The sequence below is a fragment of the Deltaproteobacteria bacterium genome (assembly GCA_016180845.1).
Classification (GTDB): Bacteria; UBA10199; UBA10199; order JACPAL01; family JACPAL01; genus JACPAK01.
Map to the genome: position 1 here is coordinate 399084 of JACPAK010000001.1, position 227134 is coordinate 626217.

The window sequence follows — 227134 nt, forward strand, 5'->3', positions numbered from 1 at the left end:
CTGAGACCGCGACCGGCAGGATGGAGTTTCCCTCGAAGCAGCACCGCCCCAAGTCCGGTCAAGGCACCGGCCAGGAAGAGACCATCAGCCCGCCGATCCTCACATTTTTCTAATTTCTGGAAAAAGAGCCGATCACCCGCCCGGACGGCGTTCCAGAGCATCGGGAGGGCAGCGCCTGCTAGTCCAACATTAAAAAAAACACTGGCAGGGGAAGTGGGCAAAAAGAAGTGACGTGGGGAAAGCTGGCAAATGCCACCTATCACGGTAGCCCCAAGGCCGATCCCAATGGAAAGACCATCCAACTGCTGGACCTGTGGAGAGATCGGAGCGATAGGAGGAGCCATACAGGTTAGTTATCGGCTTACAAAACAAAGAGTTGTGGGTTTTAGGGAAGGGTCAAGGATTAGGGACCGTCGAGGTCGCTTGTGATAAAAGATATTCAATATCGAAGCGAGCAGAACTTTCTCGCGTGGTCACAGGGATCTCCCCTCTGAAGATGCGGCCTGTTGAAGGGTCCAGCGTCACAACCTCCCCTTCTTGGTAGGAATCATTTCCCAACCGAACAGAAACAGCTCCGTCAATAACAAGATCCTCGCTTCTCACAAATGAGGTTCTTGTCATCCGTGCAATCGCCTCAAGATGGGAAAGGTCGTTTCCTCCACGAAAGATTAACCCAGAGGCAAGTATCGACGTTGATGTACTCACTCTCGTGTCTGGATTATCGGCAACAAAGATAGGCTGATCTCCCCCCCTCCTTAATTCCAAGACTCTTTCATGACTCAAGGCTATACGCCCGGATAAGGGAGTCCCACCCCCTTTACGCTGTTGCGAAAAGGGATGCCCGGTAGTTTCTTGCAAAACAGAAATGGTGCGAGAGTTTTCTAGCCTTCTCTTGCCGCCTAGACGTTTGATGGCTTCGTCAGCATCTAATTTTCCTAAGCGAACCCTTTCCGCATACCACCGAATTTCACGATCTTGCTCAAGTCGTGCATGTCTTACCTGGAGATAATAGAGTTGCCCATCTTCGATCGTAAATTCCACTTCAAGCGGATAACCATAAAAATTCTCCAGCCTCTCCGTATCTCCTTCCAAGATTTGCCGATATTGCCTATCCAACTCATCAGTCCCAAAGGCCCTACTATCTGCTAGAGAACGACCAGGAACACCGCGCTTAAAAACCGGTTCCCTGCCAGAATTAAAAACTCCAGCACCTCCACGGGTGGCATCTACCTTCACAACAATATTAACCGCAGTTCCCCATTCATCAGGGACTCCATTGATCAGTCGCAATGCCCGCGCTCCCTCATCATCCGCACTTTGATACACCTGATGAATCGCCTCCTTGACCGCTTTTCGTCCCTTCACATCAGGTATCGTCCTCATCTGACCTTCGAGACTTTCTCCGGCACCTGATCTGACATAGACCTCCAACGACCCGTCTTCCAGGGAGCGGCCCGCCAGTTTTTCCAGCCGATCCAACGCCCTATCAATCGCTTGCTCATCCGCCACCGACAAGTTCGTGCCCGCTAGCCGCGCGGGCAAGACAAACCCTATTGGGACTTTCAATCCTCGTTGTTTCATTTCGTGAAGACTGGCGCCTTTATTCCCAATGACCCGCCGGTCTGCAGGCATATCGGCATCACCATAAAACCAGCCCTTATAGGGATACGAAGGATAAGGGTGTTGCAGGACAGAAAGGACCCTGTTTGCTGTCTGCCGATCTCCTTGTCCTTCACATGTTTTTTGAACATGAATACTTAAGGGCAACGTTGCCATGGAGGCATAGAGCTGACCGGAAAAGTTCGCGCGCTCATCAGCAGAAAATTCTCGAAGATCTCCAAATCGTTCCACAAGGGGATCAAAATGTTCGTGATAGGAATCCTGAACCTGAAGGACTATTTCTCGTGCAAGAGCAGCGTTAATTTTCAGCTGTCTTTCCCGTTCCTCAGATCTCAACTGTTCCCATCTCTCAGAAAGTTCAAAAAGACGATCGGCAACTGTCTTCCAACCACAGTGACCATATCCACTCCCATACAGAGTCATCACGAGGGTCGCGATCTTTCGAGCCTGCAGTGCAGAGACATGCTCACTTTCTTCATAGCGACAGGCACCGAACGCTTCTTTTTGGAGTGATACAGATAGCTGGGCTAAATGAACGAGGTCCTCGCCAGTAACCTCTCGAGAAATCCTCCCTTCTTTTAGATCGCAAATAAAATCTCCAATAGAGCGTGAAAGAGAGATGACATCACCCGTTGAATCGAGCCAGGCAGGCTTTCTTCCGGGGGGCCGTGCCTCTAATTTGCCTTCATACACCTCTGAGGCCAAACTGAGACACTCCTTAAGTGCCGCAATGAGATCGGTCTTATGAGGTTCTTCTGTCTCAACTCTTCCCAAAGCCCTTTTTAAAAAGTCGACAGTGTAATCCCCTGGTCGGCGATGAACGACATGGTGGATACCGTCAATTCCTTGGTATTCAAGATCTTCCGCTAAAGCTCGTAATCGATTGATTTTATACGCGCTGAAAATGGGGGCCTTCTGTACGGACTCGACTAAACGGGAAAAGTCCTTTCCGCCATAAATGCCTGCGAGGCAAAACATCCGGCTCTCCATAAAAGGCATAACACAGACGGCAATCTGCTGGTAAACCCTTCCCTGGAAGGGCTTACCGAAGGCAACTGCCTCGTGAAACAGAAGACTGTCGGCATAGGCAAGTTGTTCCTGAGGTGGCAAGAGTCGAACGATGGAATCGACACGAGATGCCCATTGAGGGGCATCATAGGCATTCAACCCTAGAGAAAAAGAATCTTGGACATATCTTCTCAGATTGGAAAGGATTCTCTGGTGGGCCTCCGGGTCATGTCGAGAAGTCCATTCGAGTCGACTCTTGAGCTGATCGCTTATCCAATCCGAATCTCGAGACCATGGAATACTTTCAAGCCTTCCTTCCTCAATTGAAAGCCGGATATCATCGAGGTCACCTCCTCCGATCATGAACATGACAGGAGGCCCTTTTCGGCCATCAGGAGTTATGGGGGAGGCAAGATTTCCATCTACCCACTCTCTTCCCATCGACTCAATATCACCGAGGACCCGATTGCGGGCTTTTCCAAATCCGGACAGGAGGAGCATGTCACAGTACTCAAGGACCATTCCATAAGCAGTCATTCCGGTGAAGGGGTTTGGGGATTCATGAGAGACAAGATGGCGTGCTGTTCGTGAAAAAAGACTCGAGAGGAGCATTGCAGCCCCGGCGACGAAAAATTGGGAGGGATTTCTTTTTCCATCCTGAGACAGGAGTGATTTTAGGCAGCGTCGAAAAAGCATCCCTTCCCCAAACTCGAGGAGGAGATTGAGGGGGGTTGCTCCACCGGCAGATGTCCCAAAGGTGAGTAGAGAACTCCCCGCCTCATCAGAAGTAATGCTGGTCCAAATCGTTCGGACCTCACCCCACTGACGACGACGCGCAAATCCATACCCAGCGACGGCGAAAAGATCCCCCATAACACCGAGAAGGGTTGAGTAGCCCAGCTTTGAGACCAGGGCATCTGGACGAAACCGCTGTCCGAGCGCTGTGCAAAACTCCGTCATCGTCTTCGGACTTTGGGGCTCGATACGGTTCTGCTCCCGCTCGTCGACACGAACTTCGGCACTCCCACCAAAAGCCCTTGTTAAATGAATGCGTTCCTCGCTCATAAAGACTCTTCCCTTGCTGGAGTAATTATCGGCTTTAAAAACAAAGAGTTGTGGGTTTTAAGGGCGAGTTATTTAGGATCGAAATAAACTGAGGAAACCCTTCATGAAACCGCTTTCAGAACCGGCGATCTTTTCGAGTTCCCCTTCATCGAGGTAAACCCCCTGACAATGAAAGCATTTATCGACCGTGACATCCTTGTACGGCATGGCATGCAGCTCCATGCCGCATTTGGGACAACGCATCCAGTGAAAGGCCTTTAATTTTTCAAATTCTGCCTGCGAGAGCTTTTGTCTCTTCTCGTCCGCCTTCTTTTTCAGTTTCTCCGCCTCGATCCGCGCGAAATATTCGGTTTCTGTCTGAGAAGGGGTTGGCACTGTCATAGCTGATCCGGTAACACAGAAGATAAATCCCCATCAAGAGTTTTGAGGAAATGATAGGAGTATGTTATGGAAGTGTCATTGACGAGCTTGACCCAAATTTTCGCCATCCTCTTTGGCCTCGTTGTCGGAAGTTTCTTGAATGTCGTGATCTATCGCCTCCCTAGAGGGGAATCGGTTGTCCGACCACGCTCCCACTGCCCCCACTGTGGTCAGCTCGTTCGGTGGTATGACAACATCCCTCTCTTAAGTTTTTTCCTCCTGAAGAGGCGGTGCCGTTCCTGTAAAAACCCGATCTCCTGGCGCTACCCCTTTGTAGAGGGGTTGAGTGGACTGCTCGCCTTGCTCATCTTCTGGAAATTTACCGACCCTTTTGTTGCCCTTCTCTACTCCCTCTTCCTCGCCTTCCCCCTCTTGGCTATCTCTGGCATCGACCTTGAGCACAAAATCATCCCGAACGTGATAACACTCCCTGGAATCCCGATCGGATTTCTTATCAGTGCGGGACTCGGTGGGTGGAATCGACAGGCCTTTTTTGGGTCGTCTCTTGGAATCCTCGTGGGAGGAGGGGCCTTGCTCCTTGTGGGAATCAGCTACCAAAAGTTACGTGGTCGTGAGGGACTTGGGATGGGGGATGTCAAGCTGGCAGCGATGTTGGGGGCCTACTTCGGTTGGCAGGGGGTCCTCTTCATTCTGCTGATCAGCTCCCTGCTCGGGTCTGTCGTTGGACTTATCCTCCTCCTCTTCTTCAAGAAGGGGCATCAAGAACCGATCCCGTACGGCCCATTCCTCTCGCTGGCCGGTTTGATCCAGCTCCTCTTTGGGAAGGAGCTGATCCAAGCCTATCTGAACCTGAGCTATAATTTATATTAATTATATATAATTTAACTAATATTAATCACTATTATTAAATTTATTTCTCAAGTTAATTATTTTTTGTTTAAAATTTGGCCATTTTGTGTTAGTGATAGTCTGTTGATAACTTGGAGGAGGCGCAATGGCTGCTCTTCAGAAAAATCACGTTAAACAGCTTCGGGAGGAACAATTAATGAGCAAGGCCGAACTTGCTCGAAAGGCAGGGCTCTCTGCCCTGACCATCGACCGGGTCGAGTCCGGAAAAGACTGTCGAATGGATACAAAGAGAAAAATTATTTTGGCTCTTGGGCTCAAGCTCTCTGATCGTGAAAAGGTCTTCCCTGACTGAAGATTCTGATTTAGCTTCTTGATCCTATGCTTCGACTCCTCACTGCCGGTGAATCCCATGGGAAGGCCCTCGTTGTGATTCTTGAGGGGGTTCCTTCCGGTCTTCCGATTCAAGAAGAAGAGATTAATACGGAGCTTGCCAGGAGACAAAAAGGGTACGGTCGTGGCGGCCGGATGAAGATCGAACAAGATCGTGCCGAGATCCTCTCCGGAATCCGTGCGGGAAAGACACTCGGTTCCCCGATCGCCTTGAAGATTGACAATAAAGACTGGTCAAACTGGGAAAAGATCATGGATGTTGCCCAAGACGACCTAGGGCAGTCAAAAGTCGTGCACCACCCGCGTCCGGGTCACGCCGATCTCCCCGGTGGACTCAAATACAATCACCATGATCTCCGAAATATTTTAGAACGGGCCAGTGCCCGCGAGACTGCAGCGCGTGTGGCAGGAGGGGCGATTACCCGAAAATTGCTCAAGGAGTTTGGCATCGAGATCGGTTCCCATCTCGTCAATCTTGGGGGGATTACGGTCTCCTCTCCCATTCCTCCTCTTCGAGAAATGGTTCGCAAGACGGAAGAGAGCCCGCTTCGTTGTATTGATCCTGAGGCAGAAAAAAGGATGATCGAACGGATCGATGAGGCGAAGAAAAAAGGGGACTCTCTCGGCGGGGTTTTTGAGATCATCGTTCAGGGGCTCCCTCCCGGCCTGGGAAGCCATGTTCAATGGGATCGAAAGCTGGATGGTCAGATTGCGCAAGCGTTGATGAGCATTCAGGCGATCAAGGGGGTTGAGATCGGACTTGGATTTGAGATGGCGAATCTTTTCGGGTCTGAAGTTCATGACGAGATCTTTTACCAAAAGAAAGAAAAGAGATTTTACCGAAATCGAAACAACGCCGGTGGCCTCGAAGGAGGGATCACCAATGGGGAAAACCTCGTTGTGCGTGCTGTCATGAAACCTCTCTCGACCCTCTACAAACCGCTTCAATCGGTCAACATCATCTCGAAGGAACCTTATGAGGCGAGTGTCGAGAGGACAGATACGACAGCGGTCCCGGCCGCTGCGGTGATTGGAGAAAATGTGCTAGCGACCACATTGGCCAATGCCTTCCTGGAGAAGTTTGGTGGCGATTCGATAGAAGAGCTTCGACGGAACTATGAAGGGTATCGAAGGCAGGTAACGGATTACTGATGAAACCAACAAGAATTATTCTGACCGGATTTATGGGGACTGGGAAAACAGTCGTTGGCAAGGCGTTGGCCGAATTTCTGGAATATGAATTTCTGGATACGGATCAGATGATCGAGGAAGAAACGGGCAAAAAAATCCGTGAAATTTTTGAAAAAGAGGGGGAGCCGGCTTTCCGTCAGACGGAAAAGAAGATGATCCGAAAGGCACTGGCGCGAGACACTGTGGTTATTGCGACAGGGGGAGGGGCTGTTATCGATCCTGAAAATCTTGAGTTTATGAAGCAAAAAGGGATCCTGATTGCGCTGACCACTTCTCCTGAAGAGATCTACGAAAGACTTAAAAAGTTGGAGGATCGTCCCCTCTTAAAAGGAGAAGACAGGATGGAAAAGATCAAAAAACTCCTCTCTCGACGCTCGCCTTACTATCAACAGGCCGATCAGATCATTGATTGCAAAGGGAAGGGGATTCGTGAAATTGTTGAAATCATCCTGAAACGACTGAATGAAAACACTTAACGTTGAGCTGGGCGACAGAAGCTACCCCATTTTTATTGGCCGTGATGAACTTCAACCCCTGCTGGAGAGGATTCATGGCTTCGCCGGAGGAATCCCCCCCGTTACGATTACCACCCCACGCGTTCAGCGTTTTTGTCTCTCTCAACTGAAAAAATCAGGCCCGCGCGAACTTTTCTTAAAAAGAATTATTGTTGCTGATGGAGAAAGAAATAAAACCCTGAAGACCGTCCAGACCATATACTCAAAACTCCTTCGCCTCAAGGCAGACCGTCGAACCACTCTCATTCTTGTGGGGGGCGGTGTTCTCGGTGACCTCGCCGGTTATGCCGCGGCAACCTATTTGCGTGGAGTTCCTTATATACAAATCCCGACGACCCTCATCGCTCAAGTGGACTCCTCTATAGGAGGGAAGGTGGGAGTAGACCTGCCCGAAGGCAAAAATCTGGTCGGGACATTTTATCAGCCTCGCATGGTGGGGATTGATGTGTCGTTGCTGAAAACGCTTCCCCCACGTGAATTTCTCGCAGGTCTTGGAGAGGTCATTAAATGTGGGTTGGTTCGAGACCCTCAGCTCTTCCAGCTCGTTTTTCAAAGAGAGAAATCAGATCTTGAAGAGACTGTCTTTCGAGCGGCCCAGATCAAGGCGACTATTGTCTCCCAAGACGAGAAGGAAACGAAAGGTCTCCGACGTATTCTCAACTTCGGCCACACCTATGGGCATGCGCTTGAACGACTGACCGGCTACCGCCGATATCTCCATGGCGAGGCGGTTGCCATCGGCATGGTTCTCGCTGCGGAGCTGTCCAGTAAAGTCGGCCTCTGCCCGCAGGGACTCGCTCAGGAGCTCAAGGAAAGAATTCAATCGCTCGGTCTTCCCGTCAAGCCTCCCCATTTTTCCAAACAAAAATGGCTCGAGTCCATTGTCGTTGACAAAAAGAGCGAGAGGGGGATGATCCACTTTGTTTTTCTGGAGGATGTGGGTAAAGTTGTTGTGAAACCGATTGATCCTCGGGAGCTTTTATGAAGATTCTGATTATTCATGGCCCGAATTTGAATCTCTTGGGGAAAAGGGAGACCTCGATTTACGGAAAAATTTCTCTGGAAGAGATCAATCGTTCCCTGGAGAAATTTGCTGCTTCAGAAAAAGTTCAATTGGAATTCTTCCAGTCCAATCATGAAGGGGAGATTGTCGATAAACTCCAGAGGGCGAACGGGCACTATGCTGCTATTGTCATGAATCCGGCTGCCTTTACCCACACCAGTGTTGCCCTCCGGGATGCGATTGCCGGCATTGAAACACCTGTTGTTGAAGTCCATCTCTCGAATATCCATGCCCGTGAAGAGTTTCGGAAAGAATCCTATGTCTCGCCGGTTGCCCAAGGGGTTATTTTTGGTTTTGGAGAGGAAAGCTATCTCCTGGGGCTTCGAGGGGCGATTGCCCTCGCCAGGAGAGGGAAAAAGAAGAAATAACATGTCGAAAGAAAAAATCATTGCCCAGGCAGAGAAATTTGCCAAGGCGGGAAAATTTGAAAAGGCTATCAAGGAGCTTCAAAAAATAGCTCAAGAAGACACGCTCGACATGAGGGTTCGGCTCAAAATTGCCGATCTTTATAGCAAGATGAGGAAGAATGCAGAGGCGATCAAGCAATACATGGAAGTCGCCGACTTTTACTGCCGTGAAAATTTTCACCTCAAGGCTATCGCTGTCTATAAAACAGTCTTGAAACTGAACCCGATGTTTGTCGAGATCAATGAGAAACTCGGAGATCTCTATCATGAAATGGGGCTCAGTGAGGATGCGATCAATCAATACTACATCATCGCTGGTTTTTACGACAGCAAGGGGATGGTCAAAGAGGCGATGGAGATTCGGAAGAAGATTATTGAGATTGACCCCTCCAATACGACGGGGCGGATCCGGCTCGCAGAACTGCTCCAATCTTCCGGTCAGGCGGAAGAATCCCTTCATGAATATGAAAAGGCCGCTGATCTGCTGCGTACCAAAAAGGATCGGGATGGACTGATTGAGGTCTACGAAAAGATCCTCTACTATCGCCCCAAAAATGTCGGGATGCTGATCGACCTCTGCAAGATTTATTTTGAAAAAAAAGAATTCAAGAAGGCCTTGACCCGTATCGAGGGATCTCTGCCTGAAGCGAAGGAAAATCTGGATATCCTCGAACTCTGGTCAGAGGCGCTTCTTGTGGAGCATCAAGTCGAGCAGGCGCGAAGGAAGTTCCGTGATTTTTATCAGAAGGCGTTGGAGACCAAGCAGGCGGCGCGCGCCGCCAAGGCCTACAGTCGGATCCTCGCCGAATTCTCCGATGATGAGGATTATCTCAAGGATCTTGCCCAGATTCAAAAGGAGAGCGGCGTCGGTCACGAAAAGGGGAAGGCAAAATACCGCGAGGATTTTGAGGCGACCCAGATGGTTGATCTGAATCAATTCGAAAAAGAAATGGGATCGCCGCGCAAGAAGACAGAAGAAAAAAAGGATGCCGCGAAACCGACAAGTCGTGAATTTGAGGAAACCCGAATGGTCAACCTCGAGGAACTCGAAAAATTAAGATCCAAAACTGAGGGTGCTAAGAAGGCGCCGAAAGATGACCTGGAGCCAACCGACAAGGTCAATCTCAAAAAGTTAGAGGAACAACTAAAAAAATAATCAAGGAACGTCAGTGACCGCCGGATCGGTCGAATCCCGCTCACGGACAAAGACAAAGGAGGGGCGGTCGGTCTGGCTTGTCGCCGAGGCGATATCTTTCAGGATGAAAACCTGTATCGGCGCCAGATTTGGGAAGCTCGCATCCGAGGTCCCGGCATTACGAGGGAGATCCAGATCCCCACTCTCCAAGGCAACCAGTAAGGCCTCGTACTCCTCCTCAGAGGGGGAATAAAAGGCGAAGGCACCACCGGTCGGATCTTCGGTGTCTTCATTAAAAATATCGGCAGAGGTCAAGAGTGCTTGATCGTAGGCGACCCAATCATCGTCATCGCGAAAATTGGATCGGAGTGCCGCATCCAGATACCGTTCATGATTTTTATCTTCGGGATCGATCGGATTGAACTGATTCTCCGCCTCAATCACCGCTTCATAATAAGAGGTAGGGGGGTTGCTGCTGTATTGGGCCGCATTGACCTTGAAGAGCAGTGGGTTCTCCTCGTCATTGATCATCACGATCCGGTTCCGAATGACCGCCCCCACGGCATCCCCTGTAATACTGACGCTGGAACTTTTGACATTTTCATCGTCATCGAGGGTCGCCTCCCGAACCAGTTGCCCACGCGCCTCACCAAACAAGATCTGAATGAGCCTCTGGGGAGGAATCGTGATCTGAACCGCCTCTCGCTCTCTGGAATCGACGATCGGTGTGACATAACCGATCCCAACCGACTGAGGGGTTGCACGGGCTGACCTGGCCTCCGCATAGCTGCTGTACCCTTCGGGGACCTCTAGTTTCAGGAGATCCCCATCCTCTGTCTTGAATTCCAAAAGCTTTGGCGCTGCCCCATCGACCTCGACCAGATCCTGTCCCTTCGCAGTCCCGCCAAGGGCGAGGGCCAGTTTCCCAGAGACATCTTTTTCCTTTTGGGTTGCGCTGCCAACGGGGGATCTCCCATCACTACTTCCCGAAGAAAGGCACCCGTTAATGGAAAAAAGAAGAAGGAATAAGGATAGACAACGCCCCTTGCTGCCCCAAAACATTGAAGAAATAATACTCGATCCTTGCCCTTTGTCCAACAACTTTGTTATGGGGAAACTGTTATGTCTCTTCACACACTGCGCGGAATGAATGACCTCTTTCCAGAGGAGGCAGCCCTCTGGACCGAGGTAGAGCAAAAGGCAAGAGAGTTCTTCTCTTATTATGGTTACGAAGAGATTCGAACTCCACTGCTGGAGGAGCTGGCACTTTTTACACGCACCCTCGGCGGGACCACCAACATCGTCGAAAAAGAGATGTACAGCTTCCAGGATCATGGGGAGAAATGGGTCGCGCTACGTCCGGAAGGGACCGCCTCGGTCGTTAGGGCCTATATTGAGAGCGGTCGGGCGGCCCAGGACCCGATCGGCCGTTTCTTCTATATGGGACCGATGTTTCGTCATGAGCGCCCGCAGAAGGGTCGATTTCGTCAATTCCATCAGATCGGTGTCGAGGTCTTCGGGATTCAAAGTCCCCTGCTCGACGCGGAAATGATCCATATGCTGGATCTTTATTTTAAGAGCCTGGGTCTCACTCATTTTGAAATTGAGTTAAATTCTTTGGGCTGTCCAATCTGTCGCCCCCCTTACCACAAGGCGTTTTACACGTTTCTTTCAAACAATCAGAGTCTGCTTTGTGAAGACTGCCGACGACGCATGGAGAAAAACCCGCTTCGGGTCCTCGACTGCAAGGAAGAGGGGTGTCAGAAGCTGACCGAAGAGGCGCCATCGATTCAAGATCATCTTTGCAATGAATGTGAAAAGGATTTTGATACCGTTTTACAATCACTCGGTCGTCTTAACAGTAGTTACAAAATCAATCCTCGAATCGTTCGAGGACTCGACTATTATACAAAGACGACATTTGAATTTACAGCCTCTGAACTCGGGGCCCAAAATGCTGTGGCCGGTGGAGGTCGCTACGATGGACTCGTCCGCTTGATGGGAGGACCCCCTCTGCCAGGGGTTGGGTTTGCGATTGGTGAGGAGCGATTGATCGAGAGCCTGAAGTTAAAGAGGGGTGTTGGGTTGCCGGTCGGGAAAAAGGCGGTTTTCATCGCCCCGATCGGGGAAAAGGCAGAACAAGAGGCCTTTCAGCTGGCCCATAGACTTCGGCAAGAGAGGATCTCTGCGGAGCTGGATTATAATCAGAGCAGTCTCAAATCCCAGATGCGACGGGCCGATAAGATGAGGTTTCAGTATGTCCTGATCTTGGGTGATGACGAATTAAAAAAGAAGGTGGTTATTCTGAGGAATATGACAACGCAGGAACAATCGGAAGTACCGCTGGCGCAGATAATTCAGAGACTACGAGAGATCAGGCCCTAAAAACTTCTTTGCCTCTCAAAAGAAGCGACAGGGCGGGGTCATCGGGTCTCAAATCTCCAAGATAGACCAAAAAGCGATTTGCGAGAGGGCCACCACTAAAGAGGGCTCCTCGGGGTTTAGCCTGGGTCTGCCCGACCCTAGCCGCTAGCCTATCCAAACGATCAGCCAAGGCAAATCTGGCAGGACGAGTTAAATCGGCAAGCCTCCTCGCCGCATCTTGGACACGCATTGCCCCCTCTTGAAGACCAACCCAGCCAAAATATTTTCCAAGCTGGATAGTCCCGGCAACCTCGTCTGCGACGATTCTGGCTACTGCCGAAAGCTCTCTCGAAATGACGCGTGGCATAAAATATCTCCTCCGTTTCTATCATAATCTTCGGTCGGATCCAGAAAATGTTTCATCCGAATTTCTTTCCCTATTGCGAAGCGGAAGGTTTTGTGAAAAAGGGAGTCTCATGTTTTGCCTCAGGTCTGCTGTGGTTTTCGCAATCCTCTTTGCCCTTGCCCCGCCCCTGACAGCTCAGGAGGAGAAAAAGGCCCCTTCCGTGGAGGAGCTCGAGGAGGCAGAGTTAAGAAGCATCCTGGAACAGGAGAAGAAAAAAGAGGTCAAGAAACCGGCTGAAAAAAAGGTAGCGCCGAAACCCAAACCAAAGCCCAAGCAAGAACAGCCTCCTGCAGAGCCAGTAACTCAACCAACAGCGCCGGCCGAACCTCCACCCCCCTTACCACCACCTCAACCGACACCCCCTTCGGAACAAGCGGCCCCGACGCCACAATCGACAACTCCCGCTCAACCGGCAGCACCCACAGCACCACAACAACCTGCTGCTGAGATGCCGATCGGACCGATCCCGACTGTCCCGACACCACCTCCCGCCCCTCCTCCAGAGGCATTGCCCCCTCAATCGGATCCGCAGCCGAGGCGGCTTCCCTCTCCGATTGTTCCTTAACACTTGCCTTTAGAATGATTTTTAGCGAAGTTTCCCGCCATGAAACGGACTCATCATTGTGGCGAATTGAAACGTATCAATGCCGGCCAAGAGGTTGTCCTCATGGGTTGGGTCTCCACCCGTCGCGACCATGGTGGGCTTGTTTTTGTGGATCTTCGTGACAGAGAGGGAATCACACAAATTGTCTTTAACCCCCAGATCGATCCAAAAACCCATAAGCTGAGTCAGGAACTCCGCAGTGAATGGGTTCTCGCGATCAAAGGAAAGGTAGAGCCAAGACCGAAGGGAATGGAAAATACAAAGCTCGCGACCGGTGAGATCGAGGTCAAGGTCACAGATTTCGAGATCCTGAATCGATCCAAGACGCCCCCCTTCGAAATCCAGGATGAGATCGATACGAGCGAGGATCTTCGTCTGAAGTATCGCTATCTCGATCTCCGAAGAAAGCCACTCAAGAAAAATATGATTCTGAGACATCAGATTCTCCAGGCAGCCCGCAACTATCTTTCGGAATCAGGCTTTCTGGAGATCGAGACACCGTTTCTGACAAAAAGTACGCCGGAAGGGGCGCGCGACTACCTTGTCCCTGCGAGACTTTATCCCGGAAAATTCTATGCCCTCCCTCAATCTCCGCAGCTCTTCAAGCAACTCCTCATGGTCTCCGGTTTTGAGCGGTATTTTCAGATCGTTCGTTGCTTCCGTGATGAGGATCTGCGAGCCGATCGACAGCCGGAGTTTACGCAGATCGATATCGAGACCAGTTTTCTGACACGCGATGATTTTCTCCCGATGATGGAAGGGCTTGTTCAAAAACTCTGGCAGGTCGCCGGAGTTTCGGTCAAAACTCCATTCCCTCGCATGAGTTATGCGGAGGCGATCTCCCGTTATGGGCTTGATGCCCCGGACACCCGATTCGAACTCGAATTGATCGATGTCTCCGAAGTTTTTCAAAAGACCTCGTTCAAGGTCTTTGGAGAAGCCTTGAAAAACGGGGGGATCGTGAAGGCGATCCGAGTCCCGAAAGGAGCCGATCTCTCGCGTAAAGATCTGGATGAGATGACCGAGTTCGTGAAGATCTACGGAGCCAAGGGGCTCGCTTGGATCAAGATTTTAGAAAATGAATGGCAGTCGCCGATCGCGAAATTTTTTACTGAAGAAGAAAAAAAGAATCTGACGAGTCGCTGTGGTTTAGTGACCGGCGATTTGATCCTTTTCGGAGCGGACCAATCCAAAATCGTCAACGACTCACTCGGGAATCTTCGAGAACAGTTGGGGAAGAAGCTTGGACTTATTGATGAATCGAAATGGAACTTCCTCTGGGTCGTTGATTTTCCGATGTTTGAGTTTGATGCAACGGAAAAGCGGTTTGTGGCGGTTCACCACCCTTTCACCTCGCCGAAAAAAGAAGATATCGCGTTGCTTGAAAGCTCGCCTGAAAAATGCCGGGCGGAGGCGTATGACATTGTCCTCAACGGTCACGAGATTGGCGGCGGATCGATCCGGATCCACGATCAGGAGGTTCAACAAAAGGTTTTTGATCTCCTGAAGATTACGCGTGAAGAGGCGCAAGACCGATTTGGATTCCTCCTCGAGGCGCTCTCCTACGGGGCGCCACCCCATGGTGGGATCGCCTTCGGGCTTGATCGGATCGTGATGTTACTCGCCGGCGCCGAGTCGATTCGTGACGTGATTGCATTCCCAAAAACTCAAAAAGGAACCGACCTCCTGGTCGATGCCCCTTCGACTGTCCGTGAACAGCAGTTGAAGGAGTTGGGGTTGAGCGTGAGGAAAAGTTAACCTGATGAAAAAAATAATCATCAGATTTTTTGTTTCTCTTCTTCTTATTCTGAGCCTCACCACAGAAACCATAGCCCAAACTCATTGGAGAAAAGGGGCCGTAATCGGCGGTCTTACTGGTGCTGGAATTGGAGTTGTCGGCACAGTTTCTGGTTGCATTGGTGGTGGATGCTGGCCCCTTGTTAGCTCTCTTTTTATTTTTGGTGGTGGTTTTTTTGGTTTCAATGTTGGTGCCCTGATCGGTGAGGCGTTCACAAGAGAAGAGCCAGAAACCACCCATGCCCGAAGGGGTTTTTGGACCGGTGAAATCACGGGGTATCTTGTCGGCGCTATTGCCTCTACCCTCATTCTGACAGCGCCAAACATCGGTTCAGGTGATTCCGATGGTGTCCCGGAACTGACAGCTGCCCTCCTTACTATGACGGCCTTGCCGGGGACGTTGGGACTGATTGGATGGGGAATCGGTTCCGGGATTTCAAAAAACAAAACGGTGTCACTTCAACCCATCCTCCTGAGTGATGAGAATGAGGTGGTGCCTGGGGTTGGGCTCAAGATGGAATTTTAAATCCCCCCGCCGGGATTGAAAATGTTTCCACTGCCCCCCTTTGCTAAAGTGGGGCTCTAAGAAAATCTCCCTTCAAAATATATCGTGGTCTCAGCCATCCCTCTTTGACAAAGAGGGATCACGAATACATATTCAAATAGTGGGAGGGAGATTTTGCTGCCGTACAACAGACACCTGAAAGTGCCATCTCAAAAACTTCGTAAAGAAATGACTGAAGCGGAGAGGAAGCTTTGGTTTTGCATACGTGAAAAACAGATTTTGGGTGTTCAATTCTATCGGCAAAAACCAATAGCCAATTTCATTGTCGACTTCTTCGCGCCAAAGGCAAAGTTAGTGATTGAAGTGGATGGGGGACAACATCGGGAAGAACATCAACGTGTTGTGGATCAAGAGAGAGATGGGCAGTGTTTCGAGCTGGGACTCGAGGTGCTTCGGTTGGACAACGAGCAAGTGCTTAAAGAAACTGATGTGGTTTTGGAGAGGATTGAGAAAGTTGTGGCTGAAAGAATAAAATCCCCCCTCAAATTGTAGCCGCTGAGTCCTTTGCCCCCCTTTGTTAAAGTGGGGCTCCTTGTGTGATCGGCACCCCACTTTGAAAAAGGGGGGTGTATGGAATCTTTATAACCTCGGAGGGGGGGATTTAAACAACAACAACATACCGTGCAGGCACGATCTCATTGATCTCCGTCAGGAGGGGAGTTTTCACAAACTCAGACTCAATATCACGGATCTCGCTGTCTTCCTGAATCCTCTTCGACCCAGCTAGCTTTTTAAATTCATCGGCACTCTGAAACCTCTGGATCTTTTCTCGAATAGAGGTGTTGAGAAATGTAACCATCTTTCGTGTTACCTCGCTTTTTGCCTCTGAATATTTTGGCCAGTAGTCAAAAATAACGGCGGAGGTTCCATAAGTTTCAAGTTCCCTAAAAAACCACTCGAGACAGGCCGATGTTAAATAGAAAAAGACCCCCTCAAGGATAAAGATCGGCGAGGTCGCCTCCGGGAAAACACTTTTTAATTTTTTCTTTTTGGTAGCCGCCTTCTCCAAATCAATTGTCCTTGATTGGATAGCTCCCCAAGTTTCATTTTTAAATTTCTCCTTCACCTTTTTAAGACGGGTCTCGCGCATCTCCAGAACTTCCGAAAGATCAGCGTCATAGTAACAAAGTTTGGGGGCCACTTCTGTCAAATAAGGGACCAGGAGCGAAAGCCCTGAGCCGATCGAGATGCAGCTATCATAATGACCGGATCTTAAGAGAGCTGCAGCGCGATTGAAGAAGAAACGATGTCTCAGGGCTAAGTGGTGCTCGATGAGTGGATAGACTTCCGTTTTAAATCGGTTGGCCAACTTAATCCCTTCCTTTGAAACCAGAAGGGCACTCCATCGATCTCCACTGAGTTCCGGATATCGGGAACGCCAATAGGCGGTCATTTCGGCTGATGTGAGTTTTTCATTGTTTGCCATGGGGGATTTACAAATAAAAATTCCTCTGCCACGCATGCTTCTTAATCTCCTGCAACAACTTCACTGACAGCGGTTTCCCATTGGAGGCAGCGACATTCGTACGCAGATGCTCGGGGCGACGCATGCCGGGAATTACTGTAGAAACGGCAGGGTGAGAGAGACAAAATTTGAGGGCAAGATCCGAAACCGTCTTCGCCTCATCTCCAAGAAGTGGTTTTAGTTTTTCAATCCGGTCACAGGTCTCCTGAAGTCGATCCCCTCGGAAATAGTTTCCGCGCCAGTCTCCCTCGACAAACTTTGTCTGGGGCGTGAGCTTCCCAGACAACCCTCCTTCATCCAGAGGAACCCTTACAATGACACCGACCCGGTATTCACGACAGAGAGGGAGAAGATTCTCCTCGGGTGCTTGATCGAAAATATTGTAGATGACCTGGACGGTATCAATGGTTCCCGACTTTACGAGCTCGAGGGCCGTGTCGGGCTGATGGTCGTTAATCGAAACTCCGATCCAGCGGATCTTCCCTTCCTTTTTCAACTTCTGGAGCTCTTCTAACCAATCTCCTTTGCCAAGCCAGCCCGAGGCCCAGACATGGAGTTGTTGGAGGTCGACATAATCGGTCTTTAGTTTTTTGAGACTCCTCTCGGTACATTTTCGAATCCAGTTCCCCGGAAAAATTTCATCGGCATCACTGCCAGCCTCTGCCGGCCACTGCCAGTTTTTGGGAGGGACCTTTGTCGCGATATAGACCTTATCCCGGATCTTCCTCTCGTGAACGACTCGACCAATCAGCTCTTCACTATGTCCATCGCCATAGACATAGGCGGTATCAAAAAAATTAACCCCTTGATCCAAGGAGAGATTCAGGGACTCGAGCGATTGTTTATCCATCGCCCCTCCCCACCAGGTCCCACCCATTCCCCATGTCCCAAAACCGATCTCAGAAATCTTCAGGCCGGTACGGCCTAATTCGCGATATTGCATAAAGTTTCTCCTCTTCTTATAGTGCCCACGTGGTTCCCAAATCAATTAGCTTAAGTCAAGAACCGAAAGGTCTCATCATCGAATGGGACGATGGTCATAAGGGGACGTTGTCCTTTACCCTGCTCCGACAATCCTGTCCCTGCGCCCTCTGCAAGGGAGAAAAGATGCCGCTCGATCCGGATCCCTTGAAGTTACCGAGCTTCCCGAACCTCCCCTCTTCCGCCTTTGAGGCGAAGGAGATGTTCAAGGTCGGTAACTACGCGATCGGTTTTCGTTGGGGTGACGGACATGACACCGGGATTTATACGTTTGAGTATCTGCGGCGTCTTTCCCCAGAATAATACTTTTCCAACAACATTTTCATGTCTCTCCCGATAACAAATTTAAGGGAGGGAATTATTTATGGTGGACAATGTTGCGGCAAGACAATCACTCCTGGGGGCCATAGAGCGGCAGGAAGATATTTTTATTACACTGGCCGACGCCATCGAGGGTGCCTACTGTACCAGACAACCTCTTTTAGTGGATAATGCAGGACTGGTTCCGCTCAGCTGCCCTCCTTTTCAACTTGTGGAGAGAATATTTATTAGCACCCCAAAAGGTATCCGCTTGCATGAAGCCACCCTAATGTCCGCTGAATACGCACAAGCCCTCGACGGAAGTCGCTACATGATGGAGACGCTCGTTGAGCGCCAGGGGTTTATCGGTCTGTTGCTTTCTGGCCCTGATGGGGGAGCCCTTTATAGAAGCCTCTCTGCAAGAGATCGATCTCGATTCCATAGGGTCTGTGATTGGAGAGAACTGAGAGGCATTCTGGATGATATTTATCTAACCTTCGGACAGATTCCAGACGAACAGGTCCTCGGCTATGTGCAAGAATTAAGAATGCGAGCTTCCGCTGTAGCGGCCGTTACTCCTCGTCCAGGAGGGGGTCCTCGTGTCATGGGATTGTTGGTGATAGGGTCAGCAGTTTGTCTTGGAGTTATCAGCCTCTTGGGAGTCGAGGGGGATGTTCAAGGTCAGAAAGGCGAACAAAGACGGAAATAAAAACAGGAGGAGCAAATGGGCCAGATAAGTTTCCCAATGAGTCTATTAGGCAGTTCTTTTTTTGAAGCGATCACTGAAATGAAGGAAGTTTGTCGGTTTACTTACAGCCATTCTTCTGATGGAAAGCTTGTTGTTGATCGGGATTGTCATGACGAGACCGTTTATTTTGAAAATAATCGACTCCTCGGCGTTTTTGAGTATTTGTGGGGCCGTGATGACATGCGTATTGCCGTACCTACTGCTGGTAATTCATCAAAGGCAGAGCCAGGAGCTGTCTTAACCCAAATACAGCCGATAAAACCTGAGATGAAGCGAGCGGTACTCAAGCTTCTTTGTTTAAGCGACGCTAAGCAATTCTTTGTTTGTGATAAGAAGTGATTGCTTTGTTAAGACCGCTTGCCATTCATTTCTTCCCCATTATATAGTATATAGAAATTGGCATTGGATATTCAAATTATTCACAGACTTGCGGCCGGTGACCATATCGCTCTCAAGCGTCATATGGTGTTGAGGATGTATCAGCGCGAAATCATGTCAGACGAGATCAAGGAGGCACTTATTTCCTCTTCTATCGTGGAGGAATACCAAGCAGACAAACCGCTTCCGAGTGCCTTGGTTTTAGGGTACACTTCCAAAGAAAGGCCGCTTCATGTTGTCGTAGCGGTGGAAGAGCATGGAGAACTTGTTTGGGCCATTACCGCTTATGAACCAGCTGAGGATGAATGGGAGAAGGGGTTTCTTAAAAGGAGAAAAAAATGATTTGCCCTCTATGTAAAGGAGCCATGACCAAAGGGAGTACAAACCTTCCCTATGAGTTGGGTAAAGGGGAAATGATTGTTATCCAGGATGTTCCGGCTTTTGTTTGCAAACAGTGCGGGGAATCCTTCCTTGAGATTCAAGTGACTCAAGTCGTTGAAAAACTGGTTTCAACGGCCAAGCAGGACGGCATGACACTCGGATTTATTCGGTACCAGCGGGCCGCCTAGATCTTATCGAAAAATAATCAACCGATCCAATAAGTCCTTCGGTAAATTCTCCTGACACGCCTTTTCAATCTCCTTCTTTGAATACCGCCGTGAGGTATGGATCATGATAACCACTTCGCTTTGAATTAGGTCGGTATGTCTTTGCCAGTCGAGGATATGGGTATGACCATATTTGCGAACCCCGTCATATTCCGATTCATCGCCAAAAAAGGAACATTCCATCAGCAGATATTTTGCCTTGGCCGCAATCGTCTCTAAAAATTCCCACTTCGTGTCGCCGGAGTAGGCAAACAGCGGAATTTGCATCTCTTCACTGACCTTCAGCCCTGCCTTATTAGCGGCGGTGATTTCGATCTCTGATTTCCCACGAAATTCAGGTTTCAGCTGATTTCTCCTGTGGTTAACCATGTACCCGGTACTGGGGGCACAATGAAAGGAGGGGATCGATTTCAGTGTCAGATTGTTCTTGATCGGGATCGGCTCTGCCGAAGAGAGAATCTCGTAGTCAATCGTCGTTTCACTCACCTCGCGGAGTCCTTTCAGGAATTTTTCTGTTGCGGCGATCTTCTCCGGCATCGTGATGATCTTGAGCGGTGGTAATGAATTGAGTCTGCGGAGTCCCAGATAAAACGGCAGACCGCCCGCATGATCGAGATGCCAGTGCGACAGCGCGAGGTAGTCCATCGGAAAGGAAAAGTCCGGTGCCCGTCCGGTGTCGAAGGTGATATTCCATTGGGGAATCGTAATGACCGTCTCGATCCCCGCGAGGCTCCGACCGAGGATCTTGAATTGATCACACGGGATCTCGAGGTAGGGGTCAAACTCCTTGGGCTGGGATGGGGTGGCAAATTGCATCGGCGTCAGATTGACATGATCAGCCGTTGGTGTCTAGAAAGTCATCTCATGACCTCATCGACCATTTTTTTCACTCTGAAAGTCGTCCTCTCCGGTCTTTTAATTGCCGCGATCAGCACGCTCGCAAAATCCTCTCCCAAATGGGCCGCATTTCTCACAGCACTTCCATTTATTAGCATTATTTCTGTCATCTGGATCTACACGGAGACAAAAGACTTCGCCGTGCTCGAAAGTTATATGAAGAACCTCTTCATCTGGATCCTGCCAACCCTCGTCTTTTATTTGGCCGCGATCTATTTCTTCAGAATCCGGGCCCCCTTTCCGATCGCCTTGGGGCTCTCGGTCGTCATCTTGTCCCTGAGCCTTCTCCTCCTTAATAAAACCAAATGGATCTCCTAATGAATTCTAACTCCCACGATCAAAAAGTCTCTCGTGTCTTGGAGCAGCTTGAGAAATTTCAATCAAGACCGCAGCCCCTCTCTCTCAAAAAAGAGGTGGTGTCTCATATGGTTCCGAATCCGAACAACCCCAAGCATCGGTATCAAAAAATTGACCTCTCTCCCTTGAATGAAATCCTGGAGATCAATCCAGTGGAGAAGACCTGCATTGCCGAATCGGGGGTGACCTTCTCGGATCTGGTTCAGAAGACGCTGCCCCTTGGTTTGATCCCCGCTCTCGTTCCCGAACTGAAGACGATCACGCTCGGTGGGGCGGTGTCTGGCTGTTCTGTCGAATCGATGTCTTACAAATTAGGCGGTTTTCACGATAGCTGTCTCGAATATGAGGTCATCACAGGTGAGGGAAAGATCATCCCTTGTTCTCCCCAAAAAAAACCTGAAATCTTCCAGATGATCCACGGCTCTTATGGAACATTAGGGATCCTCTCAAGGCTTAAATTCAGACTCTTGCCGGCGAAGCGGTATGTTCGTGTTGATTATGTGACTTATGCCTCATTCAATGATTTTTCCGTTGGAATGGAAGAGGCGATGAAGAGGTCCGATGTCGATTTCATCGATGGGATTCTGCACTCTCCCAAACAGAATGTCCTCTGCCTCGGGAGGTTTGTCGAGGAAGCCCCCTACACGAGTGACTACACACGGCTCAATATTTATTATAAAAGTACGCGGGAGAAGAAGACCGATTATCTGAAGACCTATGATTATCTCTTTCGTTACGACACCGAATGTCATTGGCTCTCTCGAACGATCCCGGGGATGGAGACGAAGCTTCTACGCCTGCTCCTCGGGAAACTGATTCTCTCGTCGACGAATCTCCTGACATGGTCCCAAAGGCTTGGGCCGCTTTTGAAGTACGACAAGAGACCTGATGTCGTGGTCGATCTCTTCATCCCGAGAAATCAGGTCTTGCGTTTTATGAATCTTTATCGAGAGAAGATAGGTTACTATCCGCTCTGGATTGTCCCCTATCGTGTGCCTCAACCTTATCCATGGCTTGATGACAATTATCAAAAACGGATCAACGACGACCTCTTCATCGACATCGCCGTCTACGGGCTTAAGAATCGTCGCAAAGATGTGAATTACTATCAGCTTATCGAAGAAATGGTCTATGATTGTCACGGGATCAAGACGCTGATCTCTCATAATTCCTATTCCAGGGAGCGCTTTTGGGAAATTTATAACGAACCGAACTATGAGAGGGTCAAAAGAGAGACCGATCCCCATAATCTCTTTCGGAATCTCTACGACAAGTTTCATTTTTCAAAGCAGCTCACCTGAGCCCTCAAAAATGTACTCCAGCGAGGTACGAATTCTGACAGAGAATGCAGAATATCGTTTCAATATGGGAAAAATTGGGGCAAGGAAGAAACGTTATTGGAGGTTTATTATGGCTACTTTGCATGGAATGAGCAGTTCTGTTGCGATAACGGCGCTTCTTGCCGTGTTCGTAGGGCTCCCAGTCTTATGTTCCCGCAGGAAAGAAGCGGAATCACCCGAAGGTCAGGACTGTAATAATCTGTGGCGTCACGAGAGAAAGCTCGCAAGAGATCCAGAGATGCTACGAGCCTATATGGAACGGGTCAATGCTGAGCTGATAAAACTCAACGCCGGCCTTTCCTGGAAACACGATCGAGGTTACAAACCAGGCGTGCCTGAATTTACAGAGCGTGAGGTTAATCTTCTCGATGAAAGTAAATATCCCTCGAAGTCATGGTACTTGCGCTATAATTTCCGATTAATCAACGAGACCCTCTGCAGAGCGAGACGGGTAGCGTCTCTCCCCCCATCGCCTTAGAGGGTTGTCATCTTGTGAATGAAAAATTAAGCCCACTTCCGACAGATTTTTTGGAAGTTATGAAATTAAGTAGACAACCCCCTTGCCGGTTCCTCGTCTCTTCAGTCTGCCAACTCGAACCAGTCTTTGAAGGTCGCTCTTGAGTGTTGGCCGCTTCACCTGTGGCAAGCGGCTCTGAACCTGACTGATCGAGAGCTCTTCCTTGCTGATAATATTTAGAAGAAGACGTTCGCGTTCTTCACGGTTCAGCGGGCTCTTCTCTCCTGCACGCAGACCTGAATCTTGTCCTGTGAGGATTTCTAGAATTGTTTGTTGTGTTGAAAGGAGTTCTTCGGCCACAAAAGAAACAAAGGATGTCGTTTCTCCGCTTCTGTCCGTTGCTTCAAGCGCCTCAAGATATTTTCGACGACGAGCCATTTGAATAATACAAGGGGGATATCCACTCTGCATTAAAATGAGATTCATGAGGAGGCGTGCCAACCGACCATTTCCATCATCGAAAGGATGAATCTCAACAAAACGATAATGAAACAGGGCCCCATTTTCCACAGGATGCATTTCTTTTGTCTGATGATACCAGAGAAGCAATTTTTCCATCGCCTCCTTCACATGGAGGGGTTCGGCATAGTGGTGAATTTTTCCGGAGAGGGTCAGGACATGATTCGGCCGAATCTTGTATTGACCGGCAGAGACCGGTTTGTGAACCACAACCCCGTTGTCACCAAGCGCCTCAGTAAACTCGGATCCCCTGAGCAAAACAGCATGAAGTTCTTTAATCAGACCTTCGGTGAGCTCTCTTCTCTGTATCACAATATCATGCAGCCCATCGATCGCCTCGGCATGGTTCTTTGCCTCAAGATAATCTTTTAAAGGTCTCCCTTCAGAGGTCAGCCCTTCGCGCAAGAAAAAAATGGTCTCTCCAAACGTCAGGCTATTTCCTTCAATCGCGTTAGAGTTATAGGTCCATTCAGCCCGTAATCTCTCTTGAAGTTTCTGTTCTAGGGAGGGATCAAACGGCCGAAACCGGTTAATTTCATTCTGTAACTCGTCTATTTTACTTATAATTTTTAACATTTGGATATCTGGATATAATAATATCCAAAAATATCCATAAAATCAAGAGGAACTATCACGCCCACTTCGGGCAGATTTTTTGGAAGTTACACCAGCGGCAGGTCTTTTCGTTTTCGGTAAACGGGAAATCATCTTCGACCGCAATATTTTTCTCCGGGTCTTTCAGTAAACGTTTCATGCCGGCGATGGAATTGCGGAGATAATGTTTTGCAAAGTCCATCTTCGCCTCGATCATCTTGCGGGATGTTTCCTTGCCGGTATTGATATTAACGATGACGGTCTCAATCCGCTCGACGGGAATTTTGAAATGATCCCGTGAAAAAAGACCATAGCAGTCGAGCTGGATCTCGTTGTCCACATCCTCGGTTTTACCGGTTTTCCAGTCGAGAATCTTCAACCCATTTTCGTCTTCGTAGGCAAAGTCTATTTTTACGTAAATCTTCGTCCCCTCAAACTGGAATTCCTGCATCTCCTCGATCAGTTTCCAGTGCTCGACCGGGATCGGCTTGACCCTCTGAGGAAAGATGAGATTAGCAAAGGTCGAAAAACATCGCCGGGCCGACTCATGGATCTCGACCCATTTCTCATCCGGGATCCCTTTCTCATACTCATGCTCATACAGACCCAGGAGCTTTCCGGGGGATTGACGATACCTTTTGTCACGAGATTCCTTGAATTCCCGTCTCATCCTCTGGGTGAGTTGGGTTAAAAAGGCATCGGTCGGCATCTCCTGATTTTGCTGATAATGCTTGAGGGCATTCTCCACCGCATGGTGGACCACCTCCCCCATCCACATCTGACGGCTTTTTAAATTCTTCAGGATATACAGTTCGCGAATCTTCGGATCCGATCTCTGATCCCATCCCCCCCAGGAGCCGTAGTGATGATAGTAATATTGACGAGGACATTCGCGAAACTTCTCATCTCTCGACTTTGACCAAGAAAATTGATTCTGTAAAACTCCCATTCCCATTAAGTTAATCCGACTTTTACAGCTTGTCTAGGAACCTTCTCTTTGCTATCCATTCTCCTCGATGGATTTTCTTATCCTTTTGACCGCCTGGATCTGGATCCCCCTGATTCCTCTTCGACTCCTTCTTCATGCCGGGGTCTCCTTCTGGCGTCGTCTAAAAGGGGCCTCTGTTTGGGTCATTGCTGTCTACTTTTTTCTGATCGATCTTTTCCTCTATAAAAAATCATCGCTCTTTCTTGATTGGCAGTTTTCACCAATCCCTTTTTCAATTCCGATCGGGGTCTCATTGGTACTCTTTGCCCTTCTTTTCCATTTTTGGACGGTACAGACCTTGGGCCTAAGCACCCTGTTTCTCCGTCCTCAAATGAACCCGGAAAAAATCAAGATCTCAATCGTGATCATGGGGCCTTATCGATGGGTGCGCCATCCTTTTTATCTGGTTGATTGGGTGATGTTGCTCGGCCTTACCCTTCTCACCTCATCCTGGCTCGTTCTCTGTATCTTCGGGGCTGCCCTGATCACGATCCCTTTTGTGACACGTTTTGAAGAGGAAGAGCTGGTTGAAAGATTTGGGGATGAGTATCGTCAATATCAAAAACAGGTCCCTCGCTTGATCCCCCGCTGGAGATAAGATGCCCTCCTACGATCTGACCCCCGAACAAGAGATGCTCCGAAAGACGGTTCGGGAGTTCGCGGAAGAAGAGATCCGTCCTATCGCCCAGAAGCTCGATGAAAAGGAGGAGTTCTCCTATGGGCTTGTTGAAAAAATGGGGAAGCTCGGTCTCTTCGGGATCACCGTCTCTCCCAACTACGGTGGGCAAGGGATGGACACCCTCTCCTACATCATTGCTGTCGAAGAGCTCGCACGGGTCGATGGTTGCCAAGCAGCCACTATCGCAGCAGAAAACGGCCTCGGGATCGGGCCGATCTTTCATTTTGGGAGTGAGGAGCAAAAGAAAAAATATCTCCCCGATCTCTGTGCCGGGAAGAAACTGTGGGGGTTTGGTCTTACCGAACCAAATGCAGGAAGTGATGCCGGGAACTCCTCAACCCGCGCCGAACTCAAAAACGGCAAGTGGGTCATCAACGGGGCGAAGATTTTTATCACGAATGGCGCCTCGAAGATCACCGCTGGGATAACGGTCCAATCGGTCACCGGAAAATTGTCTAACGGAAATAAGGAAATTTCTTGTATCCTTGTTGAATCAGGAACCGTTGGTTTTAGTACCCGCGAGATGCATCACAAACTCACTTGGCGGTCGAGCAATACCGGCGAGCTCTTCTTCGAGGATGTTACCGTCCCTGAGGCGAATCTTTTAGGAAAGAAGGGTGACGGTTATCGTCAGATGCTGGCGACGCTCGACGGAGGGCGACTCGCGATCGCCGCGATGGGGGTCGGGGGGGCGCAAGGGGCGTTTGAGGCTGCGTTGAAATATTCTCAGGAACGAAAAACCTTCGGGCTTCCGCTCTGTAAACACCAAACGATCGCCTTTAAATTGGCCGATATGGCGACGGAGATCGAGCTGGCCCGAACCTTTCTCTATAGGGCCTGTTGGTTGAAGGACCAAGGCCAGCCTTTTAAGAAGGAGGCGGCGATGGCGAAACTCTACGCCTCCGAGATGATGGGGAGGGTCGCCGATGCCGCCGTTCAGATCCATGGCGGCTATGGGTTGATGGAAGAATATCCCGTTGCCAAATTTTACAGAGACCAACGCCTGCTCGAGATCGGCGAAGGGACCTCTGAAGTCCAGAGAATGGTGATCTCGAGGCAGATTGGGTGTTAATATGATCGTCACCTGGCTCGCGACAAAACTCCTTTTTTTCCCGATCAAATCGATTTCTTTCTATCCTTCACAGATGGAAACCCCCTACGAAGAGGTCCGATTTAAAAATGACGAAGGGCTTTTGCTTCATGGTTGGTTCTTTCCTGGGACAAAACCGGATCGCACGCTCCTTTTTCTCCATGGAAACGCCGGAAATATTGGCGATCGGCTGGATCATATCAAACAGCTCCTGAAGATCGGTTGGAATATCTTTATCTTCGATTACCGAGGATATGGTGGCAGTGAAGGGAGTCCCTCGATCGAAGGATTACAGAAAGACACCGACGCCGCCTATCGGTGGCTCGTCTCGGGGAAGGAAGGGACCAAATTCCTCCCCGAACAGATCGTTGTCTGGGGGGAGTCCCTCGGTGGAGCTTACGCAACCGATCTTGCCACACGAGAACCACTACGTGCCTTGATCCTGCAGAGCACCTTTACAAGTTTGCATGATATTGCCCAAACCCATTACCCCTTTATCCCCAAACCGATTGTTCCGGATATCTATCGATCGATCGACAAGGTTCGAAAGATCCGGAGTCCGCTGCTCGTGATCCATGGCACCTCCGATGAGACTGTCCCTTTCTGGATGGGGAAAAAACTCTTTGAATCCGCCCCACATCCGAAGAGATTCTATGAAGTGAAGGAGGCACTCCATAATAATGGGTATGAAATTGGCAAGAAAGAATATCTCAGTCAGATCGAGGTATTCTTAAATGAGGCGGGGTTTTAGGACAATGTTCAAGGTCGACAGTTTTGGTCCCACAAAAAGACTCACAATGGCCCGCAGTTTTTCGGGAAAGGCCTATTTTCATTGCCATGCCTATCTCATCGACCAGTTATTGATTGACACCGGATGCCCCTGTGCTTCCAAACCATTTCAATCTTTTCTCGATAACGAGAACATCTCACAGGCAGCCGTCACCCATTATCATGAGGATCATGCGGGGAATGTGATCAGCCTGAACCTCTCCGGGATTCCGGTGCTCGCCCCCTCCTCCAGCGTCAAGAAGATCGCACGCGGGGTTGTGAATCAGCTCAGCAAGTCACAGTTGTATGCGCTCCTCGCGTGGGGGAAAAGCTGGGGTGGGATGAGTGAGCCTCTGCCCAAAAAAATTGAGACAGCACATCACACCTTTGAAGTGATCTCGATGCCGGGCCACTCCGAGGATATGCATGTTTTTTATGTCCCGAGCGAGGGGTGGCTTTTCTCCGGCGACCTCTTCATCGCCGCACGGAGAAGTTATTGGAGGCGAGAAGAAGATCCCCTCAAAACAATGACCAGCCTACGCCAGGCGCTGGCACTTGATTTCGACTCTCTCTTCTGTGGGCATGCCCCCATTCTGAAAAATGGAAAGGAAGCGTTGAAGAAAAAATTGGAGTTTATGGAAGAGACCCAGCAGAAGGCAATCAAACTTAAAGATGAAGGTCTTTCGATCTCCCAAATAATCAAAAAACTCTTCGGGGGCGAAAAGCTTGTCCCGGTGGTGACCCTGGGTGATTTTTCAAGACAACGGTTTATTGAGGGGCTCTTGGCTCAGCCTTCGACCGAATCGGCAAAGACCGTTACCTGATTTTCGCGTACCTCACAAAAACCACCTGAGATCTGAAACGATTTTGATGAATTTTGTTTTTTGTACGTGAGGGTCCCCTGCCCCAAGGCGGTCAGGAATGTCGTGTGTTCGGGCAGGACGCCGAACTCCCCTGCGATCCCAGGGATCACCACCTCATCCACCTCTTCAGAGGCGACTGCCTTTTCAGGGGTTACAATGGTTAGTTTCAATTTTGACAAAATCCCCTCTCCTCTTCTTGCATCTTTTCCCGATGCCCCCCTTTGTCAAAGGGGGGCCCCGCACATTTTTGAATCAATTGCGGGGGGATTTTTTTAAGCCGCCAACTTCTCTGCCTTTGCGATCACCTCTTCAATCGTCCCGACCATATAAAACGCCTGCTCGGGCAAATCGTCATGCTTCCCTTCCACGATCTCCCTGAACCCCTTGATCGTGTCGGCGAGCTTTACATATTTCCCTTCGAGGCCGGTAAACTGTGCTGCGACGAAGAACGGCTGAGAAAGAAATTTCTGGATCTTCCGTGCCCGGGCAACGATCAATTTATCGTCTTCCGAGAGTTCGTCCATGCCGAGGATCGCAATAATATCCTGCAGGTCCTTGTAGCGCTGAAGGATTTTCTGGACATCACGTGCTACCTTGTAGTGCTCCTCACCAACCACCTGCGGGGTCAGGACGCGTGAGGTCGAGTCGAGTGGATCGACCGCCGGATAGATCCCCAACTCGGCAATCTGTCTCGAGAGAACGGTCGTTGCATCGAGATGGGCAAAGGTCGTTGCGGGCGCCGGATCGGTCAGGTCATCCGCCGGGACGTAGATCGCCTGGACTGAGGTGATCGAGCCCTTCGTGGTTGAGGTGATCCGCTCCTGAAGCTCCCCCAAGTCGGTCGAGAGTGTCGGCTGATAACCGACCGCCGATGGGATACGGCCGAGGAGGGCCGAGACCTCGGAACCTGCCTGTGTGAACCGGAAAATATTGTCAATAAAGAGAAGCACGTCCTGACGTTCTTCATCACGGAAATATTCGGCGACAGTCAATGCCGTCAGACCGACACGGGCACGTGCACCTGGTGGCTCATTCATCTGGCCATAAACAAGAGCTGTCTTGGCCAAGACCCCGGACTCTTTCATCTCATTCCAGAGATCATTCCCTTCACGGGTTCTCTCACCGACACCTCCAAAAACGGAAAAACCTCCATGCTCCATACCAACGTTGTGGATCAACTCCATAATGATGACTGTCTTCCCAACACCGGCCCCCCCGAAGAGTCCGATCTTTCCTCCCTTTGCATAGGGGGCAAGCAGATCGACCACCTTGATCCCGGTCTCAAAAACCTCCGTCGCGGTGCTCTGCTCAACGAAAGAAGGGGCTGGACGATGGATCGGATATCTCTTTTTCGCCTGGACAGGGCCCAATTCATCCACAGGCTCACCAACGACATTCACAATCCTTCCTAAAACCTCTTTTCCGACAGGGACCTCGATCGGATGCCCGGTGTTCTGAACCTCCATTCCACGGATAAGACCTTCGGTAGAGTCCATCGCGACACAACGGACGGTATTTTCACCCAGGTGTTGGGCGACCTCGACGACGAGATTCCACTCTCTTTTATCGATAGAGGGATTCGTGATCTTGAGTGCGGTATAAACCTCTGGGAGTTCCGATGAGCCAAATTGCACATCGACGACTGGGCCGATAATCTGTGTGATTCGCCCCTTCGGAAGTTCTTTTTCTTTTTGCATGTCCGCTTCTCCTTTAATAATTTTCATAAATCTCCTAGAATAACCCTGCCTTATTTTAGTGATTCTGCCCCGTTCACAATATCCATCAGCTCCCTGGTAATCGCCGCCTGCCTGACCCTGTTGAGCTGGAGGGTCAGCCGGTAGATCATGTCATTGCAATTGTTTGTCGCATTCTCCATCGCCGCCATGCGGGCTCCCAATTCAGAGGCGACACTCTCGAGGAAGGCACGGTGGATCATCGTCGCAACCCCACGCAGCAGGATTTCCCCCACCAGTTTTTCGCGTGACGGCTCATAGATATATTCAGGCAGATACCCCTCGATCGGTTTGGGCTCGATCGGGAGCAGACGATCAATGCGGATCTCCTGACTGATCGCTGATTGAAAGCGGTTATAAACAAGATAGCAGTGATCGAATTTCTCCTCCTGGTATCCCGTGAGAAGATCTTCGGCCATCTTAAGTGTCTTTTCGTAATTCATCTGGTCGTATAACCCTGTCGAGATAGTCGCCAGTTCGCGCCTTCGAGCCCGAAAGAAATCACGCCCCTTCTTCCCAACCATATGGATTCGAACCTCTTGATACCTGCCACATTCCGAATTCAGGAAATCCTCGATCCGTCTCAAGAGGTTTCCATTAAATCCACCACAGAGGCCTCGATCCGAGGTCAGGATCAGAAATTCTGCCCGTTTTATTTCGTCTCTTTTCTTCAATAAAGGGACACTGGCGGCAAGCTGGGCCAAATTCTGGAGCAGATTCTCCACCTGATTGGCGTAGGGGCGGGCATTCATGAGCCGGGTCTGGGCCCGACGAAGTTTCGCCGCCGCGACCATCTTCATCGCCTTTGTAATCTTCTGGGTATTCTTGACCGAGGCGATTCTCTTACGAATTGTTTTTAAAGTTGCCATAACTACGGGACAAAATGTCCCTTAAATTCCTCGAGCGCCTTGCGGATCTTGTCCTTCAAAGGGTCATCAAGCTGTTTCTTGTCATTCAATTCCTTTTCAACTTCCGGATGCTTCGTCTCCATGAAGAGGGTCATTTCATGAAGATACTTCTGAATCTTCTCAACAGGGCATTCATCCACAAATCCTTGAGTTGCTGCAAAGACTTGTAAGACCTGTCTTGTGACCGGCATTGGCTGATATTGCCCCTGCTTCAAGATCTCCACCAATCTCTCTCCACGAGCGAGTTGGGCCTGTGTCGCCTTGTCCAGATCGCTTCCAAACTGGGCAAACGCCGCCAGCTCCCGATACTGGGCGAGCTCGAGTCGGAGGGTGCCTGCCACCTGTTTCATCGCCTTGATCTGGGCATTTCCCCCAACGCGGGAGACCGAGAGGCCGACGTTTACCGCCGGACGAACACCGGCGTAGAAGAGGTCTGTCTCGAGATAAATCTGACCATCCGTGATGGAAATGACATTCGTCGGGATATAGGCCGAGACGTCGCCCGCCTGTGTTTCGATAATCGGAAGGGCGGTGAGTGAGCCTCCCCCCTGCTCCTTGGACATCTTTGCGGCACGTTCAAGAAGTCGTGAGTGGAGATAGAAGACATCCCCGGGGAACGCCTCGCGTCCCGGAGGTCGTCTTAAAATAAGGGAAAGCTGGCGGTAGGCAACAGCATGTTTTGAGAGGTCATCATAAATGACGAGGGCATGCTGGCCGTTGTCACGCCAGTATTCTGCCATGGTACAACCAGAATAGGGGGCCAGAAATTGAAGTGGGGCCGGGTCGGAGGCGTTCGCCGTCATAACAGTCGTATAGTCCATCGCCCCTTCACTCTTCAGTTTGTCTACGACCAAGGCGACGGTTGATTGCTTCTGCCCGATCGCGATGTAGAAACAATGAACGCCTTGTCCCTTTTGGTTGATAATCGTGTCGATGGCGATCGCTGTTTTTCCTGTCTGCCGATCACCAATGATCAATTCTCTTTGACCACGACCGATCGGAATCATCGAGTCGATCGCCTTCATCCCGGTCTGAAGCGGCTCCCGAACACTTTGTCGATAAACGATACCCGGCGCTTTCACCTCAATCTTTCGTCGCTCCTTGGTCTCCACCGGCCCAAGCCCGTCGATCGGTTCTCCGAGGGCGTTCAGGACGCGCCCGACAAGCGACTTCCCGACCGGGACATCGGCAATACGACCGGTACGACGGACGGTATCCCCTTCACGGATCGCAACATCATGTCCCATGATCGCGACACCGACGTTGTCTTCTTCGAGATTCAGAACGATTCCGCGAATCCCTTCCTTGAAATCAACAAGCTCCCCTGCCATTGCATTTTCAAGTCCGTAGACCCGCGCGATCCCGTCTCCAATAGAAAGAACAGTCCCCACTTCGGCGACTTCAAGTTTTTTTCCATAATCCTTGATCTGCTTCTTGATAATATTACTGATCTCTTCCGCCTTAATTTCCATATTTTTGACTCCTTATTAGGGACTTGGAGAGCCCTGTATCATCCTCTCCTGAATTTTTTCCAGTTCTCTTTTGACAGAGCCATCATAGATAGTATGCCCGATTTTTAAAACCACACCTCCGATTAAATCGCGATCCTCCTTGGATTTAGCGATCACCTTTTTCCCCATCCGATCACTCAGCGCCTTTTCAATCGAAGACAAGAGCGATTTCGAGGGTTCCACTGCTGAAAGAACCCCAACGCGAACAATCCCTAATCGCTCATCCCTCATTTTCGAAAATTCCCGGGCGATCTCCGGCAAGGAACCGATCCTCCCCTTCTCCACAAGCAGAAACAAAAAGTTTCGGAGCAAAACGGGCGGAGAGATTTTCCCCAAAATCTCCTCCATCGCCTTCAATCTTTCGCCAAGCGGGAAGGAGCGATCCGAAAGTGTCTCCAATACCCCCTTCGCTTCGGCCATCGCAACCGCCATTTTTTCGATCACCTCGCCACAAGACTCGATCTCTCCTGCTTCTTCGGTGACAGAGAGAAAGGCTCGGGCATATCGTCTGGCCAAGGAACCTGAAATCATGTTCGAACCTCCAGCTCTTTAACAAATTTTTCCGACAGTCTCTTCTGATCCTCATCCTGGATCTGGTCACGAATCTGGCGTTCAGCCATCTGAACTGAAAGATCGACAAGTTCCCGTTTTAATTGTTCCTTGGTCTTTTGTAATTCCTGCTGGACGATCCTCTTAGAGTCCCGTTTTAACCTTTCCGCATAATCCTTCGAGTCGGAGAGAATTTTTCCCTTCTCCTTTTCCCCTTCCTCTTTCAGTGCGCGAATAAGCGCCTGGATCTCATCATCAAGCCCTTTGATCCGACTCTCCATTTCGAGCACTTTTTTGCCGGCTTCCTGACGGAGCCGCCGCGCCTCTTCTATATTGAAGGAGATCTGATGGGCTCGAGTCCGCCAAAACTCGGCGACAGGCTTTCTCAGGACCGCAAAGAGCAAGGAGACAAAGATGAAAAAATTAAGAAGCTTCCAATGCATCCCGCTGGCAAGAAATTCTCCCATCCCTTAGACCCCTTTCTCTAAAACCTTACTTGCAATTTCACGCCCCAACTCCTGGGCATGCTGTTTGAGTTGCAAAGAAATACTTCGTGCCTGCCGATCGAGATCGGTACGTGCCTTTTCCATCTCCTTTTCGATCTCTTGTCGAACAGAATGGATCACCTCTCGACTTGCTGTTTCTGCCTCCTGAAGCAGGCGCTCCTTTTCAAGGGCCCCAGTCCTTCTCCCCTCTTCCAGCCTCTTGTCACACTGGGCCACAAGCGTTTCAATTCGTTGATTCAGTTGCTCGACCCTTTCCCTCTCGCCAGACGTTCGATCCTTTCTCTGCTGAATCAAATGGAGAACGGGACGAAAAACACCAAAGTGCAGCGCAAACAGCGCTGTCATAAAAAGTAGCCACTGAAAAATCACCGTCTGATTAGGAAACAGATCCATAAAAAACAAAAAATGCCCGAAGGAACATCCTCTCCCCCAGGCATTCTCCCTTTTAAAAAAAAACTTATTTAGTTTGCAACCTGCTTTTCAGGTTCAATCTTGTGAAGAGTGGCTCCCTTGCCCATTGAACAACTCCCCTCAAAAACAACCCCTTCATCGATCACGAGGGTCTGGGCGCGGATATCACACTTGACCACGGCCGGGGCATGCATCTCAATCCTGTCGATCGCCTGGATGCTCCCACTCACCTCACCATGAATCATGATGCTCCCCACATCTATTTTGGCATCCAAGATCGCCCCCTCACCGACAACGAGGGTCCCTTCAGAGAAGATTTCCCCGTTAAATTTCCCGTTGATCCGAACGGTCCCATCGAAGGTCAGCTTCCCTTCGAATTCACACCCTTTCTCAAGAAGACCGCTAATCGGCCCCCGACCAGAAGCCTCCCCCACTGAGCTCTTTTCTCCAAACATATTGCCTCCTTTTTTCATGAAACACTCCTGACAATGATTTTATGGATACGGTCTAAATCGCCTTCTGAATAATAATCAATAAGAATCTTGCCGTAAAATTTACCTTTTTTACGCCTTGCCGGAACAATTTGGATCTGAGTGCCCAAGATACGCCTCATCTCATCAAGGATTCCTGAAAGAGAGGCTGGAAGTGGAACAATCCGCCCCTTCCCCCTTCCAAGATAATTCCTCTGGTTTGTTATCCTTCTCTCCAGTTCGCGAACAGACCACCCCTCTCCGATGACCTTGTCCAGGAAGTAAAGTTGTTTCTCAATCTCAGGAACCGCCAAAAGCGCCCTCGCATGCCCCATCGTTACCTGACCTGCCTTGAGGGCCTCTTTTATCTTGATCGGCAGTTTCAGGAGGCGGAGGAGATTGGCGACCGTCGACCGATCACGGCCGATCCGATCAGCGACCCCCTCCTGCGTATAACCAAACTGCTCCATCAAGAGACTATAGGTCGCCGCCTCTTCAACAGGATCGAGATCTTCACGATGAATGTTCTCGATCAGGGCGAGCTCCAGCTTTTCAGCCCCATCGGCTTGTCGGATCACCACCGGGACCTCCTGAAGTCCCGCAATCTTCGCAGCCCGCAATCTCCTTTCCCCAGAGATCAACTCGTATCCGTTACCTCGCTCCGAAACAATCAAGGGGACCAGAATCCCTTTGGATTGAATTGAGGCGGCAAGTTCTTGAATCGTCTCATCACGAAAGGTCTTGCGAGGTTGAGAGGGATTCGGACGGATCCTCTCGAGGGAGACCATACGAATGACTGTCCCCTCCCCCTTTTCCTGAGGGGAAATCTCTACCTCAGGCTTTGACGAAATGAGGGCTGCAAGCCCCCGACCAAGCGCCTTTCTTTCCATTTTTCTTCACCCCCTTCTTCCTTTTCCTTTGTTTTAATTCTCTCTAAAAATTCGCGAGCAACTTCCTGATAACTTTGAGATCCGGATGAGTACGGATCGTAAAGAATAATCGGCTTCCCATGGCTTGGTGCCTCCGAGAGACGGACGGATCGAGGGATAACCGTCTTGAAAACCTTTTCAACAAAATGATTTCGAAGATCCGATTCAACCTCCTTCGCGAGATTATTTCTGCGATCATACATCGTCAGCAAGATGCCGGAGATATCAAGGGCCGGATTTAATTTTTCCCTCACGGCGTCGATCGTTTGGAGGAGATCGGTTAATCCCTCAAGGGCGTAGTACTCACACTGGACAGGAACGATGATAGAGGTAGCAGCCGCCAGAATGTTGATTGTCAAAAGCCCGAGAGAGGGCGGGGCGTCGATAAAGACAAAGTCATAGTCCCCCTGAAACGCCTGAAGCGCCTTCTTCAGACGGAACTCTTTTTCAGACATTCCATAGAGATTCGCCTCTGCGGCGACGAGATCCGAGGTTGAGGGGATCAAGTCGAGATTGGGAAGCGCTGTTTTGACAGGGTTCGGCGGAAAATTATCAATAACAAGATTATAACTATTTGAAATAACTGAGTTTTTTTGAAATCCGAGGCCGGTTGTGGTGTTGGACTGGGGGTCGAGATCAATCAGGAGGGCGTGTCTTCCTTGATCGGCAACCGAAGCAGCTAAATTAATAGCTGTGGTTGTTTTACCAACCCCCCCTTTTTGGTTACAAAAGCCTATAATTTCAATCATTTATTTAATTTTTTGATTTAATAACAAAATTATGCCACTTTTATATGATAAAGCAATAAAAATAATGCCCATTAAAAAAACTTTTCGAAGACAACTTGAGCTGGTAGGAGTAACGATAATCTTATTATGAAGGCGATAGGTCTATTTCTTTTTATTGTCCTCGCTGGCCTTTATGGTTGCAGCGGTGATGAATCCTTAGAGGACCCAGAGGCATCACAGATTGTCAGTGGGACAAAGTTGATCGAGGAAGATATCGATCAAGATGGAATCTCCGATGTCGATGATAATTGCCCTTCTGTCTCAAACCCGGACCAGGCTGATCAGGACAGTGATTTGACTGGCGATGCCTGCGACCAGTAAGTAATTTCCCCCTAATTGGTTTTTTTAATAATAATTAAAACCCGTCTCTTTTTTGAATAAGGAAGAAGATATCGGTATTCCTCAATTCGGAGCCCCTTTAACTCCAATTCTAGCAGCTCCTTCTCAACCTCAGGTCCCTTATACGAGATTATCTGCCCATTTTGGCTGAGGGATGGGCCTGATAGTTTTATGAGGCTATGAATATCCATTGTTCCACGTGAAACAATCGAATCAAATCGCCCCAAAATCGATCCCTCCTCGAGTCTCATGTTTTTGATGACTACATTTTTAAGATTGAGCTGGCGAACCACTTCTCTTAAAAAGTCTGACTTTTTCTTGATCGACTCACAGAGAACTATCTGCACTTCAGGTCGTGCAATAGCCAAGGGGATCCCTGGAAATCCAGCGCCACTCCCAATGTCGAGGAGGCTCTTTGATTTTTCTAAATAAGGAATTGCTGCTAGGGAATCGATGAAATGTTCTTCAACAACCCTCATTGGATCTGTGATGGTGGTGAGATTGATCTTGGAGTTCCATTTAACAAGGAGCTGCAGATAGATCCAAAATGGTTCAAATGGGTAGGATAAGGACCGGAGCCCATTTTCAAAATAAGACCGAAGCTCTTTTTTTAAATCGTTCGTGAAGATCAATTATTTATTAATGAAAATTGAGAGAATCTGAATCGCTGCTGGAGTGACTCCGTAGATCCTCCTTGCCTGACCGAGAGATCTTGGCTTCACACGAGACAGTTTCTCAACCACCTCTCGAGAAAGACCAGGGATTCCTTCGAATGCAAAATTGTCAGGGATCCTCACCGTCTCCAGTTTTTCGAATCGATTCATCTCCAGCTTTTCTCTGCTGAGATATCCATCATATTTAACTTGAATCTCGGCCTCTTCTAAAGACTCTTTTGAAAATGGACCGCCATTAAATCCATATAAGTCAATGATATTACTAATATTTATCTCTGGCCTCTTCAGGATATCCAAAAGTCTTTCGCCTGAATAACGCCTCTCGAGCAAGACCAGGATATCGGCAATTTCCCGAACCTTTTTTTGAAAACGTTCGTAGTCTCGATTGCTGACCAAACCTAAGGATCGACCGGTTTCCCGAAGTCTCAAGTCGGCATTGTCCTCCCGAAGGTGGAGTCGGTATTCGGCGCGAGAGGTGAACATACGATACGGTTCCTCGCGATCCTCGACGATGACCCCTTTGGTCACTAGATCATCGATCAAGAGACCGATGTAGGCATCGGTTCGACTTAAAATGAGCGGTCCCTTCCCTTGAAGTTTCAAGACAGCATTGACCCCTGCGATGAACCCCTGAGCCGCCGCCTCTTCATATCCGGTTGTCCCATTGATCTGACCCGCGTGATAAAGCCCTTCGATCCTCTTGGTTTCCAAGGTAGGGGAGAGTTCTGTCGGTGAGACATAGTCATACTCAATCGCATAACCTGGCTTACGAATCTCAACCTTTTCGAGTCCCTCAATAGACCGGAGCATCTCATGTTGAACCTCAAGTGGGAGAGAGGTGGAGAGACCGTTTGGGTACCACTCGAGTGTTTTCAATCCCTCCGGCTCCAAAAAAATCTGGTGCCTCGATTTTCCCGAGAACTTGACAATCTTGTCCTCGATCGAGGGACAATATCGTGGTCCTGTTGCTTGGATAGCCCCTCCATAAATAGCTGATTTTGATAAGTTTTTTTTGATAATTCCGTGGGTTGTTTCGTTCGTGTAGGTTAGGTAACAAGGGATCTGATTAAGCTCGGGCTTAATCCCGGAAAAAGAGAAGAGGGGAGGGGGATCATCTCCGTCTTGTCTCTCCAATTTCGAAAAATGAATCGTCCTTCCATCAAGACGTGGACAGGTCCCTGTCTTTAAGCGACGGACGGGAAATCCAAGATTTTTTAATTCTTCGCTGAGCCGCATCGAGGCAAAGTCACCGGCCCGACCTGCCGAATAATTTTTGAAACCGATATGAACGAGCCCCTTCAGAAAGGTCCCTGAACAGAGGATGACTGCCTTTGCGTGAAATACCTCACCGATATTTGTTTCGATCCCCTCGATCTTTTCATCGATGACCAAGATTCGATCGACCATCGCCTGCTTGATATCAAGGTAAGACTGATTTTCCAAAATCCCCCTCATCTTGATCTTGTACTCAAGCATATCCGACTGACAGCGGGTTCCCCGCACGGCGGGGCCTTTGCTCGCATTGAGCCGACGAAACTGGATGCCGGTCGCATCGGCCACCTTTCCCATCTCTCCACCGAGGGCGTCGATCTCACGGACAAGATGCCCCTTTCCGATCCCACCAATCGCGGGATTGCAACTCATCTGGGCGATGTTTTCGATGTTCGAGGTGAGGAGCAGCGTCTGGCACCCCATTCGTGAGGCCGCCAGCGCCGCCTCACAACCGGCATGTCCGCCGCCGATCACGATGATGTCGTAATACTTATGGGAAGACATAAGGCTTAGTTCTTACAATGAAGGGAATGGCGGGTTCAATAGCCTTTAATTATAAATCATCAGATCATCCCAAAAGATCATCCCAAAATAGTGCGTCCGAGGCAAAGACTGACAAATTGAGCAGAAAATGAGCTGACCAACTCCTAAGAACGGCAGTCCGTAAACTCCGCGGGCCTGAAAGAGAATTGGCCAGAAAGAGTCTGCCAAAAAGAAATCCAACTAACCCCTTTTGTGTCAATGAAACAACTGACTCCCAAGGGTTCGTAAGATGAAAGGCAGAGAAAAGGAGCGCCTGAACAATATTCAAGACCGGTGGCGCCCAGCTTCTCTTGATCAACCTTGTTCCCACCCCCAAAATTCCAAAACGAAAAGGTACCTCCTCTAGTAAAAAATTTATAAGGGCGATTCCAGCAACAAGCCCCACCCATGCTCCCACCATGCTTTCCCCATTAAAAGTATCTTTCAGGTCTTTATTTATTTCAGCAGCCTCGGATGCGGAATAAACAGAAACCTCATGGTCCCACCCTGCTTCATGAAGTGCTATAGCCGCTGGCAGGGTTAAATTCCCAAGCAAGACAGTCCTTAGAACCGTCGGCTCCTTGAGCCATTGTCCTGCGCGGGAGACCGCTCTTATAAATGAGGAGGGTGTAAAAGGAGGAACATTCAGGGCAGGCAAGGTCCCTGATAGAACAGGGGTATGACGACTCACAACTTGGGCAACTCTTCTAAGGGCTGGACCTAACATACAATAGGTTATCGGTTATTTTCTCAATGAGTTGTCTAGATTAAGCTGGTTGACAAACACTCCTATCGTTGAGTAAAATTGCTCAATATTATGAGTAAATTGTATAAACGTAGTATTATCAATATTTTAATAGCTCGCCTTGAAGAGCCACTCCGATTTATCCAGGTCCTTTCCGGCCCCCGGCAGGTGGGAAAAACAACGCTGGCAGAGCAGGCGCAAAAAGAACTTTCGATCCCATCTCATTACGCCTCGGCTGATCAGACCACCCTCCAGGGCCCCACTTGGATTGAAGAACAATGGGAAATGGGCCGCCTTAAAGTCAAGGCCTCGAAAGAGGCTGTTCTGTTTCTTGATGAGGTTCATAAAATTGATAACTGGTCCGAGGTGGTTAAACGTCTCTGGGACGAAGACCGCCACCAAAACATTTCTTTAAAAGTTGTCTTGCTCGGCTCTTCCCCTCTTTTGCTCCAGACAGGGCTGACTGAAAGCCTGGCCGGGCGTTTTGAAATTATTCCGGTCAAACATTGGTCTTATGTTGAAATGAAAGAGGCGTACGATTGGAGCTTGGAACAATATGTTTTTTTTGGGGGGTACCCTGGCGCCGCTGAACTCATTCATGACGAGGACCGATGGTCACATTATATTCTGAATTCCCTCATCGAGACAACCATCTCCAGAGACATTCTTCTCCTGAAACGAGTCGACAAACCGGCTTTGTTGCGACGCCTTTTTCAATTGGGATGCGACTATTCCTCGCAAATTCTCTCCTACCAAAAAATGTTGGGGCAGCTTCAAGAGGAAGGAAACACGACCACGCTGGCCCATTATTTAGATCTCATGGGAGGATGTGGTCTTGTGAGCGGACTTCCCAAGTTCAGTGGTTCCCGGCAACGTCAACGGGGATCGAGTCCTAAACTACAGGTCTGGAACAACGCCTTGATCTCAGCTCAATCACCACTTTTATTTGAAGAGGCCCAAAGGGATAAAGAGCGGTGGGGCAGGCTTGTCGAATCGGCCGTGGGGGGACATCTCCTGAATGAAGTTCGAGGAACAAAAACAGAACTTTTTTATTGGCGTGAAAAAAATCGGGAGGTCGATTTTGTTTTAAAGAAAGGGGCCAAAATCACGGCGATCGAAATCAAAAGCGGGCGCAAGAGAGAAAGTTTCCCCGGTATGGAAATGTTCTCAACATTGTTTCACCCTCAAAAGAAGATTGCCATCGGGACGGGGGGAATTCCCCTTGAGGATTTCTTCAGAAAACCGATCCGTGATTGGATTGAATGACGCTGCCTCGTTCAGAAAAACGGAGGCGGAGAAGAAGAGAAGGGCGAAGGCACCGAGTTTGAAAAAGCCGGAGCCCCAACTATTGAGACCCTCCAAAGGCCCTCGTAGGTGATCTGCGGCACGGACAGCGAGGTCGGCAATAATGCGAGGTCTGCGATGGATATGGCGAACATCCAAACCCTGTGGGGCCCGAGGGACTGAATAAACTCCATCGAATTCGACATGCTCAGCCCCCTCCCGTATCCGAGTCAGGACCTTCTGTGCCTTCTCAGTCACCTCAGCTCCCACTTTTTCCTCTCTGACAAGATTGGCCCCCCGTTTTCCCTCTGGAGTCACCATTGTCTCGGTACGAACACCCTCTATCTCCGTAGAACGAAGAATAAACCCGGAATTTGAGGGAGAAGCCCCTTCAGCAGCGGTGGGAAAGAAGGCAGCCCAACCCTGCTGATCATTAACCCGATGATCCATTCGTGTGTATTTAAAAAGGTAGATCCAGGGACCATCCTGAACCTGGACACAACGGGAATATCCATCGCTTACAGGTCGCTTCACACTCAGGATAGAAACGCCCCTATGTTCAAACGCAATAACATTGAGATTGGTTCGATGATCAACGTAACGAGCGGAATACTCATCGGCTGTCAAACCATTTCCATCGATTGATCGGTAGCCGAGTCTCTCCAGGGTTGCCAAGATCAGCGAGAGTCGAGGACTTAGGATCCCCACTCAGGCCTCAACTTTCTTAGAGGTGATCTGAGAACCAAGATAAATAGAAGTGGAGACAAAGAGGGCGATCATGCCAACCTTAAAAAAACTGGCGTCCCAATCCCGAAGCTCGATCCAGGGGCCTCGTAGAAAGTTGGCGGCCCGAATGGCCAATTCCGTCATCAGATGGGTAATCCCCTGAGTTGATCTCGCTGCCAGATTTCCGGGGGCACGAGGCACAGAATGTTCGAGGATCTCGGCGCTGGTCGGATGGATTTGCGCTGGTGGAAAAACCTTTCTTGTCTTGTTAACAACAGTACCCCTCAGCTCTCTTTGTGTGACAACAATGACTTCCGCCCTCCGGAATGAAAGATGATTTCGCGTGGTCGGATCGTCGGGATCAACAGGATGTAGGTAAACATCGGTTTGTTTCGGTAGGGTACCGCATTCTTGAGTTCTTTGAAAGGATGCAGAAGCGGTATGGGTTTCCCTCTCGGTCGCAAGATCAGCCCCCTGACGAACATATTTATAAACATCAACGGCATCGTCTCGAAGAGAAACATTAACAAGATTCATTCGGGCAGTCCCGCCTACCCATCGTGCCACTCGTAAAGAGGTTGTCTCTTTCTCGCGTTCGGCGAGGATGGTCAGTCCGTTCCCCGAGTCGTAATAAAGCGCTTTGTCGACTTTATCGTCTTGTTCCCGAGTTATTTTTGTCCAATCAATGGAATCAATGGGCCCAATACCCAGCTGCTGATAGGTATGAACGACAAGTGAGAGAAGGAGATCAACAGACCCCATTTGCTGCCTCCTGAAAAGCCTATCGAAGCGGAACTGTATGAGGTTGCCAGAAAAAAGCTACTTCCCGATACAAAATTTTGAAAAAATTTCCCCAAGAACCGCTTCCGACGTAATCTCTCCGGTGATTTCCGACAAGTGATTCGTCGCGATCCGAAGGTCTGAAACCAGGAATTCGTATGAAAGCCTCTTTTGGGCCGACTCATAAACCGCATGCAGCGCCTCAACCCCTTTTTCCAATGCCATCTTGTGACGCAGGCTTGTGAGTACGAGATCTGAACTCCTGTCTCCTTTTAGAAAATGGGCCCGGATCGACGACTTGAGCTCCTCGAGACCGATGCCCCCTTTTGCCGAAACGGGGAATAAATGATTCGATCGACTCCGATCGAGCAGATAGGTCGCCGGAAAAGCGGCTGGCAGATCAATCTTGTTATAGACACAAAAAAAGTTTCTTTCCTTTAGTGAGGCGAGAACCTCTTCATCTTCATCGTTCCAAGGGCGATTTGAATCAAAAACAGCGAGGATGAGGTCAGCCGCCTGGATCCGATCGATCGTTCGACGAATTCCTAAGGCCTCGATAGGTTCAGGATCGTGACGAATCCCAGCGGTATCCAGAAAGCGAACCGGCAACCCTTCCAGATCAATTGTCTCTTCAACAACATCTCGAGTGGTCCCAGGAGTTTCGTGGACAATCGCCCTTTCCTGCCGAACTAGCGAGTTTAGAAGAGACGATTTGCCGGCATTGGGACGTCCGACAATCGCCACACGAGCCCCGTCTCGATAGATCCGGCCCTCCTGATAGGTCTTGAGTAATGAGACGATCTCGTTTTCGACAGATGAAATCCGATCGCTGATCTCGTTGTATCGTAGTCCTTGGACATCCTCATCCTCTGGGAAATCGATCATCGCCTCCATCTGAGCCCTCAAGACTGTCAGGTTATTCTTAAGTTTTGAGATAAAGAGTGATAGCGACCCCGCAAGCTGCCTTTCCGCGAGCCTTGCCGCTTCACGGTTTGTTGCACTGATCAGATCCGCGACAGCCTCTGCCTGAGCAAGATCCACCTTTCCATTCTTGAAGGCGCGGAGGGTAAATTCACCCGGCTCGGCCAACCTCGCCCCAGAGGCCAAGAGATTCTCAAGGATCAATTCTAAAATTGCCCAGCTTCCATGGGCATGAATCTCGAGGGTATCCTCCCCGGTGTATGACGAGGGGTCCTTCATCCAGACGGCTAATACCTGATCGATCGTCTCACCATTGGAAATCGATCGGATCTCTCCAAGATAGAACCTCCTTGGCTCAAATTGATCAGGCCCTATTCCAAACCATGTTTTTTTCAAAATGGAGAGGGAATCAGGACCGGAAAGTCTGACGATCCCAATAGCACCGCTCCCTGAGGCTGTTGATATCGCCGCTATGGTTTCATTTTTCATATAGATATCAAATAGTTAACCATAAGATCACACAGGGGAATCACAATGTTACCCACACCCCTTTAAACATTGAGTCCCCCCCTTGACAAGTGGTGGGAAATGACTATATTCCCGCCGCCTTTGGCAAGAGGCAAAATTTAACGACTCAAAACTAATTTTATTTTTAAAAGGAGGTTCAGAAGACCATGGCTAATCAACAGAAGAAAACAACAAAGATCCGTCCGCTTCAGGACAGAATTCTTGTGAAGAGACTGAATGAAGAGGAAAAGACTGCAGGGGGGATCATTATCCCCGACACGGCGAAGGAAAAACCCCAAGAGGGGAAGGTCGTCGCGATTGGTAAAGGGAAGATCCTTGACGATGGAAAGGTTGTCCCTCTTGAGGTCAAGGTCGGTGAAAAGATCCTCTTCAGCAAATTTTCAGGGACCGAAGTGAAAATTGAAGGCGAAGAGCACCTCATTTTACGTGAAGAAGATGTTTTAGGGATTGTTGAATAACTTTTAAAAAAGTCCAAGGAGGATTTATGCCAGCAAAAGATATCATCTATGAGCAGAAGGCCCGTGAGTCGATCCTGAAAGGGGTCAACGCCCTTGCCAACGCGGTCAAGGTTACCTTGGGTCCCAAGGGACGCAATGTCATCCTTGAGAAGTCATTCGGTTCACCTACCATTACAAAAGATGGTGTGACCGTCGCGAAGGAGATCGAGCTCCAGGATAAATTTGAAAACATGGGTGCCCAGATGGTCAAAGAGGTCGCCTCTAAAACCTCTGACGTCGCAGGTGATGGGACCACCACCGCAACTGTCTTGGCCCAGGTGATTTACCGAGAGGGTGCCAAGATGGTGACTGCCGGACACAATCCAATGGCACTCAAGCGTGGTATTGAAAAGGCGGTTTCCACTGCTGTTGACGAATTAAAGAAGATTTCCAAACCAACGAAGGATCAAAAAGAGATTGCCCAAGTGGGTACGATCTCTGCCAACAACGATGAGACGATTGGGAAGATTATTGCCGAGGCGATGGATAAGGTCGGCAAAGAGGGTGTGATTACCGTCGAAGAGGCGAAGTCGATGGACACCACCCTGGAGGTTGTTGAGGGTATGCAGTTTGATCGTGGATACCTCTCGCCTTATTTCGTTACGGATGCCGAGAGGATGGAGGCGGTTCTTGAGGATCCTTATATTCTTATCAATGAGAAAAAGATCAGCTCCATGAAAGAGCTGCTTCCTCTCTTAGAGAATATTGCCCGCTCTGGAAGACCCCTATTGATTATTGCCGAGGATGTCGAAGGCGAGGCGCTTGCAACTCTCGTCGTCAACAAGTTGCGTGGGACCCTCCAATGCTGTGCCGTCAAGGCCCCTGGATTTGGAGATCGTCGCAAGGCGATGCTTGAGGATATTGCTATTCTCACTGGCGGTGCTGCGATTGCCGAGGAGTTGGGTCGCAAACTTGAAGATGTCCGACTCGAAGATCTCGGGCGTGCCAAGAGAGTGACGATCGACAAAGACAACACGACGATCGTCGATGGAGCCGGCAAGAAGGTAGCTATCGAAGGTCGCGTGAAGCAGCTTCGTGCCCAGGTTGAGGAGACGACCTCTGACTATGACAAGGAGAAGCTCCAGGAGAGACTCGCAAAGCTGGTCGGTGGCGTTGCGGTGATTAATGTCGGTGCTGCGACTGAAACTGAGATGAAGGAGAAGAAGGCCCGAGTTGAAGATGCCCTCCATGCAACGCGCGCTGCGGTCGAAGAGGGGATCGTTCCAGGTGGTGGCGTCGCCTTCATTCGTTGCATCCCAGCCCTTGAAAAGATCAAACCAAGTCAGGAGGAACAGTTTGGTGTTGATATCGTGAGAAGGGCCCTTGAGGAGCCTGCACGATGGATTGCTGCCAATGGTGGATATGAAGGTGCCGTCATTATTGAAGAGATCAAAAAAGGAACTGCCAGCTTCGGATTCAATGCAGAGGCTGGAAAGTTTGAGGATCTCGTGAAGGCCGGCATTATCGACCCGACAAAGGTCAGTCGATGCGCCCTTCAAAACGCTGCGAGTGTCGCCTCCCTTCTGTTGACCACAGAGGCGATGGTGGCTGAGCATCCTGAGGAAAAAGAAAGATCAGCTCCTCCGGCTATGCCTCCAGGCGCCGGGATGATGTAAATTAGCTGTTGTTGATGCTTGTTCAAAGCGCCCCCGTTTGGCGGGGGCGCTTTTTTCTTTTGTTTGACTCTCCACTGAAAAATACTAACATGCAGTCGCCTTGGGGATCAGAAAGAGAGCATCTTTGCGACGCACTGTTCCAATATTTATTATCCTCGTCGTAGCTCCGTTTACTGTCAGTGCCTTTGATTTCTCGGCACCTGGTTATTTTCGGAACCGTATTGTTGCCTATCATGATCTCGACACCCAACAACCCTCCAGCGTCGATCAAGGAGGTCTTGGGGGCAACGATCGATTTGGTTCGATGCTCTTTACCCAGCATCGCCTCAGGCTCGATCCAACCCTCAAGCTAAACGACAACATATCGATCCATAGTCAATTTGACATCCTCGATAATGTCATTGCTGGGACCGAGGAAACAAAACAGATCGACTTTCTCTCACCGATTGTCGGGACGATTCAACTCCCGGGGGCTGGCGGAACGATCGGGACGACGGGGGGTGAGGCGGGGGAAAATAAGGCGCTCAATGTCAGACGCGTTTATATGGATCTGCTGACGCCTGGGGGGAAGTTTCGAATCGGACGGCAGCCATCCCATTGGGGCTTAGGGATCTTTCAACATGGCGGAAATGGGCCGTATGACGATTTTGGGGATAGTGCCGATCGTCTCCTCTGGCTTGCGGGGATAGAGCAGGAAGGGTTTGGAATGATCTCTCTGGGTGCCTCGGCCGACGTTGCCTTTACGAAACAGACCGACCCCCGAATCAGTGGATTAGGCGGCACCTTAACAACTCCTCAGGAGGATATGCGGCAGTTTGCCGGAATCCTTATCTATGAATGGGATGAGGTATTTACACTCGGTACCTTTGCCGGTGTCCGTTATCGAAATGGACGTGAAGGTCAGACGACGACGACAGCACGGCCTATCCTCGTCGATGGGAATGGAGAACCGATTCTGGATGCGAATGACAACGCCCAACTGGGAGATCTCGCCCCGGCCGGTAAGGACGGAAATACACTGATTCGGTTTGGAGATATCTATTTGGCGGTAGGGAATGGTCCCTGGAAGCTTCAGGGCGAATTTGCCGTCATGACAGGTAAGCTCGCTACTGGTTTGGCGGTTGATGCGATTCCCTTTAATAATCTCCCAGCAAACGCGCGTGGGCCGATTGAAGTTCCTTCCTCCGGAAATGAAAACAGTCTCCTCGTTTACATGGGGGCTGCGGAATTAAAGGGGGATTATGGTTTTGGAGAATTTCTTTTCCAGGGAGGGTATGCCTCAGGGGACTCACAACCGATGTCGTCTCGGATAACCCAATTCGGGTTTAGACCCGATTATCAGATTGCGATGCTCCTCTTTCATGCGCCCCTTGGGACCTCTCCCAGAATTACACAGGCCAATGGGAATGGGGCTGGCAGCCGTACCTTAGTCGGTGCAGTACCGATCACGGGGAACTTCATCAATAACGCCTACTACGGCACCTTCGGTTACTGGCAGCACTTGAATCTCAAACCGATTGTGGCGAAGGCAGGTCCTGCCAAGGCAGGTTTCAAGCTCATCACCGCCTGGGCCCCCGCCAACAACTATGACATCGATTTTTCACAGATGATAGGAATTGCCGACCTTCCGCATGTCGTTCAATCCCAAAAGTGGTACGGCATTGAATTCGATGGCAATTTCGAAGGACGGTTCTTCGATCACTTTTTATGGGATGTCACAGGAGGCGTTCTCTTGCCGGGGCAGGCCTATGATGTCCAGGCGGATCTCTTGATCAATCCGTCAAACGCCGCCGGGATTCATGCGATTACCCCTGATCCGTCTAATTGGGTTTGGGGGGTTCGAACAAACTTAGTCGCTGAATTTTAACTATTTCTTTTTGGATTCGTTGGCGTTCCCTGAATAGGGATTGAACATCGTATAGAGATCCTGATGGGGACGGATGAACTTCTCTAATTCCCGACCTTGGAGATCTTTCTCATGGGCCTCACTCTGGGCCTTTTGAAGACCGTAAGTCGCTGCAAGGAACTTGAATCCGTCTGAAGAATGTGGTTTGTCGTCGAGATCGATCCAAAAAAGGGCATCTTCGATCAGATCGACCATGTAATCCTGTCGATCCTTTGGAAGGGAGAGAAATTTTGGGGAGTCAAAAAGGGCTTTTAACTTTGGCTGTTTTAAAATGAGTTCTTTGGCGGTCATTTTTACCCCCTTAGAGCCTGTTTGATCCCTTCTTCAACAGGGTTATAAAGAGCAACTCGCGCATCCCCAGCATTTAATCTCATTGTCTGAAAATCACCTTCGGACATCGCCCCCAAAGAACCACAGGCCTCTTGCCAACGGACAGGGGAACGATCAACCGCTGTCGTTCGGAAACGGGAGGCCCCGAGCACTGCCCCTGATCTTTCAGGACTTGCCTGGGTTAGTTTACGAAGACCGAGCGCCTCTTCCGCCTCACGGATGATACGATCCACATTCCCTACAGATGGATTGTCTTCTAATTGTCCAGCAAGTGAAGTAGCCTTTGTTGAGTTTTTTGGATGAAGTTGACCTAAAAGAACTTGGGCCTCTTGAACCTTTTCCCAATCGACCGCATATCTCTGTCCTGCTTGAGCCATTCTCTTAATCTCATTAATTCCATCTGGCATATCGGCCTCCTTAACGCCCTAATGAAGCAATTTCCCTGCCATCTCAACCACTTCGGTATAACTCAATAACCAATTGAAATTATTAACTTTTCCATAAGTCCCCTTCGACCCATTGAGATCGCCCTGGGGTTTTCCCCCCTCACAATGGGGCGTCCTTCCAGATCTCCATTCTTTCTTCACAATATTATTATCGTAATTTTTCCCTAATCGTTGTGAGGAGATATTTTCCCCTCCTTCGGACCTCATTGGCTGTGGCCTTCAGAATTGTCTTCTTCTCGATCCGATAATGCAGATAAAAAGGGACCACACAGCCACATCGATCACAATCGGCCTTTGGTCCCAGCATACATTTTGGTTTGATCTCCCCCTTTGTGGTCAACGAATGCCCCCTCTTTTCAAAGATGCAGTGATCCGTCACATTTTTTGAGTTTCCGGACTTCATCAGCTCCAAGACCCTCTCCGGCATATCGATAAAATCGCCATATTTTTCTCTTTTGAGCTGAATCAGACGATCGATGCAGGCATCCCGCTTCTCCCATCCGGGCCAAAGGTCATCCGACAAACCCTGAATCGGGGTATAAAAATCGAACATAAACCCCTTCAGATGGGGACGCCAGTCATCCAGGACCTCTTCAATCGTATCGATATTCAGGGAGGTAATGCACATTGTCCCCTTCACATTTAGATGGGACCGACTGCAGTTTTTCATCATTAAATCGTAGAGCCCCTTTTGTCGTCTCATCTTCTCATGCGCCTCACGGTTTCCATCAATCGAGACATGGAAATAGACATCAGGCCAATCAGGGAGCGGTGTCGTTCCATTCGTCACAATAAGATTGTGAAGAAAGTGTTTCTTGCACTGTTCAATGATCCCCTTTCGGAGTAAAGGCTCTCCCCCAACCCAGGTACAGCTATGCAAGAAACGGGACCTGTTTTTTAATTCCATGATCTTTTTTTCCCAACCTTCGACATCGAGGATCCCTTCCTGCTCTTGCTCGAAGAAATAACAATGCTCGCACCTCAAATTGCATTGGTCGGTTACGTCGATCGAGATAAAAGACCCTTTTGGAAAACCGTTGAGGAAAAAATAGATCTGGGGAATCAGATGATATCGAAAGAAAGGTTTAATCTCCTGATTGGCGCCGGCGTAAGCTTCCGTTGACATAGCTGTTCGAGGGAGATAGCTGATTTCATCCTGTCACGCAATAAGGAACTCCGATGTCTCAAATGACCCTGACCAACTACGAATCAGGAGATGTCTTGATCACCAACGGATCAGGAACCTCTATAAGGCTTGCCCGAGAGTTTGCAAACCGGCTTATCCTTTATGCCCGAATGCATGGAATTGATGATTTTTATCAGCATCTTCCCGAGCTGATCTCTCACCCAGAGCTGGTTCAATCAATCCGATCCCTCTTCGATCAGGCAAAGACCGCCTCCGAGCGTTGGAATCTAAAGGAAAAATTCGCCCGCCTTTCAACCCTCGCCAAATCCTATGTCTCGAAAAATCCTGGGGAGGTTATGGAGGTCGTTTGTCTCTGACACGGGAGCCCTCTCAGGAGGCGATTGAACTCCACCGATCCTCTCTCGTGATTGACCTCCATGCCGATACGACGATGCCGATGAAATGGGTCCGGTATCGGATCGAGAAGAGCCATACGCCAGGCCTCCCCGGGAAGTTCGGCTTCTTCCATTGCGACATCCCCCGTTTTCGGGAGGGGGGGTATAAGGGACAGTTTTTGGTGTTAGGAACCTTCCCCTATCCAGAAAAGGGCTGTTTCGAATCCTGTCTCCGTCAGGCGGCGCTGATCAAAAAAAGAATTGCGGAAAATTCTTCAGACCTCCAGTTGGCAACAACGGCTCAGGGGATCCTCGAGGCGAATCAAAAAGGGCGTATTGCGATACTCCTCGGTGTCGAAGGGGGGCACAATATTGAAGCGGATCTCCATAACGTTCAAAAATTCTTTGATCTGGGTGTGGGGTACATCGGTCTCGCCCACTTGACGAAGAATCGGATTTGCACCCCTTCTGGGGGTGTCGGAGCGGATGCCAAGACCCCTTTGACTCGTTTTGGTCATGAGGTCGTCAACGAAATGAACCGTATCGGCATGATGATCGATTTAGCCCATGTCGGACGTCAGTCCTTCTTGGACGCCGCGAAAATCTCCGACAAACCGGTGATTGTCAGTCATACCGGTATCTCTTCCGTGCGTCCCCTCTGGAGAAATATTGATGACGACCAGATCAGGGCAGTTGCCAAGACCAATGGTGTCATCGGGATTATCTTTGCCTGGCGTTATCTTTGTCGGGGACAAAGGGGGGGGATGAACGATCTCCTCCAGCATTTTGAGCATGTCAGAAAGCTTGTCGGGGCACGCCATCTGGCGTTGGGAAGTGACTTCGACGGGGCGATCGTCCCGGTTCATGGTCTCGAGGACGCCTCGAAACTTCCGATGCTGACTCAGATGTTTTTGGATTTCGGTTGGAAGGAAGAAGAGATTCGATCGGTTTTAGGTGAAAATCTGCTTCGCGTTCTTAAGGCTCACGAATGAGTTGGCATCCGCCGCGCCCACCTGCTGAGACTGGTCGAGACAACGACTGACCTGGCCCCCCTGGCAAGAGGTCACACTCGTCGCCCATCTTGTCATCATCACGATCGATTTGTTCCTCGTTAAAGAAATAAACACAATTGTCATTAGTGTCTTTTACCCCATCACCATCATAATCATCGTGGCAGGCGATACCACGATTTTCGCCGGCGGATATCTGCTGATCTGTGTTTGGGACAAGCGGACAATTGTCCATCCCGTCGAGAACACCATCGGAATCGAGATCGGGATCCAAAGGTCCCGCCCCGTTCTGAAAAGTAGGTCCCTCAATCTCTTGAAGGTCAGTCAGTCCATCATCGTCCGTGTCCTTTTTGTTGGGGTTTGTCCCGTAAAGATTCCGTTCGAGGTCGTCAGGGACACGATCCGCATCGAGATCATTCGGATTTTCGGAGGGCTGAAGGGGAGGAATCGGATTCTGATCACAGACATCCCCGCTCCCATCTCCATCGGTGTCAAGCTGATCGGCATTCGCTGTCACAGGACAGTTATCTGCCTTTCCACCCGCAGCAAGTCCGCAAATGACCTCACCTGTCGGACTGATATTCGTGCCATTCGATCCAAACTCGATCTGATCGCAGATCCCGTCATTGTCGTAATCAGGATCTGTCACGATAACAACTCGCTCCCTCTCCACCGGTGTCACCGGGGTTGTCACAACCTCCTGGATAATCTGACAGTTCTCAAAGCTGTTTGTTGGGGTTGCCCCATCGATCGCAGCATTGGCAGGGCAGGGGTCGGCCAGGTTATTGGGAGAATGGCAAAGAAAGAAGTCGGTCATTTCACCGCGGCAGACACCACCATTTCCGCGACAGACATTTCTTGTCCCATCACAATGCCCATCCCCATCGGTATCCGCAGAGGCGGGACTTGTCCCGAGCGATTGAATTTCTGACATATCGCCTACTCCATCACCATCCATGTCGATATCTTCGTAGTTAATCGTTCGATCGCCGTCGCTATCCTGATTACTGCAATTCAAATCGTAGAGGGAAAGGTAGGCAGCGGGACAACGATCAGCATCGGGACGTTCCACCGGCTCGCAAAGATCTTCCAGATAGTAACAGACAGCACCGATCCCGGAGTTGGGAGAGGCCGAAATCGCCCCACTCAGGAGTAAAAAAGTGGTGATTGTGAGAAACAGAATTTTCTTCATCACTTCTTTCTAAAAGAAATCAGGCTACAGCCGCCAGCCCCGCCCACGGAGACGTCTGCCTCCACATCCGAGCCGGCATAACCACCACCTGTATTTGAGGGAGCTGTCGGGCCCTGACTCTCTGAATTGGTTTGTCCACCTGTTGAGGTCTGATTCGATGAAGTAGAACCTGATCGATTGCAGACATCGGCTTGGTCTGCGTTAGCCGTAAAGGGGCAGTTATCGGCGGCCCCATTAAAGAGGCTGCAGACCTGATTCCCTGTCACTGGATCGAGGGAGACACCACTCTCATTTACCAAACTGGTCTGATCACAAATCCCGTCATTATCGAGATCGGGATCGACCACAATGACTACCGTCTCTCTCTCAACGGTTGTTTCGACGACTGTTTCCACCTGACGGATCAGCTGGCAGTCTGCATAGCTCTCAACTGCTGTCGTCCCATCGATCGCTGGGTTTGCCGGGCAGGGATCTTTGACACCATCGGGTGACTGACAGATCACAAAGTCGGTCATCTCCCCGCGACACGCTCCACCATTCCCGCGACAGACATTTCTGGTGCCATCACAATGCCCATCTCCATCGGTATCGGGGGTTGTGGGATTAGTTCCTAGAGTGGAAAATTCGCTTAAGTCCCCGAGGCCATCACCATCCATGTCGACATCTTCGTAGTTAATCGTTCGATCGCCATCGATATCCTCATCGGTGCAATCGTTGTCATAGATCGCAACGAGTTCATTGGGACATCGGGCTGGATCCGGACGCTCAATCGGCTCACATTGATCTTCGATGTAATAGCAGAGCGCCCCGATGCCAGAAGAAGGTGGGGCCCCGACAGTCAAGGGGATCCCGATCCCGATCATTCCAACGAATAAAATAATAATCTTCTTCATAATGATTCCTCATCTCCTCCTGGCAGAACAGCCGGTGCCCCGTTTGGGGAAAAACCATCGGCCCCGATCCCGGCAACTTCTGTCAGTTCTCCTGTCTCTATGTTGTAGGTATGGGCGCCCCGTCGATGGGTGATGAAGATATGTGTCCCATCCATGAAGGCGGTCCCTTCGATCCCACCTGGAGACGTTGGCTCTGTTGATTGAATTCTCGATTGAGAGAAGACAACCGCTCCGAGTGCAAACATCCGGGTCCCTCCCTCACCTTCTGAAGTGAAGAGACGTACTCTGTATTCCATATCCCCCAAACCGGCACCGGGATACATGAACGTCACCGCTCCCATCCCGAGCGCTTGGGAGTACGAGATATGAAGGGGAATGGCTGAGGTACACCCTTCAAGTCCTTCTTCGACTCCGGAGCAAAGCGCCACACCATCCCAAAGAATCCCCTCAGAGGCAGGCGTTTCATCCGTCTCTTCATAGTTAAATTTTTCGACTCCTCGAACAACTGGCGCGGTGAGGTCGTTAAGAGGACCCGAAGCGACAATGAGCATCCTATTATCTCCCACATCCACAGCCATCTTCGGGTGGTTTCCTGTTAAGGCAAGTTCTTCGCCTAATTCGGGGGCCACCTTCTCATCGAGACTCGGATTGATCACACAGGCCCGTCCTGTCCCATCAGCAGCCTCTGCAAAGGTGTAGATAAGGCCTCCTCCCTCCACAATCGCCGTTGGTCCCATACAGCCACGGTTATTTACCGGCAGATAAGCCGACACCATCCCATCTGCTAAATTGACCGCAACGACTTGGCCAAGTCTGTACCGTGTAAAATAGGCCCAAACTCCGTCAGTAAACATCTCCATCGCCGCATCACCAATGACACTCTCTCCGAGAACCAGTCTGCCTTCAACAATACTCTCCGGGGCCAGACCATCAGAGGGATCAGCATCCCCACGATTTTCCCAAGAGGCAACATATTCCCCATCTGCGTTTTTCTCAAAGCATCGAACATAGGCGTTGTAGGCAACATCCGCCCCACCGCTGGATGACAATTCGCAAACCCTTCCATCGCTGGTCGCTGAAGGACCATGTGCCTTAAAAACTGAATTGTAGCGAAATCCCGAACCAAAGAGACTTGGTGAACTATCACCCAAGAGGAAACGACGAGCCGAGGCCCCATCACGAGGCGTGGTACCCCTTAAAACATAAAAAACCTCGTCAGGAACAGCTGCAGAAGGAGCCCCCGCATCCGGATCAGGGGCAACGTTTGCTGGCCCCATATCCGGGGTAGCTGTTGTGACAACTGGCGGGGTTGTTCCCGAATCCCCCCCATCTCCACCAATCGCATCGGCCCCACCGTCTGAAGGGCTGCTATCACTACTCCTCCCCGCACAAGCGATAGCGATCCCGGCACCGACCAAGGTTAGAAAGTTTCTGACTAGTGTTGCTCGTGACATAGACATAATTTTTTCCCTCCTGTACTCACAGATTATGATCGGCATCGAAGGGAAAAAGTTGCTAATAGATGTTGATGTTAATGTTTTTCAGTCTTTTTAGGCTGTTAGAGCTCTCGACCAACCGCCTTGGCAATAGGGGCAAGACGGGTCATTAATTCCTTAAATCTCTTGAAGGTCAGGGACTGCCCTCCATCGGAGAGCGCCTCTTCTGGACGCGGGTGGACCTCGACCATGACCCCATCAGCACCTGCCGCAATACCGGCAAGCGCCATCGGGATCACATATGACCAGTTCCCTGTCCCATGGGAGGGATCAAGAATAATTGGCAGATGGGTCTGTGACTTCACGACCGGGATTGCGTTGATATCGAGGGTATTGCGTGTCGCTGTTTCAAAGGTTCGGATCCCGCGTTCGCAGAGCATGACGTTCGGATTGCCCCCTGTCAGGATGTATTCTGCTGAGAGGAGCCACTCCTTGATCGTTGCCGACATCCCTCTTTTTAAGAAAACCGGTTTCTGGCACTGGCCGAGTTCCTTCAAGAGGGGAAAATTTTGGACATTCCTCGCGCCGACCTGCAGGACATCGGCATACTGGGCCACGAGATCCACATCCTCAGGCCCCATCACCTCTGTAATGATAGGAAGCCCGGTCGCCTCACGCGCCTTCGCCAATAGTTTGAGCCCCTCCTCCTCCAAACCTTGAAAGTCATACGGCGATGTCCTTGGCTTGAACGCCCCCCCTCGCAGCATATGGGCCCCCGCCTGCTTGACCGCCTTTGCGGTCTCCAAAATCTGATTCTCGCTCTCGACAGAGCAGGGACCTGCCATGATACAAAGTTCGGTCCCACCAATCTTGACCGAATCCCCAACAGCAATCACCGTTGGTTTCTTGTGGGTTTCGAGGCTTGCCAGTTTGTAAGGCTTGCTGATCGGGACAATCGCCTCGACCCCCTCGAGGCTCTGGAGGTCGTAGAGATCCTGTTTTTTCTTCTCATGTCCGATACAGGCGATGACAAACCGATCCTCCCCATGGATTGGATGGGACTTAAACCCTAATTTTTTGACTCCCTGAATGACAGTGTCGATCTGCTTCTTGCTCGCCCCAACCTTCATGACAACAATCATATCGCCATCATTCGTTGGCGGGGCAAAAAGTCAAGCAATTCAATTTGATTGATCCGGTAGAGGGTTATCGAGTAGAACCCTCGCTATGCATCTGAAGAAAGAACAGATCACAAAACTTGCCCGAGCGGTCACGGCAGCACTTAAAAAATCAGGGTGTTCGCTGAAGGCTGATGAGGCTCGGATCTCGGAGAGGATTGAGTCGGTGATCCAGAAAAATATCGATGAGGAGATGATGATCGAACAAGAGGTCAAGAAGTTGATGGAAAAGTTCCGCGACCAGATGGCAAGCGGTTCTGTCGATCCGCAGCGGGCCTATCAGATGATCAAGAAACAGGTCGCTAAGGAGAGGAATTTTATTTTATGATTTCGGATGACCGACTCAATCATCTCGCGCATTTGATCCACAATCGACTCTATAACGATGACCTGGTTGATTATCCTGACGAAGACAAGGCCTTGAGGGAGATCAAACGGGTCTTGACCGACTATTTTCAGACAGAGGAGGAGGCCGATCGGGTCGCTCGGGAAAAGATCGCCTCCTTGAAAAGAAATATCGTTGTGGGGAGTCGCGAATGGGAAATCCTCTACAAAAAGTATTTTGAGGAAGAATTATCCAAGCATGGCAGGGGTTGACGTCTGATTTAGAGCCTATATACTCGGCCTTCTTTCTAGGGAATCATTTATGGCGATAAGGGTTGGAATTAACGGACTTGGGCGGATCGGCAAAGGAATCGTGAGTGCCTGGGTTGAGCGAAACTTCGAGGGGCTCGATATTGTCATGATCAATGACAAGACCGAGGCGGCCTCTTTTGCCCACCTCCTTAAGTATGACTCGGTTCATGGTCGCCTTCATGCCGATCTTCGAGCTGAGGGTGACAGTGTTGTGATCGGCGGTTCTAAAAAGATTGTCCTTTATTCCTCCTCCTCACCCGAGGAGATTCCGTGGGAGGCGCATGGGGTCAATGTCGTTCTGGAATGCACCGGGAAGTTCACGAGCAAGGCGATGGCCGAAAAACATCTCCGTGGAAGTGTGAGAAAGGTCATCATCTCCGCCCCTTCAAAAGATCCCGATATCACCCTTGTTATCGGAGTGAACGACAAGACCTATGACTCGAAGAAACACCATATTATTTCCAATGCCTCCTGTACGACGAATTGTCTCGCCCCAGTGGTCAAAATTCTAAGTGATCATTTTGGAATCGAGCGAGGCTTCATGACGACGGTCCACTCCTATACAAACGACCAGAAGATTCTGGATAAATATCACAAAGACCTCCGTCGGGCACGGGCTGGTGGTCTCTCCATGATCCCGACAACCACCGGAGCGGCAAAGGCGATTGGGCTTGTGGTGCCTGAGGTCGCAGGGAAACTCGATGGTCTCGCAGTTCGGGTCCCGACCGCCAATGTTTCCCTCATTGATCTTGTTGTGGAGCTTAAGAAATCAACGACAAAAGAGGAGGTCAATCATCTCTTCCAGAGGATGGCGGAAAAAGACTATCGAGGGATTCTGACGACTTCGCATGAACCGCTGGTATCGGTTGACTTCAATGGTTCCTGGGAATCAGCGATTGTCGACCTCCTGCTCACCAATGTCATCGACGAAAAATTTTTGAAGGTCCTGGCCTGGTATGACAACGAAACCGCCTTTTCACACCGGATGCTGGATATTGCCATCCTGATCGGCAAACACCTCAACTAAAATGATCCGCTATGTTGACAGCCTAAACCCTGCGGCACAACGCGTCTTCCTTCGTGTTGATTTCAATGTCCCCTACGATTCGGCAGGTCGTATCCTCGATGACAGTCGTATCCAGGAGGCTCTTCCAACAATTCGCTATCTCCTGGAAAAGAGGGCGCGGTTGATTCTCGCCTCTCATCTCGGAAGACCGAAGGGTCGAGACCCTGCCTTGAGCCTTCTTGCCATCGGTGAATATCTCACAGCCGCCTTGGGTCGGGAGGTTATCTTTCCGGAGTCTTCTGTCGGAGACGCGGTTCGTAAGCTCGTGCACGAACTGAAGGAGGGGGAGGTCATTCTCCTCGAAAACCTTCGTTTCCACCCTGAGGAGGAGGCCAACGATCCTCTCTTCTCTCAAAAACTGGCCTCATTGGCAGACATCTATGTGACTGATGCCTTCGGGACACTGCATCGTGCCCACGCCTCCACCGCAGGGATGGTGATTCATTTTAAGGAAAAAAGCGCTGGCTTTCTGATCCGAAAAGAATTGGAGACTCTCGGGAAACTCCTCTCAAATCCAAAAAGACCTTTTTATGCGATTCTCGGTGGCGCCAAGGTTTCAGACAAGATCGGTGTTATTGAAAATCTCTTGAGTCGCGTCGATGGGCTTCTCCTCGGTGGGGCACTTTCTTATACCTTTCTCGCTGCCTTGGGTCATGATGTAGGTCAGTCCAAGGTGGAAAAGGATAAGATCTATCTCGCCCAAAAGGTGCTGAGGCGCGCTACGGAAAGAGGGGTCAAGATTCATCTCCCTGTCGATCATCGGGTTGTCTTCCAGCTTGATCGCGAGAAGCCGTCACCTGTTGAAGTGGTGTCTCAGATCCGTAACGATGCCATGGGGGTCGATATCGGTCCCGAAGCAGTGGCAGCCTATCGAAAGATTTTGCAAAATGCCGAAACAATTTTCTGGAATGGCCCGATGGGGATCTTTGAAATCCCGCCTTACGCTGAGGGGACTTTTGAGATCGCTCGGGCGATCGCGAAGCCAGGAATCACCTCTGTCGTCGGAGGAGGAGAGAGTGTCACCGCCTGCAAACAGGCTGGCGTTGCCCCCCAAATCACGCATCTCTCGACGGGTGGTGGTGCTACACTGGAATACTTGGAGGGGAAGGAATTGCCGGGATTGAAGGCGTTGGAAGCAACTTAAGGAATCAGATGGGGTTCGAACAAGGGGAGAGCGGTATCTCCCCTTGTTTCAAGCGAGGATCCCCGCTGTTCCCAAAGCGGGGTCCGAGCGAATTGACGGGAAGGAATTGCCGGGATTGAAGGCGTTGGAGATTTTATAATGCAAACCCTTGCTGTTGCTAATTGGAAGATGAACGGGACGATTGAGGAAAGTCTCAAACTCGTTACTGAGTTAAAGAACAAAATCGAGGACTTCAGCCTTGTGGAAATCGCCGTCGCCCCTCCCTTTACGGCGTTGTATTCCGTGCAGGTCGTTCTTCAAGACACTCCGTTTAAATTAGCCGCCCAAAATATGCATTGGGAGTCAGAGGGGGCCTATACAGGCGAGATTTCACCTGCGTTTCTGAAAGATGTGGGGTGTGCCTATGTGATTATCGGTCACTCCGAAAGGCGTCGTTACTTCGGTGAAACAGACGAGACGGTTAATCGAAAGATTCAAGAAGCGATTGCGTCGGAACTGATCCCGATCTTTTGTATTGGCGAGACGGCGGAGGAACGACGTTCTGGGAAAATGGAGATGGTCCTGGAACGACAAATCAAAAAGGGACTTCGGGAGCTCCACATGCCAGATCTGAAGGATCTCGTCATTGCCTATGAACCGGTTTGGGCGATCGGGACAGGGGAAACAGCGACGACAGCCCAAATCGAGCAAGCTCATCAGTTCGTTCGGGATTTGTTGGCAAAAGGGTACGATGCCCCGACAGCGAATGGTGTCCGCCTCCTCTACGGAGGAAGTGTCACGCCGGAGAATTCAAAGACTATTTTCCAGGTAAAAAATGTCGATGGGGTCCTCGTAGGGAGTGCTTCCCTTTCAGCCGAAAAATTTGTAAAGATTGTCCGTTCAAAAGAATAAGGAGACTTCATGCAAACAATTCTTTCCATCTTGCACTACTTCCTCTGTTTTTTTCTTATTGGGACCATTCTGCTTCAGGCAGGAAAAGGGGCCGATATCGGTGCTGCCTTTGGTGCGGGGGGATCGCAAACCGTTTTTGGTCCTCGCGGTGCCGCAACTTTTTTGAGCAAGATCACAACCGCTATTGCGATCCTTTTCTTGCTGACCTCAATAGGCCTCTCAAAACTTTCACGACAGGGCTCTGACCGAAGTGTGTTGGAGAAGGTGCCGATTCAGCAGGGAACAACTCCCCAGGAAACTCCCCCAATCGAATCTGAGCAAAAGAAATAGATTTGTGCCGGGAGGGGGACTCGAACCCCCACGGGTTTCCCCATACGCCCCTTAAACGTACGTGTCTGCCATTCCACCATCCCGGCAAATAAACCTGCCCTCCCTTAAATCATTGAGGTCGTTAAGGCAAGCAGGTTCATCATCCACTTGCCATTTGAGGAGCCGTTCTATAAGAAAGAGTTCCGATGAAGCTCTTCCTCATTCACTGCGGATTTTATGATCAGGGTCTTGCCGAGGCCTCACCGAATATCTTCGAGGGGCATCACAATTTTTATGTAATTGCCACCGATCGTCACGAGGCAAAACAAAAGGCAAAAGAAAAAACTCTCTTCAAGGAAAAAAAGATGCATATCGACGGGATCCACGAGATCGATCAGGTCGATGGCTACAGGATCATTTTAGAAAAGGTCGCCTCATCGGGTCACGAAATCAAGGTGACTGATTATGACGAAGTGCAGACGATCTAGTCGTGTCTCTCCAGAAAATCCCTCTCTACTGGGAAGAGATCCTTAAACGGTACGTAAAAAAAACTTTTTACGCCGACACGCGCAAAAAAAGCTTTGCCGACCGTGAGGGATTTACCGAGGGGGACTACCGCTTCTTTGCCAGAGGGGTCCGACGTCTCAACGAATTCTTCACGACTGAGCGCGGTGAGCTCCCAAGAAATTATTTTAATCAAAAGGACCTCCGATCGGGCTACCTGCTTTATTTTCTTCCGGTGAACGCGTTGAAGGTTGCGGCGTTGCTAAAAATCCCCCCTTGCCCCCCTTTGTCAAAGGGGGGTGGGGGGGATTTAACCATCCTCGACATCGGCAGTGGCCCGGGAACCGGGATGTTTGGGGTGATGTTGTGGTTAGAAAATTGGTTGAAGAATTTAGGGGCGTATCGCCATACGCCCCTACAGATTCGTTGGATCCTCATTGACCAAAATCGTGAGGCGTTGAGAGACGCCCAAAATCTCCATGAAGAAATCCTCAATCATTTGAAAAGAACAGGATTGCCAATCGAATCTCATCTCGAGATAAAGGTTGGTGACATCACCCATTTTTCAAAATCACTCGGTTCCGTACAGGCAGACCTTATCCTCTCTTTGAATGCCTTGAGTGAGATCCCAAAACCGAGACGGTTGTCGCTCGTGGAAAACCTCCTGGGGCGGCATCTTAAATCAGAGGGGAAACTTCTCATCATGGAACCGGCTTTGAGACTCACAACCCGTGATCTTATGGAACTTCATGATGAAATCCTCCATCGAAAAAGTGGATTCGTCTATGCCCCTTGCCTCCATCAGTCATCTTGTCCCATGCTGAAGGTCAATGATCGAGATTGGTGCCACACCTATATTGAATGGGAACGACCCGAATGGATCCAGAGGCTCGATCACCTCGTCGGTATTCGAAAGGATTATTTGAAGTGCTCGTACCTGCTGTTGGGCAAGGAGGATACGAGCGAGCGTCGGATTCACTCCGCGCGAGCGAGTCAGGACGGGGGGTTCGGGGGGGAAGTCCGCGAAGCGGCCCCCCGAAATAATACCTGGCGTGTCGTCTCAGGTCATCTCAACTCAAATGGAAAGTCTGAACTCCTTCTTTGTGGGCCCGGAGGTCTTCCCGATCTTCTGCGCACGACACGACTGGATCGCGATCGCAGCGAGGCAAATCAGGTATTTGATCAGACGCAAAGGGGAGAGATCATTGAAATGGATCGGACCACGAGGATCGGCAAAGAGACAGTGATTAAAAAAATCTAAACATGAAGCCTCAAGTGGTCGACCAATCTCTTCATATCCCTGGGCGGTTTCGAATTAAACTCTAACTTCTCGCCATTCATCGGATGATGAAAACTCAAGTAACAGGCATGGAGTGCTTGGCGGGGGAAGGGGACTGCTGAGTTCCCATAAACACGATCACCCAAAACCGGATGACCGATCTCGGCGAGATGAACCCGGATCTGATGCGTGCGACCTGTGTTGAGATTGATTTCTAAAAGAGAGGCGTTCGGATATCGCTCAAGAAGACGCCAGTGGGTGACTGCGTATTGACCTGAGGCGCGTGTCGAGCCCTGAACCTTCTGCCCCCCTTTTAAAAGGGGATTTTTTTTCAGAAACCCTTCGATCTTCCCTGATTCCTTATCCACCGCACCGGAAACAACAGCCAGATACCGTCGACCGATGGTATGACGCCGAAATTGTTGGGTAAGACGATTTGCCTCCCGCTTTTTTGTATAAACCATGAGCCCTGAGGTATCCCGATCGAGTCGGTGGACAAGACCCAGATAGTGTCCTTTCAAATGGGGAGAGCGTCTTTTGAAATAGGCATTGATAATCTCAACAAGTGTCGGTTTTGTTGCGAGGGGGGAAGGCTCACACAGGATGCCGGGGGCCTTATCCACCACCAAAATATCGGGATCTTCATAAACAACCTTGAGGAAATGTTCGCTGGCAGCGGGATTTCTCTCCCATGGAGTTTCCTGAATCTCAATGGAGGTCTCAGGGGTTATCGCCCAGGAGGCGATGACGACCTTGCGACCATTGATATAGACCCTCCCCTGATCCAGCAGTGACTTGACCTTCTTGCGCGAAAGACCGGTCTTTTTCTGGAGATACCGATCCAGTCTTTCCCCCTTCTCCTTATTTGTAACCTTGAATATTTTTGGCATCTCTAAAAAGCCTTCTTTACAAGCAAAATCTTCGATGATACTAACCACATCAATGGGGAAATTCCTCCTAAATAATATTCAATGTGAAATCCCACCGAGCTGGCAAGACCAAGGGATGGTCACGTTTACGATCCCTTCGCCGGATAAGAACGTCAAACCGAACATTATCATGACGAAGGAGTATCTCCCTCAGCCGATTGCCCTCAAGGAATATTTTGCAAAGATCAAGGAATCGATCGTGAAGAGGGGGATTCGGGACTTCAAGATTTCCGACGAGAGGGAGATCATCATTGCCGGGAATAAGGCGATGCAGATGGTCTGTACCTGGGATGTCTCTGCGATGAAACAGATGCTTGGCGGTGGTGGTGGCCCTGTCCCTGATATCAAGCCGGGTCAGATGGTAAAGCAGGTCCAGGTCACCCTTTTGAAAGGGAACCTCGCCATCAACCTGACTGGAAGCTTCCCCGCGGAGCAGTTTGATATCTACTATCGTCCATTTCAGCAGTTTCTTGCCACCATTCAGATTAGTTAAGCAACTTTCCACATTTCGTCTCCGATCTTCTGGGCAAGTGAGGGGGAGATGCTTCCGATTGGAATAACACCGTTTCTGCTGAGGTCTTCTGTTTCGACACCTAATGAAATCAATATAACAAACGATCAGCCCCGAAGTCTTCTCTCGGAAGGTCCGAGAACCTGTTTGAGCGCCACTTTTAGACTGAGCGGTTTTTCGAAGGGAAGCCTTGGACCGGAGAAAAATCGTTCAATGGAGCCGCGCGAGTTTCGCAGGACCTGTAGAGAGGAGACGAGGGGCTGGTCGGAGCTTGGGGCCAGCATCGCACTCGGCCTCATCATCACTGATTCAACCAAAAGAAAGGCATCGACCCTGCTGCTGGTAGGACTTGGGATCGGGGTTGTCGCAGGAGCTCTCTTATTACATCGAAATATTTCGACGGCCCTCCATGAGATCCCCTCAAGTCAATCAGAGAATAGGCCACACAAAACGTCCTTTTCCAGGAGACCAATCCCTTCGAACAACTCAGAGACTTTAACGTTGTCCAAAAAGGAAAGGGCGAAGAGGGTCATTATTTGCTCAACGAATTTTCAAAAAGGAACCTTCGTTGTCTCTTATCAAGGGGAAACACCCTTTGAGGTGTCGTCTAAGGGAATGACCTGGACACCGATGACCCTTCGAGACTGGGAAGAGATTTTCGGTCCTCTGAAGCCCCCTTCCGGCGAGATCGCCCGACATGTCAAGCTGACCTTTGGCAATAGGAGATACTATTCCTATGTTGGAGATGATGGGAGCACCCTGGAAAACCTGAATGGGATCTCATGCCCATTTGAAAATTGGATTTTGGAGACTGATCTGGAAGATGATTTGGAAGAGAGCCCCTCAGATCTTCTTGTTGTCCAAGACTACGAAAAATTGAGAGAGCTTCTTGAAAAAAAGGGAAGTATCCATGCGGAAGAGAGTCTTGACGAAGGGGAAAAGACGATCACTATTAATGCTGAACAAGAATGGTATTACGGGATGGTCGCGGATGATGACCCTCGAAGCGCTGTCAGTGCCGTGACTTACAATTTTGATGAGGATGACAGATTGACCGGGATAGAGCTTTACATAGACAGCGCACGGCTGCTTGAATTCGTTAATGATTCGATCGATGACCCGATCGCCCATCTGACGGTAGAGGATCTGGAGGGTTCAATCTCGGCAACTTGTTCAGGTTCCAGCAATGATTGTACGATTACAGGTCTTCCGGAAGGGAATGTCAGCGGTTTTTGGAGCCTTAAGGTTCGCGAGCTTGTTGAGCAGTATCTAACTATTGATGGGGTTTATTGAATGAAACCAAATCTAAAATGGCTCTCCGAAATGACCGCCTTCGGGGGCCTGACACCTGAGGGCCTCAAGGTTGTCTCCAGATACCTGACCCCCTCAAACCATCCCGCAAACAAGATCCTCGTGAAAGAGGGGGAGATCGACGATCGCCTTTATCTGATTCAAAAGGGGAAGATGGAGATCCTCAAAAAAACCGATGGACATTCAAGGCGCCTCACGATCCTAGTGGCAGGATCGATGTTTGGGGAGATGTCACTCATCGGGATCTTTCCCCGATCTGCGACGGTAAGGACGCTTACCTCCTGCCGGACCCTTACACTCCGGAGCTCTGACCTTCAGAAAGTTTATTTAGAAGATAAGGATACCTACATCATGATCATCCTGAATCTCGCCCGAGAGGTCTGTCGTCGACTTAACAAAATGAATCAACTCATCGTTGAATTTGGCACAACCTTCCCTCGACATCATCGAGGATAAGCTCATGAAAGTAATATGGGGAGCGGTCTTTGCAGGACTTACCACCTCCTGCATTGTTAAAGAGGCATTGGATGACGGGGAGTCTCAGGTCTCACCAGAGGGGGAGTTAGACTGCCATGAACCAAACGTTTTTTCAAATTTTAACCTCCCTGCAGAAACAATCTATTTTCCTGTCGTCTTTCAAAGGGTGACGCGGTCCGATGGAACTGGCGGTTATTCCGCGACAGATTTTCTCGAAAATCTGTCGGGTTTGAATCAGACCTTTAAGCCAATGCGGATCCAGTTTTTCCTCGAAGAGACGGTGAATCTACCAGATGATTCAATATACGAAATTGATCTTGATGAGGGACGAGAAGAGAGTCTTGAGAGAATCCGTTCCTATTTCATCGATGGTGCCTTGAGTCTCTTCATTGTCGATCAAATCACAGGGCCCGCTCTCGCTTACACGCTCGGCCACTACGGATTTATTGCTGAGGAGAGTGCCAATTCTGTCACATGGACCCATGAAATCGGTCATTGTTTCGGACTTCTTCATACGCATATGCCTGGGGGAGATTTTATCCCGGATACCCCCGATGACCCTGGTCCCCTCTGGGTGAATGAGAATGGATGTGTGGCATCTGATAATTGTGAAACGGTTGAATGTTCTCCAGTAGAGGGTGAGATCCCTCAACCTGATTTTCGGAATTTCATGAGTTACTACCCTGATATTTGCAAAGATCACTTCACACCAAACCAGCAACAGGTGATCTGGTGCTCTGCAGAGAATTCCCTCCAACGGTTTTTCGAATAATGACTCAATAATTTCCCGAATAGAACTTAACAACCTTTTCCAAAAAAGGCCGAGAACTGGGATGAAAAATGAGCCGAATTGATCAAATCGATAGTGCCTTGAATCATCTTGGGGAAATCAAAAGGGTCGCGACGGCCTATGTGGTGCGGGCTGAGGTGGCAGCAAGAGAGTTCCGTGTTGCCTTTGAAGGGAACAAGAGATTCATGCCCCCTATTCACGATGGTGATATCGTTCCATGTTATGAGCAGGTTGGATTGATTGTCGAAAGATATAAAGAATTAAAGGGACTGCTCTATGGGCGAGATCGGCATGCGGGTACCTTGGGCCTACAACTTCTTCGGCTCGATAGACTTGCATCAGCTGTTCATGCCGAGGATGTCCCAAACGTCGTCTATCACATACAACAAGAAATCGGCTGCATCCCCTCACGACAAGCTGTCGGAGAATGGGGAATGAGATTGGTTACCCATTCTGATGTTGTGAAGGACCAGATTCCTCTGGTGGATCGACTCCTGCTACATCTCTTGGAAAGAAGACGAGAGATCCGTTTCCAAAACAGGCTTTCAATTGGAATCGGGATTGTGGCTGTTGCCCTTTTCGGGGGGCTATACTCGGTAGCAACATATCAGTGATTCGGTCGAGAACTAAAACGGAGGTCGCATGGGTCATAACATTCAGACGAGACAGTTAGACTTTCAGACAATCCGGGAGGGTTTTCTATGTTTTCTTGGTGGTGCAGGGGCACTCGTTCTGAATGAGATATTTAATCCCAAGGCGAACTTCGGTGTCCTTTCTCGTCCTAAATCATTGAATTTTGGAGCCAATCGAATGACCGGTTTGGCAAATTTAGTGGGCAGTATCGGTTTTATTCTGGCTCCTATTTTGGCAGGAGGAGTTGCGGGGCTTTATAATGGTGATGCCACGGCACGACGTTACCCGGGGATGACTTACGAAGATCAAGAGGTTCGTGATCTGCTTTGGGCAGATGTTCAAAGCGGTCTTCACCTGAATGGTTATCTGCATGCGTCGGGAGTACTTGTCGGTTTGTTGCTTGGACGCTTCACCCCGCGCTTCGGGATCTTTTACGGCGGTGCTGTTTTCCTTGGAATTGTTATGATGGCACTCCTGGAGCCACAGATTTTTTTGATACCGACTTCGCCAAAGAGGATTTCGGTTCAAGTTCAATGCTCTCAAGATGGCAGGTGTGTCATTCGAAATAGATCGGCAATCGAAAAGGAACTGAAACAACCTCTGCCGGAGTAGACGTGGCAAACGTTCCACCAACAAAATCAGCAACCAGAGGATGCCCAGATCCTTCCTTATCAATCGATCAACCGGCTTGTTCTCCACCAGTCCCGACTAACCCCTATGAGGCGAGCTGCACCTCGATCCGACAAACCTCATTCTGGGGACCGATACAAACGTGTGCCCCTCTTTTCTCAGCGGTGAGCCTTATGACCTACGTCGCCATGATCAAGGTCGTAACCCGGGCTGCAACTGATGAGCCTCCTGACCTACAACCATATCCAAGGCCATCGATTACGAAGAAAGGGCTACTCGTATGGGGACTTATTGGCCTTGGCGCCGGCCTTTTAACGGGGCTCATCATTGATCTAACTTCTTACCAATTCCAGCAAGAACACTGCAGCTAGCAACTTAACCCCCCTTCCCGCCGATGATAAAGACGTGGAGGGAGTTTACCAAAGCGCTGAGAAAGCGATCCTTTACCTGGATGACCAGGCCTCTCACAGGCTCCTTTTCGAGCGTTCCTTCCGGGGGGATTGGCTGATCCTGACCACCTCTTCCGCCTCTGAGGCGATCAAGATTCTCAAGGAACATGATGTCTTCCTCGTCATTGCCGATCAGAACATGCCGGAGACCACCGGTATTGATTTTTTGACAGAAGTAAAACAGATCTCCCCGCAAGCGGTGCGGGCGATCCTCTCTGCCTACGGCGATGCCGACTTAAAAAAAGAGGCGTTCGAGAAGGCCAAGATCTCGGCCTATCTGGAAAAACCGTGGGACCGGCATAAGATCCGGTCTTTTATTGAAGAGGCCTACAACCGATTCTCGAACGGGGAGACAATCCCCATCAAAGAAGAACCACCCGAAAAAAAAATTGAAAAATTAATCAACGAGGGTTCCCAATCCTCGAATAATCTTTGCAAACTCGTCTCACAACTTGAGGCGAGGGTGGATGAACGAGGGCGTAAGCGAATTATCCTTACCTATAGTGAGCCGCGTCTAAAAAATTTCGTCGTCCTGATCCGTCGTCCCTGTCCGGAAGAACTTTTAGAGGCGGCGGCAGCGGCTATTGTTGCAGAGAATGAAAAAATGGAAGGGGCTCTTTTGCGATACCTCAAGCGGCTTTCGTCCGAAGATAGCGCTCCATCTCTTGGGCCGACAGTGAATTAAGCACATCCTTTTTAGTGAACCACCCCTTTCGAGCAATACCGATTCCGTAAAGGTAGGCAGCGATCCCTTCGACAGAATGCGCATCCGGATTGATGCAAACCCTGACCTTTTTTTCTTTCGCAAAAGGTCCAAGTCTCCAATCGAGGTCAAACCGATGGGGATTTGCATTGAGCTCGATCACCTTCCGATAGTCAGCAGCTGCCTGAATCACCTGTTTCATATCGACCGCATACCCCTCCCGCTGGAGGATGAGCCGGCCCGTTGCATGTCCCAGCATGGTGAAGTATTTGTTCTTGAATGCCCTGATAATCCGCATCGTCATCTCGGATTCCGGCATCGTAAAAGAGGAATGCACGGAACCGATCACGAAATCGAACCGCTCCAGAATTTTTTCGGGATAATCGAGAGAGCCATCCGGCAGGATATCTGATTCTGTCCCCCAAAATATCCGGATCTTGAATTTTTTCCGAAGTCTCTCAATCTCCTTCTCCTGCTCTTTCAGTCGATCCGGTTTCAATCCCCCTGCGTAATAGGCTGACTGGCTATGATCAGAAAGCCCGATATACTCAAGACCTAAACGTTCTGCCTCGGCCACCATCTCCTCAAGCGGTGCCGTCCCGTCACTCCAGGTAGAATGGATATGAAAAACACCTCGGATATCTTTTGATTCAAGAAGGTCAGGAATTTTCCCCTCTTTTGCTGCCTCGATCTCTCCCATCCCTTCCCGGAGTTCGGGCGGGATATAACTCAGCTTCAATTTTTTGAAGATCTCTGACTCATCCTTGCATGAAATCCGTTTTGTGCCCTTGAAGAGGCCGTATTCATTGAGTTTCAGATCAAATTCCTTTGCCAATGTCCGTAACTGGGTATTGTGTTCGGCGGAACCGGTGAAATAATGGAGCGCAAACGGGAACTCAACATCCGATACCACGCGCAAATCGACCTGAACCCCATTCTTCTTCAGGGTGATGGCGCTCTTCGTTCCCCCATGAGCCACGACAGATTCCACCTCAGGGAGTGTGACAAACCTCTCCATGACCGAGGCAGGATCTTTAGAGCTGGCGAGGATATCAATATCTCCGATCGTCTCCCGATGGCGGCGCATCGAACCACAAACTTCGGCTCGAATCACCTTCGGGTCCTTCTTGAGCCTTTCTAACATCGGAAGGGCTGCCACCAACGCCTCGTCATAACGTCGGCGCTCCGCATAAACCTTCAGGTGCTGAATTCCATCGAGTATCTTCTTTTCTGTCTTTTCACCGAACCCCTCCAGGGAACGAATCTTTCCCTTCTCACACCCTTCTTTAAGCTTGGCGATCGTGTCGATCTTGAGTTGATCATAGAGTGCCTTCACCTTCTTCGGACCAAGTCCCGGGATTCGGATCATTTCCAGAAGTCCCGCTGGGACCTTTTTCTTGAGCTCTTCAAAATATTTGAGTTTTCCCGTCGTGACGAGGATGGTGATCTTTTCGGTCAATGCCTCGCCAAATCCGGGAAGGTCCTGGAGTAGGGGCGTATGGCCATACGCCCCTACGAGTTCTTCCATTGATTCAGATCTTCCCTCCAAGGTTCTTGCCGCATTGTAATAGGCGCGAACCTTGAAAGGATTTTCGCCGATGAGCTCCAAAAGCGTTCCGATCTGACTCAGAATTTCGATTACTTCCGCCTTGTCCATAGAAAACGAAGTCCTTCCTGACAGGTTAGAAATTTTTCTGCCAACTCCTTCTCAGTATCTCCTCCCAAATTGATTAGACCATAACGATAGCTCTTCCCGTCCTGAAGCTCTTCCGAAAGACGATGACCGATCCGTCCAAAAATCTCAACACGGATCTCCGGAAATTTTTCTTCCAGGCTAGCGATCTCCTCCGGAGAAGGAAGTCGATGGACCGTTTCGTCCTCAAAGGTTCGCAAGACAAAACTGGAGGCGACCCTAAATTTACCCCGATCCCTCTGAAACCTGGGTTTCTTTCCCAGGGCGAGTGCTATCTGGATCTCATAGGTATTGGTCCCATGGACCTTCTCCATGAGGTCCGCAAATTGGGAGCAAAGGCGAGGATTGACCTCGATGATATGAATCGAATCTTTTTTTGAATTGTACATCATCTCGATATTGAAAATTCCGTTATCGAAACCAATCCCTTCAATGAACCTCTGAGCAATTTCTCCCATTCGCTCCTGAACATGACGCCCTAATTGTGAGGGGTAATCAAATCTTCGAAAACAGCGTGTCCCAGGGTACATCACGGAGTCAACGATTCCGATAATCATTGCCTTGGATTCGAAAACAAAGCCCTCGATGGTTACCTGGTCTCCTTCCAGGATCTCCTCGGCAATCAGACCATTCGCAGGGAGAGAGAAATCTGTGTATTTTTTTAAGAGCTGATTAAAGGGGCGCACAAACGAAGAGAGATGTGAGTCTGCAAGTTCAATCTGTCTTTCGAGATCGGCAGGATTGGAGACCGGCTCTGCCAGGATCGAGAAAAAAGATTTGGCCGGTTTGACAAAAAAAGGGAATGGGAGTTTCGGCACTGAAGAATCTCGCTCTTTTGGATCGATCCAGAAAAACCGGGGTGTCGCCTCGGGAACTAGTTTTTCCTGGGCCTTCCGGCAGTAGTATTTGTGCTGACACAATAGGATTTTTTCGGGTTTTGGCGAAGAGAGTCCAAGTTCCCTCGCCAAGAGGCTCGCAATAATACTCCCTGGATAATCATCCGTACTGATAATTCCATCGACCTTCTGCCTTCGGCAGATTTTCAAAACCTCTTCGATGTAGGCCAAGGGGTCAAAGTTATCGAGATGCTCACTCGCATCCTCTCCATGAAAGGTTACATGGTGTCGTCGATCCAGGCCTGTTTTCCGAATTTCCCGAAGGTCGCGGTGAGTGGGACAAACAAACAGGAGTTGCTGCATAAACTCATCTTTTCATAATCGTTCATAATCTAAAACCAAACGGGAGAAGTTCCCCTACCGTAAACTCTCCGGCCCCCTCGATCAAGACAAGCGCATCCTCTCCCATCAGTTCGATCATGACCTGACGACAGGAGCCACAGGGGGTTTTGAGGTTTATTGGGGCCGACAGAGGATTCCGAGGGGTCGAGAGGGCGATCGCGACAAAATCCCCCTTCTGCGCCCCCCATTGATTGCGGCGGTGAGGGCGGCACGCTCGGCACATTGGGTCAGTCCGTAACTGGCGTTTTCGACATTGCATCCGGTAACAATCCTCCCATCCTTGGTCAGCAGGGCCGCGCCGACAGGAAAGTTTGAGTAAGGACGATACCCCCTCTCTGATGCCTCACGCGCCTTGGCAAGAAGCTCTAATTTTTTCGCTTCAGAAATTGATGAGGGTAGAACACGTTTCAAAATCGGAGGTCTGATAGCCTGATGGCTTAATCGCCCCCCCCGAAGAAGCCAGCCGAGGGCGAAGACAGCGACCAATCCACCAGCAATGAAAAAGGAATCATCCGGTTTTGCCCCTGGTGCCGGACCACCGGCCAGGAGAAGCGGACCGTTTCCAAAACCCCATTTTGGTCGAGAGGCATTCGATGAAGAGACGTTCTCAGACATTTTTCCCCCTTCATGTCGAGATAACCAGTTCCTATCACCTTGAAAGCAGATGGCAAGCCCTCACGTGGATTTTTCATACTTGAACTCACCACCAAGAGAGGGCATGAAGGGGAAGATTTATAGCGAATGAGCATTGTTCGGATCGGATTGACTCCGTCCGAACAAGCGGAATGAGCGGTGAAATAGTTACAATCAGATGGGGTTGTTAAGGGGAGAGCGGTATCTCCCCTTAAATAGAATTGAGGAGTCGTCCAACGGCAGGACACCTGGCTCTGACCCAGGGAATCTAGGTTCGAATCCTAGCTCCTCAGCATTAATACACCTGCTCCTTTCGGAGCCGGTGCATTAATGACAGTAATTGCTAGGATGAGAACGGCGCTGAACGCCGAGCGATTAGCGAGGAAAAGCGAGCCAATTCCGGCGAGCGGCAGTGAGGCGCTGACGCCCTGAGCCGTACCTGACAGCGCATTTAGGCGAAGGGCGAATCCTAGTGTAGTATAAATATCTGTCGGGAGCGACCCTAGCCACGTTATGACTTAAAGAAATTTTCGGTAATCAACTCCAAAGGTCTCTGCCAATCTCCTGGCCGTTGCCGGTCCGATCGGTCTCTTGCCGGAGATCATGGCTGAGATGTTCCCCTGGGGGATGCCCGTCGCTTTTGCAAGCCTCTTTTGCGTCCAGGACTGGCCCGTCATATAGGCGACAAGGGCACCACGAGGCGAGTCAACCCACGGGATTCGTTTCTTGATCTTGGCAAGGAGTTCCTCAACCGGCTTTGTTTCATCAACGGCCAGCTTGAGACTCTCCTCGATCTTCTTTCGGAGCCTCTTGGAAATTTTAAAACGGGGGGTGACCTTGATAGCTCCCAGACTTGTTGCAACATTCAGAGTCATAATCGATCCTCCTTCAGTAAGCCCCTTCTCTCGTGCTGACCTCAATGACCAAAATGGTCAAAGCCCCCTGTGAGACCGAATAGATCAGCCGATGCCGGTGATCGAGACAAAGCCTCATCAATCCACTCATCTCGCCCTTTAACGGCTTCACATTCCACCCCCTCGGGCAGGGGCCTTCTGTATTCATATCCTGGATGGCCTGACGAAAAGCAACCTGGGTTGATGGTCTTAGTTTATCAACAGCCTTCTCGATCCGCTTCGGATCTTTAAAGATGACCGTCCAGGGCATAAAAAGTGTATATCAGTAATGATATACTAGTCAAGCCTCATTTCTTCACGTGCTCCAGAAGGTCTCCCGGTTTGCACTTAAAGAATCGGCAAACTTTTCTTGAGGAAATCAAAGACATTCCTTTGAATAATCTTGTTTATCTCGATGAAAGCGGGGTGAATGAGAATCTACAAAGAGAGTCTGGCTGGGCGCCGCGTGGAGAAAAAATCCACGGAGAAGTCTCCGGCAAGACAAGGAAACGTCTGAGCATGATTGCGGCATTGAACGAAAAAGTTTCCCTAAAATTCATTGTCGTAGTTCAGCATTCATGGCCTTTGCGGAATGAAAATATTGACGATAATCCCCTCATCCGTAATCGCCAACGGTTTTATTTCGATCCCCGCATCATCATCCTGATAGACTTGACCCACCGCCAAGGCAGCATCAAAAAAATCCCTCGCTCCCAGGAAGTCGTTTTCAATCAAGAGGTCGGTATAATGGGGGTGAGAGTTGGGGGTCATATCAAGAAGATCACTGGAGCTACTATTATAGTCGTCACCTCCTTGATGGATCAGGAGTCCGCCATAGGTGGGGTGATTGAGCGGGAGCACGGCATCAAAACCGATCGGTTGCCGAAATTCCAGGTAGTAATAAATCGGCCCCAGAGGTTGAATTTCATTTGGGCCGTCTTCTTTCAGGATCTTGATCGCCTTGATCCCTTCTTTTTGAGAGGAAATGGGTTGGATCGTGTAGGTACCGCTCTCTGTGACCTCGATCAATTGATGCTCCTCATCGAACCATCCCAGATACTCCTTATAAAGGGCGTTGTGGTGCATCGCCCGTGTCCCCATTGTTGTGTAATGATCCTCATATTCCCATCTCTGGCACTCCCAAAGCGGAGGGGGATAAACAGGGGGCAAGGGCGTTATGGTACTGACATCACCACACTCATAGGCATAGGCGTGATCAAGTCCCAAGTTGTGTCCAAATTCATGGGCGAGGGTAAAGAGGCTCAATCGACCATTGATGGTAACGAGCTTAAATCCCTTGGTGCCGTCATAATCGTCGGATTCAAGCCGGATCGACTCTCCACCAGCGGTTCCTCCGAAACAAGGTGTCGCCTGAAAAATCACAATCAGATGCCGATAAAGTGAAAAGTCAACATCATCGTCCGCCCGATCCACCACCTGTTGGACAACTTCATCTTCAAAGGCGTCATCATGCTTGAGGCACTGCTCGCGTGTCGGCCGTGGCAAGGTATACCACCCATGGACCTCCCCAAAGATCGTTTCTCGACCATAAGAGTTTTCCTCCATGAAGGCCTTCAAAGAGCCTGATTCTCCAAAAACCATGTTATGGACCTGTACTGGAGTTACTGAAGACTGTTTCGGATTTTCGAATCTTGCGAGCAAGACAACGACGCTGTCCTCCCATTCAGCAGCCTCCGCAAACATCGATCTGCCGATCATTGTCTGGCCAAACAAAATAATAAAAAAGACGATCCATCGAATGAAAGGTTTCTTCATATTTCCCCCTTGATCAGAGAAAAGGGAGCAATCGCTATGCCAACGGACAAGAGTCTCCACTCTGAGAAAACAGGAGAGAAATTGAAGGGATGGAAATCCCCACCCCTCTGGATTTGATTCCCCGCTGAGTTTTTTTAAACCCATTTACGATCCAAATTCTGACATCTTGAGTAAGGATAATTTTCTTGATCTCCACGTCAAATTATTTTACCTACCTCTAACTAGACTGACATGTCAGTTTAGTTAATGGGTGGGGAGAATTTCCAGTGATAGTGAGTGAGCATCAGCAAAATCGGATCTCTCTCCCCGATCAACTCATGATCGGGGTCGATGTCGGTTCCACGACGGTCAAGGCGACTGTTGTCGATCCCTCCAACCTCCAGATCCTCTGGCAGGATTATCAACGTCACGAAACCAGACAGCCGGAAAAGGTCATGGAGTTCCTCGTCCGGATCGGAAACGAATTCAACGACGTCCCGAAGGAGAAGATCCGGGTCTTTATGACCGGTTCGGGGGCAGCACCACTTTGTGATCCGGTCGGTGCCAAATTTGTCCAAGAAGTGAATGCGGTCACCCTTACCGTGGAGAAGCTCCATCCCGATGTCGGTTCTGTTGTGGAGCTCGGTGGGCAGGATGCCAAGATTATTATTTTTAAGGTCAACGAGGAGACCGGGGAAAAGCAGGCGATCAACTCGATGAATGACAAGTGTGCCTCGGGCACGGGTGCCACCATCGATAAATGCATGATCAAGGTTGGTGCGGAACCAAAACTGGTCCAGGGTCTGGAATACGATGGGACCAAATTGCATCATGTTGCTGCCAAGTGTGGTGTCTTTGCCGAGACCGATATCGTGAATCTTGTGAAGGCCGCCTTGCCAGCTAGCGAGATCCTGAATTCCTTGGCCGATGCGATCGTGATGCAGAATCTCTCCGTTCTGACCCGTGGGAATACCCTTCGACACAAGGTATTGTTGCTCGGTGGGCCGAATACGTATCTGCCGTTTTTGCAGCAGTGTTGGCGGAAGCGGATCCCGGAGACCTGGGAGCAGAGGGGTTACCCGTATCCAAAAGATATTCCGATCGAGGAGTTGATCCTGGTTCCCGAAAACGCCCAATACTACGCCGCCTACGGGGCCGTCCTTTACGGGATGTATGAGGCAGCCTCTGTCGGACAATATAAAGGGCTCTCCGAACTGAAAGAATTCATCGCGCATGGGCGGAAGTCTCGGTTGGGAGAAAAGGCCGGCTCACCCCTCGTTAAAGATATCGAGGAGCTCGAGGTGTTTAAGAAACAGTATACGATACCAAAATTCAAACCGGTCAGTTTTCGACCCGGCCAAGGGGTGCGTGGCTATATTGGATTGGATGGCGGTTCGACCTCCTCGAAGGCGGTTCTTGTTGATGAAAATGGCGAAATACTCTTGAAGGCCTACCAACTCTCCAAGGGAAATCCGATTCAGGATACGAAGGAAATCCTGAAACAGATGAAGGATTATGTCACCTCACAAGGGGCGACTCTCGAAGTCTTGGGTTTTGGGGCGACCGGTTACGCAGCTGATGTCCTCGAGTCTTCGGTAAAATCAGACGTGAATATCGTCGAGACTGTTGCCCATATGATGAGTGCGGTCCATTTCTTCGGCGATGTCGATGTCATTTGTGACATTGGGGGACAAGATATCAAAGTCCTCTTCATGCAAAACGGTGATATCAAGAATTTCAAGCTCTCGAATCAATGCTCGGCCGGGAACGGGATGCTCCTGCAGGCGATGGCGGATCAGTTTGGGATCAAGGTGCAAGACTACGCCGATGTTGCCTTCCAGGCCTCCCTGTCACCGAAATTTTCCTACGGCTGCGCCGTTTTTCTCGATAGTGACCGTGTCAATTTCCAAAAAGAGGGTTTTGCGAAGGAAGAGCTTCTCGCTGGACTCGCCCAGGTCTTGCCAAAAAATATCTGGCAGTATGTTGTTCAGATCCCGCGTCTTGCCGAACTTGGCCGACGCTTTGTCCTTCAGGGAGGCACTCAATACAACCTCGCCGCCGTGAAGGCACAGGTCGATTATATTAAGAATAGGGTTCCCGATGCGGAGATCCTGATCCATCCGCATACTGGTGAAGCAGGGGCGATTGGTGCCGCGATGGAGACGCGCCGGGTGGTTCAACGTCGAGGCTATTCAACCTTTGTCGGGCTTGATGCCGCCACTGATCTCAAATTCAATTCGCGCAATGACGAATCGACCCGTTGTCACTTCTGTCCCAACAACTGCAGCCGGACGTTTATTGATACCGAGACACCGGACGGAGGCACGGCACGTTATATCTCAGGATTTAGCTGTGAGAAGGGGACGGTCGAATCGGAAGAGGAGATGGTGAAACTCGCGAAGAAGAGAAATGATCTTAAAAAATCGTATCCAAATCTGGTCGATTATGAGGCAAAGGCGCTTTTCAAATTCTACGAAACAGAACCACTCCCCGTTGCGGGGACGATTATTCATGATATCGAGGTCAAAAAGACGCTATTTGGAAATATCAAAAGGATTCCGATTCAACGCCCCTTTAGGAGATCTTCTGAAGAATCTGCGAAGAAGAGGGGGAAGATCCGGATGGCGATTCCACGGGTCCTGAATATTTACAGTACCGCCCCGATCTGGAGGGCCTATTTTCAAACCTTGGGGATCTCCTCAAACAACATTGTCTTTTCGGATTACACCTCTGAGGAGATGTGGCGTGATGGGGGGAAATACGGATCGATTGATCCCTGTTACCCCTCGAAGGTCGCCCAGGCCCATATCCATAATCTTTTATTCCAGAAACATTCGGAGGAGAAACCGCTCCACTATATTTTCTTTCCGATCCTGACCCATGTCCCCTCTTTTGTTACAGGATCAATTGACACCGCCGCCTGTCCGATCGTTGCAGGTTCTCCAGAGGTGATGAAGGCTGCCTTTACGAAGGAGCATGATTTTTTTGCCGAGCGGGGGATTCAGTATCTAGATCCCGCCATGACCTTAAACGAGCCAAATCTTTTTAAGAGTCAGATGTTCGAGGCGTTTGGTCCAATCCTCGAAGTGACGGAGGATGAGAGTGACTGGGCGGTGGAGCAAGGCTGGAAGGCCCTAAACATGCTGGATAACGAGATGCAAACAAAGGGGCGTGAGATCCTGGAATGGGCAGAGCGGGAGGGGAAGATGACTCTGCTCATGTTGGGTCGTCCCTACCATCTCGATCCGGGCCTCAATCACTCGGTCCTCGATGAGTTTCAGATCCTGGGCTATCCGGTCCTTTCTATCCGATCGATTCCAAAAGACCTTGAGTATTTGGGAAGGCTTTTCCAGCAGGATCTTGAGGAAGGGGTCATTCAGTCTCCGCTCGAGATCGGAGATGTCTGGGCCGAGAACTACAGCGCCAATAGTTCTCAAAAGGTTTGGGCTTCAAAGTTCGCCGCTCGCCACCGCAATGTTGCTGTGATCGATCTTTCCAGTTTCAAATGTGGGCATGACGCCCCGACCTATGGGATTATTGATAAGATCATCAGCACGGCGCATACCCCCTATTCGGCACTGCATGATATCGATGCCAACAAGCCATCTGGTTCGATCAAGATCCGTGTGAAAACTTATGCCCATACCCTTTCACTCCGCGAGGAGGCCTTAGTTGACCTCAAGAAAAAAGAGGCGGAGCTTCAGAGACGACTTGTGGAGAAAAAAATGGAACTTCAACAAAAATTGGTCCCTTTACCGACCTACCATGAAAAGGAGATTAGCCATGGAACTGCCAGCCTATAAAATGGAAGAAGAACTCGCGAAATTTGAGGAAGAAGAGCGAAATCGTCTCGGTCTCGCCCCGCATCGAAAGAAGCAGTGGCAGGACAAGATCAACCGTGAGTTTTATGCCGACCAGAGACCCCACACGACCATTCTGGTTTCTGGCCTTACGCTCGCCCACGACAGTTTTGTCCAGGCCGGACTCACAGGACTCGGCTATCAAGTCGAGGCGCTTGAAGGGCCTGACAATGAATCGCTGCAGTTTGGGAAGGAGTTTGGAAATCGTGGGCAGTGCAATCCGACCTATTTTACTGTTGGGAATCTTGTGAAACATCTTGTGAAGCTCCGTGAGAAGGGACTCTCCTCGCAAGAGGTTGTCGATAAATATCTCTTCCTCACAGCAGGGGCCTGTGGGCCATGTCGATTCGGGATGTATGTAACCGAATACCGCAAGGCGCTTCGCGATGCCGGTTTTGATGGCTTTCGTGTGATGCTCTTCGATGCGAATGGCGGCATGAAGCAGGCGACCGGTCGTGAAATCGGTCTCAAGATTGATCGCCCATTTTTCCTGACCCTCGCAAAGGCGATCCTCGGTGGAGATGCCCTCAATGCGATCATGTACCGAATCCGACCGTACGAGGTGGTTCCTGGTTCTACAGACAAGGCAATCGCGGAGTGTCGGGAAATTGTTCGGGACGCCCTGCGAGAGGGACGTTCCATTTTCCGCGCCCTTTATCACTGTCGCAAGGTTCTGCAGAAGGTTGAGGTCGATCGAACCCTCGTGAGACCGAAGGTCACCATCATCGGTGAATTCTGGGCGATGACCACAGAGGGGGAAGGGAACTACCGTCTTCAGAGATTTCTGGAGCAGGAAGGGGCCGAGGTCGATATTCAACTGATTACGAATTGGATCCTTTATAACCTCTGGCAGGCAAAGATCGACACCCGTCGACGGATGACTCTGAGGGCTGCTGACCTTGAGGCGAGGAAGGGCCTGAAAACGACACAGATCGCAAAACGATTTCTGATCTTGAAAGCTGCCGAACTTGCCTTGAAGGGGACCTTTTACACCTTTGCACGACTCTTGGGACTTCGCCCGTATCATCTCCCGGATATGGAAGAGAACGCTGCGCTCGCCTCCGAACATTACAACACGGAGCTTCGTGGTGGTGAGGGGCATATGGAGGTGGGCAAGTTGATTCAAACGGTGATCCACAATAAGGCCCATATGGTGATCTCGGTGAAACCGTTCGGATGCATGCCCTCGTCCGGTGTTTCAGATGGCGTCCAGACGATTATCACCGAAAAACTTCCCCAAGCGATCTTTCTTCCGATTGAGACAAGCGGCGATGGGGCGGTCAACGTCTACAGCCGGATCCAGATGATGCTCTTCAAGGCAAAACGAGTCGCTGAGAAAGAGTACGAAGAGCTGCTCTCGAAGAAGGGGCTCACTGTCGAACAGGTGCGGGAGAAGATCCGCGCCGATCGCAAACTTCGAAAGGCGACCCATTATAGTCCTCATGTGGTTGCGGGGACAGCCGCTAATTTTCTGTTGGAAGCGGCATAATTCCGGGCTTGGCGATTGCCGAGATCACGAGTCGATAGATCTCCTCGACAATGATATTTTTTTCAGGTGCCTTCCTCTGGATCAGCGACTGGTAGAAAATTTCCTTGAAGGCACCGAGGAGGGCGATCGCCATCACTTCGACATTCCCCTCTCTCACAAACCCCATCTCTTGACCCTGGTTTAACCCTCTCTGGATGAGGTCGAGGAGCTGGCCATAAAAATTCCTGAGTCGTTTATCGAGCTCCGGATCCAAGCCAACCGCCTCATTGAAGAGGATCTTGGCCAGCAATGAATTTTTTAAGAGAAGATCTGTGACCCTCTCGATATTTCCACGAAGTTGAGTTGGAATCTTCATCACCGCATCGCGCGGAAGCGTCCTGACCTCCTCTCGAACGCGTCCAAAAAGCTCCAACATGATCGCATCAAAGATCTCGCGTTTCCCCTCAAAATAAAGATAAAAGGTTCCCCGGGCGACCCCTGCCTCTTCAATAATATCTGAAACCTGCGTCCGATGATAACCACGACGGCCGAAGGCCTCGATCGCTGCCTTAATCAGTTGACGCCGTCTTTCATCTTTTGAAAAATGTTTCATAATCGAATTTCAATCTCAAACAGCTTCGCTACCCTTTGCGTCACCCGATCCATCTCCTTGAGAATAACGTTTACCTTCTTGTTAAGACCTGTCGTATCGACCTCTGCAAGACCATAGATCGACACTGTTCTTTTGAGATGACCGGGAATCTGTGCTGGCGGATCTCCCCACCAGGGAGGGCGAAAAAGCGAAACCGCACTCTCCAGTAGAGGTTCTTCCGGTCGTACCGATGGTGGCCGGGATGACTGACTGGTATTGAGGGGTGACGCTGACACCTCAAAAACAGTCCCGGAATGATCCTTCAATGAATAAACAGCCCCGTTTTTCGAACGAGAAATCGGGGAGATCTGATCGGCACCCTGAATCAGATCAACACTGGGCCAGTGTTGGTCCCCGGAAAGGACAAGGACTCCTCGAATGGAGTTCTCCTTGATGAAATCGAGGATCTTCTGCCGCTCTTTTTTATAGCCAGCCCAACTATCGATTGCTTCTGGCCGATCCCTCGGTCTGTCACCTCCAAAGTCATTCCATGAGACACTTGAAAAGATCACCTTGAGTGGTATTCCGTGTTCTTCGGATTCCTTCAGGGCTTTGAGCAACCACTTGAGTTGTCTCTTCCCCAACATCGTTTTTCTCCCACCATCTTTCTCAAAGATCGATGAGCGGTACCACCGCGTATCGAGGGCAAAAAAATCGACGTCAGAGATTCGAAACTGATAGTAGAGTCCTTGTTGAGGTTCGACAAAAGGGTAGCGAGGAAATGTCTCCTTAAAGACGCTCCTCGAAACCACTTTAAAATGATAATTCCGGTCACCGTTGTTCATCCCATAATCATGATCGTCCCAGATCGCCGCTACCGGTATTCCCCGAAACAGGTTTTGGAAATGTCCGTCCAAATTTCTCTGATACTTCCCACGGAACGCCTCCAGGGGTGATCCCTCTCTCTCCTTCTTCTTATTCAGGTCCCCATCGGAATCGGCGTAGATACTATCACCCAGGAGGGCCACAAAATCTGGCGACTCTTTTTGAATCGCCTCAAAGACATGATGGGGTTTAAACTTCTCCCGGAAGCAGGAGGAAAAGACGAATCGAAATTTCCCCGGTCTTTCCTCTTCCTGAAATCCCTTGAGACTGATCCATTCTCCAGGTGGTGAATGTCCAAACTCAACACGATACTGGTGGGGGGTCTTTGCCTTGATACCTTCCAGCCAGAGGGTCGTTGAATAATCAGCTGATTTTTTGAGTGGAGACCAGTCGGTCGACTGGATCTTCTGACTTCCCTCCTCCCGAAAGGAGATCCGCACCCGATCCTCTTCGATTCCCCTCACAAGGATTGGGACTCTTCCGTTTTGAGGGATACCGACGACCGGTGCCCGACTCAGTGACCCTTCCGCCCCTGAAACAAAGGGCAAAAAAAGAAAAACGACCGCCAGTAATCGTTTCATAGGTGTATGGCCCACCGTAGCTCTTAAAAAAAACATAGGGAAGATTTTTTTCGAGGCGGTGATGAAGCTACCTCAACCACCGTCTTGCCCACGGCAAGAAAAGATAACTCGGGAAGGCGAAGAGAAAGGTGAGAAAAAAGAAGTTCGAATAACCCAGTGATTCAACCGCGAGTCCACTCCAACCCCCAAAAAAACGGGTGAGTCCAAATAACGCCGAGAGAAGCGCATACTGTGTCGCCGCCTGGCTTTTTTCGCAGATCCTCATGAGGAAGGCGAGAAACGCCGCCGTCCCAAGCCCGCCCGTAAACGATTCGAAGAGTGAGGCGCCATAGAGAAACATCTTTGGCAGATTGAGAGCGGCAACGGCACCGTAGTTCAAATTCGAAATCGCCTGTGTGATCCCCAAGACCCAGAGGCCGCGAAAGATTCCATAACGACTCGTGAAAACCCCTCCTATCATTGCCCCTACGATCGTCATGAGCGCCCCACCAATCGTCGAGATTGCCCCGATCTCCTCCGGTGTCATCCCGCGATCGACCCAGAACGGTTTCACCATTGGCCCCATCAACAAGTCCCCCATTTTGTAGGTCAGAATAAAAAGGAAGACCGGAATCGCACCGGAACGGGTAATGAATTTTAGAAACTGTTCCTTCCATTCGTGGCCTGTCTGTCGAGTGACCTCGATCTGCGGGAGGAGTCTGGTCACGAGCGCCATGAGAAGAAACGTCCCACCGAGCAGGAAATAGATCGCCTGCCACCCGAGGGGCCTCACCAGAAACATGGTTCCTCCGCCACCCGCCATGAGTGCAATCCGGTAGAGACTGACACGAAAGCCATTGACGACCCCTTCCTCCCCCTTTTCCACGAGACCGATCGAATAGGCATCGATCGCGATATCCTGCGTCGCCGAGGTCAGTGAGAAGAGAAGAAGAACGGTCCACAGGGGGAGGGCGGGATGAGAGGGATCAAAAAAAGGAATCGAGATGACCCAAACTCCCAATCCCAAGAGGCAAACCGAGATCCAGTTTTGGTAGCGCCCCAAACGATCGACAAGCGGTGACCAGAAGACCTTGATCGCCCATGGCAGGGTCAGAAAAAACATGAATCCGATCTCTTTGAGCGAGACCTGATGCTGACGGAAGTAGACTGGAAGGACATCGTAGACAATCCCAAGTGGTAGCCCTTCGGCGAAGTAGAGGAGTGAGATCCAGAAGAGTTTTTTTCTGAGAGGGATCATAAAATCTGTCTTAAAACCCAAATACTCCTGAATAAAAAGTTCCCTTGCCAACTCCTTTTTTTCTGATCCAGGAAACCTGTCGGAGATCTTTCAAGGCTTGTTGCCGGCTGATGCTGTAATCAATCACCTCCAAGTAATCTCTCAAACGAAATCTCCTCTTATCTGACACTAACTTTTTGAGGAGGTTAAGCCGGCTGGTGAGATCGAAAAGGTAGATCTTCTGCCCCTCTTTGGGTAGCGGTGGATCCGATGCAAGAAACCCCCACTTCTTAAAACCCCAGAGTGGTTTCTGAACCATCTCTTCCATCTTCCTTCCACCGATCCGGTAAAGCCCCAAGAAAAACAGCTGGAGTGGTACCGTGTGTGCACCGATCATGAAGTATCGCATCAGCTCTTTGACCTCTAAAGAGGCGGTAATTTCCAAAACATATTCGCCCACCACGGCCATGAGCGGGAGTGCGTCCCATTGAGATAGTTTTTGTTTAAACACTACGGGATTGATCTGAAATTTTTCTTTTGCAAAGAAATCGATTAATATCTCCAGAAGACGAGGATCGTAGCGGGACTGTAGAAGGGCGAGCACCAAGAGCTCTTCTCCCGAAAGTGAATGGTAGGACCACGAGGTTTTCTCTCCAACGGAGATCGCCCCTTTTTGGGCAAGTTCCCAATAAAGACGCGATGATTCTTTTTCGCTAAGGGGGAGGGAGGCGGTCATGGGCCGACCCCCATTTCCCCACAGAGGTCATCAAACAAATCAGCTGCCTTTTCGGCCCCCGGAATTTTTTTCTCCAAGAGTTCCTGCAGGCGATCATCGACAATTTTAAGGATAGCCCCTTTACGAATCAGTGCCTTCGCATGGGGTATGTCTTTCTCCCTTCCCGCAAAACACTTCATCAAAAGAAGATCCTCTTTCCCCAATGCCGCAACCTCCAAATTTTTCCCCTTGAAGAGGGAGACCAAGCGAGAACCGTAGTCCTTGGGAAGGAGAAACAGAAAGGCAGAAAAATAATCATTAAGCCAGGTTTGGGAGATACCGAGTTCTTTGCCGACCTCACGTACCGCCGCCTTGATAACGTGGAGCTCCAAAGAAGACTTATCTGGAACCCCATCAACATCTTCCGTCACCACCGGGATCCCATGGGCCGCGATGAGTGCCGCCCCTCCCCCAACAATAATGCGTGTCGGTCGATCTATCCGGTGATCCAGCACCTCAAAGGCGAGGTGGATTTTATCTTTATCCATCACTAATAAAATAGCATAGTTACAACATTATGACAACTAATATTATATTGTCGTAAATAAGAGACCTCAGTGATTACTGAATGATGCTGAATTAAAAAGAAAGTGGTCTCACTTCCTGTGAGTGGCTGAGAGGATGTTTTTACGAAGGCGGATATTTTTGGGAGTGGCCTCGACCTGCTCGTCGTCTCGAACAAATTCAATCGCCCGTTCCAGCGTCATCGGGAGAATCGGGCTGAGGACGATGTTTTCATCCTTGCCGGCGGCCCGCATGTTCGAGAGTTTTTTCTCCTTGCAGGGATTGACGTTGAGATCCTGTTCGCGATTGTTTTCGCCGATGATCATCCCTTCATAAACCGGCACCCCCGCCTCAATGAACAATATCCCTCGAGGCTCCAGATGAAACAGTCCATAGGCGACTGAATCTCCCATCCGGTCGGAAACGAGCGAGCCGGTGACACGACTTTTGATCTCTCCGCGGCATGGCTCGTATCCCTGGACGTAAGAGTTCATGAGACCGGTTCCCTTCGTGTCAGTTAAAAATTCGTTGCGGTATCCAATCAATCCACGGGAAGGGATCGAGAATTCCAGTCGAACCCGGCCGGTGCCGTGATTGACCATGTTGATCATACGTCCCTGACGCATCGCCAACTTTTGAGTGATGATCCCGGTAAAATCTTCCTGAATATCCACAAAAAGATGTTCGATCGGTTCGAGTGCCACACCATTCTTTTCCTTCAGAATCACTTGAGGTCGTCCCACACTGAGCTCATACCCCTCGCGACGCATTGTTTCGATCAGGATCGCCATCTGAAATTCACCACGTCCCTTCACGACGAAGGAGTCTGCCGATTCCCCCTCTTCGACACGGAGGGCGACGTTATGCAGCGTCTCTCTTTGCAATCGCTCGAAAATCTTGCGTGACTGAACCCACTGCCCCTCACGCCCGGAAAAGGGAGAGGTATTGATCATGAATTTCATCGAGACGGTCGGCTCGTCGACCATGATTCGTTTCAATGGTTTTGGAAATTCACCGGTGCAGATCGTATCGCCGATCTCGACATCTTCAATCCCCGAGAGCATCGCAATATCCCCTGCCTCGACATGATCCACCTCATGAATCTGGATTCCATCATAAACCTGAAGACTCGAAATCTTGAGGGGTCTGGGTTGCCCCTCTTTCGGAATACAAACCAGGGTGTCATTTTTTTTGACCTGCCCGTTGAAAATCCTGCCGATCGCGAGTCGTCCGACATAATCCGAGTAAGAGAGATTCGTGACCAGCATCTGAAAAGGTTCTTGGGGATCATAACTTGGCGGCGGGATCTCTTGAAGAATCGTATCAAAAAGTGGGGCGAGGCTCACTCCCCTCTTCTCCAGCGTCGGTTGGGCGATCCCATCACGGCCGATGGCATACAGGATCGGGAATTCAATCTGCGTATCATCCGCGTCGAGATCGATGAAGAGGCTGTAAATTTCATTCAAGACCTCTTGGGGACGCGCATCCTTCCGGTCGATCTTGTTAATGACGACGATAATCTTGAGGTGGGACTCAAGCGCCTTCTTCAGGACAAAACGGGTCTGAGGTAGCGGTCCCTCGCAGGCATCGACCAGCAGAATTGCCCCATCGACCATCTTGAGACCCCGTTCCACTTCACCGCCGAAATCGGCATGGCCTGGGGTGTCGATGATATTGATCTTGGTCCCCTTCCAGTGGACCGCGCAATTTTTCGAGGCGATGGTGATCCCGCGTTCCCGTTCGAGATCCATGCTGTCCATGACCCTCTCGTCCACCGCCTGATTCTCACGAAAGGTACCGCTCTGCCGGAGCATAAAATCAACGAGCGTCGTCTTGCCATGATCGACATGCGCGATAATCGCAACGTTTCGGATCTTGGGGTTGGTTGCTAAATGTCTTGTCATAGGCGGGTGGCTCTATCAGAAATGAAATCGATCCACAAGTGTGTGAAGTGCACGATTATTTTATATCATCCTTATACTGTAGAAAATCGTTCGGTCAGGTAGCGGATGATATCGGCTGATTCATACAGCCACTGAGCGGTACCATTTTCTTTTTCGATACGAAGGCAGGGGACCATATGCTGTCCCCCCTGTTCGACCAGCTCTTTCTTGTACTGAGGATTTTTTTGGGCATCGCACGTGACAATATTCAACCCAAGCTTTTTTATTGTGAAACGGACCTTCACACAAAAGGGACAGGCTTTAAATTGATAGAGTGCCAGTCGTGTGGTTTGCTGATCGACCCTTGCCTGTGCCTCTGGGGAACGTCGAACCCCCTTGGGGGCAAAGAGTACCTCGATGAGCAAGATGATTCTTCCTAAGATCCAACGAATGAATTTCATGGTCCTCTCTGTACCCCCTAGACCAAGAGAAGGCAAGTAGGGTAGTGATGATTCCATGAAAATGAAACCGATCCTGATTCTCATTTTATTGGCCCTCTTAGGGGCCGGAAAGGCAGCGATGACCGACTCAAAATTTACCGAACCGAAGCAGCCGTTGAAAGATATTCAAAAACAGACCAAGGCGATCCTTCATACGGAGAAGGGAGATATTACCCTTGAGCTCTACCCGAAGGAGGCCCCTCTCACCGTCACGAATTTTGTGAATCTCTCCAAAGGTGGTTTTTATAACAATCTCACCTTCCATCGGGTCGTTGAGAATTTTGTGATTCAAGGGGGAGATCCGCAGGGAACCGGCGCGGGAGGGCCCGGTTACGACCTTCCGGCCGAGCTAAAGAATAACCCCCACAAACATGTGGAAGGGGCACTGGCGACCGCTAGGTTAGGGGATCAGGTGAATCCGGAAAAACGTTCCAGTGGGAGTCAGTTTTACATCACGCTCGCTCCAACCCCGTTCTTGGATAACAACTACACCGTCTTCGGAAAAGTCACCTCCGGCATGGAGGTCGTAAAAAAGATTCGTGTGGGAGACAAAATTAAGAGCGTTGAGATTCTGGGAGAAGGTCGGTAAAAACAAAAGAACATTCGACCACTTCAGGAACTCCTGAAGAGTCTTAAGAAGTTAGGATAAATTCCGAGTTCCTTACCTACGATACGATCTTTTCCATTGGGAATGATGATGGCGCTGCGCTGGATGATCGGGCATATCCGGCTTTGGTTTTTTATAATCAAAATCAGGAAGCGTCACTCGCGGTAAGGCCTGTTTCAATAATCGTTCAATGTCCCGAATCAACGGCTCCTCTTGACGGTCAACCAATGTAAAGGCGTCTCCCGTGGCATCTGCGCGCGCGGTACGGCCGATCCGATGGATGTACATCTCTGGGGCCTCCGGAACATCCAGATTGATGACATGCGTGATCTCTTCCACATCGATGCCTCGTGCCGCGACGTCAGTGGCGACCAAGATCTGGCTTCGTCCATTTCGAAAATCGTTGAGGGCCCGAAGGCGCTGATTTTGATTGCGGTCACCATGAATCACCGATACCACAAAACCTCTCTTTTGCAGTTTAATGCCCAGCCGATCGGCATTCCGCTTGGTGCGTGTGAAAATCAGTACCGATGTCATCCCTTGCCCCCGCAGGATCTCGATCAAAAGCTCTATTTTAAGGTGGCGAGGCACCGGATAGACGGCATGTCGGATCCCAGTGGCGACAGAAGATCGTTGTCCCACTTGAACCGTCACCGGATTGGTGAGAATCTTGTGCACCAGGGCTGACATCTGAGACGAAAGCGTTGCCGAAAAAACCAGATTTTGCCTTCGGGCGGGCAGGAGTCGGATGATTTGTTGAATGGCGGGGAGAAAACCCATGTCTAACATCTGATCCACTTCATCCAACACAAACGTTTCAATTTCGGAGAGTTTCAGTCGACCGGCCTCCACATGGTCGAGCAGGCGACCGGGTGTGGCAGAAAGTATATCAATTCCGTTCTGGATCGCCGAGATTTGTGGCTGAAACGAAACACCGCCGAAGATCGCGGTCCCCTTGAGATGAACAAAACGGGACAGTGCCTTGAGATGATCCATTGATTGGAGTGCTAATTCCCGTGTCGGTGCCACAATGAGTGCTCGTGGCATCTTGCGCGGGGGGGATTGCAACAAGCGATGAAGGATCGGCAGGACGAATGCGGCGGTCTTTCCGGTCCCGGTTTGGGCAAGCCCAATAACATCGCGCCCCTCCAGAATCGCCGGGATCGCCTGGGCCTGAATCGGCGTCGGCCTTAAGAATCCGAGGTGATGGATTCCCTTTAAAAGATTCGGGTGAAGTTTAAGTGTCTCAAAACCGGCACCGTCACTCTCAGTGGTTTTCACAAGTCTCCTGGTTGCAAAGTCAGGACTGGGTACCTGAATACAGGCTGAAGGTCAATGCCACCTTTAGTTCCCGCTGCCATCGCCTCTTTTTTTGATCCCTCGTGAGCGAGGCGTGGGCTGGGCTGGTGGAAGGCAGGCGGACAAGCTTTAATTTTTGAGAAAAATCACCCAAATTCTTCAAAACCAGTTTTGTAAAAAGATCTTCCGCCTTGTGACCATTAAAAAAGATTGAATGAATCTGCGGGTGGCTGGCAAAGAATGTTTGAAAGTCATTCGGGGTCACGGATCGAATATCAGAGTCCAAACTCCCATCACGTCGGCATTGAAAGGCGACGTCCCAGAGGGCGACACGGTTTTCCTTCAGGATCCGAAGCCTCTCTTCATATTCTAAATGACGACTGGCTCTGAAAAGGGCCCCCATAATATCCCAAAACGCATTGTAGGGGTGGGCGTAGTATTGTTGCTCTTGCAAGGATCTCTCACCCGGCATTGAGCCCAGGATGAGGACCTCCGCATCGGGTGATGCGACAGAAGGGAAGCTTTGGATCATCTCTTCACCTATAAGGCACAACTTTTCTTTTTTTTCACCGAAAAATAAAACAGTATGGCTGGTCCCGCAATAATCTCTGCTCACCCTGCTATTCCCTCAGTCATTTTATCGCCAATAATAGGTGATACTACGCATTTGCCAGAAACCAGCTCCCTTGTGGCGGCTGCTGGTGGTCTGTTAACAGCGACTTTCGCCAGGACCAGATCGTGGCAATTAGCCGGGGGGCTCTTTGGGATTGCCGGGGCTTTCTTTGCCGGTTTTTTTGCAGGAAGATCAGGTCGAGTAGAGGCTTCGTTTCCTTTTCTAACGCCAGCGTGTCTTTCTGCTATATTGTTGACCTCAAAAAAACCTGTTAAATATCCGTTTGGTCGTTTTATTATCATGTTGGGTTTTATGGTTGTCTTTTATGACCTTGGTGCATGGGTCGGCTCCTTTCAAAAGGAATCAGCCGTAAAAATGAGAGAGGATCTTCCAAAGACAGGTTCATCCCCTGACCCAAAAGCGGCTCGCCCATTGAGGCGCTCTTTTATTCCGACACAGCGAGCAGGGCAACTGGCTCCTGCAGAAGATAATCGGATCACGATCTGTCACATCAACCACGAAAGCGGAAAAGTTCTTCTCTCGGATGGCCGAGAGATTTCAGTCGAAGGTTATGATGAACGGGACATGACGGAAGAGGAGTGGGCTCAGGTGAGACCGGGGCATGCCTTTCAAGAAGGGAATACCCGGGTGCAGGTGGGTGAGTATTACGGCTTTCTAGGTCCCGACTTTGATGCAGAGAATGAGATTGTTGCCTGTGGGAAGGTAAGGGCAAGCAGAACCATTGATATCGATATAGCCGGTGCCATTAGGGGGGGGTCCACTCTGAAGTACAATTATCATAAGGCGAATGAGTTTTTTGACAACCGGAGGATTCCGATTCATCAGGGTCAGTTTGTACGAGATACGTTTTGGTATGTCAGTGTTGATAACGAAACCGATCTGAGAGGGCCTGGTGTCCGTGCGCTCATGAGCGGTCTTTCTCTTATGTATGGTACTGAAGGAGAGTTGCTCGTTATTTCCCTGGATCTAGATCGCGACCGACTCTTGGCTCACCTTCAGCCAGGAAGACCGATTCCTCCCCCTGCCTTTTCTGGCAATAAAGTGGGGATTTCCTGCCGTCCCACCGGAATCTGCAAAGTGCCTATCGACCAGCTACCCGGGGGAGTTTTGACCCCCGAACTGGAAGGAATCTTCCGTGAGCTAGTCAGTACCTATTTTGACATCGATTCTGCCTTTGGTCCTCCTGCTCCACAAGATCCGTAGAGAAAATCGACTGTCATGTTTTCTATGACAAATCTAGACCCCTTAAGCTCCGCCTTCGAGCGAATGATCGACTTAGCCTTCTCAACTTACTCTTCGGGGAAGAATGGTTTGGTTTTTTGGCGGGGGATAAAAGAAAATTACAGCACGGAACCGATTGAATCGGCTCATTGGTTATCCCCTGTGCCTAAAAAATCAGAAGAGGGTGAATGGAATCCCGACGGTAGTGCCAATCCGTTGCATTTCTACAATCAGCTCTGGCGAATTCCTGCAGAGAAATCTCTCAGTGAGCGGTCCGTCATGCAGATCGCCTTGAATATTGGACAAGGGCTCGCCTCGGGATCGGTCAACAAAAGATGGTCGCTTCGGGATTTTGTTTTGTTCGACCAGTTGTCCACAGGGGAATTTTAACTGTTCTCTTGATTCTGGGGACACGATATTAATTAGGAGTTAGGTGTTGTGTCCCCGGAATCTAGAGAGTCTTTACATAATCCCGTTTTTTGTATCTTGCGTTATACTAATGTAGCGCGAACAAGCGCAAATGGGGCTACTATGAATCCCGCAAGAAAAATGGAGAAGATTGCCTCGTGACGTGCGTTTCTAACTCGCTTCCTTTGTGTTGCCTGCTAGACTTGGGGTCCATCACTCATCCACCCTACAAAACCACCCGCCAACTGTCCATTCTCGAATCTAAATTCAATTGTCACATTCAAGGCTTCCTCACCCCCAACACCACTAGGATACAGGAAAGTCGCCCGTCGACTTTTGACCGAAAATAGTTCAAAAACCGGACGCGAGTGTCCGGAAATCAGATATTCAGACCCCTTGTAACGTCCTCATCATCAGCTCCACCTGGCATGACAATTGCTCTAACCCATACTACATGAGTGAGTTCCACAGAAAACTAGCTTGAAAAGTTCACCTCAATGGTGTACTAATGGGAGGGATTCATGATAACGCAGGTCGCGCTTTCGCGGCAGGTAGAGAAGGATCTAGAGAGAGTTCCGGCGCATATTAAGGTCAAACTCCTCTCTTGGGTCGAGGCCGTAGAAAACGATGGCCTGGAAAAAGTCAGAAAGATCCCGAGTTATCACGATGAACCCTTGAAAGGGTCTCGAATCGGGCAAAGGTCGATCCGGTTGAGCCTGAGCTATCGGGCGATTTACGAGGTTCGATCGGAGGGGCCTCCACGGATTATCGAGATTCAGGAGGTAACGAAGCATGACTACTAAAGCGAGAAAGTTTCTGGAATCAAAAGTCGGCCCCTTAACCTTGGGAAAACTCCTCATGTCGATTCGCCTGGGTGACGAGATGAGCCAGACTGAATTTGCCGAGAAACTCCGGATCTCCAAGTCCCACCTCTGCGACATTGAACAAGACCGCAAGAGCATCAGTCCCGAACGCGCTGCCCGCTTTGCCCGCCTCTTGGGATATTCCGAGGAACAGTTTGTCCGATTGACGCTTCAAGGGATGTTAGATGATGCAAAAATACCGATGACAGTTAGCGTGAAGGCGGCGTGAGGCCGGGCCTATAGCGACTCCGGCTATCCACATTTGAGAATTTGTTATCCAAAGTAAATTATGTTACCAATCCATCGCGTGAACTGGGAAGATTTTATTAAGGAACTGAAATGCTTAGCGGGAAAGATCGAGGAAGCACCCGATCTGATCGTCGGTATTTCTAGAGGAGGCTTGGTCCCCGCGAGGCTCTTGGCAACGTATCTCAAGGTCAAAGACCTGCACTGTTTATCTGTTCGAAAAATTGGGGGTGAGAGGAAAGTTGTTACCGAGATAACGGATGACATCCGTGGAAAGAGGATTCTTTTAGTGGAGGATATGCTGGAGACCGGAAAAAGCCTTATTGTGGCTAAGAAGCATCTTGAATCAAAAGCGGCTCTTGTGAAGACCGCATGTCTCTACACAATGCCAGTTTCTGAGATAGAACCTGATTTTTTTCTGAGACAAGTAAAAGAGATAGAGAAATTTCCGTGGGAATCCGAATCATGAGGATTTAAAGGTAACCTCACCTCCTCCTCAACCCCAGCACCACGATGATACAACTCCCATCAGCGATCACGTTGAGCCCATGTTTGCGGGCGTAGGCAACCGCGGCGGGACTTTCGGCGCCGGGTTGCATCCAGATATTTTGAATTCCTTTCTCGACCGCCTCCCGCACCACTCGCTCCGTCACGGGTGGCGGCGTGATGATCGAAATGCTCTGCACCTCCTCCGGCAATTCCTTCACGCTCGCAAAACAGGTGACCCCTTCCACCTCTCGCTCCTTGGGATTGATCGGATACGCCTTGAGATGATGCTGAAGGTACGTCTTCAAAACGCGATTGCCGTATTTGGCAGGGTCTCTCGAGGCCCCGACCACTCCAAAGGCGGGGGATTTAAGAAATTGTTCGATCTGTTCTTCGGGGGTCATTTTTTTAGTCTCTTCTGCTCACGAACCTCTTGATACGCCTTCTCCGCCCAAACTTTCAACATCTCCGGGTCTTCCAATATTTCCTCGGGTACTTGCCAGTAGGACATCGTGACCTGCTTGCCCTTGGATTCGTACGTAAAAGGAGACGCCCCCGCCGCTTCATAGTCAGGGCGATTGGTGTCGCCCACTTTTGAAGTAAAGGGTGTCATCGACGATGATCGCAAACATTTTTCCCTGTCGGTAGATGCCGTAGCCGCCGAACATTTTTCGTGCGGTCACCTTGGCCCAAGGAGAGAGGAGGTCGATCGCATAATCACAATAGTCGCGGCTCATCTGATTTCCACTAACTTCTTTCTCCCCCGTGCTCCTTTTACAATCAACACCGCCGATTTTGGGACCGAAAAATAATCCGCTAGGGTTTCGACCACCGCCTCATTCGCCTTCCCCTCCACCGGCGCCGCGCGAACCAACACACGGTACGAACCATCCGCGCATTTCTCAACCCCTTCTTTTCTGGCATTGGGTTTGACGGTGATTGAGATTTTCATTCTGTTGTCGTCAACTTGTCTTAAGCAAATGATTGAGAAACTCTAGATCCTGAGCATCCGAGGCGGAATGACGATCCGCATAAGCGAGTTTTTTGAGATGGAGGAGGTCCTCGGCAGAAGCAACTCGCAAAGAACTTGATTTAATCTTGACCTTGGTGGCCCGTAACTCAATCTCCTTTGCCGGAAGGGGGAAGTCGAGAAGGAGGTCTACTTTAAGTCTCGTTTCCCAATCGAAAAAAAAGAGAGAGTCTGGCAAATTTGACTTCAGCCTGATTGAAGCGATTTTCTGATTGTCGATGGTTCTGAGAACCTCCCCCTGCTGATTAAATTTTGTAACCAATTCAAAGCCCTGTTTGTAGAAAACTTCCAGAAGGCTATCGACCGACAAGTTTTGAAGTGAAACCAGAAAATCAAAGTCTTTGGTGACTCGCTGAGATCCAAGAATTACCAAGGCAACACCGCCAACCAGAACCGGTTTGAACCCCCTTTTTTTGAGAGCTTGTGAGAGAGTAATGACTCTACTGAGATGATCGATTTTATCTGCCATAAATGTTCAAGTTTTTCTCAAGGCTACGAACGCCTCAAGGTATCTGAAGTTGTCTTCAATCCGACGCTCGGCATGAAAAGAGAGCGACTTGGCCCTGCCACCCAGCGAGGCGATTTTTCGCCTCTCGTGAGATGAAAGATTTCGGGCCCGCGCCCGTCCGCCACGTCGACCCAATGCCTTGGCTAGAGCTTTGGTATTCATGGTTTCCGACTCCGTCTCCAACCATTTCTTCGTCCACCCGCTGTAGGCGGGTACCCGAACTTAGTCATACAAATTATTATACTTAGCGCTAAGCATAATTACAAGGGGGTTTAAGCGGCTATTCATTCTCCCGCCGCGCTGAAACCTCACTGCCTTCCTCTGAGTAGGTTACTGTCATTATAATCGGCCGGCAGCAGACGTGACAATCCTCAACATACTCGATCGTTTCATCGGACGGTTCCGGTTCCATAATGATCGACTCACCGCAGTAAGGACACGAGACGGAGATTGATTCGTTCATCTGTCAACATTTGCCCGAAAATCAACTTTCATGTTGTTTTATTCGGGGAGAGAAAGCGGAATAAAGACATTGCCAAAAAGGCACCCACGAATTGAGCCACAATAAACCCGGGGATATCTTCGGGGCGTATTCCCGTAAATGTGTCTGTCAGACCTCTTGCCAAGGTGACTGCCGGATTCGCAAAAGAGGTGGATGAGGTAAACCAATAGGCGGCCATGATGTAGAGGCCGACCGCCGCAGGAACAGCACGAGGGTGATCCCGAGCACAACTCAAGATGGTCAAAAGCAACCCGAAGGTGGCGACAGACTCCCCAAAGATCTGGTGATACCCGTCGCGGGCATGGGTCGAGACCATTAAGATCGGCTCACCGAACATGAGATGAGCGATCCAGACCCCCCCCATAGCACCGAGCACCTGAGCCATTATGTAGTAAAGGATCTGGCCCCATGACATATCAGCTCGTCGTCCCAGAACGAGCGTGACCGCTGGGTTGAAGTGGGCCCCGGAAACATTTCCGAAAATCAGAATCAAGACAACGAGAGCCGCGCCCGTGGCAAGACTATTGGCCAACAAGGCGATCGCTACATTCCCGCCAGCGAGTCGCTCCCCCATAATTCCTGACCCGACAACGGCCGTCAGCAGCAGGGCAGTACCGATCGCCTCGGCAATCACTTTACGCAGAGTCATCATCGATCACCTTTTGATCTCTTGACTGAGAACAATGCAAGAATTTAATAAGGCGCACATCCGTAAACACAAAACCGTCCCGTTCTACGGTCTTCCCAACCTTTACCGGTATCCTCTCTTTAAAGATCGGGGCGGCGTGGACCATGGAATGGAATTCTCCATTTTCACCGCAGGGATCAATATGAGGAGGAAGAGAGGCGAGAAACTTGTGATCAAACGCGCTCCCGCAAAATTTCTTGGGGAGTTTTTTGGGATCGATACAGGTGATGACCGCCTCAAAACGATCTTCGATCATCTTCAAGGCAAGTCCCTTGGTATCCCGAAGCCAAAGCGGAAAGACTCCTTGGAGCCCGAGCTTGGCAAGGTTTTGTTCCCGATATCTCCGGAGATTTTCCAAAAAGAGATCACCAAAGATAACGTGAGTCACCCCTTCTTGTTTCATCGATCTTAAAAATGTCTCCATCTTCTCTTCGTAGAGTTGATTCGGGCAGGGGCTTGGGATCTTGATCTTGTGGAGGGGAATGCCAACCGACTCTGCCTGACGGTCGAGGATCTCCTCTCGAACCCCGTGCATGCTTACCCTGCCAAAGGTCTCGGTGACGGTGGTGACTAACCCGACAACATCATACAAACCGTCCTTCAAAACCTCAAAGAGGGTATAGGCGCTATCCTTTCCGCTGCTCCAGGAAAGGAGGGCTTTTGTTTTTGAAGTGGACATAAGGAATTATGCATCGTCTATCTTGGCAGCCATATCCAGCTTTTTATATTTCTCAGCGATTTTTTTCTGAAGAGCCTTGATCGTTTTGGAGAGGGCCACAAATTGGTCCACGGCCTTGGCCTTCGAGGCCTCGATGACCTGTTGATTCGCCGCACTCAATTCGACCTCCAGTGCGATGATTTCATTCTCCAGGGAGCTCAACTCTTCCTTTGAGGGGTGTCGCTTACGGGCCGTTTTTTTGTTTTCAATTTTAGCGATTTTTTCGGGCGTTTCCACTACGGTCTCGGGCAAGGGAGCCGGTTTTGGGATATCCCCTTCCTCTTCCCAGCCGATCTTTTCAAGGAAATCATCGTAGCTGCCATTAAAAACTTCGGCCGTTCCATGTTGGAACAGAACCAGGCGCGTTGCCACCTCCCGCAGGATCATTTCGCTGTGGGTCACAATGACAACCGCCCCTTCAAACTCCCTGATTCCTTCAATAAGCGCTTCAATCGATTGCATGTCCAGATGGTTGGTTGGTTCATCCAGAAAAAGGAGGTTGGCCGGTGAGGCCAGGATTTTTCCCAGAAGAACGCGACTTTTTTCACCCCCGGAGAGGACGGAAATCTTCTTTTCCGCATGGTCGCCGGAAAACATCATGATCCCGCAGAGCGTCCGGACGGCGGTCCGGTTGAGAGTCATGTTCGAAGAGCCTATTTCATCCTCCACGGTCTGATCGGGATGCAGGCGGTCGATGTTCGTCTGGCCAAAATGGCCGAGTTGCAGATGGTCATGGGACCGGATGGTGCCATGCAACGGAGTGAGGTTGCCCGCCATCAGGTTTAAAAGGGTCGACTTTCCATAACCATTTTTCCCGATCACGGCGATCCGATCCCTGGCATGGATGGAGAGATTAAAATTACGGATCAGCGGTTTTTGCGGGTCAAAATGGAAGGATAGATCATGAACCTCCATCAGTTTTTTTGCCCCGAGTGGGGCATAGTGAAAGGAAAAATCAAGATCGGCGATGCGGCCCAATCGCCGCGTCGCAGACATCTTTTCCAGCTGTTTGATGCGGGACTGTACCGAGGAAGCCTTGGTTGCCTGGGCACGAAAGCGATTGATAAAGGTTTCCACCTGCTTTCTCTTCTTCTCTTCGTTGACCCGCGTTTTTTCGTGGATCTCCTCGTCCTGGGCGATTTGGGCGTAAAGTTTTCCGGTACCGCCGGGAAGTTTCTGGATCGTATGCCTGTGGATGGCGGCCGTATGGGTCGTGACGCTATCCATAAATTCCCGGTCGTGTGAGATCACAATCAGCTCGTTTTTCCACGAGCGTAAAAACTGTGTGATCCATCGGATGGAGAGGATATCCAGATGGTTGGTCGGTTCATCCAGCAGCAGGAGGTTGGGGTTGGAAACCAGCACCTTGGCCAAGTTCAACCGGATCTGAAAACCGCCGGAAAATGTGGTGGGGGATTTTGCCATATCCTCCTCCAGAAACCCCAGACCAAAAAGGATCCGTTCCACCTTGTAATGATCCCACTCTTCCCCTTCCGGCAGACCGAGACAGCCTTCTTCCAGAACGGTCGGTTCCGTAAAATGAATGTGTTGGGCCAAATGTCCTATCCGGTAGTTGCGCGGGATGGAAATCTTTCCGGAATCGGGTTCCTCCTCTCCCAGCAGGAGGCGAAACAGGGTCGATTTGCCATGACCATTTCTTCCGACAAGGCCCAAACGCTCACCGGGAGACATCTGCAGGGTCGCCCCCTCAAACAGGATTTGCGAGCCATAGGATTTGTAGAGATTCTGAACGCTCAACATACGGGTTAATTATGCTAAGGGACACGCCTTGAACTGATAGAGCGCCAGACCCGGCATTCTCAATTTCCTTTAAGAAATTTCTGGCCCTTCAGAATAAGGGCAAGGGTAAGGCCGTCCTGAATCTCATCTTTCTCTACCCTCTTCATGACCTCGGCCCAGGAAAATAATTTTAGACGAATCCTCTTGGATTCCTCCGGATCCGTTGCCTCTCCTGCTTTTGTGCAATGTTGTGCCAAAAATAGTTTTTGTTTGTAAGAGATGGCGCTACTAGCCGGCAGTATGGAACCGAGATCCTGCCAGCGAGGACAGGTAAAGCCGGTTTCTTCTCCCAGCTCTCGCTTCGCGGTTTGTAAGAGCGATTCATTCGGTTCCCAACTACCATGAGGAGCCTCGAGTAACCATTTGCGAGGTGCGTGACGGAAGATCCGCTCCAAAATTACTTGGCCCTTTTCAGTAATTGCCAAAACACCAGCACCGCTGAAGCCCTGAGGAGAAACTTGGGAAGGTACCAGACGAATATAGGTTCCTTCCTTTCCGTTCGGGAACTTCACCTTGTCATTGTAGAACCGAACCCATTTGTTGCTAAAAACAAGCTCCTCCTTGAGTATTTGGATCTCGCCTTTTTTAGCATCTCCTAAATAGAGTCCTTTGGCCGCCCCAATGGAACTCATACCGAGCGACAGGATCAAAAGGCCCAAAATCCAGCGGATGATTTTCATGGGGTTGATCGCATATCCCAGGCATTACGGAAAGGCAAGTGGCGTTGATTACATCTGTTTCTTCGATACCAACGCCTCTTTTTTACCCCGACTCCAACTTTTAATCTCGGCCTCGCGCTGCATCCCAACGCAACCAAACCCGCCAGACGACTAGGACTTAACTCGCTCATCTTGAGCTCGTCCTGAACCTTTTTAATCTTTCGGGTCAGTTTCATGACTCGCTTTCCCTGCTTCTTTCTCCAGATTCTTAAAAACATCCGGGGTTGTAGATTTCACGCCAATTTTGGTGACCCAGTTGGGAACATGCCCGCCCAAATCGACGATCTCTTCATAATATACCAGGGAGTGTCCGGATTTCTCGTCTGACTGAACGAGAAAGCAACCTCGAACGAAGTCGACGTTGGCGGCGATCATTTCCCAGCATTGTTTGAAGATCTGTCTCCCGGCCAGGGTCTCATCGTTCGTGTAACGCAGGACGAACCAGCGGTTTTTCACCGGGAAAGGTGTGCTAACTATCTGAAAAACGGCCCCTTGCCATAGACCCCCAGACTGGCGGGGAACTTCGGTCCGATATTTTTCTGAAACTTTCTTCAGGAGATTGGCCTCTCGGGTCCCGGCTGTCTGGATCGCTGAGATCCCCTCGTCGGTGATGTAAAAACTCGCTGGCATCCGGGGCATGAACGAGGACCAGTCGTTGAGCCGAACAATAGCGTCCCAGACTTTTTCCGGCGATGCCTTAATCGTCCCTTGGGCATGCATCTCATTCGGCTTTCCAGAACTACCCTTAATGTAGCGGATTGACAGATTCTCATGGGCAATTGCATTGCCAGCTGCAGATACCCCGAGGAATACTATGACAACGAGTAATTTCACTGTTTGAGGTTTCCGGAAATCAGCGCTTCTTTCTTGCTCCGATCCCATCCTTTTATCTGTGCTTCGCGTCGCATCGCCTTTGCCCTTGTTCGGTGTTTTTCATGGTACAAAAGTTTTCTGAATCCAAAGCTTTTGGTGAATTTGGCGCCGGTTCCGTTGCGATGCTGTTCCATGCGCCGATCCAGATCGCTTGTGTAACCGGTGTAGTATTTCCCATCAGAAGACTCGAGAATGTAGACAATATAAGGCATCAGTTTAAACAAAAATACCCCCATGAAGGGGGTATTTTGTTCTACTCCGGGGGTGGGATTCGAACCCACGACCAAGTGATTACAGGTTCCCACCACTTTCATGATGGCCTGGACTATCTCTTTACCCTCCGCATTGTGCGGATTGGGTAGTGGGCGCTCGAGGGGAGATTATTCTTTCGTCACTCCCTAGTCTCTGCACCTTCCTCCCACCTTTATATTGGGAGGCTTGGCTCAGGATTCCCTTATCCTCTGGCGTGGACGTAGGGTTCCCTGAGTTCACCCACTTTTCGACCGCAGTTACCTGCGGAAGCTGCATATGGGCATGGGTTTCGCGGGTTTACTTCTCGTCTCCCGTTTAGCCACCATGCCTCCTTTCTACAGTCACCTACTCTGCCGCTGAGCTACCCCGGAAATTGGTTCAAGTTTTTAGCATCGAAGATCTCCGTTGTAAACACGGTTTGTTGATCCCCGATCCAAGACTGGACATATGGATACGAGTTGTTGTAGTTTAATGGGCAACTTAATCGTCCAACAAAGGAGGAGATCATGGAAACCGGTACCGTAAAGTTTTTCAGTGAAGAAAAGGGTTTTGGATTCATCACGCCCGACAAAGGTGGAAAGGATCTCTTCGTCCACTCTAGCGCCATCGTGAATGGTCCTATTGCCAAAGATGATAAGGTTGAGTTCGAAATCGGCCAAGGGAAAAAAGGTCCTTGCGCTGAAAAAGTAAGTCGTAAGTAGTTAAAAACCGATAAAAAAACGACGACTGTGATAAGGTCGAGCGACCTTGACTTGCGGAAGCTCGTTACGACAGTGAACGTAAAAATTTCATGTCTGGCAGCATCAACATCGCCATCTTAATTTTGTCACTTGTGTTAACTTTTGCCCTGGGACTTTATCTGTCTCGCCGCCAAAAAAATGTTAAAGACTATTTTTTGGCAGGTCGCAATATGCCTTTTTGGGCCGTTGGATTCTCAATTATTGCAACGCAGATAAGCGGCATTTCCTATTTAGGCATACCGGCCTTTGTTTTCCAGAAGGATTTAACGATTTTTTTGCGTTCTTTGACTATTCTTTGTGCGACAATCGTCATCGCCTTTACTTTAGCTCCTCTCTTTTATCGCATGAACATTACCAGTATCTATGAATATTTAGAGCGTCGTTTTAGTATTCACGTGAGAGTTGTCAGTTCACTTATTTTGGTTATTACCAAACTTACGTGGTTGTCGATGGTGATCTACGCCTCTGGCCTGTTGCTTTCCACACAATTTGAGATCCCGCTGACTTCATGTATTATTTTCTCGGGTTTATTCACAACACTTTATACAGCGTGGGGAGGCATGAAGGCTGATATCTGGACTGATGTGATACAATTTTTCCTTATGTCGATGGGACTAATTGTTGCGATCGCTATTATCTTGTATCACTTTAATGGAGATGTTGGCGAGATATGGCGCATCGCTAGCGCAGGCGGTCATACCGTTATGGTTCGTGATATGGCCAACTTCAATACAGAATACTCCATTTGGGCAATTCTAATCGGTTCATTTATTCTAAATCTTTTTGATTACGGGGGTAACCAGATAACAGTCCAGAGATATCTGACCACATCTTCGGTTAAGGGGACTATTAAAAGTTTATTATTAAGCGCCGTCTTTACACTCCCCTTTATTATAGTTATCTCGCTACTCGGATTGGGTCTTTTCGCTTACTACAATCAACACCCCCAAATGATGCAATCCTTGTTAAGTTTTTCACCTGACAATCCTACAAAGGCCATGGATCGAGTTTTTGCACATTTTATAGTTAATGTTATTCCCGTTGGGTTAAGCGGGCTTGTTGTCTCTGGTATTGTCGCTGCGGGCATGTCGAGTGCTGATTCGGGTTTTAACTCATTATCTGCTATATGTTTCACCGATTATTATAAAAGATTTTTTAAAAAAGGGAAAATGGGCGAGCATGTAGAATTAAACATTGCCAAAAAACTGAGTTTGTTTTGGGGTTTAATCTGCACGGTCATGGCTTTATTTATCAATAAAATTGGTCTTTTGATGGAGGTTGCAAATAAAATATATAGTTATTTTGTTGGTCCAATTATCGCCCTCTTTTTTATGGGGTTATTTATTAAAATGATTGATGCAACCGCAGCTATTGTTGGCATGTTGCTTGGTCTATCAATGAGTTTTGTGCTCATAAAATGGACCAATGTTCATTTTCTATGGCATGCCCCATTCTGTTTCGGCGTAACGATTTTTTCCGCTGTCCTATTTAGTCTCTTGAACAAGATTATTTTAAATAGGTTTAGTTTCGCTAAATCAAGCTGTTCCTAAAACAGGTTCGAGCCTGGTCAAGCTGGAAAGAAAAATCTAATTTCTCTTTCTGCTATCGAACGCAACTTCGCAATCAAGGCATCACGATCATCGTAAGTCAGGCCTACCGTTGGTATCGCTTCGCAAAAAATGACTTTGACCTTACCCCACCCCTCAACCAGGTCAGCCAACCGATAAACGGCAGAAGTGCGTATCCAAAATTCATCAGGACATAACACTCCTCGGAAATCACATGGTTCACAATAAGCGTCTCGCTGAGACTCGTTTGATTGAGCAGAAGATAGAGATAGGGAGGAGAGTTGTATTGACCCTTGTTCCGATCCTCGACCGTTACTTCAATGCCAAAAATCTTTAATTGGGTCTCCGCCCATTTCTTGAGAAGGCGTTCCGATTTTTTCGGTGCCAAGCGACAAAGAAGAAGCGCCGGTGTTAACCAGAGAAGGGTGGCGATGGAGGAGAGGATCCAGTGAATGAGACTTCTCATGAGAAAAGAAATTCTAACAAACCCGCTTCGCGGGAGCGAGGACCGGCAGGCAGGGCGGCCAGATCAGCGTAAAACGCAACCTCCAGGAGGGAGCCGAGACGATCGGTGAGGCGTCTTGCCTCACGGGCTACCCAGTTTGAATCAGTCAGCCGATCCAAGAGTGGTGTGGTTTCTTTCCAAGAATGGATCAACCACTCACTGGTCGAAGCAAACCCCCTTTTTCCAAGACGTTCCGCTCGCTTGAGGATGTTTTCCTGGAGATAATTTCGGAACGGAAACCGGAGACCATCGCGCGCGATCTGAAGCACGAGTGTATTGTGGGTCCCTTCCCAGGTTTCGATCACGAGACTGTCACGATAGAGTCGCGGAAGGATCGAGAAGGTTTCGATCGTTCCATTCCCTGCCAGAATCAAGATCGCCTCATGGCTGCATTCGGTCGCGCCGATCGAGGTTCGGTATTTACAGATGTTGATCAGGAATCGCTGCCAGAGCGCCTCATCGCTCGTGAAATTTTTTAGCGGGTTTCGGTCACGCTCCGAAACGAGATAAAAATAAAGTGCCCTGCGGGATTCCAGAATCGCCCGGATCTTATTCAGGCTCTCTCCCACCATCGGGTATTCGATAATCTTCCGACCAAAGGCACTTCGGTTTTGCGCATAATGAGTTGCCTCGAGCGAGGCCCGCGCCATGACCCCGCAGGCGCTCGCGGCGTTCATGATGCGGGAGGTGTTGATCACGTAGTTCATCAGATTCTTGAACCCCTGTTCGACGGGGCCGATATTGTAGGCGAGCGCACCGTTCAGATCGATCTCCGCCGTCGGCAGTTCCTTCGTCCCGATCTTTTGCTTCAGTCGCTTGATTCGGAGATTGTTGAGCTTCCCTTCAACTGTCCTCGGTACGAAAAAGATCGCGACACCATCGGTCCCTTCGGCGGACCCCTCGGGCCGCGCTGCGATCAGGAAAAATTCGTCAATCGCGGAACAAAACCATTTCTCCCCGTAGAGGCGCCAACTCCCTTCTCCCTCCGGTACCGCACGGGTGGTCAAGGCACCGACATCGGATCCCATATCCTGCTCGGTGATGAACTGGGATCCGGCGAGCGGTGTCTCGGCCGAACGAAGTTTCGGGAGAAATTCCTTCTTAAGGAAATCCGAACCGACCGCCTCGATCACCCGAATCAATCCCTCGGTGCAAGCGAGAGGACATGTGAGAGACGCCTCTCCGAGATGTGCGAGCAGATAGACCTTTGCGAAGCGTTCCAGTTCCGATCCGTTTTCAAAAATACCGGCCTCGACCACCTCGCGTCGGAGTTGACGAACCGGTGGTGGAAGCCAAACCTGATCGATTGGATTGCCAACCCGATCGTACGACTCGATCCGTGGGCCGTCGTAATCTTGTGCTGACTCACGGGCCAATTGATCCCATTCCCCCGAAACGTGGCGTGAAAAGTCGGCTAGTCTTTCTGAAAGCTGTTTTTTCTGGTCTGCCAGACAAAGCGAATTAAATAGCGACTGAAGCCCCTCGTCAGACTGAAGGAAATCAAGATCCAGAGGTCGAAGACAATTTAGTTCCTTTAAGTTTGTAGACACACACATCTCCTTAAATTAAAACAGGGAGAAGACAATATGAAAATGATGCCTTTTGACCATCTCCTGCCTGAGACAATCTTCGGAACTATTTCAGAACAAGGTTTCAGACCGACCGGAGTGCTGTTCCCACTCAACAGCTATGAAAACCGCGTTTATGAAGTCGGAATCGAAACAGAAGATGTCGGGTCTCGGGATTCGGTGATCGCGAAGTATTACCGACCGGGACGGTGGTCAAAAGAGGCGATCGCCGATGAACATCGATTCGTTCGGATGCTGGCAGAGGCGGAGATTCCGGTGATTCGCCATTTGACGCTGAAAAAGCACCTCCCTGGCGTCGAGACACTGGGCCGGACCGATTCTGACGGGGTTTTCTACGCCATTTTTCAAAAATTTCGGGGACGCGAGCATGCAGAGGTGACGAACGACGACCGACGTTGGCTTGGTCGGACACTGGCGCGCATTCACAATGTCGGCGAACACTTTCAGGCAAACCATCGCCTGCATTTGACACCCGAGACTTATGGAACCGACAGTCTCTCGTTCATCTTGTCTCAAGAGTTTCTCCCTTCGGATCTGAAGCAGGCGATCGAGACGCACCTATTCCAAGCCCTCAAGCTCGTTGCCCCACATTTCAAGACGGGACCCAAGTCGATCCCGCTCCATGGCGACTGTCATCCAGGCAATATCTTATGGAACCGCGAAGGGCCGCATCTCCTCGACTTTGATGATATGGTGATTGCGCCGCCGGTTCAGGATCTCTGGATGCTCTTCAACGGAAATGAGGAGGAGAAGCGGGAACAGAGAAAATTTTTTTTGGAAGGGTATGAAACGTTCCGAAAATTTGATATCGACACCTTGATTCTTGCCGAACCGTTGCGCACGCTGCGGATGATCCGGTACGCTGCATGGATCGGTCAGCGCTACGGAGAGCCGATATTTCAGTCTGCCTTTCCGTATTATCGGGAACGTCGCTATTGGGAGGAGTTTCTTCAGTCGATCAAGGAACAGATCGGCCTTCTGCAGGAACTGGATTGGGCTTAGGGGAGTGGCTCACTGTGCAGGATTCCCTCGAGGCCCAATTCTTTCAGAACTCCACGGGTAAAATCACCCCTCGTTTCCCCACTTCTCACAAAATAGGAATCCTGATCAGCAGCGAGGTGATGGAAGAGTTGTCTTTCAAAGCCTGGTGCCAGATCGCTGCGAATTGATCTGTCTTTAATCGGATACGCGCATTTGAGATTCCCCGCCAGACCATACAACAAATTTATACGGTAGAAACGGAAGAGGGGGATCAGCCCCTCAATCTTATCTGGTGAGGGTCCCCTTGCAACTCGATGACGAATCATTTGCCCCAAGACATCGGCCTGTAAAAGATGGGCGTTTCTCTCATTGAGGGTAGAATATCCAACATAAAGCTCATTTCGAAAAGACAGAGTTGTCGCATAAAACCGATGATAGGTTTCATGGGCCAGCGTGGCGAGCAGTCCGCTTGGAAAAACTCGACCCATTTTCGCCTTCATCGACTCGACATTTAAAGCGACGACACCGAAAAAAGGTGACTTCAACTCTCCCAAGAGCTCTCGTTCGTTTGATTGAGGGAGGTCATGGGCAAAAACAACCGTTTCATTGTAACGAAGGAGAAAATCCCATAACGTTGAATTCTCCGGCAGAGAGAATTCCCTGGCCACCTCTGCGGAGAGCGGAATTTCTCGAGCTTCTGCTTGCATATCTGATGGGATTTCCTCAATCCTCACCTCGACAGGATCACGCGAAGCAGAGACCTCTTCCCAGGTGAGGGCATTCTCCCTTTTTGGAGGGATATGACTTTTCCCTGTCCGACGACGAACCGCTTCCATGAGTCTCTCCATCTCGACTTTTTGAAGGGGTGGTCCAAAGGTTTGAGTCAGGAGAATTTCGGCAAGGGTAAAATGACGGATATAATTGAGCGCCATGACACGTTCTTGAGGGGTTTGTCCCAAGTATTCTTCATAGAGTTTTGGGAGTTCGCCAATGGCCCATCGGCGCATCTCTGATAGATCATAAGAATCAGGAAATTCAGCTGCCGCTATTGAAGAGGCGAACAAGGGGCACCCCGTCTGAGGGAGAGACATCGTCGCTTCCTGACAAACGCGGGAAATCGCTAAAAGGGGCCCCGAGGCTTCTGCATCACGCCAGGGATCCTTCTGAAAAAAAGAGTTTGGTATTCCTTGAAGAAGTTTTCGAAATCTCTCTTCAAGTTCTTTTAATTGGTTTGAATCACTTGGTGGACCCTCTTTTCTCGTGCGAAGGCTATCCCAAGCAACGACCGCACCGGTGGCAAAAACAGATCCTGCCAAGATGACTCTCGAAAGCTGCATGGGCTTATCTTCGATCCCTGATGGGAAAAGTTGCGTATGACCTGGTGACTGGAGTTCGAGCTAAGCACATTTTTTTACTAAAAAACAACCCAGCCCGATCCCTTAAATCCAAAGTTAAAGACCTCGGGATGAAAGATTTCCGCTAAGATTTCAAGTGATTCGACCAACCTTGGTCCGGGTCGATTGAAGTATTGGTTCCCATCCAGAAGATAGACCTTCTTGTTCCGAACCGCCTTGAGTTGAGCCCATCCCCTCCGTTCGGTAAGAACCGCCATCTCACTTCGAACCTTTTCAATCCCCCATCCACAGGGAAGACAAAGAATGATATCTGGATCCTTTTTAACAAGATCCTCCCACGTCATCCATGGCGAATGCTTTCCCGCCTCGCCAAAGAGATTCACTCCTCCGGCCATTTCCACAAGCTCCGGCATCCAGTTTCCTGCCGCCATGAGGGGATCGAGCCACTCGATACAGGCGACGGCCGGTTTTGATGATATATTCATGGAGCGGTTGGCTCGGGTCGGGCGCCCGCCCTGAGATAGGACCCGCTCCATTCTTTCTTTAAGCTCGGTGACCAATATTTTTCCATGCTCCGCAATCCCCAACGCCTCCGCCACCTTTTGGATATCCCTCCAAAGATCGGCGAGAGATTCTGTCTTCAGAGAAACAATCTTCGGTCGCGATGGAATAATCTCACAGACCGCCGCCTCCACATCCTTGAGGCTCACCGCGCAGACCTCGCATTGATCTTGGGTAACAATGACGTCGGGTTTTAATTTCCGTAAGAGATCGGCATCGACACGATAAACAGAAATCCCTTCCTGGACGATCGCCTTGACCCGTTGGTCAATCTCATAGCTTGTTCCATCTGTATTGAATTTGGGTTCGGTACAGACCGGAAGTTTGCTGACCCATTTAGGATAATCACACTCATGGGAACGACCGACAAGTTGATCGCCACAACCTAAGGCACAGACAATTTCCGTACTACTCGCAATCAAGGAGAGAATTCTCATATTTTACGTGGGAAAATTTGACCAAAAAGCCAGATCAGGAAAAGTCCGGCAAAAAAGATAACTGTTAGCGAATCCCCCCAGATATGGATCGCGACGGTCCCGAAAACCATCCCGGCGACAAGTCCCAAGCTGGTTACCCTTTTCCAAAAAAGTGCCATCAAGACCGCCGGGCCAAGACCAGACGCCAATCCTCCCCAAGCGTTAAAGACCTGACCGAAGACGTCAGTTCGGCGCCAGGAAATCAGAATCGCTGCAACACCTAACGCGAGACAAATCGCACGACTCAAGACGAGGGCTGTCTTCCCCTCCGGATTTCCCCCGAAGAGTTTGACATAAATATCCTCAACAAGCGCTGAGATCGCGACGAGGAGTTGGGAGTCGACTGTCGACATCATCGCCGCCACAGCTGCCGACATCAAGACTCCGGAAAACCAGGGTGGGAGATTCGCAACAGACAAGAGCGGAAAGATCTGATCAGGATCTGTCATGCCCGGACCGTACTGTGCGAGTCCCACAAAACCGAGCGCTGCCGCCCCATACATGACGAGGATCGCCCAGACGATCGCGATCAGCGCTGACATCCTGAGCTTCTGTGTCTCACGGATTGCCATGAAGTTGACCAGGATATGCGGCTGCCCGGGATAACCAAGTCCCCACGAAAGGCTTCCGATCACAACACCTGTCAAAAGCGCCATTCCCTCCTTGCCGCCGGTGATTGTTAGAGAAGTGGGATTGGCGGCTTGCATCGCCTGAAAGAGTTCGCCAAAGCCACCCAGATTCAGGATTGCAATCGTCGGGAGGATGATCAGCGCGACTGCCATCATCATCCCCTGTATAAAATCAGTGTAGGCTGCGGCGAGAAACCCACCCGCCATTGTGTAGGCGAGGATCACGATCGAGCCAATCAGAACCCCTTGATGATAGGTTAGTGAAACGGTTCCCCACGGCGTTTGCACATTCGAAAAGATTGTCTCAAAAATCTTCCCCGCCGCGATATACTGGGCCGCGATATAGGAGGCGTAAAAAATTAGGATGATCAGCACGGAGACAATTCGAACGGCCGGAAATTTTCCACGACCGACACGTGACTCAAGGAAATCAGGGATCGTAAGCGAACCGCTTGCCTCAGTCATCTGCCGCATCGGGATCGCCATCACGAGCCAGCTGAAAACAATGCCGACCAGGAGACCGACAATGACCCAGAGGATTGAAAAACCAGCCAAGTAAGCGGCTGCCGGCAAGCCAATAAAGAGCCAGCCACTCATGTCAGAGGCTTGTGCCGAGATGGCGGTCAGCCAGGTTCCAAGACGCCTCCCTCCGAGAATATAGTCTGAGAGATTACGATTGAGACGGGTACAGGCAAGCCCCACGGCAAGGAGAACGAAGAGATAGATAAGGAAAACAACCAGAATCATCGTTTTCTAAAAAACCAAATAGCTAAACCAACAGAAACAAGTGGTGGAAGAATCAAGAAAAGAAGAGTCGATGTTGGCAACATCTCTCTTTCGTTCTCATGACTTTTGATCGATGTCAAAAGTTTCGGGTAATTTTTTCTATTTCCGATGGCGTGAGGGACCGATACTGTCCTGGACGCAAATCACCAAGCTGCAACGAGCCTATCGATACCCGTATCAAACGAATCACATCAAGTCCCACCGCCTCACACATCCGACGGATCTGCCGGTTTTTCCCCTCGGTGATCGTGATTTCCAACCAGTCATCGTCCAGAATTTTTACCTGACACGGCGCCGTTACATAGCCACCGATGTCAACGCCTCCGGATAATTTCCTAATAACGTCCCCTCTCCCCCTTATCTTCACCCGATACGTTTTCGGAATCCCCTTACTCGGATGCGTCATCCGATGATGCAGCTCCCCATCATTGGTCAGGAAGACAAGCCCTTCAGAATCAAAATCAAGTCGTCCGACATAATTAACACGCTCAGGGATCTCTTTGAGATAGTCATAGATCGTCGGTCTTCCCTCCGGATCATGGCGAGTCACCATCACATTTTTTGGTTTGTGGAAAATGTAGTAGACGAGGTGCGGCCTCTCCCGAATCTCCTTCCCATCCACCACCACATGATCCTTCTCTGGGTCGATGGAGATCCCCATCTCTTTGATGACCTGTCCATTCAGCGAGACCCTGCCGGCGAGAATCATTTTCTCCCCCTCGCGCCTCGAACAAACCCCTGCCTGGGAGAGAAATTTCTGGAGCCTCATTTTTCTTTTGCCATTCATTTTAAACTTGCTATATCAGTTTTCTAACAAACTAAGGAGGAATTCAATGAGTGATCTTCTTGTCGTCGCTTCAAAAATTAAGAAATATATTAAAGAAAAATCGCAGATGAGCACCGCAGCCTCAACCCTCAATGTCCTTTCAGAAATTATTAAAGGGGTCTGTGACAAGGCGATCACGAACGCCCAGTCAGACGGCCGGAAGACGGTAATGGACCGAGATGTTCCACAATCGTCTTCGGGTTCTTCTCCGTCTCTTGATTAAATTATAACCCTCGCGGCGGATCTCTTCGAGTCGCTGCCTTTGATTGTTATTATCGACCCAGACCAAAAAAAGGATTCCCAAGGATGTGGCTCCTCATCTGGCCTGCTTTTTCTGAATCCGTTCTGTCATTCCGAAAGACGAAATAATATTGGTATGGAACAAACAAAAGATCAGAGAAAAGGCCGAATTTGAATGTGCCAGGCTTGAAGAGCATCATCGCAATGAGCCTGCGGGTCCATCCCCACTTAATGTTGGTCCAAAAAATATCGCACATATAGTCATACCGTACCTCTTGGCGGTCGACGGGCTCGATCCCACGCCATATTCTGTCAAATGAGTGAGTCAGACTATCCCAAAAGGCATCGGGCCCTGAATAGCCATCGAATTTTTCCCGACCCCTTCGGATGTTTTCATAGCTGGCCATACCGAGGAGGACACTGAGGCTGATGAAGATTCCCATAACAAAGATTTGCCAAATAGAATGAATACCGCCCAAGGCAAGTCTTGAACGATCCATCCAGCTCTTGCCCGGCCTGAAGAGGTTCAGGTACTCACGCCCTTTGTGCCAAGGGAACTTCGTTGGGACAAACCCCTTGTGGATACGCCATGGAGCCGAGAGAAATCCAAAGAGTCGTGTTCCTGAAACAGAAAGTGCGGTGACATTGGCTAAGTAGGTCAAGAGATGGCAACCAGCGAAACCGACTGGATCCCATTGGGAATTTGTTAGCTCATGCTGGAGCATCGATTCCACGGCGATAGCGGTGATAAGATTCGACAGGGCACCAGTATGGGGATGTTCAGCGTTTGTCTTCCAGATTTCCCCAAATCGTTTTAGGGTATTAGCAGACGATACCCTGGAACGTTGTTCGAGGAAACACGGAAGGGATTCGAAGAGGCCACGTGTCAGAGGTGTGCGGGAAAAGGAGAGGTAGAGTCCTAACATTGCAAGTCCGGAGAGAGCGGTTCTTTGAAAGGTCAGGTAAGGTGAACGGGGTTTCGGTATAGAATCATCAGCGGGTAAGGCTGCTTGCCCCGTCACCCCCAAGGTTGGAACAAACACCATCAGTCTTGCTCATAAACCTATTGAAACGATTCGACAAGAAGTTGTTTCACCTTTTCCTCAATCAAGTCCCGCGTTTCCCTGAAAAAATCGAGGGGACGTCCAACAGGATCCGGGATATCCCATTCGATTCTCTTTTTCGCCTTGAGTGTTGGACACCGATCTCCGCACCCCATCAGGACAGCGATATCAAATTCGATGTCCGGAAGATCATTGATCCCCTTGGACCGATGACGGGAAATATCGATCCCCTTCTCCTTCATGACCTTTACCGTCTCCGAAACAACAAAACCGAGCGGGTGGGAACCGGCGCTATATATAAGGTAGGTGTCCCCTGCATAATGTCGGGAAAAACCTTCGGCCATCTGGCTCCGACAGGCATTTCCGATACAGACAAAGACGATTGATTTCATAACACCCTCAGCCCCCGCGGTGTAATCCATTTCTCTAACGTTTCAAAGAAAATTTCAGCCAGTATCGCCAAAAGCGCTGCCGGGATTGCCCCACGAAAGACGATTCGCATGTCATTTAAAGCAAGGCCGGTCACGATCGGTTCACCGAGACCACCGGCACCGATGAAAGCGGCGAGTGTGGCTGTTCCAATATTGGTCACGGTGCTGATCCGAATCCCCGCCATAATAAATCGCGCCGCCATCGGGATCTCGACATAACGGAGCCTCTGCCACTTCGTGAGCCCGAGGCCATCGGCTGATTCAAGAATCAGTGGGGAAATCTCCCGGATCCCGACACAACTGTTCCGTACAATCGGAAGCAACCCATAGATAAAGAGCGCTGTGATCGCCGGGACCGTACCGATTCCCAAAATAGGGATCATAAAAACAAGCAGGGCGATTCCCGGAATTGTTTGGGCCACGCCAGCGATACTCAAAACCACTTGGGCTAATTTCTTTCGTCGACTCACGAGGATTCCTGCCGGGAGACCGATGAGTGTGGCCAATCCGACAGAGACAAAAGTCAGTAAGAGATGTTCGAAAATGAGCTGACCGATCCCGCGAGAGACCACTGTCTGCTGTTTTGGAATCAGCCCCTCTTCGACCAAAAAAGAGGTTGTCGCCTCCGAAAAACTCTTTCCATCCAGTTCGACTGCGGCGTTGAGATGCTGCATTTTCTCTTCGGAAATTTTTCCTGCCACAAGATTTAAAACATCCCTTACCTCCGGATGATGCAGCAGAAAATCGTTTCGAACCAAAGGGGCCGCAAGATATTTTTGAAAAAACTGTCGGTCGTCTTCCAGGAGCCGTAAATCGAACTTCCGAATCTTGGCGTCGGTCGAATAGGCGTCGATGACATCGACCTTACCCGCTGCAATCGATTCATAGGCCAATCCATGATCGAGGCCTCTGACCTCCTTGGGCGTCAAGAAATAGGCCTGACTCAAAGAGGGCCAGCCATCGCCCCTCTCCAAAAACTCATGACTCAACCCATAGCGATATTCCGGATGGGGGCGGAGATCGGAAATTCGTGAAACGGTCTCCGGCACCTGCCCTTTCGAAACCGCAAGGGCGTAGGTGTTGTTGAAACCAAACGGCTCGAGCCACTCGAGCCGAAATTCTTTTAGAAAAATCTTTTTCAATCCCTGAAAATCCAGAATTCCTTGACCATGGAGCAAGACTTCGATCGCGGTGCCCGTGTATTCCGGATAGAGATCGATCGACCCGTTCTTCAGCGCCTCGAAACAGACAACCGTCCCCCCGAGACCGAATTTTCTCTCGACCTTGAGATTTGTCTTCGCCTCGATCAGTTGGGCCGTGATCTCCGAGAGGAGATACCCTTCGGTGAATTTTTTGGAGCCGATCCGGATCACATCATTGGCATCCAACAAGGAGGGCAACAACATGAAAAGAATCAAAAGAGTCTTCATGAGAAAAAGTCCTTGATGAAATCGGTCTGTGGGTTATTTCGAATCTCCTCCGGTGCCCCGATCTGCAAAAATTTACCCTGATCCATAATGGCAATCTGATTTCCCATGAGACAGGCCTCCTGCATGTCGTGGGTCACAAAGAGGATCGTTTTTCGTGTGATCTTTTTCTGAAGCCCCAAAAAATCCCTCTGGATCTGTCGACGTGTGATCGGATCGAGAGCGCCGAATGGCTCATCCATCAGGAGAATCGGTGGATCGAGCATCAGCGCTCGTGCGACACCGACACGCTGCTGTTCCCCACCGGAAAGTTCCCTCGGATATTTTGAGGTATAGATTTCAGGATCGAGATTCACCATCTGGAGGAGCTGTCGAACCCGGTCTTCTTTCCTAAACTTTTCCCAACCCTCAATCTTTGCAACGAGGGAGATGTTCTCAAAAACATTGAGATGCGGGAAAAGTCCGCCTTGTTGAATGACGTAACCGATTCCTCGACGGATCTGGTGAATTCTTGAAAAATCGAGCTGCTGCCCATTGATTTGCACCTCCCCTTCGTCGGGTCGGATGAGACCATTCATCATCTTGAGGAGTGTTGATTTCCCGCAACCACTCTTTCCGACGAGGACGAGACATTCTCCCTCCTTAAGATCGAAGGTGAGGTGATCGACCACCGTGCCGTGGCCCCCATAGCTTTTTACGAGATCTCTGACCGAAATCATATTCATCTCCCCACTAGACGAGATAACTTTTTTTGACTAGTCTTAACCCACTGTGAAAAAAACCGGTCCAAAAAATCATGTCGTTGAAACAACCCCCGAACTTGTCCGAACGGTTTACGAAAGGATTGACTCAAACCTCAAGATCATCCGAAAGCGTCTCGGTCGTCCCCTGACGTTGGCCGAAAAGATTCTCCTCGGTCATCTCGAAGATCCGAAGGGACAGGCGCTCGCTCCTGGGAAGGCGATCCTGAATCTCAAGGTCGATCGCGTTGCCCTGCAAGATGCGACCGCCCAGATGTGTCTGCTCCAATTCATGCTCGCCGGACGCGATCGAACAGCGGTGCCAACGACGGTCCACTGCGATCATCTGATCCGTGCCCACAGTGGAGCCCGAGAGGACATGGCTGTTGCGATGACAGAAAATCGCGAGGTGTATGAATTTCTAAAAACAGTCTCCAAAAAATATGGGATTGGCTTCTGGGGTCCGGGTGCCGGGATTATTCATCAGGTGGTTCTCGAACAATATGCTTTTCCCGGCGGGATGATGATCGGGACCGACTCTCATACCCCGAATGCTGGCGGACTCGGAATGATTGCGATCGGTGTCGGAGGGGCCGATGCGGTCGACGTAATGGTCGGGATGAGCTGGGAGGTCCTGCAACCCAAGCTGGTCGGTGTCAAGTTGACCGGGGAATTGAACGGCTGGACCGCCCCGAAGGATGTGATCCTGAAGGTCTGTGAGATTCTCACGACAAAGGGGGGGACCAATAACATCGTCGAATATTTCGGACCGGGCGCCCGTTCCCTCTCGGCGACAGGAAAAGGAACGATTACGAACATGGGGGCCGAACTCGGGGCGACCACCTCCATCTTCCCTTATGATCAGGCGACACGAGATTATCTTGTTGCGACCCAACGGGAAAAGATCGCTTCCATCGCCGATTCCTGCCGAGAGATACTTCAGGCCGATCCGGAGGTAGAGAAAAATCCGGGAAAATTCTTTGACCATCTGATCGAGATTGATCTCTCGACTCTCGAGCCGCATATTGTCGGTCCCCATTCTCCCGATCTGGCCCGACCGATTTCAAAGTTAAAAAAAGATGTTCGTGAGAAAAACTATCCGGACACTATCAAATATGCCTTGATCGGGAGCTGTACCAATTCCTCCTACGAAGACATCGAGCGGGCGGCAGAAGTGGCGCGGCAGGCGAAGGAGCTCGGACTCAAGACACAAATCCCGCTTTTGATTACCCCCGGCTCGGAACAGGTCCGTGCGACGATCGAACGAGACGGCCAGATGGCGATCCTCGAAGAGATCGGTGGAACTGTCTTGGCCAATGCCTGTGGCCCTTGTATCGGGCAGTGGAAGCGGGATGACATCCAGAAGGGGGATCGAAATTCTATTCTCACCTCTTATAATCGAAACTTTCCGCGTCGGAATGACGGCAATCCTGAAACCTATGCCTTTATCGGGAGTCCCGAGATCGTCGTCGCGATGAGTCTCGTCGGAAATCTCTCGTTTGATCCACTCCATGATCCCCTCTCAACCCCAAGCGGGAAAAAGATTGGCCTCAGGCCGCCGCGTCGCGCCGATCCGCTTCCAAAAAAGGGTTTCATCTTTTCAAAAGTCGGATACTTACCCCCCGCTGAGGAGGGGCAGAAGATCGAGGTGGCAATCGATCCGAAAAGTAATCGTTTACAAAAGTTGACACCCTTTCCCGCCTGGGACGGAAACGATTTTGAAAAGTTGCCGGTCTTGGCCAAGGCAAAAGGAAAATGTACGACTGATCATATCTCACCTGCAGGACCGTGGTTGAAATTTCGAGGCCATCTCGATCATATCAGTGACAACGCCTTCACGGGTGTTCACAACGCCTTTTCTCATGAGGCCGGGAAGGGGATCAATATCCTGACGGGAGAGAAGGATCATGAGCTCCCGAAGATCGCGCGCTATTATAAGGAGAAGGGGGAGCGGTGGGTGATGGTCGGCGATGAAAACTACGGCGAAGGGTCGAGTCGCGAACATGCGGCGATGAGCCCGCGCTTTCTGGGGTGTGCCGCCGTCGTCACGAAGAGTTTTGCGAGGATTCACGAAACGAATCTCAAGAAGCAGGGGATTCTGCCACTCACCTTTGCCGATCCGAAGGATTACGAAAAAATCGAGGCGACCGATCGGGTCAGCATCCGAGGTCTCAAGGCCCTCAAACCACACAAACCTCTCGAGATGATTCTGTATCATCAGGATGGAAAAGAAGAAACTCTCTCCGTCCTCCACAGTATGACCGAGACACAACTCACTTGGTTCAAGGCCGGTTCAGCCCTCAATGCCCTGAAGTCAAAGGCCTAATTCACGAAGCCCCTGATCCCAAGGGAGTACCGATACGGAACCGATTTTTTTTGGCCATGGATCACGGGAAAGGCAAAACGCCTCTGCCTTTTTGAAATCAGGGAGAAATCGTTCCAAAGTTCTCGTGTCCCTTTCATCTGCATGATCGGTTGATTTGATCTCGATCAAGGCGGTTGGCATCCCCGGTCTTTCGACAATCAGGTCAATTTCAGAATCATCTTTTGTCCTGAGGTAGAAAAATCGAAAGTCTTTCCGGTGATAACTATTCAACCGGTACGCTTCCAAAATCACGAAATGTTCAAACGCGAGCCCATAGGCGTAAGAGCCGGGAGTTAGGGAAGATTCAAGTGTCCTTTCCATGGCCCGCCTGACCCCAAGGTCAAAGAGATAAAATTTCGGATTATGTCGTTGGCGTTTTCGAACTGAATAATGGAATGGTTCCAAGAGGACTCCCACCAGGGTATCTTCCAGAATGGAAAAATAGGATTGAACGGTAGGGGTCTCGACGCCCACATCCCGGGCTACGTTTGAATAGTTGACAATCTGCCCGCTGGTTTGGGCGGCGATTTCCAAAAAACGCCGGAACGGCTCCAGTTGCCGAATCAGATGTTCCGCCCAAATTTCCTCCTTCAGGTAGGTGTGCGCGTAGGCCCGCAGAAACTCGTTTTTCTCCTCCGGCAAAGAAAGCTGTGTCACGCGGGGGAGTGAACCGTAGTGCAATGCCGCAGTGAGATCGAATTGATTCCCCATTTCAGTGTGGGTCAGGGGAAAAAGGTGGTTCAGGAAGGCGCGGCCGGCCAATAAGTTCGCTCCCTCTTTTTTCAATTTGCGAGGACTTGATCCCGTCAGGGCAAACTTTTTGCCAGAGGATTCTATGTGGTGATGAACAAGATCGAGGAGCTTTGGTGCCTTCTGGATTTCGTCAATGACGATCCAGGCAAACTCCTTCAGTGCCTCGCTCTGGTAAGATAGGGGACCGGCCTCGCGGGAATAGGCCTCCTCCACCTTTGGGTCGAGGAGATCAATCCATAGAACCTTTTCCTTCTCAAAGAACCTCTTGAGAAATGTCGTTTTACCCGTACCACGTGGCCCAAATATAAAAAAACTGTTTGATTTCAATGGTCTTATAACTCTATTTATCATGGTATATATTTGTACGCCATTTATATAGTTAAGTCAACTCTTCATACCGTAAATAGATCGTACGAGATTTTTTATATTTTGTTAGCAACGAGGAGGTCCTGTCAGTCGATAACTAAAACGACAGATGTTTGCTTAAACAAGGAGGTGTTTATGGGAGATACATCGAGAGCTTTTAAAGTGTTTGAATCTTCCGATTGCGTAAGCGTTGGCGGTAGTCTTTACAGCCAGATTGTTTGTAAGAATGAGTCGGCTCGGATACTGTTCGGTCCTGGGGGTAAGGCCCAGGGAGCCGTTGTTCAACGAGATACCACTATTACGGACCCGATGGGGGTTACCTTGGAACAGGCACAGACCCAGTTTATAAGTCCCGATGGCGAAGTTATTGTTGTTGCAGGTGATGGAAGAAGTATCACTTTTGATTTAAGGCGAGCTGTTTCTTTTGTGAGAGAGCCATTGGAAGGAGTTCCGCAACCACCGGCGGTTGTTTTGGCAGCCAAGGATCATCCAAGATTCAGAGACGGGGTGAGGGATGCAACCCGTGCCTATCGTCTGGAAAAAGTTGTAGATCCTGTCGGGAAGAGGATGGAACGAGTCAGTGAGTGCGAAGAAAGTCGAGATCCCTACTCTTGTGGAGCGGCCATGGCCCATTACGAAGCATTAAAGTCAAGTGCCCAAGATGATGCGGCCTGGCGATTGTTGGGTCTTGGTGCCGTTGGATCGTGTTGAGTTTCATTTCGACTTTTAATCCTTGAGTCATTCTGTACGAGCGATGAAATCTCTGTCGTACCAAAGCCGGCTCGGTACTCAATGCCTTGAGCCAAAATTCGTTGTCGATCTAAAAAACAATCCCCTGATAGACATCTTTGCGATGACGGACCCTTAAGACAAAAACGACAAGTTGCGCCTGTTCAATCGAATAAATAATTCGAAAATCTCCGATACGGTATTTCCAAAGACCCTTATACGGCCCGGAGAGCGGTTTCCCCATCGTTGGAATCTTGGCAAGAATATCTTCGATGACATGGAGGGCTTTTTCTTTAACCTGTTTTGGGAGGTTTTTTAGGTCCTTCGCCACTCCGGCGGCATATTGAACTTTATAGACCAATTTCTTTTCTCAAACCCTTTGGAGTCAACCTTTTATCCTCTAGTCTCCCTAAAGCAACGCGAACATCTTCTGTCTCCTCAAAGTAATTCTCTAGCGCCTTTCCGATCAGCCAAGAACGGTTTCTCTCTGTTTCTTTAGCTAAATCGTCCAGCTTCTTTAAAAGCCCCTCATCCAATGTAGCACTGACATTCTGTTTTGCCATAAACCCTCCAAAAAATAATAGTTATATTATTCTATACTATTTATCATGTCAAATACTACGGCCTCTTCTCTCCGCTCCAACCACACTGGGTTATGCAGAAGAATGAATTTTGAGACAACCTCTCTTGATCCCTGTCGATCTCAACGGCAAATGGTTAGAGGGGGTCAAGTATGCAAGCAATTTTGAAGAAGGCTATTGTTGTTCTGTATCATGAGGCATGTGACGACGGCTTTGGGGCCGCGTGGGCCGCTTGGCGAAAATTTGGGGATAGGGCCCGCTATGTCGCCGTTCGTTATCAAGAGTCGCTCCCAAAAGGTCTTTCCGGGAAAGATGTCTACCTCCTCGACTTTTCCTACCCCCCGGATAAAATGCGTGAATTGCTCAGCCGAGCCAGGCGGGTCGTCGCGATCGATCATCACAAAACAGCCGATGTTTCAACCAGGATGGCACAAGTAGGCATTTTTGATCTCAACCACGCCGGAGCGGTCCTCGCCTGGCGCCATTTCCATCCGCGAGTTGAGGTACCACGCCTTCTTCGGCATGTTGAGGACCGTGATCTGTGGCGCTTTAAGCTACCCGCCACGAACCAGATCCGCGCCGTATTGAGTTCCCATCGAAAGGATTTCGAGACGTGGGATCAGATTGCCGGCAAACTCGAGACGGGGGCAGGAAAAAGGGCCCTCATACAAGAAGGGAGTGCGATACTCCGCTATCAGGAAAGGGTCGTCGAACAGATGGTTGCCTCTGCACAACTCGTTCACTTTTGTGGAACGCCAACCTACGTTGTTAATTCCCCCCTTTTATCGTCAGAGGTCGGCCATGCGTTGTCAGAGAGACTCCCCCCTATGGGAATTGCCTGGTCCCAAAGAGGCGACGTCGTCAAAGTGGAGCTTCGCTCGATAGGCGAATTTGACGTCTCAAGTTTTGCCAAAAGATTCGGTGGTGGTGGACACAAAAATGCGGCGGGCTTCAGTCTCCCCGCGGGAACCCCGTTCCCATGGGAACCAATCGTCTAAACCGCCCCTTTTCGTTTCAGAAATTTTTTTGGAACCAATTTCCGAGCCTCCGGTGTCGCCGCCTCCATTGAGATCTCTTTGCCGTTATGGGGTGGCCTATCCCCGATCCGTCTCAAGCAAACCCTACTTCCGAAAGGGTCACCCCAATGCCTCATAGATTAACAAGTTATATCAATAGGTTATTGGTCAAATTTCCTTCTCTCCTTGGCATGCCGATTGCTTCATTAAGAAGGCATGGTCCATCGGTATTGCATGATCCTGTGTCTCTTGATTGTCGGGCTGACCGCCTGTCGATCAAAAAATATCACAAACCCTGAGATGGTCAGGGACCAAAATAACCAACAGGAACCAGCAACCTCTCCGACACCTCCACCCCCAGAGAATCCTCCCCCACCTCCAGCCCCTTGTACCGGAGATGCGGAATGCCCAGAGGGACAGGTTTGTCGTGAGGGGAGTTGTCGCCTGCCAGACCCACCTCCGCCTGAGTGCACGACTGATTCTGATTGTGACGAAGATCAAATTTGTGTCGAAGGTATGTGCGCTATAACAGAGCCAGATGATCAAACCGCTCCAGAAATCGTCACGCTCGATCCTGGCAATGGTTCCTTGGGTGTCTCTCGTACCAGCTCTTTTTCCGTCACTTTTTCGGAGCCGATTGATCCCACAACGGTTAATGCAACAAATTTTCTCGTCCTCGACGCCGAAGAATTACCGGTTAGCGGCACACTTACCCAAGATGGATCGGTCGTCACGTTTACCCCCTCAACCTCCTTGGGGATGTTTCAGAACTATACCATTCGTTTATCTCAAGATCTGAAGGATCTTGCCGGTAACTCGCTCTCGACGGTACCTGCTTGGAGCTTTAGTACCGCTGATGGGACCTGGGAGGCACCACAGGAGATCGAAAACTTGCCGACATCACGAGTCGCCTCGCAGCCGGCCTTGGCAATCGATCCCGAACGCGGAAATATTGTCGCTGTTTGGAGGCAAAGAGATGGTGATGCCCCCACATCCCCCTCCAGCATCTACGCAAACCATCTCTTTATGGATTACATGGATGAATCGATTCTGGGAAATTTCAGTAATGAACCAACCCTGCTGGATTCGATTTCCGGTCATACCGCAGATCCGCAAGTGGCGTTTGATTTTGAATCAGGCAATCATACGGTGGTTTGGCGCGCGACATCGACAACGACGAGTTCCGATTACAATGTTTATGCGACCGCCTTCTCCCTCTCGATGGGGACCTGGACGAATCAAATGACGGTCGATCTTTCTGTCGGTACGGCAACCTCCCCTACCGTTGTGATGGACGATGACGATAACGCCCTCGTCGTTTGGTCCCAAATGAACAGCGGCGCCAGTAGAATTTTTATTAATGAACTCTCAAATCTCTTTGATTCATTTTCATCGACAGGTCCCATCCGTCTCTCTCAACTCGGTACCGTTGGTAACGCCTCACGTCCCCAGATCGCCGTCTCAGAATCTGATTCAAATGCCCTCATTGTCTGGGAACAACTCGCCGGCTCGGGCGCGACCCTCACAAGCAACCTCCATTATAATGTCTATGACAACAGCTTTGCTGGTGCCGGATGGGAAATCGATAACAGAACCGAAGCGGTCACAACACCACGCATCGGAAGAGATGTCGAAGGAGATGCGGTCGTCGTCTGGGACGGTGATGGAAGCATCTATTCCCGATCATACACCATCTCTGCTGGCGGTAGCACCACTTGGGGAGATGTCGCGTCTGTGGAATCGAATACGGGGCTTGCCTCTCAACCCCAGATTGCTGTTGCCCCGAGTGGAAATGCGATCGCCGTCTGGAGACAGAGAGATGATGCAGGTACCGCCTTTCATATTTATGCACGACGCTATCAGGGGAGCGGATGGATCGGTGACAGGGTTCAGATCGATCTTCCGACCGGATCCTCTTCGAATCACCAAATCACGATGAATTCAGATGGTCATGCAACCGCTGTCTGGACTCAGGCGGGACACGTCTATGCAAGTCGATTCTTTTCCTCGACCGGAATCTGGCAGACACCGATCCAGTTGGATCTTGCCCTGACCGGCACGGCCTCCGATCCTCGAGTTGTCTTGGATGAGGAGAATCGTGCCACCGCGATTTGGATTCAGAGCAGTAGTGTCTACGCCGCCCGGCTCGAATAAATCCTACTTAGCTATCGCCCCCTTCCGTTTCAGGAATTTTTTTGGGACCAGTTTTCGCGCCTCTGGTGTCGATGCCTCCATCGAGATCTCATCCCCTTTCGGATTGAGAAGAACCATCGGGAGGTTGTTGTCCCAAATCGGATCATCGGCACGCGTTTCTTTGAGATAGAGGCGCAGATGACTGGCAGGATCAAAACTGCTTTTGCCCGAGCAGGTAAAGAGCTGAACGGCCCGGTAGGGCGGAATGACGGTCCCCGGAGGCAGTTTGATCTCCCTCTTCCCGTTTCTCAATGTCCAACCGGAGAGATCGACCTCCTCGTCGCTATGATTGTAAAGACGCGTATTTTCCTTCAGATCACGAAACCCTGAAACATGTTGAAGGGGATTGAGTGCCATCACATGGACCCCTGCTTCACGTTCATGGCGGTATTCGACAGAAACCTTCTCATTCGCTTCACTTCCAGGGATATGAACCGAAACGACCTTCTTCTCCGGTCCCGCCTCCAACAACTCGACCGGTGAGCTTGAATCGAGGAGCTGATGGCGTTTTTGGCGCGCCCCTTCCCTTGCCGTGATCGATAATTCACGATTGATATTGTCATTGAATCCTGTTCCGCAGAAGAAGACTTTCACCACCTCTCCCGGTTGAAGGAGTAGGTCAGGTAGCGTCACCGTCATTTTACCATTACGGACTTTCATCCCCCCGAGAGGATAGGCGCGATCGGCGGAAAGATTGCAAACCCTGACATAGTCAATATGGGGATGGGCGTCGGGATCATTCGTAAAGGTCCGGTATCCCGTCACGTGGAGTCCTCTCCGGTAGTGCGGATATTGCCAGATTCCAAGCCCTTGTTCCTGTACCTTCAGTTGCAGCCCCAGGAAGCGATTTCTCTTCCCCGTGATATCGGGCGTGATGCAATAGACATGTGCATGTCCCGCCTCGATTAGTGCGCGATTGACATCGAGCCAGTGACCCTCCTTTGTCTGCACAAAGACATGGACCACAGGTCTCCCATACGCATCTGATCGATGAAGCCGAACACGGACTGTTCGTCCATGCATTTCGATCAGATCCGATAAAAACCAGTAAGCCTCCAGAGCCCCCAGCTCTCCTTTCGCATTCCTCGTCTCGGGGTGTCCGCTTCCTTTGGCTGCCTCGGGGCTATTGGCGAGGATCAATCGTAATGGGACAGATTCCTTCATCCCCTCAACCACCACCTCCATCGTATCCCCATCGGTGATTCCATACCCCTCTTCCTTGCCCGCTCGCATCCTGATGACCTTCAACGGTTCCTCAGAGGCATAGGGGACCCGGTTTTCGGTCAGTCCCGCCTTTCGTGTACTTTTCAGTTTTCTAATGAGAGCCGCAGCGGCCTTTTCATCACGACCCAAGCGACGTTTGGGTGGGGCAACCAACGGGAGATCCCGAAGGAGATCCGGTCCCGGCTCAAAAACGACAATCTCTGGTGGTTCCGGCAAGATTTCCGCGACTCTTTCGGCATCTGTGGCCTCTCCCCCTCTTCGGGTGAGAAGAAGGGTATCATCAGCGGCAGGAACAGCGGCCCCTTCATCAAAGGGTTGTGCCAGAATAACCCTCTCTTCCGAAAATGCCTGTTCTCTCGCGAATCGCCTTTCTTCGAACCAAAGATCCAGATGACATCGTGTTGCCTGTCCCACCTTTTCACCGGAGGCCCAGGTAAACGGCTGTTTGGTCGGCTCGTAGGCCTCGATATACCCGCGGGCAGTTCCCCCGACAAACCGCCCCATCCCCATGTACAAGAGACCGTTCCCCAGCTCTTCCCCGATTCTCTGCCACGCGGTGAGATCCCTTTTTTGTTGAAGACCGGTCGATTCGAGTGTCGATCCGATCCCGGCAGAGGCGAACGCCTGCACGACTTCCGTACCGGCATCGAAGACCAAGAGCTGACTGATATTCCGGAAGACCTGCGCCCCTCCCATCCCGAGCATTGTTGAGGGGATGGAATAAAGAAGACCGATCAGCCACTGATTCAGATTTTCGCGGGTCCTGTCTGGGGGTTCCGCCCACCCGTGCTCACCCGTTGCACGCGGGGGGGCGCCCGACCCCCAGACACCCGCTCTGACAATGGTCATCAATCCGGAAGTGACGACTGAGATCGTTGCGGATGAGAGAAAGAGTGGGAGCCAGAAACCACGGACTCCCAGATTGTTAAGTCCCCCCGTAATCCGGGGCATCAGAAACCGATTGATTCCGAAGAAGGCGGCCGAGGTCCCGGCGATTTCTGTCAGACCACCAGCGGTCAGGTGTTGGGCAAGGCCTGCCTGACCTCTGTTGAAAGAATTCGCCGCCTGAAGCCCTGTGGCTAAGGCGTAATCGCGTGTGGTGGGTGAAAATGAATCGGGGACACCCATCTGTCAGCGCCTTTGTTTTTAGAAGACGTGTCCTCTTAACGCCCTGAATTTAGGATCGAGTTTTGCGAACGCCGCAGCGCTCGCAGCCTCTTGACACATGAGATGCCCATCGGGATGGATCAATTCGAGGGGATCATCCTGGTGCCAGAAGTGATGGTCTTTTCTCCTTGATCCAAACTCCTGGAGATCCAATTCGAGGTCGATAAACATCTCAGCCCGCCCGTTCATATTATAAGGCGTCCCATCGTAGACGGAAGAGTGACTGTAGAGTTTGACCCCGTGGGCGGGTGGGAGCCAGAAATCACGCTTAATCTCGGTGACACGATCACCAACCTTTACCTTATATCCTTTGAGATTGACGTAATGGGTGCTCGTATTAAAGACGCGCAAATATTCCTTGTTTGCAGGGGATTTTCTGTCATTGCGTGATGGCTTCCAAGCGGGATCCATTTGATGCGCATATCCATGATAGCTTGTGACAAAAAGATCCTCACTCGCGAGGACTGGATGTTGCCAGATCCCACGTCGCGCCGCGCGGGCCTCTTCCTGGGCCGCAATATACTCATGAATCATCCCAGAGCTATCGGGGGTAATAAAATAGGCATGCGCCCAGCCTGCCCTGACCAGTTCCAGATTGACATTGATATACGGGTCTTCTCCCTTCGGGACCTCTCCCTTTTTCTTGAGATAGACCTCACAGACGGGGCGTCCGTAGTCATCCACCTCATAGACCCTCAGATAGACCTTATTATCATGGGCTGCGAGCAGGTCTTGCAAGAATTTCCAGCCGCCGTATGCCCCAAACTCTCCTCGCAGGCATCGCCACTCCGGTGGGAGGACTTGGTCACCGAGATATTCGTGGGTCGCCTCCAGCGTATTCGCACAGGCGAAGCGGATTGAAATCGATTCCCGCATCCCCTCCGCCCAGACATGGATCGTATCCCCATCGACGACAGGGAAGAAAAACGGATTTTCGGCCGGGTCCATATACTTCCCATCCCGGACCCTTCGAACCTGAAATTCAAGATCGGCAATATAGGGGACATCGGTATAGATTGTCTGTCCCTTGCGAAGCCCCATCCGAATAAGATTATCAGACAACTGCGCACGCAGCCGCCCCTTAACCCTTGTATCTGTGATATTTGCCGTCAGGCGATTAATCATCTCCCAAATCTGATCCTCCAAGGCTACCTTCCCCTGACGTGCTTCACCACCACCCCTGGAGGCAGGACCGAGAAGCGCCTCGGCTAATTGACCCCGCGCCCTTCTTTTCTCTCCAGGATCGCCAATCCCCTTTGTCAGATCATTAATAACATTCCAGACCTTGTCCCTCGGATTAGAGCCCAGTTTGTCGGTGATGAAGGCCTTCTCCAATCGGGTTCGGAGTTGCGCCCTCAGATCGTCACTCCTGATACCGGAGCAGACCCGATCAATCATCGTCCCAAGTTCCCGTTCGAGGGCGAGTCGTTCCCTGGGAGATTTTGTGGCAGCTGCTGCTTGAGCATCGGCAGTAGGTGCCTTTGACCTCACATCCCGTGCGCCAGGACCAAGCAACGCCTCGGCCAGTTCCGCCCTGACCCTTTGTTTCTCAGCAGGGTTCCGGATCGACCGCGTCGACTCATCGATCATATGCCAGATGCGAGTCCTCAGATTATTTCGGGTATGTCGTCGGACAAGGGTCCGTAATGCATAGGCCGCAATCCGGTTTGCTCGAACCTGTTTGATATCATCGGTCCGCTCCGGGTACCACCTCGCCTGATCCTCGCTCCCCCTTTTCCAGGGGGCGGAGATCCAAGGGGGGTTATCGAGATCGATACCGGGGGGGAGATCAGGTCGAAGAGGGAGAGCCCCCACCTCCATTGCTGCCATCTCTGCAAGTCTGATTTCTTCTGTGGACCGAAGTCGATCGACCAGAGTATCGATTCCAAACCGTAGTCGCTGCCCAACCTTCTCACCAGAGACCCAGGTAAACGGCTGTTTGGTCGGTTCGTAGGCCTCGATATACCCGCGAGCAGTTCCCCCGACAAACCGCCCCATCCCCATGTACAAGAGACCGGTCGCCAGCTCTTCCCCGATTCTCTGCCACGCGGTGAGATCCCTCTTTTGTTGAAGACCGGTCGACTCGAGTGTCGATCCGATACCGGCAGAGGCAAACGCCTGGACGACTTCCGTCCCGGCATCGAAGACCAAGAATTGACTGATATTCCGGAAAACTTGAGAGCCCCCCATCCCGAGCATTGTTGAGGGGATCGACATGAGGAGACCGACAGACCACTGCTGAAGCCCATTTTGTCCCGGGGCAAATTGATCGTATTTTAAACGCTGCCAGCCGGTCATCAAGGTATTGGTGACGACTGAGATCGCTGCAGATGAGAGAAAGAGTGGGAGCCAGAATCCACGGACTCCCAGATTATTAAGTCCCCCCGTGATCCGGGGCATCAGAAACCGATTGATTCCGAAGAAGGCGGCCGAGGTCCCGGCGATTTCTGTCAGACCACCAGCGGTCAGGTGTTGGGCAAGGCCTGCCGTGTGGTGGGTGAAAATGAATCTGGAAAACCTGCCCCCATGTTCCCAGTCCCCCTATCTGTCACTGCCATCGTCGAACCTCAAAAGAGGTTGCTCGTTATTTTGATGAAAGGAGAGATCCTCCCCTGTATGAGGCATAACCTTTTACAGGGGAGGATGAGGTGGGCTACTGCAGGGTCTTTTGAGGTTTGTTGGAGACCTCGTGGAGGGTGGACGGGCCGGTGACTGTCAGATACTTCTCGAGTTTCTGAAGCATCTTCGGGCCGATCCCCTTGATCTCGGAAAGTTCCTCAGATGACTTGAACGGATGCGCCTGCCGATAGGCGACGATCGCCTCTGCCTTCGATTTTCCAATCCCTGGCAGGAGCATGAGTTCTTGCACGGAGGCGGTGTTGAGATTCACGATCCCTTCGACCTCTTTTGTTTTTGCAGAGGCGAAAGAACTGATGAGGCTGATGGCCACGAGGGCCATAAGTACTGTTTTTTTCATGTTATTCTTCTCCTTTTCTTTGAGTTGAGTTTTTGTCCTGTCGATCCCGAATATGAAGACGGCCGTTGAGAGGATAGGCGTCGAGAATCACATTAATCGAACTATCTCGATTCAGGAAACCGACACCGATCTTCGTCCAACGTTGTTTCCCATCTCCTTCTCGATCGGGGATCGAAAAGACATCTTTGATGGTTATTGTTTCTTTCATATGAGACTCCTTTTCCCCTTCCGCGGTTAAGGGGATGAACAGGAGAATAGCAAAAGCGGTGCCATCGTCAGGATCGACGAGATTTGTTTTTGGGGAAACAAGAGACCGAAAATCGGACGGCTCTGTTTGAAAATCGGACGGTTATTGTTGTCTTTGAATAACGTAGTCTGCGAGGCAGACAAGCGCCTCTTTTTCAATGGAAGGTTTAAAGGGGGTCAAGGCCTCTTTGGCCTTTTGGATATAGCTTTGTGCCAGATCCCGTGTTGCCTGGATTCCCCCGTGATACTCAATAATTGAGATGATCTCTTTAAGACGATTTTCCTCTAATCTCTCGGCAATGAGGGCGTCCTTGATAAGGCGCCTTTCCGGTTCGTTCGCCTTTTTAAGGGCAACCAGGAGCGGAAGGGTCAGTTTGCCTTCCTTAAGATCGGTTCCCTTCGTCTTTCCGAACTGGGAGGGATCGGACATATAGTCCAGCAGGTCATCTGCGAGCTGAAATGCGATCCCGATATGGAGTCCGTATTCCCTCAAGGCCTGTGTGAATTCTTCTGAAACATTTCCCAAAATCCCGCCAATTTCACAGCAGGCGCCCATCAGTTCGGCTGTTTTACCCCGAACGATTTTTAAGTAATCGTCCTCGGTGCAGTTTAAATCATTGGATTTTACGATCTCGAAAATCTCTCCCTCTGTCGTGATCTGCATGATGCGGGTGATGAGTTCGATCACTCTCAGATCTCTCAGCCCAACAAGAAGATCCGAGGCGCGACAGTAAAAGAAATCGCCGACCAAAACGGCAATCTGATTTCCCCATCGTGAATTGGCCGAGGTTTTGCCCCTGCGGAGCTCCGCATTGTCAATCACATCATCATGCATGAGGGTGGCGGTGTGGAAGAACTCCATCGCGACGGCGGATTCGATGATCCTTTTATCCCTCGCCCCCGAAATTCGCGAGGAGAGGAGGCAAAGAATCGGGCGGAGCCGCTTCCCGCCGTTTTGAGCGACGTACTGCGCAATATCGGTCACGAAGGGGCTCGAAGAGACGAGATTCGCCTGGATGGTGCGATCGACTTCGGAGAGTTCGGATTTGATCGGTAGACAAAGCTCTTCGAGATTCATTGGCGAGATGGGCTAACCCAGTTTCCAAACCTTGTCAAAAGCGAATTCCCGTGCTACCGGCGATCCGTTTATGAAGGATCTTATTCTTGCCATCGATCAGGGGACGACCGGCACGACAGTCATTATTTTGGATCGTGAATTGCGGATCCTTGCCAAGAGGAACAATGAATTCCCCCAGCATTATCCGAGGCCGGGTTGGGTTGAGCATATTCCGGAAGAAATTTGGGAGGGGACGGTCAAGACGATCGGTCAGGCGATCCTTGAGGCGAATATCCGTCCTGAAAGGATCGCAGGGATCGGCATTACGAATCAACGTGAGACGACGATCCTGTGGGATCGCAAGAGTGGTCGATCGGTTCATCCTGCGATCGTCTGGCAGGACAGGCGGACAGCACCGCTTTGCGAAAAACTCAAGAAATCAGGGTGGGGAAAAAAGATCAGAGAAAAAACAGGTCTTGTGCTCGATCCCTATTTTTCTGGAACGAAGGTTCGGTGGCTCCTGGATAATGTCCCGGGCTTAAGGAAAAGGGCTCGAGAGATCTGTTTTGGGACGATCGATAGTTATTTGGTTTACCAATTGACCGACGGGGTTCATCTCACTGATGTCTCAAACGCCTCCCGAACCCTGTTCATGAATCTCAAAGAGTTGGAGTGGGACGAGAAGCTTCTTCAGCTCTTTCGTGTGCCGAGGGAGATTCTTCCTCGTATCGCCTCCTCCTCAGAGGTTTATGGTTATACAAAAGGGCTGACCGTCCTGCCCGATGGAATCCCGGTCTGTGGAATGGCCGGGGATCAGCAGGCGGCCCTTTTTGGGCAGGCCTGTTTTGGTTCTGGTGAGGCGAAGTGCACCTATGGGACAGGGTCTTTTTTGCTCATGAATACCGGCAGAAAAATTGTTCGGTCTCGTTTTGGGATGCTGACCACTGTGGCATGGAAATTGGGTGGAGAGGTGACGTATGCGCTCGAGGGGAGTGCCTTTATCGCCGGCGCGGCGGTTCAGTGGCTGCGTGACGGGCTAAAATTTATCCAGAACTCCTCGGAGATCGAGGTGCTTGCCACCTCTGTCCCAGATAGCGGCGGTGTTTCGTTTGTCCCGGCGTTTGTCGGTTTGGGGGCGCCCCATTGGAATGCCGAGGCGCGGGGTCTCATCTGTGGTCTCACCCGCGGGACAACATCGGCGCATATCGCGCGTGCGACCTTGGAAGGGATCGCCTTCCTTCAATATGATATTTTGCAGGCGATGCAGAGGGATTTGGGAAAGAGATTGAGGATTCTTAAAGTGGACGGTGGGGCCTCGGCGAACAACCTCTTGATGCAGTTTCAATCAGACATTTTGGGGGTCGAGCTCTCGCGACCCCGGATGATCGAGACGACCGCATTAGGCGCCGCGTTTCTTGCCGGCCTTGCGGTCTCTGTCTGGAAAGATAAATCAGAGATCGCCGCTCATTGGAAAGAGGATCGACGGTTTAAGCCTCAAATGAAAAAGAGAGAGATAGCGACTCATCTGTCTCGCTGGCATGAGGCGGTCAAGAAGGCCTGATTATTTTCCTGAGGCGACCTGATGACGGGGTGTCTCGTCGATCGAGACGTTGATCTCGGCAGTCGTCAGTTCGAGCAGATGGCCGCCACCCTGTTTGTCTTCTGTCAAAAAGTGGAAGTGATAGCCGGGGATATTGGTCCCTTTTGCCGATTCTGGGCAACGAAAACCGACGAGGGTTCCTTTCACCTCTTTAAATTCAAAGGTTCGTTCTGTCTTCAAGGCCTCTTCGAGAGGCGGATACGGTTTTTTCTGGGCCACAGGGGTTCTTGCTTTGAGGTAGGAAAAACTCCCCTCAATCTTTACGGCATAGAAGGTTTCTTTATTCAGGAGCAGACTGTCCAGAAACGCCTTGAGCTGTTCGAAGTTGAGTGGTTGATCCGTCGTTGCCTTTCGATCAGTCTCAAAAAATGTCACCGTGGCAAAAGGGGTCTTCAGGGAATCGGCCATGGCAGGGCTAATCGCGTACACCTTCCCATCTTCCTTGACCTGATAGAAGCTCCCATCGAGTTCGATCATTTCTCCATCCAGACGATTAAAGGTGCCAAGTCCGAAGTCCCCCTGTTTCTTGACCGTGCTGAGTTTGATTTTTCCATCATAACGACCTGCGATAAGGTCATCTAGCTTTGAGGTTTGATAGATCAGGTCGGTATCCGGCTCGGCCCAGGCGATCGGTATTGCCGCCAGCAAAAGAAGTAAAAGGGATAAGACTTGTTTCATGGTGAGTCCCTTTAACCTGAAGTGGTTGGATTCTGTCAAATGAAAAAGCTTGGTGATGGAGTTGCGTTCCTTGACTCACTGGATGAAGTTTCTTATGAGGTCAACCATGTCTCAGAATTTGAATTCGTCTTCAGCGAAAGTCTCAATCCCGGTATTCCCCGGTTTATTGAAAATGTTGGGCCCCGGTATTGTCTGGATGGCGTTTGCGCAAGGGTCCGGGGAACTGATCTGGTGGCCCTATCTCACGGCAAAATACGGTCTCTTCTTTCTCTTTTTGATCATTCCGGCAGCCCTCCTTCAATATCCGATTGCTTACGAGATTGGCCGTTACACCCTCTGTACTGGTGAAGGGATCTGGCAAGGATTCATCCGCCTCAGCAAGGGTTTCTCATTTCTTCTTTGGCTGCTCATGCTTGTCACCTTTTTCTGGTTCGGGGCCTATGCCTCGGCGGGCGGGACGGCATTGGCAGAGATCACCGGGTTTCCCAACGGTTGGAGCCAAAAGGGGCAATCCCTCTTTTGGGCCTACGTCTCGATGGCCGTTTTTCTCTTCCCACTCCTTTTGAGTCGACGCGTCTACCGATTCATTGAAGGTTTGATGTGGTTTGTGGCAATCTTTACGGTTGTTGGTCTCATCGTTGCCTCTCTACACCCTTCCGTCTTGGCGGTTGCCCCTGAATTTTTGCGAGGGTTGATCGGGCTCTCTGGCCCGATCGCTCGCCCGTGGGAATCTAAAGATGCCGCGCTCTTGGTGACCGCCATTACCTTCATGGGGCTCGGGGGATTTTTTAATCTCTTTTACTCCTATTGGCTCAAGGAAAAAGGGATTGGCATGGCGCGGGTCCAGGATGCTGCAGGGGTTTCCCAGGTTATGGCTGATTCCTCAGAGAATCGGAGAGAACTTTTTCGCTGGCTTCGATTTCTACGGTTTGACGCGAGTGTCGGCATTGTCGGAAATTTATTCACGACTCTGATAGTTTGCCTCTTGGCCTACGCGGTGCTGTTTCCTCAAGGGGTTTATCCCGATAAGTGGGAGATCGCCGTGGTTCAATCTCGTTTTTTTGAGTTTCAGTGGGGTGCCATCGGAAAGGTCCTTTTTCTCTTTGTCGCTGCCGCCTTTCTTGTCGATAGTTGGTTGACCGCGATTGACGGACTCAGTCGGATCAATACCGATGTTGTTTCTCATCTTTTCCCAAGTGCTTCGAAAAAAACGCCTCGCTGGTGGTACCTTTTCTTTCTCCTGCTCTTTACGGTGATTACCGTCGTCACGATGCCCCTGGCCCAACCTGGCACCCTCATCTTGATGACAGGGATTTTGAATTTCACCGGGACCGTTCTCTACGCGATTCCGCTCTGGATCCTTAACTATCGCTGGTTGCCGAGGCAGAACCCCTCTTTTGTCCGACCGAGTTCTTGGGCCTCGACCTTTCTATGGATTTCTATTATTGCCTACTTTGTGTTGATGATCGCCTTTCTCTGGGTGAAGTTTTTAGGTTAGAGATGGCCGGGGCGCCCCTTTAAATTTTTCTAAGATGTCACCGAGAACCAGCACAAAATATTTCCGGCACACGATAGCTCAAGAATACGACGGTCATGTGAAGAGCATGATTCACCATTATGAAGAGATGCAATCGGCGATTTTGGATCCGATCTTTCATTCGCCGAGGAGAAAGTTGAAATTTCTTGATCTGGGGATGGGGACTGGCAACTTGAGCAAGCTTATTTTGGAAAGGTATTCCAATTCACAAGTCACAGGGATCGAGGTCTCATCGGATATGATGGATATCGCCAGGCGGAAATTAAGGAAATTTGGCAAAAGAATCCAATGTGTTCATAGCGACTTCACACAGATGGCGTTTCCGGATTGTCGTTACGATGTGATTGCCTCCTGCATGTCTCTCCATCATATTGAGTCGCCCGCTGCTAAACAGAGATACTATCGCCAGTTGTATCATTCATTGAGGAAGGGCGGCATTCTTACATTTGGTGAACCGATAAAGGGTGAGAGCCGGTTTTTGGATCGATACTATTGGGGTCGGATGGTCTTGTTTATAAAACAAAACTACAGGCACCCTCAATGGATCCTCAAGCATGAACGAGAGGAAGATTTTCCGGAGAAGATTGCTGATCATATGCGATGGCTTACCAAAACCGGATTTAGAGATTCTCATGTTGTCTGGCGACGGTGGAACTACGCCGTCATAGCGGCGTACAAAAAATGACTCACTAAGAAAATTAATCTTAAAAGAACTGATTAAGATAACTTTCTTTGCTAATGAAGTGTTCTGAAAATGGTTATTTTGGTATAATATATGGTATGTTTTTTGGTTAATTATTGATTTATGGTATATTTTTTAGTATATTTTATGGAATGAAGAGACTTATTCAGACCCCTTTAAATCCTGAGGTCTTAAGATACCTCCAGGAGATCGCTACCTTTAATGAACGTTGGAAGGTGGTGAACACATCCCCGGATTTTTATTCGGACCTTAAAAAAACGACGATCATTACTTCCGCCGGAGCTTCAACACGAATCGAAGGGGCCCATCTCTCCGATAAGGAGATCCTTAAACGTCTCGATGGAATAAGAATTCAGAAAATTCAGGATAGAGACGAGGCTGAAGTTGCCGGATATATCGACTCGATGAAATATATTTTCGATCAATTCAGGGAACTTGCCATCTCGGAACACACCATTCGATCCCTTCATCAGATGATGTGCCAGTATCTCTCCCATGACATTCTTCCGCCCAATCAACGGGGTGTCTATAAAAACATTACAAATGCCGTTATTCGAGTCGATCCTTCAACCGGAAGTCGGGAAACCATGTTTGAAACAACCCCTCCCGGTCCTCAAACGGAGACCGCGATGAGAGAGTTGGTGGAGGACTACACTCATTTTATAGAAGACCCAAATTTTTCAGATCTGGAGGTCATCGCAGCATTTATTGTCAAATTTTTGGCGATCCATCCTTTCCGGGATGGAAACGGCCGGATCTCCAGACTACTGACCACTCTTTGTCTTCTCCAACAGGGGTATGAGTTTAGTATGTTCGCCTCCCATGAAAAGATTATTGAAGAGAACAAGGATCAATATTACGTTGCCCTGCGTCAAACCCAAGCGACATTCAAGGACTCGCCCGACCTGAATCCATGGTTTCTTTTTTTTCTGAAGGTCTTGGAGAAACAAACGGATTTTCTCGAAGGTAAATTAATGCCTAAAAAGCTGGGGAGAATGACCGCCTTGGAGGATAAGGTATTGAAGTTAATTCAGGCACATCAGCCTGTCTCTATCGGATTTTTGGAGCGCGAATCAAAGATCAAGAGGGTAACTCTAAAAAACATCCTCAGTCGCCTCAAACAACAGGGCGTTATTGAGATGTCAGGTGAGAGGAAGGGGAGTTCCTACAAATTAGCCACCTCGTTATAATCCTCAAGCATGAAAGAGAAGAAGTGCCCTTACCCGCCGTTGGCCGGATAATTTGAGAGGTTGAGGAGGATGACAGGACTCTTGATTTCTTGAGGGGGCGATGCTTAAGAGAATAAACATGTTCCTCAACAAATATAGTTCTCGCATCACGCAAGATCGCGAACAGCCCGCCTCACAGGCGATGCTGTATGGGATCGGACTCACGAAGGAAGATCTCACGAAGCCTTTTGTCGGGATTGCGAGCACCTGGTACGAGGGGAACACCTGCAACATGCACCTCCTCGATCTGGCGCAACTGGCAAAGAAGGGGTGTCAGGAGGCCGGTCTCGTCGGATTGATCTTTGGGGCGATCGGGGTCAGCGACGGAATCTCGATGGGGACCGACGGGATGAATTACTCGCTGCAGTCCCGCGAGATCATCGCCGATTCGATCGAGACGGTCATGGCGGCGCATTGGTATGATGCCAACATCTCCGTAGTCGGTTGTGACAAGAATATGCCTGGCTCAGTGATCGCAATGGGACGGCTGAATCGTCCCAGCATCATGGTCTACGGCGGGACGATCCGTCCCGGTCATTGGCAGGGGAAGACACTGGATATCGTCTCTTCCTTTGAGGGATTGGGCCAGTTTCTGGCGGGCAAGATTCAGGAAGCTGAGCTGGATTGTATTTTGCAAAATTCCTGTCCGGGGGCCGGTGCCTGTGGCGGGATGTACACAGCGAACACGATGGCCTCCGCGATCGAGGCGCTCGGGATGAGTCTGCCTTACAGTTCCTCTTATCCGGCGGTCAGTGAGGAAAAAAGATCAGAGTGTTTGAAGGTTGGATCAGCGATCCGGAATCTCTTGGAAAAAGAGATGACTCCGAAAAAGATCATGACAAAGAGGGCGTTTGAAAATGCGATGACGATCGTGATGGCGCTCGGGGGGTCGACCAATGCGGTCCTCCACCTGATCGCAATGGCGAAGTCAGTCGGTGTGAAATTGATACTCGATGATTTTCAGCGGATCAGTGATCGAACCCCTTTTCTTGCCGATCTAAAGCCGTCCGGAAAATATGTGATGGAGGACCTTTGCGAGGCAGGAGGTGTTCCTGCTGTCATGAAGCTCTTGCTCAAAGAAGGCTACCTTCATGGGGAATGTCTGACGGTGACCGGCAAGACCTTGGCAGAGAATCTCGAACCTCTCCCCGGTCTGAAAGAGGGGCAAAAAACTATCTTTCCGTTAACGAATCCGATCAAAAAATCTGGTCACATCCAGATCCTCTATGGAAATCTTGCGCCAAAAGGGGCGGTCGCGAAGATTACCGGAAAAGAAGGGACCTCATTTACAGGGAAGGCGAAGGTCTTCAACAGTGAAGAGGCGGCGATCAAGGCGCTCGAAAAAAAGAGGATCAAAAAGGGGGATGTTATTGTGATCCGATACGAAGGTCCGAAGGGGGGTCCCGGGATGAGTGAGATGCTCAAGGTGACGGCGGTTGTGATGGGGGCCGGGCTCGGGAAGGATGTTGCGTTGATCACCGACGGCCGATTTTCGGGCGGGACGCATGGGTTTGTGGTCGGTCATATCACACCCGAGGCCCAGGAAGGTGGGGCGATCGCGCTGATTGAAAATGGGGATGAAATCACGATCGATGCGGTAAAAAGAAAATTGACCCTGAATCTCCCTGCAAAAGAGATCAAGATGCGGCTCAAAAAATGGAAGGCCCCACCCCTCAAGGCGACGCAAGGGACCCTTTACAAGTACATCCGGAATGTTTCCTCCGCCTCCGAAGGGGCCGTGACGGACGGACCCTCAGGGGGGAGGATTCAACATTATGTTTGACAAACATCATGTTTATTTGACAGCATCTTGTCCAAACCGTGTTTTGGAATCGCAAACAGGAACTTCTTCAAATCAGAAAACAGAGGGGGAAGCCCTCGCTTGGTTATGTGACTGGTCGGCGTCGCGTGGGAAAAACCGCTCTTCTGGTCAAGGCATGTGAAGAGTATAACGGGCTGTATCATCAGGCGGTTGAGGGAGCGCCGTCGCAGCAGCTCCTTCATCTCTCAGAGGAGATAGGACAAAAGCTCCCTCTTTTTCGAGAAATTATTCCAAAAAACTGGAATGAATTTTTTTCCCTTCTTTCCAGAGAAAAACTTCCTCCCTTGATCGTTTTTGACGAGTTTCCATATTGGGTTCAAGGGGACGACACGTTACCGAGCCTTCTCCAGAAGTGGGTTGACCATGAGCTCCCCAAGAAGAAAACCTGCCTCTTTATTTCCGGATCATCCCAATCAATGTTTTTTTCGCAGTTTTTACGTCACGAGGTCCCACTTTATGGTCGTGTCCAAATCCATCTACCTCTCGAGCCGATGGGTTATTCCTGGTTTTGCAAGGCGCTGAGGCATCGTGTGGGAGATCCAGGCTCCTTTCTACGTTTTTCCCTTGTTGGTGGCATCCCGCATTACTGGAAATTGATGTCAGAGGGAGATCCGATCAAACAGGCGGATTCTCTTTATTTTGCTCCAGGCGCCCTTCTCTCGGATGAGCCGAGCCAGATGTTGCGGGATGAAGGGATTAACGGGTCTGTTCCAAAAGCAATTTTGGATCTTGTGGGACGCGGGGTCTCAAAACCGAGCGAGTTAGCCTCTCGTCTGGGAATCCCGCAAGGAAACCTCTCACGTCCATTAGCCCTTCTTTTAGAGCTCTCTTTCCTTAAAAGAGAACTCCCCTTCGGAGAGTCTCTTCGAACGACCAAAAAGCTTCTTTACCGGATCGAAGATCCTGTTCTTTCATTTTACTATGGTATCTTTCTGCCCTTCCGGAGCCGGTGGCCTATGATGAAAAGGGAAGAGAAGATGGGCTTGTTGAAACAGCATGCCGCCCGGCAATGGGAGATTTTTTGCAGGCGTTGCTATCCGGGATCGGGTCGCTATTGGGAAAAAGGAGCAGAAATTGACCTTGTTGCCCCTCAAGTTCAGAACAGTTATCTGATTGCAGAGTGCAAGTGGACAGCGCTGAAGTTCCAAATGGAGAAGAAACTTCTCCGTGAGTTAGAGGAGAAATTTCGTCGGTCTTCCTTGGCCGAAAAAATGACAGGAAAGAAGATCATCTTCCGTGTTTTTTCGCAGAAAGACTTGGCATTTTTGGCGTCAAACCGGTAAGAATTTCAAACGACCCAATTTGGTCCAAATCCTCTCAAAATGATAATTTTATCGTTTTGATAATTGGCACGACCCTTGGTGTTTCTTGAAGTAGCTTATTTTATTAGGAAATTTTAAAATCTCCTTGCTCTTTGGTTTGGCACGGGGATTGCTCAGATAACATACTTGGGAGGATAGTTATGCTAGAGGGTTGCTCACTGAAGATAATCCTGATCACATCATTTCTTGTCTTTGGCCAGATGATGCTAAACGGTGAGGCACAGGCGGCGCCAGATCCAAGACTGAGCGGTGGCAGTGGATCTCCCGCGTCTGTTTTTGTGGGTGCGGGTATAGACTCCGGTGTCTTTGTCCAAAACACCGGTGATGCAGAGACGACCGGTCTTACCCTCCAATTTAACTATTCATTGAATGTCAATTCTCCCACGACGAGCGCATCAGGTGTTATCTGTTCTAACTCATCGCCAAACCAGGTGACCTGCACCATGAGTGGCTCGATGTTGGCTGGAGGGAGCAGATTTGTCACGATAAGGGTTGTGACTGCGCAGAGGGGAAGTCTTGGTTGTAATGTTGTTCTTAACACCACGGGGGAGGACTCAGATCCGACAAACAATACCCGAACCATTCCGGATTTAGAGGTCCGTGAATGGGGTCTTGAAACCGTCTTTGGTCTGGATCCGCTTGAAGAGGGGGACCCCAATGCCGCCATCGGGGAGTTTGCTCAGATCGCCCTCGGCCTGAACGAACTTCCGCTCGTCTCCTCCTATCTGGATGTCGAGAGGAATCTGATTTTTTTCAGGCGAGACGGTTCTGGTTGGGATAATGAAATGGTCATCCAGACTAATAACGTTGGCCGGAACAGCCGGTTTGCCGCTTCCACGACGGCGGCGGGCGAAAGTCGTTTCCATTTCATTTTTACGCGCATGACGAGTGAAGGCGAGAATCCATTGCGATATGTCCAGACTGATCTCAACGGTCAGCCGTCAGTGACCTACGATCTTCCCCAGGCTCAAAATAATAACTTCAGGGATCTGGTGTTGGACGCGTCCGGATCCCCGAACATCAGTTATCCGAGAGGAGGCGCGGCAGGTATTGACTGTTTTGACACCAGTGCCGCAGCGACAACCTCGGTGACGACAGCAAACCTGCTGATCCACTCGTGGTACAACGGCACCGCCTGGAGATGCGCGCGTGTCACGACCGGCCCTATTTCCGGACCCAACGCCTTAGCGATTGCCAGTGATGGGAGGGGTCATTCGGCCTATATTTTCGAGAACTCTGAAGGTGACACCGCCCTTGGCTACCGTCGCTCAGCAGCTCCAACAGCAGAAGGTGTGATCCTCTGGCGAGCAGGAGCAGGAAGCTTTTCTAGGAATCGCGTTTTAGGAGGTGATCCAGCCCCAACAGCTGTTCAGCTTTCAATTGCGACAGATGGCTCAAATCGAGCCCACATCTGTCTCTATGATCCAGTCGGGAAGCAACTCCTTTATTTTCTCCCTGCAGTGGCCGATGGTGCACTTCCAGCGGGAGCGACAGTGGATGGCACCGCCTCATCGACAGACGCAACAGATGTCGGTCAATTCTGTGATATTACCGTACGTGGCGATCTGATTCATATCAGCTATTACGATGCCGAGAATAAGGCCCTGAAATATGCCTGGAAAACCCTTTCAGGACTGGCTTGGAGCAAAACGATTGTTGATGACGCTGTAGACCCCGCCGATGTCGGTCAATACCCATCGATTGCGGTTGATTCGAAGGGGTTTGTCCATATCGGCTATTATGACGCCACCAATCAAGATCTGAAATATGCGGTTACCGCAGGGTGTGGCAGCTGGAGGGTCGACTCGGCTGAAACCTGTGACGATGGCAATACCACCACCGGGGATGGGTGTAGCGCCACTTGCCAGACAGAAGCAGGAGGTGGCGGCGGTGTGTGCAACAACAACGGCACCTGCGATGCTGGTGAAACAAATGCGACGTGCCCAGCCGATTGTCCTCTGTCTGCCGTTTGTCCGAACGGGGTTTGTGAGAGTGGTGAGAACAATGCGAACTGTGCGGCCGATTGTCCGACCTCGTGCGGGAATGGGGCCTGCGATCCCGGTGAAACGAATGCGACGTGCCCAGCCGATTGTCCTCTGCTTGCCGTTTGCCCTAATGGGGTTTGTGAGACGGGTGAGGACAGTACAAGTTGTGTCGCTGACTGCCCGACCTCTTGCGGGAATGGCGCCTGCGATAATAGTGAGACCAATGCGACTTGCGCCCGAGACTGCCCACCGCCAGTTTGTGACAATGATGGAACCTGTGAGGCTGGGGAAAACAACCAGAATTGTGCCCAGGATTGCCCGGCCGGCCCTGTTTGTGGCAACAATCAGAAAGAGGGGGACGAGCAGTGCGACGACGGGAATATGAATTCAGGGGATGGTTGCAGCGCGACCTGTCGGACGGAGGGGGGAGGAGGTCCCGTTTGTGGGAATGGCAGCAAAGAGAGTGGTGAAGAGTGTGATGATGGTAACACGACGGCAGGAGATGGTTGCAGCGCAGCCTGTAGGAACGAGACGCTCCCACCGCCACCGACACCATCGCCGATTGTGTCGCCTCCAGGGACCGGAAAACCGGCACGAGGGGGATGTTCGCTCACTCATGATGGGAGGATAAATCGATGAAAAGAAAATCGCAGATAGCTTCGCTGCTTATTTTTCTCTTAATTTTCTTAGGGCCGATTCCTGTCCAAGCTGTCGTGGATCTTGTCATTAATTTTGACAATGTGAGCACAAGGTCGCTTCGAGTGGGAGAGATCGCGACGATTAATTATCGATTTACCAATACTCCTCCATCCTCATCAGAAACAGCAACAGCGGTTGGGGTTATTATCAGTTTTGATAAGCCCTTTGCCCTTATTTCTTCCCAATTTTCTTCACGATCTATAGGGGAGATCCCGAACCCCTGCAGGAGAGCATCCGACCAAAATGCACGGCAGCTGACTTGTTCTTTGCCCAGTCTCCCTTATAACGAAGTGGCATCTTTGCAGATTCAGTTTTCTCCATTAGAAAATGGTACTGCTCGTATGATTGGATTTATTGTTTCTTCGACACCTGCGGAGCCTGACACGGAAGAAGCACTTGGAAATAATCAGGCGGTTTCCCCAAGTATAACGGTTGATACAGCTCCCTCCACCGTCAATGATCAGTGGTCAATGAATACTGTCGATCAAACAGGGGATGTAGGACAATTCTCTTCCCTCGATCTTTTTGCCGGGACACCTTATATCTCTTATTACGACGCCACCAATAAATCTCTTAAATACACAGTCCTTTCTCCGTCGGATATGGGAGTATGGAACACCGTGACCGCCGTTTCTCCAGTCGATGCTACGCAAGATGTCGGTAAATTTTCCAGGATTGCCTTGGGGGTCGATGCGATGGGAGATCCCCTGATTCACCTTACGGGGCAATTGATCGATTCGGATGCCTCCGACCTTATTCGTTTTTGGTCCACAAACTCGGCGGGTACCACGAGGGTAAATATTGATGTCGACACAACAGTTAGTTTAAGTGCCATTGACGTTGCCCCTGATAATCGTGCGAGTGTTGTGTATAAGAATACAGGTGTTGTGGCAGATCCCTGCCCTAGGCCAGTAACAGTCGATGGAATCCTCTATCATAAGTGGTACAACCTCGATGGCACGGTGGGGTGTGCTAATATTACGACAGGGGTTGTCGCTGGGCCGATGTTTTTCAAGATCGATTCGGCAGGAGCCGCCCATATTGTTTACTCTTATACCTCAGGATCGAGGGCGTATATTCGCTATAGAAGATCAACCGCTCCTGCGCCAGGAGGTGCTTATTCTTGGACTGGCGATGGGACCGTTGCTTCACAATCTATCGAATTCCAAAATCGAAGTTCCTCCGAGTTCCCAGCTGGTGTTCCTGCTGATCAAATTTATCTTGGTTTAGATGTCCAAGGGAGTGGCAGCACAAGCCGTGCGCACATATGTGCCTATGACCCTTCCAGCAATAGACTTCTTTATTACTATTCCAATGGGACATCTTTAATTCCTGAACAAATTGATGGGACTTTTTCTGCCACAGACAGCAATGACATTGGGAGGTACTGCAGTATCACCGTAGATGAAGCTGGGGGGTTGGTTCACGTAGCTTACTACGATGACATAGCCAACACATTAAAGTACGCGCGGAAACTTTTTTCATGGTTGGCGGGATGGAGGATTTTTACTATCGATTCTTTATCGAGCGGTGATGTGGGGAGTTTTACTTCGCTTAAACAGGATCCTCTGGGGCTTCTCCATCTGAGCTATTATGATGCCACAAACGGCGACTTGAAGTATGCCACCAATATTCGTTGTGGCAACTTTCTTACCGAGACCGGGGAGCAATGTGACGACGGGAACACTACCGCTGGTGATGGGTGCAGTGCGACCTGTCAGACAGAAGGGGGAGGCGGTGGGGCGTGCAACAACAACGGTACCTGCGATGCTGGTGAAACAAATGCGACGTGCTCAGCGGATTGTCCAGCCATCTGCGGAAACGGCATGATCGATATAGGCGAGCAGTGTGATGATGGTGGTGTCGTCGCTGGTGATGGCTGTAACAACAATTGTCAAAATGAATGTGGCAATGGCACGTGTGATGCGTGGGAAAATCGGGCTTCCTGTCCTGCGGATTGCCCCATTAGTTGTGGTGACAGGATCTGCGAAGGCAGTGAGACCAATTTAACCTGTGCGGCCGATTGCCTAGACTCTTGTGGGAATAGAACGTGCGATACGGGCGAAACAAGTGTGACTTGTCCCGCTGACTGTCCTGTTGTTTGCGGTAACGGAAACTGTGAAACGGGTGAAAGTAACGCCTCTTGTGCCGCTGATTGTCCCACCTCTTGTGGAAACAACGTCTGTGATTCTGGTGAGACAGCCTCAACCTGTCTACGTGATTGCGCGGCGGTTTGTGGAAACCGAATCCAGGAGGGAACCGAGCAGTGCGACGATGGGAATACCACTTCAGGAGATAACTGCAGCGCCACCTGCCAGACAGAGGCGGCCGGGGGGGCTGTTTGCGGCAACAATCAGAAAGAAGGGGACGAGCAGTGTGACGACGGGAATATGAACTCCGGAGATGGTTGTAGTGCGACCTGCCGGACGGAGGGAGGAGTGGGGGCCGTTTGTGGGAATGGGAGCAAAGAGGGTGGTGAAGAGTGTGATGATGGTAACACGACGGCGGGAGATGGTTGCAGCGCAGCCTGTAGGAACGAGACGCCTCCTCCGCCACCGACACCGACGACGGTTGTGCCGCGGACCGGACGACCGACGCGAGGAGGATGTACGCTGATTCCGGAGGTTTTTTGAATGGGGCTAAGGGAGTTTCATGAAGAGAAGGTTTCAAAAGAAGTATGCCTTGTTGGTTTTGCTGCTCGTGATTGTCGCCACTCCTCTTCAAGTTGAGGAGATCTGGGCCCAGGCAGCAGGTAGTGGATCAACCCAATGGACGATTGAGACGATCCAGAGTTCTGTTTCAGGGCTGAATAGCCTCACCCTCTTCGCAGTTCCAGATGGATCGAGTGTTTCGCCATCAGTTGCCTTTACCCAGAATGGGACCTTCTTGCGATTTTCACCGCGTCGTTCAGGGAGTTGGACAACCGAAAGCCTTTTGACGGGGGTCAGCTTTTCTGCGCTTCAAGACCTTTCCCTGATTTCATCGAGTACCGGTGTTATGTATCTCGGGTTCTACTTCGACATTTCAACCGATTCGAACTTTCCCTCTCTCGGGTCTATAACACGAAATCGTTTTTCAGGTTCCTGGCCTTCTTCCTCCTCGGTAATTGCTGGCGGCAAGACCTACCAGGCGGGTCTTCACGAAGTCTTTTCGTTTGATCAGAATAACAGCGCCCCATGTGTCGCCTATCGTCGGATTACCGCCGATGCCTCGAGTGCGGACCGTCTTTATTTTACCTGTTACAGCACAGGGCTTGGTGACTGGGTCAACCCGGCCCCGACAGCGATTTCTACCGGTGCGATTGCGAGTCATATCGCCTTTGGAATGGGGCCCAGAAGCAGCATCGCACACTTTGCCTACACGCAGGCAACAGGAGGGACTTATTACCTGAGATATCTGAACAGGAGCTCAGCAGGGACGTTCGGTATCGTTGCCTCAACAGAGATCGGTCCTACAGCAACGGTGCCTGATAATTTTTACAAGGACCTGTTTGTGGACTCTGATGGGAGGGCCCATATCTTTTATTATGATCCGAACGGGGGTGATCTGAAATATGCCGCGCAGGAAGAAGTGACTGATACAAGTTTAACAATTCGCTCGGTTATTGACAATGGAGGGACTGCAGATGTTGGCCAGTTTGTTTCTGCGGCACTCTGCCCCAATGGTTCGGCGCACCTTGCCTATTATGATGCGTCAAATCGGGTCTTGAAATATGCCCGTTGCATTTCCCCCACATGCAATGGAGAAACCGGCTGGCAAGTCAGTTTTGTCGATCCAGTGACGCCAGCTCCTGCCACGATCAATAGAGGTCAGTACGCCCAGATCACCTGCGATTCGAACAATATTGTCCATATCGCCTACTACGATGATGATCCTGTCACCTCTTTTGCAAAGGCGGTGAAATATGCGACGCCACGGATCTGTGGGAATAGTCTGATTGAGACGGGGGAAACGTGTGATGATAATGATGCGAACGACAATAATAATTGTACCAATAGCTGCCAGACAGCCAGGTGCGGGGATCGTATTTTATGGAATCAGGGAACCGGCACGGAGACCTGTGAAGACGGGAATAACACCTCTGGAGACGGTTGTAGTTCGACCTGTTCTTCTGAAATACCATCTCCCGTCTGCGGCAACAATATCCTTGAAGTTAATGAGGGGTGTGACGACGGGAACAGGACAACGGAGACCTGTGTTTACGGACAGCTCTCTTGTACCATCTGTTCGGCCAATTGTCAGAATGCTGCTGGCGCGATCTCACTCTGCGGTGATGGGGTTCTGAATGCAGCAGCCGGTGAAACCTGTGACGATGGCAACACCATCAATGGGGATCGTTGCAGCTCCTCATGCCTTGTTGAACCGCCTACCTGCGGAGACACGACCTGCGATCCGGCGGAAGCCTGCGCCAACTGTTCCGCAGATTGTGGCGCTTGCCCGACAATTTGCGGGAACAATGTTTTGGAAGCGGGAGAAGAATGCGATGATGGGAACATAAGAAGTGGTGATGGATGTACGGAACGGTGTGCCAATGAGCGCCCGGCCATCTGTGGGAATAATCTGAAAGAAGAGGGTGAGGCGTGTGATGACGGTAACCTGAATTCAGGAGACGGTTGTAGTGCTTCCTGTCAGATAGAAATGCCACCTCCCCTTCCGATAACTCCACCCTCGCCAATATCCCCCGATCCCAATGTTGGGGCAACGACCGGGGATGCCAGCACGGGTAACGTGACACCCGACCAAAGTCGTCGCGGGATTCTCAAGGCAAAGGGCGGCTGTGCGCTAGAAAAATAGCTGCAACTGCGCCCTTATCCGCTGATCGTTTTGATTCTGGTTAAATCCCGGGGCACCACCGGTCGTGATAATGTTGTTTGGTCCACCGGTCCCTGCGGTACCGCCGGCGCCGAGTGTCAGGGGGCTATTCCAGAGGATGCTGTAGTCGGTCCCAAGTTTCAGGTTGTGACCACGGAAGTAATAATTAAGTCCAGCGGTTGATTCGTAACCGTTTGTGACGCCGGCAGCGGCAGGGATCACACCGGCGAACCGACCGGCCACCTCAAATTTCTTTGGTATCAAGAAATAACCGGCCTGTCCCATGAAGCCATACGTATTCGCATCGGTTGTCGTGTTTCTCATGTAGTGCCATTCCCCGATAAACGAGGCACCCAGGTAGCGGTAGGCGATGTCTGCGGTATTGGTGATCAGTGACTGGTCTGCAGCCGGGGCGTTGCCGACTTTGTTATAGCTCGACGCAAGTCCCAAGGCCAATTGGACCTCCTCGGAATGATCGACATCGCTCATTGTATAACCATGGTCTCCTGAGATATTGAACAATATCCGTCCGCCGAGTAGGAGCTCGTTGTTGTTGTTTGTGACGTTTCGATTGTTCCCCTCGTTCATCGCGAAGAGCGCATACTCCAGTTTTTTATCCGGAAGATTTCCGAACAGGGTTAGCCCGATATCCCGTTCATAACTGAAGACTTCGTTGGCGAGGGAAAGATCGACGAGCTGATGTCTCCATGAGGCGGTCAGTTCCTCACGATTGTAAGGGGTCTTGAACTGGCCGGCCCGGATCGCAAACCACTCTTGAAGGTGGAATTCGATGAAGGCATCGCGCAGATTGGGCCCGCCCTGAATGCTCGCCTCTGAGGCGATTGTGGGCCGACCGGCGACCGGTTCGAATTCGATCTTGTATTTGAAATCCTCTGAAAAGAGATGCCCCGAAAAACCGATCCGCGTCCGGCGTGATTGAAAACCGTTTGTCTTCCCCTGTCCCTCGATCGCAACGAACTGGTACTGCGGCTGGATCTGCAGGTTTGCCTTCAGTTCGAACTGGTCATCGTCGGTTCGGAAGAAGAGGCCGTTTTTGTAGCCGGATTCGAGGGTTTCTGCGGAATGAATCAAACAGAAAAAAGCGACGAGGGAGAAGGAAAGGATTTTAAAAGTTTTCATGTGACTCCTTTCTCAGGACGGTTAAGGGGTGTCAAGGTTTTCTGCCATGACGGATATCTCTGCCTTGCACCATGAAGATCACCTCTTCCGCGATGTTGGTGGCATGATCGGCGATCCGCTCGAGCTGCTTTGAGATCCAGATCAGATGCATCCCGCGCAGGACTGCGGCGGAATCTTTTTGCATCATTGTGATCAACTCTTGAAAGACCTTGCGGTTCAGGTCATCCACTTCGTCGTCAAGCTCACAGATGCGCTCCGCTCGTTTTGCGTCCCGATTCACAAAGGATTCGAGAACGCTTCTGACCATCTGCTGGACCTTTTGTCCCATGAGTGGGAGGTCAATGTACGGCTTGAGTTGCGGCTCCCGGTTCAGCTCCATCGATTGCTCCGCGATATTCACGGCCAGATCGCCGATCCTCTCCAGATCCTTGCTGATCTTGAGCCCGATTGTGATGAAACGGAGATCCGAGGCAGTTGGTTGACGTAACGCAAGCAACTGGAGACAGCGGTCATCAATCTCCATCTCCAGTTGATTGACCGTCCCCTCCTGAATCGTTACCTCGCCTGCCAGACGACTGTCCCTTTCGATCAGAGATTTCATCGATCGCGCGATCATCTCCTCGATAATCGCACCCATCTTGAGGATCGCGTCTTTCAGATTTTTCAATTCTTGCTCATAATGTTTGTCGGTATGTTCAGTCATAGATCCCCTCCTTACCCAAACCTCCCCGTGATGTAATCTTCAGTTCGCTTTTCTTTCGGATTTGTAAATATTTTTCTCGTTTCATCAAACTCTATAAGCTCCCCCAGATAAAGAAAGGCGGTTTTGTCGGAGACACGAGCTGCCTGTTGCATATTATGGGTTACGATAATGATCGTCACCTGTTGCTTCAGTTCTCCAATCAATTCCTCAATTCGTGTTGTTGCGATCGGATCGAGGGCGGAAGTCGGTTCATCGAAAAGGAGGATCTCCGGGTCAGTTGCCAAGGCGCGGGCGATACAGAGCCGTTGTTGCTGACCACCGGAGAGATTGAAGGCGAGGTCATGCAGACGGTCCTTCACCTCATTCCAGAGGGCGGAAGAACGAAGCGCTTTTTCCGCCTGCTCCTCAAGAAACTGTTTCTTCCAGACCCCGCGTACTTTGAGGCCATAGACGACATTTTCAAAAATTGATTTCGGAAATGGGTTTGGTTTCTGAAAGACCATCCCGATCCGCATCCGGATCTCGATCGGCTCTACCTCCGGATCCAGGATATTTTTTCTGTCGGGGAAAAGGAGGATCTCTCCCTCGTAGCGGTTTCCGGGATAGAGATCATGCATCCGGTTGAAACAGCGGAGAAGGGTGCTCTTGCCACAACCCGACGGCCCAATGACCGCTGTCACCTTTTTCTCCTCGAACTCAAGGGTCAGATCCTTCAAGGCGAGGACGGTATTGTAATAAAAATTAAGATTCTTTACGGCCGCTTTAATTACCATCGGATCCTCCTGCGGAAGCGATAGCGGAGAAAGATGGCGAGACCATTCATTGCCAGCGTCATGAAAATCAGAACAAGCCCCGCCGCCGCGGCATTACGATGGAAATCAGCTTGAGGACGGGAGAGCCAGTTAAACATCTGAATCGGGAGCACCGTAAAAGGGGAGCGGAGCCAGGTCAACGAAACAAACGGAAATTCACCCGAAATCGGGGCCTCCGGTAAAAAGGCGATGAAGGTCAGCGCCCCAATCGTAAGTAACGGGGCGGTTTCTCCAATCGCACGAGAGAGGGCGATGATGATCCCGGTCAAGATCCCTCCCGAACCGTAAGGGATCAGGTGGTCTTTAATCATTTGCCACTTGGTCGCACCGAGTGCCTGGGCCGCCTCTCGAATCCCACAGGGGATCGCCCGGATCGCTTCGCGTGTGGCAACAATCACAATCGGCAAAATCAGAAGGGCAAGGGTCAGTCCTGCCGTCAGGATGCTTTGTCCCAACCGGAGGCGGTAGACAAAAAGTCCCAGCGCCATCAGTCCATAGACGATCGATGGCACCCCAGCGAGATTCGCAATATTAATTTCAATCAACGTGCTCAGCCAATTTTTTTTCGCATATTCTTCGAGGTAGATTCCGGCGGCGACACCGAGCGGGACGACACTGCAGGCGGTGACTAGCATCACAAGGGTTGTCCCGACCCAGGCCGAGAGGATGCCCGCCTGGTCTGAGAAGCGGGAGGGGAAAGAGATGAAAAATTTCCAGGAGAGTTGTGGCAGGCCATCCGAGGCGAGGTCTATCAATAAGGCGAGTAGCGTTAACAATCCACTGAAGGTTGCCAGAATCCCAAGGAGGCCAAATAAAAGGTCCCATCGCTTCTGTCGCCGAATCAGCTTTTTGATTTCAGCCATTAATAAACCTCACGGAATCTCTTTCTTAAAATAGAACCGGCGATGTTAAAGCCCAACGTCATTAAAAACAGAACCAATCCAGCGGCAAAAATCGTCTGATACCCGATGCTCCCGTGCGGGAGATCACCCAGGCTGACCTGAACAATATAAGCCGTGAGCGTTGCCGCCGGCTGGCGCGGGTCGAGAGTCAAGTTTGGTTGCATCCCTGCTGCGACCGCGACGACCATCGTCTCCCCGACCGCCCGTGAGAAGGCGAGGATATAAGCCGAGGTCATTCCGGAAAAGGCGGAGGGGACGACCGCCCCGAGGGCGGTCTGGAGTCGTGTTGCCCCCATCGCATACGACGCCTCACGGATCGCATGGGGAACCGCCCGCATCGCATCCTCACTTAATGAACTGACGTACGGGATGACCATAACACCGATCACGAGACCGGCAGAGAGCATGTTGAATCCGGGCAATTCCGGCATCAGTCGTTGGAGAAGTGGAGTGACGAAAAGAAGGGCGAAGTAGCCGTAGATGATTGTCGGAATGGCCCCCAGAAGTTCAAGAATCGGTTTGACGATCTCGCGTACCCGGTACGGAGCATATTCGGAGAGATAGATCGCAATCACGGTCCCGACCGGAAGCGCCAGTAAGAGTGCAACGATCGATGTGACCAAGGTTCCGGTGACGAGAGGCATAATTCCAAAGTGTGCCGACTCGAAGAGAGGGGTCCATTCGGTATCGGTCAGAAAGTCAACAAGGGGAACTGCCTTGAAGAAGATGCTCGATTCGTAGAGGAGAATTCCAATAATCCCTGCGGTAATCGCAATAGAGGAAAAGGCAGCGAGGAAGAGAGACACCCTCACTGCCTTTTCTCGCCAAAGTCTAAAAGTGAAATTCCGGTTCACAATTTTGGGGCCCTCTTGAAGATCTCTTCGATCTTCAACCCCACCTCCGCAGTGCCAGCGAAGGCGGTTCCGACAACTCCCTGATCGATCCGCTTCTTCCCCTCGGTATAGGCGAGCGGGGGGAGTGGGATATATTTGACCTGAGGAATTAGCATCGGCCCATTCTTCAGATAAAACTCGGTGAATTCCCGAACCCCATGTTTTCGAAGCGACTTCTGGTTCACGTAGATGAAGATCGGTCGGGAGAGTGGCTGATAGCTCCCGTTCTCGACGGTTTGTCGTGATGGAGAAACGGGCCCTTTTCCTCCGTCAATCGGAACCACCTTGAGCCTCGTCTTGTTCTCTTCGTAGTAGGCATAACCGAAGTAACCGATCGCGTTGATATCGTTGGTGACGCCTTGGACCAGGACATTGTCATCTTCACTCGCGGTATAATCACCGCGGCTCGACTTTGATTTTCCCACGATCGCCTCGGTGAAATAATCAAAAGTTCCGGAGTCAGCCCCCGGGCCATAGAGTTTGATTGGTTGATCGGGCCACTTGGGGTTCACTTGATTCCACTTCGTGATCTTTCCCTGTGATTCCGGTGCCCAGATTTTTTTGAGATCTGCGACGGTTAAGGAACTGACCCATTGATTCTTTGGATTCACAACGACAGTCAAGGCATCGTAAGCGACCGGGAGTTCGATATATTTGATCCCTTGAAGAAAGCAGTCGTCCATTTCCTTCTTGAGAATTGGACGGGAGGCATTCGAGATGTCGGTTTCGCCTCGGCAGAACTTCTTGAATCCGCCACCGGTACCCGAAATACCGACCGTGACGTGCATCGCTCCTTTTTTCTCTTTTTGAAACTCTTCAGCAACCGCCTCGGTGACCGGATAGACGGTGCTCGAACCGTCGATCTTGATGATCTCTGCAGCCCGAATCTCCTTGAGAGACAGGGTTGTGATGGCAACCAGCAGCATGAGAGATAACGTGATGCTCTTTTTCATTGGATTCTCCTTATTTTCTTTATGTGACGTTGATGTGACATCGATGTGAATTATTTGTTTCCCGTTTAAAAAATCACCTGCATCTGAGTTCTAAAACGATTGTCATTTAGATCCTGTCCCCGACTGTTCGGGAGGAATGCGTAGTCGGTCTGTAGTTTGAGGCCATGCCCTGCAATGAAGTAGTTGAAACCAACAGAGTGCTCGAACTGATTCACAACCGCATTGGAAAAAATAACGCTGGATGTCTTGGCAGCAATCTCCACCTTTTTGGGGATTAGAAATTTGCCGAGCTGCGCGTGATAGCCCCAGTTGGTCAGTTTGGCCCCTTCCATTGTTCGCGTGATCATTCCGGCCCCCTGGAAAGACCAGCCGTGGTATTTGTACCCGACGTCCAGCGTCCCGTGGCTCGCCTTGGTCCCCGCGGCGACCGTCCCGTTTTGGGTAGCGGAGACCGCTTCATTATAGGCATACGCAAGTCCAATACCAAGATTCTGACTTTCGGAATTGTCCGTATCCGATTCGGACCAGAGATAGGTGCCAAGAATCGGCAATTCGAACCGGCTTCCCAGGAGAAATCCCCGGTTCCGATTCAAGGTATTCAGGGTGTCACCGTTCATGGCGAACAGGTGATAACCAAGATCGCGATTCGTCACGATCCCGTGAATGGTCACTCCGAGATCGCGGCCAAAGTTGAACGGACCGGTCCCGAGGGAACGGTCCACGAATTGCTGTTTGCCGGACGAGGTCAATTCCTGAATCAGGTATCGTGCCTTGTACTGCCCTGCCAGGACGCCGAATTCACGTACCGGAACCCAGTCAAAATAAAAATCCTCAAGGAGGGGAGCTCCGCTGGTGCTCTCCGCGGTGATCGTATTGGCCGTTGCGGTGCAAGCGGCGTTGGTACAGGCGGCCGCCGTTGTTGCGCGGGCACGGGTTGCGGCATTGAGTTGCAGCCCAAACTTGAGTGTCCTTTTGAGGGTATATCCTTCAATCTTGATCTTTCCACGCTGGACGGCGAAGCCGTCGGTGTCGGTTGCTCCTTCGAGCCCCGTGTAGGTAAAGCGTCCCTGCAAGCGTGACTGGAGATGGACGAGATTATCACCGTCCCCTATCTTCAGGCCGTCACCTGCCTTGTATTGGAGGCGAATCTCTCCTTCTGCAGCCGATGCTATTGTTCCCAGTCCGATCATCAGGGCGACCAGTATGATTCGGACCCTAGTTTTTTGTGTCATTGTTTCCTCCTGTTTGGGAAGAAGATCTCAGGAAGTGGTGACGTTTTGATGAGGTACTTGTGAATTTTAGGTGACGATCGGGATCGTGAACCAGAATTCGGAGCCTTTGCCGGGTTCGCTTCGGACACCGACCTCCCCCCCCTGGGCCTGAACGAGATGTTTGACGATCGATAGTCCAAGGCCGGTGCCTCTCGTCGGGCTTGAGTGGGACTTGTCGGCCCGGTAAAAGCGCTCAAATATCCGGTCTTGGTCCGCATCGGAAATCCCGATGCCGGTGTCGCGCACGGTGATGCGGCAGCGATCGCCAATCGGCTCGACCTCCAGCGTCACAACACCACTCGAGGTGTATTTCACGGCATTGTCGACCAGATTACTGAGGATCTGTCGGATCACCCTTGGGTCAGAGTGGACATGAAGTTCGGCAGGGATGCGGTTTAATCCCTGAATCCCTTTTGATTCCATTCCCCGCTGGAACTGTTCCATCACCTCTGTCGCGATTTCTCGAAGTGGGAGGTTTTGGGTTTGGATCTCCATCCTTCCCGATTCGATCTCGGAGAGTTTCAGGAGATCCTCGACGAGATTCTGGAGAAGGGCCGCATTTGATTCGATCTTGTTCACGAAACGTTCAGCCGCCGCCGAGTCTCTCAGGGCGCCATTCTTCAGGGTCTCCGCGTAGCCACGAATAGAGGTGAGCGGCGTCTTTAACTCATGGGAGACGTTTGCGACAAACTCGCGTCGCATCTGTTCGAGTTGGCGACTGCCTCTATCTTTGCGGGAAAAACGTCCCAGTAAAAAACCGAACAGAATTCCCAGAACCAGAGCGGCGATAAAGATCACTCGGCCTTCTCCTTGAATCGGTACCCGATCCCACGGATCGTCTCGATGTAGTCGCCCGCCTTCCCCAATTTTTCGCGAAGCCGCTTCACATGTGTGTCAACCGTTCGGGTTGTCAGAGCCGCCTCGTAACCCCAGACCTGATCGAGCAGCATATCGCGTGTGGCGACACGCCCTTTGCTGGAAAGAAGATACTGGAGGAGTTTAAATTCGATCGCCGTCAACCGAACCTCTTTCTCTCCCACCTTGGTCTGAAACTTCGATGGATCGAGCCGCAACAGGCCAAAGGTGAGCAACGCCGTTTTAGAGATCTCCTCCTTCTCCTTGATACGTCGGAGAATCGCCTTGACCCGCAGCACCAGCTCGCGCGGCGAAAATGGCTTTGCCAGATAATCGTCCGCCCCCACCTCAAAGCCGACAATTCGGTCGACCTCTTCCGCCTTGGCGGTCAGGATCAGCACCGGAATCTTTGCGGTCTTGGGATCCCCCTTGAGCGTTTTACAAACCTCAAGCCCCCCGACGTCGGGGAGCATCAGATCCAGGATGATCAGATCCGGCAGGGTGTGGCGCGCCTTAGAAAGACCTTGATTCCCACTAAGACAAAATTCGACGAAAAATTTTTCCTGGCGCAAGTTGTATTCGATCAACTCCGCGATATCTTTTTCATCCTCGATGACCAGAATTTTCATAAAGTGATTATAGGCAGGACGATTGTTACAATGTTGTGACAGGAATGTAAAATGATTGAATCCAGTGAAATGATTCATTGACCCTTCGTTGGAGTTTGCCTATAGGAACCGGACAAATGGGTCTCTTTCCAAAAAACATCCAGTTCTTCGATCTCTTCGAGCGGGCGGCGAACAACATGCTCCACGGGGCGAAGCTGCTCGAGGATTTTGTCCAGGACTTCAAAGATGTCGAGAGGAAGTTGAGGGCGATCGAGGATGCCGAGCATGCGGGGGATCAGATCACGCATGACACGATTGAGATGCTGAACAAGACCTTCATCACGCCGATCGATCGTGAGGATATCCATGAACTTGCCTCGGAGCTCGACGATATCCTCGATCTGATCTTTGGGGCGGCGAATCGGATGGTTCTCTACAAGATCGGGCAGCCGACCGATGGAATGAAAAAGGTCTCCGCCCTTTTAGCGCGATCGGTTGAAGAGGTGAGCAAGGGAGTCCTGCGACTCCGGAATTATTCCAAAAATCCCCAGATGATCCTCGCCCAGTGTATCGAGGTGAATCGGATCGAGAATGAGGCGGATGAGGCGACACGTGTCGCGATCGCCTCACTGTTTGAGAAGGAGAGAGACCCGATTCGCCTGATCAAAGAGAAGGAAATTCTTGAGACCCTCGAGCTCGCGACAGATCGTTGTGAGGATGTCGCCAATGTCCTTGAGGGTATCATCCTAAAAAATGCCTGAGCTTTCTTTGTCACTGATCGTCGTCCTCCTGCTCGTGCTGGGTGCCGAATTTGTAAACGGCTGGACCGATGCCCCGAATGCGATCGCGACGGTCGTGTCGACAAAGGTCCTGTCTCCCCGACAGGCGGTGATACTCGCGGTCTTGCTGAATATCCTGGGGGCGATGTCCGGACAGGCGGTTGCGGCGACGATCGGTAAGGGTTTTGTCGAGGCGGATATCATCAATCTGACAACGGTCGCGGCGGCGATGATCGCGTTGATCGGCTGGAGCTCGATCGCCGCCTATTTTGGTCTTCCGACGAGCGAGAGTCATGCACTGGTTGCCGGATTAACGGGAGCGGGATTTGCGTCGGGAGGGCTTGAGGCCCTGCTTTCAACCGGATGGAAGAAGGTTTTCATGGGGCTCGGTTTTTCAACCTTTCTGGGATTTATCTTTGGCTATCTGATTATTCTCATCATTTCCTGGATTTTCAGGAATATCGCCCCAGGCAAGGTGAAAAAGATCTTTGGTCGTCTCCAGATTCTCTCCGCTGCCTTCATGGCGTTTGGACACGGCTCGAATGACGGGCAAAAGTTTATCGGGGCGTTTGCGTTGGCGCTTGTTCTGGGCGGGGTGATGCCGGAGTTTCATATTCCGATCTGGGTTATTATTCTTTGTGCGACGGTGATGGGGATCGGAACCTCTGTTGGAGGATGGCGGATCATCAGGACGATGGGGGTGAAGCTGGTCAAGCTCGAGACCTATCATGGGTTTGCGGCGGAGACCGGTGCGGCAACGGCGATTCAGATCGCGTCGGTTTTGGGGATCCCCTTAAGCACCACACACACGATCAACACCTCGATCATGGGTGTCGGGAGTGCGCGCCGTTTTTCGGCGGTCCGGTGGGGGGTGGCCGGGCAGATTATCGCCGCCTGGGTCTTGACCTTTCCGGTTTGTGGGGTTCTAAGCTGGGGAATCACAAAAGTTTTGATGTTATTTGCATGACGCTTTTTGAATCAGATCTTAAAGGATTGAAACTCCTCTTCCGCGGCAAGGTGCGCGATATCTACGAATTGCCTGGCGATACGCCCCTACTTCTCATCGTCGCGACCGATCGACTCTCTGCCTTTGACGTGATTTTGCCGACCCCGATTCCCGATAAAGGTAAAATTTTGACGGCCGTTTCCAATTTCTGGTTTGAGAAATTGAAAACAATCATTCCAAACCATTTGACGCACAAGCCGTTATCAACGGTGATCAATGATCCCGAAGGTTTGAAACAGGCAGAAGGGCGATCCGTCATTGTTAAAAAAACAGAACCGCTCAAGATCGAGGCGGTGGTTCGCGGGTATCTTGCCGGTTCCGGCTGGAAGGATTATCAGAAGACAGGCGCTGTCTGTGGAATTCCACTGCCATCCGGTCTTCAGGAAGCGGCCCGGCTTCCGGGCCCGATCTTCACGCCAGCGACGAAGGCGGCGAAGGGGGCGCATGATGAGAATATCTCTTTTGATCAGGCGGTGGAGATTGTCGGTGGTGACATTGCAGAACAGGTAAGAGAGGTGAGCCTTCACCTCTATAAAGAGGCCTCGAAATGGGCGGAGGCAAGAGGGATTATACTCGCCGATACGAAGTTTGAATTTGGGTTGTTGAGGGGCGTGGCAAGCAGCGCCCCCACATTAATTTGGATCGACGAGGCGTTGACGCCCGACTCTTCCCGTTTCTGGCCGAAGGATCAATATAAGGTAGGAATCTCGCCCCCAAGTTTTGACAAGCAGTTCGTTCGCGACTATCTCGAATCAATCCACTGGAACAAAAAACCCCCGGCGCCGGAGTTGCCGAAGGAGATCGCAGAGAAGACGGCGGAGAAATATCGGGAGGCGTTGGAGAGGTTAACAAAACAGGGATTTTAACTCCCTCAACTCCGAAATCACAAAATCCGGTTTCGCCTGCCGCACCTCGTTCGGAGAACGAAAGCCTTTCAGATAGCCACAGGTGAGTACCCTGGCATTTTTCCCAGTCTCAATGTCGATCTTGCTATCACCGATCAGGACAGTTTCGGCTGGGAGACATTTCATCGTCTTCATGAGGTGATGCACGATCGTCGGATCCGGTTTTTTGGGGAAACCGGACTCGCTTCCGATTACCTCATCAAAATAGTGATCGAGTTTTAGCCCCTTCAGGATCGGTTCGGTAAAGTATTGGGGTTTATTCGTGAAGACCGCCTTTTTCTTCCCCTTGAAATGTTCCAGTATCTCAAGGGCCCCCTCCATAGGGACGGTGCAATCCAGAGAATGCGTACCATAATAATCCTTAAATATCTGAAGTGCCTTTTGGAAGTTAGGCCCCTCTTCCTCACCGACCGATTTTTGAATAAGCGGCCTGACCCCATTGCCGACATACGAATAGATCTCTTCATCGGAGACCTGGGGAAGGCTTAAGTCGCGAAGTGTCCAGTGAACGCAATTGGCGATGTCGCGCTTGGAGTCGATGAGGGTACCGTCGAGGTCAAAAATGAGAAGGTTGATTTTTTGCGGCATATTTGATCTCTCACCTTTATGTCGATTTCGTTTATCCTTGTCACCTTCCTTTTTCAACTCGCCGTCGGGATGATGGTCACCGTTTCTTTTCTCCCCCCGAAGCTCGTTGATCCCCGTTTTTTCAAGTCGATCAGTTTTTGGGGTTTTCTTTTCATTCTTTTCGGTCTCCTGCTTCAGCACGAGTCCGTTTTTCAGTTGCCGGCGAATTTTGCGGTAGAGGAGGGAAGTCGTGAGTTGCTTGCTCGTGCCGGTCGAATCCTCTTTTTCTTTTTCGGCGCTGTGACGTTTGCGCAATGGTTTCATCTCCGGTTTTTCAATGGGAACGCCTCACGACCGGGACTGCTTTTCATCTCCTCCGTCGGTATCCTGGCAGTGATCACTGATGCCTTTCTCTTTCGGCCCAATATCCCACCGCTTCTTGTTCAGAATATCGTCGTTCCACTTCAATTTCTCTCGGCGTCGTTACTTCTGGGTGGTTTTCTTGCGGGGATGATTTTTGGTCACTGGTATCTCGTGAACACCGAGATGCCGAAGCGACTTTTGGTTACAATGGCTTGGATCCTGATTGGTGTGCTGATCTTGAGGGTCCTATCTGTCGGGACGACACTCCTTTGTTTTGAAAAATTTGTTTATCCCGAGGTCAGTTTTTTAAACAATCTTGTTTCGTTTCAGGGGCACGGGATTTTTTTCTGGCAGAGGGTTCTGGTAGGACTTCTCATTCCGGCGATTGTCGTGGGGATGATCTGGAGCACCGCGCGGATCGGCTCGAACCAATCAGCGACCGGGATCATGTACGTCGCGATCGCGTTTGTGTTTATCGGAGAACTCGCGGCGCGGTATCTGTTTCTCTTGTCGGCGATTCCTCTATGAAATTTGCTGCGATGAACCCCGACGACATCATCACTACCTGCCCTTCCTGCAGCGCGAAAGATCTCTACCTCCAAAAAGACTTCCCCCGCAAAATTGCGATCAGCATTGTGGTGATCGGCATCATCACCAGTTTTTGGACCTATGGGATCTCGCTCCTGGTCGTGGCACTGATTGATTTTATCCTGTTTCGGCGTGTCAAATGGATGACAGTTTGTTACAAATGCCGGTCGGAATATCGAGGATACAAGCCGAATCCCGCCCATAAGGAGTTTGACAGGCACCTCGATGAATTGTACAGGTACGGCCCATGACCAAGTCCGGGTACCCGCCGTAGGCGGGTGGACGCGGAAATGGTTGGAGACGGGAGTCGGAAACCATGAAATTGACCCTTGCCCACAGCCCCGATGCCGATGACGCCTTTATGTTTTATCCCCTCTTTGAGGGGAAGGTTGACCTTCAAGGCCTGGAGTTCGAAGAGGTTCGCGAGGATATCGAGACCCTGAATCGGAAGTCTGAGGAGGGGGCCTATGATATCAGTGCGATTTCGCTCCATGTCTATCCAGCGATCCAGGGGAATTATCTCTTGCTCCCGACGGGGGCCTGCTTTGGGGAGAAGTATGGTCCGGTTCTTGTCTCAAATCGTCAACTCAAACCACGTCAGGTTTTGAGGCTTCGATGCGCGATCCCGGGGAAGAGGACAACCGCCTTTTTGGTCCTCAAATTTTGGGAACGGGCGATCTCAGGGGAGGGGCGTTCAGGGGTTTCTTATACCGAGGTCCCTTTTGATCAGGTGATGGAGAAGGTGGCGGCGAAACAGATGGATTTAGGTCTCGTGATTCATGAAGGGCAATTGACCTATACCGAGAAGGGGCTCTTCAAGGTCGTTGATTTGGGGGAGTGGTGGTATTCCCAGACGGAACTTCCTCTGCCTCTCGGTGCTATTGTTGTACGACGAGGCCTGGATTGGGAGACTCAAAAGAAGGTTTCAGAGGTGATCCAGTCCAGCATTCGGTATGCCTTGGAGCATAAGGAGGAGGCGGTTGCCTATGCCCTTCCCTTTGCGCGGGGGCTTGATCAAACCAAGGCGGCTGAGTTCATCGGGAAGTATGTCAATGAGATGACGGTGGCGATGGGGCGGCGAGGGCTGAAGGCGATTCGAGCCCTTTTCGAGAGAGGCTATCGGAATGGTGCTCTCTCCAGACGTGTTGATATGACCGATGCCATCTTGAGTTTCAAAAAAGGTGTGGAATCTGAACCGGGCGAAATGGGTGATGTTTCACATGAAACAGTGCCGAGTGAGGTTCCAGGTGAGACCCCTTCCGAGATCAAACCAGAAGAATCCCATTAATTTTTTTATTCGATTTCCCTGCCGGGACCGAACAGTCGGGCCTTCATGAGGTGAAGTTCCCCTTCTTTTTTCTTATTTTTTCGGATCAGGAGTTCACCCAAAAGGGTATGGCACGGGACACAGCTGGGGCGGATTTCGATCGCCTTCCGATAAGAATGAATCGCCTCTCCTTCTTCTCCGGCCTCCTCAAGACTTTTTGCCAAAAAATAATGGGGGAGTGGAGAGTCGCTTGTGTGAGAGGCAACTTCTTGCAGTTTTTTAATCCTCTCATCGCGATCAGCTGTTTCGTAAATTTTTTCGAGGCTACTCAGTGGATCTGATGACGTTTTGTCTTGTGAGAAAGAGGGGCTGTCCAACGAGCAGATGATCTTGGCCACTGAGTACGATTCAGGGTGGGCCGGTTCCAGGGACAAAAATTCGTCGAGATGCTCGAGGGCTTTTTTAGAATCATTCAGTTTAAAGGCGTAGATCATCCCCAAATTGTAGTGTGCTTTTGCATGGTCCTGCTTCTTCTCCAGTATTTTCTCATAGTCTTCGATCGCCAGCGTGTATTCCTCCAGTCCTTGATAGGCGAGCGCTCGTAGAAATCTGGGCTTTTCATCCTTTGGATTCATTTCGATCAGCATAGAGAGTTCATCGATCGCCTGACGTCTCTGACCATTTTGAATAAGACGTTTCGCTGATTGAAGGTCCTCTTCGTAGGCAGGTCGGAAGGCAGCCCTCTGTCCCGCCGCACAGCAATTTAAGAAGATCAGAATTAATAAAATAAAAAATTTCACCATTTACTCCAACATTTGATAACCGCTTAGAGAGGAAGTTGTTGCCGAAGACGATTCGCTGCGGCCGACAAGACGGACAAGATCGCCAATTCGGGGACGGAAGGGACCTAGAATCTTGGCCCGTGTGTATTTGAGTTCGATAGCGATCGCCTCGGCGACTCCCAACTCTTTTTCCACCAACCCCAGGATTTCGTTTGTTTCGGGATCGGTCAGGACTTTTTGGACGGAACTGACACGGAATCGGTCACCGATCTGGAGATCGGCCTTCTTGCCGGCGTCAAAATAGAGGGTGTCCCCCTCCACTTCAATAACCCTCGCCATCCAGGAAAATTCCTCGGTCCTTTGCTCCACCACTTCGAGGATGAATTGAAGCGCGTCGGAGATCGCGCGGCGCGTTGCCTTGCCCAGAGGTGTTTTATAGAAAAGATCACCACCGAACTCGACAAATTTATAATCGACCTTGATACTCGTTGCCCTTTCCCAGGCACGTCCTTGTGCCCGGTGCGAATGGAGGATTTCCCCTGTTCGTGTATCGATCACGCGGAGATCGATCCCGACATGGGCGGCGACAAACTCACCGCTCACCTTGGGTCCGAAAGATTTTGCCACAGAGACCGAACCGCCGACGCCGGTCTGGCGTTCTTCAAACTCAGTGACCTCACCGACGATCAGATAATCGACCCCCAAAAGCTGTCCGGCCGGTGTTTGTGTAAAAGGGGAGGAGAGGTTTGCTTGACCGAGCTCCTGTTCGATCAGGACCTTCGAGAGGATTGCCCGTTCGACGACGACGACCCGCCCACTATCGATGAGGAGCGTGACAAGCTGCGCGGCGAGTCCGCCGCCGATGTTCCATCCCCCATAGACAGAGGCAAATCGGTCGGTGGTCCCGAACTGGGATACCGCGACCCGTGCCTTTGGCCCCTGTTTTGGGAGTGCCGTGGCGTACGTTGGCAGAGCGATCATTACAAAAAATAGTATGTTACGGGCAAAGTCTTTCATTGGGATTCACCACTTGGACATTTATGGCCGAGTTAATTGTCCCCTCGTTACTTTCGACATTGACCTCTCCATGGCCCGCCTCGACATTCACACTTCCCGCGATACGATTTTGTTCATCATCGATTTCGCGCATTCGCTGTCGCGCCTGTTCTACAGGACTACAAACCATTTGGGTCTGAAGCATGACCGGTTGTTGAATGACACGGACGACGCTCCCTTCTTCCACCTCCTGTCTCTGGCGCATATTCGAGACGGCATTTTGCAATTCCGGATTGTGCGGATTTGGTTCTAGCGCTAGTGCTGAGGCAGCCAGCAGGAGTTTCATAAGAACCAATACCGCTGTCTTGCGTGACTTAACTCTTTTTGAATGCCTTTTCATTGCTTCATATTCCCCAGGATGATCGTGGAATTTATAGAGGCATCGATCATGCTGTTGGTTGAATCTTTCATCCCCTTGATTTCGATCTTTTCGTGGCCGACCTGAATATTCATATCCCCCATAATATTCATGCTCGCATCTCCGTAATTATGACTCCCGTCCCGGCGATCCGCCTGGTTGTTCTGGGTATTGGTGCTCGGCCCATAGTTCTGAATCGTCCCTTTTTGTGTCGTGTCACCCATTTGGCATTCCTTGAGGCAGAGGGCGTGAGACAAACCGGGAAAAAGGAAGGAAAAGATTGCCAGCGCACCAATTACTTTTTTTTTAAGTTTTATTTTGTTTCGTGCCTGCATTTTTCTCTCCTTTTCCCCGGTTTGTCCCGGGTTCTCTGAAATCTCGGAGAACCCGGAGACTTCACCTTGTTAGTTACTGCCGTTGCCGATCACGAACGTGTTCCCGTTCACCGAGGCATCCATCACGTTGCCGGTTCCACCCGACACGGTCCCGAAGTTTACGGTGTCATGACCTGCTCGGAGATTCACCTTGTCCTTGAACATCGCGCCGCCGGATCGGTCACCGTACTGCTGTTTGTTGGTCGTATTGTGACTGTTGGCCGTCGATGTGGTCGTGTTCGTGCTCTGATTGCGACTATCCGACCAGCTTTGGTGGTTGCTCATGTCCCGGCTATCGGTCGTGTTGGTGACACGATGGTCACTGAAATCACGCTTGTCCTGTCGGTTATCAACCCGCTGATCGTACTTGTTCATGTTGTTGGTGGCGTTGATATTTCCCCAACCCCATGCTGGACCTCCAGCAGCTGCCGTAATCAGGGCAACGACAGCGACGCCCGTTTTGATTTTGTTCATACGGTGTATCCTCCTTGAGGAATCTCCCATAGCAAGAGCCGTGCCATCATCGTCGACCCGCTATTTTCTTTAATGGGTGTGATGACCGTCCGATTTCCGGACGCCACCGTCCGAGTTTCGGTCACTCTTGAAAAGTTCCCCCTCTCAAATCTCTCGGCCCCATCCCTTGACAGCCCAAGCGCGAAGGCCGTAAACGAACGGCATGATCACACTTCCAAAATCGGCCGGACTGATTGTTATCGACGTCCAAAAAGGGTTCGACGATCCCCAACAGTGAGTATCCAAGACCAATTTGCGACGATTGTCACCACCCAGGGATTGCTGGACTAAAGCTCGGGATGAGTGGAGTTTACCTATTTTTTTCGGTTGCTTTGAGGAATCGTAACTTATAGAACATGAGGCATTATTTTTTAACAGGAGGATTCTCATGTTCACTCTCAGGAAAGTTTTTGTTTTCATCGCTGTTGGGATGCTGGTGATCGCAGCCTCCTTCGGTGGGACCAGTGGTTGCGGAACCTCAGGGACCACGCGGGGGCTTACAGGGACATTAAACTCCTCTTCCCTTTCCGGGTTAAAAATAAAGGGGGCCACTGTCGCGGTCGCCTGTGAAGAGATCAAGGTCTGCTGTGGCGGCTACGACGGAAAAGTGACTGTCGAGAAGGTGAATAAAGATTGTACCTTCAAGATCGACCTTCCTTTGGAGACCTTCTGCTACTGCGCTATTTTTACGGGAGATGATGCCGATAGCAATGACTGTCCTGATACCTACCTAGCTTCCCTCGGTTGCTCGGAGAATGGCTATGGCGGCGCGATCCCTGTTTTTGCGGGGGCCGATGACAAGACCGATGATATTGATTTGGGGAGCTCGAGTTTGGAGGGGAGAAAGGTCGTCTCAACAAACAATTACTGCGCCTCTATTGATGAGGACAATGACGGGATCGCGAACTCAACAGATGACAATGACGATGGAGACGAGGTTTTGGACAGCACTGACTTTCAGAATGCCAAAGGGTGTGTGAATGCCGACAAACTGGACAGCGATGGCGATGACACCCCCGATATCTATGAAGGTCTTTGGGGCTCGACCCTTTCTGCGCTGAAGGTCAAGGGGCAGACCGACGGCGAGCTCGACGATTTTTTTGTCGATGCCGATAATGACGACATCCCGGATTTTTGCGATGCCGATTTTGCCTGTACACCGGATGCCGATGACAGTGATGGCGATTGTATCCCGGACAGCTTCGACTGGTGCAGTGATGACGGGGATGCTGATGGGGTTCCGTTCTGTGTCGACTGTGATGACGGAGATGCGACAAGCACTGTAGAATGCTTCGCGGATGATTTCTGTGCGTTGGATGGGGATGGGGATGGGTATGGACTCTGCGATGACTGTGACGATTACGATCCGAGCAGCACTTATGAATGTTTTGGCGATGCCTTTTGCGATACGGATGGGGATGCCGATGGCATCGGATTCTGTCTCGACTGCGATGATGAGGATGCGACTCAGACGACGCAGTGCTATGAGGATATCGAGAACTTCTGTGATCAGGACAATGACAATGATGACATTGGAATTTGTGCCGATTGCGATGACTTCGATTCGACCTCGAAGACGGAGTGTTACGGGGCGGAGGCGTGTGCTGATGATGTCGATGGTGATGGGGTCAACTTCTGCAACGACTGCGACGACCTCGATGTGACGATCAAGACAACAATCGCCGAAGGGTGTCCTGTGGCTGCCGGCGCTTGTGAGACATCAGAATGTGTCAACGATTTCGAATGTCAGCTCTTTGCCGATGACAATCAGAACGATGAGTTCAAGACCGACAATGTTCAGTGTAATCTGACAACCGGTTGCTGTGAACTCAAGTAACCAAAATTCCTTGATTTAACTCCTGCCCCCGCGTTAAGACCGCGGGGGTATGGAGTTGATTTTCTTCTACATTTTTTCCGGATTGACTGTTTTAACCGCGCTTTTTGTGATTTCTTTTCGTAATACCCTCTCCGCTGCCTTTTCGCTTGTCCTCTGCCTGTTCGGTGTTGCTTGTCTCTTCGCACTTTTGGGGGCGCATTTTCTCGCAGCGATGCAGGTCCTGGTTTATGCCGGTGCGATCATGGTCCTCTTTGTCTTTATTATTATGTTGCTTGACCTGGGGAAGGGGGCCTTGCTGAAAATAAAACTCAACTTTCCGGCAGTCGTTGGGGTTCTCTTTGGATCTTACCTTGGTGTCTTGCTGGTGCTTCGCCTCGGCTATTTAAGTCTCTCGTTTCCGCCTCTGCCGGACCGTTTTGGAGAAGTTCGGGAGGTTGGAAGACTACTTTTTACCAATTACCTGATTCCTTTTGAGGTCGCTTCTATCCTTCTGCTTGTTGCAATTGTCGGAGCGGTTGTTCTGGCCAAGAAAGATTTATGACACTAGCCCACTTTATTACCCTCTCCGCCATTCTCTTCTCAATCGGAGTGACCGGCGTTATGACACATCGAAATCTTCTTGTTGTCCTCATGTCAATTGAACTCATGCTGAATGCGGCGAATGTCGCCTTCATCGCCTTTTCCCGTTTTCATGGTGAAATGGGGGGGCAGGCACTTGCCTTTTTTGTGATTGCCCTTGCTGCCTCTGAGGCGACAGTCGGGCTTGCGATTGTGATAGCGATTTTTCGAAAACAAGGCACCGTTGATGCGGGCGAATTACGCTACCTGAAGGATTGAACATGAATTCTTTAGTTTTGGGGTTTCCGTTTGGGGTGGTGGTGGGGTTGATCCCACTGCTTCCGCTTTTGGGGGCGGTTTTAAACGGCGTCGTTGCCCTTTTCTGTCGCTCCGGTCGTCGCGAGGTCCCAAAACCGTTGGTCTCTCTGATTGGTGTGAGTCTCCCGTTTCTCGCCTTTGCCCTTTCTCTCTTTGTCTTTTCCATTGCCAAAGATCCTGCCGGGGGACTGACGACGCCTGCCCTCTGGGATTGGATGAGCGTCGGAGATCTCTCCCTGCCGGTTCATTTTAAGGTCGATCGCTTGTCTCTTGTCATGGCACTCGTCGTAACAGGGGTTGGTGCCCTGATCCATCTTTATTCGGTTGGTTACATGGCCCATGATGCCGGTTACGCCCGCTATTTTTCCTATTTGAATCTTTTTCTCTTCGCGATGCTGGTTCTTGTCCTGGGGGGAAGCTTACCTCTGATGTTTATCGGCTGGGAGGGTGTCGGGCTTTGTTCCTATCTCCTGATCGGATTTTGGTTTGAGGATGATGCGAAGGCGTATGCGGGGAAAAAGGCGTTCATTGTGAATCGAATCGGAGACCTTGGGTTTTTGCTCGGGATGTTTCTGCTTTACTCAACCCTTTCGGAGCGAGGGGTCACTTCCGGTCTCGGTCTTCTCTCCTTCGATACACTCCAGCAGTACCGCGGTGAATTTTTCTCTGTGGCAACCCTCGCCTCTCTCCTTCTTTTTGTCGGGGCTGTTGGGAAGTCGGCCCAGATCCCGCTCTATGTCTGGTTGCCGGATGCGATGGCCGGTCCGACACCGGTCTCCGCCCTGATCCATGCGGCGACGATGGTGACCGCTGGCGTTTATATGGTGGCCCGGATGCATTTTCTCTTCAGTCTCTCGCCGACAGCGATGGAGGTGGTCGGCTCTGTAGGGGCAGCGACCGCCCTCTTCGCAGCGTTGATTGCGCTGGTCCAGAGCGATATCAAAAAAGTTTTGGCCTACTCCACGGTTTCGCAGTTGGGGTACATGATCCTCGGTGTCGGGATCGGGGCCTATTCCGCCGGGATTTTTCATCTTGTGACGCATGCCTTTTTTAAGGCCTGTCTCTTTTTAGGGGCCGGTTCTGTGATTCATGCAATGGGAGGGGAGCAAGAGATCTGGAAGATGGGGGGGCTCCGAAAAAAACTACCGATTACTTTCGTAACATTTCTTGCCGCGGTGGTCGCTATTGTCGGGATCTTCCCGTTTGCCGGTTTCTTCAGCAAGGATGCGATCCTCTTCCAGACCTTTGCGCAAGGGTATCGGATTTTATGGGGAATCGGTTTTGTCACGGCGGGATTGACCGCTTTTTATATGTGCCGGCTTTTTGCGGTTGTTTTTTTGGGGGCCAATCGGAGCGAGCCCGAGAAGCGGTATCACCTTCATGAATCCCCTCCGAGCATGACGATCCCGCTTGTCCTCCTGGGGTTTTTATCATTGGTTGGCGGATGGATCGGGATTCCGGAGGCGCTCCATGGGAAGGATCATTTCTTCCGGTGGCTTGCACCCCTTTTCCCTTACACCGGTTTCTACGAGAGATTGGAAAGGGCAGGGCATGGGATGGAGCTTCTCCTCTCGATTATCACGGTGCTTTGGATCTTTCATATCGCCCTGATCACCTTGATCCTCTATTCCCAAAGGCCGGAAACGGTCGCTCGCATCGCGCAAAAGATCGGTCCCCTCTATCGGCTGCTTCAGCAGAAGTTTTATGTCGATGAGCTCTATCATTTCCTGGTGATCCGTCCGATCCATTGGTTCTCTCGCGTGGTCTTGTGGCGGTTTCATGATGAGAAGGTGATTGATAGTTTATTGATTAACGGATCTGTCGAGACCGTGGGGCTTGTCGGCAGGACATTGAATCTCCTTCAAACCGGTCTGATTCAGAACTACGCCATTTATTTTGCCTTAAGCGCCTTAGGGGTTATTGCTTACTTTATCCTATGAACTTTGTTGACTCTCATCTCTTGACGCTTGTGATCTTTTCCCCGTTGGTGGGGCTTCTCCCCCTTCTTTTTTTAAGGGAGGTGCGGTGGCAACGCTGGGGTGCCTTCTTCGCTTCTCTCATCCCCTTTTTATTTTCCATCCATCTTTTCAATAAATTTCAATCAACGGGGGATTTTGAGTTTGTGGAAAAGATCGCCTGGATCCCCTGGTTTCGGATTCACTATTATCTTGGGGTCGATGGATTCAGTTTGCCCTTGGTCCTCCTGACGACCTTTTTGACCCCGATCGTGGTTCTGGGTTCCTGGTCGGATATCCAGAAGCGCGTCGGGAGTTTTTATTTCCTTCTCCTCCTGCTCGAGGTGGCGATGTTGGGTGTTTTCTCAAGTCTCGATCTCTTCCTTTTCTATGTCTTTTGGGAAGGGGTCCTGATCCCGATGTATTTCATTATCGGAATTTGGGGAGGGGGGCGGAAGGTCTATGCGGCGATCAAGTTTGTCCTGTATACGATGGTCGGAAGTCTGCTGATGCTCGCGGCGATCCTCTATCTCTATTTTGCGGCGGGCAAATCATTTTCATTGATCGATCTCTACGTGGTCTCGCTTCCGCTGAAGGCGCAACTCTGGCTCTTCTCTGCCTTTGCCTTGGCCTTCGCGATCAAGATTCCCCTCTTCCCTTTTCATACCTGGCTTCCCGATGCGCATGTGGAGGCCCCAACGTCAGGCAGTGTGATCCTTGCTGGTGTCCTGCTGAAAATGGGGACCTATGGCTTTGTCCGTTTTGCGATGCCGCTTTTTCCTCACGCGATGCAGCTCGCAACCCCTTTATTCCTGATCCTCTCCGTGATCGGCATTGTCTACGGCGCCTTGGTTTCCATGGTCCAGCCGGATCTCAAAAAGTTGATCGCTTATTCTTCTGTCTCTCATCTGGGGTTTGTGATGTTGGGGCTTGCCTCGCTCACCCCTCAGGGGGTTGCGGGGGCGACCCTCCAGATGGTCAATCATGGGCTCTCCACAGGGGCCCTCTTTTTGCTTGTGGGAATGATCTATGAACGTCGTCATACACGAGAGATAAAGGAGTTTGGGGGACTTGCGAGTCAAATGCCGATTTATACAGTCATCTTTCTCATCGTCGCCTTTTCCTCGATGGGGCTTCCGGCGACCAACGGGTTTGTCGGTGAATTTTTGATCTTGATCGGGACGTTTCGAAGCAGTCCTGTTTATGCGGCGATCGGGGGACTCGGTGTTGTTTTGGCCGCTGTCTATCTGCTCTGGATGGTTCGACGCGTCTTTTTTGGACCTCTTGCTCGGGAAGAGAACAAGGGTCTTTCTGATCTGAATAGACGTGAGGTTGCGCTGCTTCTCCCGATTCTCCTTTTTGTTTTTTGGATCGGGATCGCCCCTGGATTTTTATTGAAAAAGATGAATCCTTCAGTCGATCGTTTTCTTGACCGAACGGTGGTGTTTACGCATGGCATGGCTCGAGACAATTAACTGGTTTTTGTTGAGTGAGGCGGCGAGGCCGATCCTGATTCTGATTTCGGGCGGGCTTGTCCTTCTCCTGTTTTCGGCCTTCTCCGATCGACTCCAGAAGGCCTCGATGCTTTTTTCGTTCGCCCTGACCCTTGGGGCCTTCGTGCTGACCTGGAAGACATGGCTTACCGGTCTTCCTGTCAACCTCGAGATTTTCTTTTTTGATCGGCTTTCCTATTTGCTCGATCTGATCTTCCTTTTTTCACTGCTGATCACGCTGCTTTTTTCGAGAGACTATTTACGTGAGGATCGCCTCGAGAGAGGAGAATATTATGCCCTGCTCTTTTTTGCGACGTCTGGATTGATGCTGATTTCCCATGGGGCTGATCTGATGCTTATTTTTTTGGGGTTGGAGCTCGCCTCGCTCTCGACCTATATCCTTGCCGGATTCCAAAGGGGTTTCATCAAGTCTTATGAGGCGTCACTCAAATATTTTATCCTCGGCTCCTTCGCCTCGGCCTTTTTGCTCTATGGGATCGCCTTGGCCTATGGGGCCCTGGGGACGAGTTCCTTGCAGGCATTTTCACAAGGGAATGAGCTGAGTGATGAGAAGATCCTGTTGCTGAGTCTCTCGATCGCTTTGCTTCTGATCGGCGTCTGTTTCAAGATCGCTGCGGTTCCTTTTCATTTCTGGTCTCCTGATGTTTATGAAGGGGCACCGACACCGGTGACCGCTTTTATGGCCTCCGGGGTAAAGGCGGGAGGGTTTGCGCTCCTGATCCGGCTCGGTCTTTTGGTCGCGCCGCTCCCGATGATTCCATGGATTCCAATCCTCAGTGTCTTGGCGATTCTCACAATGTCGGTTGGGAATCTGATGGCCCTTCGACAAACGAATATCAAACGGATGCTCGCCTATTCCTCGATTGCGCATGCTGGTTATGCGCTGGTCGGTGTGGTGGCAGCGATGAAGGATCCTCATGGTGCCGAGTCGACGCTCGGTTCGGTGGTTTTCTATCTTTTCGCCTATTCGGTGATGACACTCGGCGCCTTTGGGGTCGTGATGGTCCTCGGCCGGAAGGAGGAGGAAGCTCTATCCGTCGAGCCAGGACGTGGCGAGAGACTCGAGATGTCTGATTATGCCGGCCTTGCCGAACGCCACCCCTTTTTATCCGGCTTGATGGCCATTTTTATGATCTCACTCGTTGGTATCCCACCGACGATTGGATTTATTGGAAAATTTTATCTCTTTTCCGGCGCCATCCAGGTGGGCCTTGTCGGTCTTGTTGTTGTGGGGGTTCTGAATAGTGTGGTTTCTGCCTATTATTATCTGGCCCCTGTTGTGAAGATGTTTTTCCAGGGAACCGCTCGTATCGATTTAAAGCCGCTTTCGCGACCTATTTTGGTCGGGTTGGTCATTTGCCTCTTTGCCTTGCTCTATTTTGGGATCTTTCCTTCAAATTTGTTTCTTATTGCAGAAGAATCGATACGCGAATTAGTATTCTGATATGCTCAAAGACTTAGACGATTTTCTTGAAGAAAAACGAGAGCAGGGACAGATCGTCGGCGCTTGGGGGTTTCATTCGAACCTGAACTTTACCCGCATGAGCTCCGAGGAGGCGAACGTCTGGTTTTTTGAGCAGGTTTTTAATTTTCTCCGCGCCTTCTTCGGATTGGTCCTCCCTGATTCTGTAGAGGTGATTACCTATAATGCCACCCAGAGGATCGAGAAAAAGGGGCTCGATCAGATGACATTCCTTGATGAGCTTATGTTGATCTTGAAGAGACTGAAGGAACCGATCTGGACCTGCCGACTGGGGCTGAATCTGATCGGTTTCCTCCGGACGGCGGAGGATCCCGAGCATCCGGTACGGCTCCAGATTCAGGAGCCGACCTCCTTCATCGTCTGGGGCGGGCCGGATGAGACCGGGTTTCAGTCCTTCAGTATCGGTTACACCCTTTTTTCGGATGTCGTTCTGGAGGGGGAAGAGACCGAGCTCTGGTCGATTAATCAACCGCTCCTCGAGAAGGCGCTCAGAAAATGGGAGGAGCAGTCGGGGCATATGATCGAGGTGGTCGAATCGAACGGAAATCTGCCTGTCTATCAGTACGGTTTTAAGAAAAAAGGGAGATAGGACAAGCCATTTATAAGAAAAGTCTTCAGTACTCGATCTTCGAGGGGATCTTTTATTCGGTCATGGTGGGATTGGGGGAGCACTACTTTTCCCCCTATGCCGTCTCCATCGGCGCGACCGATTTTTTGATCGGTCTTCTCGGTTCACTTCCACTTCTCTTCGGTTCTCTAGCTCAACTAGCCAGCCCGAGTCTTATCCAGCTCTTCGGAAGCAGACGTCATATCGTCCGGATCGGGATCTTGCTGCAGGCGCTTTGTTTTATTCCGATCCTATGGATCATCCAAGGGAACGGGGCCCGAACCCCGTTCTGGTTTCTCCTTTTCGTGATCGCCTACTGGGTGTTTCAGCTGACCTTGAGTACCCCTTGGCAAAGCTGGATTGGGGATCTGGTCCCAAAAGATCAACGCGGGCGTTATTTTAGTCTTCGCAGTCGCTGGATACAGCTCGCGACATTCTTTAGCATCGTTGTCGGCGGAGCGCTGCTGAGCAAGTTTAACTTTCAGCTTATCTTCATGCTGGCGATGGTCGGCCGTTTTATCTCGCTTGCCTTTTCTCTTCTTCAGGAAGAACCGACTTACTCAAGCCCTCCCGAGGCACAGTTTACACTCACGCAATTCGTGAAGAAGATGGGATTCAATAACTATGGCCTCTTTGTGATCTACATCTCACTTTTCTATATGAGCTGTCACATTGCAGCCCCCTACTTTGTCCCTTATGTCTTTAGAGAACTCAAATTTTCCTATCTTCAATACATGATAGTGCATGCGGTTTTTATCGGCAGCAAGTCACTCTTTCTACCGATCTGGGGTCATTACTCGGATCGATATGGTTCGAGAAAACTCCTCGCCCTCTCCGGTTTTCTACTGCCGATCGTTCCGATCTTGTGGCTCTTCACTCGGAACTATTATGGGATTATTGCGATCCATTTTGTGACGGGATTTGGTTGGGCTGGTTTTGAGCTCTGTTCTTTCAATTTTATTCTGGATTGCACGACACCGGAGAAGAGGGCCCGATGTTCCTCCTACTATCAACTTTTCAATGGTGTTGGGACTGTGGTCGGTGCCGTCCTGGGCGGGCTTCTGCTCAAATACAACCTTTTTTTTAGCATCCCCTACTATTTTGTCTTTCTGGTCTCAGGGATTGGGCGTTTTCTCTTCTCGCTCCTGTTTATTCCCAAACTAAAGGAAATGCGGACTGTCCACCCGATCTCCTACAAGAGTCTTCTTGTCAGGATCTTTCTCTTTTTGAAGCCAGGGCCGAGCTAGAATTGAAAGCAACAACAAGAGAAATACAACGATATCAGCCGTCAGAAAGCGGGGTCTTTTTCAGATGACGGGAGACATTGTTCGAGCCATTCCACTTCCTAATGTTCCAGAGATTCCCTGGGACTACCCCAAATTTTGGGATGACGCCTGGATCTCCCTTCAGGCGGAATTGACGCGGGATGAGTATGCAAGGGCCAAGCTCCCAGGTTTTGTCAATTCGGCCACTTCTCTTGAAACAGCCCAAACAGTTCTTTTTTGGGGAAGACAGGTGGAGGACCAGCTTGTCCAGGGGGTGATGCCACTTTTTCTTTTTGAGCGACATCGAGATTTTTCTGTTGTTGGTCATGATGTCATCGGTCTTACAAATGATCTCAATAAGCTTGAGTTTGCACTAGCCAAGGAGCGTCTAGAACGCTCAGAGGGCCCCTCTTTGGAGAGGTTGAGGACTTTTCGAAGGGCGGCTCATGCCAGGGTCTGTACCCGCTTTCGTATTTTCAGCACTTGCGCTCGCGAGGCGTTGAGAAAAAAGGGGGTCAGGGTTATTGCGAATGCCCCGTCTCCCGTTTCTTGGGACCGAGGCATTTCAACAGCCCAATTGGAAGCGGCCTTTCAGCTGTTTTGCAGTTCCGATTTTCGCGTGCAGCATGGGATTCGTCCATCTCGTCCTGGCAATCATGTCGTCGCTAGAATTTTGATCGGAGCCCTTCTTGTGATCGGATCTGGAGCGGCGATGCTGGTTTCTCGTGCTGACTCTCCGCACGCTTTCTGACCGCCTCCAAAACTCCCCTTGTCTCCTTTTTAACAATCGGTTTGAAGATCAACTCAGGTACCTGAAAACCGGGGTCATAGGAATTTTCATAATAGACAAGAGACCAGTTGGGATTTTCCGGATGCGGCCTTGCCCGCCAGTACCCTTCGGCTACCACGAGATTGCCGGCCTCCAAAACAAACCGACGATTGTAGGCATTTTTTGCAGGATCAAAATGATCGGTCTCTTTCTGTAAGACCCACCGGTTCTGGATCGGCCAGGGGAGATTCATCAAGAGAAGCTTGTGATAGGTCGCCTCATTTTGTCCGCTCTTTTGAATCCTCTCATTTAAAGGAAGGCTCTCTCCCTGAACGATTTTGTGAACTTCCTTCCAGGAGGTCGTTTTTGAAGAAACAATGAGTTCCGCCTTTTGGGGACTCACCACACGGCTGAAGAGAATCCGCGGGACAAACTCACTCCACTGATCGATTTGATCCAAGACAACCGCCCAGACCTTTTCAGGAGGGGCCTCTACCAAAAATTCCGACTTGGCGGTCCAAAGACGATGGCGGTAAAGCTCGGCCTCGACCCGGATAGATCTTGAATATCCCTTGGAATCTGAGGTGGCCGGTAGGGGGATCCCCCACAAGAGGGTGAGGAGCATGACTATAAGAACTTTCCTCATTTATTTTACTTTGGCTCCAGATGCGAGGTTTCGGTCCAGTGTGAGGATCGAAAGTCCCTCTTCGTTTGAGGCGGCCAAGAGCATCCCGCGTGATTCGACACCGCGGATCGTTGCCGGCTTCAGATTCGCGACAATCACAATCATTTTGCCCTGCAATTGTTCCGGTGTGTAGTGCTGTGCGATCCCCGCGACAATCTGTCGCCTCTCAGTGCCCAGATCGACTTGGAGCCTTAGGAGCTTGTCGGCCCCGGCGACTTTTTCAACCTCGAGAATCTTGGCTACCCTGAGGTCGAGTTTTTGAAATTCCGTGATGTCGAGTTCCATGCCTGCCTCCTTTTGAATTGAACTGACTTCTGGGCTCTTCGAGTCGGCATTGCCGGGAGCGGCGGGCCCTTCAGGAGCTTTAGCGGACAATGAAAACTCGCGTTGTGTGCGAGAAGGTTCATTGGCCGCTGATGCCCTGAAGGTCGCCGCGGAGGCATTTGACGACGAAGAAGGACCAGAAGTCAGTTCAATTCGAGGGAATATCGGTTTCCCCGCCTGGACGTTTACAGACGGCGTCTTTCCCCATTCAATATTTTTAAATTTCTGATTTTCCCATTTCAATTTTTTAGAAAGCCCCAGTTGTTTCCAGATCTCCTCCGAGCTCTTGGGGAGAAACGGGGCAATAAGTATCGCAATATTTCGGAGCGTATCGACGACCTGATAGAGCACTTTTTTGATCTCGTCTATTTTTCCTTCCTTCATCAAAACCCATGGTGCGCTTGAGTCGATATGCTTGTCCGCAACATGGACAACCTCCCAAATTTTTTCCAGGGCGAGATGAAAATTAAGATCTCCGCTCTTGCGATAGTCCATCTCTTCCCGCACCCCCTTCGTCGCCCCTCGGATCGCCTCTTGGAGTGGCTTGTGAACTGTTTTTTGCGGTGTGATTTTTCCCTCGAGATATCGGTTCGTCATCCCCAGTGTGCGGTTCAAGAGATTCCCCAGATCATTCGCGAGGTCACTATTGTATCTCTTGATAAAATCATCCCAGGTGAAATCACCGTCACTTCCAAATGAGGAGCTGCGGAGAAGGTAATAACGGATCGCATCCGCTCCGTATTGAGGGACGACATCGAGCGGGGTGATGATGTTCCCAAGGGTCTTGCTCATTTTCTCACCCTTCAGATAAACGAAGCCGTGGCCGAAGACCGTTTTTGGGAGCGGGAGACCGGCACTCATGAGCATCGCCGGCCAGATCACGCAATGAAACCGCGTAATATCCTTTCCGATGACATGCAGATCGGCTGGCCACCATTGACGAAACTGGCGCTGGTCTTTGGCGAATCCGACCGCCGTGATGTAATTGATCAGGGCATCGAACCAGACATAGACGACATGACTCTTATCGATCGGAAGCGGAATCCCCCAGTCAAAGGAGGCGCGTGAAACACTGATATCCTGCAAACCCCCCTCGACGAGCCTCAAGACCTCATTTCTCCGGATCTCCGGCAGGATAAACTCTGGATGCTGTCGATAATGTTTCAAGAGTCTCTCTTGATAGACGGAGAGCCGGAAGAAGTAATTCTCCTCTTTGAGCCATTTTGGGACTGATTGGTGGTTTGGGCACTTCCCATTGACGAGATCCTTGTCGGTAAAAAACGCCTCGCACGATTCGCAGTACCATCCCTCATAAGGGGACTTGTAGATATCCCCCTTTTTGAAGATTGCCTCAAAGAGCCTCGAAACGGCATCGGCATGTCTTTTTTCCGAGGTCTGGATAAAGCCGTCACAAGAGATCTCGAGTGACTCCCAGATTTTCAAAAACTCCTTCTTCATCCCGTCACAGTATTTTTTGGGCGAGAGCCCCCTCTTCTCCGCCTCTTTCTTGACATTGGCGCTGTGCTCATCACTCCCCATCTGAAAATGGACCGTCTCTCCTGTCATTCGGTGATAACGTGCGATGACATCGGCACCGATCTTTTCGTAGGCGGTCCCGAGGTGGGGCAAGTTATTGACGTAGTCGATCGCGGTGGTGACGTAGAATTTTTTCATGGTGATAGGATTCCATAAAAGAGCCTTTCAAACGCGAGTTGCTTCAGGACATTCGCTTCCACAGCCCTTTCCGTTTCTAAAATCAGATCCCACTTCTCAAACAATTTTTCCCCAGCTCCCCTTTGGATGATCAGATCACGCCACCAACTTTTCAAGAAGGGGAGGAACTCTTTGGGGGTCTCAAATTCATCGAGGAATTTTTCGGCGAGTTGTGAGGCCTGTGAGAATGAAACAGGTGTTTTTGACTTCAGACACTCTTCCTTCCAGAATCGGGAAAACGCCTCCCACTCCTCGGGCACAGACCAGACAGAACGGATCGATGAAACCCTTTGGCATCGTGAGCGGATCGTGAGCGGCAGTTGGTCTGGGATTTCTGTCCGCAAGAGAAAGAGAAGATAGGGAGGAGGTTCTTCAAGCGTCTTCAGGAGTGCGTTTGCGGCAGCCTCTGTCATCTTATGGGCCTCTTCTATAAACACAACCAGTCGTTCCGCCTCTAGTGGTTTGTAGAGGATCCGTCTCTGAACCTGATGAATCGCCTCGACACGGATGCTCTCCCCGTCGGGTTGGATCAAAATAAAATCAGGGTGGTTTTTGCCTTTTTTGCCGAGGATCTCTTCGAACAGGGCGGTTGGTTCTTCACGGATAAGATAGGCAGGATGTGCCCAATGGTTCATCGCAACACCTCTTGCAGATAACGGATCAGCTTTTTTGAGACCTCTGGTTTGGGTCTTCGTGTATCCACAATCCGGAATCTTTTCTTCTCCTGTCGGGCAAGTGTCAAGTAACCTCTGCGAACCTTTTGGTGGAAAAGGTTTTTTTCTCTTTCAAACCTGTCCTGACCTTGCCGGGAGTGATGGTTGCGTGCCCGTCCCAGCCCAACTGAGATCGGGATATCAAAAAGAAAGGTCAGGTCAGGTTTGAGACCTCCAGTGGCGACATCATTGAGTCTTTTGAGCCATTGGACTGAGAGTCCACGACCATACCCCTGATAGGCGAGGGTCGCATCGGTAAATCGGTCGCAAAGGACGACCTTCCCTTTTTTTAAGGCGGGGCGAATCTTCTGGGTGACATGGTCTTGCCGAGCGATCAGATAGAGGAGGAGCTCCAAATGTCTGTCCATCCCTTTGTTTTTGGGGTCGAGCAGGAGGCTGCGGATTTGGTCGGCAAATACTGTCCCGCCTGGCTCTCTGGTGATCAGAAAAGGGCGCCTCTTTTTTTTGAGCCAACCCGCAAGATTTTTAATCTGGGTGGTTTTGCCGGTCCCCTCCCCCCCCTCAAATGTAATAAAAAGCCCCTTTTTCATCGGAACAATCTTATAAAGGTTTAATTAAAAATCCAGAAAATTCATGAGGTTAAAAAATAGTTGTTCGGACAGGCAACTTGGGATATCCTAGGTTACGAGAATAGGAGTATCAATGGCCAAGGTCCCTTCAATTCCACCCGAATATCAGAAGGCCCTTTTTGATTCAGTGGCCTACCGTGATAGTGATAGACCTCCTGCTTATTTTACCGATGAGAAGTGGGAGCCGATCACGGGTCGGGAGCATTTGGATCAGATTCGGGCGAAGGCGAGCGAAGGATTCACTGTCAGTGGTGATGAGGATACCGATCCAGGATTGAGCGCCGAAAAGATACTCGGTGGTCGGGTCCTTGATGAGTCAGCCCTTCGTGAAGATCCCTCTACACCCAAGAGATATGGGGATCTCCTCTCCGGTAAGAAAAAAACATAACCTCTTAATTCTTAATCATCACAGCGACATTTTTTCTCACTTTGAGAAATTTATCATTTTGAGAATTCTGGAAACAGAGTCGTCTGTCTAACCCCTTATTATTTTGGCTCTTTTAGGTCTTGGCCGTCTTAAGTGACTGGCACCGTTTTTGCTTCTTCAATAATGTATGGAAATGGTCTTTGCTTTTCCATGCCGGACAACCTCGATAGGGGTTCTGTTCCTGATGACAGTCCTCTTTTCTCCCGGTACTTGGGGTCAGAGTCTTCCTTACAGATCACAACCACAGGTTTCAAGACCGGCACAGAGGCAAATAAATCAGGGGGCGATGACATCAATAGTGCGAAGTTATCACGTAGGACCGAGACTGGCATCGCAGAGACCGAGCTCAAATGTTTCTTCAGATGCCGTTCAGTACTACGTCGCTACGAACGGAAATGACAGTTGGACTGGTCTCTTGCTCTCACCGAATGCAGACAGAAGCGATGGTCCTTTCGCAACACTTGAGGGGGCCCGAGATAGAATCAGGGAGTTGAGGGCAGCAGGAGAGATAAGTCCACCCATTATTGTGAATATCCGCTCCGGCACTTACGTTCTCAGCCGGACATTGGAGCTCGAATCTCAAGATTCAGGAGAGGAGGATCGATCGGTTGTCTGGCGCGCCTACCTCGCCCCCGGTCAAAAAAATGGTGCAGCAATTATCAGTGGCGGGAGGAGAATTACCGCAGAATGGGGGCCCGTCAGGGGACGGCTCGGTGATCCCATCGATATCGATTTTGGAACCCGTCCGATTTATATGACAGAGATTGCCCCGTTGGAAGATGGTCAGCCTTGGAGATTCAATTCCCTTTTTGTCGAGGGCGAGCGGGCGACTCGGGCACGCTCACCGAACATCGGAGATTCCTTTCCCTATTTCACCATGGCAGATGATGTAGTTTATGGTGATCCTCGGGTGTCTTGTGACGTTCGCCGACGGGCCAATCTAGAACTGAGCCCTGACTGTCAAGACATGCTGCCTATTCCAAACGAGGCTTATAGTAGTTTTCTCTTTCAGTGGAGAGACATCCAAGCAATATGGAGTGGCTTAGGAAATGTTGAGGTTGTTGCACTCAAGGCCTGGGAACAGACGAGACAGTGCTTGAGTCATGTAGAGGGGAATCGTGCCTATCTCCAGGCTGATATCGATAAGCCATATCAGTATACCGGATTTTCCGGTCGCTACTATGTTGAGAATCTGAGAGGCGCACTCGACAGTCCTGGTGAGTGGTTTCTCGACTCACGCAACTCCCGTCTCTACTATTGGCCCCTCCCCGGGCAGGATATGGGTCGGGCGGAGGTGATTGTACCGACACTGACTCAACTTGTTCGATTTCATCCAGATGCCCATGACATCGTTTTTCAGCGGCTCACGTTTGCCCACACCGATTGGGGCCTTTCCGATGGGGGGCATATTGGCTGTCAGGCGGCTGTTTGTTTGGCAACACCTCCTACCATAGAGTTTGAGGTCAGTGGCCCACCATTCGATGACAGAGAGGCAAATGGGGCAGAAAGGATCCAGATCCTTGATAATATTCTCAAGCATACTGGGAGTTATGCGGTAGGAGGACCGACACGACGATCTGTTTTTCGGGGGAACGCCATTTACGATACGGGTGGGGGAGGGATTCAGATTGGGGGGATTGATGATAGAGCTATCGATTCTGTGGGATGGCCCTTAGGCCATGCGGATACTCAGTTTTTGAGCGAGCAGAATGAGATTACGGACAACACGATCCATGATATCGGTAAGGTCTATCTGGAATCCGTCGGGATTCAAGACCTGCTAAGTCGCGAGACAAAAATTTCACATAATCTGATCTACGACGCCCCTTATTCAGGGATTTCCGTCGGTTGGATTTGGAATGCGAGAACGACGAGGGCTGGAAATAATCAGATCGAAAATAACGAGGTTCATCATGTTTGCCAAATCCTGACTGATTGTGGTGGTATCTATACATTAGGACACCAAACGGGGAGTTTCATTCGAAGAAACCTCATCCACGATATTCCCTTCACATCGCATCATCTGCACAAAACGAGCTTGATGGGGATCTACCTCGACCAAGGGAGCAACGGTTTCACCGTTTCCGAAAATATTGTCTATCGGATCGCCTCCGCAGCCCTTCATATTCATCAGGGGTCTTTCAATACGATCGAGAATAATATCTTTGTTGATGGGAGTTCAGCGGAAGAGCTCATGAATGATTATGGACAGATCGGTTTTTCAACCCCTGAACCTTCTACCTGTCCCTATGATTCGGGGTTATCGAGCCGCAAGGGGTTGTACCTTCATCCAGAAACCGGAGGTTGTCCCGAGACGGCACGGGGTCGGGCACCGCCTCAGGGAAATGTTTTCCAACATAACATCATTTACGGTTCACCGCCTGAGAACGATCGAAAACTGATTCACTATGACCGATGGCCGTACCCGTTTGTCTCTTCCAACCACAACCTGTTCTTTTGGCCAAGGATGAGATCTCGCTTGTTGCCTGGCAATCTTTGGGAATGGCAACGGGAGATGAGACAGGATCTGAATTCAATCAGCGCAGACCCACTCTTTCAGGATCCGGTTCGTCAGAATTTTAATCTGCGACCCGGCTCTCCCGCCTCCCGGATCGATTTTATTCCTTTTACACTGACTCAATAGTCCTCTTTTGTCCTAACGGATTGCAGGACAAATTCCCCTCCAAACTGAATAATCATCCTTACAGATGTCGTTCTTCTGAGGTAGCCAAGGCCTCTCAAGCTTGGGGGGCGAAGAGGTTTACCCAACCCAGTTTTTTCATTCTTCCAAAATCAGAGTCAAGTGACCAAAGGGCCAAGTTGTTTTCTTGAGAAATTCCCGCAATCAGCAAGTCGACAACCCCGAAGTTATCGCCGTGCTCCTTTCCCTCTTCAACCCATTTTTCGATGAGTGACCATGTTGTTTTCTCCGGGTAAAAGATTGGTAGTGCTGCTAAAAGACGACCTATTCTGAGAACCTCGTTTTTTGGGGTTCCTGAAAGAATTTCAATCCGCACAGGACTTGTCAGGGCAATCTGATCATCGTCAAGAAGAGACCGAAACTTTTGAATGAGACGATTGTTCTTTCCTCGGAAAAATTCAATCCAGACGGAGGTGTCAGCAAGAATCATGGCTCATGCCATTCGTCTTGGGCGTCGACGTGACTTTGAAAGATCGATCTCGAGTTCAAGGTGACCGGCCATCTTTTTGAGTTCTTCAATCCTTTTTCTTCGGACAAGTTCTCTTAAGGAGAAGATGACCGTGTCAGTCTTTGAAGTATAGCCCAAAATATTCTGGGCCTCATCGATCAAAGTTTGAGGCAAATCAAGGGTCGTGCGCATATAAAACATATTAAAATAGATGATTATATATGTCAATTCCCCTCATGAACAGCCCATCGAATTCCCGCAATTAATACACTTGTAACAGGTCCCGTTTCGGATCGTCACATGCCCACAGAGATCACAGAGCGGGGCATCCCCCATCAGCTCCGCAAGATTTTTCCCCATCTCGTCACCCTCAACGGCCCTTTGGGTCTGGTTAAAGTCGGTGGCGGCAGCAGCGCCGACCGAAGTTGCTGGAGCTGTCTGCTCGTGATTATCAAGTGTCGCCGGTTTCAGGTGAACGAAGTCGGTCCTTCCCAGATATTCCATGCCAAGAACCCGGAAGATGAAATCGAGGATCGAGGTGCAGAATTTGATGTTCGGGTGATCGGCCGGTCCCTGGGGATCAAATCGCGTAAAGGTGAAGGCGTTCACGAATTTCTCCAGAGGGACACCATACTGAAGCCCGATCGAGATCGCGATCGCGAAGCAGTTGATCAGGCTTCGATAGGCGGCCCCTTCCTTGTACATATCGATGAAGATCTCGCCGAGTGCCCCATCGTCGTATTCTCCTGTGCGGAGGAAGACCTTGTGACTTCGGACAGAGGATTCGACAGTGAATCCACGTCGCTTAACCGGAAGCTCTTTTCGTGTCCCCCTCGTCTCAGAATTTTCGACAACTGTTTTTTTCTCGTTATCGCTCTTCTTGTCATTCCCGGCGCTGAGTGGCTGAGAATGTTTGGAACCGTCCCGATAGAGGGCGATCGCCTTGAGCCCGAGCTTCCACCCCTCCATGTAGATATTTTCAATATCCTCGACCGTCATGTCGTTGGGGAGATTGACTGTTTTTGAGATCGCGCCGGAAATGAACGGCTGAACCGCCGCCATCATCTTTACATGCCCCATTGGATGGATGAAGCGAACGCCGTTGCCACACCGATTCGCACAATCAAAGACCGGCAGGCGCTCTTCGGAGATGCCTGGGGCCCCTTCGATCGTTCCATTTTCCAAAATGTAATCCTGGATTTTTTTGATATCGGGAGGGGCGTAACCCAGATTTTCCAGTGCACGGGAAACCGATTGATTGATGATCTTGAAGTGTCCACCCCCCGCAAGCTTCTTCCACTTGATCAGGGAGAATTCAGGCTCGACCCCTGTGGTATCGCAATCCATGAGGAGTCCAATAGTCCCTGTCGGCGCCAGGACACTCGCCTGTGCATTTCGATACCCGTAAATTTCTCCGGAATGGACCGCCTCATCCCAATCTTCTTGAGCCGCCCGAAGCAGATCGCTGGGACAGGATCGTCCATCAATTTTGTAGGCGGCATCCCGATGCTTGTTCATGACCTTCAGCATCGGTTCGCTATTCTTCTTAAAGCCGGCGAACGGCCCCATCACGGCGGCAAGCTCACTGGAAACCTTGTAGGCGTGACCGGTCATGATTGCGGTGATTGCTGCAGCGATCGCGCGCCCTTTTGGACTGTCGTAGGGAATTCCACTGGTCATCAGGAGGGTGCCGAGATTCGCATATCCCAGACCGAGTGGGCGGTAGTCATGGCTGTTCTGGGCAATGTCTTGTCGAGGATAGGCGGCAAAATCAACGATGATCTCCATGGCGGTAATAAAGACCTGAACGGCATGCCGGAAGTCCTCAATCTGAAATTTTCCGTCTGAATCGATAAATTTCATGAGATTCAGTGAGGCAAGATTGCAGGCGCTGTCATTTAGAAACATATACTCAGAGCAAGGATTCGAGGCGTAGATGCGATCGGTATTCGCGCAGGTGTGCCACTCATTGATCGTTGTATCATACTGCATGCCGGGATCCGCACACTGCCAGGCAGATTCCGCGACCTGGCGCATCAGCGATTTGGCGTCATAGGTGTCACCAACCTCTCCTGTGGTCCGGAAACGTGTGCTCCATTGACCCCCTTGAAGACAGGCGTTCATGAATTCATCGGTGACACGGACGGAGTTGTTTGAGTTTTGTCCAGAGACTGTGTGGTAGGCCTCGCCATTGAAGTCAGAGGTGAATCCCCCCTGATGGATCAAGATCCCGGCCTTTTTCTCTTCCCGTACCTTCCACTGGATAAAGTCGACGATCTCGGGATGGTCCATATCGAGACAGACCATTTTGGCGGCCCGTCGTGTCGTCCCCCCTGATTTTGTTGCCCCTGCCCCTTTGTCGAGTACCTCGAGGAAGCTCATGAGCCCTGAGGAGGTTCCGCCACCGGACAGCTTTTCCTGTTTTCCACGCAGATGGGAGAAATTAGTCCCCGTCCCCGATCCGTATTTGAAGAGACGGGCCTCCGATTTTGCCAACTCGAAGATGCTCATCAAGTCATCGCCGACAGACTGGATGAAGCAGGCGGAACACTGGGGGTGGCTATAGGCATCAAGCGTTTCACGGATACTTTGAGAAACAGGATCCCAAGACCAGTTCCCGCCGCTCCCCTGGATTTTGTACTCATGGTAAAGACCACAGTTGAACCAGACGGGGGAGTTGAAGGCCCCCATCTGATGGAGGAGGAGATAGGTCAGCTCTGATTCAAAAGTTTCGGCGACTTCAGGGTTGGAGAAATAACCAAGCTCTTCTCCAGCAACCCTGAGGCTATGGGCAATACGATAGATCGGCTGACGGGCGGTTGTTTCGCGACCTGTCTCCGGGACACCGGCCTTTCTTAGGTATTTTTGGGCCAGGATGTCGGTCGCCAATTGGGACCAGGATTTCGGGATCTCCACATCCTTCATCTCAAAAACAACAGTCCCATCCGGTTCCTTGATGACGGAGGAGCGGAGCTCCCATGCGACCTGTTCAAAAGGGTGGACCCCCTTTTTTGTAAAGCGGCGTTCGATAGCGGCCCCATCGATCTTTTTGTGAGTCTTGACGGCAGTTTGCATGGTTTGTCCCCCTTATTATTAACAGGTTATCCGTCTGTTATACACAGCATATTGTATATAAGTAGCTTATAAATAACAATATGTAGTATGTCAAGCAGGGAGGGGTGAAATCAGGTATTTCAAACTTAATCAAGAAGAGTCAGGGTGCGACTTTAAAGGCGACGACATTTTTTTTGATTTTGTTTCTTATGAACTCAACCCCGAGAAAAGAGATTCGGCTAAGGCCCACCATTCCTCATTTTGATTTTGGTCGGTGGTAGTGGGTCAAGAAATGAAAAAGGGTTCGAACCATAAATCCAGTTCCTCCACGCGGGCAGAGAGCGGTTCCCTTTTCGGTCCAGGCGGTACCGGCAATATCCACATGGGCCCAAGGGATCTTCTCATCCACAAACTCTCTCAAGAAAAGCCCGGCAGTAATCGTGCCGGCAGCCCCTTTTGCGCCGACATTTTTGAGATCGGCAACCGAGCTTTTTATGTCTTCCTTATATTCTTCAATGAGCGGCAATTGCCAGAGTTTCTCTCCCGTTTTTTGTCCCGAGGCGATTAATCGATCCACCAAATCTTGATTGGTTCCCATAATCCCGGCGCAAAGATCACCCAAGGCGACAATGACGGCCCCTGTCAAGGTCGCTAGGTCAATCACGAGATCCGGTTTTTGCCTCAAGGCATAGGGGAGGGCATCGGCCAAGGTGAGTCTCCCCTCCGCATCGGTATTCAGGATCTCGATTGTCTTCCCGATCATCGTGGTCGCCACATCACCCGGTTTGTCGGCGCTTCCCGAGGGCATATTTTCGGTCACGGCAGCGATCCCATGAACCTCCAGCAGAGGGAGGTGAAGTGTCGAAATCGCCTTCATGAGGCCTAAAACGGCAGCGGCACCACTCATATCATCTTTCATTGTTTCCATCCCGGAGGCTGGTTTGATGGAGAGGCCGCCACTATCAAAGGTGATTCCCTTCCCGACAATCGCGACGCGACCTTTTGGTCGGCCGGAAGGACGATAATGAAGATGAATCAGATACGGAGGTTGTTTACTTCCACTGGCGACAGCGAGAAAACTCCCCATCCCCAGACGGCGACAGGCGTTCTGATCCAGGATGCGACAGGAGATTCTTGGAAGCTGCCCGATTTTTTTTGCCTCCTCAACCATGCGACGAGGGGTCATGTCGGTTGCCGGGATATTGATCAGATCCCTTGCATAATTTGTTACCTCGGCAAGGACCTCTCCTGTCTTAATTTCCTTCGACGCCTTTGCCGACCCCTTCCCTTGGGAGAGAAGAAGGACGCGGGTCACCGTTTTTGGCGTCTGATTGTCTTTTGATTTGTAGAGGTCAAAACTGTAATTGCCCAGAAGGAGTCCCTCAGTGATCAATTGGTAAGGAGTTTCAGATTTCCCTCGGAGGATCGGATCGACCTCAATAGCGATTTCCTTGGCATGGATCTTTGTTGCCGATCGGACGGTGGTCGCTGCCATCCGTCTGAGGTTATTTTCGCAATCTTTGACCTCTCCCAAACCGACAATGAGGAGATTCTGAATCGAGCGATTGGAATTTAAGGGGATCAGCTTTTGCTCGCCCGGCTTCGCCTTAAACTTTTCTTTTTTTAGGGTATTAAGGATCCATTGGTTTGTCTTCGGGTCCACGAGATGACTAATCATACGGGCCGTTTTTTCCCAATCTTTCCAGAGCCCAACGGCCAATAAATCAACCGCAATGTTCTGTTTTGGCTTTATGACTTCTATTTTCATGATCCCAGTCAGTTATCGTGGGGTTTGGCTCCAGTCAAGAATAAGGGTGAATTTTTATTGCTCAGGTTTTTATTTCAATTATGAAAGAGAGAGATGCGTAACCCGTTTGGTTTCTTGATTAAAAAACGTGTAGAGAAAAAACCGGTTCGATCACCGCTCCCACAGGACCGATTTTTGGAAATGATCAGCGCCTTTGAAACAGCGGAACTCAAGGCGCGGGCAACAGATTTTTCCGGGGGGCTCGCGCTGGAGGTCGCTCCTCATCTCAAGCCACTCGCATCACTGTTGAAGGGGCCCCGCTTCCTTGTCTCCATCGGAACCACAGAGGGGGCGACTCTTCAGAGTCGGGAGGACCTTCTCCCTTTTCTCAACACTTCTCTCGAGCTTGTTTTGCTTCGTAGCTATCAGGGCAGAAAGCATTTATCGGCCCTTCTCAGGGAAACCTCCCGCGTCCTGAAGAGGCAAGGCCAGCTGATCCTGGTCGATCTGCATCCCTTTAGTCCTATGGTTCAAGAGGAATTTCAGAACCAGCCGGCCACTGAAGAAGGGATTCCCCCTGGGTTTGAACGTTATTTTAGATTCCTTGGATCTGGGGGGTGGATTGTTGAGGGGGTCAAGGAGTCTTTTTTTGACAACAACAGTAAAAAGTTCTTCAAAGACGATTTGCCAGAAAAATTTGAGGAGTTCAGAAGGAAACCTTGTCTTATCCTTCTGGTCTTGAGGAAAGGAGGAGGCTGATGGGAATCGAGGATCGCCTGCGTGAGTTGCAGATCGACCTTCCGGAGGTAGCACCGGCGGGGAATTACCTCCCCTCCTGTCGTGTTGGAAATCTTATCTTTATTTCAGGTCAGCTTCCGAAGGTGGAGGGGCGAATCGCCTTTCGCGGGCGCGTCGGGAAAGAGGTCGACCTTGAATCGGCACGACGGGCAGCAAAGGCCTGCGTGGCCAATCTGCTTGCTGTCTTGAAACAGGATCTTGGCTCACTGGATAGGGTGAAAAAGGTGGTTCGGTTAACCGGTTATGTTAATTCATTCCCCGGTTTTCAGGAGCAACACAAGGTTGTGGATGGGGCGAGTGACCTCCTCGTAGAGATTTTTGGGGATTCGGGACGACATTCGCGTGTTTCCGTTGGTGTTGTGGAGCTCCCTATGGGTGCTGCTGTGGAGCTCGAGATGATAGTCGAAATTAAGTAGAATTATATTTAATTAAATATAGTTAAATAATAATTAAGCATCCATTAGTAAACATTTGTTGACAAAGATGAGTCTGGTTATTATATTTTGAGTAATTTTATACAGCTTTGGGGTTAAGGGAGACATTTAAATAAACGAGGAAAGGGGGTGGGGAGCTTTATATTCGTTTATATGTCTGCCGATAAATTAAGTTAAAACTAAAATCTAAAAGGAGAGAAAAGAATGAAAAAAATCACAGTCTTCGCGTTAGCCTTGGCGCTCGCAAGCCTTGTGGTCTATTCACCAGCTCAGGCGGAGGATTCAGGTTCGCTTGAGATCACGGGGAATGTAACCACAGTCACAGGTTGGCAGCGTCAGACGTCAGGAAAGTATGCAGATCCAACCTCCGGTGTCCTCGGTGACGGCTTGGTCGGCGCCGCGGGTGCAGGGGTTGAATCTTTTGGTTTCTTCGTGGATCAGGTCGAGCTCGATCTCGCCAAGAGTTTTGGTGAGAACATTCGTGCTCGAGGTGATCTTGATTTTTACCCGATCGCCGGTATCGGTGCGACGCCTGGTCGAATTTCGCCAGCGGCGGCGACAGGGACTGCAGACTTTATCGTCGAACAGGGATACGTAACAGCCAATATCCCTGCAGGGAATGGGGTTGAATTTCTCGTTGGTCGTTTTAATTCAGGGATTGGTCTTGACCCTGTCGATCGTGGCGAGCTTTCAACAGTCTCCTTTTCCTCAACCCATCGAGTCTTGCTCCCTCATAACCTGACAGGGGCAAGGGCTGGTTATGAGTTTAGTGATAGTTTTCGATGGGAGACCTATGTCGTCAATGATCTTGCCGATCGAGCTCCGGCTGCAACGACCACAATCCCTTCATTTGGTTTCAATGCAATTTATAACTATGGTGATGAGGGGAATATGAGCTGGTTCAAATTCTCTGGTGCCGGTGGTCTTGAGACACCTGGTCTCAAGAAACACTGGTCCTTCCTCGGCGATATGGCGCTTCATCATATGATGAATGATGCCGCCTCTTTGGGACTTGAGGGGGTTTATCGTCAAGATAATGCGACAGCTGGTGCTGTTGATAACAACCAGTTCATCGCTGGGACCCTCAAGCTCGGCTATGACTTTAGCGATGTTTGGGATGGGACGCTTCGTTATGGTTACCTCTGGGATCTCGACACCGGTCCAGCAGTTGGTGGTACCGGGGTTGCTGTTGCCAACAATGAGTATGCACCTGGTTTGGCTGGCACGCTCACCAACGGTGGTGTTCGCCATGACTTCGTCCTTGCCACAGGGTATGCTATAGCTGACGGTGCCCGCTTTGGTCTCGAGGGTCGGTTTGATCTTACCAAGCCCTCCTCTGGGGTCACGGCAGGTTCTACAGCTACCGGTCAGAACATCGGTGCTGCTGCGACGTTTGCCTATAACTTCTAGTTGGGTTTAAGTGGAAGCGGTTCAAAAGGCCCCCCGCCGGGAAGGCGGGGGGCCTTTTTGTGAGGCTGTCTTTAAAAGGCATACCCAAAGGCGAAGTGGAGTCGTCCAAAGCTCTCTCCGACAGCACGATTCCGATCGAGCTTAATGCCGTAATCGAGCCGTAGGGGTCCGATCGGGGTGATATAGCGGAGACCTGCCCCTGCTGAGTGGCGCAGGGAACCCAAATCGAGTTGGGAAAAATTATCGGTGACGCTTCCACTGTCGAGGAAACTGGCAAACTTGAGCCCTCCTTTTATTTTTGTCTGAATTTCAATGGTGTGAAGGAGAAGGATGAGTCCACCGGCAAGTTGACCGGTGGCATCACGCGGGCTGATGCTATCCTGATCAAATCCTCTGACAGAGTAGTCACCTCCTAAAAAGAGTCTTTTATCTCTCGGAAGGACATCGCTTCCAAAGACGTTAATCCCCTCCGCACGGAGATAATTAAAAAGGGTAAAGCGAGAGGCAAAGAACTGATAATGGGCTATTGAGGCTGATGGTTGAAGAAAATTGAAACCGGAAGCCAGAATCTTGTTGGAAACATCAAGACCGGTCAAGGCATTGATCCCTTTTTTTGGATCGGCAAAGGAGTCGCGTGAGTCAAAGTTAAAGGAGAAACCAATACGAGAGAGCGTGTGATCTCGTGTCGCAAGGGCTGTTGGATCTGCGACATTCTGGAAAGAGGTTCGCGTCAGGTCGTATTTGGTCAAGAGGGTGATTTGATTGGTCAGTGGACTTCGAAATGAGAGTTTGCCACCGTAATCAATCGCTTCAAAACTGGGACGTTGTTCCGCCTCGACAAGTCCTGTTGTGACCATTTCCAGGTTTACCCCAAAAAACCGTGGATCGATATAATTGAGTTCCCCTTTTTGGATATCGTTACCACCGGTCAGTCGAAGGGTTGACCTTTTAGCAAAACCGAAGAGGTTGTTATGTTGCAGACTGATAGCACCCGTAAACTTGTTGTCTGTGTCGTAGCTGGATTCGAGATCGATGTACGATCTGGGGTTTTCCTCTACCTTGACCAGCAAGTGGATCTCCTCTTTATGCTCCTGTATGCCGAGAGGCTCAATGTCGACCGATTGGAAGACCCCCATTCGACGCAGGGAAGATTCGCTCTTGAGAAGCCTATTCAGACTAAAAGGGCGATTGGGTTTGAGGGCAAGCGCCTTTCGTATCGCCGAATGGCGGGTCCTGTAATTTCCAACAATCAAGATTTCTCCCACTTTTGTCTGAGGACCTTCCTGGATTTTATAGACAAGATGGATTTTTTGATCTTCCTGGAGGAGATGGGGTTCTATCTTCGTATAAGTATAGCCTTCATCTGAATAAAAATTCTGGAGGACAGACTCATCTATTTTTAATTCTTCTTGAGTGAGCCGATCCCCATTTTTCATCTTGAGAATTTTGTTTAGTTTTTCCGAAGGGATTTGATTCCCTTCGAAGCTGATTGACTTGATTCTGAACTCAGGCCCCTCCTCAACAAAAAACGAAATGGTTGCCTTGTCTCCCAAGGGGCTGAAATCTGTTTTTTTATCAAGGGCACGGGCCTCCAAGAATCCATGGTGGTGGTAGATTTCAGGCAACCTCAGAAAATCAGCCTCAACTGTTTCCGGATTGTAATAACCATCTTTAAAAATCGATTCCTCTTCTGTCGTCAGGTGACGTTTGATTTTTCTGGGCCTGAGTTGTTTCGCACCGACAAGACGCACCTGCTTGACGCGTGTTTGCGTTCCCTCCTGAATATCGAACTGAATCAGAATTTCGGAAACATCGAGGCGTTTTTTTCTGGCGACAACGGAGGCCTCTAAAAATCCCCGTTCTTTGTAAAGGGCCTGGATCGCTTGTTTGCTCTCCTCGATAGCAAGAGAACTTGTGTCTCCCTCTGTCAGGACAGGAATCACCTTTTTCAGGGTCTTCCGAGAGAGGCGCTTGTTCCCGTGAAACCGGACTTTGACATGAGGCCCCTCTTGAACAGCCAGTTTCAGATTAATTTTTCGTTTTTTCTCATCGATCGAGATTTGTTTGATACGTACTCGTGCCTCAAGATACCCCTTTTTTTGGTAGTCTTTTCGTATCTTGTTCAGACTATTTCGGAGTCTTGCTGGGCGATAAAGGATGAGGGGGTTCAACTGTGAGATAAAGTATCCTCTGGGAAATAACTGGTTTCCTTCGATCTCGATTTGGTTTAGTTGATAGCGATCTCCTTTTTTAATGTGATAGTGGAGAATCACATTTTCCCATTTGTGATCTGGTTGGATATCAAGCGTGACTGTAGTCCCAGCGTAACCTTCCCGTTCGTAGAAATCCTGCAACCTCTTGATTTGATCTTGAGCGATCTCCGGGTCGTAGAAATCTCCTCGATGGACGGATAATTTTCGATGAAGACTCTTGGAGAGGTAAGGGTAATTCCCGGAAACCTGTATATCCACGACCTTCATCCCTTCCTTGAGATGAAGAATAAGCAGAAGGCCCTCAGGGGTCGTCTTCTTTTCCATTTTGATTTCTGAGAAGCGCCCCCATTTTTTGAGGTAGTCCAGAAACGGCCCCAGTTCTTTTTCGTTCAGGGGATCTCCCCTTTTTAACGGGAGGAGGGCTTCGATCTCTTCTCGAGGCAAGGAAGCCTCTCCTTCAATTTTTATGTCTGCAATTCGGGATTCACGTCCCCAAAGAGGGGTTGGCATGACCAGGAGGAAACCAAAAAGGATAAGAATGAGAGGTTTCACCGAATTCGAAATCTTAATGACAAGTTGAAATGATATTGAGGATCCGTACTTGCTGTTCGCGTTCGGAATCCTTTCAGAAGTACATTATCTGTCAAGTAATAGTTCGCCTGAAAGGTCCTTTCAGCGGTATCCGGTGCAAGATCGCTCCGAAGTTCCAGACTAAGCCGATCGGTAACCTCTGATTGGAGGGAGAGACGACTGGGGGAGTAAGGCCCCTCTGCCGTTGGTTTCAGCCGGACATCTAAACCAGTTGCCTTGGAAAGAACGCCCGTGAAGGGACGCGCCGCCTCTTCCAAGGCGAGGTCCAGGCCGAGTTTTGTCCCGAGGCCACTGGTTCTCTGGAGCTCATCACGGGTCATCCCGAAGGCCAGGAGTGAAAGAATATCATCCCGATCGCGTGATGGAGAGCTGGAGAGGTCGATCTCAAGGTTATTCAGGTAGCCCTCGATCTTAAGGAAGACGACATAATTAGGGGGGAGTTCCCGTTCGCCACGAAGAATCAGATAAGGGTCGGAGCGGTTGGGATTGACATACTCCACCCGTCCCTCCGTCATCGTAAAATTGGCCGTCAGGTATTGGAATTGTCCTTCGATCAAGGAAAACCCCCCAAGAATTTTAGGGGCATCGCTGGTCCCTCTGACAAGGAGGTCGCACGAGAGATAAATTTCAGAGATATTATTTTTGATCTGAAGATCTCCCGCACTTTTCACATCGAGATCAAATTGAACCCTCGGAAGTTTTTTTGTTTTTTGATCTTCGGAGCCCCTGACAATCGGTTTGAGAACAAATTTGTGAATCTCAAATCTCTTCGTGTATCGCCCTTCGACAATTTCCACTTTCCCGGCGAGCAGGGGATCGGAAGCGGGGCCCGTGAGGTGGAGGTTGCTGTTAAGTTCCAGGTTCAAGTTTTTATCGTATTGGAAGGGGAGGCTTGAGCCAACAAGCTTCAGATCGAAAAAACTCGGGTTTAGTTTTTCGAACTGCACATTTCCTTTCAGAGAGAAGCTTCCGTTGCCAAAATTTCCCTTCAGATCTGAAGTGACCCTCTTTTTTTGAAACTCTAATTTTCCCTCAAGTTCTGTGAGGGTTTCTTTCAAGCTTCTGATCTCAAGAGCCGAATCCTGAAGGAGGACGGGGCCCTGAATTTCGGGGTCTTCGAAAGTCCCCTGGATTTTAAGATCAAGGTTAGCCCATCCTGAAGACTCTCCAATGAAGGCTCGGAACATCTGCAAGAAGGAAATCTGGGCAGGCCCCTTGACCCGGAAATCAAGGCTTTCCTGATAAACCCCCTCGATTTTCAGGTCTCCCTTTGGAGAGCGGATAAGAAGCCGGTCGATATGAAATCCCCTGGTTAGGTAATCATAGCTTCCCTTCAGAGAGAGACTGGAGGAAGGTTCTCCTGCAAAAATCAATTTATCCCCCAATCCCTCAAGGCGGATCGGGTTTGGAAGAAGGATCGGGTTCAGGTTTGTTAACTGCAGGACAGTTTCCTGAAAGAAGAAAACTCCGCCTGGTTCCACTCGAAGCCTCGATTCTAGTGATTCAATGCTGATGACTCCGAGAGATCCTCCGAGGACCTGGCCATTTCCCTTCCCTCGCACAGTCGGTTCCCCATCCTTTTCGGCTCCCTCCAGCAGGAGCTCTCCAGAAAGGATTCCAGAAAGATTGAGATCCGGAAGGAGTTTTGAAATGGGGGCTTCCTGAAAACTGACATCGACCTGTTTGACATAGGCCCTGATCTTGTCCTGAGGGTGGCGACGCTCAAACAATACCCCCCCTTTTACCTGTCCCGCCTCGATATTATTTTCTTCCGGATAGATATGGGCCTCGAATTCCAGAAGAGGCCATTGAAGGCCGATCTGACCTGAGGCGCGGTTTGCCGCAAGATTGTTGTGGCGAAGGTTGTGAATGGTCGCCTCGGCATGGGCTGAAAGCTCCGGGAGACGTCCTTGGGCCGTTCCCTTGACCTCGCTGATCCCCTGCGCGGGTGCGAGGACAGGGCTATCAATTTTCTGGAAGATAAGTTCGATCGGGAGTTCCCTCGCCTCAAAATCAATTGCATAAAGCTTGCTCAGCAGATGAAACGAGCCGGCTCCTTCGAGTTTTCCAGACCCCATTTGGGCCTCTATTCTCTTGATTTGGGCGACGTCTCTTTCGAAGTCACTCTCAATCCGGAAGGAAACAGGTTCTGTAAGGTATTTTGTAGAAAGAAACTTCCCTTCCGTCAGAAATTCCCCTTTTGAGAAATTACCCTTCCAATGGGCTGTAAGGGAAAGCTTTAAACTCTCTTGAATCAATTCCAGAGAGTGAATCTCTCCACCATTCGGGGTGAGGGTGATTTCTGTCTTCAGGAGTTCCAGAGGGGTATGTCCTTGGGAAAGACCTTTGATGGTGATTTTCCCCAGTATCGCCTGGGTCAGTTTGGGTTCAAGGGTGAGTTCAATTTCTTTTACAGAAAGAGGGGCCGTATCAGGACGATCGAGTTGCAGGGAGTGAATCAGGGTTTTTTTGACGACGATGCTTTGCAGCAAGAGAGATTTTTCATAGAGGGAAAAGAATTGGCGGACAATTTCAGAGACGGGCCGCGGTTTTTTTTCAGATTTTTTGAGGAGAGAGAGATGGGGATCTTCAACCTCAAACCGGGAGATAATGATCTGCCCTTTGAGAAGGGAGAGTGGGCTCATCGCAATGCGAACAACGGAGGATGAGAATTCAAACATCCCCTTTTGGTCTGCGAGGCTAAGCCCGTAGATCCTGAATTCTCCACGGAGTAGGGAAAGACCGCTTTTTTTGATCTGAATTGTGAGTCCCGTCGTTCGTTGGATCGGTTTTAGAAAAAAACGATGAAGGGAGGTGCTTGAGGAAAGAAGCCAAAAGGGGGCGATGATCAGAAAAAGAACCAGGAGGGTGCGACCAAGACGCCTCCACGCCCTCGGCATTATCCTCTCGCCTCCAGCTTTCGGATCAGTTTTTCGGCAACATTCCCAAAACTTCCATTAGACATGAGACAGATCGTCTCTCCCTCTCTGACTTGAGAGATCACTTTTTCAACGATCTGGTCGATCGATTCACAGGCAAAGGCATCTTTCCCCTGGGCTTCAAGTTCCCGGACAATTTCCTGGGGATCGAGGCGTTCCTCAGGCGGAATTTTTTCCGGATGGTAAACCGGGGCGATCAGGGTGTGATCGGCGTTCTCAAAGGCCGAAGGGAACTCTCTCTGAAAGACACGTCGCCTGGTCGTATTGGAACGCGGTTCGAAAATAGCCCAGATCGGTCCTTTGGGATTGGCAAGCCGTACCGCCTTCAGGGTTTCCCGAATGGCGGTGGGGTGATGGGCAAAGTCGTCGATAACAGTGACTCCCCTGAAGCAGCCCAGGATCTCCTGGCGCCTCTTGACCCCCTGAAAACTTTGTACCGCTTGCTGAATCTCCCGAAAAGGAACTCCCTCTTCGAGAAGCGTTGCGATAACCGCGAGCAGGTTTTCGACATTGTGTCTCCCGATCATCGGGCTTGAGATCATTCCGACCTTTTCTTTTTTATAAACGACCTCGAATTCGGTTTGTGTCGGCTTGAAGGCGATTTTTTCAGCATAGATATCCGCCTCAGGATCGGTTCCGAAGGTCAGGAGACGGCAGGGGATTCGCGGAAACAACGATCGGACATTCTCATTCTTTGAATGGGCGATCACGAGTCCCGTCGGAGAGATCTGCCCCACAAGCCTTTCAAAAGAGGAAAGAAGGTGGGGAAGGTCGCGATAGATGTCGGCATGGTCGAACTCTATCGGATTCAGGATCAGGAGGTCTGGATGGTAATGCAGAAACTTCGGTCCTTTATCAAAAAAAGCGCTGTCGTACTCATCCCCTTCAACGACGAAATAGTTGCTTTTGCCAATTTCATACGATTGACCGGTATTTTTTAAAACCCCTCCAACCAAAAAGCCGGGCGCTCGACCGGTTTGCTTCAAAAGCCAGGCGACGAGGGCGGAGGTGGTGGTTTTTCCATGGGTCCCGGCAATAACGATAGAACGATGCCCTTTCAGAAAAAACCGGTCCAGTGCCTCCGGCATGGAGAGGTAGGGGATCTTCATCTGCAGAAGCGCCTCGACCTCCGGATTTGTCTTGGAGACCGCATTTCCGACGATCACAAGATCAGGCCTTGGCTCCAGATGACGAGGATCGAAGCCCTGTTGGATCGAGATCCCGAGCTGCTCCAATTGAGTACTCATTGGCGGATAGACCTGTTGATCGGAACCGGTCACTTCAAATCCTTTTCCCTTGAGAAGTCCTGCGAGAGATCCCATCCCCATACCGCATATCGCAGTGAGATGAATTCTTTGGGTCATTGTCCGATCAACTCCTTATAGATCAGATCATGCAGGAGGGGACGAAACTCTTTGATTTTCTCGTTTTTAGAGGTCGGATGGACACGGTTCGTGAGAAAGATGACATGGAAACCCTGTTCCAGATCCATCCAGAACGAGCAGCCGGTATATCCGAGATGTCCTATAGTATTTCCGGAGAATGCCGTTCCTGCCTGTGATTGAGATTCTGACGGGGTGTCCCACCCCAGCTTAACCTTCACCTTCGCCGCGATGAATTCGTCCACAAGATCTCTGGGGAAGAGCTCACTCTTCCCTGCATAACCCTTTTTCCACTCAACGAGCAGGCGATGAAGATCATCGATGTGGGAAAAGAGACCGGCATGACCAGCGACCCCTCCGAGGGCATAGGCATTGTCGTCGTGGACCTCACCCCGGATCAGCCTTCCCCGCAGGGTTGAGTCCTCCGTCGCGGCAAAAAGATCGCGGTTTTCTGGAGGTTGGTCATTTGGAAGATAGGAGGTTTGTTCTAATCCCAGAGGATCGGCAATCTGTTGTTTGAAAAGACGATCGAGTGGGGTGTCGGAGATCTTTTCGAGATAGATGCCAAGCAGAATAAATCCCAAGTCACTGTAAATCCTCTGATAGGCGACGGGGCGCTCAAGAGATTCCTGGGAGATCTTGTCCAAATAGATCGCCTTGGCCTCCCTGCGGCCAAAAAACTCCGGTTTCTCTTTTTTGAGCTCCTCAGAGTAGGGCTTCCAGGCGGGGAGTCCGGAGGTATGTTTGAGGAGATGCCGCAGGGTCATCTTGGCCTTGTCCTCTCCCTCCAGTCCCTTCAGTTGTTTGACAATCGGCGTATCGAGACTCAGTCGTTTCTCCTTCAGAAAGAAAAAGGCAAGCGCTGCTGTCGCCACCGGTTTTGTGAGCGAGGCGATATCAAAACGCGTCTTTTCCGTGAGGAGTTCTTTTTGTGGCAGGAGCGTTGCGTAGCCAAAGAAGTTTCTATAGAGGACCTCGTCTCCGCGAGCGACCAGCAGGGAGGCGCCCGGGAAGACCCCTTCTTCGATCGCTTTCGAAATTTCCTCTTCAAATCTGTACATCAAATATTCCCTTTTCAATGATCAGTTTCTTGCCCTGAATCCGACCTACCCCACCGAATGGAACCATTTCCGGGTTGGAACAATGACCAAAACGAGTTCCCCATAATACAGGGCCTTTGAAATTTCGGAGTCGTTCACGAAAGACCTTTTCAATTTCCGAGGGGAAGAGCTTTTTCTTGAGTCGAAACGTTCCGAGGATAATCCCCCTTACCCCTTTTAATTTTCCCGCCTGTTCAAGCTGAGTCATCATCCGGTCAACCACATAGGGAGGTTCGTCGACATCCTCGAGAAACAGGATTGAACCGGTGGTATCGACGTCATAGGGAGTTCCAATTAACGAGACGAACAACGTCAGACAACCACCCAGCAGGCGGCCGGTGGCCCGACCCCCTCGAAATGTCTTTCGGGCCGAGAAGGGATGCATTTGAAACCAGCGAGGATCAGAAAGCGCTTTTTTCAGACGGGTGACGACCCTTTTCTTCGTAAGTTGAGTCGCGACCATAGGTCCGTAGAGGGTCGGAATTCCCCATCTCTTCCAAAGTGTGGCGAGAAGGACCGTCAAGTCACTGAATCCGACAACAATCTTGGGTCTTGTTTTTTTTAAGAATGGGAGGAGGCGTTGGGTCCCATACCCACCACGCGCGAAAAGGATCGCATCGGTTCTGGGATCGTTGAGGAGCTTGCCCAGCTCCCGCGAGCGTCGGTCGTCATCACCGGCGAGGTAGCCGTTTTGAGAGAAGATGCCTCGACTATAAGAGACAGAAAAGCCGGCCCTTTTGAGATTCCGAACTCCTCTCAAGAAACGGGGTCTCGAAATCGGTCCTGCAGGCGCCGCAATCCCGATACAGCTCCCTTTTTTTAATGGTCGAAGTTTCCCCAAGCTGAAACCAAACTATTCGATTTTCAAAGGGATGTCTAGCAGGCTGTTGACAAAGCCCCATCTGCTGCGTTGCCCACTCGACCACTCCTTGCGACGTACTTGCTAGTACGCCTCAGTCGGGTTCTCGCGGGCGCCTTGCATCTGGGGACTTTCTCAACAGCCTGAGGAAACATGGTTTGTCAACAAACTGTTAGGCGGCAGTTTCAGGAAACAGTTTTGAAAGGTGTCTCAAAATATCGCGGACCGAAATGATCCCGAGTCCTTTTCCTTCTCGGTGAATCGGGAGGTGGCGGAAGCCGGCGACAGACATCTGGTTCAGTGCATAGGCGAGGGAGTCGGATTCATCGAGGACCACAGGATCGGCGGTCATGATCGAGCGGATCGGATTCGCAAAGGCCTTTTTATCCTTTCCCAAAACCTTGAAGAGGATATCCCGTTCCGTAACGAGCCCTTCGATCTGGTCCTGATTTCCCACGAAGATGCATCCGACATGGTTATCCGTCATTTTTTGGATCGCCTCGCGAATCAACGCCTTGGGAGAGACCCAGAGACCGTCTCGAGGTTTCATTTTAGCAATCGGATCTTCCATTAAGGCCTTCGTGAACTTTGTGGTGGGGAGGACCCCGTCGAGCGACGAGAGGTTCTGAAGGCAAAACTCGCACTCATCGACTCCATCGATATTCTTTTTCCCACAGGCCGGGCAGATCATAATGAACTCACTTTCCAGGTCTCTGTTCCATTCAACAATTTCTGGATATCGGCTTTCCCTTGATTCTTAAGGGCGAGCGTTTCTTGTTCGGAGAGCAGGGAGTCATAAGTGGGCCGCTCGATAGAGCGAAAGATACCGATCGGTACAGGGAAGTGGGGCGGCATCATGCGTGAGAGCATGAAGGCATACCCGGTATCCTCACGGTTTTCATCGTGAACAAGAAGATCCCCCTCGATGACCCCGTCCTGGCCCAAGGTGACCACCTCGGGGAGGAAGGTTTTGGGGGAGAGCCGGATACCTTTGTTTTTTTCTTTTCCAAAGATGAGTGGCTTGCCATGTTCCAGATAGAGGCCTTTGTCCCAACGACTCTCGCGATCCGTGACCTCTTGAAAGGCGTTGTCGTTGAAGATGACACAATTTTGAAAAATTTCAATAAATGCTGTCCCCTTGTGCCGAGCGGCACGTTCAAGGACTTTTGCCATATGTTGGGTGTCGGTATCGACAGTGCGTGCGACAAAGGTCGCCTCAGCTCCAAAGGCGAAACAAAGCGGATTGAGCGGATAATCGATCGTTCCGTAAGGAGATGATTTCGTTTTTTTGCCTAACTCAGAGGTGGGGGAGTACTGCCCCTTCGTCAGGCCGTAGATCCTGTTATTGAAGAGAAGAATCTTGAGATCGACATTTCTCCGAAGGGTATGGAGAAGATGGTTCCCGCCGATCGAGAGACCATCACCGTCACCTGTCGCGACCCAGACCGAGAGGTCCGGATTGTAGGCCTTGATCCCTGTCGCAATCGCCGGGGCCCGCCCATGGATGGTGTGGAAGCCATAGGTGTTCATGTAATACGGCATGCGGGACGAGCAGCCGATTCCCGAGACAAAAACATATTTTTCACGTGGGATATTCAGATCCCCGAGTACCTTTTGAGTGACGGAGAGGATCGCATAATCTCCACACCCTGGACACCACCGAACATCCTGATCGGAGATGAAGTCCTTACGGCTTAACTTGGGTGTGCTGCTTGTTTCTGCCATTGTCTTACCTCTTTTTTCAGTGTGAGACGCTTCACCCCATCAACAATCTCTTTTATGGTGAAAGGCTGACCCTGCATCTTCGAGATCACCTTCGCATCGACCAGATATTTTGCCCGGAGAAGGAGTGTGAGTTGACCGAGGTTGAGTTCCGGGACAAGAATCGTATCAAAACGTGAGAGAATCTCTCCAAGATTGCGGGGGAAGGGGTTCAGGTAGCGGAGATGAACACTCGAAACGGAGACTCCTTGCTGACGAAGTTCCTCAACTGCGGAGGTGATCGCTCCACAGGTCCCTCCCCAACCGACCAGCAGAATGTCCCCTTCCTGATCTCCAAGGAGGGTTGCCGGAGGGATATCATTGGCGATTCCGGCAATCTTGTTGGCTCGTAAATGAACCATCCGTTCATGGTTGTCCGGATCGTAACAGACATTTCCTGTAATGTTCTCTTTCTCCAAGCCACCGATGCGATGTTCGAGACCGGCTGTCCCAGGAATCGCCCAGGGACGCGAGAGCGTCTTTTCATCCCTCATGTAGGGTTGGAAAGCGTCACCTGTTTTCGGATGATGGATTTCAATTTTCTGAAGTTTTTGAAAATCAGGGATGAGCCAGGGTTCGGAGCTGTTAGCGAGATATCCATCGGAGAGGAAGAGGACCGGCGTCATATATTTGACCGCGATTCGGATCGCCTCGATCGCCATCTGGAAGCATTCACCGGGTGTAGCGGGGGCGATGACAGGCAGAGGACTCTCGGAGTTGCGCCCGAAGAGGCTTTGAAGGAGATCAGCCTGCTCGGTTTTTGTTGGAAGACCTGTTGAGGGACCGCCACGTTGGACATCGATGATGACCAACGGTAATTCTGCCATCACGGCGAGATTGATTGTTTCACTCTTCAATGCGAGGCCGGGTCCACTGGTCCCGGTCAACCCCAATCCTCCGGTAAAAGAGGTCCCCAAGGCTATTCCGGCCGCCGCAATCTCATCCTCGGCCTGGATCGTTTTGACCCCAAAATTTTTGTGTTTGGAAAGCTCATGGAGGATATCGGAGGCTGGTGTAATCGGGTAGCTTGCATACAGGAGTGGTTTATTTGCCAGTACGGAGGCAGCAACAAAACCAAGCGCCGTCGCCTCATTCCCCGTAATATTCCGATAGAGCCCTGGGGCTAACGCTGCCTTCTGCACGCGATAATGTTTTTTGATGACCTCGGTGGTTTCACCGAAATAATATCCGGCCTTCAGGGCCATCTGATTGGCCTTGACCAGTTCTGGATTCTTCTTGAACTTTTCCTCGATCCACCGAAGCGTCACCTCCATGGGGCGATCAAAAAGCCAAAACATGAGTCCCAAGGCATAAAAGTTTCGACAACGATCGATCTCTTTTTTTGTGAGCCCGACCCCTTCGAGGGCCTTGGCGTTCAAGGTGGTGATCGGAAGTTGATAATGTTCGTACTTCGCGAGGCTCCCGTCTTCGATGGGGTTTGTCCCATAACCGGCCTTTTTCAGATTCTGGGTGATAAAGGCATCTGTGTTTGTGATCAGAATGCCCCCTTCCTCCAGATCGTCGAGATTTGTCTTCAAGGCGGCAGGGTTCATCGCAACAAGGACATTCGGGCAGTCTCCCGGGGTACGAATGTCTCGAGATGAGAAGTTGATCTGGAATCCGGAAACTCCGGCGAGGCTCCCTGCAGGGGCCCTGATCTCGGCCGGATAATCGGGGAGGGTCGCGAGGTCGTTTCCAAAAATAGCGGTCGCTGTTGTAAATTGCATGCCGGTGAGCTGCATCCCATCACCCGAATCTCCGGCAAATCGGATGACGACGTCTCTTCTTTCCTCAATCTGTTTCTTCGGTGTTGTCATCTTAAGCACCCTCTCTTGCGCGATTCAACTGTTGAGGGACAGGGGGGAGATTAAAAACCTCATGGGGAAAATGTTCTGCCAGATAGCGGACGATATTTCGGACAGAGAGGACCCCCTTGACGTGACCTTCATCGTCGAGGAGAGGAATCCGCCGATAGCCGCCATTATTCATGAGACGAATTGCTGAGGCGATTGAGTCCTGTTCTTTGAGGGTCTTTGGGTTTGGTGTCATGAACTTTTCAATCGGAAGGGAAAGATCTGCCTCTTTTGCGGCGATGCGGGTCAAGGCATCACGATCTGTAAAAATCCCCTCCAGTTTTTTTCCATTCATAATAATGGCACAGCCTGTTTTTCGTTGTTGCATCTCCTGAATCACCTCTCCCGCTGTCCTGTTGCGTGAGACAACCAGTGGGGGGTTTACTATAAGTGACTGAATCTTCTCGTTTTTTAATGTTTCGCGCAGCATTGTTCTTAATGGGTCTCCTCTCCTATCGAACCACGTCTCGAATGTCAATTTATTGACTACATCTTCCCTATGTGAGATTCCAAGTATTGAGAATGACGCAGATCAGCCCAAAAGTAAAGGTCTTGACCCGTCAACCACCGACCCTTTTAGAGAGGATTTATCTTTTTTCACTGCTTCAGGGACTCTGGGTGACGATCCGTCATTTTTTGAGCCATTTTTTGGGTTTCAAGAAGATGCCAACCTACGAATATCCTGAGCAACCAAAACCGATCCCCGAAGGTTATCGTGCCGAACATCGTCTCATGAAACGTCCGGATGGAGCGGTACGATGCACCTCCTGTATGCTCTGTGCCACCGCCTGTCCCGCCAACTGCATTGAGATTGTCGCAACCGAGAGTCCTGATCCACAGGTCGAAAAATACCCGAAGGTCTTTAATATCAATCTGCTTCGGTGTGTTTTTTGCGGGCTTTGTGTGGAGGCCTGTCCCGTCGATGCGATCCGGATGGATACGAAGAAGATCGACATGGCTGGTTTTACGCGCGAAGAATTTATTCTCGATATTGATTATCTTTTAGGAAATCATCCGGAGGGGATGAGCCCGTATTCGATTGCGCGGTAATCTTAGAACCTGATCTTTTACCCACCTCTTCTTGCGCGGATCACCGGCATCAAGTCAACAACCTTGCCACCCCCAAAGTCCCTCGGGGCTGCACCAACAGAAGGAGGTTTTCGGCGTATCCGCATGGATGGAATATAATAGGTGGCGATCCAGAGGGCACCTATAAGGGCGATACCGAGTCCCCAGCCGCGTTCATATTGAGTGATATCCTCCCTACACTCAACGTAAACAAATTTTTCATTACGTATTGCTAAATGACATTTATCGAATAAATCATCATCCCTCGAGTAACCGAAACCAAGAATGTATAATCCAAAAATAATGGGAAGTGTTGTGATGGTTAAGATTAAACGCTCACCAAATGGTTTCCCTCCTAATAAAGTACGGCATCCAAGAAAAAATAGATACCCACCCCACGCAACTTTTTGACTCAGAGAACTTAAATCGAAACAAGATAATACCCCCTCCAGAAAATATTCAGATCCACTAGCTCGATAGGTTTCCCTTCCTATGTCATAGAGATCTTCAGCCCTTGCCAAGGCAGAACCACTCAATTCAGACCTTAAAATGGCAGGGACGATTTGGGACTGAGAGGATCTAAAGGTATGTGCCTGTTGGGGAGTCATCTGTTTGTAAAGCTCTCTGTTAAACTCGTTATGATTGTAGGTGAGATCCCAATCGTCCGGACCACCAGGCCAGTCATGCACACTCTTTAAAACAGAACAAACCTCTTTGTCATCGACACCCCATTTATTAACAGTGGCATCAAGGAATCTGCTCGCGAGTTTTTCAATAGAATCGGTCATCATGTTGATTATCGGGGACAAGTGAAAGAGGTTTCTTTGAAAATAGGTACGATCTCATCTTGATATTCATGATGAGTGGTGTATGGTATCCACCATTTTCTCCTCGCACATTCAACTGGAAACACTATCCGATGGGAGAAGTAGAGCGGTACCGTATCTCTCTATGACCTACAAAGTATCTCTTATTGCTGGCGATGGTATTGGCCCTGAGATCACTCAGGCGGCGCGGGAGGTGATTCAAGCGAGTGGTGTGAAGATTGTCTGGGACGAGGTCCTGGCGGGACAGAAGGCGATTGAGACTTGCGGCCAACCGCTTCCGGATGCAACCCTCCGATCGATCAAAAAGAATGGAGTTGCCTTAAAGGGTCCTTTGGCAACGGCGATTGGAAAGGGATTCCCAAGTATTAATGTCATGTTGAGGAAACAGTTGCATCTCTATGCGAACGTTCGTCCTGCCAAGTCGATGGAGGGGATCGTTTCACGATACAAAAATGTCGATTTAGTCATTTTGCGTGAAAATACCGAGGATCTTTACTCAGGGATCGAGCATTTTGTGGCGCCCGGAGTGGTCGAATCGATCAAGGTGATTACCCGCAAGGCCTCGCTTAGGATTGCGGAGTTTGCGTTCGACTACGCCAGGAAAAACAAGCGAAAGAAGATTACAGCGATCCATAAGGCGAATATCATGAAGCTCTCCGACGGTCTTTTTCTGGATTGTGCCCGAAAGGTTGCAAGGAAATTTCCCAAGATTGAATACAACGAGATGATCGTCGACAATGCCTGTATGCAACTGGTCCTGAAGCCGCATCAGTTTGATATCCTGCTTTTGGAAAATCTCTATGGAGATATCGTCTCCGATCTCGCCGCCGGTTTAGTAGGGGGATTAGGGGTTGTTCCCGCCGCGAATATCGGCGAAAAGGGGGCGATCTTCGAGGCGGTGCACGGGACGGCGCCGGATATCGCCGGGAAGAACAAGGCGAACCCGATTGCTCTCACCCTGAGTGGGGCGTTGATGCTAGATTATCTGGGTGAATCGAGCGCCGCTCAAAAAATTAGAAAATCGGTCGGTAAAATTCTGAAAAAGGGGCGCTTTCTCACGCCGGACCTTGGTGGGACCGCCACGACCTCTCAGATGACCGAGACGATTATACGGGAGATGTAGCAGCTTTCAAATCCCCCCTCCAATATTTACAGAGTCATCCACTGCCCCCCTTTGCTAAAGTGGGGCAGCCATAAATAGACATACAAGATATCCCACTTTGTAAAAGGGGGATAAAAGTGATATCGGTCCTATTGGAAGGGGGATTTTTCTAGGAGGGCATCACACGATCCGGATCGATCCGATGCAGGCGGGCGATCGCCTTGAGGATCTCCTTATTACTGTGATGTCGAGACCTCAGGGCTGTCATGAGACAAGGGAGATTCCTGGAAACCAGGAGCTCAGGATCGTTAAACCACCCCTTGAAGAGTCCCTCGGAGCCGAATTTTCGTTGCACCCCATCGATCTTAACCCAAAGGGAACCATCTGGAGAAAGCTGAGATGCACCCGCCACTTCCTCGAGTAGATGCAGTGTCCTGAGTCTCAGTGGAGATTCAGCGACAAAACTTTCATCCCAGAGGAAATCAAACGCGCTGATGTCGACATCGCGTCTGAAAGAGACGATTCGACCCGCATTTTCCATTTTGATGTGGGTTGCATGAAATCGACCGAAACAGACCATCAGGTCCTCGAGAAGGGGTGTGGCCGCGAGATCCCAATCATGTTCCCTTTCTGCTAAGTCCTCAACAAGGGCTTTATATCTCTCTGGGCAAAGAAGACGGTGAAAATCTCGCGTGGGGCGCAGCCCCGTATTTCGGCTCCCATCCAAAAGTTTCCTTTCCCAGTCCAAAAGGAAACGACCCCTGTCTGCCTCAGACAACCTTTCACCCCAAATGGCACGAAATTGGGTCCCCCATTTCACTGTCATGATCTCTTCACTCTTCAATGCCTTTGGTACCGCGGCGATCAGGGAAGGGGCGAGGTGAGGCGCCCTGAATATCAAACTCTCCAGTCTGTCTGGTCCATCCTTGGAGGTTCTTAGAGCCCTTAAAACTGCTTCCATGTCGGAGGGTAGGAAGTTGGAGGGGCCAACCACTATCGCATCACCAACCAACGTGGCACGCGCCGCTGTCTGATGATCAGGAAGCGCCAGGATTTTATCGAGATAAGTCCTGACCTGATGAGGAGCGGCAATAAAGGATGTATATTGAGGACTCTGAGCGATTTTGGTAAAGAGGACCGGATTATCGAGGGCAATCTGTTCTAAAGCCCTCCCGGCGGCTCGACGACTCTGCAAGCCCCCCTTCGTCATATTGACAGCGAGTTGCGAGAGGGCGAGGGCGCTCCCCTTCCGCGACATCTGAAGAAGGGCTGGCACTGAAAGGGTAGCATGATGAAAGCAAACAATGAGCATCCCAAGCTGCAAGGAAGCCAGCGCCATCTCTTCGCCGGTGATTTTTCCCTTTTCGGACGGGTCAAAGAGAAAGGAGGGGATGCCAGGGATTAATTGCCCGATGGTGAAGAAGCCAGCAACTGCAGAAGCAATCGAGGCAGTTCGGTAGGAGCCTCGAAAAAGCGCGATAAACGAGACTGTCGAGACCGCTCCCGTGAAAATTCCCCATTTACGAGCACTATCGGCGTCTTTGGCAGCAGTCGATGACTACTGATCAACCGGTCGGGTATGTCTCAGGTATAGGGATGACCCTAGATGTCCCAAGCTTGTCAGGAGTCCGAGCCTACCAATCGCGATAGGTGCTACAGATGGCATAATCGAAGAGATCATCGTACCCACCTCAATTAGGTTGCTGGTAAAATTAAAAAAACGACGCAATGGCGGCGACGCCGACGGGGATGAAGAGATTGTCCCAGTCTTTGTAGGGGAGTGATTCGATCGTTGCTCCGACAAGCGCCAGCAGGAAGCTCGCTGGAATCGAATAACTCAGGAGCGGCATCAGAAAGAAGGAGAGGACAAAAAAGGCCCCGCTTCCTTCCCAACTCTTCTTGGGTGAGTGGGGAAGATGGTGTCGACCCCAGAGAAGGCCGACCAGTGCCGCTGCCATATCGGCAAAGGCGAGCTGGATCAGTCCTGCGGCAGCCGGTTTTAAGGGAAAGATCAGCACGGTAATCAGGACGCCGATCCCCATCATAAACGGGGCTTGAGCAATTTTTTTCTCACTGAGGCGTTTTGCCTTTTGGATCGCCGGTGTGATGAGCGGGATGCTTCCACCATCCTGAACGTGGGATTCATGAACGAGGTAAAGTACAGCGAGTCCGACGATACCGAGGATCAAGACCCCTTTTGAGATAGCGGCAATCGGCAGGACGAGGATGACCCCCATATGGAGGATCTTCCGCCAGATTTCTTTTCTCATCTCTTCGGTAAGTTGCATAAGATTTCTTAGAACACTTTTACCAAACTAATTCCAGCCCCTGATTCTAGCATAGTTGGGATGACAAAAAGATCACTTTTTTCTGCCTTGTGGAATTTGGCTGTCCCTAACCCAACCAGCGTTCCCAGAACCGCCCCCGCCATTGTGTCCGAGGCGAAATGCTTGTTGGCGTCGAGACGTGAAATCGCGACCATCCCTGCCAGGGCATAGGCAGGGACACCAAAGAGGGGGCCATAAAAAACCTCGGTTACGGTCGCGAGGGCGAATGACCCTGAGGCATGGGCAGAGGGGAACGAATGATTGTTCGAACCGTCTGGCCGGCTCCTTTGGGTCGAAAACTTGAGTGGATAGGTTATGGCGTAGGTCAAAAAGAGAGACTCCAGCATTGTCCCTGCCGCGAGTGTTGCCTTCGGGGCATCGGCCAGCTTTGAGGCGATCGTTGCGATGAGGGTTCCACCTCCGAGAACAAGACTGTTCCCCATGATGTTAAAGACATCTTTTGCCCCACCCAGTGGGTCTGCAGGATGAAATTTTTTCTGGATGTCAGGATCCGCTTCATGGACTCCAACAGTCGCTCCAACACCAGCCGCAAGACCCAAAAGGTGCCATCGATTCCAGAAGGTTTCCTTGAGGTCGTTTCCCAGATGATGAGGCAGGGTTTCGAAAAACCATTTTTCCGCAAACAGCGATCGTTCTTCATAAGATGTGGCCCACGAGTGGGAGAAACAAAAGAAGAAAATAAGGAGGAAGCAAAAGAAGCGCTTCATGAAAGAACTTTTTGAATTCTTTTGATGACCCGCTCTTTTCCGAGGAGCGTCATGACCTCGTAGATTCCGGGAGAGACTGTGGAACCGGTAAGTGCGGCACGGAGCGGTTGGGCGATGATCCCGAGTTTTAGTTTTTTGTCAGCAATGTATCTCTCGAAGGCAGCCTTCAGAGACATCTCATCAAAAGGGTTTTGTTGCTGCAGAAGGGGGAGTATCTCCCTCAGAAGCTCCGGATTGATATTTTTTTTGGCCCCTTCCTCAAGGGTAATATCTTCGACAACAAACGGTTTTATCATTTGAGCTAATTCAATCAATGTTCTCGCTCGTTCTTTTGTCAAGCCGATGGTTTTGTAGAGATACTCATCGAGTACGATCCGGATTCCCGCACTCTCAAGGTGAGGGACCAACGGGACCGCAAGCGTTTTATTATCAGTTGTTTTGATATAATGGCTGTTTAACCAGAGCAGTTTTTCTGCATTAAAGACACCGCCCGACTTGCCGACATGGTCGAACGAAAATTTTTCGACCAATTCATCCCGAGTAAAAATCTCCTGATCTCCATGCGACCAACCGATCCTCGCGAGGAAGTTGATCATCGCATCCGGCAAGTATCCCATCTCGCGGTAGGCGAGGACCGAGGTCGCCCCATGCCTTTTTGAGAGGCGAGCCTTGTCTGATCCCAAGATCATCGGAAGGTGTGCGAAGTGAGGAATCGGATAACCGAACGTTTCATAAAGCTGGATTTGTCTCGGCGTGTTATTCAGATGGTCGTCGCCACGGATGATGTGTGTGATACGCATGAGGGCATCATCGATCACAACGCAGAGATTGTAGGTCGGGATTCCGTCCGATCGTTGGATCACGAGGTCATCCAGCTCGGCATTTTGGAAGATGACGTCCCCCTTGATCAGATCATGGACCTTCGTCTCGCCGGTTTCATTGGTCTTGAATCGTATACAAAACGGTTTGTTTTGATTCTGGCTCACCGTCCGGCAGCGTCCATCGTACTTCGGTTTTTCTCCGCGGGTGAGTGCCGCCTTTTTCCTCTCATCAAGCTCTTCGGTGGTACAGTAGCATTTGTATGCTTTTCCCTCCGTCAAAAGTTTTTCAACATGAGACTTGTAGATATCCATCCGGGCGAGCTGATGATAAGGCCCCTCATCCCAATCGAGTCCCAACCATTCCATTCCTTCTATAATCGACCGGACATATTCCTCCGTCGATCGTTCCCGATCGGTATCCTCGACACGCAGGATGAAGACCCCCTTTTGATTGCGGGCATAGAGCCAGTTAAAAATAGCGGTCCGTGCCCCTCCGATATGGAGGTGCCCGGTCGGGGATGGTGCAAAACGAACTCTTACCTCTTCCGTCATTGCGCGAGAATCTAAGGGAGTCGTTCTTTTTTGGCAACTTCCTTTTATTCAACAATTAGACTCGCATACCCGACCACCGACCCATAATCCTTTGTGACATCCCCGCTTGTGGCATGGTGCACAAGTTCGACTTTTGTCGCCCCCAGTTCTCTGGCGGCGACGAGCATCACCGTCGTCGGAATAATCCCACACATGGAGACTTGGGTTTGATGGACGGTTTCGTAGAGACCCTTGGGGTCTAATTTTAAGATCTGGCCGATTGCGAGTTGGTCTTTTGTTTCAGCAATTTTCTGGCTCTCGTAGTGGTTCATGTCAGAACTTGCGATGATCAGAATCGGTTGTTTTGATTTTTGGATGATCTCAGCAATCGCCTGGCCGACTTCGACACATTGTTCGAAACGGAGATGACTGAATGTGATCGGGACAAAAGCGAAATCTTTTTTTAAATATTGGACAAAAGGGATCTGAACCTCGAGCGAATGTTCAAATTGATGCGCCTCTTCGTCTTCTTTGAGGAGCGGGCATTGGTTCATGAAAGAGGCGGCAAGTTCTTCGTCGACTTTAGCCTTCCCTAATGGTGTTTCCCATTCTCCCCTTGGCCAGATGGAAAATGGGACACCATATCCGGTGTGGTTCGGCGACATGATAATAAGCCGATCCGGGATATTGATCTGACTGTAGAGTTCTCCGGCGACACGGCCACTATAGATGTATCCGGCATGCGGCACGACGACCCCGATCGACGTCTTCTTAGGCCTTGGTGGAAAATCCAGACAACGTTTCAGCTCTTCGCTCAGTTTTTTGGGATCGGACGGATAAAACGAACCGGCAACGGCTGGTTGGCGAAGTGGGGGCATATTAAAATCAATTGATGTCGTAGTGGCGACCGGCCGGTCGCCACTACTGCAATGCCTGTGTGGCCTATTCCCTCCCCTTCACGGACCCCTCAAGCCACGGCATCATTTTTCGCAATTCAACACCGACCTTCTCGACAAGACTCTTGGCCGTCTCTTCCCGCATCTTCTTGAGCGTCGGGTTTCCCTTTTCACACTCGGCGATAAACTCCTTCGCAAAATCGCCGTTCTGGATCTCCTTCAGGATCTTTTGCATCTCTTTTCGTGCCGATTCGCCGATGATTCGCGGACCACGTGTGTAGTCGCCATATTCGGCGGTGTTCGAGATCGAATAACGCATATTGGCCGCCCCACCGTTGTAGAGGAGATCGACAATCAATTTTAATTCATGCAGACATTCGAAATAGGCGATCTCCGGCTGGTACCCTGCCTTGACCAACGTTTCGAATCCCGCCTGGACCAGACTCATCGTGCCGCCACAGAGGACCACTTGCTCACCAAACAGATCGGTTTCGGTTTCTTCCTTGAAACTTGTTTCAATCACACCGGCGCGCGTGCCCCCAATCCCCTTCGCATAGGCGAGACCGATTGACCTTGCCTTGCCGCTGGTATCCTGTCCAACGGCGATCAAACAGGGGACACCGATGCCTGCCTGAAATTGAGATCGGACAAGATGCCCGGGTCCCTTCGGGGCGATCAGGATACAGTCCTGATCCGGGCGTGGGATAATTCTCTTAAAATGGATGTTAAACCCATGGGCGAAGAAAAGCGCCGACCCTTTTTTGAGATTTTCTTTTAAGTGATCATCCCACAACTTCTTTTGATCCTGATCAGGAATCACAATCATTGTGACATCGGCGGTCTTCGCTGCTTCTTTAGAATCAGTGATGACTCTCAACCCATGTTTCTTCGCCTTTTCAATGCTGCCACTCCCCTCTCGCAAGGCGACGGTAACGTCCAAACCACTGTCCTTGAGATTCAGGGCATGGGCATGTCCTTGGGACCCATAACCGAAGATCACAATTTTTTTCCCTTTCAGGGGTTCAAGGCTTGAATCTCGATCATAGTAGATAGTTGCCATTATTCCTCCTTGTGGCCGCTGGCGCGTGTGATTCGTACCATTCTGTTTTTTTCATCGACAAAAACAATTTTTGGTTTGTGTCTCTTTAGTTTTGATGTCGGGATTTGGACAAAACTTGAGATAATGACGATATCCCCCTCTTTGGCATGGTGGGCCGCAGCCCCGTTGATCTGTAAAAATCCGCTCTTCTTTTTGCCGGGGATGACGTAGGTTTCGAATCGACTCCCCGTTGTCACATTCCAGACATGGATCTGTTCATGAGTGACAAGATCAGCAGCCTTCATCAGATCTTGATCGATCGTCAGACTCCCTTCATAGTGGAGATCGGCCCGAGTCACGGTCGCACGATGAATCTTGGACTTGAGGAGGGTTCGTAGCATGGGAAGCGAAGTTAATTCAGAGATATTGTCTTTGGCAAGCCTCTTTGGTATCTTTAATCATAAGGCATGAAGATCAAGATCTCTGAGATCCCTGTAGAAGGTGTTCATTTGACAGCGGAATTGGCCTCTGATCCCTGGTTTGGTGAGGTGGTCCGAGAGACCTTTCGGAAGGATTCCGACGGTCAGAATAAGGCCTCCGCCAGCCTTTTTCTTGAGAAAACCTGTGACAATATCAGTCTGAGAGGGGTTGCCTCTCTGGATCTTAAACAGGAGTGCGATCGCTGTCTGGACTTTTTCCCTTATCATTTGTCTGTCCCGATTGAGATGACCTTGGCTCCTCTCCAAAATGTTCAGGGAGGAGAAAAGACGGAAGAATTAACGACAGAAGACGAGAATTTTTCCTTTTATAAAGGAGAAGAGATCAATCTTTCTGAGATCATTCGGGAGACATTGGTTTTGGCGCTTCCGATTCGTTATTTGTGTCAGGAATCTTGCAAGGGGATCTGTCCCCAGTGTGGCATCAATCTCAATCATAACGCCTGTAATTGTCATGATCAGACGGGTCATTCCCAATTTGCGGTGCTCAAGAAATTCAATTTTAGAAAAAAGTAATCCCTTGCCTCTTCGTTTTTTCTTCGTTACCTCTTTTCCCCTGTGAATCGGAAATCTCTTTCCCAATTCTTCGCTTTTTCCCTCGTTCTTCTCTTTGCGTCGGTTCCCCTGATCGCCCAAGAAGAGTCAGACCAGTGGGCCCAATCAGGAACAGTCCTCGAAGATCCGTTGATGAGTCGCAAAGGTTTTTACCTTTCTCTCTCTCCGCATGCGGGAGCCGAGGTTATCGGACTGACGCGGCCGGTGGGAGGGATTGGGGTGAGAGTTGGTTATGGGATCACCCCTGATCTTCTTATCTATCTTCAAAATGACTGGACACTTTCGGCACAGTTCGACGTTTTTTTTCATTTCCTGGATTTTTATCCTCACGTCGCCTGGTTTGTCTGGAAGGAGCTCTATCTCATGGCAGGGGGAGGTTACACGATCGCAAAAACGAGCACCGGAACAACCGCCGACGGGTTTTCGGTTCAGAGAGGGGTCACTCGCCATGCCTTTGGGGGTGGCGGAGGGATCGGGTACGAGGTTTTTCGCCATCAGCAATTTTCTATTAATGTTGAGGCCGAAGGGGTGTATCGCAAGATCTCGGGGGGGGATTATTTGCAGACGGTGATCTCTGGTGTCTTGAATTACAGGTTTTAGATAAGTTTTAAAAATTTCTTCCAGCTTACTCAATTATTTCATAGAAACCGATCTGTACCGGTTCAGCGACCAATTTTTCTGTGGCGGCGAGAAGCTGTTTGAAATGACCCGTTCTTTTGTGGGCCTCGAAAGAGGTCTTGTCGACATACTGTTCGTAAAAGAAAAAACGTGTTGGGTCCTCCAGTGATCCGTGCAGTGTATACTGGAGACATTTTGGTTCGTGCTTGGTGACTTCGGTGACGGTTTGTTTTAGGTATTTCTCGAGATCGGCTTCTTTTCCAAGTTTTGATTTCCAGAGGGCGGTTACAATAATCATGCAAAAGCCTCTTTTCTTAATCTCTTTTGCATCGCTTGCTAAGGGTGTCAAGTTTTGGACGTGACGCAGGGGGCCAATCTCGGGTCATTATTTTTTGTTCGAGACGACGTAAAACGTGGCTGTCGCCATTGCGACCTTTTCTTTTTTCCTCTCCAAGGTGGCATGGACGACGGCAAGTCGGTTCCCGCGGAAGATGACCTGAGAGGTACAGTTGAGGTAATCGCCGACGAAGAGGGGGCGGAAATAATTCACCTTCAGCTCTACGGTAGAGCAGAAGTCATTATGTTGCATGGTCGAAAAAACGGCAGCGCCACAGGTGTAATCAAAGAAGGAAGAGATGACCCCTCCATGGATCCGGCCGGCGGGTGAGAGGTGGTCTTCCCGCAGGGTCAAGACCGCCCTTGCCAACATTCGTTTTCGGTCGAATTTCAGGAGTCGATAACCTAACAAGCTCCCAAACTTGTCGGGCGATCGGTAATTTTTTGGCATTTTTTTCATCCCTCACCCTCCTTCAAATGACCTCTCTCAAATTTCGTCAACAAACTATAAACAGATGGCACCACAAAAAGACTCAAGAGGGTTGAAATCAAAACACCTCCGATAACGGCAGTAGCCATCGGAATTCTGGTTTCGGCGCCGGGGCCGAGTGAGAGGGCCGGAGGGATCGCTGCGGCAATCGTAGAGACCGAGGTCATTAGGATTGGTCGGAGTCGGATCGGGCAGGCCTTAAGCATGGCGTCATGTACCGACTGTAGGGGCGCCCCTTGGTGCGCCCCTCCTTCGCGGCGCATCTGGTTTGTGAAATCAACGAGCAAGATCGAATTCTTCTTCACGATTCCCATGAGCAGGATCAATCCGATCATGCTGTAGATATTGAGCGATTGCCCGCCGATCAGGAGTGAGAGAAAGGCCCCTGAGAGACTGAAGGGGAGTGCGACCAGGACGGAGATCGGGTGGAGAAAGCTGTTAAATTGAGAGGCGAGGATCATGTAGGCGACGATGATTCCGAGCACGAGCGCGAACAAGAGACCTTGAAATGATTCCTGAAAGGTTTGAGTCGATCCGCTGAAGACCATCCGATAACCTTCCGGAAGTGTGTCACTCGAGAGCTTCTCGATGATTTCAAGCGCCTCGGATTGAGAGGCGCCTCGCGCGAGGTTTGCGTAGAGCTCTACGGCCCTTTCCCGATTGATTCTGGAGATTTTTAAAAGCGATGGTTTTGATTCCGTGGCGACCACATCTGTGAGAGAGATCAGCTCGCCGCGGTTGTTTCGAACCATGAGCCGCAGGATGTCTTCCGACTTCATCCGGTCCTGGTCTTCCAGCCGGACACGGATGTCATTTCTCCTTCCCCCTTCCAGGAAACGGCCTGCCCGAACCCCCGCCATGGCGGCGTTGATTGTCCTGGCAATTGTCTCTATGCTGACCCCTCTCTCCGCCGCCTTTTGCCGATCAGGTACGATCTGAATCTCCGGCATGTCGGTTTGATAGTCGGTGTCGACATCCACGAAGATCGGGTTTTCTGTCATTTTCTTTCGGACCTTTTCTGAAAGTTCCACAAGCTGGCTCCAGTCAGATCCACGAATCGTAAATTCGATCGGATACCCTCGATGCGCCGTGAATCCGCGCATGGAGAGGTCTTGAATAAAGACCTTCGTATCCGGGATCTTGTTGAGTTCCAGCCTTAAGAGGTCCATGAAATCAGCTTGAGAAAGTTCCCTTTCATTTTTTGGTTTCATCGTGACGAAGAGCATTCCGGTGTTGACATCTCCTCCTCCAAATCCGCCGACGGCAGCGTAGTAACGTTTAAATTCCGGTCGGTTCATCAGGAATTCTTCCGCCTGTTTCATCCGGGCATTGGTAAATTCCAGAGAGGATCCGACGGGTGTTTGGAGTCGGACCAGCATCATCGATTGATCCTGGGCCGGGACGAATTCCTTCGGCAGGAAGCGAACTAAAAGAATAGAGACGAGGAAGAAAAGGAGCGAGCCCAGGATGACTTTTTTACGATTTTGGAGGCACCAGGGGAGGGTGCGACGGTAAAAGTCAGCCAATTTTTGGAACCACTCATTTGTTTTTCGGATGAGCCAGGAGGAATGATTTCGGGTCGAGACAAACTGTGAACACCGCATCGGTGTGAGGGTTAGCGCCTCGAGCAGTGAAAGACTGACAGCGACAGACATCGTGACACCGAATTGAAAAAAGAATCTTCCGATCACCCCCTTCATGAAGGCGACAGGGAGAAAGATCGCAATAATAGAAAGCGTGGCGCTGATGGCCGCGAAAGTGATCTGACGAGATCCCTTCAGTGCCGCCTGGACGCGTTCCTCGCCCCCCTCCTGATGACGCACAATATTTTCGAGGACCATGATCGCGTCATCGACAACAATCCCGACAGCCAGGATCAGGCCCAGCAGGGTAAAATTGTTCAGTGTAAAACCGGCGAAATAAAGGGCCAGGAAGGTTCCGATGATTGATGTCGGGATCGCGAGAAGGATATTCAGGGTCGAACTCCAGGAGCCGAGGAAGAGCCAGCAGACAATCCCTGTGAGGATCGCTGAAAGGAGGAGCGTGAAGTTCAGTTCCCTGACCGATTCCTCGATGAAGCGTGTTCCATCGAAATTCACACCGAGTGCCATCCCCTCCGGGATATCTTTTTGCAGCGCCTCGACCTTTTTTCGGATATGGCCTGCGACCTCTACCGCGTTCGCCCCTCGTTGTTTGAGGATTCCGAGACCGACGGCCGGTTTCCCAAGGACACGCGAGATCCGGCGTGAATCCCCCAAGCCCTTTTCGATCGTCGCCACCTCTTTCAGAGTGATCGGTTGATAGACGGGAGTTCCACCTCGAGAGAGGATTCGGATATTTCCGAAATCCTCGAGGTTGGGCGCCTCTCCCATCGTGCGGATGTTAAATTCTTTTTCAGCGGTTTCGATCCGTCCGGCAGGAAGCTCCCGATGCTCGCGTTCGATGGCATTGACGACGTCATCGAGTGTCAATTGGTACGCCTCGAGTTTGTCCTGATCGACCCAGATGCGCAGGTTTGGTTCCAGAAACCCCCCGAGGAAGATCTGACCGACACCCGGCAAGATTTGAAACTGATCCTTGAGGCGATCGCGCGCATAGGTCATCAGTTCACGCACCGGTTTGTCTCCGGAAAGAGAGACCCACATGATCGGCCGGTCCTCCGGGTTCGTCTTGGTCACCATCGGTGGGTCGATGTCATGAGGGAGGCGTCTCTGTTCCTGAGCAATCTTGGTCTGGACCTCCTGCAGGGCGACGTCGATATCGCGCGAGAGTTCAAACTCGATCGTGACATACGCCTCTCCATGACGACACGAAGAGGTAATCTCGCGGATCCCCTGGACCGACGTCACCGCATCCTCGATGATATCGACGACATCCGCCTCCATGACCTCGGGTGCGGCCCCCTCGAGGGAGAGGTGGACCGTGATGACCGGGAAATCGACGTCCGGAAGTTCGGAAACCCCCATGCGGGAAAAACCGATCCATCCGAAAAGAATCAGCGCCGCCATGAGCATCCAGGCAAAAACCGGGTTTCGAATCGAAATTTCTGAAAGGTTCATTGCTGCTCTCCCCGGTCGTCATCAATGGGCCTTTTCAGATGGGGGGGGATCGGGGTGGAGAGCGGTATCTCCCCCCGATTAAAGCGAGCCTCTGGCTTTGCCAGGGCGAGCGAATCGACCGTCTCTCCAAGCGCGATCTTCAACTGATGTGAATTCAATGTCGACTGGTGTCGGGTTCGATTCGCCTCTCGTCTCACCTCCTGCAGGTCCCGCAGTGATTGGAGGAGTTCGAGGTTGCTGACCAGCCCCAAATTATATTCCCGCTGATGGATCTTGAAGTTCTCCTCGGCCTTTTTTACGGCGAGATCGAGTGCCTGAACGGATTCCCGAGATGCTGTCAATTCATGATACGCCTCTTTGATCTCGAGCTCTGCCTTTTGATGGGAGGCCTCCTGGGAATATTCGGCTTGTTTCAATTTCGCCTTCGCCTCTCGTGTTTTCCCTTTCGTTTCCAGTCCTGAGAAGATCGGAAAATTCAGCGTGAAGAGAACATCCCAATCGATCTCCTTCTGAAATCCAACACGGTACGGGTAATAGTTTCCTTCCAGTCTTAATTCAGGAAGGTATCCCCCTCTCTCATAGAGGAGGTTTGCCTTCGAAAGCTTCAGATCGAAGTCGCTGGCGAGGACATCGGCCCGTTCACTTGAAGAGGGGAGATAATTGGGAAGCGGCAAAAGTTCCGGGAAGACTTCTTCGGAATCACCCAGTTTTTTCTCCGGTTGAATTCCTGTCGTAAAAGAGAGCATCTCGCGCGCGATCGCCAATTGTCCACGGGCTTTCGAGATCTCCGCCTCGAGAAGCGCTCTTTGAGATTCTGTTGTTAAAATCTCGCTTGATCTCGATCGACCCAGACGGACCCTTTCCCGCAGATCCTTGATCCTTTTGTCCAAAACATTCCCCTGAGAGGTCAGGATCTCGAGGTCGGCCTCGAGCTCTTTTACGGTCAAGAAAAGTTGAGTCACCTCCAGAAAGAGGAGTTCACGCGCCCTCTCGATCCGCAGCCGGTTTCGTTCCTTATCTGAAGAGGAGGCGGTCAACGCGGAGTATTCCCGCAGTCCCTGAAAAATCGGTTGGGAGAGGTTGATCGCGACCTCGGGCCGACTCTTTCTTAAGAATGTCGATCCCAACGTCCCATCGGTCGCGCCAGTCCCCGATGTGTCTTGAATAAACTCGGAACCCTTCACCGAAAGGTGGGGGAGGACGGTGCTGAGCGCCCGAAAGTAACGTCCCTCGGCCGCCCGCAGCTCCTCTTCCTGGATCTGGAAATCCTGATTATGGACGAGGGCCGATTCGAAACAGTCGTGGAGGGTGAGAGGTTTTTCGTTTGCATTGTCTTGTGGGGTGGGTGACTCGGGTCGGGCGCCCGCCTGCGCGGAATGTATGAGCACAGGTGGGCGGAACCCGAGGCAGGACCCACCCCATTGAATGAGATAAAAGGCTAAGAAAAATAGGAGACGCACGCCCCTGATTTTTAGACCTCAAGGGAGGTGAATTCAAAGGAAATAATTGGATCTTGTCAGCTGAGAGCTTCTGATTTTTGTTCAGAAACGATCGAACCTATCTTGAAGCAGACAAATGCCCCCATCGCTAAAATACCGGTTCGCAGGAAGCGTGCGCCCCATGAGGGACCAACGGCAGCTGATCTCCCCGGTTGTAAATCAGCGCACTCCTTGATCCCTCGGATTGCGACTTCAAAGAGATCATCTGTTGTTCCAGTTGACGGTAACGCAAGGCTTCGGATCCGGTCGGTGGCACCGTGATTTGCCCATAGGCATCGTGGGAAATTACCACGATCTCGGCACTCAAATTTTTCAAATTGGACAACCCGATCTCCTTCCCTAAACCAGGCGTGGACCCCCCTGAGGTGCCCTTGGTCCCCTCCTGGAAGTGGAGAGCGAACCGAAGCGATGAGGCTAACCCTCCCCTCCTCTTCGAACACTTGCGCTTGAAATTGGGTCCCGCCGGTAAATCGGCTGGGCTGTAAGGGTGAAAACTCGCTGAGCAAGGCAACAAGGGCATGGTCTAAATCAGTCTCAGAAATCATAGATAATACCTTTACGGCTCGTAGTCGGCGCCGACAGTCTGGAAGCGGAAATCTTGTTCTCGGATCCTTTTTGTCCCCTCCATCATCATCCGGTAGCTGGTGGTGTAAGTCCCGATCTGTTCCAGGAAAGAGTCATTTGAGGCCATTGGCTCACCCGGTGCAGGGGGAACGGGGAGTAATTGACCGAACAACGTTGCCAAGGCACCCGCAGCAATACCGACCACTGGGATGCCAACTACGAGTGATAATGCCAAGGTTGCTACTGGTCTCATAGTTGAACCCCCGAATCCTTGATAGCATCGATAATTGTTCTATAAGCTTGTGACCAGGTCCTAACGGTACCTTCTTCGATAGGACCGGTATATGCCGATTCAAATTTCCCTGTGTCAATATCGGTCCATGCTCTCAGGATATCCCTAAAGGCTGTCTGTTGCGGAGATTGTTTCTGGGCCGCATCCATATAGTCCAAAATAATCTCTCGGTCTGCGGCAGAGAATTGGCTGATTGCGATGAGTTGATGATGGAGAGTTTTTGCCCTTTCGGTACTTGAAAGGACCTGGGTGGCAACTCGACTGTAGGCATCGACCGCACCCGATCCATAGTTTACCGGTCCCAGTGACCCACTGCTGTCCATGTCCTTGTCACTGTCGACAGGTGGATGGTCTCTGGTCAATGAGAGGACGGCTAACGATAATCCAATTGTTGCAATCCCCAATACCTCTAATCCTCCTAATGCTCTCATCACTACCTCCTTATGGTTTGATAAATAACTCAGAGTTATTATCGAGTTTCGGGGGGGATTGTTGCGACTAAAAATTGCGAAAAATTGCGAAGGAATTCAGCGGGTGTCACAATCTCACCTCCAGCGAAGGATTTTTGGGCCAGGAGCACCTTATCCCCCGTAACCAGATAATCGGCCTTCCCAGCACGGAGGCAGGCGAGAAATTTCCGATCGTGAGGGTCCTGGAGCAAAGGGATATTTGAGAAGGACTCTCGCGGGATGGTCTCGACAAAAGGAAGGATTTCTTCCTCGACAATAGTCTTTACCTCCCTGTCTGTAAGACCGAACTTCGGATAGCTGAGAACTCGAAGATACTCTTCCAGGATAGATCGAGAGAGGACCAATCGTATCCGGTCCGCTTGCCATAAGGTGACCAATCGAGCGCTAATCCCCTCGAAGAGAAGGGCCGAGACGATAACGTTGGTATCGAGAACAACTTTAGGAGGAGGGGCGGCGTGCCCAGCGGACGGCCTCATCGATATCCTTTTCTGTCAAGCCGAGGGATCGGATCTTCGCCCGAATACGTTTGAGTCGCTCTCCTTGGGACTGGATGACGACCGGTCTTAATACAATCTCTTCACCGCGGGCAAAGACGTCGAAATACTCGATTTCTTCGAACCCCTTGAGCGCCTCCTTCGGGATTGTAATCTGATTTTTGTAGGTCCTCTTGGCGAGCATGAAGTAATATTAAATTACTCCATTACTTTCGTCAATCCTTGTTTCAAGCCGGAGAGCTGATAACCCCTCTGTCCCATGGTTTCATTTGTTACTGAGACCTCCCCTTAAACTAAGGGGAGGTGAAATTTGTTAGAAGCAGGAAGCCAGCTACAAAAAATCCCATTGACTCTATAGCTCCCAAAAAGGCCACATAAGACACTCCTTTGTAGGCACGGGCGAGTCTTCTTATCTCTGTGGCTACCTCTGGGGCCATTGCAGAAGCATCCTGAAGGAGTTCTTGAGAGGTGTTTCTTAAACGAGAATATGCAAATCCACAAATTCCGACTCCAATGGATCCACTCACTCCAAACATCGCTGAGTCATTTAATTTTTTTTGGGCATCAAACGATCCATCATAACTTCTTTTTTTACAGAATAAGAGACCCGTCATGAGTGGGAGTGACCCTAGAAGGAGGGCTGAGCCGATACGATTTATTAAACCTAGAGGAGGCATTGCTCTTGCCCCCTTGCTGGATTCATTTTCTTAAGGATTGCTCCTGTTCTTAGAAACATCTTGATTAAGTTATCGAATTTTGGACGGGATTGTTGCGACTAAAAAAAGTTGAATGTCATCTCCCCTTAAACTAAGGGGAGGTGACAGAAGTCACGGGAAGCCAAGGGGAGGGGTTACTAATCTCGCATCAACCACCACATGCCAGCGCACGCCACACCAAGAAGTCCTGCAGATATCAGGATGACTGGCAAAAGGCCTCCTTTGCTCGGTCCTGAGGTTGGGTGTCCGATGTTTGTTGCCGCCTCAGCGCCGAAATAGATCCTCATCGCCTGCTCCAGTCGGCTGGCGTCATCGAATCGAAAGGTCCCGGCCGCCTCATCGTAAACCCCTGATCTCTCGAAGGCATCGATCGCCCTTCGGCTGTTGTTTCGGATATGATCGAAACAATTTGTGATAAGGGTTCGAGGATCCCTGGCCCATTGGACTTGTGGCCGTTGGTCTCTTGGCACGACAAACCGTAGTCGAAATTCCTCAAAATCAGCCGTTGCCCGCCCAAACTCCAGCACCGCTTGATCCCTGTGGGGGGTTGATTGCAGGAGTGGAAGGGTCGCCTTAAGTCTTGCTTCCAGGGGCATGAAGATGCCACGTGAAATTTCAATGTGTGTTGGGGGAGGGCCCCCTCCGGCCCCTTGTCCTTCTGCCATGAGATCCCTGAGATTTATACCGCCCAAACGCCAAGAGGCTACGTAAGCGATAGGATGGTTCTTAGGTAAATTCTCTATTGGTGGTTGTGCCATGATTGACTTTCTTCAGCATTTTATCGACCAGATACCAAAGTTGTTGTGGGCTAAATTGTCACATTGATCACTCGCGCAATGTAGGGGAGATGGCGATACTGACCATCCAGATCCATTCCGTAGCCGACCACATAGTCGTTTGGAATTTCAAACCCGAGGTAGTCGATCGGGACCTGAATCTTCTCAACCCTCTTGTGAAGCAGGGTGCAGAGTTTGACGGATCGCGGATTTTTTTCCTTCAGATGTTTTAGCAGATAAGAGGCGGTCAATCCGGTATCAACGATATCCTCGACCAGGAGGACATTTCTGCCGTCAACAGGTTGAGTCAGATCAAACTCGAGCCGGACGCTTCCTGTCGATCGTCCTTCCGAGTCATAACTCGACATCCTCAAAAAATCGCAGGTCAAGGGACCGGTGAGATGTCTCACGAGATCAGCCATGAAGAGGAAGGAGCCTTTGAGGACGCCAACAACAACAATCTCATGCCCCTGAAAGTCCTTCGTGATCTCCTTCGTGAGCTCCCGGATTCTTTTTTGAATCTGTTCTTCGGTAAGCAGTGTTTTGAGTTCCATTGAAAACTCCTATTCCGATCTCTTCTAAAATCCAAATATTTTTTAACAACCAGCCAGATCCTGATTTTTGGGGAGTTCGCGGGGTATCTAAGGTGTGTAAAGGGGTTGCAACAGCAGGGGGGGCTGGCTTGTCAGATGAGATCCAGTTTGACAAGCGCCGCCTTAATGAATAGTAGAACCCCCCATGCCAGTACCTAAGCGAAAAGTGAGCCGGACCCGTCGGGACAAACGACGGACTCACTATAAACTTCATCCGGTCGCGGGCCAGAAGTGCCCCCAATGCGGAGGCGCCCGACTTCCGCACCGTGTCTGCCCCGAGTGCGGATATTATAAGGGGCGAGAGGTTATCAGGCCGGAAAAGGCAGCTTCATAACTCCCCAATGAAAATCGCGATTGCATCAGATCACGGTGGCTATGAGCTCAAAAAGAGCCTTGTCGAATTCCTAAAATCAAAAAAAATCGAGGTTGAAGATCTCGGGACCGAAGGGACGGAGTCGGTCGACTACCCTGATTTTGCGATCCTCGTCGGGGAAAAGGTTTCTCTCAAAAAAGTTGATGCCGGGATCTTGGCCTGTGGGACCGGGATCGGGATGTCGATTGTGGCGAACAAGTTCAAGAATGTGCGTGCCGCTGTCGTTGCCGATGAGTATACAGCGAAGATGGCGAAGGAGCACAACAATGCGAATGTCCTTTGTCTCGGTGGTCGGGTCCGAAATGTGGAAGAGGTTAAAAAAATCGTCTCCATCTGGCTTGAGACGGCGTACGCCGGTGGCCGACACGACCGGCGGTTAGAGAAGATTCAAGAAATTGAAAAGAGAAATATGAAGTGATCAGAACCACTTCTTGCGTTTGAAATAATAGTACAATCCCCCTGCCACCACCGCCATCATCCCAAGGACAAAAGGATAGCCGTAGGCCCATCGAAGCTCCGGTATCTTCTCAAAATTCATTCCGTAGATGCCGGTGATAACGCTCAACGGGAGCATGATGGAGGCAAAGACGGTCAGGACCTTCATCGCCTCGTTCGCCTTGTTTGAGGAAGAGAGGAGATGGGCGTCGACAAGGCTCGCCACGGAATCTCTGTAAGAGTCTGAGAGATCAGATGCCCGAATCAGGTGATCGCGGACATTCGACAGGTAGGGGAGTGAGACCGGAAGGATTTCATCATAGCCGTCCTTGATCATATGGGTTAGGAGTTCGATTTGACGCGACGATACCCTCTTCAATCGCGCCAGGTTCCGTTTGAGCCCGAAGATCTCGTTCAAGATATTTTTTTCCTCTGCAGCGGAGAGGACCTGATCCTCCAGATCGTCGATGGTGCGATCAAACTGATCGAGGACAGGGCTGTAGCGATCAACGACTTCATCGAGGACGGTTGCCAGGAGGAAGTCGGCGGAACGAAAAAGTGCCTTCGCATTCTTCAGTATCCGGTCCTTCACGGTTTCGATGCTCTGCATTTTTGGACGGTGATAGGTAATCAGGTAGTTTTTCCCAAGATAGATATCGAGTTCCCCGGTTTTGAAATCTTTTTTAGGACTATCCGCCATCACCTCATGGACAATCAGAAAGAGATACTCACCATAATTATCAAGCTTTGGTTCATGACGAGGGGAGAGGCAGTCATCGATGGTGAGCGGGTGAAAGTTGAAGGCGATATCGAGCAGTTCTGTTTCAGGGGGAGTCGGTTTTTCAAAATCGATCCAGGTGATCCGGTTTTTCTCCGCGATCAGGGAACGGATTTGGGAAGGATCGCGGACCTGTTCCAGGCCGTCGGTTTCTGAATAGGTAAAAATCGTAAGCATTTTCCGCTTTTTACCAGAATTTATTTTTTATTGTCCAGAGAACGTTGCTGTGTTACCCCCGCCGCATGCCAAACCTCTCAAAGAGCGACCCTGAGATCGCCCGTCTGATTGAGCGGGAAACAGAGCGTCTCGAGTCCCAACTGGAACTGATTCCTTCCGAAAATTATGTCTCTCGCCCGATCCTCGAGGCAGCGGGGTCTGTTCTGACGACAAAGTATGCCGAAGGGTATCCGGGGAAACGATACTACGGTGGCTGTCAGGTGGTCGATGAGGTAGAGAACCTCGCCCGCGACCGTGTGAAGAAACTCTTTCGTGCCGACTATGCGAATGTCCAGCCCCACTCCGGTTCTCAGGCGAACATGGCGGTCTACTTCTCCTTCCTGAAACCGGGAGATAAGGTGATGGGGATGAACCTTCAGCATGGGGGACATCTAACTCACGGGTCATCGGTTAATTTCTCCGGCCAGCTTTACAATTTTGTTTCGTACGGGGTTGATCCGCAGACCGGTTTTATTGACTACGATCAGTGTGCCGAGATGGTAAAAAAGGAACGACCGAAGATGATTACGGTGGGGGCCTCGGCCTATTCCAGAAATATCGATTACAAAAAATTTCGTGAAATTGCCGATTCCATTGGTGCCTTTCTCTTCGCTGATATTGCTCATCCGGCTGGCCTGATCGCGAAGGGACTCCTGAACGACCCGATCCCCTATTGTCATGTGGTGACCTCGACAACCCATAAGACGCTCAGGGGGATTCGAGGGGGGCTCATTTTGATCGGGAAGGATTATGAGAACCCGTTTGGTCAGGTCGCCCCAAAGTCCGGACGCAAGAAGATGATGAGCGAATTGATCGATACGATGGTGATCCCGGGGATCCAGGGTGGGCCGCTTATGCATATCATTGCGGCGAAGGCGGTCGGTTTCCTGGAGAATTTGCAACCCTCTTTTGAAGACTATGCCCGACAGGTGATCCGAAATGCCCAGGTCTTGGCGGCACGACTCGTGAAGTATGGCTACAAGATCATTTCGGGGGGGACCGATAATCACCTCATGTTGGTCGATGTTCGGGAGAGGGGATTGACAGGGAAGGTTTGTCAGGAGGCGCTGGATGAGTCAGGAATTACGCTCAATAAAAATGCCGTCCCCTTCGATGACCAACCACCACTCGTTGCCGGGGGGATTCGTTTGGGGACACCCGCAATCACAACGCGTGGAATGAAAGAGAAAGAGATGGAATTGATCGGCGATTGGATCCATACGGTCCTGTCGGATGTGCAGAACGAGAGAAAAAAGAAAGAGGTCCTGGAGAGTGTGCGAGGGTTGTGTAAAAGTTTCCCCTTCTACCTTTAATGAAATGCCCCTTCTGTAACCATTCCGAAACCAGCGTCATCGACTCCCGGCTTGCGAAGGAGGGGGAGATGATCCGCCGTCGGCGGGAGTGCGAATCGTGTCAGAAGCGATTTACCACCTATGAGCGGGTCGAAGAGCTGATGCCGGTGATCGTGAAGAAGGATGGGCGAAGGGCCCCGTACGATCGGAACAAGGTCCTCTCCGGGATCCATAAGGCGTGCGAGAAGAGACCGGTGGCGACGGAGACGATCGAAAAAATCGTCGATCAGATTGAGCGTGAGATTCAGGAGTTGGGTGAAAAAGAGATTTCTTCCTCGGAGATCGGTGAGCGTGTGATGCGGGAACTCCATAAACTTGATCAGGTCGCCTATGTCCGCTTCGCCTCGGTCTACCGACAATTCAAGGACCTGAATGAGTTTATGGATGAGTTGCAGGGATTGTTGAAGAAGAAGAATTAGACAGCATTTGATTCAAAAAGGAGTTTCGGCCTATTCAAGAATCACAAGAAGAGGGCCACCGATCAGTAACATGTTTTTATTCACGATACTTATCCCTTCTGGAGCTCTCGGAGATTTTCAAATTGACGGAGTGAATCCGGATTCGCGAGGGCGTTTTGGTTCTTTACTGGTTCGTTGTGGATCAGACGTGTGACCGCGAGTTCCACCTTCTTGCCGCTCACGGTATAAGGGATTTCATTCACCTGAATAATTTTGGACGGGACATGGCGTGGTGTCGTGCCGGCTCGGATCGTTTCTCTGATTTTTCTAATCAGTGGCTCATTGAGCGTGAGTTCTTTTTTTAAGACGACAAAGAGAATCACGCGGACATCATTCTCCCATCGTTGACCAACGACAAGGCTATCGACCACCTCAGGGATCGATTCCACCTGACGGTAGATCTCGGCCGTTCCGATTCGGACACCGCCCGGGTTGAGCGTTGCATCCGACCGACCATAGATAATGATCCCACCGTGTGATGTGATTTCAATAAAATCCCCATGGCGCCAGACGTTCGGATAAACGTCGAAGTAGGCGTCGTGATATTTTTTCCCCTCGGGATCCTTCCAGAAATAAATTGGCATTGAAGGGAACGGTGCTGTGCAGACGAGTTCTCCCTGCTGACCGACGACCGGTTTTCCGCTTTCATCCCAACATTCGACCCTCATCCCGAGGCCACGGCATTGGATCTCACCGGGATAAACCGGCAGATTCGGATTGCCGAGCATGAAGCAGCCGATGATGTCAGTTCCTCCCGAGATCGACGCGAGATGCAGATCCGATTTGATATTTCGATAAACCCATTTGAAGTTTTCGACAGAAAGTGGCGAGCCGGTGGAGAGGATCGTTCGCAGGTTTTGTAGGGGCGGGGTGACACCGCCCCTACTTTGTCCAGGTGATATACCACCCTTTTCACAGGCGGCCAGAAATTTTGGGCTGGTGCCGAAATGGGTGACCTTTTCCCTCGAGGCGATCTCCCAGAGGATGTTCAGATTTGGGAATGAGGGGCTTCCCTCATAAAGGACCACAGTGGCGCCAACAGCGAGTGAGCTCACGAGCCAGTTCCACATCATCCAGCCGCAGGTGGTGAAGAAGAAGATCCGATCCTCACGTTTTAGGTCGGAGTGAAGGACAAGTTCTTTCAGATGCTGAAGGAGTGTCCCGCCGATGCCATGGACAATGCACTTCGGTGCGCCGGTTGTTCCTGACGAGTACATGATGTAGAGCGGGTGATCGAAGGGGAGTTGGGCGAAAGGGATTTCTGAGACAGGTTCAGTAGTGAGAAAATCTGTCCATTTCTCTGTAGGGGCGTATCGCGATACGCCCCTACAATCGGTATTGGGATCAGCGTATGGAACGATCACTACCTTCTTAAGTGTCGGCAGATTTTTTACGATTTCCTGAAGACGATCGAGGATGGAATGCTGTTTCCCATTGTAAAAATAGCCATCCACCGTAAAGAGCGCCTTTGGTTCGATCTGACCGAATCGGTCCAGGACCCCTTGCACACCAAAATCAGGGGAGCAGGAGGACCAGACAGCACCGAGGCTTGTTGTGGCCAGCATCGCGATAACGGTTTCGGGAATGTTCGGAAGGTAACCGACGATGCGATCACCCGGTTTGATCCCGATTTTTTTGAGAGAGGCAGAGACCTTGGCGACCTCTTGATAAAGCTGTTCGTAGGTAATCTGCCTCGGTGCTTTCCCCTCTCCATAGGAGAGGAGGGCGATCTTCTGATCGCGGTAACGCAAGAGATTTTCGGCGAAGTTGAGCCGAGTTCCCTCAAACCACCTAGTCCCGGGCATCTTCGGCTCACCCATCACCCGGTCGTAAGGTTTTGAAAACTTGACATCAGAAAACTTCCAGATCGATTCCCAAAAGTCGGGAATTTGGCTCACGGACCAGCGATGAAGTTCCTCATAAGAAGAGAAAGAGAGACCTTTTTCTTTTTTGAGCCAGTTCTGGTAACGGCTCATGTTCGAAGACTTGACTCGTTCGACAGAAGGTGTCCAGATCGGTACCGTCATGACGTCGTTAAAGCGCGACAAAGAATTCATGTCAATGGCCCTTGCTCTTGCAAGGCGAGGTTTAGGTCGAACCTCACCCAATCCCGCAGTCGGGTGTGTGATTGTAAAAAAGAGTAAAGTTCTGGCGACCGGTTTTCACAAAAAAGCTGGTTTTCCTCATGCCGAGATCGAGGCGATTCGTTTGCACGGGGCAAAACTGAAGGGCGCCACACTTTACGTCAATCTCGAACCCTGTTGTCATCTGGGTCGAACACCCCCCTGTACCGATGCGATCATCCGGAGTGGAATTCGAGAGGTGATTGTCGGGATGAAAGACCCGGATCCGAAGGTTTCCGGAAGAGGGCTTCGTATTCTTCGGAAGGCTGGCATCAAGGTGCGTACCGGTGTTCTTCAAAAGGAGTGCGAGGAACTGAATGAGGCGTACCTTGTGCATCGCAGTCAAAGACGTCCCTTTGTTATTCTGAAAATGGCGATGACACTGGATGGGAAGGTGGGGAGGAGAGATCGGCAGGTAAGGATCAGCGGTAGAGAGGCGATCCAATTTGGTCATCAGTTGAGGAATGAAGTGGATGCAATCCTGGTCGGGCGTGGGACTGTCCTCAATGACAACCCACGTCTGACGACACGACTTGAGGGGAAGAAGGGAAAAAATCCGATACGGATTGTTCTGGATTCGAAACTTAAGTTGTCACCGAAGGCTCGTGTTTTTCGGATGCCGGGGGAGACGATTGTGGTGACGGCCAAAAAGGGGCGCGTCGATCTGAAGGACCTTCTCAAAAAATTGGCGGAGAGAGGGATTGTCTCACTCCTTGTTGAAGGAGGGGCTGAAATTTGGGGTTCTTTTTTGAGGGAGAAACTTGTGGATAGGGTCATCCTCCTTCTTTCACCCAGAATCTTGAGGGATGGAATTTCGGCACCTCTTGGTCAGCTCTTTTCCAAAATTCAGGGATTCAAAAGTCAAAAAATAGGGTCCGATCTCTTGATCGAGATCAACCCCCAACCTGAGGTTTAAACCCCCCAACTGATCCAGGCCTTTTTTAGGGGCCCCATTAATTCTCAAGTAATATTATATAGTTACATTTAAACTCCCCGACCGGTTTATGGCACCCTGTTTGCTATATCTTAGATCTGATGATGAAGAGACTCCTTATATTCGTTCTGGCGCTTTATCTTTTCCACCCGATCTTTGGGTGTGGGAAAGGGGGGGGCAATGGGGCGGAGGGATCTACCTCTTTAAATCCTGTTTATGACCAACTTGCCGGTCAGTGGTTTGCCGAGACCCCCAATGCGGATGGGGAGATTATTGTCCTTCGCTTCGAAAATACCGCTGAGGTTCATAATATTGCTATTGATGCGGTTCGTCCTACCGGTGAGAAGGTAGCGGTCGATAGCGGTACCTTTGCTATTAATGAAAACAAGCTCGATTTTGGGTTGGCCAAGTTAGGTCCGCTTTCACTGCAATATGCCCTGAATATGACCCCTCCGGAGCGTCTCACGATCGAGAAAGAGGTTTATGTCAAGGTCGGTACCCAAGGGCCGACGCTCTCGGGTCAAATCCAATTAACGCAACTTTCTGCTGATGAATTTGTCACCGTCTCTTCTATTGTTCCTCCCCATATCCCCGGCGAGATTATTGTGAAGAGCGGTCGCTCCTCGACACAAGCGCTCTCGGTGCGATCTTCCAATCAAGGGACCGGATGGAAAAAGATCAAATTGGATCTCCCCAAAATTTCTGCCTTATCGGTTCAATCTAATCAATTAGGCGAGAGGGTAAAACATTTTAGAGGTCATGAGAAGGATGTTCAGAAGGTCGAAAGAGATGCGATGGCGAAATGCCGTCAGGAAGGGAATACCTGTACTTACAATGTGA

Annotated in this window: 235 protein-coding genes, 2 tRNA genes and 2 pseudogenes (2 of these 239 only partly in view); 102 read left to right on the forward strand and 137 right to left on the reverse strand. The window is 50.4% G+C overall.

Annotated elements, in window-relative coordinates; genetic code table 11:
- From HYT76_02065 to HYT76_02075, 3 genes are all read right to left on the reverse strand, one after another.
- Positions 1 to 344 carry the 5' portion of a serine/threonine protein kinase gene (locus HYT76_02065; protein ID MBI2082331.1) on the reverse strand. The gene continues 1126 nt to the left of window position 1, outside the view, so the window shows 344 of its 1470 coding nt (coding positions 1-344); the start codon lies at positions 342 to 344; its stop codon lies beyond the left edge, outside the window.
- Positions 345 to 396: 52 nt separating this feature from the next.
- Positions 397 to 3693: a hypothetical protein gene (locus tag HYT76_02070; protein ID MBI2082332.1), complete on the reverse strand. Its 3297-nt coding sequence runs from the start codon at positions 3691 to 3693 to the stop codon at positions 397 to 399.
- A gap of 72 nt (positions 3694 to 3765) precedes the next feature.
- On the reverse strand, positions 3766 to 4074 hold the full coding sequence (locus tag HYT76_02075; GenBank protein ID MBI2082333.1) for a zf-TFIIB domain-containing protein: 309 nt from the start codon (positions 4072 to 4074) through the stop codon (positions 3766 to 3768).
- Positions 4075 to 4140: 66 nt separating this feature from the next.
- Here HYT76_02075 and HYT76_02080 point away from each other — a divergent pair, with 66 nt between their 5' ends.
- The 7 genes from HYT76_02080 (at position 4141) to HYT76_02110 (ending at position 9645) form a co-directional block, all read left to right on the forward strand.
- A complete protein-coding gene (locus tag HYT76_02080; GenBank protein MBI2082334.1) occupies positions 4141 to 4944 on the forward strand; it encodes a prepilin peptidase in 804 nt (267 codons plus the stop codon).
- Positions 4945 to 5068: 124 nt separating this feature from the next.
- On the forward strand, positions 5069 to 5275 hold the full coding sequence (locus HYT76_02085; protein ID MBI2082335.1) for a helix-turn-helix domain-containing protein: 207 nt from the start codon (positions 5069 to 5071) through the stop codon (positions 5273 to 5275).
- A gap of 26 nt (positions 5276 to 5301) precedes the next feature.
- Complete coding sequence (aroC, locus tag HYT76_02090) at positions 5302 to 6465, forward strand: chorismate synthase (protein MBI2082336.1); 1164 nt, start codon at positions 5302 to 5304, stop codon at positions 6463 to 6465.
- Positions 6465 to 6980, forward strand: coding sequence for a shikimate kinase (locus tag HYT76_02095; protein MBI2082337.1), 516 nt, complete (start codon positions 6465 to 6467; stop codon positions 6978 to 6980). The genes aroC and HYT76_02095 overlap by 1 nt, the downstream gene beginning before the upstream one ends.
- On the forward strand, positions 6967 to 8004 hold the full coding sequence (aroB, locus tag HYT76_02100; protein ID MBI2082338.1) for a 3-dehydroquinate synthase: 1038 nt from the start codon (positions 6967 to 6969) through the stop codon (positions 8002 to 8004). Before HYT76_02095 ends, aroB begins: the two co-directional genes overlap by 14 nt.
- On the forward strand, positions 8001 to 8450 hold the full coding sequence (aroQ, locus tag HYT76_02105; GenBank protein MBI2082339.1) for a type II 3-dehydroquinate dehydratase: 450 nt from the start codon (positions 8001 to 8003) through the stop codon (positions 8448 to 8450). The genes aroB and aroQ overlap by 4 nt, the downstream gene beginning before the upstream one ends.
- 1 nt (position 8451) lies before the next feature.
- The gene (locus HYT76_02110; protein ID MBI2082340.1) at positions 8452 to 9645 is read left to right on the forward strand and encodes a tetratricopeptide repeat protein; all 1194 of its coding nucleotides are present in this window, start codon (positions 8452 to 8454) and stop codon (positions 9643 to 9645) included.
- Here the strand turns inward: HYT76_02110 and HYT76_02115 are convergent, their stop codons facing one another.
- Positions 9646 to 10686, reverse strand: a complete 1041-nt coding sequence (locus HYT76_02115; GenBank protein MBI2082341.1) for a hypothetical protein — start codon at positions 10684 to 10686, stop codon at positions 9646 to 9648. It abuts the gene before it with no gap.
- A 60-nt stretch (positions 10687 to 10746) separates the two neighbouring features.
- Between HYT76_02115 and HYT76_02120 the strand changes: the two genes are divergently transcribed.
- On the forward strand, positions 10747 to 12009 hold the full coding sequence (locus tag HYT76_02120; protein ID MBI2082342.1) for a histidine--tRNA ligase: 1263 nt from the start codon (positions 10747 to 10749) through the stop codon (positions 12007 to 12009).
- Here HYT76_02120 and HYT76_02125 read toward each other — a convergent pair.
- The gene (locus HYT76_02125; GenBank protein MBI2082343.1) at positions 11999 to 12355 is read right to left on the reverse strand and encodes a hypothetical protein; all 357 of its coding nucleotides are present in this window, start codon (positions 12353 to 12355) and stop codon (positions 11999 to 12001) included. The two genes, HYT76_02120 and HYT76_02125, sit on opposite strands and share 11 nt — an antisense overlap.
- 109 nt (positions 12356 to 12464) lie before the next feature.
- Between HYT76_02125 and HYT76_02130 the strand changes: the two genes are divergently transcribed.
- From HYT76_02130 to HYT76_02145, 4 genes are all read left to right on the forward strand, one after another.
- Entirely contained in the window at positions 12465 to 12959 is a 495-nt protein-coding gene (locus tag HYT76_02130) for a hypothetical protein (protein MBI2082344.1), read from the forward strand.
- Between the two features lie 39 nt (positions 12960 to 12998).
- On the forward strand, positions 12999 to 14756 hold the full coding sequence (gene aspS / locus HYT76_02135) for an aspartate--tRNA ligase (protein MBI2082345.1): 1758 nt from the start codon (positions 12999 to 13001) through the stop codon (positions 14754 to 14756).
- Between the two features lie 4 nt (positions 14757 to 14760).
- Positions 14761 to 15321: a hypothetical protein gene (locus tag HYT76_02140; protein ID MBI2082346.1), complete on the forward strand. Its 561-nt coding sequence runs from the start codon at positions 14761 to 14763 to the stop codon at positions 15319 to 15321.
- A 153-nt stretch (positions 15322 to 15474) separates the two neighbouring features.
- Positions 15475 to 15852, forward strand: coding sequence for an endonuclease domain-containing protein (locus HYT76_02145; protein MBI2082347.1), 378 nt, complete (start codon positions 15475 to 15477; stop codon positions 15850 to 15852).
- Between the two features lie 109 nt (positions 15853 to 15961).
- Here HYT76_02145 and HYT76_02150 read toward each other — a convergent pair whose 3' ends face one another.
- Positions 15962 to 16786, reverse strand: coding sequence for a class I SAM-dependent methyltransferase (locus HYT76_02150; GenBank protein MBI2082348.1), 825 nt, complete (start codon positions 16784 to 16786; stop codon positions 15962 to 15964).
- Positions 16787 to 16793: 7 nt separating this feature from the next.
- Positions 16794 to 17768 (reverse strand): aldo/keto reductase, encoded by a 975-nt coding sequence (locus HYT76_02155; protein ID MBI2082349.1) that lies wholly within the window; start codon positions 17766 to 17768, stop codon positions 16794 to 16796.
- Positions 17769 to 17797: 29 nt separating this feature from the next.
- Between HYT76_02155 and HYT76_02160 the strand changes: the two genes are divergently transcribed.
- The 5 genes from HYT76_02160 to HYT76_02180 all read left to right on the forward strand — a co-directional run bounded on the left by HYT76_02160 (position 17798) and on the right by HYT76_02180 (position 19801).
- Positions 17798 to 18109, forward strand: a complete 312-nt coding sequence (locus HYT76_02160) for a DUF971 domain-containing protein (protein ID MBI2082350.1) — start codon at positions 17798 to 17800, stop codon at positions 18107 to 18109.
- Positions 18110 to 18170: 61 nt separating this feature from the next.
- Entirely contained in the window at positions 18171 to 18815 is a 645-nt protein-coding gene (locus tag HYT76_02165) for a hypothetical protein (GenBank protein MBI2082351.1), read from the forward strand.
- Positions 18816 to 18830: 15 nt separating this feature from the next.
- Positions 18831 to 19193, forward strand: coding sequence for a hypothetical protein (locus HYT76_02170; GenBank protein ID MBI2082352.1), 363 nt, complete (start codon positions 18831 to 18833; stop codon positions 19191 to 19193).
- Positions 19194 to 19250: 57 nt separating this feature from the next.
- Complete coding sequence (locus tag HYT76_02175; GenBank protein ID MBI2082353.1) at positions 19251 to 19574, forward strand: DUF4258 domain-containing protein; 324 nt, start codon at positions 19251 to 19253, stop codon at positions 19572 to 19574.
- The gene (locus HYT76_02180) at positions 19571 to 19801 is read left to right on the forward strand and encodes a type II toxin-antitoxin system MqsA family antitoxin (GenBank protein MBI2082354.1); all 231 of its coding nucleotides are present in this window, start codon (positions 19571 to 19573) and stop codon (positions 19799 to 19801) included. The genes HYT76_02175 and HYT76_02180 overlap by 4 nt, the downstream gene beginning before the upstream one ends.
- A 3-nt stretch (positions 19802 to 19804) precedes the next feature.
- Here HYT76_02180 and HYT76_02185 read toward each other — a convergent pair whose 3' ends face one another.
- Entirely contained in the window at positions 19805 to 20656 is an 852-nt protein-coding gene (locus tag HYT76_02185; GenBank protein MBI2082355.1) for a hypothetical protein, read from the reverse strand.
- A gap of 48 nt (positions 20657 to 20704) precedes the next feature.
- Between HYT76_02185 and HYT76_02190 the strand changes: the two genes are divergently transcribed.
- The 3 genes from HYT76_02190 (at position 20705) to HYT76_02200 (ending at position 22912) form a co-directional block, all read left to right on the forward strand.
- The gene (locus HYT76_02190; GenBank protein MBI2082356.1) at positions 20705 to 21055 is read left to right on the forward strand and encodes a hypothetical protein; all 351 of its coding nucleotides are present in this window, start codon (positions 20705 to 20707) and stop codon (positions 21053 to 21055) included.
- Entirely contained in the window at positions 21055 to 22395 is a 1341-nt protein-coding gene (locus tag HYT76_02195; GenBank protein MBI2082357.1) for an FAD-binding oxidoreductase, read from the forward strand. Before HYT76_02190 ends, HYT76_02195 begins: the two co-directional genes overlap by 1 nt.
- A gap of 109 nt (positions 22396 to 22504) precedes the next feature.
- Complete coding sequence (locus tag HYT76_02200) at positions 22505 to 22912, forward strand: hypothetical protein (GenBank protein ID MBI2082358.1); 408 nt, start codon at positions 22505 to 22507, stop codon at positions 22910 to 22912.
- A gap of 57 nt (positions 22913 to 22969) precedes the next feature.
- Here HYT76_02200 and HYT76_02205 read toward each other — a convergent pair whose 3' ends face one another.
- The gene (locus HYT76_02205) at positions 22970 to 23986 is read right to left on the reverse strand and encodes a Fic family protein (GenBank protein MBI2082359.1); all 1017 of its coding nucleotides are present in this window, start codon (positions 23984 to 23986) and stop codon (positions 22970 to 22972) included.
- Between the two features lie 55 nt (positions 23987 to 24041).
- Positions 24042 to 24953: a PD-(D/E)XK nuclease family protein gene (locus HYT76_02210; GenBank protein MBI2082360.1), complete on the reverse strand. Its 912-nt coding sequence runs from the start codon at positions 24951 to 24953 to the stop codon at positions 24042 to 24044.
- Between the two features lie 67 nt (positions 24954 to 25020).
- On the opposite strand from HYT76_02210, the gene HYT76_02215 reads away from it, so the two are divergent.
- Genes HYT76_02215 through HYT76_02230 form a run of 4 tightly spaced genes read left to right on the forward strand, consistent with a single transcriptional unit; the run spans position 25021 to position 28353 of the window.
- Complete coding sequence (locus HYT76_02215) at positions 25021 to 25590, forward strand: isoprenylcysteine carboxylmethyltransferase family protein (protein ID MBI2082361.1); 570 nt, start codon at positions 25021 to 25023, stop codon at positions 25588 to 25590.
- A 1-nt stretch (position 25591) separates the two neighbouring features.
- On the forward strand, positions 25592 to 26743 hold the full coding sequence (locus tag HYT76_02220) for an acyl-CoA dehydrogenase family protein (GenBank protein ID MBI2082362.1): 1152 nt from the start codon (positions 25592 to 25594) through the stop codon (positions 26741 to 26743).
- 1 nt (position 26744) lies between these two features.
- Positions 26745 to 27512, forward strand: coding sequence for an alpha/beta hydrolase (locus HYT76_02225; GenBank protein MBI2082363.1), 768 nt, complete (start codon positions 26745 to 26747; stop codon positions 27510 to 27512).
- Between the two features lie 4 nt (positions 27513 to 27516).
- Positions 27517 to 28353 carry an MBL fold metallo-hydrolase gene (locus HYT76_02230; GenBank protein MBI2082364.1) on the forward strand — a complete coding sequence of 279 codons (837 nt, stop codon included), beginning with the start codon at positions 27517 to 27519 and terminating at the stop codon, positions 28351 to 28353.
- Here the strand turns inward: HYT76_02230 and atpC are convergent.
- The 10 genes from atpC to HYT76_02280 form a co-directional block, all read right to left on the reverse strand.
- Positions 28317 to 28571 carry an ATP synthase F1 subunit epsilon gene (gene atpC / locus HYT76_02235; GenBank protein MBI2082365.1) on the reverse strand — a complete coding sequence of 85 codons (255 nt, stop codon included), beginning with the start codon at positions 28569 to 28571 and terminating at the stop codon, positions 28317 to 28319. The two genes, HYT76_02230 and atpC, sit on opposite strands and share 37 nt — an antisense overlap.
- A gap of 93 nt (positions 28572 to 28664) precedes the next feature.
- Positions 28665 to 30089 carry a F0F1 ATP synthase subunit beta gene (gene atpD / locus HYT76_02240; GenBank protein MBI2082366.1) on the reverse strand — a complete coding sequence of 475 codons (1425 nt, stop codon included), beginning with the start codon at positions 30087 to 30089 and terminating at the stop codon, positions 28665 to 28667.
- A 50-nt stretch (positions 30090 to 30139) separates the two neighbouring features.
- Positions 30140 to 30994, reverse strand: a complete 855-nt coding sequence (atpG, locus tag HYT76_02245) for an ATP synthase F1 subunit gamma (protein MBI2082367.1) — start codon at positions 30992 to 30994, stop codon at positions 30140 to 30142.
- Positions 30995 to 30996: 2 nt separating this feature from the next.
- A complete protein-coding gene (locus HYT76_02250; protein MBI2082368.1) occupies positions 30997 to 32505 on the reverse strand; it encodes a F0F1 ATP synthase subunit alpha in 1509 nt (502 codons plus the stop codon).
- 15 nt (positions 32506 to 32520) lie between these two features.
- Positions 32521 to 33075: an ATP synthase F1 subunit delta gene (gene atpH, locus HYT76_02255; GenBank protein ID MBI2082369.1), complete on the reverse strand. Its 555-nt coding sequence runs from the start codon at positions 33073 to 33075 to the stop codon at positions 32521 to 32523.
- Positions 33072 to 33560 carry an ATP synthase F0 subunit B gene (locus tag HYT76_02260; protein ID MBI2082370.1) on the reverse strand — a complete coding sequence of 163 codons (489 nt, stop codon included), beginning with the start codon at positions 33558 to 33560 and terminating at the stop codon, positions 33072 to 33074. Before HYT76_02260 ends, atpH begins: the two co-directional genes overlap by 4 nt.
- 3 nt (positions 33561 to 33563) lie before the next feature.
- Positions 33564 to 33944, reverse strand: a complete 381-nt coding sequence (locus HYT76_02265; protein ID MBI2082371.1) for a hypothetical protein — start codon at positions 33942 to 33944, stop codon at positions 33564 to 33566.
- A gap of 116 nt (positions 33945 to 34060) precedes the next feature.
- A complete protein-coding gene (locus HYT76_02270; protein MBI2082372.1) occupies positions 34061 to 34483 on the reverse strand; it encodes a polymer-forming cytoskeletal protein in 423 nt (140 codons plus the stop codon).
- On the reverse strand, positions 34480 to 35370 hold the full coding sequence (locus tag HYT76_02275; protein ID MBI2082373.1) for a ParB/RepB/Spo0J family partition protein: 891 nt from the start codon (positions 35368 to 35370) through the stop codon (positions 34480 to 34482). The genes HYT76_02270 and HYT76_02275 overlap by 4 nt, the downstream gene beginning before the upstream one ends.
- A complete protein-coding gene (locus HYT76_02280) occupies positions 35310 to 36158 on the reverse strand; it encodes a ParA family protein (protein MBI2082374.1) in 849 nt (282 codons plus the stop codon). Before HYT76_02280 ends, HYT76_02275 begins: the two co-directional genes overlap by 61 nt.
- 126 nt (positions 36159 to 36284) lie before the next feature.
- Between HYT76_02280 and HYT76_02285 the strand changes: the two genes are divergently transcribed.
- Positions 36285 to 36518 (forward strand): thrombospondin type 3 repeat-containing protein, encoded by a 234-nt coding sequence (locus HYT76_02285; GenBank protein ID MBI2082375.1) that lies wholly within the window; start codon positions 36285 to 36287, stop codon positions 36516 to 36518.
- 11 nt (positions 36519 to 36529) lie between these two features.
- Here HYT76_02285 and rsmG read toward each other — a convergent pair whose 3' ends face one another.
- From rsmG to HYT76_02300, 3 genes are all read right to left on the reverse strand, one after another.
- Positions 36530 to 37168, reverse strand: coding sequence for a 16S rRNA (guanine(527)-N(7))-methyltransferase RsmG (rsmG, locus tag HYT76_02290; protein ID MBI2082376.1), 639 nt, complete (start codon positions 37166 to 37168; stop codon positions 36530 to 36532).
- Positions 37169 to 38986, reverse strand: a complete 1818-nt coding sequence (gene mnmG / locus HYT76_02295) for a tRNA uridine-5-carboxymethylaminomethyl(34) synthesis enzyme MnmG (protein MBI2082377.1) — start codon at positions 38984 to 38986, stop codon at positions 37169 to 37171.
- Positions 38987 to 39050: 64 nt separating this feature from the next.
- Positions 39051 to 39731: a CPBP family intramembrane metalloprotease gene (locus tag HYT76_02300; protein ID MBI2082378.1), complete on the reverse strand. Its 681-nt coding sequence runs from the start codon at positions 39729 to 39731 to the stop codon at positions 39051 to 39053.
- Positions 39732 to 39821: 90 nt separating this feature from the next.
- Here HYT76_02300 and HYT76_02305 point away from each other — a divergent pair, with 90 nt between their 5' ends.
- Positions 39822 to 41015 carry an ATP-binding protein gene (locus HYT76_02305; GenBank protein MBI2082379.1) on the forward strand — a complete coding sequence of 398 codons (1194 nt, stop codon included), beginning with the start codon at positions 39822 to 39824 and terminating at the stop codon, positions 41013 to 41015.
- Here HYT76_02305 and HYT76_02310 read toward each other — a convergent pair.
- Genes HYT76_02310 through mnmE form a run of 3 tightly spaced genes read right to left on the reverse strand, consistent with a single transcriptional unit; the run spans position 40917 to position 43949 of the window.
- Positions 40917 to 41741 carry a hypothetical protein gene (locus HYT76_02310; protein MBI2082380.1) on the reverse strand — a complete coding sequence of 275 codons (825 nt, stop codon included), beginning with the start codon at positions 41739 to 41741 and terminating at the stop codon, positions 40917 to 40919. The genes HYT76_02305 and HYT76_02310 overlap by 99 nt on opposite strands.
- Positions 41742 to 42521: a hypothetical protein gene (locus tag HYT76_02315; GenBank protein MBI2082381.1), complete on the reverse strand. Its 780-nt coding sequence runs from the start codon at positions 42519 to 42521 to the stop codon at positions 41742 to 41744. It lies immediately after the preceding gene.
- 57 nt (positions 42522 to 42578) lie between these two features.
- Positions 42579 to 43949, reverse strand: a complete 1371-nt coding sequence (mnmE, locus tag HYT76_02320) for a tRNA uridine-5-carboxymethylaminomethyl(34) synthesis GTPase MnmE (GenBank protein MBI2082382.1) — start codon at positions 43947 to 43949, stop codon at positions 42579 to 42581.
- Positions 43950 to 44134: 185 nt separating this feature from the next.
- On the opposite strand from mnmE, the gene groES reads away from it, so the two are divergent.
- The 3 genes from groES (at position 44135) to HYT76_02335 (ending at position 47968) form a co-directional block, all read left to right on the forward strand.
- A complete protein-coding gene (groES, locus tag HYT76_02325) occupies positions 44135 to 44446 on the forward strand; it encodes a co-chaperone GroES (protein MBI2082383.1) in 312 nt (103 codons plus the stop codon).
- 26 nt (positions 44447 to 44472) lie between these two features.
- On the forward strand, positions 44473 to 46101 hold the full coding sequence (groL, locus tag HYT76_02330) for a chaperonin GroEL (GenBank protein MBI2082384.1): 1629 nt from the start codon (positions 44473 to 44475) through the stop codon (positions 46099 to 46101).
- A 124-nt stretch (positions 46102 to 46225) separates the two neighbouring features.
- Complete coding sequence (locus tag HYT76_02335; protein ID MBI2082385.1) at positions 46226 to 47968, forward strand: hypothetical protein; 1743 nt, start codon at positions 46226 to 46228, stop codon at positions 47966 to 47968.
- On the opposite strand, the gene HYT76_02340 is transcribed toward HYT76_02335, so the two are convergent.
- From HYT76_02340 to HYT76_02350, 3 genes are all read right to left on the reverse strand, one after another.
- Positions 47969 to 48298: a hypothetical protein gene (locus HYT76_02340; GenBank protein MBI2082386.1), complete on the reverse strand. Its 330-nt coding sequence runs from the start codon at positions 48296 to 48298 to the stop codon at positions 47969 to 47971.
- Between the two features lie 2 nt (positions 48299 to 48300).
- The gene (locus tag HYT76_02345) at positions 48301 to 48744 is read right to left on the reverse strand and encodes a hypothetical protein (protein ID MBI2082387.1); all 444 of its coding nucleotides are present in this window, start codon (positions 48742 to 48744) and stop codon (positions 48301 to 48303) included.
- Between the two features lie 187 nt (positions 48745 to 48931).
- A complete protein-coding gene (locus HYT76_02350; protein ID MBI2082388.1) occupies positions 48932 to 49909 on the reverse strand; it encodes a radical SAM protein in 978 nt (325 codons plus the stop codon).
- A 53-nt stretch (positions 49910 to 49962) separates the two neighbouring features.
- On the opposite strand from HYT76_02350, the gene HYT76_02355 reads away from it, so the two are divergent.
- Positions 49963 to 50286, forward strand: coding sequence for a hypothetical protein (locus HYT76_02355; protein MBI2082389.1), 324 nt, complete (start codon positions 49963 to 49965; stop codon positions 50284 to 50286).
- Positions 50277 to 51296 (forward strand): dipeptidase, encoded by a 1020-nt coding sequence (locus HYT76_02360; protein MBI2082390.1) that lies wholly within the window; start codon positions 50277 to 50279, stop codon positions 51294 to 51296. The genes HYT76_02355 and HYT76_02360 overlap by 10 nt, the downstream gene beginning before the upstream one ends.
- Here HYT76_02360 and HYT76_02365 read toward each other — a convergent pair.
- The 4 genes from HYT76_02365 to aroF form a co-directional block, all read right to left on the reverse strand.
- Positions 51280 to 52506 carry a thrombospondin type 3 repeat-containing protein gene (locus HYT76_02365; protein ID MBI2082391.1) on the reverse strand — a complete coding sequence of 409 codons (1227 nt, stop codon included), beginning with the start codon at positions 52504 to 52506 and terminating at the stop codon, positions 51280 to 51282. The genes HYT76_02360 and HYT76_02365 overlap by 17 nt on opposite strands.
- The gene (locus HYT76_02370; protein ID MBI2082392.1) at positions 52506 to 53399 is read right to left on the reverse strand and encodes a hypothetical protein; all 894 of its coding nucleotides are present in this window, start codon (positions 53397 to 53399) and stop codon (positions 52506 to 52508) included. The genes HYT76_02365 and HYT76_02370 overlap by 1 nt, the downstream gene beginning before the upstream one ends.
- A complete protein-coding gene (locus HYT76_02375) occupies positions 53396 to 54859 on the reverse strand; it encodes a hypothetical protein (protein MBI2082393.1) in 1464 nt (487 codons plus the stop codon). Before HYT76_02375 ends, HYT76_02370 begins: the two co-directional genes overlap by 4 nt.
- Before the next feature lie 98 nt (positions 54860 to 54957).
- The gene (gene aroF, locus HYT76_02380) at positions 54958 to 55977 is read right to left on the reverse strand and encodes a 3-deoxy-7-phosphoheptulonate synthase (protein ID MBI2082394.1); all 1020 of its coding nucleotides are present in this window, start codon (positions 55975 to 55977) and stop codon (positions 54958 to 54960) included.
- A gap of 85 nt (positions 55978 to 56062) precedes the next feature.
- Here aroF and HYT76_02385 point away from each other — a divergent pair, with 85 nt between their 5' ends.
- The 6 genes from HYT76_02385 to secG all read left to right on the forward strand — a co-directional run bounded on the left by HYT76_02385 (position 56063) and on the right by secG (position 60080).
- On the forward strand, positions 56063 to 56341 hold the full coding sequence (locus tag HYT76_02385) for a DUF507 family protein (protein ID MBI2082395.1): 279 nt from the start codon (positions 56063 to 56065) through the stop codon (positions 56339 to 56341).
- Positions 56338 to 56610: a DUF507 family protein gene (locus tag HYT76_02390; GenBank protein MBI2082396.1), complete on the forward strand. Its 273-nt coding sequence runs from the start codon at positions 56338 to 56340 to the stop codon at positions 56608 to 56610. The genes HYT76_02385 and HYT76_02390 overlap by 4 nt, the downstream gene beginning before the upstream one ends.
- Positions 56611 to 56659: 49 nt before the next feature.
- Positions 56660 to 57676 (forward strand): type I glyceraldehyde-3-phosphate dehydrogenase, encoded by a 1017-nt coding sequence (gap, locus tag HYT76_02395; GenBank protein MBI2082397.1) that lies wholly within the window; start codon positions 56660 to 56662, stop codon positions 57674 to 57676.
- A 1-nt stretch (position 57677) separates the two neighbouring features.
- Positions 57678 to 58859: a phosphoglycerate kinase gene (locus HYT76_02400; protein ID MBI2082398.1), complete on the forward strand. Its 1182-nt coding sequence runs from the start codon at positions 57678 to 57680 to the stop codon at positions 58857 to 58859.
- A gap of 138 nt (positions 58860 to 58997) precedes the next feature.
- Entirely contained in the window at positions 58998 to 59750 is a 753-nt protein-coding gene (locus HYT76_02405) for a triose-phosphate isomerase (protein ID MBI2082399.1), read from the forward strand.
- A gap of 9 nt (positions 59751 to 59759) precedes the next feature.
- Entirely contained in the window at positions 59760 to 60080 is a 321-nt protein-coding gene (secG, locus tag HYT76_02410; GenBank protein MBI2082400.1) for a preprotein translocase subunit SecG, read from the forward strand.
- A 5-nt stretch (positions 60081 to 60085) separates the two neighbouring features.
- Here secG and HYT76_02415 read toward each other — a convergent pair.
- Positions 60086 to 60166 (reverse strand) — tRNA-Leu (locus tag HYT76_02415).
- Between the two features lie 99 nt (positions 60167 to 60265).
- Between HYT76_02415 and HYT76_02420 the strand changes: the two genes are divergently transcribed.
- Together HYT76_02420 and HYT76_02425 are read left to right on the forward strand one after the other, a co-directional pair.
- Entirely contained in the window at positions 60266 to 60547 is a 282-nt protein-coding gene (locus HYT76_02420) for a DUF1543 domain-containing protein (GenBank protein ID MBI2082401.1), read from the forward strand.
- 2 nt (positions 60548 to 60549) lie between these two features.
- Positions 60550 to 61824: a hypothetical protein gene (locus HYT76_02425; protein MBI2082402.1), complete on the forward strand. Its 1275-nt coding sequence runs from the start codon at positions 60550 to 60552 to the stop codon at positions 61822 to 61824.
- On the opposite strand, the gene HYT76_02430 is transcribed toward HYT76_02425, so the two are convergent.
- The gene (locus HYT76_02430; GenBank protein ID MBI2082403.1) at positions 61821 to 62732 is read right to left on the reverse strand and encodes an RluA family pseudouridine synthase; all 912 of its coding nucleotides are present in this window, start codon (positions 62730 to 62732) and stop codon (positions 61821 to 61823) included. The genes HYT76_02425 and HYT76_02430 overlap by 4 nt on opposite strands.
- Before the next feature lie 52 nt (positions 62733 to 62784).
- On the opposite strand from HYT76_02430, the gene HYT76_02435 reads away from it, so the two are divergent.
- The 7 genes from HYT76_02435 (at position 62785) to HYT76_02465 (ending at position 68257) form a co-directional block, all read left to right on the forward strand.
- Entirely contained in the window at positions 62785 to 63264 is a 480-nt protein-coding gene (locus tag HYT76_02435; protein MBI2082404.1) for a DcrB-related protein, read from the forward strand.
- A gap of 48 nt (positions 63265 to 63312) precedes the next feature.
- Positions 63313 to 64575, forward strand: coding sequence for a hypothetical protein (locus tag HYT76_02440; protein MBI2082405.1), 1263 nt, complete (start codon positions 63313 to 63315; stop codon positions 64573 to 64575).
- The gene (locus HYT76_02445) at positions 64576 to 65049 is read left to right on the forward strand and encodes a cyclic nucleotide-binding domain-containing protein (protein ID MBI2082406.1); all 474 of its coding nucleotides are present in this window, start codon (positions 64576 to 64578) and stop codon (positions 65047 to 65049) included. It begins immediately after the preceding gene.
- Positions 65015 to 65842 carry a hypothetical protein gene (locus HYT76_02450; protein MBI2082407.1) on the forward strand — a complete coding sequence of 276 codons (828 nt, stop codon included), beginning with the start codon at positions 65015 to 65017 and terminating at the stop codon, positions 65840 to 65842. Before HYT76_02445 ends, HYT76_02450 begins: the two co-directional genes overlap by 35 nt.
- A 68-nt stretch (positions 65843 to 65910) precedes the next feature.
- Complete coding sequence (locus HYT76_02455) at positions 65911 to 66474, forward strand: hypothetical protein (GenBank protein ID MBI2082408.1); 564 nt, start codon at positions 65911 to 65913, stop codon at positions 66472 to 66474.
- A 28-nt stretch (positions 66475 to 66502) separates the two neighbouring features.
- Positions 66503 to 67105 carry a hypothetical protein gene (locus tag HYT76_02460; GenBank protein ID MBI2082409.1) on the forward strand — a complete coding sequence of 201 codons (603 nt, stop codon included), beginning with the start codon at positions 66503 to 66505 and terminating at the stop codon, positions 67103 to 67105.
- 423 nt (positions 67106 to 67528) lie between these two features.
- Entirely contained in the window at positions 67529 to 68257 is a 729-nt protein-coding gene (locus tag HYT76_02465; GenBank protein ID MBI2082410.1) for a response regulator, read from the forward strand.
- Here HYT76_02465 and polX read toward each other — a convergent pair.
- The 3 genes and pseudogenes from polX to HYT76_02480 form a co-directional block, all read right to left on the reverse strand.
- The gene (gene polX / locus HYT76_02470) at positions 68202 to 69932 is read right to left on the reverse strand and encodes a DNA polymerase/3'-5' exonuclease PolX (GenBank protein ID MBI2082411.1); all 1731 of its coding nucleotides are present in this window, start codon (positions 69930 to 69932) and stop codon (positions 68202 to 68204) included. The genes HYT76_02465 and polX overlap by 56 nt on opposite strands.
- Positions 69914 to 71167: an ATP-grasp domain-containing protein gene (locus HYT76_02475; GenBank protein MBI2082412.1), complete on the reverse strand. Its 1254-nt coding sequence runs from the start codon at positions 71165 to 71167 to the stop codon at positions 69914 to 69916. The genes polX and HYT76_02475 overlap by 19 nt, the downstream gene beginning before the upstream one ends.
- 22 nt (positions 71168 to 71189) lie before the next feature.
- Positions 71190 to 71821, reverse strand: a pseudogene (locus HYT76_02480) (cytidine deaminase).
- A gap of 240 nt (positions 71822 to 72061) precedes the next feature.
- Here HYT76_02480 and HYT76_02485 point away from each other — a divergent pair.
- Positions 72062 to 72132: transfer RNA gene (locus tag HYT76_02485), tRNA-Gln, on the forward strand.
- A gap of 225 nt (positions 72133 to 72357) precedes the next feature.
- Here the strand turns inward: HYT76_02485 and HYT76_02490 are convergent.
- The 4 genes from HYT76_02490 to HYT76_02505 all read right to left on the reverse strand — a co-directional run bounded on the left by HYT76_02490 (position 72358) and on the right by HYT76_02505 (position 74508).
- Positions 72358 to 72714, reverse strand: a complete 357-nt coding sequence (locus HYT76_02490) for a helix-turn-helix transcriptional regulator (GenBank protein ID MBI2082413.1) — start codon at positions 72712 to 72714, stop codon at positions 72358 to 72360.
- A 13-nt stretch (positions 72715 to 72727) separates the two neighbouring features.
- A complete protein-coding gene (locus tag HYT76_02495; GenBank protein ID MBI2082414.1) occupies positions 72728 to 73003 on the reverse strand; it encodes a type II toxin-antitoxin system YoeB family toxin in 276 nt (91 codons plus the stop codon).
- 37 nt (positions 73004 to 73040) lie between these two features.
- Entirely contained in the window at positions 73041 to 73121 is an 81-nt protein-coding gene (locus HYT76_02500) for a helix-turn-helix domain-containing protein (GenBank protein ID MBI2082415.1), read from the reverse strand.
- 187 nt (positions 73122 to 73308) lie between these two features.
- Positions 73309 to 74508 (reverse strand): hypothetical protein, encoded by a 1200-nt coding sequence (locus tag HYT76_02505; protein MBI2082416.1) that lies wholly within the window; start codon positions 74506 to 74508, stop codon positions 73309 to 73311.
- Between the two features lie 317 nt (positions 74509 to 74825).
- On the opposite strand from HYT76_02505, the gene HYT76_02510 reads away from it, so the two are divergent.
- Together HYT76_02510 and HYT76_02515 are read left to right on the forward strand one after the other, a co-directional pair.
- Positions 74826 to 78290 (forward strand): CoA activase, encoded by a 3465-nt coding sequence (locus HYT76_02510; GenBank protein ID MBI2082417.1) that lies wholly within the window; start codon positions 74826 to 74828, stop codon positions 78288 to 78290.
- Positions 78271 to 79836: a 2-hydroxyglutaryl-CoA dehydratase gene (locus HYT76_02515; protein MBI2082418.1), complete on the forward strand. Its 1566-nt coding sequence runs from the start codon at positions 78271 to 78273 to the stop codon at positions 79834 to 79836. Before HYT76_02510 ends, HYT76_02515 begins: the two co-directional genes overlap by 20 nt.
- On the opposite strand, the gene HYT76_02520 is transcribed toward HYT76_02515, so the two are convergent.
- The 7 genes from HYT76_02520 to HYT76_02550 all read right to left on the reverse strand — a co-directional run bounded on the left by HYT76_02520 (position 79811) and on the right by HYT76_02550 (position 86712).
- Positions 79811 to 80428 (reverse strand): TetR/AcrR family transcriptional regulator, encoded by a 618-nt coding sequence (locus HYT76_02520; GenBank protein MBI2082419.1) that lies wholly within the window; start codon positions 80426 to 80428, stop codon positions 79811 to 79813. The two genes, HYT76_02515 and HYT76_02520, sit on opposite strands and share 26 nt — an antisense overlap.
- Positions 80425 to 81873, reverse strand: coding sequence for an alkaline phosphatase family protein (locus HYT76_02525; GenBank protein ID MBI2082420.1), 1449 nt, complete (start codon positions 81871 to 81873; stop codon positions 80425 to 80427). Before HYT76_02525 ends, HYT76_02520 begins: the two co-directional genes overlap by 4 nt.
- A 67-nt stretch (positions 81874 to 81940) precedes the next feature.
- On the reverse strand, positions 81941 to 83110 hold the full coding sequence (locus HYT76_02530) for an MFS transporter (protein ID MBI2082421.1): 1170 nt from the start codon (positions 83108 to 83110) through the stop codon (positions 81941 to 81943).
- A 10-nt stretch (positions 83111 to 83120) separates the two neighbouring features.
- Positions 83121 to 83825, reverse strand: a complete 705-nt coding sequence (locus HYT76_02535) for a hypothetical protein (GenBank protein ID MBI2082422.1) — start codon at positions 83823 to 83825, stop codon at positions 83121 to 83123.
- The gene (locus tag HYT76_02540; GenBank protein MBI2082423.1) at positions 83822 to 84352 is read right to left on the reverse strand and encodes a hypothetical protein; all 531 of its coding nucleotides are present in this window, start codon (positions 84350 to 84352) and stop codon (positions 83822 to 83824) included. The genes HYT76_02535 and HYT76_02540 overlap by 4 nt, the downstream gene beginning before the upstream one ends.
- Before the next feature lie 108 nt (positions 84353 to 84460).
- A complete protein-coding gene (typA, locus tag HYT76_02545) occupies positions 84461 to 86272 on the reverse strand; it encodes a translational GTPase TypA (GenBank protein MBI2082424.1) in 1812 nt (603 codons plus the stop codon).
- A 71-nt stretch (positions 86273 to 86343) separates the two neighbouring features.
- Positions 86344 to 86712, reverse strand: coding sequence for a glutathione S-transferase N-terminal domain-containing protein (locus HYT76_02550; protein MBI2082425.1), 369 nt, complete (start codon positions 86710 to 86712; stop codon positions 86344 to 86346).
- 118 nt (positions 86713 to 86830) lie between these two features.
- Between HYT76_02550 and HYT76_02555 the strand changes: the two genes are divergently transcribed.
- On the forward strand, positions 86831 to 87340 hold the full coding sequence (locus tag HYT76_02555; protein MBI2082426.1) for a peptidylprolyl isomerase: 510 nt from the start codon (positions 86831 to 86833) through the stop codon (positions 87338 to 87340).
- Positions 87341 to 87412: 72 nt separating this feature from the next.
- Here the strand turns inward: HYT76_02555 and HYT76_02560 are convergent, their stop codons facing one another.
- Together HYT76_02560 and HYT76_02565 are read right to left on the reverse strand one after the other, a co-directional pair.
- Positions 87413 to 88639: a DEAD/DEAH box helicase gene (locus HYT76_02560; GenBank protein MBI2082427.1), complete on the reverse strand. Its 1227-nt coding sequence runs from the start codon at positions 88637 to 88639 to the stop codon at positions 87413 to 87415.
- A gap of 19 nt (positions 88640 to 88658) precedes the next feature.
- Positions 88659 to 89189, reverse strand: coding sequence for a DNA-deoxyinosine glycosylase (locus tag HYT76_02565; protein MBI2082428.1), 531 nt, complete (start codon positions 89187 to 89189; stop codon positions 88659 to 88661).
- A gap of 135 nt (positions 89190 to 89324) precedes the next feature.
- Here HYT76_02565 and HYT76_02570 point away from each other — a divergent pair, with 135 nt between their 5' ends.
- From HYT76_02570 to HYT76_02590, 5 genes are all read left to right on the forward strand, one after another.
- On the forward strand, positions 89325 to 90494 hold the full coding sequence (locus HYT76_02570; GenBank protein MBI2082429.1) for a hypothetical protein: 1170 nt from the start codon (positions 89325 to 89327) through the stop codon (positions 90492 to 90494).
- Between the two features lie 63 nt (positions 90495 to 90557).
- A complete protein-coding gene (locus HYT76_02575) occupies positions 90558 to 90902 on the forward strand; it encodes a hypothetical protein (protein MBI2082430.1) in 345 nt (114 codons plus the stop codon).
- 539 nt (positions 90903 to 91441) lie between these two features.
- Positions 91442 to 91723, forward strand: a complete 282-nt coding sequence (locus tag HYT76_02580) for a type II toxin-antitoxin system mRNA interferase toxin, RelE/StbE family (protein MBI2082431.1) — start codon at positions 91442 to 91444, stop codon at positions 91721 to 91723.
- Positions 91713 to 92012, forward strand: a complete 300-nt coding sequence (locus HYT76_02585) for a helix-turn-helix transcriptional regulator (protein MBI2082432.1) — start codon at positions 91713 to 91715, stop codon at positions 92010 to 92012. Before HYT76_02580 ends, HYT76_02585 begins: the two co-directional genes overlap by 11 nt.
- Before the next feature lie 60 nt (positions 92013 to 92072).
- Positions 92073 to 92498, forward strand: coding sequence for a hypothetical protein (locus HYT76_02590; GenBank protein ID MBI2082433.1), 426 nt, complete (start codon positions 92073 to 92075; stop codon positions 92496 to 92498).
- A 16-nt stretch (positions 92499 to 92514) separates the two neighbouring features.
- Here the strand turns inward: HYT76_02590 and HYT76_02595 are convergent, their stop codons facing one another.
- The 12 genes and pseudogenes from HYT76_02595 to HYT76_02650 form a co-directional block, all read right to left on the reverse strand.
- A complete protein-coding gene (locus tag HYT76_02595) occupies positions 92515 to 92919 on the reverse strand; it encodes a CoA-binding protein (protein ID MBI2082434.1) in 405 nt (134 codons plus the stop codon).
- Positions 92916 to 93252 (reverse strand): annotated as a pseudogene (locus tag HYT76_02600) (TfoX/Sxy family protein). The gene HYT76_02595 and the pseudogene HYT76_02600 overlap by 4 nt, the downstream one beginning before the upstream one ends.
- Entirely contained in the window at positions 93249 to 93467 is a 219-nt protein-coding gene (locus HYT76_02605; GenBank protein ID MBI2082435.1) for a DUF167 domain-containing protein, read from the reverse strand. The pseudogene HYT76_02600 and the gene HYT76_02605 overlap by 4 nt, the downstream one beginning before the upstream one ends.
- A gap of 10 nt (positions 93468 to 93477) precedes the next feature.
- Entirely contained in the window at positions 93478 to 94014 is a 537-nt protein-coding gene (locus tag HYT76_02610; GenBank protein MBI2082436.1) for a hypothetical protein, read from the reverse strand.
- 6 nt (positions 94015 to 94020) lie between these two features.
- Entirely contained in the window at positions 94021 to 94215 is a 195-nt protein-coding gene (locus HYT76_02615; protein MBI2082437.1) for a hypothetical protein, read from the reverse strand.
- A 118-nt stretch (positions 94216 to 94333) separates the two neighbouring features.
- Positions 94334 to 94516, reverse strand: coding sequence for a CPXCG motif-containing cysteine-rich protein (locus HYT76_02620; GenBank protein MBI2082438.1), 183 nt, complete (start codon positions 94514 to 94516; stop codon positions 94334 to 94336).
- A 28-nt stretch (positions 94517 to 94544) separates the two neighbouring features.
- Entirely contained in the window at positions 94545 to 95204 is a 660-nt protein-coding gene (locus tag HYT76_02625) for an aquaporin family protein (protein ID MBI2082439.1), read from the reverse strand.
- A complete protein-coding gene (locus HYT76_02630) occupies positions 95191 to 95922 on the reverse strand; it encodes a diphthine--ammonia ligase (protein ID MBI2082440.1) in 732 nt (243 codons plus the stop codon). Before HYT76_02630 ends, HYT76_02625 begins: the two co-directional genes overlap by 14 nt.
- 6 nt (positions 95923 to 95928) lie before the next feature.
- On the reverse strand, positions 95929 to 97722 hold the full coding sequence (locus HYT76_02635) for an ABC-F family ATP-binding cassette domain-containing protein (GenBank protein ID MBI2082441.1): 1794 nt from the start codon (positions 97720 to 97722) through the stop codon (positions 95929 to 95931).
- Between the two features lie 59 nt (positions 97723 to 97781).
- Positions 97782 to 98441 (reverse strand): NUDIX hydrolase, encoded by a 660-nt coding sequence (locus HYT76_02640; GenBank protein ID MBI2082442.1) that lies wholly within the window; start codon positions 98439 to 98441, stop codon positions 97782 to 97784.
- A gap of 192 nt (positions 98442 to 98633) precedes the next feature.
- A complete protein-coding gene (locus tag HYT76_02645) occupies positions 98634 to 99314 on the reverse strand; it encodes a hypothetical protein (protein MBI2082443.1) in 681 nt (226 codons plus the stop codon).
- Positions 99311 to 99565 (reverse strand): GIY-YIG nuclease family protein, encoded by a 255-nt coding sequence (locus tag HYT76_02650; GenBank protein ID MBI2082444.1) that lies wholly within the window; start codon positions 99563 to 99565, stop codon positions 99311 to 99313. Before HYT76_02650 ends, HYT76_02645 begins: the two co-directional genes overlap by 4 nt.
- 546 nt (positions 99566 to 100111) lie before the next feature.
- Here HYT76_02650 and HYT76_02655 point away from each other — a divergent pair.
- Together HYT76_02655 and HYT76_02660 are read left to right on the forward strand one after the other, a co-directional pair.
- Positions 100112 to 100306, forward strand: a complete 195-nt coding sequence (locus HYT76_02655) for a cold-shock protein (protein MBI2082445.1) — start codon at positions 100112 to 100114, stop codon at positions 100304 to 100306.
- Between the two features lie 89 nt (positions 100307 to 100395).
- On the forward strand, positions 100396 to 101895 hold the full coding sequence (locus tag HYT76_02660; GenBank protein ID MBI2082446.1) for a sodium/solute symporter: 1500 nt from the start codon (positions 100396 to 100398) through the stop codon (positions 101893 to 101895).
- A gap of 103 nt (positions 101896 to 101998) precedes the next feature.
- Here the strand turns inward: HYT76_02660 and HYT76_02665 are convergent, their stop codons facing one another.
- Both HYT76_02665 and HYT76_02670 read right to left on the reverse strand, forming a co-directional pair.
- Positions 101999 to 102379: a hypothetical protein gene (locus HYT76_02665; GenBank protein ID MBI2082447.1), complete on the reverse strand. Its 381-nt coding sequence runs from the start codon at positions 102377 to 102379 to the stop codon at positions 101999 to 102001.
- Positions 102376 to 103968, reverse strand: a complete 1593-nt coding sequence (locus HYT76_02670) for an acyl-CoA dehydrogenase family protein (GenBank protein MBI2082448.1) — start codon at positions 103966 to 103968, stop codon at positions 102376 to 102378. Before HYT76_02670 ends, HYT76_02665 begins: the two co-directional genes overlap by 4 nt.
- 36 nt (positions 103969 to 104004) lie before the next feature.
- Here HYT76_02670 and HYT76_02675 point away from each other — a divergent pair, with 36 nt between their 5' ends.
- Positions 104005 to 105009 (forward strand): serine/threonine protein kinase, encoded by a 1005-nt coding sequence (locus HYT76_02675; GenBank protein MBI2082449.1) that lies wholly within the window; start codon positions 104005 to 104007, stop codon positions 105007 to 105009.
- Here the strand turns inward: HYT76_02675 and HYT76_02680 are convergent.
- The 4 genes from HYT76_02680 to HYT76_02695 all read right to left on the reverse strand — a co-directional run bounded on the left by HYT76_02680 (position 105006) and on the right by HYT76_02695 (position 109582).
- The gene (locus tag HYT76_02680; GenBank protein ID MBI2082450.1) at positions 105006 to 106325 is read right to left on the reverse strand and encodes a hypothetical protein; all 1320 of its coding nucleotides are present in this window, start codon (positions 106323 to 106325) and stop codon (positions 105006 to 105008) included. The two genes, HYT76_02675 and HYT76_02680, sit on opposite strands and share 4 nt — an antisense overlap.
- A gap of 77 nt (positions 106326 to 106402) precedes the next feature.
- A complete protein-coding gene (locus tag HYT76_02685; GenBank protein ID MBI2082451.1) occupies positions 106403 to 107341 on the reverse strand; it encodes a cobalamin-binding protein in 939 nt (312 codons plus the stop codon).
- Entirely contained in the window at positions 107338 to 108756 is a 1419-nt protein-coding gene (locus tag HYT76_02690; protein ID MBI2082452.1) for a sodium/proline symporter, read from the reverse strand. The genes HYT76_02685 and HYT76_02690 overlap by 4 nt, the downstream gene beginning before the upstream one ends.
- A 115-nt stretch (positions 108757 to 108871) precedes the next feature.
- Positions 108872 to 109582 carry an rRNA pseudouridine synthase gene (locus HYT76_02695; protein ID MBI2082453.1) on the reverse strand — a complete coding sequence of 237 codons (711 nt, stop codon included), beginning with the start codon at positions 109580 to 109582 and terminating at the stop codon, positions 108872 to 108874.
- 46 nt (positions 109583 to 109628) lie between these two features.
- Between HYT76_02695 and HYT76_02700 the strand changes: the two genes are divergently transcribed.
- On the forward strand, positions 109629 to 109844 hold the full coding sequence (locus HYT76_02700; GenBank protein MBI2082454.1) for a hypothetical protein: 216 nt from the start codon (positions 109629 to 109631) through the stop codon (positions 109842 to 109844).
- A gap of 49 nt (positions 109845 to 109893) precedes the next feature.
- Here the strand turns inward: HYT76_02700 and HYT76_02705 are convergent, their stop codons facing one another.
- From HYT76_02705 to HYT76_02720, 4 genes are read right to left on the reverse strand one after another with little or no spacing between them, the layout of a single operon-like run.
- Positions 109894 to 110907, reverse strand: a complete 1014-nt coding sequence (locus HYT76_02705; GenBank protein MBI2082455.1) for a hypothetical protein — start codon at positions 110905 to 110907, stop codon at positions 109894 to 109896.
- Positions 110908 to 110924: 17 nt separating this feature from the next.
- Entirely contained in the window at positions 110925 to 111347 is a 423-nt protein-coding gene (locus tag HYT76_02710) for an arsenate reductase ArsC (protein ID MBI2082456.1), read from the reverse strand.
- Entirely contained in the window at positions 111314 to 112786 is a 1473-nt protein-coding gene (locus tag HYT76_02715; protein ID MBI2082457.1) for an ABC transporter permease subunit, read from the reverse strand. The genes HYT76_02710 and HYT76_02715 overlap by 34 nt, the downstream gene beginning before the upstream one ends.
- Positions 112783 to 113502 (reverse strand): ABC transporter ATP-binding protein, encoded by a 720-nt coding sequence (locus HYT76_02720; protein ID MBI2082458.1) that lies wholly within the window; start codon positions 113500 to 113502, stop codon positions 112783 to 112785. Before HYT76_02720 ends, HYT76_02715 begins: the two co-directional genes overlap by 4 nt.
- A gap of 52 nt (positions 113503 to 113554) precedes the next feature.
- Between HYT76_02720 and HYT76_02725 the strand changes: the two genes are divergently transcribed.
- A complete protein-coding gene (locus HYT76_02725; GenBank protein ID MBI2082459.1) occupies positions 113555 to 115849 on the forward strand; it encodes an aconitate hydratase in 2295 nt (764 codons plus the stop codon).
- Here HYT76_02725 and HYT76_02730 read toward each other — a convergent pair.
- Positions 115838 to 116992 (reverse strand): ATP-binding protein, encoded by a 1155-nt coding sequence (locus HYT76_02730; GenBank protein ID MBI2082460.1) that lies wholly within the window; start codon positions 116990 to 116992, stop codon positions 115838 to 115840. The genes HYT76_02725 and HYT76_02730 overlap by 12 nt on opposite strands.
- Positions 116993 to 117142: 150 nt before the next feature.
- Between HYT76_02730 and HYT76_02735 the strand changes: the two genes are divergently transcribed.
- The gene (locus tag HYT76_02735; GenBank protein MBI2082461.1) at positions 117143 to 117718 is read left to right on the forward strand and encodes a hypothetical protein; all 576 of its coding nucleotides are present in this window, start codon (positions 117143 to 117145) and stop codon (positions 117716 to 117718) included.
- 109 nt (positions 117719 to 117827) lie between these two features.
- Here the strand turns inward: HYT76_02735 and HYT76_02740 are convergent, their stop codons facing one another.
- On the reverse strand, positions 117828 to 118097 hold the full coding sequence (locus tag HYT76_02740; GenBank protein ID MBI2082462.1) for a type II toxin-antitoxin system RelE/ParE family toxin: 270 nt from the start codon (positions 118095 to 118097) through the stop codon (positions 117828 to 117830).
- Complete coding sequence (locus HYT76_02745; GenBank protein MBI2082463.1) at positions 118087 to 118299, reverse strand: ribbon-helix-helix protein, CopG family; 213 nt, start codon at positions 118297 to 118299, stop codon at positions 118087 to 118089. Before HYT76_02745 ends, HYT76_02740 begins: the two co-directional genes overlap by 11 nt.
- 170 nt (positions 118300 to 118469) lie before the next feature.
- On the opposite strand from HYT76_02745, the gene HYT76_02750 reads away from it, so the two are divergent.
- Positions 118470 to 119315, forward strand: a complete 846-nt coding sequence (locus HYT76_02750; GenBank protein ID MBI2082464.1) for a phosphohydrolase — start codon at positions 118470 to 118472, stop codon at positions 119313 to 119315.
- Here HYT76_02750 and HYT76_02755 read toward each other — a convergent pair.
- Complete coding sequence (locus HYT76_02755) at positions 119312 to 119470, reverse strand: hypothetical protein (GenBank protein ID MBI2082465.1); 159 nt, start codon at positions 119468 to 119470, stop codon at positions 119312 to 119314. The two genes, HYT76_02750 and HYT76_02755, sit on opposite strands and share 4 nt — an antisense overlap.
- Before the next feature lie 97 nt (positions 119471 to 119567).
- On the opposite strand from HYT76_02755, the gene HYT76_02760 reads away from it, so the two are divergent.
- Positions 119568 to 121487 (forward strand): Ig-like domain-containing protein, encoded by a 1920-nt coding sequence (locus HYT76_02760; protein ID MBI2082466.1) that lies wholly within the window; start codon positions 119568 to 119570, stop codon positions 121485 to 121487.
- Between the two features lie 3 nt (positions 121488 to 121490).
- Here HYT76_02760 and HYT76_02765 read toward each other — a convergent pair whose 3' ends face one another.
- From HYT76_02765 to HYT76_02785, 5 genes are all read right to left on the reverse strand, one after another.
- Entirely contained in the window at positions 121491 to 123878 is a 2388-nt protein-coding gene (locus HYT76_02765) for a thermonuclease family protein (protein MBI2082467.1), read from the reverse strand.
- A gap of 18 nt (positions 123879 to 123896) precedes the next feature.
- Positions 123897 to 126317: a thermonuclease family protein gene (locus tag HYT76_02770; GenBank protein ID MBI2082468.1), complete on the reverse strand. Its 2421-nt coding sequence runs from the start codon at positions 126315 to 126317 to the stop codon at positions 123897 to 123899.
- Between the two features lie 253 nt (positions 126318 to 126570).
- Positions 126571 to 126894, reverse strand: a complete 324-nt coding sequence (locus HYT76_02775; GenBank protein ID MBI2082469.1) for a helix-hairpin-helix domain-containing protein — start codon at positions 126892 to 126894, stop codon at positions 126571 to 126573.
- A 1-nt stretch (position 126895) separates the two neighbouring features.
- Entirely contained in the window at positions 126896 to 127102 is a 207-nt protein-coding gene (locus tag HYT76_02780; protein ID MBI2082470.1) for a hypothetical protein, read from the reverse strand.
- A 141-nt stretch (positions 127103 to 127243) separates the two neighbouring features.
- Positions 127244 to 128218: a polyprenyl synthetase family protein gene (locus HYT76_02785; GenBank protein ID MBI2082471.1), complete on the reverse strand. Its 975-nt coding sequence runs from the start codon at positions 128216 to 128218 to the stop codon at positions 127244 to 127246.
- 70 nt (positions 128219 to 128288) lie between these two features.
- Here HYT76_02785 and glpK point away from each other — a divergent pair, with 70 nt between their 5' ends.
- Positions 128289 to 129758 carry a glycerol kinase GlpK gene (gene glpK / locus HYT76_02790; GenBank protein MBI2082472.1) on the forward strand — a complete coding sequence of 490 codons (1470 nt, stop codon included), beginning with the start codon at positions 128289 to 128291 and terminating at the stop codon, positions 129756 to 129758.
- Here the strand turns inward: glpK and budA are convergent, their stop codons facing one another.
- A complete protein-coding gene (gene budA, locus HYT76_02795) occupies positions 129759 to 130475 on the reverse strand; it encodes an acetolactate decarboxylase (GenBank protein ID MBI2082473.1) in 717 nt (238 codons plus the stop codon).
- A gap of 106 nt (positions 130476 to 130581) precedes the next feature.
- Between budA and HYT76_02800 the strand changes: the two genes are divergently transcribed.
- From HYT76_02800 to HYT76_02835, 8 genes are all read left to right on the forward strand, one after another.
- Entirely contained in the window at positions 130582 to 131973 is a 1392-nt protein-coding gene (locus tag HYT76_02800) for an Nramp family divalent metal transporter (GenBank protein ID MBI2082474.1), read from the forward strand.
- Between the two features lie 34 nt (positions 131974 to 132007).
- Positions 132008 to 132697, forward strand: a complete 690-nt coding sequence (locus tag HYT76_02805) for a methyltransferase domain-containing protein (GenBank protein MBI2082475.1) — start codon at positions 132008 to 132010, stop codon at positions 132695 to 132697.
- 149 nt (positions 132698 to 132846) lie between these two features.
- Entirely contained in the window at positions 132847 to 133905 is a 1059-nt protein-coding gene (locus HYT76_02810; protein MBI2082476.1) for a Fic family protein, read from the forward strand.
- Positions 133906 to 134005: 100 nt separating this feature from the next.
- Positions 134006 to 135727, forward strand: coding sequence for a dihydroxy-acid dehydratase (gene ilvD / locus HYT76_02815; protein MBI2082477.1), 1722 nt, complete (start codon positions 134006 to 134008; stop codon positions 135725 to 135727).
- 38 nt (positions 135728 to 135765) lie between these two features.
- Positions 135766 to 137049: a hypothetical protein gene (locus HYT76_02820; protein MBI2082478.1), complete on the forward strand. Its 1284-nt coding sequence runs from the start codon at positions 135766 to 135768 to the stop codon at positions 137047 to 137049.
- A 179-nt stretch (positions 137050 to 137228) separates the two neighbouring features.
- Positions 137229 to 139712, forward strand: a complete 2484-nt coding sequence (locus tag HYT76_02825) for a DUF4215 domain-containing protein (protein MBI2082479.1) — start codon at positions 137229 to 137231, stop codon at positions 139710 to 139712.
- A complete protein-coding gene (locus HYT76_02830; protein ID MBI2082480.1) occupies positions 139709 to 142405 on the forward strand; it encodes a DUF4215 domain-containing protein in 2697 nt (898 codons plus the stop codon). Before HYT76_02825 ends, HYT76_02830 begins: the two co-directional genes overlap by 4 nt.
- 19 nt (positions 142406 to 142424) lie before the next feature.
- Positions 142425 to 144566: a DUF4215 domain-containing protein gene (locus HYT76_02835; GenBank protein ID MBI2082481.1), complete on the forward strand. Its 2142-nt coding sequence runs from the start codon at positions 142425 to 142427 to the stop codon at positions 144564 to 144566.
- Here the strand turns inward: HYT76_02835 and HYT76_02840 are convergent.
- The 9 genes from HYT76_02840 to HYT76_02880 all read right to left on the reverse strand — a co-directional run bounded on the left by HYT76_02840 (position 144555) and on the right by HYT76_02880 (position 152742).
- Positions 144555 to 145724: a hypothetical protein gene (locus tag HYT76_02840; GenBank protein ID MBI2082482.1), complete on the reverse strand. Its 1170-nt coding sequence runs from the start codon at positions 145722 to 145724 to the stop codon at positions 144555 to 144557. The genes HYT76_02835 and HYT76_02840 overlap by 12 nt on opposite strands.
- Before the next feature lie 31 nt (positions 145725 to 145755).
- The gene (gene phoU / locus HYT76_02845) at positions 145756 to 146427 is read right to left on the reverse strand and encodes a phosphate signaling complex protein PhoU (GenBank protein ID MBI2082483.1); all 672 of its coding nucleotides are present in this window, start codon (positions 146425 to 146427) and stop codon (positions 145756 to 145758) included.
- Between the two features lie 11 nt (positions 146428 to 146438).
- Positions 146439 to 147200 (reverse strand): phosphate ABC transporter ATP-binding protein, encoded by a 762-nt coding sequence (gene pstB / locus HYT76_02850; protein MBI2082484.1) that lies wholly within the window; start codon positions 147198 to 147200, stop codon positions 146439 to 146441.
- Positions 147194 to 148102, reverse strand: a complete 909-nt coding sequence (gene pstA, locus HYT76_02855; GenBank protein MBI2082485.1) for a phosphate ABC transporter permease PstA — start codon at positions 148100 to 148102, stop codon at positions 147194 to 147196. The genes pstB and pstA overlap by 7 nt, the downstream gene beginning before the upstream one ends.
- Entirely contained in the window at positions 148102 to 148998 is an 897-nt protein-coding gene (pstC, locus tag HYT76_02860) for a phosphate ABC transporter permease subunit PstC (GenBank protein ID MBI2082486.1), read from the reverse strand. The genes pstA and pstC overlap by 1 nt, the downstream gene beginning before the upstream one ends.
- Entirely contained in the window at positions 148992 to 149987 is a 996-nt protein-coding gene (locus HYT76_02865) for a PstS family phosphate ABC transporter substrate-binding protein (GenBank protein MBI2082487.1), read from the reverse strand. Before HYT76_02865 ends, pstC begins: the two co-directional genes overlap by 7 nt.
- Before the next feature lie 65 nt (positions 149988 to 150052).
- Positions 150053 to 151219: a hypothetical protein gene (locus tag HYT76_02870; protein ID MBI2082488.1), complete on the reverse strand. Its 1167-nt coding sequence runs from the start codon at positions 151217 to 151219 to the stop codon at positions 150053 to 150055.
- A gap of 66 nt (positions 151220 to 151285) precedes the next feature.
- Entirely contained in the window at positions 151286 to 152056 is a 771-nt protein-coding gene (locus HYT76_02875; protein MBI2082489.1) for a hypothetical protein, read from the reverse strand.
- Positions 152053 to 152742: a response regulator transcription factor gene (locus HYT76_02880; GenBank protein MBI2082490.1), complete on the reverse strand. Its 690-nt coding sequence runs from the start codon at positions 152740 to 152742 to the stop codon at positions 152053 to 152055. The genes HYT76_02875 and HYT76_02880 overlap by 4 nt, the downstream gene beginning before the upstream one ends.
- A gap of 116 nt (positions 152743 to 152858) precedes the next feature.
- Here HYT76_02880 and HYT76_02885 point away from each other — a divergent pair, with 116 nt between their 5' ends.
- Genes HYT76_02885 through HYT76_02895 form a run of 3 tightly spaced genes read left to right on the forward strand, consistent with a single transcriptional unit; the run spans position 152859 to position 155372 of the window.
- Positions 152859 to 153482 carry a DUF47 domain-containing protein gene (locus HYT76_02885; protein MBI2082491.1) on the forward strand — a complete coding sequence of 208 codons (624 nt, stop codon included), beginning with the start codon at positions 152859 to 152861 and terminating at the stop codon, positions 153480 to 153482.
- The gene (locus HYT76_02890; protein ID MBI2082492.1) at positions 153475 to 154467 is read left to right on the forward strand and encodes an inorganic phosphate transporter; all 993 of its coding nucleotides are present in this window, start codon (positions 153475 to 153477) and stop codon (positions 154465 to 154467) included. Before HYT76_02885 ends, HYT76_02890 begins: the two co-directional genes overlap by 8 nt.
- On the forward strand, positions 154464 to 155372 hold the full coding sequence (locus tag HYT76_02895) for a phosphoribosylaminoimidazolesuccinocarboxamide synthase (GenBank protein MBI2082493.1): 909 nt from the start codon (positions 154464 to 154466) through the stop codon (positions 155370 to 155372). Before HYT76_02890 ends, HYT76_02895 begins: the two co-directional genes overlap by 4 nt.
- Here the strand turns inward: HYT76_02895 and HYT76_02900 are convergent.
- Positions 155352 to 155999 (reverse strand): HAD-IA family hydrolase, encoded by a 648-nt coding sequence (locus tag HYT76_02900; protein MBI2082494.1) that lies wholly within the window; start codon positions 155997 to 155999, stop codon positions 155352 to 155354. The genes HYT76_02895 and HYT76_02900 overlap by 21 nt on opposite strands.
- A gap of 18 nt (positions 156000 to 156017) precedes the next feature.
- Here HYT76_02900 and HYT76_02905 point away from each other — a divergent pair, with 18 nt between their 5' ends.
- The 3 genes from HYT76_02905 (at position 156018) to HYT76_02915 (ending at position 158217) form a co-directional block, all read left to right on the forward strand.
- The gene (locus tag HYT76_02905) at positions 156018 to 156869 is read left to right on the forward strand and encodes a hypothetical protein (protein MBI2082495.1); all 852 of its coding nucleotides are present in this window, start codon (positions 156018 to 156020) and stop codon (positions 156867 to 156869) included.
- Entirely contained in the window at positions 156866 to 157180 is a 315-nt protein-coding gene (locus HYT76_02910; protein MBI2082496.1) for a hypothetical protein, read from the forward strand. The genes HYT76_02905 and HYT76_02910 overlap by 4 nt, the downstream gene beginning before the upstream one ends.
- Before the next feature lie 65 nt (positions 157181 to 157245).
- Positions 157246 to 158217: an ABC transporter substrate-binding protein gene (locus HYT76_02915; GenBank protein ID MBI2082497.1), complete on the forward strand. Its 972-nt coding sequence runs from the start codon at positions 157246 to 157248 to the stop codon at positions 158215 to 158217.
- Between the two features lie 5 nt (positions 158218 to 158222).
- Here the strand turns inward: HYT76_02915 and HYT76_02920 are convergent, their stop codons facing one another.
- The 5 genes from HYT76_02920 to HYT76_02940 form a co-directional block, all read right to left on the reverse strand.
- Positions 158223 to 158999, reverse strand: a complete 777-nt coding sequence (locus HYT76_02920) for a tetratricopeptide repeat protein (protein MBI2082498.1) — start codon at positions 158997 to 158999, stop codon at positions 158223 to 158225.
- Positions 159000 to 159959 carry a hypothetical protein gene (locus tag HYT76_02925; protein MBI2082499.1) on the reverse strand — a complete coding sequence of 320 codons (960 nt, stop codon included), beginning with the start codon at positions 159957 to 159959 and terminating at the stop codon, positions 159000 to 159002.
- Positions 159960 to 159975: 16 nt separating this feature from the next.
- A complete protein-coding gene (locus HYT76_02930; GenBank protein MBI2082500.1) occupies positions 159976 to 160374 on the reverse strand; it encodes a hypothetical protein in 399 nt (132 codons plus the stop codon).
- Positions 160371 to 160727, reverse strand: coding sequence for a hypothetical protein (locus tag HYT76_02935; GenBank protein MBI2082501.1), 357 nt, complete (start codon positions 160725 to 160727; stop codon positions 160371 to 160373). The genes HYT76_02930 and HYT76_02935 overlap by 4 nt, the downstream gene beginning before the upstream one ends.
- 69 nt (positions 160728 to 160796) lie before the next feature.
- Positions 160797 to 161240, reverse strand: a complete 444-nt coding sequence (locus HYT76_02940) for a hypothetical protein (protein ID MBI2082502.1) — start codon at positions 161238 to 161240, stop codon at positions 160797 to 160799.
- 427 nt (positions 161241 to 161667) lie between these two features.
- On the opposite strand from HYT76_02940, the gene HYT76_02945 reads away from it, so the two are divergent.
- From HYT76_02945 to HYT76_02985, 9 genes are all read left to right on the forward strand, one after another.
- Positions 161668 to 163116 (forward strand): hypothetical protein, encoded by a 1449-nt coding sequence (locus HYT76_02945; GenBank protein ID MBI2082503.1) that lies wholly within the window; start codon positions 161668 to 161670, stop codon positions 163114 to 163116.
- Positions 163117 to 163165: 49 nt separating this feature from the next.
- Positions 163166 to 163657, forward strand: coding sequence for an NADH-quinone oxidoreductase subunit J (locus HYT76_02950; GenBank protein ID MBI2082504.1), 492 nt, complete (start codon positions 163166 to 163168; stop codon positions 163655 to 163657).
- A complete protein-coding gene (nuoK, locus tag HYT76_02955) occupies positions 163654 to 163953 on the forward strand; it encodes an NADH-quinone oxidoreductase subunit NuoK (GenBank protein ID MBI2082505.1) in 300 nt (99 codons plus the stop codon). The genes HYT76_02950 and nuoK overlap by 4 nt, the downstream gene beginning before the upstream one ends.
- Positions 163954 to 163955: 2 nt before the next feature.
- Positions 163956 to 165932, forward strand: coding sequence for an NADH-quinone oxidoreductase subunit L (nuoL, locus tag HYT76_02960; GenBank protein ID MBI2082506.1), 1977 nt, complete (start codon positions 163956 to 163958; stop codon positions 165930 to 165932).
- The gene (locus HYT76_02965; GenBank protein MBI2082507.1) at positions 165929 to 167422 is read left to right on the forward strand and encodes an NADH-quinone oxidoreductase subunit M; all 1494 of its coding nucleotides are present in this window, start codon (positions 165929 to 165931) and stop codon (positions 167420 to 167422) included. Before nuoL ends, HYT76_02965 begins: the two co-directional genes overlap by 4 nt.
- A complete protein-coding gene (locus HYT76_02970; GenBank protein ID MBI2082508.1) occupies positions 167400 to 168905 on the forward strand; it encodes an NADH-quinone oxidoreductase subunit N in 1506 nt (501 codons plus the stop codon). The genes HYT76_02965 and HYT76_02970 overlap by 23 nt, the downstream gene beginning before the upstream one ends.
- A gap of 1 nt (position 168906) precedes the next feature.
- Positions 168907 to 169533 carry a hypothetical protein gene (locus HYT76_02975; GenBank protein ID MBI2082509.1) on the forward strand — a complete coding sequence of 209 codons (627 nt, stop codon included), beginning with the start codon at positions 168907 to 168909 and terminating at the stop codon, positions 169531 to 169533.
- A gap of 62 nt (positions 169534 to 169595) precedes the next feature.
- Positions 169596 to 170798: an MFS transporter gene (locus HYT76_02980; GenBank protein ID MBI2082510.1), complete on the forward strand. Its 1203-nt coding sequence runs from the start codon at positions 169596 to 169598 to the stop codon at positions 170796 to 170798.
- Between the two features lie 64 nt (positions 170799 to 170862).
- Positions 170863 to 171567 (forward strand): hypothetical protein, encoded by a 705-nt coding sequence (locus HYT76_02985; GenBank protein MBI2082511.1) that lies wholly within the window; start codon positions 170863 to 170865, stop codon positions 171565 to 171567.
- Here HYT76_02985 and HYT76_02990 read toward each other — a convergent pair.
- From HYT76_02990 to HYT76_03005, 4 genes are read right to left on the reverse strand one after another with little or no spacing between them, the layout of a single operon-like run.
- Positions 171482 to 172231 carry a hypothetical protein gene (locus HYT76_02990; GenBank protein MBI2082512.1) on the reverse strand — a complete coding sequence of 250 codons (750 nt, stop codon included), beginning with the start codon at positions 172229 to 172231 and terminating at the stop codon, positions 171482 to 171484. The two genes, HYT76_02985 and HYT76_02990, sit on opposite strands and share 86 nt — an antisense overlap.
- Complete coding sequence (gene metG, locus HYT76_02995) at positions 172232 to 174268, reverse strand: methionine--tRNA ligase (GenBank protein ID MBI2082513.1); 2037 nt, start codon at positions 174266 to 174268, stop codon at positions 172232 to 172234. It abuts the gene before it with no gap.
- Positions 174265 to 174942, reverse strand: coding sequence for a hypothetical protein (locus HYT76_03000; protein ID MBI2082514.1), 678 nt, complete (start codon positions 174940 to 174942; stop codon positions 174265 to 174267). The genes metG and HYT76_03000 overlap by 4 nt, the downstream gene beginning before the upstream one ends.
- Complete coding sequence (locus tag HYT76_03005) at positions 174939 to 175571, reverse strand: dTMP kinase (protein ID MBI2082515.1); 633 nt, start codon at positions 175569 to 175571, stop codon at positions 174939 to 174941. The genes HYT76_03000 and HYT76_03005 overlap by 4 nt, the downstream gene beginning before the upstream one ends.
- A 112-nt stretch (positions 175572 to 175683) precedes the next feature.
- Here HYT76_03005 and HYT76_03010 point away from each other — a divergent pair, with 112 nt between their 5' ends.
- Both HYT76_03010 and HYT76_03015 read left to right on the forward strand, forming a co-directional pair.
- The gene (locus tag HYT76_03010) at positions 175684 to 175998 is read left to right on the forward strand and encodes a hypothetical protein (GenBank protein MBI2082516.1); all 315 of its coding nucleotides are present in this window, start codon (positions 175684 to 175686) and stop codon (positions 175996 to 175998) included.
- Positions 175999 to 176323: 325 nt separating this feature from the next.
- A complete protein-coding gene (locus HYT76_03015) occupies positions 176324 to 178681 on the forward strand; it encodes a right-handed parallel beta-helix repeat-containing protein (protein ID MBI2082517.1) in 2358 nt (785 codons plus the stop codon).
- A 94-nt stretch (positions 178682 to 178775) separates the two neighbouring features.
- Here HYT76_03015 and HYT76_03020 read toward each other — a convergent pair whose 3' ends face one another.
- The 4 genes from HYT76_03020 to HYT76_03035 all read right to left on the reverse strand — a co-directional run bounded on the left by HYT76_03020 (position 178776) and on the right by HYT76_03035 (position 184008).
- Positions 178776 to 179168 carry a PIN domain-containing protein gene (locus HYT76_03020; protein ID MBI2082518.1) on the reverse strand — a complete coding sequence of 131 codons (393 nt, stop codon included), beginning with the start codon at positions 179166 to 179168 and terminating at the stop codon, positions 178776 to 178778.
- Between the two features lie 3 nt (positions 179169 to 179171).
- Positions 179172 to 179378: a type II toxin-antitoxin system VapB family antitoxin gene (locus HYT76_03025; GenBank protein ID MBI2082519.1), complete on the reverse strand. Its 207-nt coding sequence runs from the start codon at positions 179376 to 179378 to the stop codon at positions 179172 to 179174.
- A gap of 42 nt (positions 179379 to 179420) precedes the next feature.
- Entirely contained in the window at positions 179421 to 182261 is a 2841-nt protein-coding gene (locus HYT76_03030) for a vitamin B12-dependent ribonucleotide reductase (GenBank protein ID MBI2082520.1), read from the reverse strand.
- A gap of 235 nt (positions 182262 to 182496) precedes the next feature.
- Complete coding sequence (locus HYT76_03035; GenBank protein ID MBI2082521.1) at positions 182497 to 184008, reverse strand: leucyl aminopeptidase; 1512 nt, start codon at positions 184006 to 184008, stop codon at positions 182497 to 182499.
- A 93-nt stretch (positions 184009 to 184101) separates the two neighbouring features.
- Between HYT76_03035 and HYT76_03040 the strand changes: the two genes are divergently transcribed.
- The 3 genes from HYT76_03040 (at position 184102) to HYT76_03050 (ending at position 186629) form a co-directional block, all read left to right on the forward strand.
- Complete coding sequence (locus HYT76_03040; protein MBI2082522.1) at positions 184102 to 184746, forward strand: hypothetical protein; 645 nt, start codon at positions 184102 to 184104, stop codon at positions 184744 to 184746.
- Positions 184746 to 185201 carry a RidA family protein gene (locus HYT76_03045; protein MBI2082523.1) on the forward strand — a complete coding sequence of 152 codons (456 nt, stop codon included), beginning with the start codon at positions 184746 to 184748 and terminating at the stop codon, positions 185199 to 185201. The genes HYT76_03040 and HYT76_03045 overlap by 1 nt, the downstream gene beginning before the upstream one ends.
- A 222-nt stretch (positions 185202 to 185423) precedes the next feature.
- Positions 185424 to 186629 carry an outer membrane beta-barrel protein gene (locus HYT76_03050; protein MBI2082524.1) on the forward strand — a complete coding sequence of 402 codons (1206 nt, stop codon included), beginning with the start codon at positions 185424 to 185426 and terminating at the stop codon, positions 186627 to 186629.
- Positions 186630 to 186700: 71 nt separating this feature from the next.
- Here HYT76_03050 and bamA read toward each other — a convergent pair whose 3' ends face one another.
- The 9 genes from bamA to HYT76_03095 form a co-directional block, all read right to left on the reverse strand.
- Complete coding sequence (gene bamA / locus HYT76_03055; protein MBI2082525.1) at positions 186701 to 189394, reverse strand: outer membrane protein assembly factor BamA; 2694 nt, start codon at positions 189392 to 189394, stop codon at positions 186701 to 186703.
- On the reverse strand, positions 189391 to 192333 hold the full coding sequence (locus HYT76_03060) for a translocation/assembly module TamB domain-containing protein (protein ID MBI2082526.1): 2943 nt from the start codon (positions 192331 to 192333) through the stop codon (positions 189391 to 189393). Before HYT76_03060 ends, bamA begins: the two co-directional genes overlap by 4 nt.
- Positions 192333 to 193736, reverse strand: coding sequence for a UDP-N-acetylmuramate:L-alanyl-gamma-D-glutamyl-meso-diaminopimelate ligase (mpl, locus tag HYT76_03065; GenBank protein MBI2082527.1), 1404 nt, complete (start codon positions 193734 to 193736; stop codon positions 192333 to 192335). Before mpl ends, HYT76_03060 begins: the two co-directional genes overlap by 1 nt.
- Positions 193733 to 194815, reverse strand: coding sequence for a beta-lactamase family protein (locus HYT76_03070; GenBank protein ID MBI2082528.1), 1083 nt, complete (start codon positions 194813 to 194815; stop codon positions 193733 to 193735). Before HYT76_03070 ends, mpl begins: the two co-directional genes overlap by 4 nt.
- A complete protein-coding gene (locus HYT76_03075; GenBank protein ID MBI2082529.1) occupies positions 194802 to 195695 on the reverse strand; it encodes an LD-carboxypeptidase in 894 nt (297 codons plus the stop codon). Before HYT76_03075 ends, HYT76_03070 begins: the two co-directional genes overlap by 14 nt.
- A gap of 190 nt (positions 195696 to 195885) precedes the next feature.
- Positions 195886 to 196404 carry a CBS domain-containing protein gene (locus tag HYT76_03080; protein MBI2082530.1) on the reverse strand — a complete coding sequence of 173 codons (519 nt, stop codon included), beginning with the start codon at positions 196402 to 196404 and terminating at the stop codon, positions 195886 to 195888.
- Complete coding sequence (locus HYT76_03085) at positions 196401 to 197438, reverse strand: 2-oxoacid:ferredoxin oxidoreductase subunit beta (GenBank protein MBI2082531.1); 1038 nt, start codon at positions 197436 to 197438, stop codon at positions 196401 to 196403. The genes HYT76_03080 and HYT76_03085 overlap by 4 nt, the downstream gene beginning before the upstream one ends.
- Positions 197408 to 199291 (reverse strand): 2-oxoacid:acceptor oxidoreductase subunit alpha, encoded by a 1884-nt coding sequence (locus HYT76_03090; GenBank protein MBI2082532.1) that lies wholly within the window; start codon positions 199289 to 199291, stop codon positions 197408 to 197410. Before HYT76_03090 ends, HYT76_03085 begins: the two co-directional genes overlap by 31 nt.
- Position 199292: 1 nt before the next feature.
- A complete protein-coding gene (locus HYT76_03095) occupies positions 199293 to 199757 on the reverse strand; it encodes a CBS domain-containing protein (GenBank protein ID MBI2082533.1) in 465 nt (154 codons plus the stop codon).
- A 92-nt stretch (positions 199758 to 199849) separates the two neighbouring features.
- On the opposite strand from HYT76_03095, the gene HYT76_03100 reads away from it, so the two are divergent.
- The gene (locus HYT76_03100; GenBank protein MBI2082534.1) at positions 199850 to 200377 is read left to right on the forward strand and encodes an NADH-quinone oxidoreductase subunit I; all 528 of its coding nucleotides are present in this window, start codon (positions 199850 to 199852) and stop codon (positions 200375 to 200377) included.
- 17 nt (positions 200378 to 200394) lie between these two features.
- Here the strand turns inward: HYT76_03100 and HYT76_03105 are convergent, their stop codons facing one another.
- Entirely contained in the window at positions 200395 to 201186 is a 792-nt protein-coding gene (locus HYT76_03105; GenBank protein MBI2082535.1) for a hypothetical protein, read from the reverse strand.
- 160 nt (positions 201187 to 201346) lie between these two features.
- Between HYT76_03105 and HYT76_03110 the strand changes: the two genes are divergently transcribed.
- On the forward strand, positions 201347 to 202345 hold the full coding sequence (locus tag HYT76_03110) for an isocitrate dehydrogenase (NAD(+)) (GenBank protein ID MBI2082536.1): 999 nt from the start codon (positions 201347 to 201349) through the stop codon (positions 202343 to 202345).
- 148 nt (positions 202346 to 202493) lie between these two features.
- Here the strand turns inward: HYT76_03110 and HYT76_03115 are convergent, their stop codons facing one another.
- The 7 genes from HYT76_03115 to HYT76_03145 all read right to left on the reverse strand — a co-directional run bounded on the left by HYT76_03115 (position 202494) and on the right by HYT76_03145 (position 209067).
- Entirely contained in the window at positions 202494 to 203663 is a 1170-nt protein-coding gene (locus HYT76_03115; GenBank protein ID MBI2082537.1) for a hypothetical protein, read from the reverse strand.
- 373 nt (positions 203664 to 204036) lie between these two features.
- Entirely contained in the window at positions 204037 to 204612 is a 576-nt protein-coding gene (locus HYT76_03120) for a hypothetical protein (protein MBI2082538.1), read from the reverse strand.
- An 8-nt stretch (positions 204613 to 204620) separates the two neighbouring features.
- Entirely contained in the window at positions 204621 to 205379 is a 759-nt protein-coding gene (locus tag HYT76_03125) for a phosphatase PAP2 family protein (GenBank protein ID MBI2082539.1), read from the reverse strand.
- On the reverse strand, positions 205376 to 206752 hold the full coding sequence (gltX, locus tag HYT76_03130) for a glutamate--tRNA ligase (GenBank protein MBI2082540.1): 1377 nt from the start codon (positions 206750 to 206752) through the stop codon (positions 205376 to 205378). Before gltX ends, HYT76_03125 begins: the two co-directional genes overlap by 4 nt.
- A 44-nt stretch (positions 206753 to 206796) precedes the next feature.
- Positions 206797 to 207609 (reverse strand): AmmeMemoRadiSam system protein B, encoded by an 813-nt coding sequence (gene amrB / locus HYT76_03135; GenBank protein ID MBI2082541.1) that lies wholly within the window; start codon positions 207607 to 207609, stop codon positions 206797 to 206799.
- Between the two features lie 64 nt (positions 207610 to 207673).
- Positions 207674 to 208687, reverse strand: a complete 1014-nt coding sequence (ilvC, locus tag HYT76_03140) for a ketol-acid reductoisomerase (protein ID MBI2082542.1) — start codon at positions 208685 to 208687, stop codon at positions 207674 to 207676.
- Positions 208687 to 209067: an aspartate 1-decarboxylase gene (locus HYT76_03145; protein MBI2082543.1), complete on the reverse strand. Its 381-nt coding sequence runs from the start codon at positions 209065 to 209067 to the stop codon at positions 208687 to 208689. The genes ilvC and HYT76_03145 overlap by 1 nt, the downstream gene beginning before the upstream one ends.
- Before the next feature lie 66 nt (positions 209068 to 209133).
- Between HYT76_03145 and HYT76_03150 the strand changes: the two genes are divergently transcribed.
- Together HYT76_03150 and HYT76_03155 are read left to right on the forward strand one after the other, a co-directional pair.
- Positions 209134 to 209679: a DUF177 domain-containing protein gene (locus tag HYT76_03150; GenBank protein MBI2082544.1), complete on the forward strand. Its 546-nt coding sequence runs from the start codon at positions 209134 to 209136 to the stop codon at positions 209677 to 209679.
- A gap of 42 nt (positions 209680 to 209721) precedes the next feature.
- Entirely contained in the window at positions 209722 to 210318 is a 597-nt protein-coding gene (locus tag HYT76_03155) for a hypothetical protein (GenBank protein ID MBI2082545.1), read from the forward strand.
- Between the two features lie 25 nt (positions 210319 to 210343).
- Here the strand turns inward: HYT76_03155 and HYT76_03160 are convergent, their stop codons facing one another.
- The 12 genes from HYT76_03160 to hpt form a co-directional block, all read right to left on the reverse strand.
- Positions 210344 to 210634, reverse strand: coding sequence for an antibiotic biosynthesis monooxygenase (locus tag HYT76_03160; protein ID MBI2082546.1), 291 nt, complete (start codon positions 210632 to 210634; stop codon positions 210344 to 210346).
- Between the two features lie 87 nt (positions 210635 to 210721).
- Positions 210722 to 211132: a PaaI family thioesterase gene (locus tag HYT76_03165; protein ID MBI2082547.1), complete on the reverse strand. Its 411-nt coding sequence runs from the start codon at positions 211130 to 211132 to the stop codon at positions 210722 to 210724.
- A complete protein-coding gene (locus HYT76_03170; GenBank protein ID MBI2082548.1) occupies positions 211129 to 214221 on the reverse strand; it encodes an efflux RND transporter permease subunit in 3093 nt (1030 codons plus the stop codon). Before HYT76_03170 ends, HYT76_03165 begins: the two co-directional genes overlap by 4 nt.
- The gene (locus HYT76_03175; GenBank protein ID MBI2082549.1) at positions 214218 to 215609 is read right to left on the reverse strand and encodes a TolC family protein; all 1392 of its coding nucleotides are present in this window, start codon (positions 215607 to 215609) and stop codon (positions 214218 to 214220) included. Before HYT76_03175 ends, HYT76_03170 begins: the two co-directional genes overlap by 4 nt.
- Before the next feature lie 128 nt (positions 215610 to 215737).
- A complete protein-coding gene (locus HYT76_03180; protein MBI2082550.1) occupies positions 215738 to 216265 on the reverse strand; it encodes a hypothetical protein in 528 nt (175 codons plus the stop codon).
- A gap of 11 nt (positions 216266 to 216276) precedes the next feature.
- The gene (locus HYT76_03185; protein ID MBI2082551.1) at positions 216277 to 216537 is read right to left on the reverse strand and encodes a hypothetical protein; all 261 of its coding nucleotides are present in this window, start codon (positions 216535 to 216537) and stop codon (positions 216277 to 216279) included.
- Complete coding sequence (locus HYT76_03190) at positions 216534 to 217007, reverse strand: hypothetical protein (GenBank protein ID MBI2082552.1); 474 nt, start codon at positions 217005 to 217007, stop codon at positions 216534 to 216536. Before HYT76_03190 ends, HYT76_03185 begins: the two co-directional genes overlap by 4 nt.
- A 38-nt stretch (positions 217008 to 217045) precedes the next feature.
- Positions 217046 to 217522, reverse strand: coding sequence for a putative toxin-antitoxin system toxin component, PIN family (locus HYT76_03195; protein MBI2082553.1), 477 nt, complete (start codon positions 217520 to 217522; stop codon positions 217046 to 217048).
- The gene (locus HYT76_03200) at positions 217485 to 217724 is read right to left on the reverse strand and encodes an AbrB/MazE/SpoVT family DNA-binding domain-containing protein (protein ID MBI2082554.1); all 240 of its coding nucleotides are present in this window, start codon (positions 217722 to 217724) and stop codon (positions 217485 to 217487) included. Before HYT76_03200 ends, HYT76_03195 begins: the two co-directional genes overlap by 38 nt.
- Positions 217725 to 217833: 109 nt before the next feature.
- The gene (locus tag HYT76_03205) at positions 217834 to 218217 is read right to left on the reverse strand and encodes a hypothetical protein (protein MBI2082555.1); all 384 of its coding nucleotides are present in this window, start codon (positions 218215 to 218217) and stop codon (positions 217834 to 217836) included.
- 176 nt (positions 218218 to 218393) lie between these two features.
- Positions 218394 to 218852 (reverse strand): hypothetical protein, encoded by a 459-nt coding sequence (locus HYT76_03210; protein ID MBI2082556.1) that lies wholly within the window; start codon positions 218850 to 218852, stop codon positions 218394 to 218396.
- A 212-nt stretch (positions 218853 to 219064) separates the two neighbouring features.
- On the reverse strand, positions 219065 to 219586 hold the full coding sequence (hpt, locus tag HYT76_03215; GenBank protein ID MBI2082557.1) for a hypoxanthine phosphoribosyltransferase: 522 nt from the start codon (positions 219584 to 219586) through the stop codon (positions 219065 to 219067).
- Between the two features lie 184 nt (positions 219587 to 219770).
- Here hpt and rpmF point away from each other — a divergent pair, with 184 nt between their 5' ends.
- Both rpmF and rpiB read left to right on the forward strand, forming a co-directional pair.
- Complete coding sequence (gene rpmF, locus HYT76_03220; protein ID MBI2082558.1) at positions 219771 to 219959, forward strand: 50S ribosomal protein L32; 189 nt, start codon at positions 219771 to 219773, stop codon at positions 219957 to 219959.
- Positions 219960 to 219966: 7 nt separating this feature from the next.
- On the forward strand, positions 219967 to 220416 hold the full coding sequence (rpiB, locus tag HYT76_03225; protein MBI2082559.1) for a ribose 5-phosphate isomerase B: 450 nt from the start codon (positions 219967 to 219969) through the stop codon (positions 220414 to 220416).
- Here rpiB and corA read toward each other — a convergent pair whose 3' ends face one another.
- Entirely contained in the window at positions 220417 to 221388 is a 972-nt protein-coding gene (gene corA, locus HYT76_03230; GenBank protein MBI2082560.1) for a magnesium/cobalt transporter CorA, read from the reverse strand.
- Between the two features lie 65 nt (positions 221389 to 221453).
- On the opposite strand from corA, the gene HYT76_03235 reads away from it, so the two are divergent.
- Complete coding sequence (locus tag HYT76_03235; GenBank protein MBI2082561.1) at positions 221454 to 222740, forward strand: serine hydroxymethyltransferase; 1287 nt, start codon at positions 221454 to 221456, stop codon at positions 222738 to 222740.
- Positions 222740 to 223198 (forward strand): transcriptional repressor NrdR, encoded by a 459-nt coding sequence (gene nrdR / locus HYT76_03240; GenBank protein ID MBI2082562.1) that lies wholly within the window; start codon positions 222740 to 222742, stop codon positions 223196 to 223198. The genes HYT76_03235 and nrdR overlap by 1 nt, the downstream gene beginning before the upstream one ends.
- Positions 223199 to 223287: 89 nt before the next feature.
- On the opposite strand, the gene HYT76_03245 is transcribed toward nrdR, so the two are convergent.
- Positions 223288 to 225264 (reverse strand): acetoacetate--CoA ligase, encoded by a 1977-nt coding sequence (locus tag HYT76_03245; protein MBI2082563.1) that lies wholly within the window; start codon positions 225262 to 225264, stop codon positions 223288 to 223290.
- On the opposite strand from HYT76_03245, the gene ribD reads away from it, so the two are divergent.
- Together ribD and HYT76_03255 are read left to right on the forward strand one after the other, a co-directional pair.
- Positions 225263 to 226276, forward strand: a complete 1014-nt coding sequence (gene ribD, locus HYT76_03250) for a bifunctional diaminohydroxyphosphoribosylaminopyrimidine deaminase/5-amino-6-(5-phosphoribosylamino)uracil reductase RibD (protein MBI2082564.1) — start codon at positions 225263 to 225265, stop codon at positions 226274 to 226276. The genes HYT76_03245 and ribD overlap by 2 nt on opposite strands.
- Before the next feature lie 122 nt (positions 226277 to 226398).
- Positions 226399 to 227134 carry the start of a S8 family serine peptidase gene (locus HYT76_03255; GenBank protein ID MBI2082565.1) on the forward strand. The gene runs 1979 nt beyond the window's last position, so only the first 736 of its 2715 coding nucleotides appear in the window; it begins with the start codon at positions 226399 to 226401; its stop codon lies beyond the right edge, outside the window.

Bases quoted from the DNA above. Each gene is read 5' to 3' on its own strand.
- HYT76_02070 (MBI2082332.1), bottom strand. From the start codon at position 3,693: ATGAGCGAGGAACGCATTCATTTAACAAGGGCTTTTGGTGGGAGTGCC.
- HYT76_02075 (MBI2082333.1), bottom strand. From the start codon at position 4,074: ATGACAGTGCCAACCCCTTCTCAGACAGAAACCGAATATTTCGCGCGG.
- HYT76_02080 (MBI2082334.1), top strand. From the start codon at position 4,141: ATGGAAGTGTCATTGACGAGCTTGACCCAAATTTTCGCCATCCTCTTT.
- HYT76_02085 (MBI2082335.1), top strand. From the start codon at position 5,069: ATGGCTGCTCTTCAGAAAAATCACGTTAAACAGCTTCGGGAGGAACAA.
- aroC (MBI2082336.1), top strand. From the start codon at position 5,302: ATGCTTCGACTCCTCACTGCCGGTGAATCCCATGGGAAGGCCCTCGTT.
- HYT76_02095 (MBI2082337.1), top strand. From the start codon at position 6,465: ATGAAACCAACAAGAATTATTCTGACCGGATTTATGGGGACTGGGAAA.
- aroB (MBI2082338.1), top strand. From the start codon at position 6,967: ATGAAAACACTTAACGTTGAGCTGGGCGACAGAAGCTACCCCATTTTT.
- aroQ (MBI2082339.1), top strand. From the start codon at position 8,001: ATGAAGATTCTGATTATTCATGGCCCGAATTTGAATCTCTTGGGGAAA.
- HYT76_02110 (MBI2082340.1), top strand. From the start codon at position 8,452: ATGTCGAAAGAAAAAATCATTGCCCAGGCAGAGAAATTTGCCAAGGCG.
- HYT76_02115 (MBI2082341.1), bottom strand. From the start codon at position 10,686: ATGTTTTGGGGCAGCAAGGGGCGTTGTCTATCCTTATTCCTTCTTCTT.
- HYT76_02120 (MBI2082342.1), top strand. From the start codon at position 10,747: ATGTCTCTTCACACACTGCGCGGAATGAATGACCTCTTTCCAGAGGAG.
- HYT76_02125 (MBI2082343.1), bottom strand. From the start codon at position 12,355: ATGCCACGCGTCATTTCGAGAGAGCTTTCGGCAGTAGCCAGAATCGTC.
- HYT76_02130 (MBI2082344.1), top strand. From the start codon at position 12,465: ATGTTTTGCCTCAGGTCTGCTGTGGTTTTCGCAATCCTCTTTGCCCTT.
- aspS (MBI2082345.1), top strand. From the start codon at position 12,999: ATGAAACGGACTCATCATTGTGGCGAATTGAAACGTATCAATGCCGGC.
- HYT76_02140 (MBI2082346.1), top strand. From the start codon at position 14,761: ATGAAAAAAATAATCATCAGATTTTTTGTTTCTCTTCTTCTTATTCTG.
- HYT76_02150 (MBI2082348.1), bottom strand. From the start codon at position 16,786: ATGGCAAACAATGAAAAACTCACATCAGCCGAAATGACCGCCTATTGG.
- HYT76_02155 (MBI2082349.1), bottom strand. From the start codon at position 17,768: ATGCAATATCGCGAATTAGGCCGTACCGGCCTGAAGATTTCTGAGATC.
- HYT76_02165 (MBI2082351.1), top strand. From the start codon at position 18,171: ATGGTGGACAATGTTGCGGCAAGACAATCACTCCTGGGGGCCATAGAG.
- HYT76_02170 (MBI2082352.1), top strand. From the start codon at position 18,831: ATGGGCCAGATAAGTTTCCCAATGAGTCTATTAGGCAGTTCTTTTTTT.
- HYT76_02180 (MBI2082354.1), top strand. From the start codon at position 19,571: ATGATTTGCCCTCTATGTAAAGGAGCCATGACCAAAGGGAGTACAAAC.
- HYT76_02185 (MBI2082355.1), bottom strand. From the start codon at position 20,656: ATGCAATTTGCCACCCCATCCCAGCCCAAGGAGTTTGACCCCTACCTC.
- HYT76_02190 (MBI2082356.1), top strand. From the start codon at position 20,705: ATGACCTCATCGACCATTTTTTTCACTCTGAAAGTCGTCCTCTCCGGT.
- HYT76_02195 (MBI2082357.1), top strand. From the start codon at position 21,055: ATGAATTCTAACTCCCACGATCAAAAAGTCTCTCGTGTCTTGGAGCAG.
- HYT76_02200 (MBI2082358.1), top strand. From the start codon at position 22,505: ATGGCTACTTTGCATGGAATGAGCAGTTCTGTTGCGATAACGGCGCTT.
- HYT76_02205 (MBI2082359.1), bottom strand. From the start codon at position 23,986: ATGTTAAAAATTATAAGTAAAATAGACGAGTTACAGAATGAAATTAAC.
- HYT76_02210 (MBI2082360.1), bottom strand. From the start codon at position 24,953: ATGGGAGTTTTACAGAATCAATTTTCTTGGTCAAAGTCGAGAGATGAG.
- HYT76_02215 (MBI2082361.1), top strand. From the start codon at position 25,021: ATGGATTTTCTTATCCTTTTGACCGCCTGGATCTGGATCCCCCTGATT.
- HYT76_02220 (MBI2082362.1), top strand. From the start codon at position 25,592: ATGCCCTCCTACGATCTGACCCCCGAACAAGAGATGCTCCGAAAGACG.
- HYT76_02225 (MBI2082363.1), top strand. From the start codon at position 26,745: ATGATCGTCACCTGGCTCGCGACAAAACTCCTTTTTTTCCCGATCAAA.
- HYT76_02230 (MBI2082364.1), top strand. From the start codon at position 27,517: ATGTTCAAGGTCGACAGTTTTGGTCCCACAAAAAGACTCACAATGGCC.
- atpD (MBI2082366.1), bottom strand. From the start codon at position 30,089: ATGCAAAAAGAAAAAGAACTTCCGAAGGGGCGAATCACACAGATTATC.
- atpG (MBI2082367.1), bottom strand. From the start codon at position 30,994: ATGGCAACTTTAAAAACAATTCGTAAGAGAATCGCCTCGGTCAAGAAT.
- HYT76_02250 (MBI2082368.1), bottom strand. From the start codon at position 32,505: ATGGAAATTAAGGCGGAAGAGATCAGTAATATTATCAAGAAGCAGATC.
- atpH (MBI2082369.1), bottom strand. From the start codon at position 33,075: ATGATTTCAGGTTCCTTGGCCAGACGATATGCCCGAGCCTTTCTCTCT.
- HYT76_02260 (MBI2082370.1), bottom strand. From the start codon at position 33,560: ATGGGAGAATTTCTTGCCAGCGGGATGCATTGGAAGCTTCTTAATTTT.
- HYT76_02265 (MBI2082371.1), bottom strand. From the start codon at position 33,944: ATGACAGCGCTGTTTGCGCTGCACTTTGGTGTTTTTCGTCCCGTTCTC.
- HYT76_02270 (MBI2082372.1), bottom strand. From the start codon at position 34,483: ATGAAAAAAGGAGGCAATATGTTTGGAGAAAAGAGCTCAGTGGGGGAG.
- HYT76_02275 (MBI2082373.1), bottom strand. From the start codon at position 35,370: ATGGAAAGAAAGGCGCTTGGTCGGGGGCTTGCAGCCCTCATTTCGTCA.
- HYT76_02280 (MBI2082374.1), bottom strand. From the start codon at position 36,158: ATGATTGAAATTATAGGCTTTTGTAACCAAAAAGGGGGGGTTGGTAAA.
- HYT76_02285 (MBI2082375.1), top strand. From the start codon at position 36,285: ATGAAGGCGATAGGTCTATTTCTTTTTATTGTCCTCGCTGGCCTTTAT.
- mnmG (MBI2082377.1), bottom strand. From the start codon at position 38,986: ATGTCTTCCCATAAGTATTACGACATCATCGTGATCGGCGGCGGACAT.
- HYT76_02300 (MBI2082378.1), bottom strand. From the start codon at position 39,731: ATGTTAGGTCCAGCCCTTAGAAGAGTTGCCCAAGTTGTGAGTCGTCAT.
- HYT76_02305 (MBI2082379.1), top strand. From the start codon at position 39,822: ATGAGTAAATTGTATAAACGTAGTATTATCAATATTTTAATAGCTCGC.
- HYT76_02315 (MBI2082381.1), bottom strand. From the start codon at position 42,521: ATGGGGTCTGTTGATCTCCTTCTCTCACTTGTCGTTCATACCTATCAG.
- mnmE (MBI2082382.1), bottom strand. From the start codon at position 43,949: ATGAAAAATGAAACCATAGCGGCGATATCAACAGCCTCAGGGAGCGGT.
- groES (MBI2082383.1), top strand. From the start codon at position 44,135: ATGGCTAATCAACAGAAGAAAACAACAAAGATCCGTCCGCTTCAGGAC.
- groL (MBI2082384.1), top strand. From the start codon at position 44,473: ATGCCAGCAAAAGATATCATCTATGAGCAGAAGGCCCGTGAGTCGATC.
- HYT76_02340 (MBI2082386.1), bottom strand. From the start codon at position 48,298: ATGACCGCCAAAGAACTCATTTTAAAACAGCCAAAGTTAAAAGCCCTT.
- HYT76_02345 (MBI2082387.1), bottom strand. From the start codon at position 48,744: ATGCCAGATGGAATTAATGAGATTAAGAGAATGGCTCAAGCAGGACAG.
- HYT76_02350 (MBI2082388.1), bottom strand. From the start codon at position 49,909: ATGTCAACGGAAGCTTACGCCGGCGCCAATCAGGAGATTAAACCTTTC.
- HYT76_02355 (MBI2082389.1), top strand. From the start codon at position 49,963: ATGTCTCAAATGACCCTGACCAACTACGAATCAGGAGATGTCTTGATC.
- HYT76_02365 (MBI2082391.1), bottom strand. From the start codon at position 52,506: ATGAAGAAAATTCTGTTTCTCACAATCACCACTTTTTTACTCCTGAGT.
- HYT76_02370 (MBI2082392.1), bottom strand. From the start codon at position 53,399: ATGAAGAAGATTATTATTTTATTCGTTGGAATGATCGGGATCGGGATC.
- HYT76_02375 (MBI2082393.1), bottom strand. From the start codon at position 54,859: ATGTCTATGTCACGAGCAACACTAGTCAGAAACTTTCTAACCTTGGTC.
- aroF (MBI2082394.1), bottom strand. From the start codon at position 55,977: ATGATTGTTGTCATGAAGGTTGGGGCGAGCAAGAAGCAGATCGACACT.
- HYT76_02385 (MBI2082395.1), top strand. From the start codon at position 56,063: ATGCATCTGAAGAAAGAACAGATCACAAAACTTGCCCGAGCGGTCACG.
- HYT76_02390 (MBI2082396.1), top strand. From the start codon at position 56,338: ATGATTTCGGATGACCGACTCAATCATCTCGCGCATTTGATCCACAAT.
- gap (MBI2082397.1), top strand. From the start codon at position 56,660: ATGGCGATAAGGGTTGGAATTAACGGACTTGGGCGGATCGGCAAAGGA.
- HYT76_02400 (MBI2082398.1), top strand. From the start codon at position 57,678: ATGATCCGCTATGTTGACAGCCTAAACCCTGCGGCACAACGCGTCTTC.
- HYT76_02405 (MBI2082399.1), top strand. From the start codon at position 58,998: ATGCAAACCCTTGCTGTTGCTAATTGGAAGATGAACGGGACGATTGAG.
- secG (MBI2082400.1), top strand. From the start codon at position 59,760: ATGCAAACAATTCTTTCCATCTTGCACTACTTCCTCTGTTTTTTTCTT.
- HYT76_02420 (MBI2082401.1), top strand. From the start codon at position 60,266: ATGAAGCTCTTCCTCATTCACTGCGGATTTTATGATCAGGGTCTTGCC.
- HYT76_02430 (MBI2082403.1), bottom strand. From the start codon at position 62,732: ATGCCAAAAATATTCAAGGTTACAAATAAGGAGAAGGGGGAAAGACTG.
- HYT76_02435 (MBI2082404.1), top strand. From the start codon at position 62,785: ATGGGGAAATTCCTCCTAAATAATATTCAATGTGAAATCCCACCGAGC.
- HYT76_02440 (MBI2082405.1), top strand. From the start codon at position 63,313: ATGCTTCCGATTGGAATAACACCGTTTCTGCTGAGGTCTTCTGTTTCG.
- HYT76_02445 (MBI2082406.1), top strand. From the start codon at position 64,576: ATGAAACCAAATCTAAAATGGCTCTCCGAAATGACCGCCTTCGGGGGC.
- HYT76_02455 (MBI2082408.1), top strand. From the start codon at position 65,911: ATGAGCCGAATTGATCAAATCGATAGTGCCTTGAATCATCTTGGGGAA.
- HYT76_02460 (MBI2082409.1), top strand. From the start codon at position 66,503: ATGGGTCATAACATTCAGACGAGACAGTTAGACTTTCAGACAATCCGG.
- polX (MBI2082411.1), bottom strand. From the start codon at position 69,932: ATGGACAAGGCGGAAGTAATCGAAATTCTGAGTCAGATCGGAACGCTT.
- HYT76_02475 (MBI2082412.1), bottom strand. From the start codon at position 71,167: ATGCAGCAACTCCTGTTTGTTTGTCCCACTCACCGCGACCTTCGGGAA.
- HYT76_02490 (MBI2082413.1), bottom strand. From the start codon at position 72,714: ATGACTCTGAATGTTGCAACAAGTCTGGGAGCTATCAAGGTCACCCCC.
- HYT76_02495 (MBI2082414.1), bottom strand. From the start codon at position 73,003: ATGCCCTGGACGGTCATCTTTAAAGATCCGAAGCGGATCGAGAAGGCT.
- HYT76_02500 (MBI2082415.1), bottom strand. From the start codon at position 73,121: ATGTCTTTGATTTCCTCAAGAAAAGTTTGCCGATTCTTTAAGTGCAAA.
- HYT76_02505 (MBI2082416.1), bottom strand. From the start codon at position 74,508: ATGAAGAAACCTTTCATTCGATGGATCGTCTTTTTTATTATTTTGTTT.
- HYT76_02510 (MBI2082417.1), top strand. From the start codon at position 74,826: ATGATCGGGGTCGATGTCGGTTCCACGACGGTCAAGGCGACTGTTGTC.
- HYT76_02515 (MBI2082418.1), top strand. From the start codon at position 78,271: ATGGAACTGCCAGCCTATAAAATGGAAGAAGAACTCGCGAAATTTGAG.
- HYT76_02520 (MBI2082419.1), bottom strand. From the start codon at position 80,428: ATGAAACATTTTTCAAAAGATGAAAGACGGCGTCAACTGATTAAGGCA.
- HYT76_02525 (MBI2082420.1), bottom strand. From the start codon at position 81,873: ATGAAACGATTACTGGCGGTCGTTTTTCTTTTTTTGCCCTTTGTTTCA.
- HYT76_02530 (MBI2082421.1), bottom strand. From the start codon at position 83,110: ATGATCCCTCTCAGAAAAAAACTCTTCTGGATCTCACTCCTCTACTTC.
- HYT76_02535 (MBI2082422.1), bottom strand. From the start codon at position 83,825: ATGACCGCCTCCCTCCCCCTTAGCGAAAAAGAATCATCGCGTCTTTAT.
- HYT76_02540 (MBI2082423.1), bottom strand. From the start codon at position 84,352: ATGGATAAAGATAAAATCCACCTCGCCTTTGAGGTGCTGGATCACCGG.
- typA (MBI2082424.1), bottom strand. From the start codon at position 86,272: ATGACAAGACATTTAGCAACCAACCCCAAGATCCGAAACGTTGCGATT.
- HYT76_02550 (MBI2082425.1), bottom strand. From the start codon at position 86,712: ATGAAATTCATTCGTTGGATCTTAGGAAGAATCATCTTGCTCATCGAG.
- HYT76_02555 (MBI2082426.1), top strand. From the start codon at position 86,831: ATGACCGACTCAAAATTTACCGAACCGAAGCAGCCGTTGAAAGATATT.
- HYT76_02565 (MBI2082428.1), bottom strand. From the start codon at position 89,189: ATGATCCAAAGCTTCCCTTCTGTCGCATCACCCGATGCGGAGGTCCTC.
- HYT76_02575 (MBI2082430.1), top strand. From the start codon at position 90,558: ATGATCGACTTAGCCTTCTCAACTTACTCTTCGGGGAAGAATGGTTTG.
- HYT76_02580 (MBI2082431.1), top strand. From the start codon at position 91,442: ATGATAACGCAGGTCGCGCTTTCGCGGCAGGTAGAGAAGGATCTAGAG.
- HYT76_02585 (MBI2082432.1), top strand. From the start codon at position 91,713: ATGACTACTAAAGCGAGAAAGTTTCTGGAATCAAAAGTCGGCCCCTTA.
- HYT76_02590 (MBI2082433.1), top strand. From the start codon at position 92,073: ATGTTACCAATCCATCGCGTGAACTGGGAAGATTTTATTAAGGAACTG.
- HYT76_02595 (MBI2082434.1), bottom strand. From the start codon at position 92,919: ATGACCCCCGAAGAACAGATCGAACAATTTCTTAAATCCCCCGCCTTT.
- HYT76_02605 (MBI2082435.1), bottom strand. From the start codon at position 93,467: ATGAAAATCTCAATCACCGTCAAACCCAATGCCAGAAAAGAAGGGGTT.
- HYT76_02610 (MBI2082436.1), bottom strand. From the start codon at position 94,014: ATGGCAGATAAAATCGATCATCTCAGTAGAGTCATTACTCTCTCACAA.
- HYT76_02615 (MBI2082437.1), bottom strand. From the start codon at position 94,215: ATGAATACCAAAGCTCTAGCCAAGGCATTGGGTCGACGTGGCGGACGG.
- HYT76_02620 (MBI2082438.1), bottom strand. From the start codon at position 94,516: ATGAACGAATCAATCTCCGTCTCGTGTCCTTACTGCGGTGAGTCGATC.
- HYT76_02625 (MBI2082439.1), bottom strand. From the start codon at position 95,204: ATGACTCTGCGTAAAGTGATTGCCGAGGCGATCGGTACTGCCCTGCTG.
- HYT76_02630 (MBI2082440.1), bottom strand. From the start codon at position 95,922: ATGTCCACTTCAAAAACAAAAGCCCTCCTTTCCTGGAGCAGCGGAAAG.
- HYT76_02635 (MBI2082441.1), bottom strand. From the start codon at position 97,722: ATGTTGAGCGTTCAGAATCTCTACAAATCCTATGGCTCGCAAATCCTG.
- HYT76_02640 (MBI2082442.1), bottom strand. From the start codon at position 98,441: ATGAAAATCATCCGCTGGATTTTGGGCCTTTTGATCCTGTCGCTCGGT.
- HYT76_02650 (MBI2082444.1), bottom strand. From the start codon at position 99,565: ATGCCTTATATTGTCTACATTCTCGAGTCTTCTGATGGGAAATACTAC.
- HYT76_02655 (MBI2082445.1), top strand. From the start codon at position 100,112: ATGGAAACCGGTACCGTAAAGTTTTTCAGTGAAGAAAAGGGTTTTGGA.
- HYT76_02660 (MBI2082446.1), top strand. From the start codon at position 100,396: ATGTCTGGCAGCATCAACATCGCCATCTTAATTTTGTCACTTGTGTTA.
- HYT76_02665 (MBI2082447.1), bottom strand. From the start codon at position 102,379: ATGAGAAGTCTCATTCACTGGATCCTCTCCTCCATCGCCACCCTTCTC.
- HYT76_02675 (MBI2082449.1), top strand. From the start codon at position 104,005: ATGAAAATGATGCCTTTTGACCATCTCCTGCCTGAGACAATCTTCGGA.
- HYT76_02680 (MBI2082450.1), bottom strand. From the start codon at position 106,325: ATGCAGCTTTCGAGAGTCATCTTGGCAGGATCTGTTTTTGCCACCGGT.
- HYT76_02685 (MBI2082451.1), bottom strand. From the start codon at position 107,341: ATGAGAATTCTCTCCTTGATTGCGAGTAGTACGGAAATTGTCTGTGCC.
- HYT76_02690 (MBI2082452.1), bottom strand. From the start codon at position 108,756: ATGATTCTGGTTGTTTTCCTTATCTATCTCTTCGTTCTCCTTGCCGTG.
- HYT76_02695 (MBI2082453.1), bottom strand. From the start codon at position 109,582: ATGAATGGCAAAAGAAAAATGAGGCTCCAGAAATTTCTCTCCCAGGCA.
- HYT76_02700 (MBI2082454.1), top strand. From the start codon at position 109,629: ATGAGTGATCTTCTTGTCGTCGCTTCAAAAATTAAGAAATATATTAAA.
- HYT76_02705 (MBI2082455.1), bottom strand. From the start codon at position 110,907: ATGGTGTTTGTTCCAACCTTGGGGGTGACGGGGCAAGCAGCCTTACCC.
- HYT76_02710 (MBI2082456.1), bottom strand. From the start codon at position 111,347: ATGGATTACACCGCGGGGGCTGAGGGTGTTATGAAATCAATCGTCTTT.
- HYT76_02715 (MBI2082457.1), bottom strand. From the start codon at position 112,786: ATGAAGACTCTTTTGATTCTTTTCATGTTGTTGCCCTCCTTGTTGGAT.
- HYT76_02720 (MBI2082458.1), bottom strand. From the start codon at position 113,502: ATGATTTCGGTCAGAGATCTCGTAAAAAGCTATGGGGGCCACGGCACG.
- HYT76_02730 (MBI2082460.1), bottom strand. From the start codon at position 116,992: ATGATAAATAGAGTTATAAGACCATTGAAATCAAACAGTTTTTTTATA.
- HYT76_02735 (MBI2082461.1), top strand. From the start codon at position 117,143: ATGGGAGATACATCGAGAGCTTTTAAAGTGTTTGAATCTTCCGATTGC.
- HYT76_02745 (MBI2082463.1), bottom strand. From the start codon at position 118,299: ATGGCAAAACAGAATGTCAGTGCTACATTGGATGAGGGGCTTTTAAAG.
- HYT76_02750 (MBI2082464.1), top strand. From the start codon at position 118,470: ATGCAAGCAATTTTGAAGAAGGCTATTGTTGTTCTGTATCATGAGGCA.
- HYT76_02755 (MBI2082465.1), bottom strand. From the start codon at position 119,470: ATGAGGCATTGGGGTGACCCTTTCGGAAGTAGGGTTTGCTTGAGACGG.
- HYT76_02760 (MBI2082466.1), top strand. From the start codon at position 119,568: ATGATCCTGTGTCTCTTGATTGTCGGGCTGACCGCCTGTCGATCAAAA.
- HYT76_02765 (MBI2082467.1), bottom strand. From the start codon at position 123,878: ATGGGTGTCCCCGATTCATTTTCACCCACCACACGCGATTACGCCTTA.
- HYT76_02770 (MBI2082468.1), bottom strand. From the start codon at position 126,317: ATGCCCCGGATCACGGGGGGACTTAATAATCTGGGAGTCCGTGGATTC.
- HYT76_02775 (MBI2082469.1), bottom strand. From the start codon at position 126,894: ATGAAAAAAACAGTACTTATGGCCCTCGTGGCCATCAGCCTCATCAGT.
- HYT76_02780 (MBI2082470.1), bottom strand. From the start codon at position 127,102: ATGAAAGAAACAATAACCATCAAAGATGTCTTTTCGATCCCCGATCGA.
- HYT76_02785 (MBI2082471.1), bottom strand. From the start codon at position 128,218: ATGAATCTCGAAGAGCTTTGTCTACCGATCAAATCCGAACTCTCCGAA.
- glpK (MBI2082472.1), top strand. From the start codon at position 128,289: ATGAAGGATCTTATTCTTGCCATCGATCAGGGGACGACCGGCACGACA.
- budA (MBI2082473.1), bottom strand. From the start codon at position 130,475: ATGAAACAAGTCTTATCCCTTTTACTTCTTTTGCTGGCGGCAATACCG.
- HYT76_02800 (MBI2082474.1), top strand. From the start codon at position 130,582: ATGTCTCAGAATTTGAATTCGTCTTCAGCGAAAGTCTCAATCCCGGTA.
- HYT76_02805 (MBI2082475.1), top strand. From the start codon at position 132,008: ATGTCACCGAGAACCAGCACAAAATATTTCCGGCACACGATAGCTCAA.
- HYT76_02810 (MBI2082476.1), top strand. From the start codon at position 132,847: ATGAAGAGACTTATTCAGACCCCTTTAAATCCTGAGGTCTTAAGATAC.
- ilvD (MBI2082477.1), top strand. From the start codon at position 134,006: ATGCTTAAGAGAATAAACATGTTCCTCAACAAATATAGTTCTCGCATC.
- HYT76_02825 (MBI2082479.1), top strand. From the start codon at position 137,229: ATGCTAGAGGGTTGCTCACTGAAGATAATCCTGATCACATCATTTCTT.
- HYT76_02830 (MBI2082480.1), top strand. From the start codon at position 139,709: ATGAAAAGAAAATCGCAGATAGCTTCGCTGCTTATTTTTCTCTTAATT.
- HYT76_02835 (MBI2082481.1), top strand. From the start codon at position 142,425: ATGAAGAGAAGGTTTCAAAAGAAGTATGCCTTGTTGGTTTTGCTGCTC.
- HYT76_02840 (MBI2082482.1), bottom strand. From the start codon at position 145,724: ATGAAAACTTTTAAAATCCTTTCCTTCTCCCTCGTCGCTTTTTTCTGT.
- phoU (MBI2082483.1), bottom strand. From the start codon at position 146,427: ATGACTGAACATACCGACAAACATTATGAGCAAGAATTGAAAAATCTG.
- pstB (MBI2082484.1), bottom strand. From the start codon at position 147,200: ATGGTAATTAAAGCGGCCGTAAAGAATCTTAATTTTTATTACAATACC.
- pstA (MBI2082485.1), bottom strand. From the start codon at position 148,102: ATGGCTGAAATCAAAAAGCTGATTCGGCGACAGAAGCGATGGGACCTT.
- HYT76_02865 (MBI2082487.1), bottom strand. From the start codon at position 149,987: ATGAAAAAGAGCATCACGTTATCTCTCATGCTGCTGGTTGCCATCACA.
- HYT76_02870 (MBI2082488.1), bottom strand. From the start codon at position 151,219: ATGACACAAAAAACTAGGGTCCGAATCATACTGGTCGCCCTGATGATC.
- HYT76_02880 (MBI2082490.1), bottom strand. From the start codon at position 152,742: ATGAAAATTCTGGTCATCGAGGATGAAAAAGATATCGCGGAGTTGATC.
- HYT76_02885 (MBI2082491.1), top strand. From the start codon at position 152,859: ATGGGTCTCTTTCCAAAAAACATCCAGTTCTTCGATCTCTTCGAGCGG.
- HYT76_02890 (MBI2082492.1), top strand. From the start codon at position 153,475: ATGCCTGAGCTTTCTTTGTCACTGATCGTCGTCCTCCTGCTCGTGCTG.
- HYT76_02895 (MBI2082493.1), top strand. From the start codon at position 154,464: ATGACGCTTTTTGAATCAGATCTTAAAGGATTGAAACTCCTCTTCCGC.
- HYT76_02900 (MBI2082494.1), bottom strand. From the start codon at position 155,999: ATGCCGCAAAAAATCAACCTTCTCATTTTTGACCTCGACGGTACCCTC.
- HYT76_02905 (MBI2082495.1), top strand. From the start codon at position 156,018: ATGTCGATTTCGTTTATCCTTGTCACCTTCCTTTTTCAACTCGCCGTC.
- HYT76_02910 (MBI2082496.1), top strand. From the start codon at position 156,866: ATGAAATTTGCTGCGATGAACCCCGACGACATCATCACTACCTGCCCT.
- HYT76_02915 (MBI2082497.1), top strand. From the start codon at position 157,246: ATGAAATTGACCCTTGCCCACAGCCCCGATGCCGATGACGCCTTTATG.
- HYT76_02920 (MBI2082498.1), bottom strand. From the start codon at position 158,999: ATGGTGAAATTTTTTATTTTATTAATTCTGATCTTCTTAAATTGCTGT.
- HYT76_02925 (MBI2082499.1), bottom strand. From the start codon at position 159,959: ATGATCGCTCTGCCAACGTACGCCACGGCACTCCCAAAACAGGGGCCA.
- HYT76_02930 (MBI2082500.1), bottom strand. From the start codon at position 160,374: ATGAAAAGGCATTCAAAAAGAGTTAAGTCACGCAAGACAGCGGTATTG.
- HYT76_02935 (MBI2082501.1), bottom strand. From the start codon at position 160,727: ATGCAGGCACGAAACAAAATAAAACTTAAAAAAAAAGTAATTGGTGCG.
- HYT76_02940 (MBI2082502.1), bottom strand. From the start codon at position 161,240: ATGAACAAAATCAAAACGGGCGTCGCTGTCGTTGCCCTGATTACGGCA.
- HYT76_02945 (MBI2082503.1), top strand. From the start codon at position 161,668: ATGTTCACTCTCAGGAAAGTTTTTGTTTTCATCGCTGTTGGGATGCTG.
- HYT76_02950 (MBI2082504.1), top strand. From the start codon at position 163,166: ATGGAGTTGATTTTCTTCTACATTTTTTCCGGATTGACTGTTTTAACC.
- nuoK (MBI2082505.1), top strand. From the start codon at position 163,654: ATGACACTAGCCCACTTTATTACCCTCTCCGCCATTCTCTTCTCAATC.
- nuoL (MBI2082506.1), top strand. From the start codon at position 163,956: ATGAATTCTTTAGTTTTGGGGTTTCCGTTTGGGGTGGTGGTGGGGTTG.
- HYT76_02965 (MBI2082507.1), top strand. From the start codon at position 165,929: ATGAACTTTGTTGACTCTCATCTCTTGACGCTTGTGATCTTTTCCCCG.
- HYT76_02970 (MBI2082508.1), top strand. From the start codon at position 167,400: ATGGCATGGCTCGAGACAATTAACTGGTTTTTGTTGAGTGAGGCGGCG.
- HYT76_02975 (MBI2082509.1), top strand. From the start codon at position 168,907: ATGCTCAAAGACTTAGACGATTTTCTTGAAGAAAAACGAGAGCAGGGA.
- HYT76_02980 (MBI2082510.1), top strand. From the start codon at position 169,596: ATGGTGGGATTGGGGGAGCACTACTTTTCCCCCTATGCCGTCTCCATC.
- HYT76_02985 (MBI2082511.1), top strand. From the start codon at position 170,863: ATGACGGGAGACATTGTTCGAGCCATTCCACTTCCTAATGTTCCAGAG.
- HYT76_02990 (MBI2082512.1), bottom strand. From the start codon at position 172,231: ATGAGGAAAGTTCTTATAGTCATGCTCCTCACCCTCTTGTGGGGGATC.
- metG (MBI2082513.1), bottom strand. From the start codon at position 174,268: ATGAAAAAATTCTACGTCACCACCGCGATCGACTACGTCAATAACTTG.
- HYT76_03000 (MBI2082514.1), bottom strand. From the start codon at position 174,942: ATGAACCATTGGGCACATCCTGCCTATCTTATCCGTGAAGAACCAACC.
- HYT76_03005 (MBI2082515.1), bottom strand. From the start codon at position 175,571: ATGAAAAAGGGGCTTTTTATTACATTTGAGGGGGGGGAGGGGACCGGC.
- HYT76_03010 (MBI2082516.1), top strand. From the start codon at position 175,684: ATGGCCAAGGTCCCTTCAATTCCACCCGAATATCAGAAGGCCCTTTTT.
- HYT76_03015 (MBI2082517.1), top strand. From the start codon at position 176,324: ATGACATCAATAGTGCGAAGTTATCACGTAGGACCGAGACTGGCATCG.
- HYT76_03020 (MBI2082518.1), bottom strand. From the start codon at position 179,168: ATGATTCTTGCTGACACCTCCGTCTGGATTGAATTTTTCCGAGGAAAG.
- HYT76_03025 (MBI2082519.1), bottom strand. From the start codon at position 179,378: ATGCGCACGACCCTTGATTTGCCTCAAACTTTGATCGATGAGGCCCAG.
- HYT76_03030 (MBI2082520.1), bottom strand. From the start codon at position 182,261: ATGCAAACTGCCGTCAAGACTCACAAAAAGATCGATGGGGCCGCTATC.
- HYT76_03035 (MBI2082521.1), bottom strand. From the start codon at position 184,008: ATGAAAATAGAAGTCATAAAGCCAAAACAGAACATTGCGGTTGATTTA.
- HYT76_03040 (MBI2082522.1), top strand. From the start codon at position 184,102: ATGCGTAACCCGTTTGGTTTCTTGATTAAAAAACGTGTAGAGAAAAAA.
- HYT76_03045 (MBI2082523.1), top strand. From the start codon at position 184,746: ATGGGAATCGAGGATCGCCTGCGTGAGTTGCAGATCGACCTTCCGGAG.
- HYT76_03050 (MBI2082524.1), top strand. From the start codon at position 185,424: ATGAAAAAAATCACAGTCTTCGCGTTAGCCTTGGCGCTCGCAAGCCTT.
- HYT76_03060 (MBI2082526.1), bottom strand. From the start codon at position 192,333: ATGCCGAGGGCGTGGAGGCGTCTTGGTCGCACCCTCCTGGTTCTTTTT.
- mpl (MBI2082527.1), bottom strand. From the start codon at position 193,736: ATGACCCAAAGAATTCATCTCACTGCGATATGCGGTATGGGGATGGGA.
- HYT76_03070 (MBI2082528.1), bottom strand. From the start codon at position 194,815: ATGTACAGATTTGAAGAGGAAATTTCGAAAGCGATCGAAGAAGGGGTC.
- HYT76_03080 (MBI2082530.1), bottom strand. From the start codon at position 196,404: ATGATCTGCCCGGCCTGTGGGAAAAAGAATATCGATGGAGTCGATGAG.
- HYT76_03085 (MBI2082531.1), bottom strand. From the start codon at position 197,438: ATGGCAGAAACAAGCAGCACACCCAAGTTAAGCCGTAAGGACTTCATC.
- HYT76_03090 (MBI2082532.1), bottom strand. From the start codon at position 199,291: ATGACAACACCGAAGAAACAGATTGAGGAAAGAAGAGACGTCGTCATC.
- HYT76_03095 (MBI2082533.1), bottom strand. From the start codon at position 199,757: ATGCTGCGCGAAACATTAAAAAACGAGAAGATTCAGTCACTTATAGTA.
- HYT76_03100 (MBI2082534.1), top strand. From the start codon at position 199,850: ATGACGCAGATCAGCCCAAAAGTAAAGGTCTTGACCCGTCAACCACCG.
- HYT76_03105 (MBI2082535.1), bottom strand. From the start codon at position 201,186: ATGATGACCGATTCTATTGAAAAACTCGCGAGCAGATTCCTTGATGCC.
- HYT76_03110 (MBI2082536.1), top strand. From the start codon at position 201,347: ATGACCTACAAAGTATCTCTTATTGCTGGCGATGGTATTGGCCCTGAG.
- HYT76_03115 (MBI2082537.1), bottom strand. From the start codon at position 203,663: ATGGCGCTGGCTTCCTTGCAGCTTGGGATGCTCATTGTTTGCTTTCAT.
- HYT76_03120 (MBI2082538.1), bottom strand. From the start codon at position 204,612: ATGCAACTTACCGAAGAGATGAGAAAAGAAATCTGGCGGAAGATCCTC.
- HYT76_03125 (MBI2082539.1), bottom strand. From the start codon at position 205,379: ATGAAGCGCTTCTTTTGCTTCCTCCTTATTTTCTTCTTTTGTTTCTCC.
- gltX (MBI2082540.1), bottom strand. From the start codon at position 206,752: ATGACGGAAGAGGTAAGAGTTCGTTTTGCACCATCCCCGACCGGGCAC.
- amrB (MBI2082541.1), bottom strand. From the start codon at position 207,609: ATGCCCCCACTTCGCCAACCAGCCGTTGCCGGTTCGTTTTATCCGTCC.
- ilvC (MBI2082542.1), bottom strand. From the start codon at position 208,687: ATGGCAACTATCTACTATGATCGAGATTCAAGCCTTGAACCCCTGAAA.
- HYT76_03145 (MBI2082543.1), bottom strand. From the start codon at position 209,067: ATGCTACGAACCCTCCTCAAGTCCAAGATTCATCGTGCGACCGTGACT.
- HYT76_03150 (MBI2082544.1), top strand. From the start codon at position 209,134: ATGAAGATCAAGATCTCTGAGATCCCTGTAGAAGGTGTTCATTTGACA.
- HYT76_03160 (MBI2082546.1), bottom strand. From the start codon at position 210,634: ATGATTATTGTAACCGCCCTCTGGAAATCAAAACTTGGAAAAGAAGCC.
- HYT76_03165 (MBI2082547.1), bottom strand. From the start codon at position 211,132: ATGAAAAAAATGCCAAAAAATTACCGATCGCCCGACAAGTTTGGGAGC.
- HYT76_03170 (MBI2082548.1), bottom strand. From the start codon at position 214,221: ATGAACCTTTCAGAAATTTCGATTCGAAACCCGGTTTTTGCCTGGATG.
- HYT76_03180 (MBI2082550.1), bottom strand. From the start codon at position 216,265: ATGATTTCTGAGACTGATTTAGACCATGCCCTTGTTGCCTTGCTCAGC.
- HYT76_03185 (MBI2082551.1), bottom strand. From the start codon at position 216,537: ATGAGACCAGTAGCAACCTTGGCATTATCACTCGTAGTTGGCATCCCA.
- HYT76_03190 (MBI2082552.1), bottom strand. From the start codon at position 217,007: ATGAGAGCATTAGGAGGATTAGAGGTATTGGGGATTGCAACAATTGGA.
- HYT76_03195 (MBI2082553.1), bottom strand. From the start codon at position 217,522: ATGAGGCCGTCCGCTGGGCACGCCGCCCCTCCTCCTAAAGTTGTTCTC.
- HYT76_03200 (MBI2082554.1), bottom strand. From the start codon at position 217,724: ATGCTCGCCAAGAGGACCTACAAAAATCAGATTACAATCCCGAAGGAG.
- HYT76_03205 (MBI2082555.1), bottom strand. From the start codon at position 218,217: ATGCCTCCTCTAGGTTTAATAAATCGTATCGGCTCAGCCCTCCTTCTA.
- HYT76_03210 (MBI2082556.1), bottom strand. From the start codon at position 218,852: ATGCCCCTGGAAGCAAGACTTAAGGCGACCCTTCCACTCCTGCAATCA.
- hpt (MBI2082557.1), bottom strand. From the start codon at position 219,586: ATGGAACTCAAAACACTGCTTACCGAAGAACAGATTCAAAAAAGAATC.
- rpmF (MBI2082558.1), top strand. From the start codon at position 219,771: ATGCCAGTACCTAAGCGAAAAGTGAGCCGGACCCGTCGGGACAAACGA.
- rpiB (MBI2082559.1), top strand. From the start codon at position 219,967: ATGAAAATCGCGATTGCATCAGATCACGGTGGCTATGAGCTCAAAAAG.
- corA (MBI2082560.1), bottom strand. From the start codon at position 221,388: ATGCTTACGATTTTTACCTATTCAGAAACCGACGGCCTGGAACAGGTC.
- HYT76_03235 (MBI2082561.1), top strand. From the start codon at position 221,454: ATGCCAAACCTCTCAAAGAGCGACCCTGAGATCGCCCGTCTGATTGAG.
- nrdR (MBI2082562.1), top strand. From the start codon at position 222,740: ATGAAATGCCCCTTCTGTAACCATTCCGAAACCAGCGTCATCGACTCC.
- ribD (MBI2082564.1), top strand. From the start codon at position 225,263: ATGACGTCGTTAAAGCGCGACAAAGAATTCATGTCAATGGCCCTTGCT.
- HYT76_03245 (MBI2082563.1), bottom strand. From the start codon at position 225,264: ATGACGGTACCGATCTGGACACCTTCTGTCGAACGAGTCAAGTCTTCG.